The sequence below is a fragment of the Wolbachia endosymbiont of Phyllotreta cruciferae genome (assembly GCF_918697765.1).
GTDB lineage: Bacteria > Pseudomonadota > Alphaproteobacteria > Rickettsiales > Anaplasmataceae > Wolbachia > Wolbachia pipientis.
Genome location: NZ_OU953855.1, coordinates 1384113 through 1614798, shown reverse-complemented (window position 1 = coordinate 1614798; position 230686 = coordinate 1384113). Strand labels below are relative to the sequence as shown.

Annotated in this window: 151 protein-coding genes, 6 tRNA genes, 1 other RNA gene and 41 pseudogenes (2 of these 199 only partly in view); 95 read left to right on the top strand and 104 right to left on the bottom strand. The window is 35.1% G+C overall.

Features of this window, described 5'->3' with window-relative positions; genetic code table 11:
- Together NL281_RS07475 and NL281_RS07470 are read right to left on the bottom strand one after the other, a co-directional pair.
- Window positions 1–354 carry the beginning of an IS4 family transposase gene (locus NL281_RS07475; protein WP_253303192.1) on the bottom strand. Its footprint begins 993 nt before the window's first position, so the window shows 354 of its 1347 coding nt (coding positions 1–354); the start codon lies at window positions 352–354; its stop codon lies beyond the left edge, outside the window.
- A gap of 54 nt (window positions 355–408) precedes the next feature.
- Window positions 409–1186: pseudogene (locus NL281_RS07470) on the bottom strand (transposase); the annotation flags it as partial.
- Between the two features lie 200 nt (window positions 1187–1386).
- Between NL281_RS07470 and NL281_RS07465 the strand changes: the two are divergent.
- Both NL281_RS07465 and rnpB read left to right on the top strand, forming a co-directional pair.
- Complete coding sequence (locus NL281_RS07465; RefSeq protein ID WP_253303274.1) at window positions 1387–1755, top strand: hypothetical protein; 369 nt, start codon at window positions 1387–1389, stop codon at window positions 1753–1755.
- A gap of 157 nt (window positions 1756–1912) precedes the next feature.
- An RNA gene (rnpB, locus tag NL281_RS07460) (RNase P RNA component class A) lies at window positions 1913–2262 on the top strand.
- A 51-nt stretch (window positions 2263–2313) separates the two neighbouring features.
- Here rnpB and NL281_RS07455 read toward each other — a convergent pair.
- Window positions 2314–3084 (bottom strand): response regulator transcription factor, encoded by a 771-nt coding sequence (locus NL281_RS07455; protein ID WP_096616586.1) that lies wholly within the window; start codon window positions 3082–3084, stop codon window positions 2314–2316.
- Between the two features lie 325 nt (window positions 3085–3409).
- Here NL281_RS07455 and NL281_RS07450 point away from each other — a divergent pair, with 325 nt between their 5' ends.
- Genes NL281_RS07450 through NL281_RS07435 form a run of 4 tightly spaced genes read left to right on the top strand, consistent with a single transcriptional unit; the run spans window position 3410 to window position 6843 of the window.
- On the top strand, window positions 3410–4393 hold the full coding sequence (locus tag NL281_RS07450; protein WP_006280098.1) for an NAD(P)H-dependent glycerol-3-phosphate dehydrogenase: 984 nt from the start codon (window positions 3410–3412) through the stop codon (window positions 4391–4393).
- Window positions 4394–4412: 19 nt separating this feature from the next.
- On the top strand, window positions 4413–4895 hold the full coding sequence (locus NL281_RS07445; protein WP_006279290.1) for a phosphatidylglycerophosphatase A family protein: 483 nt from the start codon (window positions 4413–4415) through the stop codon (window positions 4893–4895).
- Complete coding sequence (locus tag NL281_RS07440) at window positions 4885–5664, top strand: GNAT family N-acetyltransferase (protein ID WP_253303273.1); 780 nt, start codon at window positions 4885–4887, stop codon at window positions 5662–5664. Before NL281_RS07445 ends, NL281_RS07440 begins: the two co-directional genes overlap by 11 nt.
- Before the next feature lie 42 nt (window positions 5665–5706).
- Window positions 5707–6843, top strand: a complete 1137-nt coding sequence (locus tag NL281_RS07435; RefSeq protein WP_010962793.1) for a hypothetical protein — start codon at window positions 5707–5709, stop codon at window positions 6841–6843.
- Between the two features lie 3 nt (window positions 6844–6846).
- Here the strand turns inward: NL281_RS07435 and NL281_RS07430 are convergent, their stop codons facing one another.
- The 6 genes from NL281_RS07430 to NL281_RS07405 all read right to left on the bottom strand — a co-directional run bounded on the left by NL281_RS07430 (window position 6847) and on the right by NL281_RS07405 (window position 12511).
- Complete coding sequence (locus NL281_RS07430; protein WP_253303272.1) at window positions 6847–7635, bottom strand: succinate dehydrogenase iron-sulfur subunit; 789 nt, start codon at window positions 7633–7635, stop codon at window positions 6847–6849.
- An 86-nt stretch (window positions 7636–7721) separates the two neighbouring features.
- Window positions 7722–8174, bottom strand: coding sequence for an rRNA maturation RNase YbeY (ybeY, locus tag NL281_RS07425; RefSeq protein ID WP_253303271.1), 453 nt, complete (start codon window positions 8172–8174; stop codon window positions 7722–7724).
- Window positions 8175–8558: 384 nt separating this feature from the next.
- Entirely contained in the window at window positions 8559–8957 is a 399-nt protein-coding gene (locus NL281_RS07420; protein WP_077188253.1) for an EVE domain-containing protein, read from the bottom strand.
- Window positions 8957–10153 carry a cell division protein FtsZ gene (gene ftsZ, locus NL281_RS07415; protein WP_253303270.1) on the bottom strand — a complete coding sequence of 399 codons (1197 nt, stop codon included), beginning with the start codon at window positions 10151–10153 and terminating at the stop codon, window positions 8957–8959. The genes NL281_RS07420 and ftsZ overlap by 1 nt, the downstream gene beginning before the upstream one ends.
- A 245-nt stretch (window positions 10154–10398) precedes the next feature.
- Window positions 10399–10917: a hypothetical protein gene (locus NL281_RS07410; RefSeq protein ID WP_253303269.1), complete on the bottom strand. Its 519-nt coding sequence runs from the start codon at window positions 10915–10917 to the stop codon at window positions 10399–10401.
- An 85-nt stretch (window positions 10918–11002) separates the two neighbouring features.
- Window positions 11003–12511, bottom strand: a complete 1509-nt coding sequence (locus tag NL281_RS07405; RefSeq protein WP_253303268.1) for a YifB family Mg chelatase-like AAA ATPase — start codon at window positions 12509–12511, stop codon at window positions 11003–11005.
- A gap of 122 nt (window positions 12512–12633) precedes the next feature.
- Here NL281_RS07405 and NL281_RS07400 point away from each other — a divergent pair, with 122 nt between their 5' ends.
- Together NL281_RS07400 and NL281_RS07395 are read left to right on the top strand one after the other, a co-directional pair.
- Window positions 12634–13473, top strand: coding sequence for a polysaccharide deacetylase family protein (locus tag NL281_RS07400; RefSeq protein WP_006280389.1), 840 nt, complete (start codon window positions 12634–12636; stop codon window positions 13471–13473).
- The gene (locus NL281_RS07395; protein WP_253303267.1) at window positions 13428–15002 is read left to right on the top strand and encodes a penicillin-binding transpeptidase domain-containing protein; all 1575 of its coding nucleotides are present in this window, start codon (window positions 13428–13430) and stop codon (window positions 15000–15002) included. Before NL281_RS07400 ends, NL281_RS07395 begins: the two co-directional genes overlap by 46 nt.
- 299 nt (window positions 15003–15301) lie before the next feature.
- Here the strand turns inward: NL281_RS07395 and NL281_RS07390 are convergent, their stop codons facing one another.
- A complete protein-coding gene (locus NL281_RS07390) occupies window positions 15302–15496 on the bottom strand; it encodes a hypothetical protein (RefSeq protein WP_253303266.1) in 195 nt (64 codons plus the stop codon).
- 86 nt (window positions 15497–15582) lie between these two features.
- On the opposite strand from NL281_RS07390, the pseudogene NL281_RS07385 reads away from it, so the two are divergent.
- A pseudogene (locus NL281_RS07385) lies at window positions 15583–16299 on the top strand (phage terminase large subunit); the annotation flags it as partial.
- Window positions 16300–16365: 66 nt separating this feature from the next.
- Here NL281_RS07385 and NL281_RS07380 read toward each other — a convergent pair.
- On the bottom strand, window positions 16366–17235 hold the full coding sequence (locus NL281_RS07380; RefSeq protein WP_253303228.1) for an IS982 family transposase: 870 nt from the start codon (window positions 17233–17235) through the stop codon (window positions 16366–16368).
- A 92-nt stretch (window positions 17236–17327) separates the two neighbouring features.
- On the opposite strand from NL281_RS07380, the pseudogene terL reads away from it, so the two are divergent.
- A pseudogene (terL, locus tag NL281_RS07375) lies at window positions 17328–18008 on the top strand (phage terminase large subunit); the annotation flags it as partial.
- A gap of 443 nt (window positions 18009–18451) precedes the next feature.
- Here the strand turns inward: terL and NL281_RS07370 are convergent.
- The 3 genes and pseudogenes from NL281_RS07370 to NL281_RS07360 form a co-directional block, all read right to left on the bottom strand.
- A complete protein-coding gene (locus NL281_RS07370) occupies window positions 18452–19621 on the bottom strand; it encodes an IS4 family transposase (RefSeq protein WP_253302993.1) in 1170 nt (389 codons plus the stop codon).
- 506 nt (window positions 19622–20127) lie between these two features.
- Window positions 20128–21109: pseudogene (locus NL281_RS09365) on the bottom strand (IS3 family transposase).
- A gap of 105 nt (window positions 21110–21214) precedes the next feature.
- The gene (locus tag NL281_RS07360) at window positions 21215–21925 is read right to left on the bottom strand and encodes a class II aldolase/adducin family protein (RefSeq protein ID WP_182320803.1); all 711 of its coding nucleotides are present in this window, start codon (window positions 21923–21925) and stop codon (window positions 21215–21217) included.
- A 280-nt stretch (window positions 21926–22205) separates the two neighbouring features.
- On the opposite strand from NL281_RS07360, the gene NL281_RS07355 reads away from it, so the two are divergent.
- Complete coding sequence (locus NL281_RS07355) at window positions 22206–22829, top strand: DEAD/DEAH box helicase family protein (protein ID WP_077188561.1); 624 nt, start codon at window positions 22206–22208, stop codon at window positions 22827–22829.
- Here the strand turns inward: NL281_RS07355 and tsaB are convergent.
- The 3 genes from tsaB to NL281_RS07340 form a co-directional block, all read right to left on the bottom strand.
- Entirely contained in the window at window positions 22824–23408 is a 585-nt protein-coding gene (tsaB, locus tag NL281_RS07350) for a tRNA (adenosine(37)-N6)-threonylcarbamoyltransferase complex dimerization subunit type 1 TsaB (protein ID WP_077188562.1), read from the bottom strand. The two genes, NL281_RS07355 and tsaB, sit on opposite strands and share 6 nt — an antisense overlap.
- A complete protein-coding gene (locus tag NL281_RS07345; protein WP_049973631.1) occupies window positions 23408–24538 on the bottom strand; it encodes a cation:dicarboxylate symporter family transporter in 1131 nt (376 codons plus the stop codon). Before NL281_RS07345 ends, tsaB begins: the two co-directional genes overlap by 1 nt.
- Before the next feature lie 138 nt (window positions 24539–24676).
- On the bottom strand, window positions 24677–25666 hold the full coding sequence (locus tag NL281_RS07340) for a ribonucleotide-diphosphate reductase subunit beta (RefSeq protein ID WP_182320796.1): 990 nt from the start codon (window positions 25664–25666) through the stop codon (window positions 24677–24679).
- 131 nt (window positions 25667–25797) lie between these two features.
- Here NL281_RS07340 and NL281_RS07335 point away from each other — a divergent pair, with 131 nt between their 5' ends.
- On the top strand, window positions 25798–26136 hold the full coding sequence (locus NL281_RS07335; RefSeq protein WP_006279908.1) for an outer membrane protein assembly factor BamE: 339 nt from the start codon (window positions 25798–25800) through the stop codon (window positions 26134–26136).
- 175 nt (window positions 26137–26311) lie between these two features.
- Here NL281_RS07335 and NL281_RS07330 read toward each other — a convergent pair.
- The 10 genes and pseudogenes from NL281_RS07330 to NL281_RS07285 form a co-directional block, all read right to left on the bottom strand.
- Window positions 26312–27067 (bottom strand): annotated as a pseudogene (locus tag NL281_RS07330) (transposase); the annotation flags it as partial.
- 323 nt (window positions 27068–27390) lie between these two features.
- Window positions 27391–27884 (bottom strand): annotated as a pseudogene (locus NL281_RS07325) (transposase); the annotation flags it as partial.
- Between the two features lie 106 nt (window positions 27885–27990).
- Window positions 27991–29088, bottom strand: a pseudogene (gene ltrA, locus NL281_RS09360) (group II intron reverse transcriptase/maturase).
- A 972-nt stretch (window positions 29089–30060) separates the two neighbouring features.
- Entirely contained in the window at window positions 30061–30405 is a 345-nt protein-coding gene (locus NL281_RS07315; RefSeq protein ID WP_006279756.1) for a DMT family transporter, read from the bottom strand.
- 16 nt (window positions 30406–30421) lie between these two features.
- Window positions 30422–30736, bottom strand: coding sequence for a DMT family transporter (locus tag NL281_RS07310; RefSeq protein WP_370273954.1), 315 nt, complete (start codon window positions 30734–30736; stop codon window positions 30422–30424).
- A 99-nt stretch (window positions 30737–30835) separates the two neighbouring features.
- A complete protein-coding gene (locus NL281_RS07305) occupies window positions 30836–31942 on the bottom strand; it encodes a D-alanyl-D-alanine carboxypeptidase family protein (protein ID WP_010082605.1) in 1107 nt (368 codons plus the stop codon).
- A gap of 713 nt (window positions 31943–32655) precedes the next feature.
- The gene (locus tag NL281_RS07300) at window positions 32656–33414 is read right to left on the bottom strand and encodes a cell division protein FtsQ/DivIB (protein ID WP_253303262.1); all 759 of its coding nucleotides are present in this window, start codon (window positions 33412–33414) and stop codon (window positions 32656–32658) included.
- Entirely contained in the window at window positions 33395–34414 is a 1020-nt protein-coding gene (locus tag NL281_RS07295) for a D-alanine--D-alanine ligase (protein WP_253303261.1), read from the bottom strand. Before NL281_RS07295 ends, NL281_RS07300 begins: the two co-directional genes overlap by 20 nt.
- Window positions 34415–34474: 60 nt before the next feature.
- Window positions 34475–35518 carry an RDD family protein gene (locus tag NL281_RS07290; protein WP_253303260.1) on the bottom strand — a complete coding sequence of 348 codons (1044 nt, stop codon included), beginning with the start codon at window positions 35516–35518 and terminating at the stop codon, window positions 34475–34477.
- 188 nt (window positions 35519–35706) lie between these two features.
- A complete protein-coding gene (locus tag NL281_RS07285; RefSeq protein WP_077188509.1) occupies window positions 35707–36081 on the bottom strand; it encodes a ferredoxin family protein in 375 nt (124 codons plus the stop codon).
- Window positions 36082–36142: 61 nt separating this feature from the next.
- Here NL281_RS07285 and dprA point away from each other — a divergent pair, with 61 nt between their 5' ends.
- Window positions 36143–37231 carry a DNA-processing protein DprA gene (gene dprA, locus NL281_RS07280; protein WP_253303259.1) on the top strand — a complete coding sequence of 363 codons (1089 nt, stop codon included), beginning with the start codon at window positions 36143–36145 and terminating at the stop codon, window positions 37229–37231.
- Between the two features lie 74 nt (window positions 37232–37305).
- On the opposite strand, the gene NL281_RS07275 is transcribed toward dprA, so the two are convergent.
- Together NL281_RS07275 and NL281_RS07270 are read right to left on the bottom strand one after the other, a co-directional pair.
- A complete protein-coding gene (locus NL281_RS07275) occupies window positions 37306–38034 on the bottom strand; it encodes a triosephosphate isomerase (protein WP_253303258.1) in 729 nt (242 codons plus the stop codon).
- A 24-nt stretch (window positions 38035–38058) separates the two neighbouring features.
- Window positions 38059–38131, bottom strand: a tRNA-Thr gene (locus NL281_RS07270).
- A 78-nt stretch (window positions 38132–38209) separates the two neighbouring features.
- On the opposite strand from NL281_RS07270, the gene rsmA reads away from it, so the two are divergent.
- The 5 genes and pseudogenes from rsmA to NL281_RS07245 all read left to right on the top strand — a co-directional run.
- Window positions 38210–39004, top strand: a complete 795-nt coding sequence (gene rsmA, locus NL281_RS07265) for a 16S rRNA (adenine(1518)-N(6)/adenine(1519)-N(6))-dimethyltransferase RsmA (RefSeq protein WP_253303748.1) — start codon at window positions 38210–38212, stop codon at window positions 39002–39004.
- 126 nt (window positions 39005–39130) lie between these two features.
- Window positions 39131–40624, top strand: coding sequence for an IMP dehydrogenase (gene guaB, locus NL281_RS07260; protein ID WP_253303257.1), 1494 nt, complete (start codon window positions 39131–39133; stop codon window positions 40622–40624).
- Between the two features lie 63 nt (window positions 40625–40687).
- Window positions 40688–41669: pseudogene (locus NL281_RS09355) on the top strand (IS3 family transposase).
- A gap of 173 nt (window positions 41670–41842) precedes the next feature.
- On the top strand, window positions 41843–43174 hold the full coding sequence (locus NL281_RS07250; protein ID WP_077188164.1) for a DNA recombination protein RmuC: 1332 nt from the start codon (window positions 41843–41845) through the stop codon (window positions 43172–43174).
- 84 nt (window positions 43175–43258) lie between these two features.
- Window positions 43259–43453, top strand: a pseudogene (locus tag NL281_RS07245) (IS256 family transposase); the annotation flags it as partial.
- Window positions 43454–44051: 598 nt separating this feature from the next.
- Here NL281_RS07245 and NL281_RS07240 read toward each other — a convergent pair.
- The 4 genes and pseudogenes from NL281_RS07240 to NL281_RS07225 form a co-directional block, all read right to left on the bottom strand.
- A pseudogene (locus NL281_RS07240) lies at window positions 44052–44979 on the bottom strand (IS4 family transposase); the annotation flags it as partial.
- Between the two features lie 227 nt (window positions 44980–45206).
- Window positions 45207–45522 (bottom strand): annotated as a pseudogene (locus NL281_RS07235) (IS4-like element ISWosp8 family transposase); the annotation flags it as partial.
- Between the two features lie 106 nt (window positions 45523–45628).
- Window positions 45629–46726, bottom strand: a pseudogene (ltrA, locus tag NL281_RS09350) (group II intron reverse transcriptase/maturase).
- Between the two features lie 826 nt (window positions 46727–47552).
- Window positions 47553–48872, bottom strand: coding sequence for a TrkH family potassium uptake protein (locus NL281_RS07225; protein WP_253303256.1), 1320 nt, complete (start codon window positions 48870–48872; stop codon window positions 47553–47555).
- Between the two features lie 141 nt (window positions 48873–49013).
- Here NL281_RS07225 and NL281_RS07220 point away from each other — a divergent pair, with 141 nt between their 5' ends.
- The 4 genes from NL281_RS07220 to NL281_RS07205 all read left to right on the top strand — a co-directional run bounded on the left by NL281_RS07220 (window position 49014) and on the right by NL281_RS07205 (window position 51240).
- Window positions 49014–49664, top strand: coding sequence for a hypothetical protein (locus NL281_RS07220; protein WP_253303255.1), 651 nt, complete (start codon window positions 49014–49016; stop codon window positions 49662–49664).
- Window positions 49664–49963, top strand: coding sequence for a hypothetical protein (locus NL281_RS07215; protein WP_253303254.1), 300 nt, complete (start codon window positions 49664–49666; stop codon window positions 49961–49963). Before NL281_RS07220 ends, NL281_RS07215 begins: the two co-directional genes overlap by 1 nt.
- A gap of 67 nt (window positions 49964–50030) precedes the next feature.
- A complete protein-coding gene (locus NL281_RS07210) occupies window positions 50031–50900 on the top strand; it encodes an IS982 family transposase (protein WP_253303228.1) in 870 nt (289 codons plus the stop codon).
- Between the two features lie 175 nt (window positions 50901–51075).
- Window positions 51076–51240 (top strand): hypothetical protein, encoded by a 165-nt coding sequence (locus NL281_RS07205; RefSeq protein ID WP_253303253.1) that lies wholly within the window; start codon window positions 51076–51078, stop codon window positions 51238–51240.
- A 79-nt stretch (window positions 51241–51319) separates the two neighbouring features.
- On the opposite strand, the gene NL281_RS07200 is transcribed toward NL281_RS07205, so the two are convergent.
- Window positions 51320–52336, bottom strand: coding sequence for a substrate-binding domain-containing protein (locus NL281_RS07200; protein WP_253303252.1), 1017 nt, complete (start codon window positions 52334–52336; stop codon window positions 51320–51322).
- Window positions 52337–52477: 141 nt separating this feature from the next.
- Here NL281_RS07200 and dcd point away from each other — a divergent pair, with 141 nt between their 5' ends.
- Window positions 52478–53035: a dCTP deaminase gene (dcd, locus tag NL281_RS07195; protein WP_253303251.1), complete on the top strand. Its 558-nt coding sequence runs from the start codon at window positions 52478–52480 to the stop codon at window positions 53033–53035.
- A gap of 5 nt (window positions 53036–53040) precedes the next feature.
- On the opposite strand, the gene NL281_RS07190 is transcribed toward dcd, so the two are convergent.
- From NL281_RS07190 to NL281_RS07175, 4 genes and pseudogenes are all read right to left on the bottom strand, one after another.
- A complete protein-coding gene (locus NL281_RS07190) occupies window positions 53041–54012 on the bottom strand; it encodes a hypothetical protein (protein WP_253303250.1) in 972 nt (323 codons plus the stop codon).
- Window positions 54012–55249, bottom strand: a pseudogene (locus NL281_RS07185) (IS4 family transposase). The gene NL281_RS07190 and the pseudogene NL281_RS07185 overlap by 1 nt, the downstream one beginning before the upstream one ends.
- Before the next feature lie 106 nt (window positions 55250–55355).
- Window positions 55356–56453, bottom strand: a pseudogene (gene ltrA, locus NL281_RS09345) (group II intron reverse transcriptase/maturase).
- 897 nt (window positions 56454–57350) lie between these two features.
- Entirely contained in the window at window positions 57351–58013 is a 663-nt protein-coding gene (locus NL281_RS07175; RefSeq protein ID WP_253303249.1) for a hypothetical protein, read from the bottom strand.
- A gap of 262 nt (window positions 58014–58275) precedes the next feature.
- Here NL281_RS07175 and NL281_RS07170 point away from each other — a divergent pair, with 262 nt between their 5' ends.
- The 5 genes from NL281_RS07170 to NL281_RS07150 all read left to right on the top strand — a co-directional run bounded on the left by NL281_RS07170 (window position 58276) and on the right by NL281_RS07150 (window position 65460).
- A complete protein-coding gene (locus NL281_RS07170; RefSeq protein ID WP_253303248.1) occupies window positions 58276–60846 on the top strand; it encodes a valine--tRNA ligase in 2571 nt (856 codons plus the stop codon).
- A gap of 67 nt (window positions 60847–60913) precedes the next feature.
- Entirely contained in the window at window positions 60914–62461 is a 1548-nt protein-coding gene (locus tag NL281_RS07165; protein WP_253303247.1) for a hypothetical protein, read from the top strand.
- A 124-nt stretch (window positions 62462–62585) separates the two neighbouring features.
- Window positions 62586–63908, top strand: a complete 1323-nt coding sequence (locus tag NL281_RS07160; protein ID WP_253303246.1) for a coiled-coil domain-containing protein — start codon at window positions 62586–62588, stop codon at window positions 63906–63908.
- A 30-nt stretch (window positions 63909–63938) separates the two neighbouring features.
- The gene (gene pyrF, locus NL281_RS07155; RefSeq protein WP_006279404.1) at window positions 63939–64613 is read left to right on the top strand and encodes an orotidine-5'-phosphate decarboxylase; all 675 of its coding nucleotides are present in this window, start codon (window positions 63939–63941) and stop codon (window positions 64611–64613) included.
- Window positions 64614–64662: 49 nt separating this feature from the next.
- On the top strand, window positions 64663–65460 hold the full coding sequence (locus tag NL281_RS07150; RefSeq protein WP_155968486.1) for a hypothetical protein: 798 nt from the start codon (window positions 64663–64665) through the stop codon (window positions 65458–65460).
- Window positions 65461–65812: 352 nt separating this feature from the next.
- Here NL281_RS07150 and NL281_RS07145 read toward each other — a convergent pair whose 3' ends face one another.
- A complete protein-coding gene (locus tag NL281_RS07145) occupies window positions 65813–66769 on the bottom strand; it encodes an IS5 family transposase (protein ID WP_253303245.1) in 957 nt (318 codons plus the stop codon).
- 223 nt (window positions 66770–66992) lie between these two features.
- Here NL281_RS07145 and NL281_RS07140 point away from each other — a divergent pair, with 223 nt between their 5' ends.
- Window positions 66993–68192, top strand: a complete 1200-nt coding sequence (locus NL281_RS07140; RefSeq protein WP_253303244.1) for a phage major capsid protein — start codon at window positions 66993–66995, stop codon at window positions 68190–68192.
- A 389-nt stretch (window positions 68193–68581) separates the two neighbouring features.
- Here the strand turns inward: NL281_RS07140 and NL281_RS07135 are convergent, their stop codons facing one another.
- Genes NL281_RS07135 through NL281_RS07125 form a run of 3 tightly spaced genes read right to left on the bottom strand, consistent with a single transcriptional unit; the run spans window position 68582 to window position 70558 of the window.
- A complete protein-coding gene (locus tag NL281_RS07135) occupies window positions 68582–69223 on the bottom strand; it encodes an amino acid ABC transporter ATP-binding protein (protein ID WP_077188144.1) in 642 nt (213 codons plus the stop codon).
- Window positions 69207–69854, bottom strand: a complete 648-nt coding sequence (locus NL281_RS07130; RefSeq protein ID WP_007548901.1) for an amino acid ABC transporter permease — start codon at window positions 69852–69854, stop codon at window positions 69207–69209. Before NL281_RS07130 ends, NL281_RS07135 begins: the two co-directional genes overlap by 17 nt.
- Window positions 69854–70558 carry a substrate-binding periplasmic protein gene (locus NL281_RS07125; protein WP_253303243.1) on the bottom strand — a complete coding sequence of 235 codons (705 nt, stop codon included), beginning with the start codon at window positions 70556–70558 and terminating at the stop codon, window positions 69854–69856. The genes NL281_RS07130 and NL281_RS07125 overlap by 1 nt, the downstream gene beginning before the upstream one ends.
- Before the next feature lie 155 nt (window positions 70559–70713).
- Here NL281_RS07125 and NL281_RS07120 point away from each other — a divergent pair, with 155 nt between their 5' ends.
- Window positions 70714–71169 (top strand): arginine repressor, encoded by a 456-nt coding sequence (locus NL281_RS07120; protein WP_010081874.1) that lies wholly within the window; start codon window positions 70714–70716, stop codon window positions 71167–71169.
- A 53-nt stretch (window positions 71170–71222) separates the two neighbouring features.
- Here the strand turns inward: NL281_RS07120 and tatC are convergent, their stop codons facing one another.
- Together tatC and NL281_RS07110 are read right to left on the bottom strand one after the other, a co-directional pair.
- Window positions 71223–71984 (bottom strand): twin-arginine translocase subunit TatC, encoded by a 762-nt coding sequence (gene tatC / locus NL281_RS07115; RefSeq protein ID WP_182320250.1) that lies wholly within the window; start codon window positions 71982–71984, stop codon window positions 71223–71225.
- Window positions 71981–73069 carry a type I glyceraldehyde-3-phosphate dehydrogenase gene (locus tag NL281_RS07110; protein WP_253303747.1) on the bottom strand — a complete coding sequence of 363 codons (1089 nt, stop codon included), beginning with the start codon at window positions 73067–73069 and terminating at the stop codon, window positions 71981–71983. The genes tatC and NL281_RS07110 overlap by 4 nt, the downstream gene beginning before the upstream one ends.
- A gap of 1103 nt (window positions 73070–74172) precedes the next feature.
- On the opposite strand from NL281_RS07110, the gene NL281_RS07105 reads away from it, so the two are divergent.
- Together NL281_RS07105 and NL281_RS07100 are read left to right on the top strand one after the other, a co-directional pair.
- On the top strand, window positions 74173–74706 hold the full coding sequence (locus tag NL281_RS07105; protein WP_370274073.1) for an HK97 family phage prohead protease: 534 nt from the start codon (window positions 74173–74175) through the stop codon (window positions 74704–74706).
- A 135-nt stretch (window positions 74707–74841) separates the two neighbouring features.
- Entirely contained in the window at window positions 74842–76614 is a 1773-nt protein-coding gene (locus tag NL281_RS07100; RefSeq protein ID WP_253303241.1) for a coiled-coil domain-containing protein, read from the top strand.
- Here the strand turns inward: NL281_RS07100 and NL281_RS07095 are convergent.
- Together NL281_RS07095 and NL281_RS07090 are read right to left on the bottom strand one after the other, a co-directional pair.
- Window positions 76598–77773, bottom strand: coding sequence for a CCA tRNA nucleotidyltransferase (locus tag NL281_RS07095; protein WP_253303240.1), 1176 nt, complete (start codon window positions 77771–77773; stop codon window positions 76598–76600). The genes NL281_RS07100 and NL281_RS07095 overlap by 17 nt on opposite strands.
- A 75-nt stretch (window positions 77774–77848) precedes the next feature.
- Window positions 77849–78793 (bottom strand): OTU domain-containing protein, encoded by a 945-nt coding sequence (locus NL281_RS07090; RefSeq protein ID WP_253303239.1) that lies wholly within the window; start codon window positions 78791–78793, stop codon window positions 77849–77851.
- Window positions 78794–78910: 117 nt separating this feature from the next.
- On the opposite strand from NL281_RS07090, the gene ychF reads away from it, so the two are divergent.
- Window positions 78911–80005 (top strand): redox-regulated ATPase YchF, encoded by a 1095-nt coding sequence (ychF, locus tag NL281_RS07085; RefSeq protein WP_010962597.1) that lies wholly within the window; start codon window positions 78911–78913, stop codon window positions 80003–80005.
- Between the two features lie 94 nt (window positions 80006–80099).
- Here the strand turns inward: ychF and NL281_RS07080 are convergent, their stop codons facing one another.
- Both NL281_RS07080 and NL281_RS08505 read right to left on the bottom strand, forming a co-directional pair.
- Window positions 80100–81056 carry an IS5 family transposase gene (locus NL281_RS07080; RefSeq protein ID WP_253303014.1) on the bottom strand — a complete coding sequence of 319 codons (957 nt, stop codon included), beginning with the start codon at window positions 81054–81056 and terminating at the stop codon, window positions 80100–80102.
- Entirely contained in the window at window positions 81041–81172 is a 132-nt protein-coding gene (locus tag NL281_RS08505; RefSeq protein WP_256469365.1) for a hypothetical protein, read from the bottom strand. Before NL281_RS08505 ends, NL281_RS07080 begins: the two co-directional genes overlap by 16 nt.
- Window positions 81173–82095: 923 nt before the next feature.
- Between NL281_RS08505 and ltrA (NL281_RS09340) the strand changes: the two are divergent.
- The 3 genes and pseudogenes from ltrA (NL281_RS09340) to NL281_RS07060 all read left to right on the top strand — a co-directional run.
- Window positions 82096–83193: pseudogene (gene ltrA, locus NL281_RS09340) on the top strand (group II intron reverse transcriptase/maturase).
- A 106-nt stretch (window positions 83194–83299) separates the two neighbouring features.
- Entirely contained in the window at window positions 83300–83608 is a 309-nt protein-coding gene (locus NL281_RS07065; protein WP_370273946.1) for a hypothetical protein, read from the top strand.
- A gap of 542 nt (window positions 83609–84150) precedes the next feature.
- A pseudogene (locus tag NL281_RS07060) lies at window positions 84151–85003 on the top strand (transposase); the annotation flags it as partial.
- Window positions 85004–85063: 60 nt separating this feature from the next.
- Here NL281_RS07060 and NL281_RS07055 read toward each other — a convergent pair.
- A complete protein-coding gene (locus NL281_RS07055) occupies window positions 85064–86410 on the bottom strand; it encodes a hypothetical protein (protein ID WP_253303238.1) in 1347 nt (448 codons plus the stop codon).
- 700 nt (window positions 86411–87110) lie between these two features.
- On the opposite strand from NL281_RS07055, the pseudogene NL281_RS09335 reads away from it, so the two are divergent.
- Together NL281_RS09335 and lpdA are read left to right on the top strand one after the other, a co-directional pair.
- Window positions 87111–88024 (top strand): annotated as a pseudogene (locus NL281_RS09335) (IS110 family transposase).
- Window positions 88025–88099: 75 nt separating this feature from the next.
- On the top strand, window positions 88100–89473 hold the full coding sequence (gene lpdA / locus NL281_RS07040) for a dihydrolipoyl dehydrogenase (protein WP_151807945.1): 1374 nt from the start codon (window positions 88100–88102) through the stop codon (window positions 89471–89473).
- 5 nt (window positions 89474–89478) lie between these two features.
- Here lpdA and NL281_RS07035 read toward each other — a convergent pair whose 3' ends face one another.
- A complete protein-coding gene (locus NL281_RS07035; RefSeq protein ID WP_006279962.1) occupies window positions 89479–89871 on the bottom strand; it encodes a hypothetical protein in 393 nt (130 codons plus the stop codon).
- A 69-nt stretch (window positions 89872–89940) separates the two neighbouring features.
- Between NL281_RS07035 and murG the strand changes: the two genes are divergently transcribed.
- From murG to NL281_RS07000, 6 genes and pseudogenes are all read left to right on the top strand, one after another.
- Window positions 89941–90978: an undecaprenyldiphospho-muramoylpentapeptide beta-N-acetylglucosaminyltransferase gene (murG, locus tag NL281_RS07030; RefSeq protein ID WP_253303237.1), complete on the top strand. Its 1038-nt coding sequence runs from the start codon at window positions 89941–89943 to the stop codon at window positions 90976–90978.
- 852 nt (window positions 90979–91830) lie between these two features.
- A pseudogene (gene ltrA, locus NL281_RS09330) lies at window positions 91831–92928 on the top strand (group II intron reverse transcriptase/maturase).
- Window positions 92929–93034: 106 nt separating this feature from the next.
- Window positions 93035–94272: pseudogene (locus NL281_RS07015) on the top strand (IS4 family transposase).
- Between the two features lie 228 nt (window positions 94273–94500).
- Window positions 94501–96414 carry an ATP-dependent helicase gene (locus tag NL281_RS07010; RefSeq protein ID WP_253303236.1) on the top strand — a complete coding sequence of 638 codons (1914 nt, stop codon included), beginning with the start codon at window positions 94501–94503 and terminating at the stop codon, window positions 96412–96414.
- A gap of 321 nt (window positions 96415–96735) precedes the next feature.
- A complete protein-coding gene (locus NL281_RS07005) occupies window positions 96736–97605 on the top strand; it encodes an IS982 family transposase (protein WP_253303228.1) in 870 nt (289 codons plus the stop codon).
- 674 nt (window positions 97606–98279) lie between these two features.
- On the top strand, window positions 98280–98672 hold the full coding sequence (locus tag NL281_RS07000) for a reverse transcriptase domain-containing protein (protein ID WP_253303235.1): 393 nt from the start codon (window positions 98280–98282) through the stop codon (window positions 98670–98672).
- Window positions 98673–98682: 10 nt separating this feature from the next.
- Here the strand turns inward: NL281_RS07000 and NL281_RS06995 are convergent, their stop codons facing one another.
- From NL281_RS06995 to hemJ, 4 genes and pseudogenes are all read right to left on the bottom strand, one after another.
- Window positions 98683–99771: an IS481 family transposase gene (locus NL281_RS06995; protein WP_253303703.1), complete on the bottom strand. Its 1089-nt coding sequence runs from the start codon at window positions 99769–99771 to the stop codon at window positions 98683–98685.
- 125 nt (window positions 99772–99896) lie between these two features.
- Window positions 99897–101126, bottom strand: a pseudogene (locus NL281_RS06990) (IS4 family transposase).
- A 106-nt stretch (window positions 101127–101232) separates the two neighbouring features.
- Window positions 101233–102330: pseudogene (gene ltrA, locus NL281_RS09325) on the bottom strand (group II intron reverse transcriptase/maturase).
- A 906-nt stretch (window positions 102331–103236) separates the two neighbouring features.
- A complete protein-coding gene (hemJ, locus tag NL281_RS06980) occupies window positions 103237–103665 on the bottom strand; it encodes a protoporphyrinogen oxidase HemJ (RefSeq protein ID WP_010082641.1) in 429 nt (142 codons plus the stop codon).
- A 55-nt stretch (window positions 103666–103720) separates the two neighbouring features.
- Here hemJ and pdhA point away from each other — a divergent pair, with 55 nt between their 5' ends.
- Both pdhA and NL281_RS06970 read left to right on the top strand, forming a co-directional pair.
- Window positions 103721–104701 (top strand): pyruvate dehydrogenase (acetyl-transferring) E1 component subunit alpha, encoded by a 981-nt coding sequence (gene pdhA, locus NL281_RS06975; protein ID WP_253303234.1) that lies wholly within the window; start codon window positions 103721–103723, stop codon window positions 104699–104701.
- Between the two features lie 408 nt (window positions 104702–105109).
- Window positions 105110–106033: an RluA family pseudouridine synthase gene (locus tag NL281_RS06970; RefSeq protein WP_253303233.1), complete on the top strand. Its 924-nt coding sequence runs from the start codon at window positions 105110–105112 to the stop codon at window positions 106031–106033.
- Between the two features lie 7 nt (window positions 106034–106040).
- Here the strand turns inward: NL281_RS06970 and NL281_RS06965 are convergent, their stop codons facing one another.
- Both NL281_RS06965 and aspS read right to left on the bottom strand, forming a co-directional pair.
- Window positions 106041–107303: an MFS transporter gene (locus NL281_RS06965; RefSeq protein WP_253303232.1), complete on the bottom strand. Its 1263-nt coding sequence runs from the start codon at window positions 107301–107303 to the stop codon at window positions 106041–106043.
- Window positions 107304–107364: 61 nt separating this feature from the next.
- A complete protein-coding gene (gene aspS / locus NL281_RS06960; RefSeq protein ID WP_253303746.1) occupies window positions 107365–109167 on the bottom strand; it encodes an aspartate--tRNA ligase in 1803 nt (600 codons plus the stop codon).
- Between the two features lie 196 nt (window positions 109168–109363).
- Here aspS and NL281_RS06955 point away from each other — a divergent pair, with 196 nt between their 5' ends.
- The 3 genes from NL281_RS06955 (at window position 109364) to NL281_RS06945 (ending at window position 112925) form a co-directional block, all read left to right on the top strand.
- Window positions 109364–109795, top strand: coding sequence for a hypothetical protein (locus tag NL281_RS06955; protein WP_174515653.1), 432 nt, complete (start codon window positions 109364–109366; stop codon window positions 109793–109795).
- 3 nt (window positions 109796–109798) lie between these two features.
- Window positions 109799–110422 carry a heme ABC exporter ATP-binding protein CcmA gene (ccmA, locus tag NL281_RS06950; RefSeq protein ID WP_155968378.1) on the top strand — a complete coding sequence of 208 codons (624 nt, stop codon included), beginning with the start codon at window positions 109799–109801 and terminating at the stop codon, window positions 110420–110422.
- 1207 nt (window positions 110423–111629) lie between these two features.
- A complete protein-coding gene (locus tag NL281_RS06945; RefSeq protein ID WP_006280467.1) occupies window positions 111630–112925 on the top strand; it encodes a Na+/H+ antiporter NhaC family protein in 1296 nt (431 codons plus the stop codon).
- 1001 nt (window positions 112926–113926) lie between these two features.
- Here NL281_RS06945 and NL281_RS06940 read toward each other — a convergent pair.
- The 5 genes from NL281_RS06940 to NL281_RS06920 form a co-directional block, all read right to left on the bottom strand.
- On the bottom strand, window positions 113927–114226 hold the full coding sequence (locus tag NL281_RS06940; RefSeq protein WP_010962566.1) for a type II toxin-antitoxin system RelE family toxin: 300 nt from the start codon (window positions 114224–114226) through the stop codon (window positions 113927–113929).
- Window positions 114207–114431 carry a hypothetical protein gene (locus NL281_RS06935; RefSeq protein ID WP_010962565.1) on the bottom strand — a complete coding sequence of 75 codons (225 nt, stop codon included), beginning with the start codon at window positions 114429–114431 and terminating at the stop codon, window positions 114207–114209. The genes NL281_RS06940 and NL281_RS06935 overlap by 20 nt, the downstream gene beginning before the upstream one ends.
- Window positions 114432–114525: 94 nt before the next feature.
- Window positions 114526–116232 carry an arginine--tRNA ligase gene (gene argS, locus NL281_RS06930; RefSeq protein WP_253303230.1) on the bottom strand — a complete coding sequence of 569 codons (1707 nt, stop codon included), beginning with the start codon at window positions 116230–116232 and terminating at the stop codon, window positions 114526–114528.
- A 95-nt stretch (window positions 116233–116327) separates the two neighbouring features.
- Window positions 116328–117269: a hypothetical protein gene (locus NL281_RS06925; RefSeq protein ID WP_253303229.1), complete on the bottom strand. Its 942-nt coding sequence runs from the start codon at window positions 117267–117269 to the stop codon at window positions 116328–116330.
- A gap of 443 nt (window positions 117270–117712) precedes the next feature.
- Window positions 117713–118582, bottom strand: a complete 870-nt coding sequence (locus tag NL281_RS06920) for an IS982 family transposase (RefSeq protein ID WP_253303228.1) — start codon at window positions 118580–118582, stop codon at window positions 117713–117715.
- Between the two features lie 840 nt (window positions 118583–119422).
- Here NL281_RS06920 and NL281_RS06915 point away from each other — a divergent pair.
- From NL281_RS06915 to NL281_RS06900, 4 genes are all read left to right on the top strand, one after another.
- Window positions 119423–119566, top strand: coding sequence for a hypothetical protein (locus NL281_RS06915; RefSeq protein ID WP_236514430.1), 144 nt, complete (start codon window positions 119423–119425; stop codon window positions 119564–119566).
- Between the two features lie 32 nt (window positions 119567–119598).
- Window positions 119599–119814: a hypothetical protein gene (locus NL281_RS06910; protein WP_233641024.1), complete on the top strand. Its 216-nt coding sequence runs from the start codon at window positions 119599–119601 to the stop codon at window positions 119812–119814.
- A 389-nt stretch (window positions 119815–120203) separates the two neighbouring features.
- A complete protein-coding gene (locus NL281_RS06905) occupies window positions 120204–120506 on the top strand; it encodes a hypothetical protein (protein ID WP_231115838.1) in 303 nt (100 codons plus the stop codon).
- A gap of 107 nt (window positions 120507–120613) precedes the next feature.
- Window positions 120614–122140 (top strand): acyl-CoA carboxylase subunit beta, encoded by a 1527-nt coding sequence (locus NL281_RS06900; protein WP_015589410.1) that lies wholly within the window; start codon window positions 120614–120616, stop codon window positions 122138–122140.
- A 53-nt stretch (window positions 122141–122193) separates the two neighbouring features.
- On the opposite strand, the gene NL281_RS06895 is transcribed toward NL281_RS06900, so the two are convergent.
- Window positions 122194–122266 (bottom strand) — tRNA-Thr (locus NL281_RS06895).
- 247 nt (window positions 122267–122513) lie between these two features.
- Between NL281_RS06895 and mutM the strand changes: the two genes are divergently transcribed.
- Complete coding sequence (gene mutM / locus NL281_RS06890; protein WP_010963068.1) at window positions 122514–123329, top strand: bifunctional DNA-formamidopyrimidine glycosylase/DNA-(apurinic or apyrimidinic site) lyase; 816 nt, start codon at window positions 122514–122516, stop codon at window positions 123327–123329.
- Between the two features lie 16 nt (window positions 123330–123345).
- Window positions 123346–123939 carry a pyridoxamine 5'-phosphate oxidase gene (gene pdxH, locus NL281_RS06885; protein WP_253303227.1) on the top strand — a complete coding sequence of 198 codons (594 nt, stop codon included), beginning with the start codon at window positions 123346–123348 and terminating at the stop codon, window positions 123937–123939.
- A gap of 3 nt (window positions 123940–123942) precedes the next feature.
- Here the strand turns inward: pdxH and NL281_RS06880 are convergent.
- Window positions 123943–124019: transfer RNA gene (locus NL281_RS06880), tRNA-Met, on the bottom strand.
- A 62-nt stretch (window positions 124020–124081) separates the two neighbouring features.
- Here NL281_RS06880 and NL281_RS06875 point away from each other — a divergent pair.
- Window positions 124082–125419: pseudogene (locus tag NL281_RS06875) on the top strand (ComEC/Rec2 family competence protein); the annotation flags it as partial.
- 26 nt (window positions 125420–125445) lie between these two features.
- Here NL281_RS06875 and NL281_RS06870 read toward each other — a convergent pair.
- From NL281_RS06870 to NL281_RS06850, 5 genes and pseudogenes are all read right to left on the bottom strand, one after another.
- Window positions 125446–126691, bottom strand: a pseudogene (locus tag NL281_RS06870) (IS4 family transposase).
- Between the two features lie 106 nt (window positions 126692–126797).
- Window positions 126798–127895, bottom strand: a pseudogene (gene ltrA / locus NL281_RS09320) (group II intron reverse transcriptase/maturase).
- 878 nt (window positions 127896–128773) lie between these two features.
- The gene (gene recJ / locus NL281_RS06860; RefSeq protein ID WP_253303226.1) at window positions 128774–130513 is read right to left on the bottom strand and encodes a single-stranded-DNA-specific exonuclease RecJ; all 1740 of its coding nucleotides are present in this window, start codon (window positions 130511–130513) and stop codon (window positions 128774–128776) included.
- A gap of 60 nt (window positions 130514–130573) precedes the next feature.
- Window positions 130574–130807 carry a hypothetical protein gene (locus NL281_RS06855; protein WP_010962507.1) on the bottom strand — a complete coding sequence of 78 codons (234 nt, stop codon included), beginning with the start codon at window positions 130805–130807 and terminating at the stop codon, window positions 130574–130576.
- 27 nt (window positions 130808–130834) lie between these two features.
- Window positions 130835–132004 carry an IS4 family transposase gene (locus NL281_RS06850; RefSeq protein WP_253302993.1) on the bottom strand — a complete coding sequence of 390 codons (1170 nt, stop codon included), beginning with the start codon at window positions 132002–132004 and terminating at the stop codon, window positions 130835–130837.
- Window positions 132005–132188: 184 nt separating this feature from the next.
- Between NL281_RS06850 and NL281_RS06845 the strand changes: the two genes are divergently transcribed.
- Window positions 132189–133004 (top strand): ankyrin repeat domain-containing protein, encoded by an 816-nt coding sequence (locus tag NL281_RS06845; RefSeq protein WP_253303225.1) that lies wholly within the window; start codon window positions 132189–132191, stop codon window positions 133002–133004.
- A gap of 111 nt (window positions 133005–133115) precedes the next feature.
- Here the strand turns inward: NL281_RS06845 and NL281_RS06840 are convergent, their stop codons facing one another.
- Window positions 133116–134072 carry an IS5 family transposase gene (locus NL281_RS06840; RefSeq protein WP_253303014.1) on the bottom strand — a complete coding sequence of 319 codons (957 nt, stop codon included), beginning with the start codon at window positions 134070–134072 and terminating at the stop codon, window positions 133116–133118.
- 305 nt (window positions 134073–134377) lie between these two features.
- Here NL281_RS06840 and mutS point away from each other — a divergent pair, with 305 nt between their 5' ends.
- From mutS to coaE, 3 genes are all read left to right on the top strand, one after another.
- Complete coding sequence (gene mutS, locus NL281_RS06835; RefSeq protein WP_253303745.1) at window positions 134378–136888, top strand: DNA mismatch repair protein MutS; 2511 nt, start codon at window positions 134378–134380, stop codon at window positions 136886–136888.
- An 840-nt stretch (window positions 136889–137728) separates the two neighbouring features.
- Window positions 137729–138907, top strand: a complete 1179-nt coding sequence (locus tag NL281_RS06825; RefSeq protein ID WP_253303744.1) for a ribonuclease D — start codon at window positions 137729–137731, stop codon at window positions 138905–138907.
- Between the two features lie 320 nt (window positions 138908–139227).
- Complete coding sequence (gene coaE / locus NL281_RS06820) at window positions 139228–139815, top strand: dephospho-CoA kinase (RefSeq protein WP_006280338.1); 588 nt, start codon at window positions 139228–139230, stop codon at window positions 139813–139815.
- A 242-nt stretch (window positions 139816–140057) separates the two neighbouring features.
- On the opposite strand, the gene NL281_RS06815 is transcribed toward coaE, so the two are convergent.
- Entirely contained in the window at window positions 140058–141014 is a 957-nt protein-coding gene (locus NL281_RS06815; protein ID WP_253303014.1) for an IS5 family transposase, read from the bottom strand.
- Window positions 141015–141262: 248 nt separating this feature from the next.
- Between NL281_RS06815 and NL281_RS06810 the strand changes: the two genes are divergently transcribed.
- Window positions 141263–142666, top strand: a complete 1404-nt coding sequence (locus tag NL281_RS06810) for an NAD(P)H-dependent flavin oxidoreductase (RefSeq protein ID WP_253303224.1) — start codon at window positions 141263–141265, stop codon at window positions 142664–142666.
- Window positions 142667–142832: 166 nt separating this feature from the next.
- The gene (locus NL281_RS06805) at window positions 142833–142982 is read left to right on the top strand and encodes a hypothetical protein (protein WP_253303223.1); all 150 of its coding nucleotides are present in this window, start codon (window positions 142833–142835) and stop codon (window positions 142980–142982) included.
- Here NL281_RS06805 and NL281_RS09315 read toward each other — a convergent pair.
- The 7 genes and pseudogenes from NL281_RS09315 to NL281_RS06765 form a co-directional block, all read right to left on the bottom strand.
- Window positions 142940–144034, bottom strand: a pseudogene (locus NL281_RS09315) (IS3 family transposase). The gene NL281_RS06805 and the pseudogene NL281_RS09315 sit on opposite strands and share 43 nt — an antisense overlap.
- A gap of 156 nt (window positions 144035–144190) precedes the next feature.
- Window positions 144191–145428: pseudogene (locus NL281_RS06790) on the bottom strand (IS4 family transposase).
- A 106-nt stretch (window positions 145429–145534) separates the two neighbouring features.
- Window positions 145535–146632: pseudogene (ltrA, locus tag NL281_RS09310) on the bottom strand (group II intron reverse transcriptase/maturase).
- A gap of 1189 nt (window positions 146633–147821) precedes the next feature.
- Entirely contained in the window at window positions 147822–148709 is an 888-nt protein-coding gene (locus NL281_RS06780; RefSeq protein WP_253303221.1) for an aspartate carbamoyltransferase catalytic subunit, read from the bottom strand.
- A 203-nt stretch (window positions 148710–148912) separates the two neighbouring features.
- Window positions 148913–149938: an extracellular solute-binding protein gene (locus NL281_RS06775; protein WP_253303220.1), complete on the bottom strand. Its 1026-nt coding sequence runs from the start codon at window positions 149936–149938 to the stop codon at window positions 148913–148915.
- Window positions 149939–150275: 337 nt separating this feature from the next.
- A pseudogene (gene ltrA, locus NL281_RS09305) lies at window positions 150276–151373 on the bottom strand (group II intron reverse transcriptase/maturase).
- Window positions 151374–152287: 914 nt separating this feature from the next.
- On the bottom strand, window positions 152288–152740 hold the full coding sequence (locus NL281_RS06765; RefSeq protein WP_012673310.1) for a hypothetical protein: 453 nt from the start codon (window positions 152738–152740) through the stop codon (window positions 152288–152290).
- Between the two features lie 140 nt (window positions 152741–152880).
- On the opposite strand from NL281_RS06765, the gene NL281_RS06760 reads away from it, so the two are divergent.
- Window positions 152881–153915, top strand: coding sequence for an aspartate-semialdehyde dehydrogenase (locus NL281_RS06760; RefSeq protein ID WP_253303219.1), 1035 nt, complete (start codon window positions 152881–152883; stop codon window positions 153913–153915).
- A gap of 1007 nt (window positions 153916–154922) precedes the next feature.
- Here NL281_RS06760 and NL281_RS06755 read toward each other — a convergent pair.
- Window positions 154923–155945: an IS110-like element ISWen2 family transposase gene (locus NL281_RS06755; RefSeq protein WP_253303218.1), complete on the bottom strand. Its 1023-nt coding sequence runs from the start codon at window positions 155943–155945 to the stop codon at window positions 154923–154925.
- Window positions 155946–156249: 304 nt separating this feature from the next.
- On the opposite strand from NL281_RS06755, the gene NL281_RS06750 reads away from it, so the two are divergent.
- Entirely contained in the window at window positions 156250–156753 is a 504-nt protein-coding gene (locus NL281_RS06750; protein ID WP_253303217.1) for a hypothetical protein, read from the top strand.
- Between the two features lie 76 nt (window positions 156754–156829).
- Here NL281_RS06750 and NL281_RS06745 read toward each other — a convergent pair whose 3' ends face one another.
- The 5 genes from NL281_RS06745 to NL281_RS06725 form a co-directional block, all read right to left on the bottom strand.
- Entirely contained in the window at window positions 156830–157720 is an 891-nt protein-coding gene (locus tag NL281_RS06745) for an Rpn family recombination-promoting nuclease/putative transposase (protein WP_253303216.1), read from the bottom strand.
- A gap of 564 nt (window positions 157721–158284) precedes the next feature.
- Window positions 158285–159622: a M16 family metallopeptidase gene (locus NL281_RS06740; RefSeq protein WP_253303743.1), complete on the bottom strand. Its 1338-nt coding sequence runs from the start codon at window positions 159620–159622 to the stop codon at window positions 158285–158287.
- The gene (locus NL281_RS06735; RefSeq protein WP_253303215.1) at window positions 159618–160946 is read right to left on the bottom strand and encodes a M16 family metallopeptidase; all 1329 of its coding nucleotides are present in this window, start codon (window positions 160944–160946) and stop codon (window positions 159618–159620) included. Before NL281_RS06735 ends, NL281_RS06740 begins: the two co-directional genes overlap by 5 nt.
- 274 nt (window positions 160947–161220) lie before the next feature.
- Window positions 161221–162096 carry a hypothetical protein gene (locus NL281_RS06730; protein ID WP_253303214.1) on the bottom strand — a complete coding sequence of 292 codons (876 nt, stop codon included), beginning with the start codon at window positions 162094–162096 and terminating at the stop codon, window positions 161221–161223.
- Between the two features lie 231 nt (window positions 162097–162327).
- Entirely contained in the window at window positions 162328–163197 is an 870-nt protein-coding gene (locus NL281_RS06725; RefSeq protein WP_253303213.1) for an ankyrin repeat domain-containing protein, read from the bottom strand.
- 733 nt (window positions 163198–163930) lie between these two features.
- On the opposite strand from NL281_RS06725, the gene NL281_RS06720 reads away from it, so the two are divergent.
- Both NL281_RS06720 and NL281_RS06715 read left to right on the top strand, forming a co-directional pair.
- Window positions 163931–165226 carry a hypothetical protein gene (locus NL281_RS06720; RefSeq protein WP_253303212.1) on the top strand — a complete coding sequence of 432 codons (1296 nt, stop codon included), beginning with the start codon at window positions 163931–163933 and terminating at the stop codon, window positions 165224–165226.
- Between the two features lie 30 nt (window positions 165227–165256).
- Window positions 165257–176467, top strand: coding sequence for an ankyrin repeat domain-containing protein (locus NL281_RS06715; RefSeq protein WP_253303211.1), 11211 nt, complete (start codon window positions 165257–165259; stop codon window positions 176465–176467).
- 336 nt (window positions 176468–176803) lie between these two features.
- On the opposite strand, the pseudogene NL281_RS06710 reads toward NL281_RS06715, so the two are convergent.
- Together NL281_RS06710 and ltrA (NL281_RS06705) are read right to left on the bottom strand one after the other, a co-directional pair.
- A pseudogene (locus NL281_RS06710) lies at window positions 176804–177124 on the bottom strand (Rpn family recombination-promoting nuclease/putative transposase); the annotation flags it as partial.
- Window positions 177125–177219: 95 nt separating this feature from the next.
- Window positions 177220–178713 (bottom strand): group II intron reverse transcriptase/maturase, encoded by a 1494-nt coding sequence (gene ltrA / locus NL281_RS06705; protein ID WP_253303209.1) that lies wholly within the window; start codon window positions 178711–178713, stop codon window positions 177220–177222.
- 51 nt (window positions 178714–178764) lie between these two features.
- Here ltrA (NL281_RS06705) and NL281_RS06700 point away from each other — a divergent pair, with 51 nt between their 5' ends.
- Window positions 178765–179934: an IS4 family transposase gene (locus NL281_RS06700; protein ID WP_253302993.1), complete on the top strand. Its 1170-nt coding sequence runs from the start codon at window positions 178765–178767 to the stop codon at window positions 179932–179934.
- Window positions 179935–179946: 12 nt separating this feature from the next.
- On the opposite strand, the gene NL281_RS06695 is transcribed toward NL281_RS06700, so the two are convergent.
- From NL281_RS06695 to NL281_RS06675, 5 genes and pseudogenes are all read right to left on the bottom strand, one after another.
- Window positions 179947–180258, bottom strand: coding sequence for a reverse transcriptase N-terminal domain-containing protein (locus tag NL281_RS06695; RefSeq protein ID WP_253303208.1), 312 nt, complete (start codon window positions 180256–180258; stop codon window positions 179947–179949).
- Between the two features lie 426 nt (window positions 180259–180684).
- Window positions 180685–181233: pseudogene (locus NL281_RS06690) on the bottom strand (Rpn family recombination-promoting nuclease/putative transposase); the annotation flags it as partial.
- 313 nt (window positions 181234–181546) lie between these two features.
- Window positions 181547–183367, bottom strand: coding sequence for a glutamine--fructose-6-phosphate transaminase (isomerizing) (gene glmS / locus NL281_RS06685; RefSeq protein WP_213862894.1), 1821 nt, complete (start codon window positions 183365–183367; stop codon window positions 181547–181549).
- An 80-nt stretch (window positions 183368–183447) separates the two neighbouring features.
- Window positions 183448–183819, bottom strand: coding sequence for a preprotein translocase subunit YajC (yajC, locus tag NL281_RS06680; protein ID WP_155968557.1), 372 nt, complete (start codon window positions 183817–183819; stop codon window positions 183448–183450).
- 137 nt (window positions 183820–183956) lie between these two features.
- Window positions 183957–184033: transfer RNA gene (locus tag NL281_RS06675), tRNA-Asp, on the bottom strand.
- Window positions 184034–184224: 191 nt separating this feature from the next.
- Here NL281_RS06675 and rpsB point away from each other — a divergent pair.
- From rpsB to NL281_RS06640, 6 genes are all read left to right on the top strand, one after another.
- A complete protein-coding gene (rpsB, locus tag NL281_RS06670; RefSeq protein WP_253303207.1) occupies window positions 184225–185073 on the top strand; it encodes a 30S ribosomal protein S2 in 849 nt (282 codons plus the stop codon).
- Window positions 185060–185914 carry a translation elongation factor Ts gene (gene tsf, locus NL281_RS06665; protein ID WP_370273939.1) on the top strand — a complete coding sequence of 285 codons (855 nt, stop codon included), beginning with the start codon at window positions 185060–185062 and terminating at the stop codon, window positions 185912–185914. Before rpsB ends, tsf begins: the two co-directional genes overlap by 14 nt.
- Window positions 185915–185924: 10 nt before the next feature.
- Window positions 185925–186668, top strand: a complete 744-nt coding sequence (pyrH, locus tag NL281_RS06660; RefSeq protein WP_370273938.1) for a UMP kinase — start codon at window positions 185925–185927, stop codon at window positions 186666–186668.
- Window positions 186669–186675: 7 nt separating this feature from the next.
- Window positions 186676–187233, top strand: coding sequence for a ribosome recycling factor (gene frr, locus NL281_RS06655; RefSeq protein WP_253303206.1), 558 nt, complete (start codon window positions 186676–186678; stop codon window positions 187231–187233).
- A 275-nt stretch (window positions 187234–187508) separates the two neighbouring features.
- On the top strand, window positions 187509–188204 hold the full coding sequence (gene uppS, locus NL281_RS06645) for a polyprenyl diphosphate synthase (RefSeq protein ID WP_253303205.1): 696 nt from the start codon (window positions 187509–187511) through the stop codon (window positions 188202–188204).
- Window positions 188194–188820: a phosphatidate cytidylyltransferase gene (locus NL281_RS06640; RefSeq protein WP_015589049.1), complete on the top strand. Its 627-nt coding sequence runs from the start codon at window positions 188194–188196 to the stop codon at window positions 188818–188820. Before uppS ends, NL281_RS06640 begins: the two co-directional genes overlap by 11 nt.
- A 16-nt stretch (window positions 188821–188836) precedes the next feature.
- Here NL281_RS06640 and NL281_RS06635 read toward each other — a convergent pair whose 3' ends face one another.
- Together NL281_RS06635 and coaD are read right to left on the bottom strand one after the other, a co-directional pair.
- On the bottom strand, window positions 188837–189028 hold the full coding sequence (locus tag NL281_RS06635; RefSeq protein ID WP_253303204.1) for a zinc-finger domain-containing protein: 192 nt from the start codon (window positions 189026–189028) through the stop codon (window positions 188837–188839).
- 68 nt (window positions 189029–189096) lie between these two features.
- Entirely contained in the window at window positions 189097–189603 is a 507-nt protein-coding gene (gene coaD / locus NL281_RS06630; RefSeq protein WP_015589048.1) for a pantetheine-phosphate adenylyltransferase, read from the bottom strand.
- Window positions 189604–189682: 79 nt separating this feature from the next.
- On the opposite strand from coaD, the gene NL281_RS06625 reads away from it, so the two are divergent.
- From NL281_RS06625 to NL281_RS06600, 5 genes and pseudogenes are all read left to right on the top strand, one after another.
- A tRNA-Phe gene (locus tag NL281_RS06625) sits at window positions 189683–189755 on the top strand.
- 90 nt (window positions 189756–189845) lie between these two features.
- Window positions 189846–190850 (top strand): gamma-glutamyl-gamma-aminobutyrate hydrolase family protein, encoded by a 1005-nt coding sequence (locus tag NL281_RS06620; protein WP_253303203.1) that lies wholly within the window; start codon window positions 189846–189848, stop codon window positions 190848–190850.
- 927 nt (window positions 190851–191777) lie between these two features.
- A pseudogene (gene ltrA, locus NL281_RS09300) lies at window positions 191778–192875 on the top strand (group II intron reverse transcriptase/maturase).
- Between the two features lie 106 nt (window positions 192876–192981).
- Window positions 192982–193281, top strand: a pseudogene (locus NL281_RS09005) (IS4-like element ISWosp8 family transposase); the annotation flags it as partial.
- Between the two features lie 463 nt (window positions 193282–193744).
- A pseudogene (locus NL281_RS06600) lies at window positions 193745–194684 on the top strand (IS4 family transposase); the annotation flags it as partial.
- Between the two features lie 27 nt (window positions 194685–194711).
- Here the strand turns inward: NL281_RS06600 and NL281_RS06595 are convergent.
- Window positions 194712–195245 (bottom strand): annotated as a pseudogene (locus NL281_RS06595) (transposase); the annotation flags it as partial.
- Window positions 195246–195584: 339 nt separating this feature from the next.
- On the opposite strand from NL281_RS06595, the gene dapB reads away from it, so the two are divergent.
- On the top strand, window positions 195585–196370 hold the full coding sequence (dapB, locus tag NL281_RS06590) for a 4-hydroxy-tetrahydrodipicolinate reductase (protein ID WP_006279993.1): 786 nt from the start codon (window positions 195585–195587) through the stop codon (window positions 196368–196370).
- Window positions 196367–197131, top strand: a complete 765-nt coding sequence (gene pstB, locus NL281_RS06585) for a phosphate ABC transporter ATP-binding protein PstB (protein WP_253303201.1) — start codon at window positions 196367–196369, stop codon at window positions 197129–197131. The genes dapB and pstB overlap by 4 nt, the downstream gene beginning before the upstream one ends.
- Before the next feature lie 96 nt (window positions 197132–197227).
- Here pstB and NL281_RS06580 read toward each other — a convergent pair whose 3' ends face one another.
- Complete coding sequence (locus NL281_RS06580; protein ID WP_253303197.1) at window positions 197228–198397, bottom strand: IS4 family transposase; 1170 nt, start codon at window positions 198395–198397, stop codon at window positions 197228–197230.
- A 22-nt stretch (window positions 198398–198419) separates the two neighbouring features.
- Here NL281_RS06580 and NL281_RS06575 point away from each other — a divergent pair, with 22 nt between their 5' ends.
- The 4 genes and pseudogenes from NL281_RS06575 (at window position 198420) to NL281_RS06555 (ending at window position 203998) form a co-directional block, all read left to right on the top strand.
- Window positions 198420–199754, top strand: coding sequence for an IS4 family transposase (locus tag NL281_RS06575; protein WP_253303200.1), 1335 nt, complete (start codon window positions 198420–198422; stop codon window positions 199752–199754).
- Window positions 199755–200095: 341 nt separating this feature from the next.
- Window positions 200096–200269, top strand: a pseudogene (locus tag NL281_RS06570) (UDP-N-acetylmuramate dehydrogenase); the annotation flags it as partial.
- A gap of 1287 nt (window positions 200270–201556) precedes the next feature.
- Window positions 201557–202654: pseudogene (gene ltrA / locus NL281_RS09295) on the top strand (group II intron reverse transcriptase/maturase).
- A 106-nt stretch (window positions 202655–202760) separates the two neighbouring features.
- Window positions 202761–203998 (top strand): annotated as a pseudogene (locus tag NL281_RS06555) (IS4 family transposase).
- Window positions 203999–204035: 37 nt separating this feature from the next.
- Here the strand turns inward: NL281_RS06555 and NL281_RS06550 are convergent.
- Window positions 204036–204320: pseudogene (locus tag NL281_RS06550) on the bottom strand (transposase); the annotation flags it as partial.
- A gap of 57 nt (window positions 204321–204377) precedes the next feature.
- Here NL281_RS06550 and NL281_RS06545 point away from each other — a divergent pair.
- Window positions 204378–205001: pseudogene (locus NL281_RS06545) on the top strand (transposase); the annotation flags it as partial.
- 116 nt (window positions 205002–205117) lie between these two features.
- On the opposite strand, the gene NL281_RS06540 reads toward NL281_RS06545, so the two are convergent.
- Window positions 205118–207916: a WPE palindromic element domain-containing protein gene (locus NL281_RS06540; RefSeq protein WP_253303199.1), complete on the bottom strand. Its 2799-nt coding sequence runs from the start codon at window positions 207914–207916 to the stop codon at window positions 205118–205120.
- A gap of 100 nt (window positions 207917–208016) precedes the next feature.
- Between NL281_RS06540 and NL281_RS06535 the strand changes: the two genes are divergently transcribed.
- Entirely contained in the window at window positions 208017–211115 is a 3099-nt protein-coding gene (locus NL281_RS06535; RefSeq protein WP_253303198.1) for a phosphoribosylformylglycinamidine synthase subunit PurL, read from the top strand.
- A gap of 1083 nt (window positions 211116–212198) precedes the next feature.
- Here NL281_RS06535 and NL281_RS06530 read toward each other — a convergent pair.
- From NL281_RS06530 to NL281_RS06515, 4 genes are all read right to left on the bottom strand, one after another.
- Window positions 212199–213155: an IS5 family transposase gene (locus NL281_RS06530; protein WP_253303014.1), complete on the bottom strand. Its 957-nt coding sequence runs from the start codon at window positions 213153–213155 to the stop codon at window positions 212199–212201.
- Between the two features lie 133 nt (window positions 213156–213288).
- Window positions 213289–214458, bottom strand: coding sequence for an IS4 family transposase (locus tag NL281_RS06525; protein WP_253303197.1), 1170 nt, complete (start codon window positions 214456–214458; stop codon window positions 213289–213291).
- Window positions 214459–214737: 279 nt separating this feature from the next.
- Window positions 214738–215667 (bottom strand): glutathione synthase, encoded by a 930-nt coding sequence (gene gshB, locus NL281_RS06520; RefSeq protein ID WP_253303196.1) that lies wholly within the window; start codon window positions 215665–215667, stop codon window positions 214738–214740.
- A 60-nt stretch (window positions 215668–215727) separates the two neighbouring features.
- Window positions 215728–216324, bottom strand: coding sequence for a BON domain-containing protein (locus NL281_RS06515; protein ID WP_006279461.1), 597 nt, complete (start codon window positions 216322–216324; stop codon window positions 215728–215730).
- A gap of 140 nt (window positions 216325–216464) precedes the next feature.
- Between NL281_RS06515 and NL281_RS06510 the strand changes: the two genes are divergently transcribed.
- The 9 genes from NL281_RS06510 to NL281_RS06470 all read left to right on the top strand — a co-directional run bounded on the left by NL281_RS06510 (window position 216465) and on the right by NL281_RS06470 (window position 228429).
- Window positions 216465–216546 (top strand) — tRNA-Leu (locus NL281_RS06510).
- A gap of 158 nt (window positions 216547–216704) precedes the next feature.
- Complete coding sequence (tig, locus tag NL281_RS06505) at window positions 216705–218039, top strand: trigger factor (RefSeq protein WP_155968869.1); 1335 nt, start codon at window positions 216705–216707, stop codon at window positions 218037–218039.
- 11 nt (window positions 218040–218050) lie between these two features.
- Window positions 218051–218677, top strand: coding sequence for an ATP-dependent Clp endopeptidase proteolytic subunit ClpP (gene clpP / locus NL281_RS06500; RefSeq protein WP_006280254.1), 627 nt, complete (start codon window positions 218051–218053; stop codon window positions 218675–218677).
- On the top strand, window positions 218677–219954 hold the full coding sequence (clpX, locus tag NL281_RS06495; protein ID WP_253303195.1) for an ATP-dependent Clp protease ATP-binding subunit ClpX: 1278 nt from the start codon (window positions 218677–218679) through the stop codon (window positions 219952–219954). The genes clpP and clpX overlap by 1 nt, the downstream gene beginning before the upstream one ends.
- A 15-nt stretch (window positions 219955–219969) precedes the next feature.
- Window positions 219970–222423 (top strand): endopeptidase La, encoded by a 2454-nt coding sequence (gene lon / locus NL281_RS06490; protein WP_141456951.1) that lies wholly within the window; start codon window positions 219970–219972, stop codon window positions 222421–222423.
- A gap of 289 nt (window positions 222424–222712) precedes the next feature.
- Window positions 222713–224008 (top strand): Na+/H+ antiporter NhaC family protein, encoded by a 1296-nt coding sequence (locus NL281_RS06485; protein WP_253303194.1) that lies wholly within the window; start codon window positions 222713–222715, stop codon window positions 224006–224008.
- Between the two features lie 34 nt (window positions 224009–224042).
- The gene (locus tag NL281_RS06480) at window positions 224043–225302 is read left to right on the top strand and encodes a cbb3-type cytochrome c oxidase subunit I (RefSeq protein WP_010962509.1); all 1260 of its coding nucleotides are present in this window, start codon (window positions 224043–224045) and stop codon (window positions 225300–225302) included.
- A gap of 810 nt (window positions 225303–226112) precedes the next feature.
- A complete protein-coding gene (locus NL281_RS06475; RefSeq protein ID WP_253303014.1) occupies window positions 226113–227069 on the top strand; it encodes an IS5 family transposase in 957 nt (318 codons plus the stop codon).
- A gap of 190 nt (window positions 227070–227259) precedes the next feature.
- Window positions 227260–228429, top strand: a complete 1170-nt coding sequence (locus NL281_RS06470) for an IS4 family transposase (RefSeq protein ID WP_253302993.1) — start codon at window positions 227260–227262, stop codon at window positions 228427–228429.
- Window positions 228430–228556: 127 nt separating this feature from the next.
- Here NL281_RS06470 and NL281_RS06465 read toward each other — a convergent pair.
- The 4 genes and pseudogenes from NL281_RS06465 to NL281_RS06450 form a co-directional block, all read right to left on the bottom strand.
- A pseudogene (locus NL281_RS06465) lies at window positions 228557–229012 on the bottom strand (FAD-binding protein); the annotation flags it as partial.
- A 150-nt stretch (window positions 229013–229162) separates the two neighbouring features.
- Window positions 229163–229372 (bottom strand): hypothetical protein, encoded by a 210-nt coding sequence (locus NL281_RS06460; protein ID WP_370273934.1) that lies wholly within the window; start codon window positions 229370–229372, stop codon window positions 229163–229165.
- A 347-nt stretch (window positions 229373–229719) separates the two neighbouring features.
- The gene (gene hemC / locus NL281_RS06455) at window positions 229720–230598 is read right to left on the bottom strand and encodes a hydroxymethylbilane synthase (protein ID WP_253303705.1); all 879 of its coding nucleotides are present in this window, start codon (window positions 230596–230598) and stop codon (window positions 229720–229722) included.
- 35 nt (window positions 230599–230633) lie between these two features.
- Window positions 230634–230686 (bottom strand): annotated as a pseudogene (locus NL281_RS06450) (IS4 family transposase); it runs 1185 nt beyond the window's last position.

The following is a 230686-nucleotide window of genomic DNA, read 5'->3' as shown; positions in this document are numbered from 1 at the left end:
GCCTAGTCTCTTGGTCTTTATATGAGAGTCAAAATCCAAATAACTTGTATCTTGAACTGAAAAGACCAACTGGTTTCCTTTTATTCTTTCCTTAGTTTCTTTATAATGGGAAGAATAAATTTCCTTATCTTCAAGCTTTTCATTGCTAAATAATCTATATGCACCCTTAGCTTCTTTCCACCCACTACAGCTTTGATTAATTGAACCAGATGCCTTACCCTCTATGCAATAACTTGTTTTTATAAGCCTTTTATTAAGCCTTTTATCTCCCAAATTAATGTGTTTTAACTCTCTTTCCAGCCATTTATCCCCTAAGCCATCTGTATATTGCACGCTTGTACTTGTTTCTATCATTTTGATCCTAAATTATTTAGCTTACTCACTTTTTACATTTGTGGGTAAAAGTAAGATTTTAACTTTAGCGCGTATACTTGCTCTATCAAAAAGGGCTTGAAAGTTTTTTGGCGCAATAAGTACCTGATAGAGTTTCTGCCTCATTACACCAAATAAAACCGAAAAATTTAAACGATACTCAGCAATTTGATCTGGATTCCAAGGCCCTTGTGCATCACACATATGAAGCGACAATATATTACACATGACTAAGTTTGCCCAAAATTCTTGTAATACAGTCTCTAAATTTACGCCAGAAAAATTCTCTAACTCTGCACCTATTTTGAGTCGTTTATAGCACTCCTCTATATGCCACCTTAATACATAAGCTTTGCTGATATCTTCCAAAGTAAATTTTTCTCGATCAAAAAGTGAAGTAACCAATACCTCTGTTTCTCCGTTGGCTAATGTCAGCACTATTACTCTTACTTTCTGTCCTTTCATTTTATTTTTTAGCTTTTCATTTTCTAATATAAAATCGAAATCTAATTCTCCAGATGCAATTCGTTCCCATAGCTTGCTATAATTTCTTTTTTGCAAGCGAAAAATAAAATCTACTTCCAAATCATAATGCTGCTGAATGAATTTTACTGAAGACGATCATAGATAAATAATAATTTCTTTTGATTTAATGAACGCATTTGAGTGATAACTTCGGGTAATTGCTCTTCCGCCAACGTTTGTTCACCTATATTCCAAGCCGCAAGACGAGCACTACAAATCAGCGAAGTACACAAATCAACAAACAAATTGCCAATGGTGGCATTGTGCCTGTTGTTCCATTTGGTTTAAAGCTTACTATTACCCACAAATATAAATGTTTGTTGCATAGCTCTTAATGGCATAACTTTTGCTTGAAATAACTGTTTATATGGTGCAATTTACAGCTTTTAGTTGCTAAAATTATAACTCTTAGTTTAATAATTTTAATCTAATAAGCTTTCAGGTTAATAAAATTAAATTATTTGAGTAAATACAATACTATGTTTTTATTTGTGGGTAATAGTAAGGACTTTACTTCCTCAGTCTACTTCTTCACCACAACCTACTCAACTTGCTATAGGGTCTAATAAGGCAGGAATGATAGGGGGATCTTTGGTTGGAGCAATAGGTATTGTTGGAATTATAGGATTCATAGCATATAGATATGTTAAGGGTCGTAATGCTGCTCCTGTATTAGAACTAACTGATTTGGGTTATAGAAGGCGATCATCTTCAAGTAGCGATGAAGAAATTTTTACCACTGGTAACAGAATGCGAACTATATATCAATCTGAAACAGTGCTAAATAGTATATCAGTAGAAAGTAGTAGTCGATCAAGAAGTAGCTCATCGTCTTCAAGCGGTGGACCAGGCTCTTGACTAACTGAAGCGGAGTCTAAAAGTGAAAAAAGCTTATCTTGGGATAGTGATGATGTGCCGGAATATCACCTTTAGCTATTTGTCTAAATGTTTTTAATATGTAGACTGTTAGGAAATTGTCTTTTGCTTTTGTGATTTTCATGTTAAAGTATAATCCCTAGGTGAAATAAGTAGCTGCTGTTGTGTGATAAACATAGCAGAGGAAAGTCCGGGCTCCAAGGAAAAATAGTGACGGGTAATGCCCGCCGGAGGTAACTCCAGTTATAGGGCTACAGAGAATTACCGCCTAAAATATTCTTAGGTAAGGGTGAAAAGGTGTGGTAAGAGCACACCATGGCAATGGCAACATTGGTAGTCGAGTAACCAACACTAGGAGCAAGATTAAATAGAAGTAGATTTTATGTTTTCCTCATATCTACTCGGGTAAATCGCATGCGGTAAATGGTAACATTTACTCCAGATAAATAGCTACATAAACAGAACTCGGCTTATATTTCACCTAGGCGTTCACATGATACGTGCGATATAAGCCATGCTATATTTAAATGTATAGGCATTTCATGCGTTGTCCTTCACTTGTTCTGCTTGATAGCCATCACTACTTTCGCCTACATTAACATTAGAATATTCTTCATCATCAATATACTCTTTCAGAACATACCCTCTGCCCCAAACGGTTTCTATGTGGCTTTTTCCATCATTTGCACTTTCAAGTTTCTTACGTAATTTGCACATAAAAACATCAACTATCTTGTTATCTGAAGGTTCATCTAAGCCATTGTAAAGATGATTTAAGAACATTTCTTTTGTTAATACTGTTCCTTTACGCAGTGCTAGCAATTCTATCATAGAATACTCTTTATTAGTAAGGTGAACCGTTTTACCTTTCACCTCAACAATCCTGTGATCAAAATTGATATTTATATTACCAATCTTTATCACCGATTCAGGATGGCCTTTAGTACGACGCACTATGGCCTTAATTCGAGCTAATAACTCACTTTTATGAAATGGTTTGGTTAAGTAATCATCGGCACCATACCCGAGTCCTTTAGCTTTGTGATTGACAGCGGATATACATGAAAGTATTAAGACAGGAACTTTGATTTTTGCACTTCTTAGTCTTAGCAATATATCATATCCGTCAATATCACCAGGCAAGTGTATATCTAAAATAACTAGGTCATAGTAATCTCCGTTTGAGGAAACCATATTATTGTTATAATCTTGTGCAGAAGTAACAACGTCACAGAAATGTCCATCAGAAGTTAAGGCGTTAACCACAGTCTTTGCACTTACTTGATCATCTTCAATTAATAATATACGCATATTTTACACCCCATAAATAATTTATAATTTTAGTAATATATATAACTAAGGAAAGTAATAAATCAAATTTTTATTAACAAATGATCAAAATTACACTTATTAATTAATAGTAAATATATTGTTCCAAAGTTATATAAATAGATCTGAAATATAATAGACATACCATGATAGTAATAATATTTTTAGTAAATATTGAATTAAAGTTACTATTATTAAAAGGATACTTCGGTTAATAAATATTTAACTATTCTATATGTCTGTGTTATATTTTTAATTTACTTATCCTACTATTTTAAAGTATAAGTAATATTTTCAGGAATATTGTGTGGCAATATCAATTTTAGGTGCTGGTGCATGGGGTACAGCAATCGCAATTTCATTAGGTAGTAAGAAAGATGTGATTTTGTGGACTCGCAATGAAACTACATTTGAATCAATCAACGGGAAAAGAGAAAGTGACAAGCTACCCGGTTGTCGAATTTCTGATAATGTGTCAGTAAAATTGGCTATTGAAGACACAATTAATGCTTCAGTAACAATCCTCGCTGTTCCCACTCAGTCTCTGAGGAAGGTATGTCAGCAATTGCATAATTGTAATCTGAAAAAAGATGTAGCAATAATTTTAGCTTGTAAGGGAATAGAAAAGTCTACATTAAAATTACCTAGTGAAATAGTAAATGAAATTTTACCTAACAATCCTATTGCTATTTTTTCAGGTCCTAGCTTTGCTGTAGAAGTTGCAAGAAAATTACCCTATTCAATGGTTCTTGCATGCCAAAATAACACATTAGGTTCAAAGCTAGTATCAGAGCTGCAACAAGAAAATGTTAAATTGGAGTTTAGTAACGACATTATAGGAGTACAGATTTGTGCAGCGTTAAAGAACGTTTTTGCTATAGCGTGTGGGATTGTTTTAGGTAGTAAACTTGGGTTTAATGCTCATGCAGCATTGATTACGAAAAGTATGAGCGAAATTAAGGCTTTATACTCAGCAAAAATTGGTGACGGTAGTGTGGATATAAATACACTACTTGGGCCAGCATGTCTGGGTGACCTAATTATGACATGCACATCCTTGAATTCAAGAAACTTATCTTTTGGGTTTAAAATAGGTAATAGTGACAATGGCTTTAATGTTCAGCAGATTTTGTCAGAAGGCAAGTCAGTGATTGAAGGTTTTAGCACTGCTGAGTCCATATTTAATTTAGCAGGAAAGCTAAAGATAAAAATGCCTATATGTGAAGCGGTCTATAGATTATTGTATGAAAGCGCCTCTATAGAGGATACTATTTCTGTTCTTATAAGTTAATTTTGTATTTGGATATATTGTGAAATTTTTATATAAATTAATATCAACATGGTGGCTGTCTGGAACAGTAAAAAAAATGCCAGGTACTGTGGGTAGTTTGGCTTCTTTTCCGCTTGTTCCTGTAATCCTGAGCAACAAAATTTTAGGTGCAGCAATTATTTCTTTTTTATTCTTAATTGGATTATGGTCTACAGGTAATTATATAAAACATTACAAGACTTCATGTGATCCAAAAGAGGTAGTAATTGACGAAGTGGTTGGTCAATTGCTGACGATACTTTTAGTTTCGATATTGTTAAGCCAAGAGATGAATTGTTCTTCATTGTTGTTGTGCTTTTTTTCTTTTAGGTTTTTTGATATAATAAAAACGTGGCCTATAAATTTAATCGATAAAAATACCAAAGGTCCTTTAGGTATTATGCTAGATGACGTTATAGCTGCAATTTTAGCCTGTGTTCTTATAGGAGCCTTTTATTGTTTATTGTTGGTGTATGCAGGATAAAAAAATTTATTATTCAAGCTTAATTGTTCAAAATCTAAAGGATTATATACTGTACACAGCGAATTTATCTGAGTGGGAAGTACACGATGAATTTGATAACATCATATTTACAATAAATGGTACCAGGGAGTCATTATTTAATTTTGTGTTCTGTGGAGATCAATGTACCGAGCTTTCTATACAAAAAACTCTAGATTATCTCAGAACAAGAGATATAGAAGCAACATGGGTAATAAATTCACATATGAAAATAAGAGATATTTTAGAAAAGTGTGAAATAAAACACGTTAGCACACCAAAAAAAGCTTTACTTAATATGAAAAATTACTTTTTACCTGCTGATGTTATTCCAAACTTGAGGTTAAATGCTGTGAATGGTAGCAACCTCTTAGAACAGTTAGATCTACACACTTCTAAAATTTTTTATCATGGCGTTGGAATTGTCAGCACATTTTTTCGCGGATTACCAAATTATGATGATAAGAACTCAAGATTAAGACTTTTTCTTGTAACACTAAATAATGAAATTATTGGGACATGCGGTCTTTATGTTCAAGATAGCGTAGCTGGTTTTTATAGTGATGGAGTTTTACCAATTTACAGGAATCGTGGAATAGGTACCCAAATGGTTTTAGAAAGAATAAAGATAGCTAAACAGCTTGAATGCAAATATATAGTAGCACATTGTATGAAATCTTCTGTGAACCTTTATAAGAGATTGGGCTTTCAAATGTTAGGCAATCTTTACTTATATACCTCTTCAGCATAATTCTGAGCGGTTACAAATTTTTACATTTGTTTTAAAAGTGCTATGTTTTTTTTGTATGAAGTGGTTTTAATATTGATTCTAATATTATTCTTTCTCTCTTATTCTAAATTAAAAATTAGTAATAAGATTAAGAACTTACAGCATCAAAATGTTATCATAAATAATTTAATTGATACTGTGAATGATGGGTTTTATATTTGGGATGCAAAAAAACGTATAGAAAAGTTCTCTCCCAATTTACTAATTTTGCTTAATACTGTTTTTTACTCATTTAATGAGTTTGTGAATTTTTTTGAGCAATCAGAAAGCTTAATCAAAAATTTTGTTGAGGCAAAGGAAATAAATAAATCTTTTACTCTAGATTTAAAGTCAAAAGACAGTGAGGTTTATTGCATATGTTACGGTAGAAGCATAATAGATGATTCTAACAATGTGATAGGTGTGCTGTTATGGATAAGGAATGTCTCAGACTGTAAGATAAAGGCTAACGGACTTGAGTTAGAAAATAGTAAGCTTACACAGGAAGTGGAGAGCTATAAAAACGTTTTCAACTCTTTACCATTTCCAATACTAAGATATAACAAGAGTAGAAAGGTGGAATTTTATAACTTGTTTTATGATAAATATGTAGATGGTTCTAAGAAATTTGCTATTACCGGTAGCGCTCATAGCACAAAACCAGGAAGACATGTCATAACTTATAAGAACGAACCTAAGGTTTTCGATTTTGTTAAAATTCCAATACAAGGTTCTGGTAGCATAGTAATGTATGGGAAAGATGTTAGTGATGCAGAGAAATTATATACTGAATTAAACAGTTATTTAGCTACACAGAAAAATTTGCTTGAGAGGTTACCGGTTGCTATAGTAATATATAGTAAGAATCAAAAGCTAAAATTTTATAATAATGCTTTTATAAAAACCTTTCAATTTGACCCAAAATTTTTGGCATCTTACCCAACTTATCACGAAGTTATGCTTTACCTCTTCGAATCTAAAAAGCTTTTAGAAAAAGAGGATTTTCAAACTATTAGTAACCAAAGACATGAGTTGTTCAAAAAATTATTTGAATCGTACGATGATACGATGCACTTCACAAACGGAAAAGCGTTCAGGGTATTAACAATACCCTACGCTTCGGAAGGTTTGCTGTTCTCTTACGAAGAATGCAAAAGATAATACTTAAACTCCTTCTCTCTCTACCATGAGCTGTTTTACTTTCGCTATTGCTCTTGCTGGATTAAGTCCTTTAGGACAAGTTTTTGTGCAATTCATTATTGTATGACAACGATACAACTTGAATGGGTCGTTTAAAACATCAAGTCTTTCACCTGTCTTATTATCACGGCTGTCAGCAATCCATCTGTAAGCTTGTAATAGTATTGCTGGTCCTAAAAATTTATCACTATTCCACCAGTAGCTTGGACAACCAGTTGAACAGCAAGCACATAATATACAGTCGGACAAGCCATCTAATTTTTTTCTATCTTTAGGAGATTGAGAGTATTCTTTATTTGGTAGGGCAGGCTTATCTGCTTGTAACCAAGGTTTAATTGATTTGTATTGCTCATAAAATTGGCTCAAATCCGAGACTAGGTCCTTTATTACATACATGTGAGGTAATGGATATATTTTTACGTCACCTTTTATATCATGTATAGATCTAGTACATGCAAGAGTATTGGTTCCGTCAATATTCATGGCACAAGATCCACATATGCCTTCTCTACAAGAACGTCTGAAAGTTAAAGTCGAATCTATTTCATCCTTTATTTTTATTAATGCATCAAGTACCATAGGGCCACAATTATCCATATCAATAAAAAATGTGTCTATTCTAGGGTTTTTCTCGTCATCAGCAGACCAACGGTAAATTTGAAATCTTCTGATGTTTTTTGCTCTAGCAGGAATAGGATAAATTTTGCCCTTTTGATTAATTTTAGAATTCTTTGGCAAAGAAAACTGAACCATATCACTTACCTTTTATTGTTTATAGCTAAAACCCTTTGTAGATAACATATTTTATTATCATCTACTATATTTTTATTAAATTCCTTTTAAATCGTGCACATATTGTAGCCAAGCGAAGCTAAAATCTCTCTTTCTAGATTTTTCATTATAATTTCTTCATCTTTTTTTTGGTGATCATAACCAAGTAAATGCAGTAATCCATGCACTAACATGTGTGCAATGTGAGCAAGAATGGGTATACAATACTCATGCGATTCTCTTTTTATTGTGTCTATTGAAATTGCTATGTCTCCTAAATCGCACTCATTAGACAATTGTTCATACGGAAATGATAGTACGTTAGTTGGCTTATCCATTTCTCTAAATTTTAAATTAAGTTGATGTAGCAAGTCATCATCAGCCAGAGCTATTGATATATTTGGTTTATAGTGGTCTATTTTTAATTCTTTTAGAGAAGCATTGATGACACCTAATACAAAATTTTTAGGATTTTCTATAATGCTGCACCATTTCTTGTCAAGAATATTTACTTCTAACATGAGTGACACATCAGTAAGGGTGTCATGCAAATAGCTGACACTGGAATCCAAAAAAGAAGAGTTATAGACCCTTGTGTCATGTACACAACTGTACGAATATTGTACACTAGAAGGATGTCATCCCAGTGCCTAGACACTGGAATCCAGGAATTTTGGTTAGACATCAAGTTAGTGAATATAAAAGTAGCTAATCTTATATTAAAACACAACGGCTTTAATGTGGTTGCATTAAGGCTGGATTCCAGTGTCAAGCACTGGAATGACACCTTTGTGTTTGATGCAAAATCGGCTATAACGTTTAATGCACTGCCTTCGAGACAAATATTCATACAGCTGTGCGTTGTGTGCTGAGATGACATCATTTAGGAACTGAAATGACAGGTATTACACATCACTCATCCTTATTATTTCATTCCATTCAATTTCCGAAACTGGGGCAATTGATAAACGTGGTTGTTTTAATATAGTCATATTTTTCAAAAGTGGGTTTTGTTTTATATTATTTAACGTTACTTGGTTATTTAAAGGTTTCAAAAACTTTACATTCACTAATCCGAACTTGGGATCATTAACATGATAATACTCTTTAAATACTTCAACGATTCCAAGTATTGCTTTCTCTTTACCTGTATGATAAAAAAACGCAAGATCGCTTGCTTTCATAATTTTCATGTAATTTTGAGCTTGATAATTGCGCACACCATCCCACTCAACTACCTGATCCTTTTCCATTTTTTGCCATGAGTATTCACTTGGCTCTGACTTGAGTAGCCAAAATTGCATTATTTTTTTCTTCTTAAGTAAGCTGGTATATCATAGATATTGCTGCCCCACTTAGCTCCTTCGCTTACCTGTTCAGCTGGTTTTGTTTCCAGTGTTTTGTCTTGCGTACTTTCACTTTGACTATATGGCCACTTAAATTTCTCTTTCTCTGAGCCTTCGCTCTGACTTATAGGTGAAGTTTCTGATTTATTATTGCGACCATCAATGCCAGTTGCAAGAACAGAAACTCTAACTCTTCCCTCCATCGCTTGATCAAAAGTAGCACCAAATATTATATTTGCATTTTCATCTACTTCTTCACGCACTCTATTGGCTGCAGCATCAACTTCAAACAGAGTCATATCTCCGCCACCAGTAATGTTAATTAATATTCCTTGCGCACCTTTCATTGATACATTATCAAGCAATGGATTAGATATTGCAGCCTCTGCAGCGCTAATTGCTCTATCTTCTCCTTCTGCCTCTCCGGTGCCGATCATCGCTTTGCCCATCTCGCTCATTACTGTTTCTATATCAGCGAAGTCAAGATTGATAAGCCCTGGCATGACCATCAAGTCAGTTACTCCTCTGATGCCAATATGCAGAACATTATCAGCAAGTTTAAATGCATCAGAAAATGTAGTTTTTTCATTTGCAATTCTAAATAAATTCTGATTTGGAATGACAATAAGTGTATCCACGTATTTTTGCAGTTCTTCAAGTCCAAGCTCTGCAATGCGCATGCGGCGCACACCTTCAAAACCGAACGGTTTAGTTACAACTCCAACAGTCAATATCTTTTTTTCTTTTGGCGCTCTATCCTTAACTGCGGCTCTTGCTTCTCTGGCTGCTTTTGCAATTACCGGTGCTGCACCGGTTCCAGTACCACCGCCCATTCCTGCTGTGATGAAAAGCATATGACTATCTTTTATATGCTCCATAATCTCATCAATTGATTCTTCTGCTGCACCTTTGCCAACATCAGGCAAGGCACCAGCACCAAGACCCTTAGTTAAATTAATGCCAAGCTGAATTTTTTTATCACATAACGACTTTTCTAGTGCTTGAGCGTCGGTGTTTGCGACAACAAAATTCACTCCTTGCAAATTAGATTGGATCATGTTATTCACAGCATTTCCGCCAGCACCACCTACTCCCACAACGGTAATCCTTGGGTGTAATATAGGTAACTCCGGCAGACTAAGATCAATAGACATTTAAATTACTCAAATTTAGCGAATTCACTTGATAATAAGTTACTGCTTTTTTAATAATATGCAAATACTTTTCACTTCTATAGGCGTAAACAGTAAACGGGATTTACTTATTCTTAATAACATTTAAAATAACAGATAATAACTTTATATTTTTAGAAGGTATCATTCTACTGATGCAAAAAAATAGAAAATGTTTATAAAAAGGGACAGAGACTATCCCTTTTTATTCTGTTTAAGCTACTTTATTATGCTTTTGCTGGTACCAATCCAACTGCTACCGCAACATCATTCAAGAATGTTGATGTATCACTAACAATAAATTTTAGCTTATCATTATCAATTTTAGGCTTATCATCATCTTTTTCACAGACCTTAAGAATCTCTTCTCTCACTGCATCAATTTGATTTGCCTTACTACTATTCTTATATGCATACACAGGTGCAGCTATTAAAGCCGCCACCGCAGCAACAACTATCAAACTAGCAACTAGCGGATGAGCAACTGCAAATGTAGACATTGCAGTAATAGCAGGACTAACGAGTGTTGCAGCTTTTGTTCCAACTGTACCAACGAAAGCCGCATAAGCTGGGCTCAAAAAATAAGCAGCTGTAAGCGAAATTGCTGCTGCAATTGCTACAAAAGTCGCGGCCGTTTTGTATGGATTTTCTTTTACAAGATTCCAACCTTGCACAGGAACTTCTTTAGTTGCTGACCAAAGGCCCTCTTGACTATATTTCTGTTTTATTACTTCAATCCTTGCCATAACTCTACTCCTTAAATAGAATATTAAAATTTCATTAAGAATAATATATAGTAAAAAAAAGCTGCCTGTCAAGTAATTTAATTTACTAGTATAATCTGATTCTGTAATTCAGCGCTTCAGCAATGTGTGCTCTTTTTACTTCTTCACTTTTTGCAAGATCTGCAATGGTTCTTGCAACTTTTAATACGCGTGTGTAGCCTCGATTGGAAATGTAATTTTCTTTCAGTACGTATTTTAGCAATTCTAACCCTGCCTGATCTGGTTCAGTAAATTTATTAAATGCTTCACCGCTTACTTCTGAATTGCAACGAATATTTAATTCACTATAGCGCTCAGTTTGAACTTTTCTTGCTGCTATCACTCTTTCTCTTATGATTTTAGTACTTTCTCCCTCCACAGAGATTTCAGGAGAGAGTATGCTAACGTTTGGCATTTCAATGCATATGTCTATTCTATCAAGCAATGGGCCTGATATTTTGTTTTTGTAATCTGTGCCACACTTTGGAGCTTTGTTGCACGATCTGCTTGCATCACCTAAATAACCGCACCTGCAAGGGTTCATTGCAGCAATCAGTTGAAAATTTGCAGGGTAGGTTATGTGAGCATTTGCCCTTGCAACGGTAACTTTTCTATCTTCAAGTGGTTGGCGCAGAGAATCAAGCACAAGTCTTGGAAATTCTGGCAACTCATCAAGGAATAACACGCCATTGTGAGCCATGGTAATTTCTCCAGGTTTTGCATTCTTTCCTCCCCCTATCATCGCTGGCATAGAGCATGAATGATGAGGTTCACGAAAGGGACGAGTTACTTTGAATATTTCATTACCAGTTTTTGTTATGCTGGAAATAATATTAACATCAATCATCTCCTGTTCGGTTAAATCAGGCAGCAATCCTATAAAGCGCTTAGCAAGCATTGATTTTCCAGTACCAGGAGGGCCAACAAGAAGCATATTATGCCCACCTGCTGCTGCAATTTCAGCTACTCTTTTTGCAACAACTTGGCCTTTAATATCCTTCATATCGGGAACCAATCTTTTTTCTTTGGGTGCATCACTATATTTAAAAATTACTGGCTGAATTAATTGCTCACCCTTAAAGTGTCTGATAATATCAGTTAATTTCTCTATAGCTAGAATTGAAACATTCTTTACCCATGAAGCCTCTACTCCATTTCCCCTTGGGCAAATTACTCCTTTATTTCCCTGTTTTGCATTGATCGCTGTTGGCAGCACTCCTGAAACTGGAATAACTCTGCCATCAAGGGCAAGCTCACCCATAATGATATAAGACTGAACTTTTTCAACTGGTATCACATTCATTACAACAAGTAGTCCAATAGCAATAGCCAAGTCATAATGACTGCCTTCTTTCAGCAAATCCGCAGGGGAGAGATTAACTGTAATTCTTTTTGGAGGTAGTAGTAGATTGATTGAATTTAACGCTGCTCTGATGCGTTCTTTGGATTCCGCAACAGTTTTATCTGGCAATCCAACAATATTAAAAGCTGGAATACCATTTGCCATATGAATTTGTGCATTGACATTTACTGTGCTAATTCCCTGAAGCGCAACGGTATTTATATTTGCAATCATAATATATTATATAAAATTGTTAATACAATATATTAAAGAAGCGATGAAGTAAAGGCTACAGCAATTAAAGATGGCTTAACTTAGCAAAAAAGTGTAGTATTCTATCACTTTGCTGATTACAAATGTTTATAAGGATAATCACTTTTTTCTTACTATATTCAAGTACGGCTTTTTGTAGTGATTGTAATTTTAATTTACCATACTGTGGGCTCAGTTGTAATCTAGATCTATCATATAGAAATTTAAGTAATATAAAAAAATTATTGAATAACGACGATAAGTTTGTTGCGCTTACGTTTGATGATGGACCTTCCAACAATAGAATAAACGATATTATTAATGTTCTGGAAAGCTATGAAGCAAAAGCAACATTTTTTGTGCTTGGTGAACGTATAAATGAAAAAACGTCTGAAATAGTAAAGAAAATTCATGAATCAGGTCATGAGTTAGGCAATCACTCTTGGTCGCATAGGAAGTTGACATCACTTTCAAGTGAGGAACAATTGCAAGAATTGGAAAAGACAAATACAGCAATTAAAAATGCAATAAAACAAGATGTAAAATGGTTTCGTCCGCCATATGGATGTTATGACGATAATCTGATTGAAAATACTGATCAATTAAATATGTATTCAATATTATGGACAGTTGATTCGCTAGATTGGCAAGGTGATAAGCCAGAAACTTTAGTTGAAAGAGTTTTAAGTAATGTACATAATGGAGCAGTTATACTGTTTCATGATCACAATAACAGGTCAAACACAATTGAAGCTTTACCTCATATTATTAAAATACTAAAAAAATCAGGTTATAAGTTTGTGACCTTAAGTGAGTGGGAAAAAAGGGTTTGTAATACGGTAAAAGCCAGAAGTGTAACAATAAAAGAGGGGAAAAAAGTGCGTTTTGAAGGAATGTTATGTGGACAAAAAATAAAGTCTTTAACCGCAGAGCATTCATATTAGGTGGTATTCAGCTTACCATTTCCGCGGTTTTTAGTTGCAGGTTATATAATTTACAAATACGAAACAGACAAAAGTACGAAGCACTATCTAATAGTAATAGAATAAGAGTTGCTACTATTATGCCTCAGCGAGGCAAAATTTTAGATAGGAATAGCGTTGAACTTGCAATAAACAAAATTTCGTATGTTGTTTTGTTTGATGGTTCTGGTAAGGAAGTTGATTTGCAGACATTATCAGAAGTCGAGTCTAAAATAGCAAAATCGTCAGAAAAAATAACTGCTCTTTATAAACGTTATTACCCGTTTGGTTCAATGTGTTCTCATGTAATCGGATATACAAAAAGACAGCAAGGCATAAGCGAAGTAGGAATCAGCGGTATTGAATATACATATGATCATATATTGAAAGGCAAGTCAGGAAAATCTGAGCAGGAAATAAATTCTAAAAAACGCGTCATAAAAGAATTATCAAGCATACCACAACAAGACGGACAAGATGTACAACTGACAATTGATATTAATCTGCAAGAGAAAACCGCAGAGGTATTTAAAGATCACCAAGGCTCCGCAGTGGTAATTGATGTAAATAATGGAGAAATTTTAGCATTATATAATTCACCTTCTTACGATAATAATCTTTTTGCTAGCAGGCTATCAAATGAGACTTGGGAGAGCTTGAATGCTCCTTCATTGCCGCTCGTGAATCGTGCGTTATCATATCAGATTCCACCTGGTTCAATATTTAAAATAATAGTTGCGCTTGCAGCTTTAAAAGATGGAATAATAACACCAGAAGAGAAATTCTCGTGCAAGGGCTATATGAAAATAGGTGAGCGGAAATTTCGTTGTCTGAAAAGCAAAGTCCATGGGTATGTATCTTTAAATGAAGCAATGGCATTATCATGCAACACTTACTTTTATAATATAGGGAAAAAAATAAGTGTAGACTCTCTAGTAGAAATGGCCAGAAAATTTGGTATTGGAAGTGGGCCACTGATTGGAACGTTTAAAGAAGAAGCTCCAGGGTTGTTGCCAGATAGAGATTGGCGTACACGAAAGCTATATTCGCAGTGGTATTTAGGTGACACTATCAACTTAGTTATAGGACAAGGGTATATGCTTACAACACCACTACAGCTTGCAGTTCTTGCAGCGAGGATTGCAACAGGAAAAGAGGTAATTCCCCGCATTAAGATGAATGAAACGATACAAGATTTTCCCGATATTGATGTGGATTGTGAGCATCTTAGCATAGTTCGAAAAGCTATGTTTGATGTGGTGAATTCTAAAACTGGAACCTATAAGAAAGGGCTAAGCGGTATACAAATTGCCGGTAAAACCGGTACACCAGAGATAAACTCTAAGGGTGAAAGTCATAAGTTATTTATCGCTTATGGCCCTTACCATAACCCGCGCTATGCAATCTCTGTGTTTATAGAACACGGCAAAGCCCCACGCCAAGATGTTGCTATAGCTAATGAAATATTTCAGTATATGCTTGAAACTATGAGTATTAAACTTCTTGCATAACCATATAACAAACTTTTATTGGGAATAGAAACGAAAAAACTTACTTGACACCCTTCGCCAGCGCCCTTATCATGATAGTGAGGCTATTGTGTTTGCTTTCGCCAATCTGCAGATTAAAAGGTAAGGATTACTTAATGTATCGGCGTCTTATGTTCAATTTTTTGCAGTATATAGATACTGTATGTCTTTACAAAACTTCATCTACATCTAGATTTTTATCTAAATAAGCTGAACGCGCTTATAAAGCGTTACAAGACATCAAAAAATGCCAATACTCGACAGAGATAGTAAAAGACTAGCTAACTCGGGGATTCTTTGTCTTTTTTTCTGCTTAGTAAATTTCTTAAACATTTGCAGCGTAAGTTAGTTGCAATTAAAAGCGGCTGAATCTCGCTTGTCAAGCGTTTAAAACATAAAAAACGCCAATATTTTAAAGCGGATAATAACCACGGGGCTTCTTTTGCCTTTTTTTTATTTGGTAAATTTCTTAACATTTGTAATTGCAATTTAAGAGACCATAAAGGGTCAGTGCTCCTTTTTCTGTCATCCCAGCGTCACGCGTTGGTTTCAACATTATATCATGAACTTTCTAAAATTCATTGAGTTATGCTTTCAAACGGTAGTGCCGGGGTGTGAGTATAACGATTATCAGTATATAAAAGTCATAGCAGACAGGCTGGAAGCAGCGAGCGCTGGTGAAGTGAAACGAATAATATTCAATATGCCTCCGCGCTCGATGAAGTCCATGTGCATAAGCGTTGCGTGGCCCGCATGGATACTGGGAAACCAACCAACTGCGAGAATAATAGTTGCAAGTTATTCTCAGCGGCTCAGCGAAAAGCACTCGCTCGACACCAGGTGCGTGATGCAGTCTAGTTGGTATAGAGCGCTATTTCCAGAGATAGAACTATCCAAAGACCAGAATACCAAATATAAATTTCAAACAGTGCAGAGAGGATACAGAATCGCAACATCAGTTGGAGGGACGTTAACAGGTGAAGGTGGTGATTTCATCATCGTGGACGATCCGCTCAGTTCTGCTCAAGCTTTGAGTGAAACGCTTAGAAAGCGTGCCACAAACTGGTTTGATCAGACTTTAGTAACCAAGCTGAACGATAGAAAAAAAGGAGTCATCGTTCTTGTAATGCACAGGCTACACCAGGAGGACTTAACTGGACACCTTCTCTCCAAGCCAAAAAACATATGGCATCATATTTGTTTGCCAATGATTTCTGAAAATAAGCAGGTTATTTATTCAATCAAAAAGCCAATACCTCCCGTTCCTATCATCCGAGTAGCTCAGCACTGTGCGACCAGGCGATTATATAATAAACCAGCGTCACCTGTAAACGCGAATTCTGGACTAAGGAAGGAAGAAAGTATAGGAAATAGAAGGCTTTTTGGATTTGATGGAATAGGAAATGAGAGTAGAAAAGATATGAACCAAAAAATTAACAGGGGATCTATGGCGAGTGTGTTCAATTTCTAGTCTATTTTTTAGGTAACCAAAAACAGTCTCAATGATAGACCTTTTTCTCAGTAAAATCTTCTCATTTAGCGAAATTAATGCATTTTTCATACCTTTTTTCACCTTGGTAACAAGTTTCAAACCTCGGTCAAACAGCTTCTGAAAAAGCTCTTTTGCAATATAACCTTTGTCACCAAACAAAAGGCCGGTTAATTTTCCCGTCAGATTTGGCACAGGTATCCTATCATCAACATTGCCTTTTGTTAGCGTAAGTGCATGAATTTCACCATTTTCATTGATTACCATATGTAATTTGAAACCAAAAAACCAGCCGTAAGTACTCTTGCTTAATTTTGCAATTCCAGCAAAAACTTTGTTTTTGGATATTCTTTTTGCATGACAAACTGCAATGGGAGTTGTGTCTATATATGAAATTCCAGTGTTTTCTGACTGTCCACAAAGCCAATGCAACAACATTGCTAAATGCCACAAAACCCTAGGCTTTAGAGCAACAAACCTGGTATATGAAGGCAACTTTGGAAACTCTGATTTGTAGAGCAACGTTAGGTAATGTAGGTAGAAAGTTTTGAAATTTTTACACGGAGATTGTTGATATAGCAGGATTATTGTCATGATTTCGGAGTGCTCAATTTCCGTTATTCTTGTGGGTTTTTTACCATTTGGCAGTAGTTTACCTGCAAAATTTTTCTCTATATCTCTGCAAAAATCATCGACCAAACAAAACAGTTTTGTTATATCTTCCATGGGTAACCTCATCTATTTTTTTATAACTGCTGAGTTTACCCTGTTTTCTTGCCTTTTCTATTCTCCTTTAATCCAGAATTCGCGTTGTAAGGATATTATATTCAAGAGAAGAAGGTCAGTTGTTATATCCCCTTGATGGAGGAAAAGAAGAAGTTGAGATAATAAAAGCTGAACTTGGGAGTTACGCTTTTGCTGCTCAATATCAACAAAACCCTCTGCCGCTTTCAAGTGGTATAATTAAACCAGAGTGGTTGAAACGCTATAAAAAATTTCCTGATAATCTCTCGCATATAACACAAAGTTGGGATACTGCGGTTTCAACAAGTAACATGAGCAACTTTAGTGTCTGCACCACCTGGGCAAAAATAGATAATAAATTCTATTTACTCGACGTATATCGCGCAAAGCTTGAGTATCCAAAGCTTAAAGAACAGGTTTTGTCACTAGCTGCAAGATGGACGCCACACGCAATTTTAATCGAAGCAAAAACAAGTGGTCAACAATTGGTGCAAGAGCTAAAGACAAACAGTGATTTACCGATTATTGAAATAGTGCCACATGATGACAAGCTCACTCGATTTCATCAAATTGTTCCGATTATAGAGTCTGGCAAGGTTTTTCTGCCACATCAAGCAGTATGGCTGAACGATTTTGAGTATGAGATTTTAATGTTTCCTGAAACTCGACACGATGATCAAGTAGATAGTACCGTGCAATATCTCCAGTGGGTGAGAAACAGTACCTCCAGGGTTGCAGCTATACGAGCATTGTGATTTGAGTCTACCAGTACTGGGATGACAGCTAGGAGACAACCGTCATCCCGCTGCTTGTTAGCGGGATCTAGAGATACCGCGAATGAATCGCGGTATGACGTAGGACTGCTGTTATTCCAGTGTCTGGGCACTGCCGTCTTGGATGGAAAGGCTGGATCCAAGTAGTCAGCTACTCGTATGACATCTTTGTGTTTGAGGCAAAACCAGCTATAACATTTCTTCGCAAACAAATGTTCGTACAGTTGTGGGTCGTGCACAACTCTATTCCTATAGTGAGTAGCTCCCTCCTATCTTATTTATATCATATTTTTAACTTACCCAATAACATAAATTACTTTAGCTATGCTATAGCTAAAGTGGCTTAGGTTTACTTACAATTTGAAAAACAACAAATTCGTCATTCCGCTACTCGTTAGCGCTGCGGCGCATAAGTGTTGAAAGTATCAAAAATAACGTGATATGAGATGATCAACGGCATGTAAATTACCTCCCGACAGTAAAACAATCGAACGTATAAAAGAGTCATTTAGATCCAATGTGAATTGCAGTAATGCTATTTTGAACCCATGTAGATTATTTTTGATTTTATAAACAAGAAATAACAAAGCCGTAATAATAATCATGTAAATATACACCTTCATGCCATTCATAGTATGGCTTAAAAAGTGCTTATATCCAAGATTTTGCTTTATAAATTTAAAGAACACTTCTATATCCCATCTGCGCCTATATAGCTCTGTTACTTCATAAGCTGGCATTTCAAACAAGTTTGTCAAAAACCATATTTCATCTCCAATTTTATTTCTGATTTTTATTAGCCGTAGATCATGCTTTTCTGCCACTTTACCTCGTGCACGATAAAGATTAACTATTATATCTTCTAAAATCTCTGATCCATCCGATTTTTGTTCTCTTATAACTTTGTTCCTGCTTATAACATCATGTTTTCTTCCTACTTTAACTCTTGTGATAAATTTGTACTCCTTTTCATCAAATTCGGCAAAAGTTCCAACTTTTCTGATTCCTCTATCAAATAATAAAATATCCTCTTTTTCAACTTTAGCTTCATTAATTGCTCTCACTAATGCTATATCTTCACTACTTTCTTCTTGTCCTTTACAAAATCTTATACTTGTCGGCAATTGATCCTTTAATCCTACACTCACTTTAACTTGACTGTCGTTACTTTTACCGCCTATTTTTAGCCCATCTTTTATGAGATATCCCGATAAATTTATGATCGTCGAATCAAACTTATGTAAGTTATTTAATGTTTTTTGGGGTAATAGCTTTTTAATCTTGCTCATCAAATCAATATATACTCCCTTAAAATATTCTGGATTTATAACTTTTAACCTTTTTGACAAACCACTGTATGTTACTGTACTTTTATCGCTATTCTTATCCATTATACACCTGTTTATTACCATTTCTAGCGCTCTTAGGCTTGTTTTTTGCCCCATTAATATTAACTTCATTAGACCTTTAAATATAATCTTGCCCAACAATTTAGTATTACATTTATCTACTTCACTTAATTTTCCTAGCCTTTCTAAATCCTCATCTTTTATTAAATTTAGTACTCTTTCTATTTGATCCATTATTGCCTCCATTTTCTTGCAATAATAGTTCTTTATGTCTTTTTTGTGTTACTTTCAACACTTATGGTGTATGATCCCAGAGTGTGATGGTATGGGACCATACACCTAATCAAATAAAAATTAAAGAAGGAGAGTTGGTTGTAACGGTTGGAGATAACGACTTTGTTTTACCTGGAATTTACGTTGGATAAACTACAAAAAATAACAGGTAAAAATCAACGTAAATTTAAGATAAATCGATTTTATTAGTATTATCAAATCAAAATCTGTTTTTAATTAATCAATAATACTTTTTTACATATTTTCATCCCCTTTCATGGATTTTTTAATTTTATAGATGATATCTAATATTATTAGAAGCATTGTAAAATATCTTATGAGAAAAATTATAAAATATATTAGCATTATTGGTATTGCATGTTTGACCTTACCCAGAAAAAGTAGAGAGAAAGTTAAGACGTTTTTATCATGAGAATAAATTGTGCAGGAATGCAATAGTTAATAGTAGAATGTCTACGTTATTTGTTATAAAAGATTTCTATGTATTCAAATATGGCAGTTCTGGTTTGTTGAGCGAGAAGTATCAATAAGCAGCTCCCTTTTAAGTGAACTTTTCTGCAACAGAGTTATCGTAACAACAGCCCTTATGGCTCATGCTGGAAATGATGTTTTTTGTATTCAATAGAAATTGGTAATTTTGAGAGGTATACTGTGACCCTTGATCGCTATGTAACAGCAGATTTTTATCGGGTTTGCGTTTATCAACGGCCATCAATAAAGAATCTATAACTAATTATCATGTTACTCATTAACCACCATGCGTGAATATAGGTCAATTATTGCCGCCAACAACCTTCTTTAGTTTTTATGTAGGTAATCCCAAACTTTATTTGGCTGATCAGTAGTAAAATTTTGATCCAATGTGTTCGGAGCCACAACTCGGTTGCTTATTTGCTGTTTTTTATTTTTGAACCTTCGTCTAAGCTTGGTTTTAATGCCATTTTCTTGCATAACACTTTGTACTGTTTTAATTTTTGCCTAAAGCTTTTAATTCAGCGTGAATTTTAGGGGCTCCATATCTGCATTTAGAATGCTTGATGTATTTTTTGAATATCTGCTAGAAGCCCTTCTTTTGCTAATTCTTTACTGCTTTTTTCCTTAGCAACCAATACCACCAGTACAAAACCCTACATAGTTCCTGTGTTTTATAGCAATTTCTATATAAAAGAATACTTTACTCTTTTTCTTTGCCCAGGGCTTTTTTTAAGATGTCTCTTTCTCTTGTTAGTTCTTTTTTTAGATCAAATCTTTCTTTGTCATAAGGAGCCTTTGCCTGGAAATGCGTATGCTCCAGACATTTTTCCATCATATTTTCTTACTTAACATACTGCCATCTATACCTAGATCTTTTGCTATTTTTGTACTTGCTTGACCTGTTTCTTTAACCAGCTTAACAGCTTCTAATTTGAATTCTGCTGTATATTCTCTTCTATTTGTCATATTTTGAAAAAACGTTTTATTTTACTCCAAAAACGTCTTAACTTTCTCTCTACTTTTTCTGGGTAAGGTCACTACTTGGATGACAGATAGTAGTGCGAAAGTCTCTTACAACTTACTTTTAATTAGTCTAACCCATGCGTGCCAATCCCTCTCACCAAGATTGCTTTCAAAAGATAGGAGATCCTTTACAGCTTTTGAGCAAATTTCTTCACTTGGAATTGATAACTCCTTATTCATTGCTAACGTTAAACATTGAGTTTTGCACGCTTGTTCTAAATGATACGTGTAAAACATTGCTTCTTGTATAGTCCGACCACACGTTATAGATCCATGATTACGCATTAACATGACAAAATTTTCTTTCAGATCAGCTATTAACCTCTTTCCTTCTGTATCGCTAAGTGCTAGGGAATTATAATTATGGTAAGAGATTTTATTGTAAAAGTGCAGTGCCCATTGACTTATAGGAAGCAGCCCATCTTTGAGAGAAGAAACCGCTACAATAGAAGGTGTATGCAAGTGAAAAATTGCTTGAATATCTTTCCTTGCTTGATAAACAAAACCATGAATTATATAGCCAGTTCTATTATATTGATATTCTTTGCCTTCAATTACATCTCCATCAAATGATACTTTCATTAACGAACGTTCATCTACTTCATCAAAACGCATACCAAACGGATAAATATAAAACGACTTTTGATCTTCAGAACGCACTGAAAGGTGAGTATATGTATGATCATCGAACTTAAGGTAGGACAAAATCTGATAGGCATAGACTAGATCCCTTTTTACTCTGCTCTTTGTTAACAACACAATCCTCTGTTAGAATCTTCTGAAGGTTTATACGCGAAAAGAGACTTGTAGTAAACTAATAAGTCTATGCCACTCTGTCTTGCTTTCTGAATACCAAACACTTTTGTGTTGTAGCTTGCTTAAAAATAGTTATCGTTATTATAGAGTTTATATACAGAATTTATGTTTTTAAATTACATAATATCTTAACTACAAAAATAATTTTCTATATAATATTTCATATGTTTTAAAGCTTCATTTTTATGTTATTATAAATGTAAGTTTCAAGATTGAAAATAATATGGTAAATATTAACACAAAAAAACAGCCAGCAGGATTTTTCATATATCTCTCTGGTCTTTCGGGAAGTGGTAAACTTTCCACAGCAATAGAATTATCTAATATGATAAACGCATTAATTGTAAATAGTAAGTTCTATAACAATGTTCAAGCTTGCTCTATATACGATGGTGTCTTTGAACGTGATCAAATACCTAAAGAAGTTCAAGATAGAATATATGGCATTATGCAAATTATGCTTCAGGTAATAGAAAATTATCCGATTCACTCAAAAAATTACATATTTATTGATGAGTTGATGGAAAATAATGACCAGAACATGAGGATGTATGATTCAATAGTAAGGCTTAGTAAAAAAATGAACACAGAAATCCTTCCTGTGGTACTTAGGTGTGATCTACCGACATTACAAAAGCGTATTGCATTAAAAAGGCAAAGAAAAAATAGGAAGGTGATTAATCTAAATAGCATGATAGAGCAATGTAGGATTAACAATTTATTTACACCACCGAGTGCTATAGAGATAGAAAATTCAAATATGAGTATAAAAGAAGTAGCTCAAGAGATAGTAAACCAGATGCACAAGCTTAGCCAAATTGCGTGTATGCAAAAAAATAGTCTATAGCAATTTCATATACTGAGGCTCATTTAAATATAGAGCTTCAACTTCATTTAATTTTTGCTTGTTCTTTAGTCTATAATGAACTAATAGCCCTGCATGGCTAGCATTTAAATTGCAATCCATATGTGTACTGCTTGTAGCGTGACCAGGGTCACATGCTGCAGTTGGACCAGACAGCGGCAATAAATTGAAATCAAATAACTGTGTATAAAACCCTTGAGCATTTTTGATTATAGCTCTGATATTTTTTTTGCTATTTGCACAAAGCAAAGATATTGCGTAGGCTTGAACTTCCAGCGCACTAACCCCGTATAACGGCTTATTTGTAGCAAGATTTATACCTTGTGCAGCTGATATACCAACTCTAATTCCAGTGAAACTTCCTGGTCCAACTACTACCGCCAAATGATCTATTTTATCATAATTATAGTTGTGCTTATCAAATAAAGTACTTAGTATTTGAAAAAATGATTCTGCATGACTATTGCTGGTGGAATTGTGCTCTACAAAACAGTTACCATCATAATCAACTATTGCTATTGAACTACCAATACCTACAGTATCAATCGCTAAAATAGACATTACTTAAGCTTATCATAGAGTTTTGAAAATATCATAGTAAAGGCACCATTACCCATAACATTTGCTGAAGTGATTATTGGATCAAACACTATATACAATGCTGTGATTAACGAAAGCATTTCTGGAGAAAATTTGAGGTATTTCTCAAGAATAGGTAGCATTACCATAATTCCTCCTGCCGGCACTGCAACGATAGCAAACTTAAATAACAAAAAATAGAGAAGGAAAGTTACATAGTCTGTTGTGCACAATGAATAACCGGAGGCAATTATCATTGATAATATTATGATAAAAAAGCAATCACCTACTAAATGAAAGCTAGCAGTTATTGGCACAACAGACGATGCTATGTCAGGTTGCTTTACATTTTTTTTGCTTCCTTCAAGACTAAGAGGCATAGTTGCATTACTAGACATTGTGCTCATCGCAGTAATAAATGCCGGTATCATATTGCCTATACTAGCTATCCAGCTTGTGATCTTGAATGAATTTGCTGCTCCATATAAGAGGAAAACATAAAGGTAGGTTGCAGATGCTATAATAATGAAAATTATTGAGTAATCCTTAAATATTATAGATAAAACTTGATCATGCTGCATTTTTAAAGCAAGCCCAAGTACAAATATTGGAATAATCGGCGTCAAAAACGTCTTCAAAATAAAGAGAGTTAAATCTAACATTTTGTTCGAAAGCTCTTTGCTTTTCTTGGGTAGCAGTGTGGACACTACTATGCTGGACACAAATCCACAGGCAAGGGCATAAAAATTAGAAAGCAATGCAGGCAGCCTAAACGACCATAAGGGAACAATTGTTTCTTCATACGTTATATCTTGTATTGAATGAGTGTTTTGTATGATGAAATGCCCAACAGAATAAGCTATTAAACTTGAAGCCAGATTTGACAAGAAGATCATTATAATAAGTAACAATATGAACTTTATAGCTGACTGCTTAAGATTGTTAACACTGCTAAAGATTAACGCAAAAATAATAAAAGGCATTATAAATAGCAAAACCTCTTTTATACTCAGGCTCGTTGAGTACAAGAAGGTTTTTGCTTCCATTGGAACTAAATGACCAAAGAATGCAACTGAAGTGATGACCGTGAGTAAGATTAATAGTTGTAGCACGTTCTTATATACCAATGTCCTACGGACATATATATGGTAAGTTAGTTGTTAAGTAAAGCAAAACTGTCTAAACTGCACAGCAAATGGTGTAATGAAAGTAGCTGACACTGGAATGACAAAGAAGAGTGAAATTAGCACTCACTTATTATTCGTGTCGTTTTCAGTAAAAGCCTCCTCCCATGTGCCTTGAGTTGCTGCACGGCTATACTCTGTTACTCTATTTTCAAAGAAATTCGTATGTTCCACGCCATTTAGTATTTCATCAAGCCACGGAATAGGATTATCATTAACATCATATATGGACTCAAGACCTAATTGCATTAACCGTCTGTTTGCTACGTAGCGTATGTAATTGCGCACTTCTTCTGCAGATAGTCCTTCAACGTCTCCGAAATTAAAAGCAAGCTTTATAAACTCATCCTCAAGCTCAACAATAGTGCGGCATGCAGAATATAATTCCTCTTTAAACTCATCGTTCCAAATTTCATTATTCTCTTTAATAAATGTATTAAATAACATAATAATTGAATTGGTGTGCAAAGTTTCATCACGGGCTGACCAGGCAATTATTTGTCCCATGCCTTTCATTTTTCCAAAGCGTTGAAAATTGAGCAAAATTGCAAATGATGCGAATAACTGCAACCCCTCGGTAAATGCACCAAACACCGCTAGAGTTTTAGCTACATGTTTTTTATCGTGTTTTTTGCTTTCCTCGAATTCTAACATGTATTCATACTTCTTTCTCATAGCATCATACTTTAAGAATGCTTGATACTCGCTTTCTGGCATGCCAATTGTGTCTAAAAGATAAGAATAAGCTGCAATGTGTATAGTTTCCATATTGGAAAAGCTTGCAAGCATCATGCATATTTCTGTTGGCTTAAATATATTTGAATAATGCCTCATGTAGCAGTTATTTACTTCAATGTCTGCCTGAGTAAAGAATCTAAAAATCTGAGTTAGTAGATTTTTCTCTACGTTTGAAAGTTTAGTTTTCCAATCCTTTACGTCATCAGCAAGCGGAACTTCCTCAGGTATCCAATGGATTCTTTGTTGCTGCAGCCACGCATCATACGCCCAAGGGTAATTAAAAGGTTTGTATATTGGATCTGCTTTTAACAATGACATAAGACACCTATTATTTTCTAAAGTAAATATTATATTAAGTGATATTGAGAATCAGTCAATTTAACTTTTTTGAAATTTGACGGCAGATAATTTATTAGTGTATTATAGCTTCAAGTAATTTATCAACAGAAATGCGAGTATTAATATCTTTTATTTTATTATTTACAGTGAGCTGCACTCACACTATTCACAATCACGGAGCTCCTGGCATTAGTGTTGAATTGTGGAGCAAGATAAAAGTAGGTGACGATAAAGAAAAAGTGGTTCACACTTTAGGATCACCAACATTGGTATCAAAGTTCGATGACAATGTTTGGTACTATGTCTCATATAAAATTAAACAAGCCAATTTTTTAGGAAAAAGGAAGTATAGTAGTAAGTCTCTGCAAATTTCATTCGACCAAGACGGTAAAGTTGAAGATACAAAAGAAACTGACATCTTAGAGAGATCTTTGGCTGTTTCTGATTGAAAGTTTGCTAACTATAGAGTTTTTCTCACTCTTCTTTGCATCCAAGAACCGTATAACGTCATCCCAGTGTCAAGCACTGGGATGACACCATTTGTTGTAAACTCACTTTTACTCTATGGTTATACTACCTTGCTGCTATCCTGAACGGACAATGGCGTCAACTTAAGAGCCTCCATTAGCAAACTCTCCTAAAGACATGATGGCGTTTAGGCTTATCTACCTTATCGCGGCTATACAATCGTCCTGGTCGGATTTTAACTTTAGCGCGTATACTTGCTCTATCAAAAAGGGCTTGAAAGTTTTTTGGCGCAATAAGTACCTGATAGAGTTTCTGCCTCATTACACCAAATAAAACTGAAAAATTTAAACGATACTCAGCAATTTGATCTGGATTCCAAGGCCCTTGTGCATCACACATATGAAGCGACAATATATTACACATGACTAAGTTTGCCCAAAATTCTTGTAATACAGCCTCTAAATTTACGCCAGAAAAATTCTCTAATTCTGCACCTATTTTGAGTCGTTTATAGCACTCCTCTATATGCCACCTTAACACATAAGCTTTGCTGATATCTTCCAAAATAAATTTTACTCGGTCAAAAAGTGAAGTAATCAATACCTCTGTTTCTCAGTTGGCTAATGTCAGCACTATAACTCTTACTTTCTGTCCTTTCATTTTATTTTTTAGCTTTTCATTTTCTAATATAAAATCGAAATCTAATTCGCCAGCGTTCCCATAGCTTGCTATAATTTCTTTTTTGCAAGCGAAAAATAAAATCTACTTCCAAATCATAATGCTGCTGAATGAATTTTACTGAAGACGATCATAGATAAATAATAATTTCTTTTGATTTAATGAACGCATTTGAGTGATAACTTCGGGTAATTGCTCTTCCGCCAACGTTTGTTCACCTATATTCCAAGCGGCTTTGTTGCATCGCTACTTATGAAAGGCTAACTATAGTTAGGATTATAAGCAACCTATTGAAAATCTTGTTTTTTTGCAATCAATCTGATCAAATTTAAGAATAGTAATTTGTTATTTATATTAATAAATTTAATTCTATTGAAAATAGCTAAAGCATTGAAATTCTTGAATTTTAGCCGGATTGGTAAATGGTAGTGAAATTTCTTTTACTCAAATTTAGGTATTCATTGACCGTTCTTGTTATAAATACCAGAATAATAAGCTACTGATATTCCCTATCTTTTTTATCTTTAATCCATCATAGCTAGCGATGCAACAAAGCCATTCCAAGCCGCAAGACGAGCACTACAAATCAGCGAAGTACACAAATCAACAAACAAATTGCCAATGGTGGCATTGTGCCTGTTGTTCCATTTGGTTTAAAGCGGCCAAACTCGGATACAATTTCCTCAGAGCTGGGTAATCTCATACCAGAACCATCTGCTGCAATAAGTCTATAGCCTCTCCAACTCAGGTTCATCCTGATAGGCTGTTTGGATGCTTAAATTCTTGAAAGCCTGTATGGCAAATCTTATACCTTGCTTTAGAAAAAGCTTGCTTTGAGGGTACATGTCAATGGCTCCATAAGTTCACATTCTATTCCCAAACTTTTTTTAACTAACTTTAAAATCATAGAAAATACTGTCGAAAAAGGAAGTTTTCTTGTTCGTGTAAAACTGTTTTTTCCAACACAATGGATTCTCTGAAAAGCTTTCGAGTATATTATATTTTTAATTTGTAGAATAAGATTTTTTCCTTTTTGTTTGGTAGAAGTCATAGTTTTAAATCCTCCTGATTAAGTTTTATCGCTATGACTCCCCCACCAGAACCGTGCTTGCAGCTTTCCCGCACACGGCTCCACAATGTAGTATTCACAGCATTTCCTATTTTGTATATAATGAGTAGCATATTCTTGGTTTTGGTAATGGATTAACTTGTAGATAGTGTATAAATTGCTTTGAATTCATACTCTTCTTCTGACTACGTCGGTTTATCCATTTATACGCTAGCTTGATTACCCGCCAGAAGAATTTATTCAACCACCGGTAATTTCCGCTAACTCCGAAGTAGTTATAGTGTCCTGTTAGTTTTGCTTTAAGTATTGACCACCAATCTTTAAGGTGAACTTTATTTCGGATCTTTTTCACCCATTCTTTGATTTCTTTAAGTTTTCTAGATAGATTTTCTTTCGAGGTTTTATGACCTACCATTACTCTACCTTTACGACTCCTTGTACCATAATGGGTGAATCCTAGAAAGTTGAAACTTTCCGTTTTTCGTTTCTCCCTTATTCCTTGTTGCCACTCCTTTTTGCCAAACTTTACTATTCTTGTTTTGTCTTCAGATATTTCCAGTCCAAATTTTCCTAGCCTTTGTTTCAGTGACTCTAAGAGTTCTCTAGCATCTTTTTCTCTTTCGCAGCAAATCAGGTGATCGTCTGCATACCTAACTAGCTCCATATAACCTTTAGATCTTAGCTTGAATTTCTTTTCAAACCACAAATCCAGCACATAATGCAACTATATATTAGCTAGTATAGGACTTACTATTCCCCCCTGAGGTGTGCCTAGTTCAGTTGCTTCATAATGTCCTGCTTCGACTACTCCTGCCTTAAGAAATCGTTTTACTAACCACAGTATGTTTGGGTCTGTTATCCGTTCTCTCAAGCATCTCATTAGCCATTTGTGCTGGACATTATCAAAGAATTTCTTGATATCAACTTCTACTACATAGTTAGTTGGTCTGTACATAACTGCTTTATTTAGTGCATTTACCGCTTGATGACAGCTTCTACCAGGACGAAAACCATATGAGTTATCCAGAAAGTTAGCTTCATAAATATTTTCTAATATCTTCTTCAGCATTATCTGGACTAACTTATCTTCTGTAGACGGTACTCCAAGCCCGCGTTTCTCTTTGCTTCCAGCTTTTGGTATATATACTCTTTTCACTGGTTGCGGTTGATATCGCTTTCTTTTCATACTATCCACCAGAGTGTTGAGCTTCTCTTCAAGATTTTCTCCATAAGCTTCTACTGTCACCTGGTCTATACCGCATGCTTTGTTATGCTTTAGCTCTTTATAACATTCAGCAAGATTCTCTGCGTTTATCAGATGAATTAACGATTAAATTTCAATCGTTTATCTTGCCTGGCTCTTACTGCTATCTGATTTAGTTTTCTTTGCACGTTATTCCAACCTCCGTTGTATTGGCATAGCAATTCCTAAACCAGTCACTATATTGCTGACCGCTTCCCCTTGTATGTGGCTTTCCCACACTCTGAGTACTATCAATCAGTCCGACTTCCTTTATATCTTCCGTCAGTACTCGCCTTTGTTGACTTGTTCCAACGTACCTTAATAGGAATACAAAGGATCTCCCAAGTTTACGTAAACTCCATCTCAACACGTGATACGGCCTCAGATCCCGATAGAGTGAGTGATAACTTGCCCTATTGTTACCCTTCTTGCTGTCTTCCACTATATGCAACGTGTCGACCTCTATGACATCGAGAATTTCGGGACTCAATACCTTCACTTTCGTTGTACCCTGTGTTGTCCATTCCACTAGCTTTACTACGCTCGTTACCTTACGCAGCATAGTGGTTTGTTCCAGCCTGCTGGCTAGGCTTTGCCTGGGTTGGATTTTCACCAACTGGACTTTACGCACTTTGCTTGGCGCACGCATGTTTCACCTAAAAAGGACACATTTTAGACTTCTTTGTTGAAATAAAACAGAAACAAAAGTGCTGTTTATTGCACTCTTTGGATAATTTAATGATAAAAAATTTAGAGAGAAATTTTATACACTATCGCTGATATTTTTCCTTAAGTTGACGCCATTGTGTGAACGGTTACGGTTTCCCGTCTTCACCATGCTATATAGAAAAAAGTCTGGATTCCAATTTGCATGACAATATGGAGTATCTGCTTCTTTCATCCCAGTGGGATCTTTTATTCCATTTTATCAACAGTTTGTTTTGCAGTATCAAACAATTTTAATCCTATAATCCCGAATGTAACTAAAATAAAGCATATTACTTCGAATAAATTAACTGGTTCATCAAATAGGTAAACTCCAAGTATCGAAGCTCCTATAGCGCCCACTCCAGTCCAAATTGCATAGCATACTCCGATAGGTATAGAACGTGTAGCGAGCGAAAGTAAATATGTACTAAGAGCCATGGAGAGTATGCTAATTATTGATGGTACGAGATGAGTAAATCCATAACTATGCTTAAGTGTTATGACCCAGAACACTTCAATTAGTGACGATAAGAGTAAATATATCCAATTCATGCATAAATTTTTAGGTTTAAATAGAGAGCTTTAGCCCTATGCTTCCTATTACAATTAAAACGATACATAAAACTTGAGATAAATTAATATTCTCTGTGAAAGCGGTTGCACCAATTATAGTTATTCCAATTGTGCATATTCCAGAGGAAACTGCATAGCATACTCTAATAGGTAGAAAGCATGCTGCAAGAGATAAAAAATAAATGCTAATGATCATAATTACCAATGTTGCAATCGAAGGCACAACCTTAGTAAAACTGTTACTAAACTTTAGCGTTACAGCCCACAGTATCTCCAGGATACTAGACAGCAACAAATATAACCAGCACATTTTCGTAACATTTTAAACTCGTATTGTAACAGAAATTGTTAGCTAAGGCTATACTAAAGTGCAATAGGTCTCTCTTTCGAAATTGCTTTAATATCAAACTTAAAACAACATCCTAAAAAACTTTTCTACGAAATTCAATTCCTGCACGTCATTTGCTGCATAAAGTGGTGTAGTTTGTTGCTCAATACCTGGTATTTCTACAAAAACTTTGCCCACTTCTTGACCTTTTTTAATGGGTGCAGGTATCATATCTTTATATTCAATACGCACCTTAATTTGGTCATGCAATTTGCGGTTGTAAGTTATGGTAACATCGTTTGCAACTGTAATAGGCACTTTTCTATCTTTTCCATAGAGAACATTTACTTCCTCAACTACGCTGTCTTTAACGAATATTTTCTTAGTGTTAAAATGATTTAAGGAGTATTGTATCAATCTTTTTGCTTCTTCTATTCGCTCTTTCTCAGTGTTTAAACCATTTACGACAGCAAAAATTCTCCTATCATTTCGTTTTGCAGATGCTACAATGCCGTAACCACCAGCATTTGTATAACCGGTTTTTAAGCCATCAACCCCAATATCGTGAAAAAGTAGAAGATTTTTATTCTTTTGTACAATTTCATTATATGTCAAATACTGTTCGGAAAATAAATCATAATATTCAGGAAAATCAGTGAAAATCCTTTTTGCCAGCATTACCAAGTCTTTTGCGTTCATAAAATGATCTTCATCTGGCCACCCGCTTGAGTTGACAAAATGACTGTCATTCAGATTCAAATTTTGTGCAACTTCATTCATTTCAGCCACAAAATTCTCTTCTGATCCTGCAATGCCCTCGGCTAGTGTTATGCAGGCATCATTGCCTGAGACTATTGTAATTCCTTCAAGTAATTCCCTCACCGTAACGGATTGACCTTCTTTCAAAAACATAGAAGAGCCTCTCCTTTCCCACGCTTTTCTACTTACTCGAAATTTATCCTCCATGTGTATTATTCCAGCTTTTAGATAATCGAAGGCTATATATAAAGTCATTAGCTTGCTCATTGAAGATGGGGCCATTTTTTCATCGGAATTATGGTCAAAAATGAATGAGTCTGAAGCTAAATCTAAGACTACTGCTTGCTTTGCTTTGGTTCTAAACTGGTATGAGTATGAAGAAAAAGGAAGTATAAAAACTAATAGCAAAATTACCAATCTGCTTAACATATCTATAATTTTAAATTTATAGTGTACTAATTAATAGTATAATTTTACAGGGGCATTTCAATAGATCTCTTGCATAAAAATTCCTTGACAAACCTCGCCAGCCCCCTTATCATGAAACTGAAGCTATTTATTTATCTTCTCTGTACAGATTAAATGACAAAAAAACTCACGTATCTGGCGTCTCATGTTTAATTTTTTGCACTATGTGCACCTTATGTCTTTATAAAATTTCTAGGTTTTTACCTAATATAAGCTAAAATGCGCTTATAAAGCATTTAAAACATAAAAAAACGCCAACTTAAAAAATGGATAGTGAATAACTAGCTACCCTAGGGTTTCTTTTGCCTTTTTTTCTGTTTAGTAAATTTCTTAAACATTTATGACTAAAGGTTAGTTGCATTAAAAAGCAGCTAAATCGCGGTTATTAAGCGTTTAGAATAAAAAAACGCCATACTTGAAAGTATAATGTAAGTCATTAGCCAACCACGGGGCTTCTTTTGCCTTTTTTTTCGTTTGGTAAATTTCTTAAATATTTATAGCTAAACGACAACCGTCATCCCGCTACGTGTTAGCGGGATCTATGCCAAGAGATACCGTGAATGAATCGCGGTATGACGTAGGATTGCTGTCATTCCGCTGCTTGTTAACGGCTGAATACCGCGAATGAATCGCGGTATGACGGTTAAGTATCCCGCTGCTTGGATGACAGCAGATCACCTCTTCACAAAGATTTTATCAGTAATACGCATATCAATAATACTCCAATCGCTGAAAGTAAAATCAGTTGTATTGTGTAAGTGGTTTAAATAGTCCCATGCACTATAAGGGTTATCTTCAGGCAGTTTTACTGTGGAATCGTTATCAAGTATGATATTCCACCTTCTATTCCCTATATAAGCAAAAGAAGAAATGTGGTCTCTTAATTGAGTTTTACTCTCCAACACATCTCTAACAAATTCTAGGTTTGATAACGAGTTTTGTCCTGTAATTACAACAAGATCATCTACTAGATAGTCATCTACGATCACTTTACCTTCAAAATCAATTACCGAGGTTTTGTTATTATCTTTCCAGAGAGCAAACGGTTTATGCTCATCTATATTAATGTGTAGAGTATTGGGCAAAATTCTGTGAACTCTTACGTGTTTTATCCATCTGCTTACGGATTGTATGTTACCGGCAAGTTTTGAAAGTGACATATACAGGATAGGTTGCGTTCTATCTGTCAAACTTAGAATATCCTTTTTGTTTGTAAATTTATTGCCGCTCACGACTACTTCATCGATTGAAAATCCACTACTGAGTAATAAACTGGATAGGCAGTCATTATACCAAGTAAAGTAGTAATTAAATCGATTTATTATTTTATCAAGTGAGCTGTAGAGTATTAGCGTAAGAAAAAGTGCTGTGATAATAACCAAGGCACACTTACGCAAAAAACTCCTTTGGCTTCTAGTAATACTGCTCAACATGACTTAAATCCCTAATATTTTTGTGCTGCAAACTATCTTCAATAATAATTTTAACTAATCCATTAAAATTGATTCCTTTTGCCAATTTTGCAATTTCTGGCACTAACGATAACTCAGTAAAGCCAGGATGTGTATTAATCTCAAGCATTTTTAAAGTGTTATTCTTGGGATTATAACGAAAGTCTGAGCGGGAAATAGTTTTGCATCCTAAAAATTGATGAACTTTCAGTGCGTGTTCCAAGGTCATTTTATATATATTGTCAGGAATTTCAGCAGGAAATATATGTTCTGCAAATCCATCTGTATACTTTGCTTCATAATCATAGAATTTATTTTTTGGTCGTATTTCCATAGTGCCAATTGCTTCATCTAGCAATACAGCAGTATGTAACTCTATGCCCGGTATGTATTCTTCTACGATCATCAAATCTCTTGTCATAGAAGTAGCTCCTTCCTTGTCATCCAAGTAGTCAGATACTGTTTTTTTTTCCTGGTCACGCGCTGGAATGACATCAAATTTCAGTTTTAAATAATCCTCATGTGAGGAAACAATATGTACTCCGATGCTAGAGCCTTCATTAATTGGTTTTAAGACGTACGGATAATCAATTTTAATATTATTTTTTAGTAGATCTTCTCGGCTAATTACATAACCTTTTGGAGTATCAATACTAAGGGACCGGAATATATGCTTTGACATTGCCTTGTTCATAGCAACAGCCGAAGCCATAACTCCTGAGTGTGTATATTTTATACCTAAGATTTCCAATAAACCTTGAATGCAGCCATCTTCACCATAAGGTCCATGCAGAGCGATAAAAGCAAGGCCCGGATTAATTTTTTTAAGCTTTTCAGCAATGTTGCTGTCAACATCTATTTCTATTGCATTATATGAAAGGCTATCAAGTGCCTTCTTTACTGCTTTTCCGCTCATAAGCGATATTTCTCTCTCACAAGAAAATCCACCACTTAAAATTGCTATAGTTGGAACCATGGGCACTCTTAGAAGAACCTTATTAATTATAACTACATATATGAACCTTGTAAACAGAAGGGAAAGTTAGCTTGGAGGTTTATAATCTACTGCCACTGTCTTTGCAATTTTATCATGAAGAAACTGCTTGCGTTGGTCAAATATTGCACATATGAAAATTAGTATTGTGGTCATAAAGATTAAGCCTAATAAAGGATCAAACCACCATTCAGAGGTATACTTATCAAAAAATTTCCTTCTCGTGATGAATATGGGGAAGCAAATAACTTCAAATGAAATATGCCTAACTATTGCTTGCACTAGAGTAACATTTTCAAGTGTATTTGCATCTTTGATATTAATACCGCATAACAATTGTCCTGGAGTACCACCAAATCTTCTTATCATGAATACTCCGAATACTATCGATAGCAAAAAAGATAAGCAAATACGTATAATTAATAATTTAGGTCTAGCAATGTGAAAAACCACTCTTACAAGAATCAAACAGAATAAAGGAATTCCCTTAATAATAAGACTGTCAATAATATGCGCTAACACACGCCTAGTTATTCCCACATATACATAGTTTAATTTTGGGTAGCATGCTTCAGACCTATAATCCATTACTACTGTTTTTGTAATTTTGTCGTAGAAAAGCTGCTTGCGCTTATCAAATATTGCAAACATTAGAACCAATATTGGTAAAATAAAAAACCACTCAGAAATGTAGGTGGGTACCCACAAAAGTGCTTTGAGAGTGCTTCTCATCACTACTTGCATTAAAGCAGCGTTTTTAAGTGTGTTTGCATCTTTTATGTATATACCAAGTAGCAACTTTCCTGGAGTCCAACCAAGTCTTGTTATCATTAATACTTCCAATGCTATATATACTAAATCTTTCAATAATATATCTAAGTCTTCTAATATTTCATATCGCTCTGATATAAGGTCATTATTAGTGTCAATATCAGGAAAGACATAATTAAAAACATCGGCAAGGGGCTCTCCTGATAATATGAATAAAATTAATAAATAAAATAATGAATAACAGACTAGGAATATAATTTGGTCAACTATATAAGCTGCAGCACGCTTAGTTATTCCTGCATATTTTACTTTAATATCCATTTTATACCCCATATGATCCGTCTAATGTACCTATTAACAGTTAAATAGCAGTAAAATTGCTGTATTACTATTTGTATTCTCAAGTAAACTAGTTATGCTATCAAGGACATAAACAATACAGCCACTTTCAGCAATGCAAAACAATAATTGTGAGATACAAGAGAAATTTTCTTTTTCCTTCAGTAGCATTATTCTAAATTTTCGTCAAAATAAGCTGTTTTATCCTTTTTTTCCTTATACTCTTCTGCAGTATAGAGAGGTTGCTTCTTAGCTGTGATATTTGGCCATTTTTGTGAGTATTCTACGTTTATGTTGTAAAATGATTTGAAGATTTTTTGTTCACTGTTCAGTAACTCTTCATCTAGTTCTAAAATATCTTTTATGGAATCATCAGTTACAATTGCATCTACTGGACACTCAGGTATGCACACTCCGCAATCAATACATTCATCTGGGTTAATCACGAGCATGTTTTTACCTTCATAGAAGCAGTCAACGGGACATACTTCCACACAGTCCGTATATTTACATTTTATGCATTTATCTGTAACAAAATGCGTCATAAAACACTGTATATTTGTATTATCTTGGGTACACTAAATTGATAAGAAATTCAAGTCTTTTATGAAGATAAATAAATTGAACAACAAAGAATTAGAAGTATGGTTAAGCTTGGCTAGAACTATAGGACCAATAAAGTTTTTTAGTATACTAAGAACACATGGATCGCTAGATGAGGTGTTGAAATATCTCAATAGGGTGGCTAATAATAAGGTGTATGGCATTCAAGATGCACGAGAAGAAATCAATAATGCAGAAAGAATTGGAGCTAAAATTATACCCGCATGTGACCCAGATTACCCTGATCTTTTAAGAAATATCTCTAGTTGTCCTCCTGTAATAACTGCGCTTGGTGATATATCATTATTAAGCCGTGAGATAATTGCAATAATCGGTGGGCGTAACTCTTCAATGAATGGAAGAAATTTTGCCAATAAGTTGGCACTTGATTTAAGCGAAGCTGGTTTTGTTATTGTTTCTGGACTTGCAAAAGGAATCGATACTGCAGCAAACAGTGTAATATACAAAAATCATCCCACTATCGCTGTTACAGCAAGCGGAATTGATGTGGTGTATCCAAAAGAGAATTTTGATCTATACAAAAAAATCACTGGGAACGGTGGGTTAGTAATTACTGAGCTTCCATTTGCTACTAAACCAAAGCCTCAATATTTTCCTCAAAGGAATCGAATTATATCTGGCCTATCGCTAGGTGTTGCAGTGATTGAAGCATCGAAACGTTCTGGCTCTCTAATAACAGCAGATTTTGCTTTAAATCAAGGGAGAGAGGTATTTGCAGTTTCTGGTTTCCCTTTAGATTCACGTTGTAGTGGTAGTAATTATTTAATTAAAAACGGTGCTAAGCTTATCGAATCCGCTGATGACATAATAGAGAGTATTAGGTTTAGTTTACCTCCGCAGCAAAAAAAACTATTTGATGTTGAACACTATGCTGTTAACCAAAAACAAGAAAAATTACAACAGGCAAAATCTGTTATAGTTGATCATATTAACTCTGTACCTGTTGATATAGATGAACTTATATTAGCAAGCGGACTTTCTACCAACATAGCTCTAATGGCTCTTTTAGAACTAGAGTTGGAAAACAAAATAGAGCGTTCCCCGGGGAATAAAATATCGTTAATTTTCTAGATTACTTTAGCTATACTAGATGCTCGTACAGACATATGCTTGACACTGGAATGATGCCATTTGTTATAGGATTCTTAGTTGCTGATTTTAGAATTGATAAGAGAAAACTTTTTTTCAACTTGTTGTATAATTTTATAAAAGTGATCGAAATCTAAGCTTGCACTGCCAATTAAAACTCCTGATAAATTTGAGATACTGAGCAAATTTTCTATATTTTCTGAACTGACTGAACCACCATATATAATGTGTTTTTTACCAGTACACAATTTTATTACCTCTATCACCTCAGTAATTGCATCATTATTTGGCACATGACCTGTGCCTATTGCCCATATTGGCTCATATGCTACGGTATATTCACCGTGTGTTGGCAAGCGGTTTTTACATTGATATTCTATTACTTCTTTTGTTTTTTCATTCTTATAATCTTCTGAATTTTCACCTACACAGATAATTGGATGTAAGCCTGATTCTATTGCTATTTCCGACCTAAGTTTTATTTCACTATCTTCTTCATTGGCCCTTTCAGAGTGCCCAAGTATTACGTAAGTACACCCTAGTTCTTTTAACATTTCTGCGCTAATTTCACCTGTGTAAGAACCGAACTTTTTATGATGGCAATTCTGTGCTCCTATATTAATATTATTGTTCAACTCTATACTGCTTGGAAATGACGTAAAAGGAGGGCAAATTACTAATTTAGAGGTAATTTCGTTGCTCTTGTTGTTAAGTTTGCCTATAAAGTCAACAAATGAAGAACGCATTCCATTCATTTTCCAATTTGCTACTATTAAAAAGGACATCAACTTTACTTATATAGGCAAGAGTGCCGGCTGTCGGACTTGAACTGACAACCTACTGATTACAAGTCAGTTGCTCTACCAATTGAGCTAAGCCGGCGTTAAACACATTAATAATATACAATTATCAATGAATTTTAGTCAACTAATTTTTAAAATACTGTATAATGAAAATAATATGAAAAAATTTTTACTGAAGCCAAAAAAGAGTCTAGGGCAAAATTTTATTTTATCGAGTGAGATAACAAAAAAAATCGTCGCTTTAGCTGGTAGTCTGGAAAATTTTAATGTCATTGAAATTGGTCCTGGATATGGTGCATTAACAAGAGAAATATTGGTGCATAATCCAAAGTCTCTACTTTCTATAGAAAAAGATAGAGATTTAGTAAAACACCATGATCAACTGCTAAATGAGCATCAAGGAAAGTATAAAATTATAGAAGCAGATGCACTGCACGTTATAGAAGAAGAGCTGATAGAGCGCCCAGTTAAAGTTATTGCTAACTTGCCTTACAATATCTCGGTAGTGTTATTTTTAAAGTGGTTAAATAATATAAAATTTTTTACGAACTTGACATTAATGTTTCAAAAAGAGGTAGCAGATCGCATTACGGCAAGACCCAATTCTAAAGATTATGGTCCCCTATCAGTGCTAAGCCAATTACTATGCGATATAAAAAAGGAATTTGATATTGAACCTAAAGAGTTTTTTCCAAGACCAAAAATACATTCTTCAGTAATTACAGTAAATCCTTTGCCTATCCCAAAATTTGCAGTAAATTTGGAAACCTTAACAAGATTAACACGTGCTGTTTTTTCTCAAAGAAGAAAGATGCTGAGAAATAGCTTGCAAAATATAACGAACCACGCTGAAACTGTCCTTGAAAACGCTAAATTGAGTGGAAATGAACGTCCAGAAAACTTAACTATTGAGCAGTTCTGTTTGCTGGCAAATAATGTGATTTTGCGATAAAATGTATTAGCAACCATATAGCCTTTCTATCTCCTAAAAACAGTTAGAGCTATACAATTAAAGGCTCCTAGCTAATTTTGCCTATTGCAATTTAATTAATTGGCGTATAAGCTTTAAATAAAGCCTATGAAAAAAATGGAAGCTTGTTATTCGTTTGACGATATACTTCTTTTGCCAGCCTATTCTAATATATTGCCTTGCGATGCAGATACAAAAACTTATTTAACAAATAGTATAGAACTAAATATCCCTCTCATATCCTCTGCAATGGATACTGTTACTGAATCGGGCTTTGCAATAGCTATTGCCCAACATGGAGGGATAGGTTGCATACATAAGAATTTATCAATAGATGAACAAGTTTTAGAAGTAAGAAGGGTGAAAAAATATGAAAGTTGGATCGTGTATAACCCAATTACGATTTCACCGGATAAAACAGTTGCGGAAGCAATTTCATTAATGAGAGAGCACAATTATTCTGGCATTCCTGTAGTCGATCAACGCAAGTTAGTTGGAATTTTAACTAACCGAGATGTGAGATTTATTGAAGACCAGAACATGAATGTAAAAGTTTCCGAAGTGATGACAAAAGATAAGTTAGTGACAGTGCGGGAGCAGGGAGTGAATAGTGCCTCAGCAATGAAATTGTTGCATGAAAATAGAATAGAAAAGCTTTTGGTCGTAGATGAAAATTCTTGTTGTATAGGTTTAATTACGGTTAAAGACATTGAAAAATACAATAGATACCCAAATTCATGTAAAGACAGTAAAGGGCGTCTCAGAGTTGCCGCTGCAATTGGCACTGGTAAAAAAGATGGTATAGACAGATGTGAAGCTTTGATCGGAGAAGAAGTTGATGTAGTTGTTGTGGATACTGCTCACGGTCATTCCGAAAACGTTATCAATACCATTAGGGAAATAAAAAAGATGTATCCTAATACGCAATTAATTGGCGGAAACATTGTAACAAAGGAGGCTGCTGAAGCGTTGATTGATGCGGGTGTTGATGCAGTGAAGGTTGGAATAGGACCAGGATCAATCTGTACAACCAGAATAGTTACAGGTGTTGGTGTGCCACAATTCTCTGCAATCAAGAATGTTGCAGAGGCGTGTAGAGCAAGAAACGTCAGACTAATTGCTGATGGTGGGGTAAAATACTCAGGAGATGTTGCAAAAGCTATTGCAGCTGGTGCTGACTCTGTGATGATTGGTTCGATTTTTGCTGGCACTGACGAAAGCCCAGGTGAGATTATCATGTATAAGGGCAGAGCATATAAAGGCTATCGAGGAATGGGATCTATTAGTGCAATGAAACGAGGTTCAGCTAGCCGTTATTTTCAAGATAAAGATTCAAAACTAAAATTAGTTCCACAAGGAGTGGAAGGAAGAGTTCCATTCAAAGGTCCAGCTTCAGGAGTAATCCATCAATTGATTGGCGGATTGCAAGCTGCAATGGGGTATACTGGTAATAGGAATATAGAAGAGATGAAAAAAAATTGTAAATTTGTTACTATTACTGCATCAGGATTAAGAGAGAGTCACGCTCATGATATAGTCATTACACAAGAAGCTCCAAATTATGCTTATCAAGCGTCCAATTTGTCAACCGATTCGGAGTAGTCCAGAAAAAGTAGAGAGAAAGTTAAGACGTTTTTGGAGTAAAATAAAACGTTTTTTCAAAATATGACAAATAGAAGAGAATATACAGCAGAATTCAAATTAGAAGCTGTTAAGCTGGTTAAAGAAACAGGTCAAGCAAGTACAAAAATAGCAAAAGATCTAGGTATAGATGGCAGTATGTTAAGTAAGAAAATATGATGGAAAAATGTCTGGAGCATACGCATTTCCAGGCAAAGGCTCCTTATGACAAAGAAAGATTTGATCTAAAAAAAGAACTAACAAGAGAAAGAGACATCTTAAAAAAAGCCCTGGGCAAAGAAAAAGAGTAAAGTATTCTTTTATATAGAAATTGCTATAAAACACAGGAACTATGTAGGGTTTTGTACTGGTGGTATTGGTTGCTAAGGAAAAAAGCAGTAAAGAATTAGCAAAAGAAGGGCTTCTAGCAGATATTCAAAAAATACATCAAGCATTCTAAATGCAGATATGGAGCCCCTAAAATTCACGCTGAATTAAAAGCTTTAGGCAAAAATTAAAACAGTACAAAGTGTTATGCAAGAAAATGGCATTAAAACCAAGCTTAGACGAAGGTTCAAAAATAAAAAACAGCAAATAAGCAACCGAGTTGTGGCTCCGAACACATTGGATCAAAATTTTACTACTGATCAGCCAAATAAAGTTTGGGATTACCTACATAAAAACTAAAGAAGGTTGTTGGCGGCAATAATTGACCTATATTCACGCATGGTGGTTAATGAGTAACATGATAATTAGTTATAGATTCTTTATTGATGGCCGTTGATAAACGCAAACCCGATAAAAATCTGCTGTTACATAGCGATCAAGGGTCACAGTATACCTCTCAAAATTACCAATTTCTATTGAATACAAAAAACATCATTTCCAGCATGAGCCATAAGGGCTGTTGTTACGATAACTCTGTTGCAGAAAAGTTCACTTAAAAGGGAGCTGCTTATTGATACTTCTCGCTCAACAAACCAGAACTGCCATATTTGAATACATAGAAATCTTTTATAACAAATAACGTAGACATTCTACTATTAACTATTGCATTCCTGCACAATTTATTCTCATGATAAAAACGTCTTAACTTTCTCTCTACTTTTTCTGGGTAAGGTCACCTCTTTAGGTGCTCCTTTTTTCTTTCTTATACACACAAAAATCATATAGAATTGTAAATACAGCTTTTTTATTCTGATGCTTTTCAATTCTATAGCTCTGGTTGTCTCTCTATTACTATTTTTCTACATTATCGTAAAAAAACTGAGCGAAAAGAAAGCAAACCTTGAGGGTAATTTATGTAAATTAGAGCAAGAACTTCAAGAAACAAAGCAAACTTTGCTTACGAAGAATGAAGAAATAGTTGATTTAAGGGTCAAAAGAGCAGAACTTGAAGTAACTCTGCAAAAAGAACGTGAGGAAAAGAAAAAGGAAATAGAATTACTAACAAAAGCAGAGGAGAGATTAACAAACACTTTTAAAGCGCTCTCTCTTGATGCTTTGCAAACAAATAACAATAATTTTCTGAACTTAGCAAAGGAAGTAATCGATAGTAAATTAAAAGAAACGGAAAGCGATTTCAAAAAAAGACAAGCAACGATCAACGAAGTTGTAACTCCAATAAAAGAAAAATTAGAAAAATTCGATAATGAAATACGTGAGCTAGAAAAGGAGAGGGTAGGGGCCTATGAAGGTTTAAAGGAGCAAATTGGAGCGCTGATGAACCAAACTTCCAACCTTGCTAATGCCCTGAGGAAACCTCACATTAGGGGTAAATGGGGTGAAATGCAACTCAAAAGAGTGGTAGAAATGGCAGGAATGATTGAGTATTGCGATTTTTTTACTCAGCCGTCAGTGATTGATAAAAACGAGGATAATTTATTGCGTCCTGATTTAATAATCAAAATGCCATCTGGAAAGCAAATAATAATAGATGCTAAAGTGCCGCTTGATTCTTACATGGATGCTATATCACAAAATGATTTGCAAATACAAAAGGAGAAATTAAAGAACCATTCCCTGGCAATAAAAAAACACATAAATGACTTGGGTAAAAAAGAGTATTGGAATCAATTTGAAAATACGCCAGAACTTGTGGTGCTTTTCTTAACAGGGGAGGGGGTTTTTAGCGCAGCACTGGAATATGAGCCTGCTTTGATAGAGATTGGAGTGGAAAAAAAAGTGATCATTGCAACACCGATCACTCTAATTGCGTTGCTGAGAGCAATAGCGTATGGATGGAAGCAAGAGATGATAGCTGAAAACGCAAAGAAAATCAGTGAACTAGGTCATATTTTATATGAGCGCATTTGCACAATGGGTGAAAACTTTGATAATTTGCGCAGGAGCTTAAAAAGTGCTGTTGATCATTATAATAAAACTGCTGGCTCTCTTGAAGCAAGGGTGTTTCCTGCTGCTCGAGAATTCAATAAGCTTGGTATACATGCAAAAAATAAAAGTTTAAGTGCTGCAAAGGAATTAGAGTCTTTACCACGCAGTTTACATACTGAGGAGCTGAAAGTAGATTAGGCATCTTAACAGGGAATGTTCAAAAAAGTGTGTCAAACCAAAAAAAAAGTAATAAATTGATATAAAAAAAATGGAGGTTTGACAATGAGTCAGAAAGTAGTAAACAGAACTACCGGTTTGGTAGATTACAAAGAACTGGAAGCAAATATACTGTCATCAATAAGGGAAGGCAGACCATTAACAGGAAGGGATGGAGCATTTACACCATTTATAAAAAAGCTGCTGGAGGCAAGTTTGGAAGGTGAAATAGAAAATCACTTATTAGCTGAAAGTGAAGAGAGGGTTTGGTTGGAAGAAGTGGAGTAGCGAATGGATATACAAAACGCTGGGTCTATATTCAGACTACAGAATAAGGTATTACAAACCGAAAGCATCACTAGCACAATATGTTATAAACTTTGGTAAAGAATCTGCTAGGAAAGCGTAGTGCGGATGCTGCGTTTGACGAGGCGGGAGCTGGAAACGTTAACATGGGAATTTGGATTGAGGCCTATTGTGAAAACAATGGATCAGCCACCAAACCCTAAAGTAGGCGCGCCAGTTCTTGACCTTACATATTTTTTTGAAGGTTAAATCCAGCTTAGGGTCGAGAAACTTAGATAAAGCCATAGCCAAAGTGCTTAAAAATATTAATAATTATACACACAATTATTCAACCATATTTTTGAAGATAGCTATGCCGCCGCGGTATCTCTTAGCCGCTAACAAGTAGCGGGATGACGATTGTTGGTAAATCTAAGTCAGTTTAGCTATAGGCAGCAATTTTCTGTATTTATTTTAAATTGAAGGAAGCTCAAATGAAAGATCATGTTTTGCTAAAAATCACAGAATGCAGTCTAACAGTGAACGGTCAATGGCGTCAACTTAAGAACTTTCATTAGCAAACTCTCCTAAAGACATGATGGCGTTTGGGCTTATCTACCTTATCGCGGCTATACAATCGTCCCGGTCGGATTTTAACTTTAGCGCGTATACTTGCTCTATCAAAAAGGGCTTGAAAGTTTTTTGGCGCAATAAGTACCTGATAGAGTTTCTGCCTCATTACACCAAATAAAACCGAAAAATTTAAACGATACTCAGCAATTTGATCTGGATTCCAAGGCCCTTGTGCATCACACATATGAAGCGACAATATATTACACATGACTAAGTTTGCCCAAAATTCTTGTAATACAGCCTCTAAATTTACGCCAGAAAAATTCTCTAACTCTGCACCTATTTTGAGTCGTTTATAGCACTCCTCTATATGCCACCTTAATACATAAGCTTTGCTGATATCTTCCAAAGTAAATTTTTCTCGATCAAAAAGTGAAGTAACCAATACCTCTGTTTCTCCGTTGGCTAATGTCAGCACTATTACTCTTACTTTTTGGCTTTTCGTTTTATTTTCTAGCACAAAATCAAAATCTAATTCACCAGATGAAATTCGTTCCCATAGCTTGCTATAATTTCTTTTTTGCAAGCGAAAAATAAAGTCTACTTTCAATTCATAATGCTGCTGAATGAATTTTAATGAAGACGGTCGTAGATAAATAATAATCTATCTTGATTTAATGAACGCATTTGAGTAACGACTTCAGGTAATTGTTCTTCTGCTAACGTTTGCTCACCCACATTCCAAGCCGCAAGGCGAGCACTGCAAATCAGCGAAGTACATAAATCAACAAACAAAGAAACCCTTGCTAATGGTGGCATTATACCTGTTGTTCCATTTGGTTTAAAACGGCCAAACTCGGATACAATTTCTTCAGAGCTCGGTAATCGAATACCAGAACCATCTGCTGCAATAAGCCTATAGCCTTACTATTACCCACAAATATAAATGTTTGTTGCATAGCTCTTAATGGCATAACTTTTGCTTGAAATAACTGTTTATATGGTGCAATTTACAGCTTTTAGTTGCTAAAATTATAACTCTTAGTTTAATAATTTTAATCTAATAAGCTTTCAGGTTAATAAAATTAAATTATTTGAGTAAATACAATACTATGTTTTTATTTGTGGGTAATAGTAAGGCCTATAGCCTCTCCAACTCAGGCTCATCTTGATAGGCTGTTTGGATGCTTAAATTCTTTAAAACCTGTATGACAAATCTTATATCTTGCTTTAGAAAAAGCTTGCTTTGAGGGTGGAACTTTACAAGTCAATGGATCCATAAGCTCGCATTCTATTCCTAAACTTTTCTTAATTAACTTTAAAATCATAGAAAATACTGTCGTAAAAGGAAGTTTTCTTGTTCGTGTAAAACTGTTTTTTCCAACACAATGGATTCTCTGAAAAGCTTTCGAGTATATTATATTTTTAATTTGTAGAATAAGATTTTTTCCTTTTTGTTTGGTAGAAGTCATAGTTTTAAATCCTCCTGATTAAGTTTTATCGCTATGACTCCCCCACCAGAACCGTGCTTGCAGCTTTCCCGCACACGGCTCCACAATGTAGTATTCACAGCATTTCCTATTTTGTATATAATGAGTAGCATATTCTTGGTTTTGGTAATGGATTAACTTGTAGATAGTGTATAAATTGCTTTGAATTCATACTCTTCTTCTGACTACGTCGGTTTATCCATTTATACGCTAGCTTGATTACCCGCCAGAAGAATTTATTCAACCACCGGTAATTTCCGCTAACTCCGAAGTAGTTATAGTGTCCTGTTAGTTTTGCTTTAAGTATTGACCACCAATCTTTAAGGTGAACTTTATTTCGGATCTTTTTCACCCATTCTTTGATTTCTTTAAGTTTTCTAGATAGATTTTCTTTCGAGGTTTTATGACCTACCATTACTCTACCTTTACGACTCCTTGTACCATAATGGGTGAATCCTAGAAAGTTGAAACTTTCCGTTTTTCGTTTCTCCCTTATTCCTTGTTGCCACTCCTTTTTGCCAAACTTTACTATTCTTGTTTTGTCTTCAGATATTTCCAGTCCAAATTTTCCTAGCCTTTGTTTCAGTGACTCTAAGAGTTCTCTAGCATCTTTTTCTCTTTCGCAGCAAATCAGGTGATCGTCTGCATACCTAACTAGCTCCATATAACCTTTAGATCTTAGCTTGAATTTCTTTTCAAACCACAAATCCAGCACATAATGCAACTATATATTAGCTAGTATAGGACTTACTATTCCCCCCTGAGGTGTGCCTAGTTCAGTTGCTTCATAATGTCCTGCTTCGACTACTCCTGCCTTAAGAAATCGTTTTACTAACCACAGTATGTTTGGGTCTGTTATCCGTTCTCTCAAGCATCTCATTAGCCATTTGTGCTGGACATTATCAAAGAATTTCTTGATATCAACTTCTACTACATAGTTAGTTGGTCTGTACATAACTGCTTTATTTAGTGCATTTACCGCTTGATGACAGCTTCTACCAGGACGAAAACCATATGAGTTATCCAGAAAGTTAGCTTCATAAATATTTTCTAATATCTTCTTCAGCATTATCTGGACTAACTTATCTTCTGTAGACGGTACTCCAAGCCCGCGTTTCTCTTTGCTTCCAGCTTTTGGTATATATACTCTTTTCACTGGTTGCGGTTGATATCGCTTTCTTTTCATACTATCCACCAGAGTGTTGAGCTTCTCTTCAAGATTTTCTCCATAAGCTTCTACTGTCACCTGGTCTATACCGCATGCTTTGTTATGCTTTAGCTCTTTATAACATTCAGCAAGATTCTCTGCGTTTATCAGATGAATTAACGATTAAATTTCAATCGTTTATCTTGCCTGGCTCTTACTGCTATCTGATTTAGTTTTCTTTGCACGTTATTCCAACCTCCGTTGTATTGGCATAGCAATTCCTAAACCAGTCACTATATTGCTGACCGCTTCCCCTTGTATGTGGCTTTCCCACACTCTGAGTACTATCAATCAGTCCGACTTCCTTTATATCTTCCGTCAGTACTCGCCTTTGTTGACTTGTTCCAACGTACCTTAATAGGAATACAAAGGATCTCCCAAGTTTACGTAAACTCCATCTCAACACGTGATACGGCCTCAGATCCCGATAGAGTGAGTGATAACTTGCCCTATTGTTACCCTTCTTGCTGTCTTCCACTATATGCAACGTGTCGACCTCTATGACATCGAGAATTTCGGGACTCAATACCTTCACTTTCGTTGTACCCTGTGTTGTCCATTCCACTAGCTTTACTACGCTCGTTACCTTACGCAGCATAGTGGTTTGTTCCAGCCTGCTGGCTAGGCTTTGCCTGGGTTGGATTTTCACCAACTGGACTTTACGCACTTTGCTTGGCGCACGCATGTTTCACCTAAAAAGGACACATTTTAGACTTCTTTGTTGAAATAAAACAGAAACAGAAACAAAAGTGCTGTTTATTGCACTCTTTGGATAATTTAATGATAAAAAATTTAGAGAGAAATTTTATACACTATCGCTGATATTTTTCCTTAAGTTGACGCCATTGCCTGAACTGATGCTAGTTATAAAGTCTGCATTGCTTAAGTAAGACATCACTATTGATGAAATGGTAAACGTTAACATGAAAATTGCAAAAAATATAAAGACAGAGTGAACTTCATCATTCTCCAGGGTTTTTCCATTGAATTTTACTCCATTGTCTGCATCAGGGTTTAATAAAAGGTAAAAGTAATTTCTTATAGACCTTAAAAGAACAATCAAGCGGAAGATTTTGACACCACCACTTGAAGAACCACTACATCCACCAACAAAGGTGAGAAAAAAAGCTAAGACTGAAATGAAACTCCAATCTATATGATTACAGATTGCATAACCAGTTGACGTAATCAAGGAAGTGATGGTAAATGTGCTGCATTTAAATGATAATGACACTCCTAAATCAACATTTTTATACAACCAAAAACAAGCAAATAAAGATGAAACAATAGCTATCTTAAAAAAGTAAGAGACCTGCTCATCATAGCAAATGTCTAACCGTCTTATGATTTTTAAATAGCTAAGAAAAGGCAGAGAACCCAAAATCATAAAAACGATCGTTATGGCTTCTAGTATGGGATTATTATAGTGCCCTATAGAATCATTATAGTTAGCAAATCCACCAGTTGATACAGCAGACATTCCGTGACATATTGCATCAAATAGTGGCATACCAGCTAGATAATAGGAAAATATACATAACAAAATTAAGCCATAATATATTGCCGTAACATGAATCACTACGCTTCGCGTATTCGGCAACTTCCTTTTGGTAGCATCTGAATACTCAGAATAAAGTAAATTATTTAGGCTGAGAACCTTAAACATAGGAAAAACTGCAATTCCTAAAGTGATTACACCAAAACCCCCCATGCCATGTAGCATTGCTCTCCATAGCAGTATTCCTGGAGATTGTTTTTCAATATCATTAAATATAGTTGCTCCTGTGGTTGTGATGCCAGATATCGTTTCAAACAATGCATCAACATAGCTCAGATTATCAAAATAGAAAGGAATAGCTGCAAACAGAGACAAGGCAATCCAGGTGCAACTAGTAATCGCAAAAATTGCTGGCATTCCATGCAATCTACTTAATTTACCGAGTAAAATAAAAATTGCGCCAGATGTGCAGGTAATTATGAATCCAGCGAGGAAATTTTTCCATTTGTAGCTGAGACATTTATTAGTAATAGCAGGAATAAGCATTGCTAAGCTAAACAGCAATAGGAATATTCCCACAATAAATACAATTGAACGCAAATTTTGTAAACGTTGATGATTTTTCATAGAGTTACTTCCTCGCTATACAAAGCCATAAAAGCTACTCTAACGTCAAGCACTTTGTTGGCCTTTATTAACAGTTATTAACAATATACTTGATTTACTTGTAAATATGTGTGATAATTAAATTTTTATTAGAGGTAAGATATGGTTGAATTAACTAATGCACAAGAAAAAATTCTAGGTTCATTAAGACAGGCAGTCTGGAATGGCAATTTTCAAGAAGTCCAGAACGTACTCGACAATAATGAACATAATGATATACAAGCAGTTTTGAGCCACGAGGGGACTTTGACTAGTGACAAAGGTACCATTTTAGATTTTGTTATGTGTTGTAGCATTACAATTAAAGCTCAAGTAAAGATCATTGAACTAATTTGGCAGAAAGCTGATCCAGAAACTCATGATTTTTTGTGTGATTACAAGGTAACAAAATATTTAGAAGGTCAACCATATTTTACGGATACAATAGATGATCTTAAACGCTTTCAAGGAAAAATTGACTCTAATAACACAGATATATGTTTTGCTCTTGAAACAGTTATTGAAGAAGTGGAAGAGCACAAGAGGGTAATGGGTCTTGATTCCAACTTACAAGAAGCAATAAAAAACCTTGATATTGATCAAGTTAAAGCAGCATTAGAGAATTATGGTGAAAATGCAGCAAGGGTTTTAGAGCGAGGGGTATATTGGAATGATGGAAGCGTAGATGCCCTTTTAGTTTATCCTCTGCTGGTTAACTATGATAGAGAATTGAACCAAGAAGATGTGGAAAAGATAAAAGAAAGCTTAAATTAATGTTTGATGCTGCTTCTCCAGGGCTCCTTGGGTTCGAGCCCAATGGAAATAACTATGTAATGGATAAACTTACATGTGCACAAAAATGTTTTGCTAAAATACCTGGAGTAGGTGAGCAATGCTTTCAAGAGTTGATTCAAGAATTTGAGGAAAAACTTAGTAAAAATGAACTAGATAATGCCAAGATTAATGATCAGATAGCATGGGATAAAGAGTATGCGACTCGATTTTCACAAGAAATCAATCAGGATCCGTCTGAGAATGATGATCTTAACTTTATAACGCGAATTCTGGATTAAAGGAGAATAGAAAAGGCAAGAAAACAGGGTAAACTCAGCAGTTATAAAAAAATAGATGAGGTTACCCATGGAAGATATAACAAAACTGTTTTGTTTGGTCGATGATTTTTGCAGAGATATAGAGAAAAATTTTGCAGGTAAACTACTGCCAAATGGTAAAAAACCCACAAGAATAACGGAAATTGAGCACTCCGAAATCATGACAATAATCCTGCTATATCAACAATCTCCGTGTAAAAATTTCAAAACTTTCTACCTACATTACCTAACGTTGCTCTACAAATCAGAGTTTCCAAAGTTGCCTTCATATACCAGGTTTGTTGCTCTAAAGCCTAGGGTTTTGTGGCATTTAGCAATGTTGTTGCATTGGCTTTGTGGACAGTCAGAAAACACTGGAATTTCATATATAGACACAACTCCCATTGCAGTTTGTCATGCAAAAAGAATATCCAAAAACAAAGTTTTTGCTGGAATTGCAAAATTAAGCAAGAGTACTTACGGCTGGTTTTTTGGTTTCAAATTACATATGGTAATCAATGAAAATGGTGAAATTCATGCACTTACGCTAACAAAAGGCAATGTTGATGATAGGATACCTGTGCCAAATCTGACGGGAAAATTAACCGGCCTTTTGTTTGGTGACAAAGGTTATATTGCAAAAGAGCTTTTTCAGAAGCTGTTTGACCGAGGTTTGAAACTTGTTACCAAGGTGAAAAAAGGTATGAAAAATGCATTAATTTCGCTAAATGAGAAGATTTTACTGAGAAAAAGGTCTATCATTGAGACTGTTTTTGGTTACCTAAAAAATAGACTAGAAATTGAACACACTCGCCATAGATCCCCTGTTAATTTTTTGGTTCATATCTTTTCTACTCTCATTTCCTATTCCATCAAATCCAAAAAGCCTTCTATTTCCTATACTTTCTTCCTTCCTTAGTCCAGAATTCGCGTTTATAGATGACACTGATCTAGATCAAAACACCGTAAACTCTGCACCAACTGCAGACAACAAAACCCCAGAAAAAAACGATACAAACTTCTTGAGTAAACACAAAGGGAAGATTGCTCTAGGCGTTGTTGGACTATGCGTAGTTGGTGCTATTGCAGCCTATGTGCTGGCATATCCTGTAGTTGCATTAGTTTTAGAAGTTTTAGCAGTTTCAGCATTGGCTGTACTAGCTTATATTGGAGGAGTTTGTGAGAAATCAGAAAGCCCAAATACGAAAAGCTCGGACCCGGTTGTTTCTGGGGTGTTGCAACAACGCAGAACTGTCTAATTAGTAATCCATTGTCATCCCAGCGCGCCGCGCTGGGTCTGACTACGCTAGAACAAAGAATATAAAAGAAACGTTGCCGTCACGTTATATCATAAACCTTTGCTGAAGCTTTCTTTATATCTTCACTTGAAAGTGGAATTAGACCAAGCCTAGATAGGTACCCATCTTCAATGCCGATCGAATCTATAATTTCTTTTATGAATTCTCTTAATCCATCAACAGTATCCAGGTGTTCTTTCTTTATATAAAGGTATAGAGGTCTTGCTAATATATATTTTCCCGATGATATATTTTCGTAAGTTGGCTCAATTCCTGCAATTGTGCTCCCTTGTATTTTATCTTGATTCCTCATTAAAAAGCTAAAACTAAATATCCCTAAAGCGTTCTTGTTACTTTTCAATTTTTGTATTATTATGTTTTCATTAATTCCAACTTCTATATACCTTCCGTCATCCCTTATATTACCACATGCTTGCTTTCTTTCTTCCTGATCTTTATAATTCTCTTTGAAAATTCTCGAGTTCATGCATGAATATTGATCAAGCATAATAGAATTAACCAAAGTTTCGTATGTGCCTGTATTTTGATGTGGACCATAAATTTCAATTTCTGTTTTTGGTAAGGCTTGATTTACATCAGACCAAAACTTCTTATTATTTTTTACTAATTTATCATTTTCTTGAGAATATGCAGATAAAGTTTCAAATAAGTCCTTCTTTGTGAAATCAAATCTATGGCTTTGATTTGAATTTGCAATGACAACTCCATCATAGCCAATGATGATTTCTATCACTTCATTAATTTTATTCCTTTTACATAGTTCTCTTTCTACTTCCTTCATAGGGCGAGATGAAGTGGTGATGTCTGGAGTGTCTTCCCCTATTCCTGAGCAAAACATTTTGAATCCTGATCCACTTCCTATCGATTCCACAACTGGAGTCTTAAAGGAGAATACACGGTTGAACTCTTCGGCTATAAACGAGATAAAAGGAAAAACAGTTGAAGATCCAACAATTCTGATGTATTTCCTGGCATCAGCATTTGACGGCGGCGTGAATAATACGAATACAAAAATCAGGAGAAAGTTTCTAAGCATTATTTTTAGTTAAGAACATAAATCTAATTATTGTAACAAAACATCAAACTGAAAAGCTTTAATTGCATGACAAAAGCTACAGTTTACATTTAAATTTTATTTTATATTATTGTAAGTATTACACAACTTTAAGGAACAGTTATGGCAGTTATGCCAGATAAATGGATAAGAGAAAAAGCTGAAAACTTTGGAATGATAGAGCCTTTTGTGAATCACAAAAGCAGCAAAGGTGTTATATCTTTCGGACTATCATCTTACGGTTACGATGCAAGAGTGGATAATAAATTTAAAATTTTTACTAACGTTAATTCAGCCATCGTGGACCCTAAAAATTTTTCTGAGAATAGTTTTATAGATAAAGAAACAGACGTATGCATAATTCCACCAAATAGCTTTGTGCTTGCAAGTACAGTGGAATATTTTCGTATACCAAGGAATGTACTGGTCATTTGTGTTGGTAAATCAACTTACGCAAGATGTGGAATTATAGTAAACGTTACTCCCTTAGAACCTGGATGGGAAGGTCATGTCACACTCGAATTCTCAAACACCACTCCGCTTCCCGCGAAAATTTACGCTAATGAAGGCGCATGCCAATTCGTATTTTTAAGCGGCAAAAGTGAGTGTGAGAAATCATATGATGATATGAAAGGAAAATATATGAATCAGCATGGTATCACTTTGCCGTTAGTTAAGTGATTACTTTAGGTAAAGCGTGATATTGTTTTATTGTACTGAAGATTACTAAAATGAGTTTTAACTAATTTGTCGCATTCTTTATCACCTAAAACTGCACGTGCAGAGTGGTTTTTAAATGACTCTACATAGCTTGAAAAGAAATTTGTAGAAGGATTACTTAAAGCTTCTGCAACTTCTTTTTTTTCTTTATCATTGGAAAGCTGATTAAATAGTTCTTCTCCCTTTTTTTGCAGCTCATTTTCAAATTCCTGCTTTATAGTATTCTTATCTGCTTTTTGCAAGAAGGAAAACTCTTCAAAAGTGTACAAGGAAGAGACAATACTGTTGAAGGTGCCAGTAAAACATGCACTTGAACCACGACCACCACGCACTCCGTATTCTGTTTGCGATTCTACTAAATGTTTAACCAGTTGATATTTTCTCTGTGATATGCGGGTATTAATAGCTATATTATTTGCTCTAGTTTGATCGTTGCAAGCCTTCCAAACTAAATTTAAAACTTGCTTCAATGTTAACCCGCTTCCACTATGTGTACCAGGGTTATTTTTTATACGCTTCAAGCACTCAAGTGCATGTTTTTTCTCATCTTCTGTAAGTTGATCTTTATCTGCAGCTTTTTGTGTGCCATTTGCTATGCACTCTAACTGATCAATAAATCCTTCTATTTCCTCTATAAACTTATCATCAATATCAGGCTCACCGTAGTTTTCTTTTAGCTTTTGAACGTTAATATTAATTGCATCATTTACATCAGTATCATGCGTTGTTTGTGGAATACGTGCTGCCTCCATAAATGCTTCAGCTCTTTGCTCTAACCATTCTGGTGCTTTGCCTCCTGCAAAAAGATATAGCTTACTCAATACATTGGCGATTGAGAGAAACACCAGGAAAGAAATAACAAATATTATCAAAAGTACTACAGATAAACCTATGATTAGCCACCTTACAGGCAATGGCGTCAACTTAAGAACTTTCATTAGCAAACTCTCCTAAAGACATGATGGCGTTTGGGCTTATCTACCTTATCGCGGCTATACAATCGTCCTGGTCGGATTTTAACTTTAGCGCGTATACTTGCTCTATCAAAAAGGGCTTGAAAGTTTTTTGGCGCAATAAGTACCTGATAGAGTTTCTGCCTCATTACACCAAATAAAACCGAAAAATTTAAACGATACTCAGCAATTTGATCTGGATTCCAAGGCCCTTGTGCATCACACATATGAAGCGACAATATATTACACATGACTAAGTTTGCCCAAAATTCTTGTAATACAGCCTCTAAATTTACGCCAGAAAAATTCTCTAATTCTGCACCTATTTTGAGTCGTTTATAGCACTCCTCTATATGCCACCTTAACACATAAGCTTTGCTGATATCTTCCAAAATAAATTTTACTCGGTCAAAAAGTGAAGTAATCAATACCTCTGTTTCTCAGTTGGCTAATGTCAGCACTATAACTCTTACTTTCTGTCCTTTCATTTTATTTTTTAGCTTTTCATTTTCTAATATAAAATCGAAATCTAATTCGCCAGCGTTCCCATAGCTTGCTATAATTTCTTTTTTGCAAGCGAAAAATAAAATCTACTTCCAAATCATAATGCTGCTGAATGAATTTTACTGAAGACGATCATAGATAAATAATAATTTCTTTTGATTTAATGAACGCATTTGAGTGATAACTTCGGGTAATTGCTCTTCCGCCAACGTTTGTTCACCTATATTCCAAGCCGCAAGACGAGCACTACAAATCAGCGAAGTACACAAATCAACAAACAAATTGCCAATGGTGGCATTGTGCCTGTTGTTCCATTTGGTTTAAAGCGGCCAAACTCGGATACAATTTCCTCAGAGCTGGGTAATCTCATACCAGAACCATCTGCTGCAATAAGCCTATAGCCTCTCCAACTCAGGCTCATCTTGATAGGCTGTTTGGATGCTTAAATTCTTTAAAACCTGTATGACAAATCTTATATCTTGCTTTAGAAAAAGCTTGCTTTGAGGGTACATGTCAATGGCTCCATAAGTTCACATTCTATTCCCAAACTTTTTTTAACTAACTTTAAAATCATAGAAAATACTGTCGAAAAAGGAAGTTTTCTTGTTCGTGTAAAACTGTTTTTTCCAACACAATGGATTCTCTGAAAAGCTTTCGAGTATATTATATTTTTAATTTGTAGAATAAAATTTTTTCCTTTTTGTTTGGTAGAAGTCATAGTTTTAAATCCTCCTGATTAAGTTTTATCGCTATGACTCCCCCACCAGAACCGTGCTTGCAGCTTTCCCGCACACGGCTCCACAATGTAGTATTCACAGCATTTCCTATTTTGTATATAATGAGTAGCATATTCTTGGTTTTGGTAATGGATTAACTTGTAGATAGTGTATAAATTGCTTTGAATTCATACTCTTCTTCTGACTACGTCGGTTTATCCATTTATACGCTAGCTTGATTACCCGCCAGAAGAATTTATTCAACCACCGGTAATTTCCGCTAACTCCGAAGTAGTTATAGTGTCCTGTTAGTTTTGCTTTAAGTATTGACCACCAATCTTTAAGGTGAACTTTATTTCGGATCTTTTTCACCCATTCTTTGATTTCTTTAAGTTTTCTAGATAGATTTTCTTTCGAGGTTTTATGACCTACCATTACTCTACCTTTACGACTCCTTGTACCATAATGGGTGAATCCTAGAAAGTTGAAACTTTCCGTTTTTCGTTTCTCCCTTATTCCTTGTTGCCACTCCTTTTTGCCAAACTTTACTATTCTTGTTTTGTCTTCAGATATTTCCAGTCCAAATTTTCCTAGCCTTTGTTTCAGTGACTCTAAGAGTTCTCTAGCATCTTTTTCTCTTTCGCAGCAAATCAGGTGATCGTCTGCATACCTAACTAGCTCCATATAACCTTTAGATCTTAGCTTGAATTTCTTTTCAAACCACAAATCCAGCACATAATGCAACTATATATTAGCTAGTATAGGACTTACTATTCCCCCCTGAGGTGTGCCTAGTTCAGTTGCTTCATAATGTCCTGCTTCGACTACTCCTGCCTTAAGAAATCGTTTTACTAACCACAGTATGTTTGGGTCTGTTATCCGTTCTCTCAAGCATCTCATTAGCCATTTGTGCTGGACATTATCAAAGAATTTCTTGATATCAACTTCTACTACATAGTTAGTTGGTCTGTACATAACTGCTTTATTTAGTGCATTTACCGCTTGATGACAGCTTCTACCAGGACGAAAACCATATGAGTTATCCAGAAAGTTAGCTTCATAAATATTTTCTAATATCTTCTTCAGCATTATCTGGACTAACTTATCTTCTGTAGACGGTACTCCAAGCCCGCGTTTCTCTTTGCTTCCAGCTTTTGGTATATATACTCTTTTCACTGGTTGCGGTTGATATCGCTTTCTTTTCATACTATCCACCAGAGTGTTGAGCTTCTCTTCAAGATTTTCTCCATAAGCTTCTACTGTCACCTGGTCTATACCGCATGCTTTGTTATGCTTTAGCTCTTTATAACATTCAGCAAGATTCTCTGCGTTTATCAGATGAATTAACGATTAAATTTCAATCGTTTATCTTGCCTGGCTCTTACTGCTATCTGATTTAGTTTTCTTTGCACGTTATTCCAACCTCCGTTGTATTGGCATAGCAATTCCTAAACCAGTCACTATATTGCTGACCGCTTCCCCTTGTATGTGGCTTTCCCACACTCTGAGTACTATCAATCAGTCCGACTTCCTTTATATCTTCCGTCAGTACTCGCCTTTGTTGACTTGTTCCAACGTACCTTAATAGGAATACAAAGGATCTCCCAAGTTTACGTAAACTCCATCTCAACACGTGATACGGCCTCAGATCCCGATAGAGTGAGTGATAACTTGCCCTATTGTTACCCTTCTTGCTGTCTTCCACTATATGCAACGTGTCGACCTCTATGACATCGAGAATTTCGGGACTCAATACCTTCACTTTCGTTGTACCCTGTGTTGTCCATTCCACTAGCTTTACTACGCTCGTTACCTTACGCAGCATAGTGGTTTGTTCCAGCCTGCTGGCTAGGCTTTGCCTGGGTTGGATTTTCACCAACTGGACTTTACGCACTTTGCTTGGCGCACGCATGTTTCACCTAAAAAGGACACATTTTAAACTTCTTTGTTGAAATAAAATAGAAACAAAAGTGCTGTTTCCTGCGGCTTCTGGATAATTTAATGGTAAAAGTTTTAGAGAGAAATTTTATACACTATCGCTGATATTTTTCCTTAAGTTGACGCCATTGTCTGGTCGGTTGTTTAACTGTGCTTCTAAATCTTTTATTTCCTCGTCTTTAGCTTGTAACTGTTGCTGTAAGTTCGCAACTTCTTGTGTGTATTTTGTTGAGCTTTTAATGCTGTTATTCCCTCGTCTTTAGCTTGTAACTGTTGCTGTAAGTTCGCAACTTCTTGTGTATTTTGTTGAGCTTTTAATGCTGTTATTTCCTCGTCTTTAGCTTGTAACTGTTGCTGTAAGTTCGCAACTTCTTGTGTATTTTGTTGAGCTTTTAATGCTGTTATTTCCTCGTCTTTCTCTTTTAACTGTTGCTCTAAGCTGTTAACAAGCTCTTTACTCTGTTGTAGTCTTCTACTTGCTGATCTTCCTCTTTTTTTTGACTCAGTAACATCTTCTTGCTCATTAACAGAACCTTCACTTAACGGCGTGCTATCACTAGAAACAACACTTCGATTACCTTTATTGCCCGACGTAACCTCATTATCATCGGCAACCTGCATTGTATCATTAATCCCTTCAGACACAGGCGTGCTACTCGCATCAACATAATCATTTAAAGAATCTTGATTACCAACTGAAGAACCTTGTAACGACTGCTCTGTTCCTGATTCAATAGAGTTTTTATTTATAGTTCCTTCTTGATCAGATGTTATATCAGTTGGTGAAGTTGCTCCAGGTGAAGAATTTTGATTTTCATTTGAGTTCAACATATTAAACCCCAATATATATAATTAACATTACATAATACCCTTAGAACCTAAGGTCAAGTAATATTTTTATCATAGCATAGAAAATTTATGTTCGTAAACAAAAAATTTTGGCGTAAAATTGCCACATTTACTTAATTGTGCTATAGCTAAAGTAATTTAGGTTTACCGACCATCGTCATTCCGCTGCTTGTTAGCGGGATCTAGAGATACCGCGGCGGTATGACGTTGCTAGCTTAAGGTTTAAAATTGAGAAATATTTATGTTAAAAGAAAAATACGGCTTTAAAGAAATTGAAGACAAATGCAACATATTGTGGGAAGGAAGTAAAGTTTATAAGTGGAATGGTGAAAAGGATAACACTTTCACTATAGACACACCTCCACCGACAATATCGGGTAAATTGCATATCGGCCATATATTTAGCTATTGCCACACGGACTTTATTGCAAGGTTTCAGCGCATGCTGGGAAAAGATGTGTTTTACCCAATTGGGTTTGATGATAATGGGCTTCCCACTGAAAGATTGGTTGAGCAAACCTATAAAACCCGCGCAAAAGAAGTTGGCAGGGAAAAATTTATAGAGATGTGCCATGAGGTTATTGAAAAATCAAAGCAAGAATTCAAGGAACTATTTAAATCGGTCGGCATTAGTTATGACTGGGATTTGGAATATCACACGATCAGCAAGGAAACTGTGACGCTTTCACAGATGTCGTTTATTGATCTATATAATAAAGGGTATGCATATAGAAAAATGCAGCCCATCCTTTGGGACCCGGTTGATAAAACAGCAATTGCGCAAGCAGAAATAGAAGATAAAGTTTTTGAGTCATCCTTAAACACGATAGTTTTCTCTACTCAAGAAAATGAGCAGATCAACATTGCAACTACGCGGCCTGAGTTACTTCCCGCATGTGTTGCAGTTTTTTGTCATCCAGAGGATGCGCGCTACACTCATCTAATCGGAAAAACAGCCATAGTGCCAATAACAAAGGAAAAAATTCCAATCATAGCTGATGATAAGGTTAAAATAGATAAAGGCACTGGGCTTGTTATGTGCTGTACGTTTGGTGATGAACTCGACATATATTGGCAGCAAAAGCATAATCTACCGATGAAAATTATCATCGATCAGGATGGAAGGATGGACCTAGATGATGTCATTCCAGTGCTTGACACTGGAATCCAGGAAAAAGAGCCAATGCCAGCGATGACAGAGGAAGATATCATGTCAGCGTATGGTCAGAAAAAAGAAGAATGGATCCCAGTGTCGGCTACTCGGATGACAGACGATATACTAAATGAAATAAATGGATTGAAAGTTACAGCAGCAAGAAAGAGGATGATCGAAATCCTAACTAAAAAAGGACTTTTGATAGAAAGCACTAGCATTTCTCATTCTGTTAAGTGCGCAGAAAGATCTGGTGCACCACTTGAGATATTACCTACTTATCAATGGTTTATCAAGACCTTAGAGCAAAAAGCTCAAGTATTAGATAAAGTAAAAGAATGCAATTGGCACCCAAGCAATATGCGTAAACGTATGGAAGTGTGGATAGAAGGGCTAAATTGGGACTGGTGCATCTCAAGGCAGCGCTATTTTGGTGTGCCATTTCCAGCGTGGTATTCTAAACGTAAGGGAGAAGAAGGTAAAATTATTCTAGCTGAAATAAAGGCCCTACCTATTGATCCACTCAAAGATTTGCCAAAAGGGTATAGCAAAGAAGAGATTATCCCAGATCAAGATGTAATGGATACTTGGGCCACAAGTTCAATTACTCCTCAACTGAGTGCACTGGCAGTAAACAGTGAGTTTAGCTTACCAAATCATCGCTATGATACGATATTTCCTGCAGATCTGCGCAGCCAGAGCCATGAGATAATCAGAACTTGGGCTTTTTATACTATTTTAAAGGCACATTATCATGCAAATTCTTTACCTTGGAAAAACATTATGATCAGCGGTTGGTGTTTAACCGATGATAAGAAAAAGATGAGTAAATCAAAGGGTAACATCATCACTCCTCATGTAATACTTGAAACTTATGGAGCTGATGTAGTGCGCTATTGGGCAGCGAACTCAAGGCTTGGAGTTGATACAGTCTACTCTGAAAATATATTCAAAATTGGCAAGCGCCTCGTTACAAAACTTTGGAACGCTAGCAAGTTCGTTTCCATGTTCATGGAAAAGCATCAAGTGATGAGCATAAATTCTGCTCACGAGACAATGGATAAGTGGATATTGTCTAAGTTATACAAAGTTATAGAAAGAGCAACGAACAACCTATTACAGTTTGAATACTGCGAAGCTTTGAGTGCAGTAGAAGAATTTTTTTGGAAGGATTTTTGTGATAACTACTTGGAACTAGCAAAAAAGCGCGCATATGGAGATAAAGTAGACAGCGAAACAAACTTAAGTGCAAAGCAAAGTTTGGCATATGTACTGAATATTATTTTGCGGTTATTTGCACCTTTCTTGCCTTACATTACAGAAGAGATATACCACCAGTTGTATAGTTATAATTCTGTACACAATCAAAGTAATTGGCCGAGCAAAGAAGAACTTATCTACGATAAATATTCAGAGGAAATGGGAGATAATGTTATTCAGATATTAAACATTATCAGAAAGATAAAGGCAGATAATAATGTATCAGTTAAGCATCTGATAAAAAAGTTGATGATAAAAGCAGATCTACGAGAGGATAAATTGAATCAATCTGCACAGGATGATTTGCAGGCAGTTTGCAATGCGGAAACGATAGAGTGGATGCAGTCTGAGCTTGAAACTGAAGACGGGAAATACATAGTGAATATAGACTTATACTGATTTTTATAGCTTCACTTCCTTTGATATCTATGCTATCATAGTCATTATTGATTGTGAGAGAATAATAATGGGGGATTTATATAATAAAGCCAATGCACCATATCTTATAGCTGGTGCTCTTGCTACTTTGGTATTGCTTGCGTCTGGGACACTTGCTGTTGCCCCTTATGTTAAGTTCTTGTCTTCAGTTGCAGCCTTTAATGTAGCTGTTGCTTTGAGTTTGTCTATACTTTCTATTTTGGTGCTTGCACTTTCATGTAAAATAATTAGTAATAATAAGAAAATAGAGGTTGAGAAAAATAAATTTGCTGAAAAAGAGCAAGAGTTAGAAAGCGTAAAACAACAATCAGAGAGTAAGGTACAAGAGTCAGAAAGTAAAATAGCTCTGGGAGAAAAAGCTAAAGAAGCTGTAAATAAAGAAGTGAAGGAATTAAAAGATCAATTAACTCGAGAAAAGCAAGATTTGGAAAGCGAAATTGCAGGGTTAAATAAGGAAATAGAGCAGTTAAAGACACAACAAGATGATGCACAGCAAAAATTAGATGATGCTACAAAAGAGTTAAATAATAAAGGTAATCAAATCCGAGAATTAGAGGGTAAGATAGGTGCCCTTAATAATAAGAACAAAGATTTACACGATGAAAATACAGAATTGAGTGCAAAAGTAAAAGGTCAGTTAGAACATAAGGAGGAGATGCTTTCTCTTGAACACCAAGAGTTACGTGATGAAAATACAAGATTGAATGAAAGAGTAGATTCTTTAATGGAGGAATTGTGTCAATGCAAATTAGAAAGTGAAAAGAATAAGTTATGTTTAAAGTCAGAATATGAAGATGAGTTACGCTTAAGATTGGAATATGAAGATGAATTAAACTTGGAATTAGAACATAAAAGTAGGGAAGCTTCTTCTCTGCGTACTCAATTAACTATGTTAAGAAAAAAAGTAGAAGTAAAACAATTAAAAACTTTAGAATCGGAAGAACAACATGAGAGCTCAGAAAGCGACATAGAAGAATTAGAGAAGAAGTTATGCCAGTCGGAAAAGGAAAAGAAAGAATTAGAAGGTAAAGTTAGTGATGAACGTCAAAAGCGCACTGATCTTGAAAGTAAAGTTGATAAATTGTGTACAAAGGAGAAAGAGTACTTATCTAAAATTGAGGAGCTGAAAAAGGAGTTATTATCTTTACAAAAAGAAGAGAAAGAATCTGATAACACATTAACAACAGTGAAGGATGATCACGATAATAAGGTGAAAGAATTAAACAGTTCACTTTTGGAGCAATCCTCTCAAATAGAACAACTTCAAGAAGATTTGTCGAAAAAGAAACAAGAAGAAGTGCTTTTTTTGCAACAGACGATAAAGTATATAACAGATGAGGTAGAAAAATTAGTAAGGGAAAATGAAGTGATCAGAGATGATGATAAAAAAGTAATATTACAAGTGATTCAAGCAATAAAGTCCGTGTTAGTAGAAGAAGTTGCACAATATTTGCCAGGCGAAACGTCTGTTCCTTCATTTGTGGAAGATCCTGGATATACCAGTGGATGTTCTACCCCGACCAACAGCTGCCACACATTTTTAGTACAGTTGTACACTGGATACATAAAACCTTAGCCATTTTTAGCTAGCAGACTGAAGATGGGAAGTTTGTTGTAGGTGCAGCACTATAATTCCTCCACAGATAAGAGAATTTTAATAAATATATACAAGACTGCTGAACGTGGGGGGGAGGGGAGTAATGAGCAATTTGCTTAGTGAGGCTAATGCATTTTATTTTGTAGCTAGTTCCTTAGCTACTCTTACGTTACTTACATCTTTAGCGCTTATTGTAACTTCTAATGTGCCTCTTCCTCTAATTCTTGCTTTAGCTACATTATCTGTTTTGGTGCTTGCACTTTCGTATAAAATAATTAGTAATAATAAAAAAATAGAAGTTGAGAGAAATAAATTCGCTCAGAAAGAGCAAGAGTTGGAAAATAAAATAACTCTAGGAAAGGAAGCTGAAGAAGCTGCAAACAAAGAAGTGAAGAATCAATTACATGAATTAACTAGAGAGAAGCAAAATTTAGACAAGAGAGCAAAAAAATTGAATCAGAAAGTAAATGAGTCAGAAGCTGAGAGAGAATCTCTTCTTGAAGAAAAAAAATCTTTAGAGAAAAAATTAGAAACAGCAAAGAATCGTACGTTTGAAATAGACAATGAATTGGACAAAACAAGAAAGGAAATAGGTAAGCTTAATGAGCAGGAAGAGAAATTAAAACTTGAAATCTCATGTTTAAAGAAACAGTTGGAAGAAAGAAGTAGATTTATTGCAAAGCTGAAGATGGAAGTGGATGATAATAAACATTTAGAGCTAGAGAATAAGGGGTTAAATGATAGAATAGAAACGTTACGTGAAGTACAAAAGGCACTACGTGAGAAAAAACATGAACTTAGTGAAAAAGTAGAGGCATTGAATAAGGAAAAAAATAGATTTTCTAAAGAAGTAGAGGAATTACGTGAAGAACAAGAAAGACTGCATGCAAACTTAGATAAGCTACAATGTAAAATTAAAGAGGTCAACAAAGAAAAGAAAAATTTATCTAAAGAATTAAAAGAGAAATTTGAAGAGTTAGATGAAGCAAATGGTTTAATTAAAAATCAATCTTTTGAGTTAGATGGGATAAGAAAAGATTGTAATAATGAAGTAAAAAGTTTAAGAAATTCACTTTTAGAACGAGACAGTCAAATAGAAGATTTTTTGAAAGAGAAAGAAAAACAAGTGAATTTTGCGCAACTGTTGATAAGATGCGTAACAGACAATATAGAAGAGCCAATAAGAAATAATGATGGAAAAGCAATATTAGATACGATTCAAATATTAAAGTCTGCGTTACAAGGAGAAATTGCACGGCTTTTGCCAGACGAAACGCCTTCTTCTTCGCTGGAAGATCTTGGATATGAATCATTATTTGTCAGTCGCTCATCCACCCCGACCAAGTTGCCAAATTCACTATTGACAGAATCTTATGAACGCAGTCAGTTCAATCAGAGTGAAAGTATTTGCAAAACACAACAATGAGTCTTATTATAAGATAAATCATGCAAGATAATGAACCCAATAATATGCGCACTGGATACACAAGACTTAAATAAGGCTATTTCTCTAGCTAATGCTCTGCGTGGTAAAGTTGGCATGGTAAAGCTGGGATTAGAATTTTTTGCTGCTCAAGGTCTTTCTGGAGTGCAAGAAGTTGCAAAATGCAATGTACCAATTTTTTTAGATCTGAAATTGCATGACATTCCAAACACTGTAGCTAAAACAGTTGAAGTAATAAAAGTTCTGAACGTTGAAATGTTAACTCTGCACATCAGCGGTGGAACAAAAATGCTTGAAGAAGCGCTAAGTGTAGTGCAAGGCACAAAAATAAAGCTGATTGGAGTGACAGTGCTAACTAGTATGAGCAATGAGGATTTAAACGAGCTTGGAGTAGCAAGAGAGGCAAAATCACAGGTAATTTTGCTTGCAAAGCTTGCAAAAAAGATTGGACTCCATGGAATAGTCTGTTCTGCATTGGAAGCTCAAGAAGTGCGCCGAGAATGCGGTGAAGACTTTAAAATTATTACTCCAGGAATTCGTATAGATCCAGGTCATGACGACCAAAAAAGAACAGCAACACCAAAAGAAGCAATAAATTCAGGAGCTGATTATATCGTCATTGGCAGACCCATTACAAAAACTACAAGTAGTGCGGAGCTAATATTGAAATCCATGAAAGAATTTTAATATAATAACTTAATTTATAAAAATACTAACATATTAATTAGGAATAAGCATGAGTAATATCAATAGAATAATACGCGAAGTAATCAAGGAATTCCGCTCAAAATTACCAGATAAGGAAATAGAGGAATATTCTGGCAAATTGAATAAGCTACATATCTACCAGTGCAATAAGCATATAATAGAAAATAAGAAGCTATATCATTATACAATAAATGGGAAAACCCATGCTATGGGTCAGCATGGGCATAATTTTGTCAAGAGTTTAGAAGTTATCTTGAGGAATAAGCCACAAATTTCCTTAGAAGAGGTAATTGATTTTATGGAAAAAATAATTAATTTTGGTATTGATAGTTGTTATGGAGCATTTGAGATGATATTTGAATCTCGCTCTGGTGTTACAATAGATGATGCAGTTAATTTTGTAAAAGATAGCTTATCTAGTAAATTTTATAGATTCCATGGCAGTGGGATTTTCAAAGTAATATTAGAACTTAATCCAGAGAGCTCTCTTGAAGAGATAGAGAAACAATTTAGCAAAGTAGTAGATCCTTACTTTCTTAATGCTTGGAGTCGAGAAAGTGAAAGGGCTTTTGCTAAGATATGTAGGTTATGTAGAGAAGGACATGTGGAGAATATGCAGAAATTTGATTTTAGCAATTTTAATTTAGATCAAGATAGTGCTGGAGCATTAAGAGCACTGTTACAGTATTGTGTTGACGTTTCTAATCAAAAAGCTTTAGGTGATTCACATGAATTGCATAGAGAAGAGATGGAGGGGATATATAAATTTGATGATAATTACGATTTAAATTTAGATAGTGATCATAATGATAGTATCTGGCATTGAAATTATACTACAATAATAAAATAACTGGATAAAAATTATCACCAAAAAAATTCAAAAAAGTGCTTGACATAAAAGAACGAACATTATATAGTGTCATTATCTTTTATTTTACCTCGCTTAATTTAACTACTGGATTAAGCTTACAGTACTAAGCGTGGCACAAAGTGCCACGCTATTTTTCGGTTTACATTTTCAACAGATAAAAAATGATGCCATTTCAGTGCCAAGCACATAACTGTACGAACATTCATTTTTAAAGGTAAATTGCACAACAGATGATGTCATTCCAGTGCTTGACACTGGAATGGCTTTGTTGTATCGCTCTTCGGATAGTAGGTAACGTACAATAAATTCATGAAGCTATCTCAAACTTAGCCATGCCTATTTCAGTAAATTTGTTAAGCAAATAACACTTGAGTAGCAGTTCCTTCTCACGATTAATCTCAGATTTGCTCCTAAAACTAAACCCAAATATTCGCTTCAACCTTGAGAAAAATCCTTCAATATACGATCTTTTTCCGTAATTTACTTCTTCTTTCCATCTTTTTATACCATTCTCACCATGTAATTTCATTAACTGAATAGCGGCATTTCTATCAAGCATATAATCCAATTTTGGATGCTCTGCTGCGTTGTTTTTCGGAGGAATTTTCGTTTTTATACCATATTGATTACACAGCTTATAGAGCTTTTCTCTGTCATATGCCCTATCTGCATATAGTACTTTTATGACATACTGAAAATCGACTTCTTTTAGCAAATCACAAGCTCCATAGTGATCAGAGTAGACACCGTTACTGTATTTTACAGCTATGGCTTTTTTGCTGTTTGTATTCAACATTACATGCAATTTTCTTGTCTGTTCATAGCTGCGATACTTTCTATCTTCGCTATTTTCTTTGCTATGACCAGGAGTGTTGTTGTATATACTAATTCCTGTATTGTCTATAGTAATTTCGATATCTTCCATATTATTTTTATCAATTCTGCAATCATTGATCTTAATATTGAGTTTCTTAAACCTTCTTGATGATTGTGAATAGCTGATAACTTGCAAATTTTTCCCAATTTGCTCAAGGTATCCTGCTATAAACCCAACTGTTTGCCTCAGGCCTATTCTAAATAAACAAGTTATTATGTGCACCAAAATTACAACTTTATCGCTATAAATATTGTTGCCACCTGGTATTTTTGGACCATTCTCGTACCACTTTTCTATGGCTTCGTTGATATAATGAAAAATATTTCCTCTTTTTTCTAGAAATTTGTTATATTCGCTATGGTTACTGACCCTCATTTTTTGTGGCATATTTTTTCTTTCAAGGTTAAATGGCTATTTTATAATGAATTTTGTCAGTAGCCACCAGATTTTTTCAGTTGCTATGCAACAAAGCCATCCCAGTGTCAAGCACTGGGATGACATCGTTTACTATGTACCATATTGCAATATTCGTACAACTGTGGGAAACATCTATGGATGCCATTCCTATTACCTTATTTCCATTTTTATTTCATTTTCAAAGGAGGCTATTATGTCACTTACCGATATCGCTCACCGTATCAATGAACTCGCTTCATCATGGGAGCAATTTAAATTAATAAATGATCGCAAACTAAAAGAAATTGAAAGCAAAGGGCGTGCTGATTCTGCAACAATTGAGCAGCTATGCAAGGTAAATAATGCCATTGATAGTTGCAAAGAGCGTTTAGACTTGATCGAAACTGCAGCTCAACGCCCAGAAGTAAATACAGATTTTAGCACAAGCGATAAATATTTTTCTGATTATATCCGCAAGGGAATGGAAAGCGGTTTATCACACAAAACCCTCAGTGGAGATGACAGTGATATCGGGGGGTATCTAGTTACTCCGCATATTGTAAAACGCATAAACAAGCGCGTAACTGATTCGTCCCCAATGCGACAAATATGCTCCAGTCAAAGAATCTCTACTGAAACATTGGATTACATTATAGAAGATTTTGACCGCGCCGGTGCAGGTTGGAGCAGTGAAACAGTAGATGATGAGGACGGTGGCAATAAGTCTAAGTATGATTTTGCAAAAGATACGGACACGCCCAAAATCCAAAAGATTTACGTCACAACTTACGAGTTATATGCTCAACCACAAATATCACAAAAGTTACTCGATGATGCGTTTGTCGATGTTGAGAGTTGGCTGGTGGAAAAGATTGCCGAGACTTTTAGTAAGGAAGAAAGCGAAGCCTTCATTAAGGGTGAGGGCACTTTTCAACCAAAAGGAATTTTAGCTTATGAAAATGGAAACAGTTATAATAAAATAGAGCAAGTTAAAACTGAAAAATTAGATAGTGATTCAATAATGATGTTGTATTACTCTCTGGACGAATATTATTCCAAAAATGCGTCATTTTTGATGAACAGGAGTACGTTGAAGGACATTAGGCTACTAAAAGCTCAAACAGGTCAATATCTCTGGCAACCAAGTTTGTCGCTTAAAGCCCCAGATACCTTAATGGGAATACCAGTATATCAATCTGCCGATATGCCACCAGCGCCAAACAATCAGCTACCAGTAATTGCGATGGCAGATTTCAAACAAGCTTATAAGATTGTAGATAACAGAGGAATGAGAATATTAAGAGACCCTTATACGAATAAACCTTATGTGAGGTTTTTTGTCACTAAGCGTGTCGGCGGAGAGGTTGTAAACACCAGTGCTATTAAATTGTTGAAAGTTGCGAGCAAGTACTAAAAACTTCCGCAGCATCATCTTTATAGCTGATCAAAGCAACACGTCATACCGCGATTCATTCCATAACTGTACGAACATTGTGATTTTGGCCCATCAGGAGGGTGTCATCCCAGTGCTTGACACATATAGCTAAACTGACTTAGATTTACCGACAGTTTGAAAAACAAAAATTCGTCATTCCGCTACTTGTTAGCGGAATCTATGCTGAGATATCGCGGCGGTATGACGTAGGAAAACCTTTCTTGGGTTAGCTATAGTTTGCTATATTATGTGATTTTATTTTTAGCGTTGCTTCTTATATTATGTAATTTATATTCCATAATATACATTATGTAATTTTCGATGCTAAAATCTGTTATAGCTCTCAGTATGATATGAGTGATTCTCTTTTAATAATTATTTTTTAAATAGTTTGTTGGTTCATCAATTTCTTTAGGATTGATATCTACAATTATTTTTCCGTTTTTTAACAGAATAATCCGATCTGATATTTTTGTTAAAAAATCCAAATTGTGAGAAGCGATAATCATAGTAATACCCATATCTCTAACTGATTGTAATAGTTCCACAACGTCGACTATTGTTGCTACATCTAAACCAGACGTTGGCTCATCGCATAATAGAATCCTTGGATTCATCATTAAGCTTCTGGCAAGCGCAACCCGCTGTTTTTGCCCACCGGATAGATTACTAGGGTAATCATTTTTTTTAGAGGCAATACCCAAAGACTCAAGTAGTGAATCACTTTGATCCTGAGTTTTGTTTTTAAGTTTGGGAGCATATGTAAGATTTTCCCAGACAGTCATATGTGGAAAAAGTTGAAAATCCTGAAATACAAAACCAGTACTATCATTGCATTCAATGCTACCAGAATCTAAAACTTCGAGTTTTTGTATACAACGTAACAATGTTGATTTACCACTACCAGAAGGACCAGCAAGACCAACTATAGATTGTTCTATAATCAGGTTAATATTATTAAGTACTGGAATATTATTAAATAATTTACAAACATTATGCATTTTTATCATATATACCTTTCTGTTCAATCTTTTTGCCTATATATTCAATTAGTAATACAAGAGCGTAATAATAAGCCCCAGCAAGACAAAGTGGTATAAAATAAGTAAATTGTTCTGCTGCAAGCATTTGCGCAGAGCGCATAATATCAACACCACCAATAGTAGAGATTAATGCCGTTTCTTTAAGGAGTGCAATGATCTCATTTATCATTGCAGGAAGAATATTTTTAATAACTTGTGGTAATATAATATCTCTCCACATATAGAAACTAGGTATTTGTAAAGTTTTAGCTGCTTCAAACTGGTTTTTTGATATAGTTTCAATACCAGCTCGTAAAATCTCAGCAATATAAGCACAGCTATTTAGACCAAATGCTATAATGCCAGCACTAAATATGTTTAATTTAATTCCTGCAATGGTTGGAGTCATAAAATAAACAACACTTAACTGTAATATAAGGGGGGTGCCACGTATTACAGATATAATTCCATTAATTAATGGAATACAGATCTTATTATATCTGAGTACTGAAAATAACCCTCCTAGACTCATACCTAAAAGCAGTCCTCCAATCAATAATTTTAAAGTAAAGGCAAGGCCTGTTCCAACAAACAAGAAATTAGAAATTAATTCTTGCATCAGTTATCTCCTAGCCATTTTTCTGCTATCTTTTGTATTACACCTTTACTTTCTAAACTTTTTAACGCCTCGTTTATTTTATCCTTTAAATCAGATCTTTTATTCACAGCAATAGAATAACCATTATCTGACTTAGCGATGGCTGACCATGATAGACCAGGATTTTTTTTGCTAAATACTTTACCTTGGAATTCATCAATTAGGACGCCATCAACATGACCAGACTTTAATGTTTCTACAGCTTGATTATTATTGTCTATAGCAATAATTTGAGCTGTTGTAGGAACATGCTCTTTTAGCCAAATTTCCATGACAGTTCCTAGTTGAACGGCTATCTTCTTGTGAGTTAAGTTGTTTATACCGGCTATGGGTTTATTTTTGTGATATAGAATACCAAATTCCCCTGTATAATAACTATTTGAAAAATCAAAATTTTTTTCACGCTCTTCTGTGCTACCAATAGTAGATATAGCAGCATCTACAGAATTACTTTGCAATGCTGCAAATATAGTACTAAACTGCATATCTTTAAATATCGCTTCTTTACCTAACTCTTTTGCTACTAATTGAGCAAGCTCAATGTCAAAGCCAGTAAATTTACCATTTTCATAATATTCAAAAGGTGGATAATCTGCAGAAATTGCAAATCTAATGATATTATCGTGTTTATTTTCCTTGCATCCTGTTAATAGAATACTTATCACTATAATAGCATTTAAAATATATTTTTTCATATTACTAATTTATATTCATATTTTATTCATCTTATGAATATAGACATTAAAAATTGAATAGTCAAGAAATAATGAATATAATTTCAAATATACTTATTACATATTCAATATGAGGAAAATGCATAATGCATGACAACACACTAGGTGAACATATTTTAAATATTATTCAAAATCACGAAATTTTAGAGCAGAGCGATTTACAGACCTTGCTTAAAGAAAGAGGGCACAACATTCCTCAGGCTACTTTATCAAGAAAATTAAAAAAACTTAAAATTGCCAAAGTTGCTGGTATGTATAAAGTAATTGACATCAACCAATATCGATTACCATTAATACTTAATATGCAAATTTCGGATTTTGGTTTAATAGTACTACACACTCAACCAGGACAAGCTAGCAGCCTAGCTTACTTTCTAGATCAGAAGTATGTTATTTATTCATTAAATAATAGCAAAAACATAGGAATTATAGGAACTATAGCAGGTGATGATACAGTATTATTGATCATCAAAAGTAAGGCTGAACTTAACAAAGTATTACAATCAATTTATGAAACATTTCCATATTTAAGTCCTGAATAAGAATGTTGTAAGTTAAAAATGTGATATAAAGGAGATAAGAGGGATTCCTTTGTTTAAATCTTTGTCTTCTTTTTTTCAATATACCTACATATCAGAATGGACAATTCATATAGAATCAGCATAGGTATTGCAAGCCCTACTTGGCTTAATACATCAGGTGGAGTTAAGATTGCAGCAATAATAAAAATTACCACTATTGCGATTCTACGTTTATTTGACAAACTTTGTGTAGTGAGTAACCCTACTCTCACCATCAATGTGAGTATTACTGGAATTTGAAATGCAGTGCCAAATGCAAACATAAATTGAAGAACAAGGTCTAAATATTCGCTAACTGATGGCATAAACTCTATCGGTATATCGAAGGATTTACCACTGTGTTCGAAGTTGATAAAAAACTTCCAGGCTAAAGGAAATATATAGTAATAGACTACAGTAGCTCCCGTTACAAATAAAACCGGTGTTGCAATTAAGTATGGCAACAACACTGCCCTTTCACTTTTATATAACCCAGGTGCTAAGAACATATAGAATTGCCATGCAAACACAGGAAAAGAGAGCAAAAGTGCACTCATTACAGCAACCCTAAGATATACAAAAAATGCCTCTGTTAAGTCTGTGTAAATCAAAGAAAAACCTTTGCTACCTTTTGTTGCTTCTATTAAAGGTGCAAGTAAAAAACGGTATATATTTTCCTTAAAGTAGTAACAAAAACCAAAAGCAACGCAAAAAAATAGAAAGCAAAAGATAACTCTTTTTCTGAGTTCCGCAAAGTGCTCATAAAATGAGGCGTATTTGTTTGAGTTCCAGTTCATACTTTACTATAGCTCAATAATGCTATGTCTAACATTCTCAGCGAAAAAGCCCACTCATTGTCATACCACGCTGCAACCCTGCATATATCACCTGTAACATATGTACCAGTTAAATCCACAATTGCACTATAAGGGTTATGCACAAAGTCTATTGAAACTAAAGGTTCCGTACATATAGAAAGTACATTTGACATTGGAGAACCCTCTGTCATCCTAGTACCCTCTGATGTCATCCGAGTAGCTGACACTGGATTAGATTCCAGCGTCACGCGCTGGAATGACGTAGACGAGAGAGCTGCATCCTTAAACATTTCATTGATTTCTTTAACGGTCGCTTTCTTATCAGTCGTAAATGTAAAATCAACCATAGAAACATTGCTAACTGGAACTCTGACGGCAGTGCCATCTAGCTTGCCCTTTAATTCAGGAATTATAGAACCAATTGTTTTTGCTGCCCCGGTTGTAGTTGGCACCATAGATAATCCGCAAGCTCTTGCTCTACGCAAATCTTTATGATTACCATCAAGAATATTTTGATCATTCGTGTAGGCATGTATAGTAGTCATAAAACCGCTTTTTATGCCTAAACCAGAATGTAGGACTTTCACAATCGGAGCAAGGCAATTTGTAGTGCAAGAACCTGCTGATATCACTTTATGCTCTTTTTCGAGCATATCGTTATTCACACCATAAACTATAGTGACATCAGCATCCGGAACTGGAGCAGAGACAATTACTTTCTCTGCATTGTGCCTTATTGCTTCTTCACGTTTGTTGAATGCACCAGTACATTCAAGTATTACATCAACATTCCAAGGAATATTTTCAGGGCTCCGTTCTCTATATAAAGAAAACTTTTTGCCATTTATAGAAATCCAATTTTGAGACTCATTAAAATCAATATTACCACTGAATTTGCCATGAACAGAATCATATTTAATCAAATGTGCATGCTGCTTTGCACTGAGCGATCCATTGACAGCTACAACTTCTATTTGTTTGCTATATTCTTCTATTTCGAAAATAGCACGCAATACGCCTCTGCCTATTCTACCCAGACCATTAATTCCTACACGAATCGTCATCTCTTCATTCAAAAAATTTAATTATAGAGGATATCACTTGATATTTCATTTTATTCTTTTGCTTTTCTATCGATATGAACATTATAGCAAGGAGACAGGGCTAAAAACTTGCTTGACAAACTCCGCCAGCCCCCTTATCATAAAATTGAAGCTATTTATTTATCTTCGCAATCTGCAGATTAAAACGACAAAGGGAACTTTGTATTTGGCGTAAATCATGCTTAATTTTTTGCACTATGTGCACCTCATGTCTTTATAAAACTTCTGGGTTTCTACCTATACAAGCCGAAACGCGCTTATAAAGCGTTTAAGACATCAAAAGACGTCAAATAGAACAAGGGAAAATTTGAATACTAGCTACCCTAGGTTTTCTTTGCCTTTTTTTCTGCTTAGTAAATTTTTTAATGTTTATAGCTAAAAGTTAGTTGCAGTTTAAATGCAGCTGAGTCGCGGTTACTAAGTGTAAAAAACATAAAAAAACGCCAATACTGAAAATAGACAATGACTAGGGTTTCTTTTGCCTTTTTTTCGTTTGGTAAGTTTCTTAATATTCATGGCTAAAGATTGCACGAATGTTGCAATTACAAAAGCGTTTCTACTAGGAGGGTGTCATCCCAGTGTCTAGGCACTGGGATGACAGCTAGCCTGACAACCGTCATCCCGCTACGTGTTAGCGGGATCTATGCTAAGAGATACCGCGGCGGTATGACGGTTCGTGGCGGTATGACGTAGAATTTTATAACCCAGTGTCCAATCTGGATTCTAGTTAGCGTTTTTAGTAACTAAGAAAAGTGCTTCCCCCTTTTAGACTTACTATTACCCACAAATAAAAACATAGTATTGTATTTACTCAAATAATTTAATTTTATTAACCTGAAAGCTTATTAGATTAAAATTATTAAACTAAGAGTTATAATTTTAGCAACTAAAAGCTGTAAATTGCACCATATAAACAGTTATTTCAAGCAAAAGTTATGCCATTAAGAGCTATGCAACAAACATTTATATTTGTGGGTAATAGTAAGCCTTTTAGAGCACTGCATATAATAGAATTATATCGCAGTGCATTGCGAAACAAAATTCCCAATACTACAGGAGGCTTTATGAATAAGAAATTTCTCTATTCACCATTGTCAATAAAAAGCATAGGAGAAAACGGTGTATTTTCTGGTTATGCTAGCGTTTTTAATATAGTTGATAAACAAAATGATCTGATATTGCCTGGGGCATTTAAGGAAAATTTAAACAGAAATAAAATAAAACTCCTTTGGCAGCATAATCCTGACGAACCTATAGGTAGTATCATAGATATTTACGAAAATGATGTTGGTCTATATATAATTGCACATTTACTTTTGGGTATTCAGAAAGCAGAAGAAGCATACTTAATGCTCAAAACCGGAACAATTAACGGACTTTCCATCGGCTACATACCTATAGAGTATGATGTTGATCATAAAAGTGGAGCTAGAGTGTTAAAACAAGTGGAATTATGGGAAGTCAGTTTGGTCACTTTTCCTGCAAACTTGGCTGCTCAGGTAATCAATGTGAAAAATCAGAACAATGAACAGGAAGTGTTAGCAAGAGCGATAGAAAAAGCAAATGCTGTACTTGCAGACATGTACATTTCTGCTTAAAGTGTATTAGGTGGGCAAAGACTTTACCATAATTTGACACCTGTGTTAGTATTTGTTTAACATTTATACTAATATATATAACTTTATTACTATTAAAATTTTCTGTAAATTAAAGTTAAAAAATGAGGTAATTTTATGCTAAATATTAATAATAAGGTTAATTATGAAATTAATATTAAGCGAAAGGAAAAAAAATACAGCTGGTCTACTGTATTTGCTTGGTTATATCTAAAAACGATTGGACGAATATTGCCCAAGAGATGGAATAGATGGGCAGAAAATATTTTGTACTACGATAAAACTACTGCAAACAATGAAGTTCAAACTGATGCTTTTAAGACAATAGATGGAAGTGTTCAAGTTGACTTAAAACCTGAAGTTGTAGAGAAAGAGAGCCAAAGTGTAGTGATAAACAAAGATGGAGGGGTTCAGACTGATGGAGTAGCATTGATAACAGAGGAAGATGATGAAGCATTAGAAGAACAGCTGGAGGGCATAAATCAGGAATTAGAACTTGAACGTTTACAAAATGCTTCCTTAAAAGAAGAAAATAGAGAATTACGATCTGCAATTGAAGGACTTGAAAAGAGTTATAAGGGACTTACAGAAGATGCAGGCGAACGAGAAGAGGAACTAACCAAATACAAACAAGATAAAAAAGCAATGCAGGATAAAGTTGATGAACAACAGAAAACTATATTTGATCAATACATGATAATAAGAGAGCAAGGAGAAGAAATTGAAGCTACTAGGAAAGATAATGAAAGTCTGCAAGCACAAATAATAGAACTTAAGAGTAGGTTAAAGGACAAGGAGGATAAATTAATTGAATTGAATCAACAATGGCAAGCTAGCAAATTAGTGGCTTTACTTAAATCACAGACTGATAAATTGTGTCAGGCTAAAGACAAAAATACTGAATTAGAAAATAAAGTCAGTGACTTAGGTCATGAAAACAAAGCTCTACGATTAAGTGTGAATACATTGACTGCTCAATTGGGTGAAATGGAGAACTTGGGGAAGCAATTACAAAGTGTTCAAGAATCTAAACAACAATTGGAGATTGATTTAGAAGGTCAATTGAAAGCTGACACTAAGAAACTACAGGAAGCAAAAGAAGGTCAATTGGCTAAAAAGGCAGGTGCAGTGAGTACAGTATCTACTGCAAAATCAACTCTTTCAAAATTACGAAACTTGCCCAATAAGCTTTCTAGGGATAAGGGTCTCAATAACTTTTTATCTGGGAAAAACGAGGAGTTAAAAAAAGGTTTTCCTGAATTTAAAGAGAAACACTTTTGCCATAACGTGCTTAATGAAACTATAAAGTCTCTATCAAATCAAGATGATGGCAAATTTGAAAGCAGTAAGCTGCTTGAATTATTAGAAAGTAATTTGAAACAATCCGCAAGGGAGATCATAGAAGCTAAGGTTAAAGAAGTTGTCAACGAACATTGTAACATTGGAAAAAATATGGGTAAAGAACTACGAGATGACACGTTAAAAGCCAAGTTGTCACCTTCTGTTAGAAAATGCGTAAAAAAATTAGAATTTAAACAAGAAGGGGTAAATAAGATTGTAGACTCTATCTTGCACAGCTTTAATAGCAAGAATAATAATAATAACGACTCAGGAGAATTGCTTAAAGAAATTGTTACAGGAAAATTAACAGAGGCTAAAATGAAATGTTTTTCAAATAAGATTCAAGAGTTACAACTGGCATTAAGCATAAGAGATAAATTTTTATCTCCAGATCAGGGAATGTGTAATCAAACTCAAGGAGGAGTAAACGAATATCAATTAACAGAAAAAGCTAAAAAAGAACATATACCTAATTCCTCTATGAGTTCCCCTAATATTGCAAGCATACATTCATTGAACAGTCAGAAAGCAGTTAGAATAGGCTCTTAGCATAAAGCACCAGCTCCTCTTTTGTTAAAGTGTAGGAGCTATCTTCCCAATGTTGTTTTAGCAATTCCAAGTTTCTACCTAAACTTTTTCCTGGCTGGTGACCTATACTTATTAAATCATCGCCAGATAAAGGAAATTTTGGAATATTGAATGTGTTAGCAAATGAAATGTATTCATCAACATTTTCTCCAGACTCAACACCACAAATTTTCACTAAATCACAATATAATTCTCTACCAAATAAAGATATGTATTTTTTTTGCTCTTTTTCTGAGAGTTCTGTTTTGATATCGTTGGATAGTAAAAATAGCAGCTTTTTCTTTTGCTTGTTTGAAAGACGTAGAAACATGATTATATATTCTCCAAGACTTAGCCTGTCATTTTTTTTAGTAGTCCTAAGGAGTAACGCTAATTTTACTAGCGCATCAGTGCCGAAAAGAAGTGACGAAGACAGAATTTCGCATTTTACTTCTTTTGGGATAATCTTTTGCAAAACATCAGATTCTTGCATGCTCTTAAGTGTTGGAAAAGGATCATTGCACTTCAGCAATTTAAGTATTTCATCTCTTATTCTCTCTCCAGAGAGGTTTTGGATCATATGCGAATGCTTTTTGCATACGCTTAGTATTTCATCACTCAAATCTCCGGCACATATTTTTGCATGAAAACGAAATGCTCTTAAAATACGTAGATAGTCTTCTTTAATTCTATCTTCAGCGTTGCCTATAAAGTTTAACCTTCGCGCCTTTAAATCCTCAATGCCACCAAAGTAGTCATATATATGGCCATGCTTATCTGCATATAGAGCGTTAAATGTAAAGTCACGCCTTGAAGCATCAGCTTGCCAATTATTAGTAAATTCTACTTTTGCATGCCTACCATCACATTTCACATCATGCCTTAGTGTCGTAATTTCAAAAGACCTCTGATTTAGAACCGCAGTGATAGTTCCATGTTTTAAGCCAGTTGGAATAGTTTTTATATTACGGAGTTTTAGCGCTTTAATCGTTTGATTGGGAAGCAAATTAGTAGCTAAATCGATGTCGTGGACATCACGCTGCAAAATTGAGTCTCTCACACACCCGCCGACAAGCCTAGCCTCACCACCAAATTCCTCTATGGCATCAATAATTAAACTAGTCTCATGGTCAACTTGCATTTAGGTTAGTACGTACTGCAAGTTCATATTATATGAAATGCTTGCAAAAGCCCTATATAAAAATATACAGGGCTATTAAGATTTTACAAGTTGTGGTGCTCGTTGTTGATGAAATGGTTCTGCCATCGATTCCGTACCACATCTTAGTAAACTTGAAGGGTTTTGCTGCTCTATGCGCTGCTTTATATCACTAACGCACTGCCCTACAACATCACCAATTTTTCCATCAGCATTTTCTGCCAATAACTTATCAAATCCCTTTTCAACCTCTGCTCTCTCAGAGATATCCTTTGAAAAGTTACAATACTCTAAGATCTCGTCTAGCTGCAGTTTTTTTGCTAATAGGAAATCTTCTTGTTCTTGCTCTTGTTTAAGTTTGGTTTCCTCTTGCAGTTGTTTTGCTAAACTTTTGTTTATATCAAGCAATGGTTCGAAATGAGAATAGCCTTTGTTTATTATATGCACAATACTACTATCATTATAATCAACTTTATTGTATTCACCTGCACTTTTTGAACCTGAATTGTCTATTAATTCATGCAAAAACCGATCTTGTTGGGTGTCAATAGCATGCAATGGGTTACTCTCTATAACATGTAATTTTACACCATACTTTTCACAAAGTATCCTAGCTTCAACATAAGAGCTACCCCACCTACCGTTACGCATAATGTCTGCTGTATAATCATCTACAGTTTCACTACGGTGCTGGCCATTGTTATCATAACCATTGGCAATTGCATCTGTAAACCACTTTGGTGGATTCTTTTGTGCAAATTCCCTACAATCATTTCTTAATTTTTCGGCAGTAACTTGCTCTCCTGTCTGTTGTTCTAGACTTTGCCTGAACGAGTCAAAAAAACAGCTTCCATTACCAATTGCTTGTCCTACATAGAAATTGTCAGGGTAAGGGTTACTATTTAAAAGAGTTATTTCTTGCCCTGAGATCCTGGGCCTTTTTATTCCAACCTCAACATCATGAAAGTCACTTGGTAGTTTCCGTTTCTTAGCTGTAGTCATAGTTTTACCTTAATTTAAGCTATATATTACTATACCAACAAAATTGTCAATAAGCGACTAATTAAGTATAGCAGAAATTTTTAAATTATGCAATAGTTATAATTTTACATAGCAAATATGAGTTTTAACTGCGGTATAGTTGGGTTACCAAACATAGGAAAATCAACCTTATTTAATGCGCTTACAGAGTCAAGTGCAGCCGAAGCTGCAAATTATCCTTTTTGCACAATCGAGCCAAATATAGGCAAGATTTCGATAAAAGATCAACGTTTGAAACAAATCGCAGCAATTGCAGGCTCAGAGAAGGTAATCTACAACCAATTAGAAGTTGTAGATATTGCAGGTCTGGTAAAGGGTGCGAGCAAAGGCGAAGGGCTTGGCAATAAATTTTTAAGCCATATCAGAGAAGTTGATGCCATCGTTCATCTGCTCAGGTGCTTTACGGATGACGATATCAGCCATATACACAGTAAAATAGATCCAATATCAGATGCTGAAGTGGTAGAAATGGAATTAATCCTAGCTGATATTGATAGCATAGAAAAAAGGCTTCCTCAATTGGAAAAGAAAGCAAAGCAAGGTGATAAAGAGCTAAAGAGACAACTTGAATTAATGCAAGAGGTATTAGCTACTTTAAAATTAGGTAAACCTGCAAGAAGTTTGGAGAATATCAATGAAGATGAGATGAAGTTGCTTCAATTGCTGACAACAAAGCCCGTTATGTACGTTTGCAATGTTGAAGATACAAATGTTATAACTGGCAATGAATTATCTAAAAAGGTAGAGAGAATGGCAGAGGAAAATAAAAGCAAATTTTATTGCATTTCAGCAAAACTCGAAGCAGATATTGCAAATCTTGATAGTGAAGAGGAAAAACAGAGTTTTTTATCAGAATTTGGCTTACAAGAATCAGGCCTTGATGGAGTAGCGCGTATTATGTATGAAGTGCTGAGTATGATAACTTTCTTTACTGTGGGCCCCAAAGAAGCACGGGCATGGCCAGTAAAAATAGGGTCAACAGCCGATAAAGCAGCAGGTGTAATCCACACTGATTTTGAGAAAGGCTTTATAAAAGCAGAGACAATAAGCTTTGCAGACTACATAAAGTATGGAAGTGAATCAGCTTGCAAAGACGCAGGAAAAATTCGCTTTGAAGGCAGAGATTACATCGTGCAAGATGGTGATATAATGCACTTTAGGTTTAATGTGTAGTTTATTATGCAAGCCACTTATTTAAAGTTAAGTTTTCTGGATCCCAGTGGGCTTTGTTGCATCACACTTTATGAGATGGTGATTTATGGTAAATTCATGTAACTATCTCAAATTTAGCCATACCAATATCAGTGAATTTATTAAGCAAATAGCATTTGATTAGCAGTTCTTTTTCTCGATTTATCTCAGATTTATTCCTAAAACTAAATCCGAATATTTGCTTTAATCTTGAGAAAAACCCTTCAATATAAGATCTTTTCCCATAATTTACTTCTTTTTTCCATTCTTTCATGCCATCTTCACCGTATAATTTTATTAACCTAATAGCAGCATTCCTGTCAGACATATAATCTATTTCTGGATGTTCTGCCGCATTGTTTATTGGTGGAATTTTTGTCTTTATATCATATTTGTTACACAACTTATAAAACTTGTGCCTATCACATGCTCTATCTGCATATAGTGCTTTTATGGCATGCTGAAAATCAACTTCTTTTAGCAAATCACAAGCTCCATAGTGATCAGAGTAGACACCGTTACTGTATTTTACAGCTATGGCTTTTTTGTTGTTTATATTCAACATTACGTGCAATTTTCTCGTTTGCTCATAGCCACGATATTTTCTGTCAGTGCTATTTTCCTTGCTGTGACCAGGAGTGTTGTTGTATATACTAATTCCTGTACTGTCTATAGCAATTTCGATATCTTCCATATTATTTTTATCAATTCTGCAATCATTTATCTTAATATTAAGTTTCTTAAACCTTCTTGATGCTTGTGAATAGCTGATAACTGCCAAATCTCTTCCTATTTGTTGCAAATACCCTTTTATAAACCCGACTGTTTGTCTTAAACCAATTCTAAAGAAACTGACGATTATATGCACCAAAATCACAACTTTATCACTATAAATATAGTTGCCGCCCTGCATTTTTGGACAATTCTCGTACCAATTTTCTATGGCGTCATTGATATAACAAAAAATGCTTCCTCTTTCTTGGAGAAATTTGTTATATTCATGGCAGTTACTGACTCTCATTTTTTGTGGCATATTTTTTCTTCAACAGTTAAATGGCTATTTATAATGAATTTTGTCAGTAACTGCCAGTTCTTTTCACTTGAGCGATGCAACAAAGCCATCCCAGTGTCTGGGCACTGGGATGACAAGAAAGGGAGCACTGGAATTTTTGTTTCAATATTTGTACATTAGCCATGCATCTGAACAGACAATGGCGTCAACTTAAGGAAAAATATCAGCGATAGTGTATAAAATTTCTCTCTAAATTTTTTATCATTAAATTATCCAAAGAGTGCAATAAACAGCACTTTTGTTTCTGTTTTATTTCAACAAAGAAGTCTAAAATGTGTCCTTTTTAGGTGAAACATGCGTGCGCCAAGCAAAGTGCGTAAAGTCCAGTTGGTGAAAATCCAACCCAGGCAAAGCCTAGCCAGCAGGCTGGAACAAACCACTATGCTGCGTAAGGTAACGAGCGTAGTAAAGCTAGTGGAATGGACAACACAGGGTACAACGAAAGTGAAGGTATTGAGTCCCGAAATTCTCGATGTCATAGAGGTCGACACGTTGCATATAGTGGAAGACAGCAAGAAGGGTAACAATAGGGCAAGTTATCACTCACTCTATCGGGATCTGAGGCCGTATCACGTGTTGAGATGGAGTTTACGTAAACTTGGGAGATCCTTTGTATTCCTATTAAGGTACGTTGGAACAAGTCAACAAAGGCGAGTACTGACGGAAGATATAAAGGAAGTCGGACTGATTGATAGTACTCAGAGTGTGGGAAAGCCACATACAAGGGGAAGCGGTCAGCAATATAGTGACTGGTTTAGGAATTGCTATGCCAATACAACGGAGGTTGGAATAACGTGCAAAGAAAACTAAATCAGATAGCAGTAAGAGCCAGGCAAGATAAACGATTGAAATTTAATCGTTAATTCATCTGATAAACGCAGAGAATCTTGCTGAATGTTATAAAGAGCTAAAGCATAACAAAGCATGCGGTATAGACCAGGTGACAGTAGAAGCTTATGGAGAAAATCTTGAAGAGAAGCTCAACACTCTGGTGGATAGTATGAAAAGAAAGCGATATCAACCGCAACCAGTGAAAAGAGTATATATACCAAAAGCTGGAAGCAAAGAGAAACGCGGGCTTGGAGTACCGTCTACAGAAGATAAGTTAGTCCAGATAATGCTGAAGAAGATATTAGAAAATATTTATGAAGCTAACTTTCTGGATAACTCATATGGTTTTCGTCCTGGTAGAAGCTGTCATCAAGCGGTAAATGCACTAAATAAAGCAGTTATGTACAGACCAACTAACTATGTAGTAGAAGTTGATATCAAGAAATTCTTTGATAATGTCCAGCACAAATGGCTAATGAGATGCTTGAGAGAACGGATAACAGACCCAAACATACTGTGGTTAGTAAAACGATTTCTTAAGGCAGGAGTAGTCGAAGCAGGACATTATGAAGCAACTGAACTAGGCACACCTCAGGGGGGAATAGTAAGTCCTATACTAGCTAATATATAGTTGCATTATGTGCTGGATTTGTGGTTTGAAAAGAAATTCAAGCTAAGATCTAAAGGTTATATGGAGCTAGTTAGGTATGCAGACGATCACCTGATTTGCTGCGAAAGAGAAAAAGATGCTAGAGAACTCTTAGAGTCACTGAAACAAAGGCTAGGAAAATTTGGACTGGAAATATCTGAAGACAAAACAAGAATAGTAAAGTTTGGCAAAAAGGAGTGGCAACAAGGAATAAGGGAGAAACGAAAAACGGAAAGTTTCAACTTTCTAGGATTCACCCATTATGGTACAAGGAGTCGTAAAGGTAGAGTAATGGTAGGTCATAAAACCTCGAAAGAAAATCTATCTAGAAAACTTAAAGAAATCAAAGAATGGGTGAAAAAGATCCGAAATAAAGTTCACCTTAAAGATTGGTGGTCAATACTTAAAGCAAAACTAACAGGACACTATAACTACTTCGGAGTTAGCGGAAATTACCGGTGGTTGAATAAATTCTTCTGGCGGGTAATCAAGCTAGCGTATAAATGGATAAACCGACGTAGTCAGAAGAAGAGTATGAATTCAAAGCAATTTATACACTATCTACAAGTTAATCCATTACCAAAACCAAGAATATGCTACTCATTATATACAAAATAGGAAATGCTGTGAATACTACATTGTGGAGCCGTGTGCGGGAAAGCTGCAAGCACGGTTCTGGTGGGGGAGTCATAGCGATAAAACTTAATCAGGAGGATTTAAAACTATGACTTCTACCAAACAAAAAGGAAAAAATCTTATTCTACAAATTAAAAATATAATATACTCGAAAGCTTTTCAGAGAATCCATTGTGTTGGAAAAAACAGTTTTACACGAACAAGAAAACTTCCTTTTTCGACAGTATTTTCTATGATTTTAAAGTTAATTAAGAAAAGTTTAGGAATAGAATGCGAGCTTATGGATCCATTGACTTGTAAAGTTCCACCCTCAAAGCAAGCTTTTTCTAAAGCAAGATATAAGATTTGTCATACAGGTTTTAAAGAATTTAAGCATCCAAACAGCCTATCAAGATGAGCCTGAGTTGGAGAGGCTATAGACCTTACTATTACCCACAAATATAAATGTTTGTTGCATAGCTCTTAATGGCATAACTTTTGCTTGAAATAACTGTTTATATGGTGCAATTTACAGCTTTTAGTTGCTAAAATTATAACTCTTAGTTTAATAATTTTAATCTAATAAGCTTTCAGGTTAATAAAATTAAATTATTTGAGTAAATACAATACTATGTTTTTATTTGTGGGTAATAGTAAGGCTATAGACTTATTGCAGCAGATGGTTCTGGTATGAGATTACCCAGCTCTGAGGAAATTGTATCCGAGTTTGGCCGCTTTAAACCCTTACTATTACCCACAAATATAAATGTTTGTTGCATAGCTCTTAATGGCATAACTTTTGCTTGAAATAACTGTTTATATGGTGCAATTTACAGCTTTTAGTTGCTAAAATTATAACTCTTAGTTTAATAATTTTAATCTAATAAGCTTTCAGGTTAATAAAATTAAATTATTTGAGTAAATACAATACTATGTTTTTATTTGTGGGTAATAGTAAGCTTTAAACCAAATGGAACAACAGGCACAATGCCACCATTGGCAATTTGTTTGTTGATTTGTGTACTTCGCTGATTTGTAGTGCTCGTCTTGCGGCTTGGAATATAGGTGAACAAACGTTGGCGGAAGAGCAATTACCCGAAGTTATCACTCAAATGCGTTCATTAAATCAAAAGAAATTATTATTTATCTATGATCGTCTTCAGTAAAATTCATTCAGCAGCATTATGATTTGGAAGTAGATTTTATTTTTCGCTTGCAAAAAAGAAATTATAGCAAGCTATGGGAACGAATTGCATCTGGAGAATTAGATTTCGATTTTATATTAGAAAATGAAAAGCTAAAAAATAAAATGAAAGGACAGAAAGTAAGAGTAATAGTGCTGACATTAGCCAACGGAGAAACAGAGGTATTGATTACTTCACTTTTTGACCGAGTAAAATTTACTTTGGAAGATATCAGCAAAGCTTATGTGTTAAGGTGGCATATAGAGGAGTGCTATAAACGACTCAAAATAGGTGCAGAATTAGAGAATTTTTCTGGCGTAAATTTAGAGGCTGTATTACAAGAATTTTGGGCAAACTTAGTCATGTGTAATATATTGTCGCTTCATATGTGTGATGCACAAGGGCCTTGGAATCCAGATCAAATTGCTGAGTATCGTTTAAATTTTTCAGTTTTATTTGGTGTAATGAGGCAGAAACTCTATCAGGTACTTATTGCGCCAAAAAACTTTCAAGCCCTTTTTGATAGAGCAAGTATACGCGCTAAAGTTAAAATCCGACCAGGACGATTGTATAGCCGCGATAAGGTAGATAAGCCCAAACGCCATCATGTCTTTAGGAGAGTTTGCTAATGGAGGCTCTTAAGTTGACGCTGACGCCATTGTCTGAACAGATACTGTAAATTAGCTATATTACATTAGCCCATCAGATGAGTTGTAATGGTTATAATTGTCTGATAAGTGATCTCTAACATCGTGACCTAACTCATTGGCATCAGGCTTAACTTCGTGATCTAACTCATTAGCATCGAGCTTAAACAAAGAAGGATTATCATCAGATTGTTGATTAGACTCTTTCTCTTTCGACCCAAATAACCATGAAAAGAGTGATGAGATAGAATCAATAATGGATTTAATTGCTGAAAAAATATTGGATAAGAAATTACTGGGTTGCTGAGTGTCTTGCTGGCTACTTTTTTCTTCTTCTACATTACTTTGTTCTACTTCATTTGATTTTTCCACATCTTGTTCAGGTTTACTTCTGCTTATAAATGTCTTATCTAGCTGTTTGAATATATTTTTGTCGGAGTTTTGAAAATACATTCGACTTATCTCCTTATTTTCATCAATGTAAATCACTAAAGTTGTATTATCGTTCCCCAATCCATCACATTCACTAACGAGCGATTCATGAGAGTTCTTAATGTCTTTGATAAATTGAAATTTTTCTTCTTCTGAAAAGTCCTTGCATCTTACGTTATAAGTGGTGCCTTTGTATTTAAAACTAAATATCCATCCACGGTCTTCATATTCATCTACACCCATCTGCTTGCAAATAGCTTTATAATTTTTTTCTTCTACTTCTCGTCCAACAACATTTGCTATGAGTTCAGTATCCAGAATACTCAAAGTTTGGACTGTTGCCGATGGTGAAAAACACAATTGAAATATGTGGCCTAGCTCATGACCTAGAACAAAATCCATGGCACTTTGCTTATATGTCAGAATATTCTGACAATCTGTTACTCCTCGTGTAATATATCCTGGACCACCATCTTCATCTAAGCAGAGAAGATTGTTATACTTTGTATAATCGCTTCTATTATTAAAAATGTGAACCGTTATATTGTAACTTGCATTACTATTTTTCAAGCAAAACTTTTCTTTAAATGCTTCATAGGCAGTTTTAATGTCTGTTTCTATTTGGTTTTGTTCCTGCTCAGATAAGTTGTCGTATTTTATAGTACAATTTATATACCCGTATTTAACGGTAAAGCTGTTAGACAAAACATCATGTATATTTGTGGAAAAATAATTGAACTGCTTTGACTCAGCTTCCTTATACAATTGATGCCCATATTTATCCCTAGAATACTTTGGTAGTTTAGGTACTTTGGCAATTAAGTTTTTGTTACTATCAAAAAAAGAAATATCAGAATTACCAATCCTAAAATCCTTTATAGATTGCCCGCAAGTGCCATCATTTGCACAATCATGATTATCTTTCTTATTAAACCATGCGTTGGTGTATTTTTCCATTTTGATACCTCACTACCAAACCTTACTATATTATTATCTTGGTAAAAATCATAATAATTCGTTAACTTGTATTTTAAATCTGTATCAAATGTGCTTTTCTCGTAAGGTATCAATTGTGAAGTAATTAACTTTATTTGTTTAAAATTTTGCTAAAATAGCTCTTTTTATACTATGTTTTATATAGCTAAACTGACTTAGATTTACTGACAATTTGAAAAACAAAAATTCGTCATTCCGCTACTATAGTATTTTCTAAAACGAATGATAAACGTCTAAAATGGTATTACCAACTAAAAGGTGTAAGTTTGTACATTGATGCATTAGAGGTCTGAGGCGACTTTTGATGGTGTGCCAACAATGCTCTATCGGATTTAGATCTTACTATTACCCACAAATATAAATGTTTGTTGCATAGCTCTTAATGGCATAACTTTTGCTTGAAATAACTGTTTATATGGTGCAATTTACAGCTTTTAGTTGCTAAAATTATAACTCTTAGTTTAATAATTTTAATCTAATAAGCTTTCAGGTTAATAAAATTAAATTATTTGAGTAAATACAATACTATGTTTTTATTTGTGGGTAATAGTAAGGCTTAAAGCAAAATGTAGTACGAACGGTAGGTGGATCTAAAAGATCGAATTACAATCCTGTATACAGCATTTTGCATTATTGTTTGATTATATTTATAGGTACAAAAATGGCTAGAATAATTTTCATGGGAGTAGATGTTTCCAAGGAAGCATTGGACATCTCAATTAATGGCAAGCATAAGCGCATAGCAAACGTGAGTGATGCTATATCTAAGTTTATAGAAACAAATATAGTCGATTTACCCATCAAGTTATGTGTAAGCTGGTGGCTATGAAAAGCTCATTATAAAATTGTTGCAAGATAACTGTCCATAAAGCTCACCCGAATCGGGTATATGCATTTGCCAAAGCTTGCAATCATTTTGCAAAAACTGACAAGTTAGATGCTAAATTACTGGAAAAATACGCTGAATTTGTCAGTAAAGACGGTGAAGTAAAAGGATGTATAATTTCACAAAAGCAAGAGGAATTAAAGGAGCTGGGGGCAATTGAGCGTAATTTAAATGATGCAATTCATGCAAACAAGTGTCGCCTGCAAAGTGCGACGGGAAAAGCTAGAGAATACATAGAAAGACAGATAGGGTTTGCTGAAAAACAATTGAAAGAAATTAGGCAAGACATAGAAGACGCAATAGCTGAATTGAAAGGAAAAAATGAGCTTTTAATCAGCTATAAAGGTATTGGATCAAAGACGGCGAGCGTTCTACTGACAGAGGTGCCTGAGCTTGGTAGATTAGAGAATAGAGAAATTGCATGCTTAGTTGGAGTTGCACCTAAAACTAGTGAAAGTGGAAGAAAAGTTGGCAAAGCTCAAATCAAAGGAGGCAGGTTTTATGCAAGGAAAGCACTATACATGTCAGCTCTTGTTGCTATGCGCCACAACAGAAAAATGAAAGCGTTTTATCAGCGTTTGGTTGATTCTGGCAAAGCTGCTAAGGTTGCATTAGTTGCTGTCATGAGAAAAATTATCGTTTGTTTAAATGCCATGATAAAAAATAACAACTTTTATCTTGACTCTTAAGACGGTAGATGACAGACCATTGATTGTATGGGTTCCATCTGTTATATATAATCTTTTTGAATACGAAGAAAACTGATGAATGAGTATGATATTACGGTTATAGGTAGCGGTCCTGGTGGTTATATAGCGGCAATTAGGGCGGCACAGCTTGGGTTTAAAACTGCAATTGTGGAAAAAGAAAAAAATTTAGGCGGTATATGCTTAAATTGGGGATGTATACCAACAAAATCACTGCTTAGAGCATCTGAGGTTTATAGGCTAATAAAAAGATCAAAAGAGTTTGGTATAGAAGTAAAGGGAGCGAATTTTGATATACAATCAATAGTGAAATACTCAAGAAACGTTGTTGATAAATTGTCAAGCGGTGTTGCATATTTGATGAAAAAAAATAATATCAAAGTTCATCAAGGTTTTGGTAAACTTGCAGGCAATGGTACTATAAAAGTCGTTAGCGATAAGGAAGAACAAGAAATTGTTTCCAAGCATATCATTTTAGCAACAGGCGTGAGGGCACGGAATCTGCCTGGAATAGAGGCAGATGGAGATTTAATATGGAATGCGCAGCACGCTATGACTCCAGAGAGATTACCAAAATCGCTACTAATTATAGGGTCTGGTGCAATTGGAATAGAATTTGCAAGTTTTTATAGTACTTTGGGTGTTGATGTAACAATCATAGAGATAAAGAGCACTATTTTGCCGCTGGAGGATAAGGACATTTCAGATTTAGCACAAGAAATATTCACAAAACAGGGGATAGAAATATATACAAGCAGTAGCGTAAAAGCTCTTACTAAAAGTAAAGACTCTGCTCAAGTGCTACTAAGTAGTGGTGAGAGCAAAGAATTTGAGAGGGTGATTGTTGCGGTTGGAATTCAAGCAAATATTGAAAATATAGGTTTAGAAAATACAAAAATTAAATTAAGCCCTTCTGGCTTTATTGAAACGAATGAATGGTATGAAACTAGTGAATCAAATGTGTATGCAATAGGTGATGTAGCTGGCCCACCATGTTTAGCACATAAAGCGAGCCATGAAGCCGTGATCTGCATTGAAAAGATTGCTGGTAAAAATGCTCATGCGTTAAAAAAAGAATGCATACCAAATTGCACTTATTCTCATCCACAAATAGCGAGCATCGGCCTTACTGAGGAACAGGCAATAAAAGGTGGGTATGATATAAAAATAGGAAAATTTCACTCTAACTTTAATGGTAAGTCTGTTGCACTCAGTGAAACTGAAGGGTTAGTGAAAACGATTATAGATAAAAAAACCGGAGAAATTCTGGGTAGCCACATGATAGGTGCAGAAGTAACGGAGTTAATTAGCAATTTTGCTCTTGCAAAGCAACTAGAAGGAACAGACTTCGACATAAAATCTACGATTTTTCCTCATCCAACCATTTCAGAGATGATACATGAATCAGTGCTTGCTGCAGATGTTAAATAGTTGAACTAACGTTCCATCGTTTTAGAGTTGTCAATGTCTTGAGTAGTAGTTTGATTAGGCACTTTAGTTTCAATAGATTGATTACCACCAGCATCAGAATTCTGTAACTCTTCTTTCAATCCCTTAGCTGCTTCTTTAACTTCAAGCTTTGCCTTTGGATGAAGATCTTCTGGGCCTTTTCCTTTAGTATCCAAACCTTGTTGTAGATTAGTGCTTTTCATTTTATTATGCTGCTCGTGCTCAGGTAGGTCAACGACCGAATTGAAAAGAATTTTTATTATATTTTTTAGCAGTTCTAAAAAACCTCCGCTTCTGCCTTCTCTTTGTTCTTGAGGTTTATTTTTCTCATTAGGTTCTTTTTTACTATTACTTTTAGGCATTTTTAACTCAACTATCATAACGCTTAATAAAATTCTACGTGCAAATTGTTAAATAACAGTTAACAATCTAGGATTTATTATTTACAGATGGATATTATTTTAGCAACAGGTGGCACAGGTGGGCATATCTTTCCGGCCATAGCTTTAGCAAAAGCACTAAAGACACAAGGATACAATTGCATATTATTCACTGATAAAAAAACAAATAAAAATACCGACATAGAAAGCTACACCTTACCATTACGTAGACCAAGCAGCAACAAATTTAAGTTTTTCCTTTTCTTGATATACAGCTCTATGTTAGCACTGTATCAAGTAAGAAAATTAAAACCAAAATCGGTCATTGGTTTTGGTAGCTATGCTTCTTTTCCAACTCTTCTTGCAGCAAGAGTTCTTTCTATACCTATAATTTTACATGAACAAAACACAGTTTTAGGGAGAGTAAATAGATTCTTTTTCAAGAGTGCAAAATTAATTGCAACCAGCTTTCCGGAGACTAAATATGCAGAGGGCAATAAATGTATTTTTACAGGAAATTTTGTTGATATAAAAGCACAGAGCCATTCTAGCACTGAGAAAATCCTAAATATATTGGTCATAGCAGGCAGCCAAGGTGCAAATTTTTTTGATGATGTAGTAAGCAGCGTAATTTGTGATTTACCTATTAAAATGAAAAAGAAAATTAGAGTGACGCAGCAATGTACGAAGAAAAATGTAAACAAGGTCAAAAGTCTATACAAAAGTGAAAAGATCGATTGTGAATTGAGTGAATTTTTTGATGATATGGAGAATAGACTGGCCAATGCTCACTTGGTAATTAGCAGAGCAGGAGCAACTTCAATAGCAGAGATCACTCTTGCTAGGCGTTCTGCTATATATATTCCTTACCCTTACTCAAAAGATAATCACCAATTTTATAACGCAAAATATATTGAAGACTCGAGAGCAGCTATAATAGTTGAGCAGAATAGTGAAGCAAAAAAAAACCTAACAGAGGTACTATTTGATCTATTAAATAATTCTCAAAAATTGCGTGATATGACCAATAGTACAGAAAAAACAGGGATAAAGAATGGGACTACTGAGTTTGTTAAGGTGATTGTTCACACAATGGCGTCAACTTAAGGAAAAATATCAGCGATAGTGTATAAAATTTCTCTCTAAATTTTTTATCATTAAATTATCCAAAGAGTGCAATAAACAGCACTTTTGTTTCTGTTTCTGTTTTATTTCAACAAAGAAGTCTAAAATGTGTCCTTTTTAGGTGAAACATGCGTGCGCCAAGCAAAGTGCGTAAAGTCCAGTTGGTGAAAATCCAACCCAGGCAAAGCCTAGCCAGCAGGCTGGAACAAACCACTATGCTGCGTAAGGTAACGAGCGTAGTAAAGCTAGTGGAATGGACAACACAGGGTACAACGAAAGTGAAGGTATTGAGTCCCGAAATTCTCGATGTCATAGAGGTCGACACGTTGCATATAGTGGAAGACAGCAAGAAGGGTAACAATAGGGCAAGTTATCACTCACTCTATCGGGATCTGAGGCCGTATCACGTGTTGAGATGGAGTTTACGTAAACTTGGGAGATCCTTTGTATTCCTATTAAGGTACGTTGGAACAAGTCAACAAAGGCGAGTACTGACGGAAGATATAAAGGAAGTCGGACTGATTGATAGTACTCAGAGTGTGGGAAAGCCACATACAAGGGGAAGCGGTCAGCAATATAGTGACTGGTTTAGGAATTGCTATGCCAATACAACGGAGGTTGGAATAACGTGCAAAGAAAACTAAATCAGATAGCAGTAAGAGCCAGGCAAGATAAACGATTGAAATTTAATCGTTAATTCATCTGATAAACGCAGAGAATCTTGCTGAATGTTATAAAGAGCTAAAGCATAACAAAGCATGCGGTATAGACCAGGTGACAGTAGAAGCTTATGGAGAAAATCTTGAAGAGAAGCTCAACACTCTGGTGGATAGTATGAAAAGAAAGCGATATCAACCGCAACCAGTGAAAAGAGTATATATACCAAAAGCTGGAAGCAAAGAGAAACGCGGGCTTGGAGTACCGTCTACAGAAGATAAGTTAGTCCAGATAATGCTGAAGAAGATATTAGAAAATATTTATGAAGCTAACTTTCTGGATAACTCATATGGTTTTCGTCCTGGTAGAAGCTGTCATCAAGCGGTAAATGCACTAAATAAAGCAGTTATGTACAGACCAACTAACTATGTAGTAGAAGTTGATATCAAGAAATTCTTTGATAATGTCCAGCACAAATGGCTAATGAGATGCTTGAGAGAACGGATAACAGACCCAAACATACTGTGGTTAGTAAAACGATTTCTTAAGGCAGGAGTAGTCGAAGCAGGACATTATGAAGCAACTGAACTAGGCACACCTCAGGGGGGAATAGTAAGTCCTATACTAGCTAATATATAGTTGCATTATGTGCTGGATTTGTGGTTTGAAAAGAAATTCAAGCTAAGATCTAAAGGTTATATGGAGCTAGTTAGGTATGCAGACGATCACCTGATTTGCTGCGAAAGAGAAAAAGATGCTAGAGAACTCTTAGAGTCACTGAAACAAAGGCTAGGAAAATTTGGACTGGAAATATCTGAAGACAAAACAAGAATAGTAAAGTTTGGCAAAAAGGAGTGGCAACAAGGAATAAGGGAGAAACGAAAAACGGAAAGTTTCAACTTTCTAGGATTCACCCATTATGGTACAAGGAGTCGTAAAGGTAGAGTAATGGTAGGTCATAAAACCTCGAAAGAAAATCTATCTAGAAAACTTAAAGAAATCAAAGAATGGGTGAAAAAGATCCGAAATAAAGTTCACCTTAAAGATTGGTGGTCAATACTTAAAGCAAAACTAACAGGACACTATAACTACTTCGGAGTTAGCGGAAATTACCGGTGGTTGAATAAATTCTTCTGGCGGGTAATCAAGCTAGCGTATAAATGGATAAACCGACGTAGTCAGAAGAAGAGTATGAATTCAAAGCAATTTATACACTATCTACAAGTTAATCCATTACCAAAACCAAGAATATGCTACTCATTATATACAAAATAGGAAATGCTGTGAATACTACATTGTGGAGCCGTGTGCGGGAAAGCTGCAAGCACGGTTCTGGTGGGGGAGTCATAGCGATAAAACTTAATCAGGAGGATTTAAAACTATGACTTCTACCAAACAAAAAGGAAAAAATCTTATTCTACAAATTAAAAATATAATATACTCGAAAGCTTTTCAGAGAATCCATTGTGTTGAGTTTTACACGAACAAGAAAACTTCCTTTTTCGACAGTATTTTCTATGATTTTAAAGTTAGTTAAAAAAAGTTTGGGAATAGAATGTGAACTTATGGAGCCATTGACATGTACCCTCAAAGCAAGCTTTTTCTAAAGCAAGATATAAGATTTGTCATACAGGTTTTAAAGAATTTAAGCATCCAAACAGCCTATCAAGATGAGCCTGAGTTGGAGAGGCTATAGGCTTATTGCAGCAGATGGTTCTGGTATGAGATTACCCAGCTCTGAGGAAATTGTATCCGAGTTTGGCCGCTTTAAACCAAATGGAACAACAGGCACAATGTCACCATTGGCAATTTGTTTGTTGATTTGTGTACTTCGCTGATTTGTAGTGCTCGTCTTGCGGCTTGGAATATAGGTGAACAAACGTTGGCGGAAGAGCAATTACCCGAAGTTATCACTCAAATGCGTTCATTAAATCAAAAGAAATTATTATTTATCTATGATCGTCTTCAGTAAAATTCATTCAGCAGCATTATGATTTGGAAGTAGATTTTATTTTTCGCTTGCAAAAAAGAAATTATAGCAAGCTATGGGAACGAATTGCATCTGGAGAATTAGATTTCGATTTTATATTAGAAAATGAAAAGCTAAAAAATAAAATGAAAGGACAGAAAGTAAGAGTAATAGTGCTGACATTAGCCAACGGAGAAACAGAGGTATTGGTTACTTCACTTTTTGATCGAGAAAAATTTACTTTGGAAGATATCAGCAAAGCTTATGTATTAAGGTGGCATATAGAGGAGTGCTATAAACGACTCAAAATAGGTGCAGAGTTAGAGAATTTTTCTGGCGTAAATTTAGAGGCTGTATTACAAGAATTTTGGGCAAACTTAGTCATGTGTAATATATTGTCGCTTCATATGTGTGATGCACAAGGGCCTTGGAATCCAGATCAAATTGCTAAGTATCGTTTAAATTTTTCGGTTTTATTTGGTGTAATGAGGCAGAAACTCTATCAGGTACTTATTGCGCCAAAAAACTTTCAAGCCCTTTTTGATAGAGCAAGTATACGCGCTAAAGTTAAAATCCGACCAGGACGATTGTATAGCCGCGATAAGGTAGATAAGCCCAAACGCCATCATGTCTTTAGGAGAGTTTGCTAATGAAAGTTCTTAAGTTGACGCCATTGGAAGTTCTGGTGCCAATACCTCAAATCAAGTTGTTGTTACTCGACATACACCTGAAACTACTAAAACAAAATAGATGTAAAACCTTACATTTAAATATGTAGTACTTGAGTGAAGCATTCTTTAACTGTTCTATTCAATAAAACCTTTACAATATTTCGATCATAGGTTTAACTTTACGAAGTTATAATCTATAGGGCTACAATGAACGATTATCTCTCACTGCTAAATCCAGAACAACAATCAGCTGTAACTAACATAGATGGACCGGTTTTAATATTGGCAGGAGCCGGAACGGGAAAAACAAGAACGATTACTTCAAGAATAGCGCACATAATTAGAAACGGTCATGCTTATTCTGATGAAATATTAGCTGTTACATTCACAAACAAAGCAGCAAATGAGATGGTATCAAGGGTACTTGAGCTAACAGGCACAAACATACCATGGCTTGGCACTTTCCATGCAATTGCAGCAAAAATTCTACGTCATCATGCTGAAGTCGTGGGGCTAAATTCCAATTTTACAATCATTGGTGTGGATGACCAATTACAGGTAATAAAAAATATTATTAATGAAATAAGCCCTGATTACCTACCAGAAAAATGTAAGACCATTATGAATATTATTCAGCAATGGAAAGAGAAGTGTTTGTTGCCATCTGAAGTGGAAGATATTCAATCATTTAGGCCAGTATACGTAACTGCGCTAAAAGTCTATCACCAATATCAGGAAAGGTTGAAATTCCTTAACTCTGTCGATTTTGGTGACTTATTGCTATATAACATACAACTCTTTAATCAAAAGACCGAAGTTCTGTCCTACTACCAAAACAAGTTTAAATATGTCATGGTAGATGAATATCAAGATACAAATGCGATACAATATCTTTGGCTAAAATACCTTGCAAAAGAGCACTCAAATATTTGCTGTGTAGGAGATGATGACCAGTCGATATATAGTTGGCGTGGTGCAGAAGTTGAAAATATTTTAAAGTTTTCTGATGATTTTAAAAATGCAAAAACCGTTAAACTAGAGTGTAACTACAGATCAACATCCCACATACTTGCAACTGCGTCATATGTTATCAATCACAATAAGACTCGCTTAGAAAAAAAATTGTGGACAACAAACATTGAAGGGGAAAAGGTAAATCTAATAAAATTATGGGACGGAAAAGCTGAAGCAAGGTTCATAAGTGAACAGATATTAAAGCTCAATAAATACAGATTTAGTGACATTGCGGTGCTGGTAAGGGCCACTTTTCAAACTAGAGTTCTCGAAGAGTATTTTATAAAATATTCAATTCCCTACAAGATTATAAGTGGCGTAAAATTCTACGAACGTCAGGAAGTCAGGGATATAATTGCATATTTAAGACTTGTTACAAACAATAACGATGACTTAGCTTTCGAAAGGATAGTAAATCGGCCAAAAAGAAGCATAGGAGCTACAACTCTAAAGAAAATATACACGACTGCTCAGGATAACAAAATTTCTTTTTTTGAGGCAGCAAAAATATTAGTTAATAGTAATCAGGTAACCGAAAGAATTAAACTCTCACTCAACGATTTTTTAAATAAAATTAAAGCTTGGGAAGAAATAGTAAGCGTAAAACCACTGCATGAATTCGTTAAAATCATAGCAAACCAATCAGGATATATTGAAATGCTTGAAAATGAGGAGGTAACAGGCTTAGCACGAATAGAAAATGTCAAAGAGCTCATCTCATCTTTAAAAAATTTCGATAATGCCACAACTTTCTTGGAGCATATAAGTCTGGTGATGGAAGTGGATAATATGAATAACGATGACACCGTATATGTTATGACTCTTCATGCAGCCAAAGGACTTGAATTTCCGTGCGTGTTTCTACCTGGTTGGGAAGAGGGATTATTTCCTCATCAAAGATCTTTTGATGACAAAAGTGGTAAAGCTTTAGAAGAAGAAAGGAGACTCGCATATGTTGGCATAACCAGAGCCAAAGAAAGGTTAATCATTTCATGTGCAGATAGGAGAGAAATCAATAATCAGTGGCAACCAATGCGCACTTCTCGGTTCATTAAAGAATTGCCAAGAGAAAATGTTGAGGTAATCAAGAGTAACGCCTACTGTTGAAGCTATAACTGCAGATAAACATATCTTACAAATCTGAATTACTTCAACTATATGTTTCTCCTGGCAAAAATTCTGTAACCGTTCACACAATGGCGTCAACTTAAGGAAAAATATCAGCGATAGTGTATAAAATTTCTCTCTAAATTTTTTATCATTAAATTATCCAAAGAGTGCAATAAACAGCACTTTTGTTTCTGTTTTATTTCAACAAAGAAGTCTAAAATGTGTCCTTTTTAACGCGAATTCTGGATTAAAGGAGAATAGAAAAGGCAAGAAAACAGGGTAAACTCAGCAGTTATAAAAAAATAGATGAGGTTACCCATGGAAGATATAACAAAACTGTTTTGTTTGGTCGATGATTTTTGCAGAGATATAGAGAAAAATTTTGCAGGTAAACTACTGCCAAATGGTAAAAAACCCACAAGAATAACGGAAATTGAGCACTCCGAAATCATGACAATAATCCTGCTATATCAACAATCTCCGTGTAAAAATTTCAAAACTTTCTACCTACATTACCTAACGTTGCTCTACAAATCAGAGTTTCCAAAGTTGCCTTCATATACCAGGTTTGTTGCTCTAAAGCCTAGGGTTTTGTGGCATTTAGCAATGTTGTTGCATTGGCTTTGTGGACAGTCAGAAAACACTGGAATTTCATATATAGACACAACTCCCATTGCAGTTTGTCATGCAAAAAGAATATCCAAAAACAAAGTTTTTGCTGGAATTGCAAAATTAAGCAAGAGTACTTACGGCTGGTTTTTTGGTTTCAAATTACATATGGTAATCAATGAAAATGGTGAAATTCATGCACTTACGCTAACAAAAGGCAATGTTGATGATAGGATACCTGTGCCAAATCTGACGGGAAAATTAACCGGCCTTTTGTTTGGTGACAAAGGTTATATTGCAAAAGAGCTTTTTCAGAAGCTGTTTGACCGAGGTTTGAAACTTGTTACCAAGGTGAAAAAAGGTATGAAAAATGCATTAATTTCGCTAAATGAGAAGATTTTACTGAGAAAAAGGTCTATCATTGAGACTGTTTTTGGTTACCTAAAAAATAGACTAGAAATTGAACACACTCGCCATAGATCCCCTGTTAATTTTTTGGTTCATATCTTTTCTACTCTCATTTCCTATTCCATCAAATCCAAAAAGCCTTCTATTTCCTATACTTTCTTCCTTCCTTAGTCCAGAATTCGCGTTTTTTAGGTGAAACATGCGTGCGCCAAGCAAAGTGCGTAAAGTCCAGTTGGTGAAAATCCAACCCAGGCAAAGCCTAGCCAGCAGGCTGGAACAAACCACTATGCTGCGTAAGGTAACGAGCGTAGTAAAGCTAGTGGAATGGACAACACAGGGTACAACGAAAGTGAAGGTATTGAGTCCCGAAATTCTCGATGTCATAGAGGTCGACACGTTGCATATAGTGGAAGACAGCAAGAAGGGTAACAATAGGGCAAGTTATCACTCACTCTATCGGGATCTGAGGCCGTATCACGTGTTGAGATGGAGTTTACGTAAACTTGGGAGATCCTTTGTATTCCTATTAAGGTACGTTGGAACAAGTCAACAAAGGCGAGTACTGACGGAAGATATAAAGGAAGTCGGACTGATTGATAGTACTCAGAGTGTGGGAAAGCCACATACAAGGGGAAGCGGTCAGCAATATAGTGACTGGTTTAGGAATTGCTATGCCAATACAACGGAGGTTGGAATAACGTGCAAAGAAAACTAAATCAGATAGCAGTAAGAGCCAGGCAAGATAAACGATTGAAATTTAATCGTTAATTCATCTGATAAACGCAGAGAATCTTGCTGAATGTTATAAAGAGCTAAAGCATAACAAAGCATGCGGTATAGATCAGGTGACAGTAGAAGCTTATGGAGAAAATCTTGAAGAGAAGCTCAACACTCTGGTGGATAGTATGAAAAGAAAGCGATATCAACCGCAACCAGTGAAAAGAGTATATATACCAAAAGCTGGAAGCAAAGAGAAACGCGGGCTTGGAGTACCGTCTACAGAAGATAAGTTAGTCCAGATAATGCTGAAGAAGATATTAGAAAATATTTATGAAGCTAACTTTCTGGATAACTCATATGGTTTTCGTCCTGGTAGAAGCTGTCATCAAGCGGTAAATGCACTAAATAAAGCAGTTATGTACAGACCAACTAACTATGTAGTAGAAGTTGATATCAAGAAATTCTTTGATAATGTCCAGCACAAATGGCTAATGTGTAAAAGACAAGACTTAATCTGACAGACAAGAATTAACTGACAGAAGAATTGAGGTAGTCAAAACTAATATCAGTCTCTTGTGTAATGCTACTAATATTTTTCTGAAAAGCAACATGTTTGCTATCAAGAAAAGTCTGCATAGGCGTCTTACCATAGCAATATTTACCTGAATGCGGTCTTGTTTCATTGTAAGAACGCAACCAATAATCAACATCAATCTGTAGACCTTCCAAAGAATTGTAGATTTTCTTTCTGAAGATAATATTGTAACACTCATCTTGCATAGTTCTATGAAACCTTTCACATATGCCATTAGTCTGTGGAGAATTGGCTTTGGTCCTAGAATGATCGATATTTTCGATTCCCAAATAAAGCTGATAAGCGTGATTTTCAGGCTTACCACAATACTCTGTTCCTCGGTCTGTAAGGATACGCAATAATGGCACATTTTGCTCATCAAAAAATGGTATCACTCTATCATTCAGCAAGTCAGCAGCAGTAATAGCCGTTTTGTCTGTATAAAGCTTGGCAAATGCTACTCGAGAATAAGTATCAATGAAGGTCTGCTGGTAGATTCTTCCTATACCTTTTATATTACCTACATAATAGGTATCTTGAGAACCCAAATAACCTGAATGTTCGGTGTCAATTTCACCATGTGCTTCTCTTTGTTCTTTAACTTTTTCTAAAGCTGCAAGTTGCTCTTCGGTTAATATAATTCCATCTTGAGCTACTTTTGCTTCCAGTGCTTTAAGTCTTTTCTTGAAAGTTTCAAGATCATTTCTCAGCCATATAGATCTCACTCCTCCCTGAGAAATTATTATACCTCTTTTTCTCAGTTCATTTGCAGCTCTTTCTTGCCCATATGCTGGAAATTCTGTTGCTATACCAATCGCTGCTCTTTCTATATCGTCGGAAACTCTATTCGCTAATAGAGGTTTTTTCTTACTTATCTCATGTAATGCTTCTTCTCCTCCATTTTCGTACAACTCTTTGAATCGATAAAATGTATCTCTTGAGTATCCCATCACTTTGCATGCTTGAGATACATTTCCTAGTTGTTTTGCTAGTTCTAATAACCCTAGCTTTGGTTTTAGTATTTTTGTTTGTATTGTACTCATTTCTAACACTCCTTTCTTTTATTATTTTATAACTTACTTTTTTAAAGTGTCAGATCAAGTCTTGTTTAATACAGCTAATGAGATGCTTGAGAGAACGGACAATGGCGTCAACTTAAGAACTTTCATTAGCAAACTCTCCTAAAGACATGATGGCGTTTAGGCTTATCTACCTTATCGCGGCTATACAATCGTCCCGGTCGGATTTTAACTTTAGCGCGTATACTTGCTCTATCAAAAAGGGCTTGAAAGTTTTTTGGCGCAATAAGTACCTGATAGAGTTTCTGCCTCATTACACCAAATAAAACCGAAAAATTTAAACGATACTCAGCAATTTGATCTGGATTCCAAGGCCCTTGTGCATCACACATATGAAGCGACAATATATTACACATGACTAAGTTTGCCCAAAATTCTTGTAATACAGCCTCTAAATTTACGCCAGAAAAATTCTCTAATTCTGCACCTATTTTGAGTCGTTTATAGCACTCCTCTATATGCCACCTTAACACATAAGCTTTGCTGATATCTTCCAAAATAAATTTTACTCGGTCAAAAAGTGAAGTAATCAATACCTCTGTTTCTCAGTTGGCTAATGTCAGCACTATAACTCTTACTTTCTGTCCTTTCATTTTATTTTTTAGCTTTTCATTTTCTAATATAAAATCGAAATCTAATTCGCCAGCGTTCCCATAGCTTGCTATAATTTCTTTTTTGCAAGCGAAAAATAAAATCTACTTCCAAATCATAATGCTGCTGAATGAATTTTACTGAAGACGATCATAGATAAATAATAATTTCTTTTGATTTAATGAACGCATTTGAGTGATAACTTCGGGTAATTGCTCTTCCGCCAACGTTTGTTCACCTATATTCCAAGCCGCAAGACGAGCACTACAAATCAGCGAAGTACACAAATCAACAAACAAATTGCCAATGGTGGCATTGTGCCTGTTGTTCCATTTGGTTTAAAGCGGCCAAACTCGGATACAATTTCCTCAGAGCTGGGTAATCTCATACCAGAACCATCTGCTGCAATAAGTCTATAGCCTCTCCAACTCAGGTTCATCCTGATAGGCTGTTTGGATGCTTAAATTCTTGAAAGCCTGTATGGCAAATCTTATATCTTGCTTTAGAAAAAGCTTGCTTTGAGGGTACATGTCAATGGCTCCATAAGTTCACATTCTATTCCCAAACTTTTTTTAACTAACTTTAAAATCATAGAAAATACTGCCGAAAAAGGAAGTTTTCTTGTTCGTGTAAAACTCAACACAATGGATTCTCTGAAAAGCTTTCGAGTATATTATATTTTTAATTTGTAGAATAAAATTTTTTCCTTTTTGTTTGGTAGAAGTCATAGTTTTAAATCCTCCTGATTAAGTTTTATCGCTATGACTCCCCCACCAGAACCGTGCTTGCAGCTTTCCCGCACACGGCTCCACAATGTAGTATTCACAGCATTTCCTATTTTGTATATAATGAGTAGCATATTCTTGGTTTTGGTAATGGATTAACTTGTAGATAGTGTATAAATTGCTTTGAATTCATACTCTTCTTCTGACTACGTCGGTTTATCCATTTATACGCTAGCTTGATTACCCGCCAGAAGAATTTATTCAACCACCGGTAATTTCCGCTAACTCCGAAGTAGTTATAGTGTCCTGTTAGTTTTGCTTTAAGTATTGACCACCAATCTTTAAGGTGAACTTTATTTCGGATCTTTTTCACCCATTCTTTGATTTCTTTAAGTTTTCTAGATAGATTTTCTTTCGAGGTTTTATGACCTACCATTACTCTACCTTTACGACTCCTTGTACCATAATGGGTGAATCCTAGAAAGTTGAAACTTTCCGTTTTTCGTTTCTCCCTTATTCCTTGTTGCCACTCCTTTTTGCCAAACTTTACTATTCTTGTTTTGTCTTCAGATATTTCCAGTCCAAATTTTCCTAGCCTTTGTTTCAGTGACTCTAAGAGTTCTCTAGCATCTTTTTCTCTTTCGCAGCAAATCAGGTGATCGTCTGCATACCTAACTAGCTCCATATAACCTTTAGATCTTAGCTTGAATTTCTTTTCAAACCACAAATCCAGCACATAATGCAACTATATATTAGCTAGTATAGGACTTACTATTCCCCCCTGAGGTGTGCCTAGTTCAGTTGCTTCATAATGTCCTGCTTCGACTACTCCTGCCTTAAGAAATCGTTTTACTAACCACAGTATGTTTGGGTCTGTTATCCGTTCTCTCAAGCATCTCATTAGCCATTTGTGCTGGACATTATCAAAGAATTTCTTGATATCAACTTCTACTACATAGTTAGTTGGTCTGTACATAACTGCTTTATTTAGTGCATTTACCGCTTGATGACAGCTTCTACCAGGACGAAAACCATATGAGTTATCCAGAAAGTTAGCTTCATAAATATTTTCTAATATCTTCTTCAGCATTATCTGGACTAACTTATCTTCTGTAGACGGTACTCCAAGCCCGCGTTTCTCTTTGCTTCCAGCTTTTGGTATATATACTCTTTTCACTGGTTGCGGTTGATATCGCTTTCTTTTCATACTATCCACCAGAGTGTTGAGCTTCTCTTCAAGATTTTCTCCATAAGCTTCTACTGTCACCTGGTCTATACCGCATGCTTTGTTATGCTTTAGCTCTTTATAACATTCAGCAAGATTCTCTGCGTTTATCAGATGAATTAACGATTAAATTTCAATCGTTTATCTTGCCTGGCTCTTACTGCTATCTGATTTAGTTTTCTTTGCACGTTATTCCAACCTCCGTTGTATTGGCATAGCAATTCCTAAACCAGTCACTATATTGCTGACCGCTTCCCCTTGTATGTGGCTTTCCCACACTCTGAGTACTATCAATCAGTCCGACTTCCTTTATATCTTCCGTCAGTACTCGCCTTTGTTGACTTGTTCCAACGTACCTTAATAGGAATACAAAGGATCTCCCAAGTTTACGTAAACTCCATCTCAACACGTGATACGGCCTCAGATCCCGATAGAGTGAGTGATAACTTGCCCTATTGTTACCCTTCTTGCTGTCTTCCACTATATGCAACGTGTCGACCTCTATGACATCGAGAATTTCGGGACTCAATACCTTCACTTTCGTTGTACCCTGTGTTGTCCATTCCACTAGCTTTACTACGCTCGTTACCTTACGCAGCATAGTGGTTTGTTCCAGCCTGCTGGCTAGGCTTTGCCTGGGTTGGATTTTCACCAACTGGACTTTACGCACTTTGCTTGGCGCACGCATGTTTCACCTAAAAAGGACACATTTTAAACTTCTTTGTTGAAATAAAATAGAAACAAAAGTGCTGTTTCCTGCGGCTTCTGGATAATTTAATGGTAAAAGTTTTAGAGAGAAATTTTATACACTATCGCTGATATTTTTCCTTAAGTTGACGCCATTGTCTGAACAGATACGAGCTTTCTGCTTTTTTTGGGTAAGGTCAGTCAAAAAGGTTTTACAACAACCATAATAACTATAACTATTATCAATACTGTAACTGCTTCATTTAAAACGCGAAAATAAATATGTGACTTCTTATTCGAACCCATTGCAAAATTTTTCCTATATTTTGCAAGTAGCATATGAATAATTAACATCAAAAGTATTGCAAATGCTTTTACATGAAACCATCCTTCACGATATGCTTCCCTAATAACCATTAGTGTAATTCCAAGACCAAGTGAGAAAAGCATTGCAGGGTTTATGATATATCTAAGTAGCCTCTTTTCCATTGTTTGAAGCAAGCTATCATTTTCCGATCCCGGTTTTACAGTTGCATGGTAGACATAAAGCCTGGGTAAATAAAGCATACCTGCCATCCACATGATAACAGAGATAACATGAAAAGCCTCAAGCCAGTGGTAATAGTTCATTAGCAAAAATTTAAAATTCCTGGTATTGTGTTAGTTTAATGAAAAAGAAATCGATATGAAAGCAGAAAATTTCACTAAAGAACAGATAATTGGATTCTACAGGAAAATGCTACTCATACGCAGATTTGAGGAAAAAGCAGGACAATTATATGGGATGGGATTAATAGGCGGGTTCTGTCACCTATCAATAGGACAAGAAGCAGTTGCAGTTGGAACTCAAGCTGCATCAAAATTAGGTGACGCTTTTATCACAAGTTATAGAGACCATGGCTTAATGTTCGCATGTGATTCTGATCCAAATGTTGTAATGGCAGAGCTTACCGGCAAAGAAACAGGATGCTCGAAAGGTAAAGGTGGTTCGATGCACGTATTTGACGTTGAAAAAAAATTCTTCGGCGGGCATGGAATAGTGGGAGCACAAGTTCCAATTGGCACAGGAATAGCATTTGCTAATAAATATAAGAAAAAAGATAATGTGGTATTTACATATTTTGGCGACGGTGCTGCAAATCAAGGACAAGTATATGAATCGTTTAATATGGCATCTTTGTGGGAGTTGCCTGTGGTTTACATCATAGAAAATAATGAATACGCAATGGGAACCTCCGTGCAAAGATCAACTTTAGTAACAGAGTTATATAAAAGAGGAGAAAGTTTTGGTATTCCTGGAAAACAAGTTGATGGAATGGATTTTTTCTCTGTTTATGAGGCTACAAGCGAAGCAGCGGAACACACACGCAGCGGAAAAGGGCCTATCCTGCTTGAAATGAAGACATATCGATATCGCGGTCACTCAATGTCAGATCCTGCTACTTATCGCTTAAAAGAAGAAGTTGAAGATATGAAGCAAAATCATGACCCTATAAGCACTTTAAAGAAATACATGACAGATAATAAAATGGCTTCAGAAGAAGAGTGCAAAGTAATTGATAAGGAAATACGTGATTTAGTAAAAAAGTCGGAAGATTTTGCCAAAAATAGTAAAGAACCAAGCGTTGATGAGCTGTATACTGATGTTTATAAATTTGTTAGCTAATTTTTTTATCCAGAACTGTACAAACATTGTATAGTAAACGATGTCATCCAAATAGCTCCTTCTCCCGTCATCCAAGTGCCCTCCTTTTTTTGTCATCCCAGTGCTCTGACTACTTGGATCCAGCTGAGTTGGTGAGTATAAAAGTATAGCTAACGCAAGCTCTACGTCATGCCGCCGCGAACCGTCATACCGCGATTCATTCGCGGTATCTCTAGATCCCGCTAACAAGCAACGGGATGACGGTTGTCAGGCTAGCTGTCATCTCAGTAGTCTCCTTCTCCTGTCATCCGAGTAGCTGACACTGGTTCCTTTATGACGGCAGTAGCCCCTTCGGTGTCATTCCAGTGCTTGACACTGGAATGACACCAATAATTGACATTTCACTAGATATTCATTATAAATAATGGAATGCTACAAAGTATAAAAACCATATTAATAGAAGACGATAACGTTAGGCTGGATAGGTACATCAGAAGAATCTTTCCTGATCTAAAGCAATCTGTAATTGAAAAATCTTTAAGGAAAGGATTAATCAAAGTTGATGATTGCAAAGCAAAGTCCAGTGATAGAGTAAATTCTGGGCAAACTATAACGCTGAAGCACTTGAATTATATTGAAAACGCTAATTCTGATCGCAAATATAATGAAAAGTTAGTGAATCTACTAAGAGAGAACATATTATATGAAGACGAATATATACTAGCTATAAACAAACCCGCAGGGGTCATCGTTCAAGGTGGCGTAAAAGTAAAGATTAGCATGAGTGATTTGCTTGACCAAATAAGAGAGGGAGAAACATTTAAAATTGTCCATAGGCTAGATAGAGATACGAGTGGAGTGATAATATTCGCACGCAACGCTAATGTTGCCAGATACCTTATGGAAGAATTTAAAGGACGAAGAGTAAAAAAAACTTATTTAGCATTAACTTCTGGCATACCGAGCAAGGATAGTGGAACAATAGACTATCCATTGGTGAAAAAATATGTTTCAGGTCAAGAAAAAGTGGTCATTGATGAAAATTCACCTCAGAATGCCACTACGCATTTTTCAATTATAGCAAAATCCAAACACAATGTTGCTTATTTAAAATTACAACCAATTACCGGCAGAACCCATCAGTTACGTGCACATTTAGCTCATATAAATTGCCCTATTCTTGGTGACGGTAAATATGGTGGTAAAAAAGCTTTTATTGATGGGATAGCAAATAAAATTCACCTTCATTCGCATTCTTTATCTTTAAAACTGCCAAACAATAAAGAAATCACTATCACCGCTCCTATCACTAAACACATCGAAAAATCCATTGAAGCGCTATTTTTCGACTGAAACGATTTCACCAATCAACTTTTCTGTCTTTGGCTTTAATTTGAAGCACAGATATTAGGCTAATTAATGCGCAGGCAGTAAGATAAATGCCTGCTGCAAGTTTTGTTTCGGTTTTTTCTATAAGCCACATGCATATGTATGGAGAAAGGCCACCAAAAATTCCTGCAGATATATTATTTGCTAAGCTTACGCCAGTGCATCTTACTTTTGTTGGAAACAGTTCACAAATAACAGAGCCATATATTCCAAAAGATGCACCTACTGGTATAGTAATCAATAAGTAAGTTATTATTACGACATAGTGGTTAACGGAAGATAATAATGGTAATACACATGTACCAATCAGAGATAGCATAATCAGTACAGGAATCATTACGCGTTTTCTTCCAACTTTATCAGATAAAATTGCAAAAAGTACCGCAGATGCTGCAAATACAACCTGTATTACTATCCTCATTAAATCTTTAACACTAATAGATAAAATAACTAGCTCTTTTATTGATATATTATAAAACATTATTGCTGCGTAGACAATTGCATTCTGAGCAATTCCCAGATTGATTGAAATAATAAGCGGTCTTTTATAGTTTCTTACTAGTTCTAACAATGGTGAATGTGCTAAATTATTAGCGTACTTATTAGTTTTATATGCTAAGCTTTCTTTTAATATGTACCTAGTTAAAAAACCTATTGTCCCCAAAAAAAAGCAAAAATAAAAAAGCAACTTCCATCCCCATATTTCATAGTTCTCACCTGTAACTCTTTTGCAGATAAATATCATTATTATGCATAAGAGCGTTCCAAGGGCTCCGCTAAAGGGCTTCATACTTCCTAAGAAACCTAGATTTTTTTTATCTTTTGAATGCTCTATCGTAAATGCTGTATTAATGCTTGTTTCACCTCCTGCAGTTATTCCTTGCACTATTCTACAAAACACAAGCAATACAGGTGAAAGCAACCCTATTTCTTTATACCCAGGTATAATTCCCATAATTGTGGATGATATTGAAATTAATATTACTGAAGTAAGTAAAGTCTTTCTTCTGCCATACTTATCTCCCATATAACCAAAAATTACTGCACCAATTGGTCTAAACGCAAAACCAATTGCAAAAACACCAAGGAATTTGAGTGTACTCAAATAATGATCTTCTGATGGGAAAAAAACGTTGATGATTGTATCTGTTAATACTCCAAAAAGAGTGAGTTCATACCACACAATCATGTTACAGATCATGCCCGATAGTATTGCTTTTTGGATATTATTCATGGTCTTTCAATTTAACATAACCTAATATATCATTAACCGGTGCTCCTTGCTATAAAATTTTTCATTCAATAACCTTCAAGGATAATTCACGTAAATGCTTATCCTCCACCTTGGAAGGAGCACCCATTAGAACATCTTCACCTTGCTGGTTCATAGGAAAACAGATTACTTCACGAATATTTGGCTCATCAGCAAGCAGCATAACTATTCTATCAACTCCTGGTGCTATTCCACCATGAGGAGGAACACCAAATCTGAATGCACGTACAAGTGCACCGAATCTTGTATCAACTTCTCCCCGGCTATAACCTGCAATGGCAAAAGCTTTATACATGATATCCAGTTTGTTATTACGAATCGCCCCACTTGACAGTTCTATTCCATTGCAAACAAGATCATATTGGTAAGCAAGGATATCCAGTGGATTTTTGTCCTCTAAATCTTTCAGACCACCGTGTGGCATGGAGAATGGGTTATGAAAGAAATCTATTTTTTTACTTTTATCGTCATATACAAAATATGGAAAATCAATGATCCAACAAAACTTGAAGATATTATCATCTATAAGACTGAGTTCTGACCCTAAAAGAGTGCGTACTTTTCCTGCAATGTTTGCCGTCTCATTCTCTTTGTCAGAAGCAAAAAATACACTATCTCCTGGCTCTATGTTTGTTGCTTCTCTTATGTGGTTTAGCCTATTTTCATCAAGAAATTTAGCAATTGGGCCTTTCGCAGTTCCATCTTTATCAAACGTTATATATCCGAGACCCTTAGCACCGAATTCTTTTTGCGCATGTTCTATCTTTTTATCAAAGAAGCTGCGTGGTTCCTCTGCTGTTTTAGGTGCAGGGATGGCTCTCACTACCATACCACGCTCAATATTGCTTTTGAAAATATTGAACCCTGAATCACGAAAAATTTCTGTAACATCGCTGATTAATAGTGGATTGCGCAGATCTGGCTTATCAGAACCATATTTAAGCATTGCTTCTTTATATGTAATACGTGGAAAATCTTTATCAACAGACTTACGAGAAAATTTAGCAAACACTCTATATAAGGTAGACTCAATAATCTGAAAGATGTCTTCTTGAGTTACAAAAGACATTTCAAGATCTAGCTGATAAAACTCTCCCGGAGAACGGTCAGCCCTTGCGTCTTCATCACGAAAACACGGTGCAATTTGGAAATATTTATCAAACCCTGAAACCATGAGCAACTGTTTGAAAATCTGCGGAGCTTGTGGCAATGCATAGAACTTGCCAGGATTTAGCCTGCTTGGCACTAGGTAGTCGCGTGCTCCTTCAGGAGAGGAAGCAGTGAGTATTGGAGTTTGAATCTCTAAAAATCCTCGCTCTATCATGAGCTTGCGGAGCTCTGCAATAATTTGTGAGCGCAAAATAATATTGTTGCGGACTTTTTCACGTCTTAAGTCAAGAAATCGATATTTAAATCTCATGTTTTCTGGGTATTCTTGCTCGCCGGTAATGCTTGCCAATATACTTCTTTCTTCTTTTGCTATTTCTTCATCAAAGTGGAACTCAACTTCCGACTCAACGCGCAAATTGTTGACTATCACCTCGATTTCTCCGGTAGAAATAGAGCTGTTTACCGTATCTTCAGTTCTAGCTTCAACTATTCCTGTAACAGTAATTACACTCTCCAATTTTAAATTTGATATCTCATCAAAAAAGTCTTTGTCATTATTAAATACTAGCTGAGTGATTCCGTAGAAGTCTCTTAAATCAACAAAAATTAGGTTACCATGGTCGCGCTTACGATATAACCATCCAGAAAGGGTAACTTCCTTTTCTACGTCGTTCTTCCTCAGTTCATTGCACGTATGAGTTTTATAGCAGTTCATATTTGTTTTACTTCTAAATTCTTTAAGAAGTATAGAAATAAACCTTATTACATACAAGCCCGTTCGTCAGATATTTGCGCAATTTTCGAAATAGAGCAGTACTGCTTTTATATTGTCTTTACCCGCAAAAAAATTGCACAATTTCTATAATTATGGTATAATAGTAAGGGTATTTTTAATGAATTAGATACAGGAAATGCCACTTACACAGATCATATTATATAGCGTAACATTACTTGCTGTAGCTGCAGTATTTCTCTTTTTGAGAAAAATATACAAAAATCGCATTAGAAAAATCATATTTCCTAGAAAAGTTTTTAAAGAAGAGTGGGAAGAAGACAGAAAATTCAATGAATTATATCAAAAAAATAAGCAAAAAGAGTTGATGAAACAACAAGAAACGCTACGCGAGAAACAAAAAGATGTGCAAGTTTATAAAGAAGATCCAGAAATAGTTGACATAGCAAAACCGGTAGGTAAATGGACAAAGATGGTTATGATGGGTAATGGTTTAATGCAGCGTTTTGCACAATTGATACATAGAGAAGGCGGACAGAAAGGATTTTGGGAGCTGTTTGTAAAAGCTCAGGCTTCAACTCAAGGTAAACATAAGGGGAAGGGCAGATAATCCATGCTTGAATGTGAAAATTTATCCTGCGCTCGTAATAATAAGGTACTATTTAAGAATCTCAGTTTTAAAGCTGAGCTAAAATCAAAGATTCTAATCACTGGTCCAAATGGTAGTGGTAAAACCAGCTTAATTAGAAGTTTATCTGGACTTTTACCGCCGGTATCAGGCAATATAAGGCACTGCGGAAAAGATATATATGATGATCCAAAATCCTATATACCTTCTATGGTCTATATAGGCCATAAGAATGCCTGTAAAGATAGCTTAACTGTTGCTCAAAACGTAGAATTCTGGGCAGGAATACGAAATACTAGAGAATTGATTGTGGCAGCTATTTGTTGCTTGCAGTTGCAACCTGTACTTAATATTAGATATGGCGAACTTTCTGCAGGCTGGAAAAGGAGAGTTGCGCTTGCTCGCCTCTTGATTTCTAATGCAAACGTTTGGCTGATAGATGAACCATTTTGTAATCTTGATAGTGCAACGTGTGAATTAGTGCTGAACCTAATCTCAATACGCTCTGAGCAAAATGGTATAGTAATTATTACAGGGCATAGCTCTACAGAGCAATTGTGTGATTTTACAACGATTGATATACGTAATTTCAATAGACTTCTTGTATAGTTTTTGGCAACAACCGCTAGAAATAAAAAACTTACTTGACAAACTCCGCCAGCTCCCTTATCATAAAACTGAAGCTATTTATTTATCTTCGCAATCTGTGCAGGTTAATGACAAAAAACTTAGGGTATTTGGCGTCTCATGTTTAATTTTTCGCACTACGTGCATCGCATGTCTTTAAAAATTTTTAGGTTTTTACCTATATAAGCCGAAACGCGCTTACAAAGCGTTTAAGACAGCAAAAAACGTCAAATTGACAAGGGAGAATTTGAATGCTAGCTACTATGGGGTTTCTTTGCCTTTTTTCCTGCTTAGTAAATTTCTTAAACACTTGCGGTGTAGGTTAGTTGCAAGTTAAAAGCAGCTAAATCGCTCTTAATCAAGCGTTTTAGAATAAAAAAAACGCCGATATTTTAGTACATAGTAAATAGCCAACCACCACGGGGCTTCTTTTGCCTTTTTTTTCATTTGGTAAATTCCTTAATGTTTATGGCTAAACGACAACCGTCATCCCGCTGCTTGTTAGCGGGATCTAGAGATACCGCGATTCATTCGCGGTATGACGGTTCGCGGTGGCATGACGATAAGCTCGTCATCCCGCTGCTTGTTAGCGGGATCTAGAGATACCGCGATTCATTCGCGGTATGACGGTTCGCGGTGGCATGACGATAAGCTCGTCATCCCGCTGCTTGTTAGCGGCTAAGGGATACCGCGAAGGGATACTGCGAATGAATCGCGGTATGACGGTTAATTATTCTGCGGCGGTATGACGTAGAGCTCGCGTTAGCTATACTTTTATACTCACCAACTCAGTATCCAATCTGGATCCAAGTAGTCAGCTACTTGGATGACAACCTGTTGAGGCTGCGCTTACACATTCCACTTTCTATGCTCACCAAACAAATTTGCTTACTCGCAGCAAAATTTTCTGGATCCAAGTAGTTAGCTACTCGGATGACATCTTTGTGTTTGAGGCAAAACCAGCTATAACATTTCTTCGCAAACAAATGTTCGTACAGTTGTGCGCGTGATGCTGGAATCTAGACAACAATTAGATCCTATTGTCAAGCAATAAGCTACATATGCTATTTATTTAGTAGATTAAATATGAAGTTTAAAACTCTGCTATTGACTTCCTGTAGAACTAGTGAAAACCAAACTTGCTTAAAACCACTTAATTAGTTATAGTTATAAGTTTAGGTACAGTAAAATGACAGCTTTTGTCCCCTTGATTATTTTTTTAATCTTGTATCTTGGAAGTGGTGCTTATTTTTCTTTTATCGGAACTGATAATCCACTTCATCAGGTTTCACCAGTAATCTGCTTATTACCAGCACTATTTTTTGCTGTCTCACGTGGTACAAATAAAATTCAGCATAACATCGATACTGTTATCAAGGGCATGGGTGACAAAAACACCCTTACTATGTGTTTAATTTTTTTATTTTCTGGAGCATTTTCTGCGGTGACTCAATCAATCGGTAGCGCAGACACTGTTGCTAATTTAATTCTTAATTTCCTTCCAGCAAGATTACTGCTACCTGGAGTATTTTTGGCTTCTGCTTTTATTTCAACTGCAATTGGCACATCTATGGGAGTTGTTGCGCTGATGGTACCTATAGCTGTTAATCTGGCAAAAAGTGGAGCTTTTGGTCTCGAAATAGGAACTGCAACTGTAGTAGGTGGTGCCGTGTTTGGCGATAACCTTTCGATGATATCTGATACCACCATTGCATCTGTTTCTTCACAGGAAGCTTCAGCAAAAGATAAACTTAAAATGAACTCTAAAGTTGCACTTATTGCCAGCATTATAACACTCATCTACCTAGCAGTTGCCTCAAATAGTACAAAAATTATTTCTATATCAAATTTAGATTATTATTCTATAATAAAAATTATTCCTTACATTTCTTTAATAATCATGGGGCTGCTTGAAGTCGCCACTTTAGTAACAATAACTATAAACATAATTATTGCTGGTGTGCTAGGAATAACTTTTTTTGACTATGCTATCATTCAATTTCCTCATGACGTGTATGACGGTTTCAAAAAAGTAAACGAAATAGTGATATTTGCTCTATTTATCGGTGGATTGAGCCATATAATGTACAAGCAAGGTCAAAAAGCGTTGCATAAACTCATCGATGAAAGCAATATCACAAAAACTAAAGCTGAATTTGTGATAGCAGGAATTGCGTCTATGTTTACTACCTTAGTTGCCAATAATACCATTGCTATTTTACTAAGTGGTGGCATTGCAAAAAGGCTTGCACAAAAACACAGTATTGCACCACATCGCAGCGCATACTTATTAGATGTTTTTGCTTGTGCTACAAAAGGTATCTTACCTTATGGTTCCCAACTATTGCTAGCAGGTAGCATCGCCTCTGTATCACCTATTTCTTTATTAACACAGGTATATTATTGCTTTATTCTAGCGGCAGTTACAATAGGCGAAATAATCATCAACAGCAGAAAAGAGAAACATTGTGCGGCTGCAACTTAGAGTTTCTCTTTTTTTACCCATAAGGAACGGAATTACTTGACACCCTTCGCCAACCCCCTTATCATGAAACTGAAGCTATTTATTTATCTTCGCAATCTGTGCAGGTTAATGACAAAAAACTTAGGGTATTTGGCGTCTCATGTTTAATTTTTCGCACTACGTGCATCGCATGTCTTTAAAAATTTTTAGGTTTTCATCTATATAAGCCGAAACGCGCTTACAAAGCGTTTAAGACAGCAAAAAACGTCAAATTGACAAGGGAGAATTTGAATGCTAGCTACTACGGGGTTTCTTTGCCTTTTTTCCTGCTTAGTAAATTTCTTAAACACTTGCGGTGTAGGTTAGTTGCAAGTTAAAAGCAGCTAAATCGCTCTTAATCAAGCGTTTTAGAATAAAAAAAACGCCGGTATTTTAGTACATGGTAAATAGCCAACCACCATGGGGCTTCTTTTGCCTTTTTTTTCATTTGGTAAATTTCTTAAACATTTATAGTTGCAATTTAAGAGCCCGTAAAGGGTGTCATTCCAGTGCCCCTGTGATGTATTCCAGTGCTTGACACTGGAATACAGTTTTCCATATAATCTCATCGAAAATGTTGTAACCACTTTCCATGCTAGTTTGCTTGTTCACAAGCAAACTTTTCTGGATCCCAGTGTCTGGGCACTGGGATGACAAGAGAAGGTACTAGCCTGACACCCTGACAACCGTCATCCCGCTGCTTGTTAGCGGGATCTATGCTAATGCCCTTTTATTCTTTCAATTATGTTATTTCCATTTAAATCTGTCTGTTCCGCAACTTCAGTGAATACAGTTGAATACTCCCTAAAACTGATCGTCATAACTTTACCCTACTTTGAATAATATTTTGATCATTACATATTGTAACAAAAAAAAATCAACTCATTTCTTCTAACGGCTCTATATTAAAGATAGAAAGTCCAGAAGCAATGACGTGTGCTAAGGCTTGGACAAGTTGCAGCGGTGAGATCTTTCTTATATTTTTAATTGTGTAATCTTCTGTGTTTGTAAATGTTTTTTCTATACCCCACTGCAGTAATAAGTACTTTACGTTCTGAATGATTTATGATGTAAATTATACGGTAGTTGCTAACCCTTATCCTATATTGCCCTCTAAAGCTATGACATAAAGGCTTTCCTAGATTAAAAGGATCAACTGTAAGGCGTTTCTTTATGGCCTCCTGAACCATTAATTTAATCTTTGCCGGAAGAGCTGGAATTTCTTTTTCAATAACATTTTTTAAGAATTTTATAGTGTAAGTTTTATTTCCAGATGTTTTCATCATCCTCTACTTCTTCTTCACCTTCAGAGAGGCGATCGTCAGCTATTTTGGATAGCTCTACATCTTCTTCGAACTCTTCTTCCACTAAATCTACTAAAACTTCAGGAATAGTTTTATTTTGAGTCTCTGCCATTTCTGTAAGATACTGAGCCAATTTACTGTCAAAACTTACATTAACATTGAGCTTTTTTTGACTGTGAGCCATATATTAACCAGAAAATACTACTATAAACTATAACATTTTTACTTAATTTTGTCAACTTCTCTATTCGTTGAAAAAACAATCTTGCATAAAAAAATCAACTCATCTCTTCCAAAGGCTCTATATTGAAGATAGAAAGTCCAGAAGCGATGACGTGTGCTAAGGCTTGCACGAGAAACATTCTTGCAGCGGTGAGGTTTAAGTTGTCTTCCAGTATAAAACGCATGTTTAAATCACTCTTGCCATACCCCCATAAAACGTGAAATGCTTCTGCAACTTCAAGTAAGTAAAAAGTAATTCTGTGTGGCTCACAAAGCCTTGCCGCTGTTTCTACTACATCTGGCCACTTTGCTAAGGTTTTTATGAGGAAGAGCTCCCCATCGGTCTTTAAAAATGAAGGGTCTGCTGTTGGGAGCTCTTTTGGAGCATTACGCATTAACGAATGAGCACGAGCATGCGCATATTGCACGTAAAAAATAGGGTTGTCTTTTGACTGTTCTTTAACTTTAGCAAAATCAAAGTCCAAGACCATATCATTCTTGCGTGTTAGCATTATAAAACGAGTTATGTCCCTGCCAACTTCTTCCACTACATCCCTTGCTGTGAGGAAATTTCCTGATCTTTTGGACATCTTAACAGGTTTGCCATTCTCGAAAAAATTCACAATATTATGCAGTTTTACCTCTATTTTTGCTTGATCATCACTTAGCGCAGAGACGACTGCTTTAAGTCTTTTGACATAACCGCCGTGGTCACTACCAAGCTCTACGATCATATTGTTAAAACCACGCGATATCTTATCAAAATGGTAAGCGATATCCGAGGCAAAATAAGTCCAACTGCCGTCCTCTTTCTTCAATGCACGGTCAACGTCATCACCAAATTTTGTAGAGCGAAATAGCATCTCTTTTCTGGAAGTCCAATTTTCGCTTTCTTTGCCTTTTGGTTTCTCCAGGTACCCTTCATACACTAGACCCTTGTCAGACAATATCTTTATACTCTCTTCAATTTTGCCACTTTTTTGTAGCTCATACTCTGAAGTAAAAACATCATGATTTACTCCAAGTAAGTTCATGTCTTCCTTTATGATTTCTAAGATAGAACTTAAAGTATAGTCTCTAATCACTTGATTATCTTGCTTTTCTAGAAGCTCTGCGCCATATTTTTTAGCCAGCTCCTCCCCTATCGGTTTTAAATATTCACCTGGGTATAAACCTTTTTCTATACTGATTTTTTCTCCCAGAGCTTCTTTGTACCGCAGATATACTGACTTTATTAGTGTATCTATCTGCGCTCCAGCATCGTTAATATAGTATTCCTTAGTAACTTTATAACCAACTTTTTTCAATAAATTTGCCAGAACGTCACCAAATACTGCCCCTCTTGCATGACCAATATGCAGTGGACCAGTTGGATTTGCAGATACAAATTCAACATTGATGGCCTGATTGTTCCCTATATCTAGGGTGCCAAACTCTGTTTTTAGCTCATTTATTTGTTTTAAAATCCCATGCCATACTTTTATTTTTAAGTGTATGTTGATGAAACCAGGGCCCGCTATTTCCACTTTTGCAACTTCATCAAAAAGTTCAAATTCTTTGGCTAAAACCTCTGCAATTTCAATGGGATTCTTCTTTTCATGCTTTGCGAGTACCATAGCAACGTTTGTGTAAATGTCTCCATGTGCTCTGTTACTTGGGGGTTCTACGATAAAGTTTGTTGTATCTGTATTTATAATACCCCTTTGCTTCAACTCGTTTAATTTACTCAAAATTAAGGAAGAAGCCCTTTTGAAAATGTTCATCAACTAGAAAAACTATGAAAACCTCCAACAATATAGCGAATAAGTGGGGCTAGTTGAAGGTTTATCTTAACTATTTTATTTTCCTGGATCAGAGTTTATATTAAGTCGTTGCCGTAACCATGGTAAGAGAAAGCCATACCTTCACTGTAACCATCATTACCAGCATCAGGCTCTTCAACATCATCAGGTTCTTTAACATCATCAGGCTCTTTAACAGCATCGGGCTCTTTAACATCATCAGGTTCTTTAACACCATCAGGTTCTTTAACATCATCAGGCTCTTTCTCTTTCTTTAGTTCATTCTTAATATTTTCTTTCAGTTCATTCTTAGTCTTATCATCAATCTCAAACTTAAGACTTTTCTCCAGTTCATTCTTAATATTTTCTTTTAGTTCATTCTTAGTCTTATCATCAATTTCACACTTAAGACCTTTCTCCAGTTCATTCTTAATATTTTCTTTCAGTTCATTCTTAGTCTTATCACCAATCTCAAACTTAAGACTTTTCTCCAGTTCATTCTTAATATTTTCTTTTAGTTCATTCTTAGTCTTATCATCAATTTCACACTTAAGACCTTTCTCCAGTTCATTCTTAATATTTTCTTTCAGTTCATTCTTAGTCTTATCACCAATCTCAAACTTAAGACTTTTCTCCAGTTCATTCTTAATATTTTCTTTTAGTTCATTCATAGTCTTATCATCAATTTCACACTTAAGACCTTTCTCCAGTTCATTCTTAATATTTTCTTTCAGTTCATTCTTAGTCTTATCATCAATCTCAAACTTAAGACCTTTCTCCAGTTCATTCTTAATATTTTCTTTCAGTTCATTTTTAGTCTTATCATCAATCTCAAACTTAAAACATTTTTTCAGTTCATTCATAGTCTTATCATCAATCTCAAACTTAAAACATTTTTTCAGTTCATTCATAGTCTTATCATCAATCTTACACTTAAGATCTTTACCGCATTTATCATAAATCAACTTACTCTTATTGACTTTACAATCATCCAACTTTGTGAACAAATTAATTTTCAACTTATCACTGACATAGCACGTATCAAGTGGCAATATACGTACATGATTTGCATTTTTTTGATTCGGACAAGAAAAAGTATTCGTTGGCATAAAATATCTCCATTAGTAAATAAAATTATTAAAAAATTAACCATAAGATGGAAGCGTGTACTAACAATGTACACATTGTATTACTTTTATATAATATGAACAGTGCCTTCTAACACTGACATATTGTGGGTAGAAAAAAAGGCTTCAGCACTTTTTGCATCTAATATAGAAGAGTTTATTACTTCTACACATTTATCACATACAGAATTGTTTTCACAACTGCCCACAAGTTTACCATCTATAACCTGAAGGTTGTTTTTAGCATTCTGAATAATTTCTGCACATTCTTTAAACTTGTAGCCTGTTGGCTTTTGGGTCTCAATATCAATAATATCATCAACGCGAATTCTGGACTAAGGAAGGAAGAAAGTATAGGAAATAGAAGGCTTTTTGGATTTGATGGAATAGGAAATGAGAGTAGAAAAGATATGAACCAAAAAATTAACAGGGGATCTATGGCGAGTGTGTTCAATTTCTAGTCTATTTTTTAGGTAACCAAAAACAGTCTCAATGATAGACCTTTTTCTCAGTAAAATCTTCTCATTTAGCGAAATTAATGCATTTTTCATACCTTTTTTCACCTTGGTAACAAGTTTCAAACCTCGGTCAAACAGCTTCTGAAAAAGCTCTTTTGCAATATAACCTTTGTCACCAAACAAAAGGCCGGTTAATTTTCCCGTCAGATTTGGCACAGGTATCCTATCATCAACATTGCCTTTTGTTAGCGTAAGTGCATGAATTTCACCATTTTCATTGATTACCATATGTAATTTGAAACCAAAAAACCAGCCGTAAGTACTCTTGCTTAATTTTGCAATTCCAGCAAAAACTTTGTTTTTGGATATTCTTTTTGCATGACAAACTGCAATGGGAGTTGTGTCTATATATGAAATTCCAGTGTTTTCTGACTGTCCACAAAGCCAATGCAACAACATTGCTAAATGCCACAAAACCCTAGGCTTTAGAGCAACAAACCTGGTATATGAAGGCAACTTTGGAAACTCTGATTTGTAGAGCAACGTTAGGTAATGTAGGTAGAAAGTTTTGAAATTTTTACACGGAGATTGTTGATATAGCAGGATTATTGTCATGATTTCGGAGTGCTCAATTTCCGTTATTCTTGTGGGTTTTTTACCATTTGGCAGTAGTTTACCTGCAAAATTTTTCTCTATATCTCTGCAAAAATCATCGACCAAACAAAACAGTTTTGTTATATCTTCCATGGGTAACCTCATCTATTTTTTTATAACTGCTGAGTTTACCCTGTTTTCTTGCCTTTTCTATTCTCCTTTAATCCAGAATTCGCGTTTTATAACATTCAGCAAGATTCTCTGCGTTTATCAGATGAATTAACGATTAAATTTCAATCGTTTATCTTGCCTGGCTCTTACTGCTATCTGATTTAGTTTTCTTTGCACGTTATTCCAACCTCCGTTGTATTGGCATAGCAATTCCTAAACCAGTCACTATATTGCTGACCGCTTCCCCTTGTATGTGGCTTTCCCACACTCTGAGTACTATCAATCAGTCCGACTTCCTTTATATCTTCCGTCAGTACTCGCCTTTGTTGACTTGTTCCAACGTACCTTAATAGGAATACAAAGGATCTCCCAAGTTTACGTAAACTCCATCTCAACACGTGATACGGCCTCAGATCCCGATAGAGTGAGTGATAACTTGCCCTATTGTTACCCTTCTTGCTGTCTTCCACTATATGCAACGTGTCGACCTCTATGACATCGAGAATTTCGGGACTCAATACCTTCACTTTCGTTGTACCCTGTGTTGTCCATTCCACTAGCTTTACTACGCTCGTTACCTTACGCAGCATAGTGGTTTGTTCCAGCCTGCTGGCTAGGCTTTGCCTGGGTTGGATTTTCACCAACTGGACTTTACGCACTTTGCTTGGCGCACGCATGTTTCACCTAAAAAGGACACATTTTAAACTTCTTTGTTGAAATAAAATAGAAACAAAAGTGCTGTTTCCTGCGGCTTCTGGATAATTTAATGGTAAAAGTTTTAGAGAGAAATTTTATACACTATCGCTGATATTTTTCCTTAAGTTGACGCCATTGCCTGAACACTTACCTAATGATGAAGCTATCGAAAACATAGCAAAGAGACTTCAAAAATCTATAGACGATGCAAAAAAGCACAAGGTCATGTTTAGTGTTGATGTATTCCAAGGAGAAAAAAGTCATCAATAATAGATTATTCGATACTGGTCTTATACCACCTCATGGAGCAAGATAAAAATGTTACTGAGACTGGAAAAGAAAAACTACGGCCTCTTATGTTAGAAATGTTTAATCTAGTTTCAACAGGCACTGATGTGAGCCAAGAAGTTCGGAGATTATTGCCAGAAGATATACTGAAAGAACGCGGCGAATATTTGTCACGTCTAAAACAAATTGTAAGTGATAGTATTGAAAATGACAAAAAAAAGGAATTGTAGTAGAAAGAGATAATAAATTTTATTATGTACAGTGTCCAGAAAAAAGTGTGATCACTCCTGCAAAATTTATGAACTCCCCGGAATTTAAGGCTTACTATTACCCACAAATATAAATGTTTGTTGCATAGCTCTTAATGGCATAACTTTTGCTTGAAATAACTGTTTATATGGTGCAATTTACAGCTTTTAGTTGCTAAAATTATAACTCTTAGTTTAATAATTTTAATCTAATAAGCTTTCAGGTTAATAAAATTAAATTATTTGAGTAAATACAATACTATGTTTTTATTTGTGGGTAATAGTAAGAATTTAAGGACTTAGAATATGGTGCATTGCGAATAGGAGAAGGAGATAATCTAATCTGAATAAAAAGCTGGCAATATCATGATATGCAAGGCAAAGTAAAAATGACCTTTAGGGTAGGCGATGAAAAGATCGAAATGATTTTATCTTCTGAAAAAGCTGAAAGTTTTGGTAAAATAATGGTACATATGGATGACAAAAGTTGTGAAATCTTCTCAAAGTACCTAAAAGAGCTAGAAAAAGAACCTCGTATAAGCAAGGTTGTTGAAGCTGCTAAAAGTTTTGCACAAACGAAAAGCAGTGCAGTTAGTCCACCTCTTTCTAATATGAAAAGTGTTGACACATCGCAACATTTTCAAAGTAGTGACCATGAATCACCAGAGCATTAACAATTATCATACATACATTGTTGCATATAGCAATAGTGTATGTGTATAGTTAGTAGGGTTTGTAAACTTAATAAAGTCTACAACTAATTTGAAAACTACTTTATTGTATGCAAGACTTTAAAATACTAGAAAATCTAAAAACCAAAGCACTAGAAGCTGAAAAAGGAGGCGGTTCTGACAGGATTACCAAACAACATGAAAAAGGGAAATTAACTGCTAGAGAAAGGCTCAGTATATTGCTCGATGAAAGTTCTTTTGCAGAATACGATAAATTCGTAAAACATCATGCAAATGATTTTGGCATGCAAAATGCTAATTTTTTAGGTGATGGGGTAGTGATTGGTCATGGTACTATTTATGGCAGAAAAGTTTTTGTTTATTCTCAGGATTTTACTGTCTTTGGTGGTTCACTTGGTGCGTCACATGCAAAAAAAATATGCAAAATTATGGATATGGCAATTAATGCCAGAGTTCCAATTATCGGACTAAATGATTCTGGTGGAGCCAGAATTCAGGAAGGAGTAAATTCTCTTGCTGGTTATGGAGAAATTTTTCAAAGAAACGTAAATGCATCGGGTGTTATACCACAAATTTCTTTAATTATGGGCCCATGTGCAGGAGGTGCAGTTTATTCCCCAGCATTAACTGACTTTACTTTCATGGTGAAAAACAGTTCATATATGTTTATAACCGGGCCAGATGTAGTAAAAAAGGTTACCTACGAAGATGTAAGTTTCGAAGACCTCGGTGGAGCAAAAATTCATACAAGCAAAACAGGAGTAGCGGATTTTGCATTCAATAATGATGTTGAAATGCTGCTAAAAATGCGTGAATTCTTTACTTTCTTACCAGCAAATAATCAAGAATCACCAAAATCTGCACCAATCTGTAATGATGTTGATGACATTGATGAATCCTTAAACACTCTAATTCCTACCAATCCTAATACTCCTTATGATATGTATGAACTCATTGAAAAAGTTTGTGATGAAAGGAATTTCTTTGAACTGAAACCTGATTTTGCTCGTAATATCATAACTGGTTTTGGTAGAATTGGAGGAAATACTGTCGGTATTGTTGCAAATCAACCTATGCACCTTGCAGGATGTTTGGATATTGATTCTTCAAGAAAAGCTGCGAGGTTTGTAAGGTTTTGTGACGCATTTAACATTCCGATCATCACACTTATTGATGTTCCAGGATTTTTGCCGGGTACAAATCAAGAATACAATAATATAATACAACACGGAGCGAAACTGCTTTACGCTTACGCTGAAGCGACCGTGCCGAAAATTAGCCTTATCACTAGAAAAGCGTATGGTGGTGCATACATTGTTATGAATTCGAAACATCTAAAAGGTGATATAAATTATGCCTGGCCAACTGCTGAAATAGCTGTGATGGGCCCTGAAAGTGCAGTTGAGATTATATTTCGACACGAAAAAGATCAGCAAACGTTAATTAAAGAATATAAAGAAAAATTTGCTAACCCATTTTTTGCTGCATCATATGGATACATTGATGACATTATAGTGCCAAGTAAAACAAGGTATCACTTTTGTAAAGCATTAGAGCTACTCAAAAACAAGAAGGTAGAAAGGATATGGAAAAAGCATGACAACTTACCTCTGTAACTTTCTTCTAAGCCTTGCTTACAAGTTATGCAATATTATAAGTATAATCAGTGTGCCGTTACCAAGACTCGAACTTGGGACCTCGTCATTACCAATGACGTACTCTACCACCTGAGCTACAACGGCAAGTTTATATATTATGATAATGAATAACACAAAAAAGAATAAGGAAAAAGAAGAAGAGAGAAAAAGATTGGCAAAAGCTTTAAAGCAAAATATTTTGAAAAGAAAAAAGCAGCAACAGAGTAGACAGAGAACCCTTTCAAAACTCGTTTGTGGTGAGGAATTTTTAGGAGAAAGCACCGCAGAATACTCGAATGTATTTGAGAACGACAAAATTACCATCAGAAACTTAAGTTTTGAAGGAGGTATCATGCCAGAACTACCGGAAGTGGAAGTAATCTCTAATTTTTTGCTTGATAAAATTAAAAACAAGCAAATCAGTAATGTTATAGTGAATAATTGGAATTTACGTGCCCCAATAACAAAAAATATTGATGATATGCTAAAGGGCAAAGTCATACGCAACATCAAGCGTAGAGGTAAGTATACCATCTGGAATACAGATGGTAGTGTGGCTGTAATCATACATCTTGGCATGAGCGGAAAGCTTATATATGCTGACCACGATCAAATGCGGAATAAGCATGATCACGTGGTATTTTTATTTTCTGACAATACTTCAATAATTTTTAATGACCCAAGAAGATTTGGATTAGTTATCGTTTTAAATAAAGAACAAGAAACGGATTTTTTTAGCGATTTTGGAATAGAGCCCCTCACGGATGAATTCAGTGGAGACTATTTACAGGAGTTGCTGAAAAACAAAAAAGTGAATATCAAATCAGCGTTAATGGACAATAAATCAATAGTTGGCGTAGGCAACATATATGCTTCTGAGAGCTTGTTTAGAGCCCGTATATCACCACTCAGGTCAGCAAAAAACTTGACCTATAGAGAGTGCGAAAAACTTGCTGCTGAAATAAAAAATACTCTGAGTGATGCAATTGCTGCAGGTGGTTCAACACTGAAAGATTATGCACAGCCATCTGGATCTGCTGGATACTTTCAAAATAACTTTTACGTATATGGTAAAGTTCAAAAACCTTGCAAGATTTGCAATAATATCATAACACTTATACGACAAAATGGCCGTAGCACTTATTTTTGCAACGCGTGCCAGAATTAAGATTTTATTTTTTGATATGATATTTTCACCTGAAAAAGATCCATTTGATTTGTTTTCAAAGTGGTACAAAGCAGTACTTAATTCTCCGTGTAAACAACCAACTGCAATGACGCTAGCAACTTGTAGCAAAGACTGTATTCCATCTGCAAGAGTAGTATTACTAAAGGAATACAGCAAAGAAGGTTTTGTGTTCTTCACTAACATAAATAGTAGAAAAGGAAAAGAATTGACCGAGAACCCCAAAGCTGCGTTAGTGTTTCATTGGATAGAATTTGCTAGGCAAGTGCGAATTGAAGGAGAGGTTAAACTTCTAAACGATGAAAGAACTGACAAATACTTCTCTTCTCGAGCGCTGGGTAGTCAAATTAGCGCATGGTGCTCAAAACAATCGAGCATTCTGAAAGATTGGCAAGATTTTGAGCAAGCTATAAAATTGAAGGAAAAAGAATTTCACAATACACAAGTTTCTCGTCCTGATTTTTGGGTGGGATTTTGCGTAATCCCAAAAGTAATTGAATTTTGGCAAGAAGGTGAATATAGGAAGCATATTAGATTTAGATACACTCTTGTTGAGGGAAGCGATTGGAAAGTGGAACAACTATATCCTTAAAAATGGTTGCGGGAGTAGGATTTGAACCTACGACCTTCAGGTTATGAGCCTGATGAGCTACCGAGCTGCTCCATCCCGCGTCGTTGCTTATTTAGTTATTATATATACAAATAATGAAAAAAGAAAAATAAAATTTCACCACATGCAAATATCGACACACTTATTAACTTTTCTTGACATAATAGTTAGTTATATACGTAACAATCTGCGCAATGAACAATATAACTTGATACTGTGGTTTCCTGTTTTTCAGTGTGTAGGAATTCTAACCTATTTTTCCCTAAGTTTTGAACCAAGCTGCATATCTATTTTTCTTTTGCTTTTACCCACACTAATTTTGATTGCAATATTGTATAAAAGGTACGCGATATTGTGTATCGCTTTAATTGCAGTGCTCATAGGATTTACAGCTAGTAAATTAAGAACAGCTTTAGTTGATACTCAAATTCTTGATAAAGAGAGATATGTAAAAGATATCGTTGCCACAGTGAAGGATATTAACGACAGGGGCTCATATAAACAATTTCTGCTTTCTGTTGAAAAATCCCCTACTATCTCAAAATCCTCTCCTGTCATCCCAGCGCCCCCTTTTGTCATCCCAGTACTTGATACTGGGATCCAGAAAAAAAAGATATGGATTCCAGCGTCACGCGCTGGAATGACACCGGATAGAGCTCTAGATAACATCAGAATATCAGTTAGAACCAAAGTGGAAAAAGGCATTAAAATAGGCGATCAAGTAAAATTATCAGCAAAACTCTTCCCTCTAAAGATTGCGCCCTCGGAGTATGCATACGATTTTGCAAGAATAGCATATTACCAGAAAATAAGTGCAACAGGCTTTGCAACAAGCAAAATAGCCCTGCACAAAAAGGCTGAAGCAAGGAAATTTCAAGAATATATAGAATCTTTCCGTCAATACATTTATGAAAACCTGCAGCAAAATATCAAGAAACCACATGCGGATATAATCTCTGCATTACTGATCGGTAAAAAAGATGGCATAGATCAAAAAACTATGGACGCGATACGAGATTCAGGTATAGCACATTTGTTTGCCATATCTGGTTTGCATTTATCATTCGTTGCTGGTCTGTTTTTTGTAGTGTTTCGTAATTTATTCGCAATATCTGAAACTTTGACTCTTAAGTATAACACCAAGAAAATATCTGCATTCCTTACTATCTTGCCAACCACGTTTTATTTGTTGATTACCGGTATGCAAATTTCTGCTCAGCGTGCCTACATCATGGTGATTTTAGTACTCGTTGCAATAATGATAGAGAGAAAATATCGAGGGTTAATAGCAATTGCGTTTGCTGCTTCAGTGATACTCTCAGTAGAACCAGAAGCAATTTTAAAGCCTGGCTTTCAGATGTCATTTTCTGCTGTTTTGGCACTGGTTGCCAGTTATCAAATTAATGCTAATAAATTATTCAAAATAAAAATAATGAAATATTTTGTGTCGATAATGATCAGCCAATGGCGTCAACTTAAGAACTTTCATTAGCAAACTCTCCTAAAGACATGATGGCGTTTGGGCTTATCTACCTTATCGCGGCTATACAATCGTCCCGGTCGGATTTTAACTTTAGCGCGTATACTTGCTCTATCAAAAAGGGCTTGAAAGTTTTTTGGCGCAATAAGTACCTGATAGAGTTTCTGCCTCATTACACCAAATAAAACCGAAAAATTTAAACGATACTCAGCAATTTGATCTGGATTCCAAGGCCCTTGTGCATCACACATATGAAGCGACAATATATTACACATGACTAAGTTTGCCCAAAATTCTTGTAATACAGCCTCTAAATTTACGCCAGAAAAATTCTCTAACTCTGCACCTATTTTGAGTCGTTTATAGCACTCCTCTATATGCCACCTTAATACATAAGCTTTGCTGATATCTTCCAAAGTAAATTTTTCTCGATCAAAAAGTGAAGTAACCAATACCTCTGTTTCTCCGTTGGCTAATGTCAGCACTATTACTCTTACTTTCTGTCCTTTCATTTTATTTTTTAGCTTTTCATTTTCTAATATAAAATCGAAATCTAATTCTCCAGATGCAATTCGTTCCCATAGCTTGCTATAATTTCTTTTTTGCAAGCGAAAAATAAAATCTACTTCCAAATCATAATGCTGCTGAATGAATTTTACTGAAGACGATCATAGATAAATAATAATTTCTTTTGATTTAATGAACGCATTTGAGTGATAACTTCGGGTAATTGCTCTTCCGCCAACGTTTGTTCACCTATATTCCAAGCCGCAAGACGAGCACTACAAATCAGCGAAGTACACAAATCAACAAACAAATTGCCAATGGTGGCATTGTGCCTGTTGTTCCATTTGGTTTAAAGCGGCCAAACTCGGATACAATTTCCTCAGAGCTGGGTAATCTCATACCAGAACCATCTGCTTCAATAAGCCTATAGCCTCTCCAACTCAGGCTCATCTTGATAGGCTGTTTGGATGCTTAAATTCTTTAAAACCTGTATGACAAATCTTATACCTTGCTTTAGAAAAAGCTTGCTTTGAGGGTACATGTCAATGGCTCCATAAGTTCACATTCTATTCCCAAACTTTTTTTAACTAACTTTAAAATCATAGAAAATACTGTCGAAAAAGGAAGTTTTCTTGTTCGTGTAAAACTGTTTTTTCCAACACAATGGATTCTCTGAAAAGCTTTCGAGTATATTATATTTTTAATTTGTAGAATAAGATTTTTTCCTTTTTGTTTGGTAGAAGTCATAGTTTTAAATCCTCCTGATTAAGTTTTATCGCTATGACTCCCCCACCAGAACCGTGCTTGCAGCTTTCCCGCACACGGCTCCACAATGTAGTATTCACAGCATTTCCTATTTTGTATATAATGAGTAGCATATTCTTGGTTTTGGTAATGGATTAACTTGTAGATAGTGTATAAATTGCTTTGAATTCATACTCTTCTTCTGACTACGTCGGTTTATCCATTTATACGCTAGCTTGATTACCCGCCAGAAGAATTTATTCAACCACCGGTAATTTCCGCTAACTCCGAAGTAGTTATAGTGTCCTGTTAGTTTTGCTTTAAGTATTGACCACCAATCTTTAAGGTGAACTTTATTTCGGATCTTTTTCACCCATTCTTTGATTTCTTTAAGTTTTCTAGATAGATTTTCTTTCGAGGTTTTATGACCTACCATTACTCTACCTTTACGACTCCTTGTACCATAATGGGTGAATCCTAGAAAGTTGAAACTTTCCGTTTTTCGTTTCTCCCTTATTCCTTGTTGCCACTCCTTTTTGCCAAACTTTACTATTCTTGTTTTGTCTTCAGATATTTCCAGTCCAAATTTTCCTAGCCTTTGTTTCAGTGACTCTAAGAGTTCTCTAGCATCTTTTTCTCTTTCGCAGCAAATCAGGTGATCGTCTGCATACCTAACTAGCTCCATATAACCTTTAGATCTTAGCTTGAATTTCTTTTCAAACCACAAATCCAGCACATAATGCAACTATATATTAGCTAGTATAGGACTTACTATTCCCCCCTGAGGTGTGCCTAGTTCAGTTGCTTCATAATGTCCTGCTTCGACTACTCCTGCCTTAAGAAATCGTTTTACTAACCACAGTATGTTTGGGTCTGTTATCCGTTCTCTCAAGCATCTCATTAGCCATTTGTGCTGGACATTATCAAAGAATTTCTTGATATCAACTTCTACTACATAGTTAGTTGGTCTGTACATAACTGCTTTATTTAGTGCATTTACCGCTTGATGACAGCTTCTACCAGGACGAAAACCATATGAGTTATCCAGAAAGTTAGCTTCATAAATATTTTCTAATATCTTCTTCAGCATTATCTGGACTAACTTATCTTCTGTAGACGGTACTCCAAGCCCGCGTTTCTCTTTGCTTCCAGCTTTTGGTATATATACTCTTTTCACTGGTTGCGGTTGATATCGCTTTCTTTTCATACTATCCACCAGAGTGTTGAGCTTCTCTTCAAGATTTTCTCCATAAGCTTCTACTGTCACCTGATCTATACCGCATGCTTTGTTATGCTTTAGCTCTTTATAACATTCAGCAAGATTCTCTGCGTTTATCAGATGAATTAACGATTAAATTTCAATCGTTTATCTTGCCTGGCTCTTACTGCTATCTGATTTAGTTTTCTTTGCACGTTATTCCAACCTCCGTTGTATTGGCATAGCAATTCCTAAACCAGTCACTATATTGCTGACCGCTTCCCCTTGTATGTGGCTTTCCCACACTCTGAGTACTATCAATCAGTCCGACTTCCTTTATATCTTCCGTCAGTACTCGCCTTTGTTGACTTGTTCCAACGTACCTTAATAGGAATACAAAGGATCTCCCAAGTTTACGTAAACTCCATCTCAACACGTGATACGGCCTCAGATCCCGATAGAGTGAGTGATAACTTGCCCTATTGTTACCCTTCTTGCTGTCTTCCACTATATGCAACGTGTCGACCTCTATGACATCGAGAATTTCGGGACTCAATACCTTCACTTTCGTTGTACCCTGTGTTGTCCATTCCACTAGCTTTACTACGCTCGTTACCTTACGCAGCATAGTGGTTTGTTCCAGCCTGCTGGCTAGGCTTTGCCTGGGTTGGATTTTCACCAACTGGACTTTACGCACTTTGCTTGGCGCACGCATGTTTCACCTAAAAAGGACACATTTTAAACTTCTTTGTTGAAATAAAATAGAAACAAAAGTGCTGTTTCCTGCGGCTTCTGGATAATTTAATGGTAAAAGTTTTAGAGAGAAATTTTATACACTATCGCTGATATTTTTCCTTAAGTTGACGCCATTGGCTGAACAGATACACTCAACTAATGGTCAATACATCTTCTATTAAAAATTGTACAAATTCATTGCCATTCCAGTAATTCATAGAGATTTTACCCAAAATAGCTTTAACATTACCCTGCATGATAGCAGAGCCAAGATGAGTATTTGCAGAACGAAATGCAATAGCTCTTACCATAACATTATCATCAGCAATAAAACATTTTATATGGTCAACTCCTATAACTTCAGGCTTTCTTATCTTTGCTCCTTGGATAATAAACCTTGGTTCAGGATTTCCAACTCCAAATGGTCCCAAGCGTTGCAATTGATTCCATAAAGACAAATTTATTGCTTTAGCAGTTACTATACTATCAGCTTTTAAAGTTTTCTCATTTATAGAGTTTGAAAATCTTTCAGTAAAAAAATCATGCAAATCATTTATTTTGTCTTCTTTAATTGAAAATCCTGCCGCCATACTATGGCCACCACCTTCAATAATCAAATTTATAAACTTTGCGGAAAGGACTGCAGCACCGATATCAACTCCCAAAATTGATCTACAGCTTGCTTTTCCTATTCCATTATTTAAAGATATCACTACTGTTGGCAAGTGAAACTGCTCCTTTAGCCTTGATGCAATTATACCAATTATTCCCTGGTGCCAATTGCCACTTATCATTATAAAATTCGCACCTGATTGGGCAGACTTTTCCGCTTGTGCTGTAGCTTCCAAGAGAGCCTCATTTTCTAACACTTTTCTTGCATTATTCAAATCTATTAATTTTAGCGCGATTGAATGTGCCTCTTCATCATCATCGGTGGAAAGCAACCTTGCACCAAGCGATGCTTCTCCAATTCTTCCTCCAGCATTTATGCATGGCCCAATACTAAACCCTAATCGAGAAACACTTGGTTTTTCAAGGATTCCCAAAGCATCAAATAAAACACGCAAGCCAACGTTTTTTCTTGTTGACATAACTTTTAATCCTTGTGAGACAAGTGCTCTATTGAGGCCTGTGATCTGCATAACATCACAGACAGTTCCCAGGGCAACCAAATCCAACAGATCAAATAAATCTGGTTCTTTTTTGTTGGTAAAAAATCCTTGCTCACGTAGGCTTTTATTAAGAGCAACAATTAGCAGAAATGACACTCCAGCTGCTGCTAGGTTATTATAAGGAGAGCTCTCATCAAGGCGGTTTGGATTCACAACTGCTACGGCGCTTGGTAATTTTTCCGTACCAAGGTGATGGTCAACAACTATAATATCAAGACCAAAAGCCTTTGCATCTTCTATTGGTTGATATGCGAGCGTACCACAATCAACGGAAATACATAAATCAATTCCATTCTTTTTAAGTTGTAATAAAGCATCTGTGTTTAATCCATAACCCTCATCAACACGATCTGGAATGTAGATTATAGAGTGTATATCGATTGCTCTCAGGTACCTGTTAATCAATGCTGACGACGTTGCACCATCAACATCATAGTCACCAAATATTGCAAGGTTTTCATCATTTTTTATTGCCCGTATTATACGAGAAACAGCTTTATCCATATCAAGAAGGTGAAAGGGATCTGGTAATAGCGATCTGATTAGTGGATATAAGAAGTCGCTTGCATTTTCTATGTTAACACCACGAGTAACCAATATTCTTGCTAATATTTCTGGTAACTCAAATCTCTGTGTAAGAGTTAAGATTTGCCTTTGATCTGCTTCTTGCAACTTCCACAATGCATTTGTTATGCTGCGCTTTTCAATTTCAAGTAGCATATTCTTTCTTTGTAAATAAAACTACTTTACCAGAATTTTTAAGCTTGTTCTATAATTGTATTAGACTTCTGCATAACCTAAACTAAGTAGAAAAAAGGTATCATCTAAGTAGCTGACACTGGTCTCCATCCAAGAGGGCAGTAGCCCCTTCGGTGTCATTCCAGCGCGTGACCAGGTCTTTTTAGCTATCATAGGATGACAGAAGCAGACACTCCACTTTGTCGTTCCAGTGCCTCCTTTTTTTGTCATTCCAGTGCCTTGACTATTTGGATCCAGGAAAAAGAATGGTGTCATCCCAGTGCCCCATAAGTGTTGAAAGTATCAAAAATAACGTGATATGAGATGATCAACGGCATGTAAATTACCTCCCGACAGTAAAACAATCGAACGTATAAAAGAGTCATTTAGATCCAATGTGAATTGCAGTAATGCTATTTTGAACCCATGTAGATTATTTTTGATTTTATAAACAAGAAATAACAAAGCCGTAATAATAATCATGTAAATATACACCTTCATGCCATTCATAGTATGGCTTAAAAAGTGCTTATATCCAAGATTTTGCTTTATAAATTTAAAGAACACTTCTATATCCCATCTGCGCCTATATAGCTCTGTTACTTCATAAGCTGGCATTTCAAACAAGTTTGTCAAAAACCATATTTCATCTCCAATTTTATTTCTGATTTTTATTAGCCGTAGATCATGCTTTTCTGCCACTTTACCTCGTGCACGATAAAGATTAACTATTATATCTTCTAAAATCTCTGATCCATCCGATTTTTGTTCTCTTATAACTTTGTTCCTGCTTATAACATCATGTTTTCTTCCTACTTTAACTCTTGTGATAAATTTGTACTCCTTTTCATCAAATTCGGCAAAAGTTCCAACTTTTCTGATTCCTCTATCAAATAATAAAATATCCTCTTTTTCAACTTTAGCTTCATTAATTGCTCTCACTAATGCTATATCTTCACTACTTTCTTCTTGTCCTTTACAAAATCTTATACTTGTCGGCAATTGATCCTTTAATCCTACACTCACTTTAACTTGACTGTCGTTACTTTTACCGCCTATTTTTAGCCCATCTTTTATGAGATATCCCGATAAATTTATGATCGTCGAATCAAACTTATGTAAGTTATTTAATGTTTTTTGGGGTAATAGCTTTTTAATCTTGCTCATCAAATCAATATATACTCCCTTAAAATATTCTGGATTTATAACTTTTAACCTTTTTGACAAACCACTGTATGTTACTGTACTTTTATCGCTATTCTTATCCATTATACACCTGTTTATTACCATTTCTAGCGCTCTTAGGCTTGTTTTTTGCCCCATTAATATTAACTTCATTAGACCTTTAAATATAATCTTGCCCAACAATTTAGTATTACATTTATCTACTTCACTTAATTTTCCTAGCCTTTCTAAATCCTCATCTTTTATTAAATTTAGTACTCTTTCTATTTGATCCATTATTGCCTCCATTTTCTTGCAATAATAGTTCTTTATGTCTTTTTTGTGTTACTTTCAACACTTATGCCATTTATCCCCTAAGCCATCTGTATATTGCACGCTTGTACTTGTTTCTATCATTTTGATCCTAAATTATTTAGCTTACTCACTTTTTACATTTGTGGGTAAAAGTAAGAATCAAACCAAGGAGGATAGCATGATAAATAATTTGGATTCAATAATTCTTGGAATAAAAGATGGTGAAAAGGCGATTGAAGATTTAAGGGTTGTTCTTAAAAAAAGAAAAGAAGAAGTTATTACTACACAGACATTTAATTACGCTTTACAATGCCCACAAACTACAAAGGAAGCGATAGTACACGAAATTCTGCTTCATTTTATACAAAATCCTGGCGAGCAATCACTAGAACAAGTAATACAATACTTAGATGGAGCAATACAATCTAGGATATATGCAAAAAACAACCCAATAAGAAATCTAGATGAAGAATTTCGTACTCATATAAACTTTAAAGATGAAGAGGGAAATACATTACTACATCATGCAGTTATAGGTAATAAAACTGAAGAAATAACCACCCTGCTTGTTACATATAGTGCAAATCCTTTGATACAAAACGCGGATAATAAAATTCCTTCAGATTTAGCTCAAGGAAAAACAAAAGAAGTGCTTATTAAAAGTATGAAAAAACAAGCTAATACGAAAAAAGAAAGCGCTATGATAGGCAGTTTAGTGCCTGGCATGATAATTGGTGGTTTTCTTAGTGTTGTACTTGGAGCTGGTGTGTGTGTTGCAGTAAGTCTTTCTGGTAGTATGATACTAGGTGTAATGATAGCATCTTCTCTTGTTGCTAGTATAGCTATTGAACTGGCCATGTATTTTTTGAGTCAAGACTATGAACAGGCTAAAGCGATAGAAAAAACTATTAGCACTGTTAGCTCTGTTAGCTCTGAAATATCTGTTGGTGCTGCAAATGGTAAAAATGATAAAGAAGGGCAACAACTTACATAGAAAAAGCTATAGTATTTTTCAAACTAAATAATAAACCTTGTAATTAGGATATTCTGGATTCCAGCGGGCTTTGTTGCATCACACTTTATGAGATGGTGATTTATGGTAAATTCATGTAACTATCTCAAATTTAGCCATACCAATATCAGTGAATTTATTAAGCAAATAGCATTTGATTAGCAGTTCTTTTTCTCGATTTATCTCAGATTTATTCCTAAAACTAAATCCGAATATTTGCTTTAATCTTGAGAAAAACCCTTCAATATAAGATCTTTTCCCATAATTTACTTCTTTTTTCCATTCTTTCATGCCATCTTCACCGTATAATTTTATTAACCTAATAGCAGCATTCCTGTCAGACATATAATCTATTTCTGGATGTTCTGCCGCATTGTTTATTGGTGGAATTTTTGTCTTTATATCATATTTGTTACACAACTTATAAAACTTGTGCCTATCACATGCTCTATCTGCATATAGTGCTTTTATGGCATGCTGAAAATCAACTTCTTTTAGCAAATCACAAGCTCCATAGTGATCAGAGTAGACACCGTTACTGTATTTTACAGCTATGGCTTTTTTGTTGTTTATATTCAACATTACGTGCAATTTTCTCGTTTGCTCATAGCCACGATATTTTCTGTCAGTGCTATTTTCCTTGCTGTGACCAGGAGTGTTGTTGTATATACTAATTCCTGTACTGTCTATAGCAATTTCGATATCTTCCATATTATTTTTATCAATTCTGCAATCATTTATCTTAATATTAAGTTTCTTAAACCTTCTTGATGCTTGTGAATAGCTGATAACTGCCAAATCTCTTCCTATTTGTTGCAAATACCCTTTTATAAACCCGACTGTTTGTCTTAAACCAATTCTAAAGAAACTGACGATTATATGCACCAAAATCACAACTTTATCACTATAAATATAGTTGCCGCCCTGCATTTTTGGACAATTCTCGTACCAATTTTCTATGGCGTCATTGATATAACAAAAAATGCTTCCTCTTTCTTGGAGAAATTTGTTATATTCATGGCAGTTACTGACTCTCATTTTTTGTGGCATATTTTTTCTTCAACAGTTAAATGGCTATTTATAATGAATTTTGTCAGTAACTGCCAGTTCTTTTCACTTGAGCGATGCAACAAAGCCATTCCAGCGTCACGCGCTGGAATGACAACTGCGTTTTTTGTTTTTTTGTCATCAAATACTCCTACTCTTTATGTCATCCAAGTGTCCTGACTACTTGGATCCAAGAAATTTAATTGTTTTAAATTTTCCCCTCTATACACCTATTTAAAATTTATGTTATTCACATGTGCAATATAATCTATAATAACGTTTATCAATACAATATATTAAAAAATATTATGAGCTTCGTAAAAGAAAAAAACACCCCTGTGATGGAGCAGTATTTGAACCTGAAAGCTCAATACAAAGATCATCTGCTATTTTATAGGCTAGGAGATTTTTATGAATTGTTTTTCAATGATGCTATTAAAGCTGCGAAATTGCTGAATATAGTGCTAACCAAGAGAGGTAATTCGTGTGGGCAGGACATACCAATGTGTGGAGTGCCAGCACACAGTAGTGAATCTTACCTACACAAGCTAATAGATTTAGGATTCAAAGTAGCAATCTGTGACCAATTAGAAACTGCTGATGAAGCAAAAAAGAGGGGCTATAAATCCATAGTAAAACGTGATGTAGTGCGAGTTGTAACTCCAGGTACAATTATAGAAGATTCACTACTGGAGGATAAAAGCAATAATTATCTCGCGTCCATAGTTGAACAAAATGACGAATATGCTATTAGTTGGCTTGAATTATCGACGGGAAAATTTTTTCACACTTTAACGAGTTTGAAAGCTCTAGATAGTGATTTATTGCGTATATCACCAAGAGAATTATTAATTTCTGAAAAATTCACTGAGGATGAAAAAATTAGATCGATTTTAAAAAATTATAAAATATCAATTACGCAACACGCACAGAGCTTTTTTGAGTATAGTAAATCTCACAGAACATTATGCGAGTTTTATAAAATCAGGGAACTTGGGAGTATAGGAAATTTCAGCAAAGTAGAAATCATGGCGTGCGGTGCACTGCTTGAATATGTCAGAGTAACACAAAGGGGCTCTATTCCAAGGCTTGAATTCCCAAAAACCTATAAGCAACAAAATTTCATGCTTATTGATGCTTCAGCAAGGAGAAATCTTGAGTTGTTTTCAACTCAATTTGGTGAAAAGAAAGGTTCACTAATTTCAGTTATTGATCACACAGTAACAGCCTCTGGTGGACGCCTGCTCAAACAAATGCTCGCTTCACCCCTTGCTTGCTCCAAGGCAATCAATTTGAGGCTCAGCACCGCTCAATTTTTTGTAAATAATCATGAGCCACGCAGAAAAATACGAGAGATATTATCTAACATTCCGGATATTGAAAGGTCTTTATCGCGCTTAATACTAGGGCGTGGTTCACCAAAGGATATGAACCTATTAAAAATAGGCCTAGGAAAAACTTTGGAGTTGTCTGAGTTTCTGTCTACCTTGCATAATTATTGTTTAAGTGAAAAATCAGAAATTAACTCTCAGATGTCATTCCAGTGCTTGACCGGAGAAAAGGAACCAGTGTCTACTACTCAGGTGATAAGTAGTGACGAAAGTGAACTAAGCACAATACATAAGAGCCTTGGCAATCATAAAGACCTATTTGAACTGTTAAATAGTGCTATACTCGATAATAACCTCAGTTCCGTGAAAGAAGGAGGATTTATTCACTCAAAATACAACTCAGAATTATCTGAGTTATCCTACATATTAAATAATAGTAATAAACTAATAACCAAACTCCGTGAATCTTATCGCGACCTAACTGGCATTGCCGCACTCAAAATATTACACAACAACATACTTGGTTATTACGTTGAAGTGTCGGCAAATCACAAAATAACTTCGGATATATTTATTCATAGGCAAAGCTTAGCAAATAGCATGCGCTACACTACTAATGAATTGAAAGAACTAGAAAATAAAATTCTTACGGCACGTGATGCTGCAATCGGCTTAGAAATGAAAATTTTTAGTGAACTGTGTAGTGAAGTCGCTAAAGAATCTGAAAAAATTGCTCTTGCTGCAAATGCTTTGGCAAAACTTGATATTAGAACCGCATTTGCAGAGCTTGCAGTGCAAAATAATTACGTAAAACCCATTATTGATGACAGCAAAGAGTTCAATATCTGTAGCGGAAGACACCCAGTGGTTGAAGTTAACGATAAATTCATTGCAAATAGCATCAATTTAGCTGGTATACATCTAATTACTGGTCCTAATATGGCTGGAAAAAGCACTTTCTTGAGGCAAAACGCTCTCATTGCAATTTTAGCTCACATGGGGTCATTTGTGCCAGCAGAGAGTGCACATATTGGAGTGATTGACAAGATATTCAGCAGGGTTGGCGCAACGGATAATATAACAGCTGGTTATTCTACCTTCATGGTAGAGATGATCGAAACAGCAACGATAGTAAATCAGGCAACGGACCGTTCCTTGGTGATACTTGATGAAATTGGTAGGGGCACAGGGGTGTATGATGGATTATCTATTGCACAGGCGGTGATTGAACATATTCACAATGTAAATAAGTGCCGCGCCATTTTTGCAACTCATTATCATGAATTAACTAAAGTAAGCAAATACTTGAAGAACGTGAAATGTTTTTGTGTAAAAATAAGAGAGTGGAACGGAGAGGTTATCTTTCTACATGAAGTAATTGAAGGCATTGCAGATGAGTCATATGGAATACATGTAGCAAAACTTGCTGGTTTTCCTGATTCTGTTTTAAATAGAGCAAGTGAAGTGTTTGAGGAGCTGAAGGCTTGAATCATTATTATAAGTGAAGAATTACCTATACAATCGTGGTAGTAGCTATAGAAACGAAAAACTTACTTGACACCCTTCGCCAGCGCCCTTATCATGATAGTGAGGCTATTGTGTTTGCTTTCGCCAATCTGCAGATTAAAAGGTAAGGATTACTTAATGTATCGGCGTCTTATGTTCAATTTTTTGCAGTATATAGATACTGTATGTCTTTACAAAACTTCATCTACATCTAGATTTTTATCTAAATAAGCTGAACGCGCTTATAAAGCGTTACAAGACATCAAAAAATGCCAATACTCGACAGAGATAGTAAAAGACTAGCTAACTCGGGGATTCTTTGTCTTTTTTTCTGCTTAGTAAACTTCTTAAACATTTGCAGCGTAAGTTAGTTGCAATTAAAAGCAGCTTAATCTTGCTTGTCAAGCGTTTAAAACATAAAAAACGCCAATATTTTAAAGCGGATAATAACCCCAGGGCTTCTTTTGCCTTTTTTTTTATTCGGTAAATTTCTTAATATTTATAGCTAAACGACAATCGTCATCCCGCAGCGGGATCTAGAGATACCGCGGCGTTATGACAGTTCGCGGCGGTATGACGTAGAGTGCTGTCATTCCAGTGCTTGGCACTGGAATCCAGCCTTTATTATGCAGCCACTTGGTTGAAATTAAGTCTTCTAGATCCCAGTGTCAGCTACTTGGATGACAGGAGAAGGAAGCACTGGGATTGGGATGGAAAAGGCTATTTGTGTTATGCCAATGAGTGATAGAAAGTTCTGCAAGAAGTCATTAATTGCAAAAATTTAATATAAGTGGTAAAGTAGAACCACTGAATAAAAAACATATGTTAATTAATACAACGTCGGAGCTGGAGGACATATGTGAGGGGTTGATAGCAAAAAAGCCAAAATTTATAGCAATTGACACGGAGTTCATTAGAAATAATTTAATCTACTACCCAAAATTATCGTTAATTCAAATTTCTTACGGAGAGAAGAGTTTTATTGTAGACGCATTAGTGCCAGAAATTGATTTATCATTCATTAAGAAAATAATGCTAAATCAGGGGATAACCAAAGTGTTTCATAGCTGCCGGCAGGATATAGAATCCTTACTCACTGTGTTTAAATGTATTCCCACTCCCATTTTTGATACCCAAGTTGCTGCTATGTTTTGTCATTATTATCATGACTTTATTGGTTACTCAAAAGTAGTGGAGCAATATCAAGGAATAGCACTGGATAAAATTAAAGCTAAAAATTCAGATTGGTTAAGGCGTCCGTTGTCCGAAGATCAGTTAGATTATGCAGTAAACGACGTGGTACACCTATATGACCTATACCAAATATTGTGCAATAAACTTGAAGAAAATAATAGGATGGGTTGGTTTCAAGAAGAGATGGAATCAATAGTTGATATAAATAAGTATTTACATAGCCCAAAAGATGCATGGAAGAGGATTAAATTTAATTATGAAGTAAATCCAAGATTGATACTAACTGTTAAAGCAGTTAGTGAGTGGCAAGAAACCTTAGCACAGCGCTATAATATGAACCGTAATAAAATAATCAATAATGCTGTAATAGCTGATTTTATTGAAAAAAATGTAGAGCATGTTGATGAGATTTTAGATGATCTCAAGAGGAATACAAAAAATATAAAAGATGCGGATTTACTAGAGTTTGTGAATATTTTTAATGAAAATGAGAGAAATTGGATGCAGCAAAACAACACCTTATCGAGTAATTATGACAAATCTGTACTTGATATACTCTCAATTATTTTAGATAGTAAATGTAAAGAAAGTAACATATCAAGGAAATTAGTTTCTTCAAAAGATGAGTTAACCGGGTCAATATCTGGACAGACAGATAAATTATTCAAGGGATGGAGATATGATTTTTTTGGCAGGTCAGTTGAATCATTTTTGAACACAAGCTCAAAATTTGAGATTTCAGCAGTGAAATCCGCAAATAACATAACCAAAATTCAGAGTAATTTAGTGGAGAATAACTGTTGCTAAAGTAACTTAGATTTATCGACAATCGTCATCCCGTTACGTGTTAGTGGCTAAGAGATACCGCGGCGGTATGACGGTTAAGTAGGGTGTCATCCCAGTGCCTTGACTACTTCGATCCAGGAAAATTGATTGTAAACGAGCAAACATTTTCGATAAAATTACCAAAAAGCTAGATCCCAGTGTCTGGGCACTGGGATGACACCACCTACAAATTGCAATGTTCGTATAGTTATGTGCTTGACACTGGGATCTAGAAAATCTAGTTAATATATATAGAGAAACCTTAGCTATAGTTTCAAAAGAAGTCGAATGTATTTTGTTATATGATTATAAGTCTAACAGGCGGAATTGGGGTAGGAAAGAGCTTTGTAGCTAATTGCTTTCAAGAGTTTGGTGCTGTTGTATTTGATGCTGATTCTGTTGTACACCAACTTTATAAAGTGGATAAAAGCATAATAAGTTATGCAGAGAAAAATTTTCCTGGAGTGGTAGTAAATGGTGAAATAGATAGAACAGTACTGTCTAAATATTTCTTAGCCTACGATGAAAATTGGAAACAATTTCAATCTTTGGTTCACTCTGCTGTGCTGCGTGAATTAGAATTTTTTATTGCCAAGGAAAAAAAGATCGATAGAAAACTTTTAGTTTTAGATGTGCCACTTCTATTAGAAACAAAATTTTATTTATATTGCGACCTTATTGTTTTTGTTCATGCAGATAGCGTTGTGCAAGCTCAAAGACTTAACGAACGCAACATAGATAAAGAAAAGCTTAATCTAATCTCCGATGTTCAGTTATCTATTGAGGAGAAAAGGAAGATGAGTGACTTTATTATCGATACCAGTGTAAGCAAAGAGTATGTTTTTTCTCAAGTAAAAGATATAGTGGATTCATTAAACCTAAACACGTAGCTCTACGTCATACCGCCGCGGTATCTCTAGATCCCGCTAACAAGCAGCGGGATGACGGTTGTCAGGATCCCAGCAGCCTCCCTCCCCTGTCATCCAAGTAGCCCCCTATGGTGTCATCCCAGTGCCCAGACACTGGGATCCAGGAAAATTGATTGTGCACTATAGCAACATTTTTGATCAAAAACTGGATTCCAGTGGGCTTTGTTGCATCACACTTTATGAGATGGTGATTTATGGTAAATTCATGTAACTATCTCAAATTTAGCCATACCAATATCAGTGAATTTATTAAGCAAATAGCATTTGATTAGCAGTTCTTTTTCTCGATTTATCTCAGATTTATTCCTAAAACTAAATCCGAATATTTGCTTTAATCTTGAGAAAAACCCTTCAATATAAGATCTTTTCCCATAATTTACTTCTTTTTTCCATTCTTTCATGCCATCTTCACCGTATAATTTTATTAACCTAATAGCAGCATTCCTGTCAGACATATAATCTATTTCTGGATGTTCTGCCGCATTGTTTATTGGTGGAATTTTTGTCTTTATATCATATTTGTTACACAACTTATAAAACTTGTGCCTATCACATGCTCTATCTGCATATAGTGCTTTTATGGCATGCTGAAAATCAACTTCTTTTAGCAAATCACAAGCTCCATAGTGATCAGAGTAGACACCGTTACTGTATTTTACAGCTATGGCTTTTTTGTTGTTTATATTCAACATTACGTGCAATTTTCTCGTTTGCTCATAGCCACGATATTTTCTGTCAGTGCTATTTTCCTTGCTGTGACCAGGAGTGTTGTTGTATATACTAATTCCTGTACTGTCTATAGCAATTTCGATATCTTCCATATTATTTTTATCAATTCTGCAATCATTTATCTTAATATTAAGTTTCTTAAACCTTCTTGATGCTTGTGAATAGCTGATAACTGCCAAATCTCTTCCTATTTGTTGCAAATACCCTTTTATAAACCCGACTGTTTGTCTTAAACCAATTCTAAAGAAACTGACGATTATATGCACCAAAATCACAACTTTATCACTATAAATATAGTTGCCGCCCTGCATTTTTGGACAATTCTCGTACCAATTTTCTATGGCGTCATTGATATAACAAAAAATGCTTCCTCTTTCTTGGAGAAATTTGTTATATTCATGGCAGTTACTGACTCTCATTTTTTGTGGCATATTTTTTCTTCAACAGTTAAATGGCTATTTATAATGAATTTTGTCAGTAACTGCCAGTTCTTTTCACTTGAGCGATGCAACAAAGCCATTCCAGTGTCAAGCACTGGAATGACACCCTTCCGATGGGAACTGCTCTCAAACTACAACAGCATGAGTAGCTATAGAAGCTTTAATGATACAAGAAAAAATAAACAGCTATCATTTTTTTAGTAATTAAGTAAAATAGAGTGAAAGATTGCGAGGAAGTTTTGAAAAATAAGATAAAAAAGATAGTAATTTCAGGAAAGGAAGTGTGGCCAATCATCGAGGGCGGCAAAGGCATTGCAGTTAGTGATGGAAGATCAAGCGGAGCATTTGCTGCAGCAGATGCTGTGGGTACATTTTCTGGTGCAAATGCTAAGCTTATTGATGATAATGGCGAGTTAGTGCCACTAATTTATAAAGGCAAAACAAGAAATGAAAAGCATAGTGAATTGATTGAGTATAGTATTGAAGCTGGAATTAGTCAGGCAAGAATAGCAAATGAAATATCAAAAGGTCATGGAAGAATACACATGAATGTACTTTGGGAGATGGGAGCAGCAGAACGCGTGCTTCATGGCATATTAGAAGGAGCGAAAGGTTTGATTCATGGTATTACCTGCGGTGCTGGTATGCCTTATAGGCTTGGAGAAATTGCAGCTAAATATCAGGTTTATTATTACCCTATTATCTCATCGGTGCGTGCTTTTAAAGCATTATGGAAGCGTGCTTACCAAAGAATATCTTCCTATTTGCTTGGTGGAGTAGTGTATGAAGATCCATGGCTTGCTGGAGGGCACAATGGACTGAGTAACAGTGAAGACCCAGAGCTACCACAGGCTCCATTTGAAAGAGTTGCAGAGCTTAGATCTTTCATGAACGAGATCGGTCTTTCAGAAACACCAATTGTTATGGCAGGAGGAGTGTGGCATTTGAAAGATTGGGAACATTGGTTTGACAATCTGCAAATTGGACCAATAGCTTTTCAGTTTGGCACTCGTCCACTTTTGACGAAAGAAAGCCCAATTTCTGCAGAGTGGAAAAAGAAGCTACTCACTTTAGAAGAAGGTGATGTATTTTTAAATAAATTCAGTCCAACAGGGTTTTACTCATCTGCAGTAAAAAATAACTTCATACGTGAGTTGCAGGAACGGAATTCACGTCAAATAAAGTTTTCAGAAAATGCTAGCGAAGAATTTAATAATGAATTTGCAATGGGTAGCAGAGGTAGAAAGATCTACCTTACTGCAAAAGACAAAGAACTGGCAAATACATGGACTAAAGCAGGGTATACAGAAGCAATGAAAACTCCAGATACAACTGTTATTTTTGTGACGCCAGGCAGGTTTGCAGAGATAAGACAAGATCAAATCAATTGTATGGGATGCTTAAGTCATTGTTTGTTTAGCAATTGGAAAGATCATGGTGACCATTCAACAGGACGAAAGCCAGATCCGCGTAGTTTTTGCATACAAAAAACACTGCAAAACATTATACAGGGTGGTGATATTGAGAACGAACTCATGTTTTCCGGGCACAATGTGTACAAATTTAAGCAAGATCCATTTTATGAGAATGGCTACGTACCGGCAGTAAAAGAACTGGTGGAAAGGATATTGACTGGGTATTGAGCTTACTATTACCCACAAATAAAAACATAGTATTGTATTTACTCAAATAATTTAATTTTATTAACCTGAAAGCTTATTAGATTAAAATTATTAAACTAAGAGTTATAATTTTAGCAACTAAAAGCTGTAAATTGCACCATATAAACAGTTATTTCAAGCAAAAGTTATGCCATTAAGAGCTATGCAACAAACATTTATATTTGTGGGTAATAGTAAGGGTATTGAGTCAGTGACCTTACCCAGAAAAAGTGGAGAGAAAGTGTGGAATGTTTTTTACAAAAAGAATGATGCATCAAATTGTTCTGGAATGCAATAGTTAATAGTGACGTTGTTTGTTATAAAAAATTTCTAAGTATTCAAATATTGCAGTTCTAGTTTGTTGAGCAGAGTGTTGTGAAGTATCAATAAGTATTTCTCTTTTCAATGAGCTAAAGAAGCTTTCTGCAACAGAATTGTCGTAACAACAGCCTTTATTACTCATCTATATTCTTTACAGCTAAGAGATATTGATACCCTTGCGCAGTATATTGTGAACCTTGGTCACTGTGCAGCAGTAGATTTTTAACAGGTTTACGCCTATTAATGGCCATTAATAAAGAGTTCATAACCAATTGTTTATTTATTGCACTACTCATTAACTACCATACGTGAGAATTATTGCTGCCAAATATAGCCATCCCTCCTTGGTTTTGATGTAAGTAATCCCATACTTTATTTGGTTGATCAACAATAAAGTTTTGATCTAGTATATTGGGAGCTACAGCTCTATTATCTGTTTGTTGTTTTTTAATTTTAAACTTTCTTCTCAGTATAGCCCTGATGTCATTTTTCTGCATAATACTTTGCACCGTTTTCAAATTGCAACTTTTACCCAAAGCCTTCAATTCAGCATGAATTTTAGGAGCTCCATATCTACATTTAGAAACTTGATATATTTTTTGAATAGCTGCGAGTAGCTCTTTATTTGCTGATTCTCTACTGCTTATTTTTCTTGTGGTCCACTTATAGTAGCCACTAGCAGAAAATCCTACATAATTCCTGTACTTTATAGCAGTTACTATATAAAAAAATATTTTACTCTTTTTGACTGGCCAGGGCTTTTTTTTAAATGTCTCTTTCCCTTGTTACTTTTGCTAACTCTTTCTGTAAATCAAACCTCTCTTTGTCGTAAGGAGCCATGTTACCTCTACCTGGAAATGCATTTGCCGCTGACTTTTTTTCGTTATATTTCTTCATCCATTTTCCTAATACACTATCCCTTATTCCTAGATCTCTTGCTACTTTTGCAACTGGTTGACCTACCTTTCTTTGTTCATTTGCCAGCTTAACAGCTTCCAATTTGAATTCTGCCGTATATTCTCTTACCATTTCTAATCCTCCAAAATTTTATTTTACCCGAAAAAACTCTTTTCTTTCTCTCCACTTTTTCTGGGTAAGGTCAGTTTACTGGCCTCTCCATGAGTGAGATTGAAAAATTAAGTGGAAATCTGTGAACGGACAATGGCGTCAACTTAAGAACTTTCATTAGCAAACTCTCCTAAAGACATGATGGCGTTTGGGCTTATCTACCTTATCGCGGCTATACAATCGTCCCGGTCGGATTTTAACTTTAGCGCGTATACTTGCTCTATCAAAAAGGGCTTGAAAGTTTTTTGGCGCAATAAGTACCTGATAGAGTTTCTGCCTCATTACACCAAATAAAACCGAAAAATTTAAACGATACTCAGCAATTTGATCTGGATTCCAAGGCCCTTGTGCATCACACATATGAAGCGACAATATATTACACATGACTAAGTTTGCCCAAAATTCTTGTAATACAGCCTCTAAATTTACGCCAGAAAAATTCTCTAACTCTGCACCTATTTTGAGTCGTTTATAGCACTCCTCTATATGCCACCTTAATACATAAGCTTTGCTGATATCTTCCAAAGTAAATTTTTCTCGATCAAAAAGTGAAGTAACCAATACCTCTGTTTCTCCGTTGGCTAATGTCAGCACTATTACTCTTACTTTCTGTCCTTTCATTTTATTTTTTAGCTTTTCATTTTCTAATATAAAATCGAAATCTAATTCTCCAGATGCAATTCGTTCCCATAGCTTGCTATAATTTCTTTTTTGCAAGCGAAAAATAAAATCTACTTCCAAATCATAATGCTGCTGAATGAATTTTACTGAAGACGATCATAGATAAATAATAATTTCTTTTGATTTAATGAACGCATTTGAGTGATAACTTCGGGTAATTGCTCTTCCGCCAACGTTTGTTCACCTATATTCCAAGCCGCAAGACGAGCACTACAAATCAGCGAAGTACACAAATCAACAAACAAATTGCCAATGGTGGCATTGTGCCTGTTGTTCCATTTGGTTTAAAGCGGCCAAACTCGGATACAATTTCCTCAGAGCTGGGTAATCTCATACCAGAACCATCTGCTGCAATAAGCCTATAGCCTCTCCAACTCAGGCTCATCTTGATAGGCTGTTTGGATGCTTAAATTCTTTAAAACCTGTATGATAAATCTTATATCTTGCTTTAGAAAAAGCTTGCTTTGAGGGTACATGTCAATGGCTCCATAAGTTCACATTCTATTCCCAAACTTTTTTTAACTAACTTTAAAATCATAGAAAATACTGCCGAAAAAGGAAGTTTTCTTGTTCGTGTAAAACTCAACACAATGGATTCTCTGAAAAGCTTTCGAGTATATTATATTTTTAATTTGTAGAATAAAATTTTTTCCTTTTTGTTTGGTAGAAGTCATAGTTTTAAATCCTCCTGATTAAGTTTTATCGCTATGACTCCCCCACCAGAACCGTGCTTGCAGCTTTCCCGCACACGGCTCCACAATGTAGTATTCACAGCATTTCCTATTTTGTATATAATGAGTAGCATATTCTTGGTTTTGGTAATGGATTAACTTGTAGATAGTGTATAAATTGCTTTGAATTCATACTCTTCTTCTGACTACGTCGGTTTATCCATTTATACGCTAGCTTGATTACCCGCCAGAAGAATTTATTCAACCACCGGTAATTTCCGCTAACTCCGAAGTAGTTATAGTGTCCTGTTAGTTTTGCTTTAAGTATTGACCACCAATCTTTAAGGTGAACTTTATTTCGGATCTTTTTCACCCATTCTTTGATTTCTTTAAGTTTTCTAGATAGATTTTCTTTCGAGGTTTTATGACCTACCATTACTCTACCTTTACGACTCCTTGTACCATAATGGGTGAATCCTAGAAAGTTGAAACTTTCCGTTTTTCGTTTCTCCCTTATTCCTTGTTGCCACTCCTTTTTGCCAAACTTTACTATTCTTGTTTTGTCTTCAGATATTTCCAGTCCAAATTTTCCTAGCCTTTGTTTCAGTGACTCTAAGAGTTCTCTAGCATCTTTTTCTCTTTCGCAGCAAATCAGGTGATCGTCTGCATACCTAACTAGCTCCATATAACCTTTAGATCTTAGCTTGAATTTCTTTTCAAACCACAAATCCAGCACATAATGCAACTATATATTAGCTAGTATAGGACTTACTATTCCCCCCTGAGGTGTGCCTAGTTCAGTTGCTTCATAATGTCCTGCTTCGACTACTCCTGCCTTAAGAAATCGTTTTACTAACCACAGTATGTTTGGGTCTGTTATCCGTTCTCTCAAGCATCTCATTAGCCATTTGTGCTGGACATTATCAAAGAATTTCTTGATATCAACTTCTACTACATAGTTAGTTGGTCTGTACATAACTGCTTTATTTAGTGCATTTACCGCTTGATGACAGCTTCTACCAGGACGAAAACCATATGAGTTATCCAGAAAGTTAGCTTCATAAATATTTTCTAATATCTTCTTCAGCATTATCTGGACTAACTTATCTTCTGTAGACGGTACTCCAAGCCCGCGTTTCTCTTTGCTTCCAGCTTTTGGTATATATACTCTTTTCACTGGTTGCGGTTGATATCGCTTTCTTTTCATACTATCCACCAGAGTGTTGAGCTTCTCTTCAAGATTTTCTCCATAAGCTTCTACTGTCACCTGGTCTATACCGCATGCTTTGTTATGCTTTAGCTCTTTATAACATTCAGCAAGATTCTCTGCGTTTATCAGATGAATTAACGATTAAATTTCAATCGTTTATCTTGCCTGGCTCTTACTGCTATCTGATTTAGTTTTCTTTGCACGTTATTCCAACCTCCGTTGTATTGGCATAGCAATTCCTAAACCAGTCACTATATTGCTGACCGCTTCCCCTTGTATGTGGCTTTCCCACACTCTGAGTACTATCAATCAGTCCGACTTCCTTTATATCTTCCGTCAGTACTCGCCTTTGTTGACTTGTTCCAACGTACCTTAATAGGAATACAAAGGATCTCCCAAGTTTACGTAAACTCCATCTCAACACGTGATACGGCCTCAGATCCCGATAGAGTGAGTGATAACTTGCCCTATTGTTACCCTTCTTGCTGTCTTCCACTATATGCAACGTGTCGACCTCTATGACATCGAGAATTTCGGGACTCAATACCTTCACTTTCGTTGTACCCTGTGTTGTCCATTCCACTAGCTTTACTACGCTCGTTACCTTACGCAGCATAGTGGTTTGTTCCAGCCTGCTGGCTAGGCTTTGCCTGGGTTGGATTTTCACCAACTGGACTTTACGCACTTTGCTTGGCGCACGCATGTTTCACCTAAAAAGGACACATTTTAGACTTCTTTGTTGAAATAAAACAGAAACAAAAGTGCTGTTTATTGCATTCTTTGGATAATTTAATGATAAAAAATTTAGAGAGAAATTTTATACACTATCGCTGATATTTTTCCTTAAGTTGACGCCATTGTCCGTTCACGGATTGTGAGAATGAATAAAGAACTAAGCAGTCGTAACTTTTGGAAGGGATTTTGGCCATTGAGACGTGATGTCAAAAATATCAACAACATTCTTTCCACAAATCTTTCTCCATGTTCCGACCAGGTGAAAAAGCTGTTTTTACGATAGCCGTCTAATTTGCCGTTCTGCAAGGTTGTTGATTGACTTCAGGCTTTCGTAAAAACTTCCACACCATATCCTCGGCCTTAACATCTTAATGGCCATTCTCAAACCATTTACAAGCCTTGTCATTTCATGCCCCCCCTTTTTGCATTAGTTGTGTAGCATCTTTTAATATTAGCAAGGCCTATAATAGTGCAACACTGCCTTACGTATTGCCAATCCAAATTCTACTTGCTGTAAAATAACACAATCTGCTACATCGCTGCTAATCTCAATCCCTCTGTTTATTGGCCCTGGGTGCATAACAATCGCATCTGGTTTTGCGTATGATAGCTTTTGTGAATCAAGTCCATACAAATAAAAATATTCTTTCTCTGAAGAACTATTATTCATGCGCTCTTTCTGCAATCTCAAAAGCATAATTACGTCAGCATCCTTTATACCTTCAATTAATGAATAATGGACTGAATCTACTTCAGGAAAATGCTTACAAATCAAAGTTGGTGGTGCGACCAAGTTTATCTCTGCTCCAAACATTTTTAGCAACCTTATATTTGACCTTGCAACTCTGCTGTGCAGAATATCTCCACATATCACAACTTTGAGGTCCTTTATTTGCTTTTTGTGATTGCTGATTACAAGATAGTCTGCAAGAGCTTGAGTTGGATGTTCACTACTTCCATTGCCTGCATTGATTAGCGAGCAGTTAACATACTTTGCCAGTGTATTAATGATACCACTACTTTTATGCCTGATTATTATGTAATCAGGATTCATTGCATTTAATGTTTTGATCATGTCTTTTAGATCTTCTCCCTTGTTAATAGAAGAAGATCTTATTGGCAAAGTTACAACATTTGCTCCAAGGCTTTTTGCTGCTATTTCAAAAGACGCAAGTGTACGCGTTGAATCTTCAAAGAATAAATTTATTACTGTCTTATTTTCCAAGATATGACTATTTGCAACTTCTTTTTTAAGGTACTGGTTGGCCAACTTAGTTATATTTTCTACATCATCGACTGTAAGGTCTGAGATGTTTAACAAATTCCTTCTCTTGTTCATAGTTTCCTTTTCAACTACTTGAACCTATTCTACTTTCTTATTACCTTTTTTCAATAGACTTCTTGTGCAGCAATTGTTTTGGTGAAAGAACGGAAAAAGATAGTAAAGTCAAAATTAAGTTAGAAGGAAGAAAAAGTTCAGCGAGTCAAGAGTAAGGTATATTAGCATAAATCTTTCATCCCAATGTTTAGTGGCGCTGGGGATTACTTCCACTTACACTCATCCGCTATCATAACAGCCTCAAAAAGATGCTTCTCAAGTTCACTTAGAGGCAAATCACTTTGTGAATAATTTCCCCAAGATTTTAGTATATCGGAAGTTTCAACGCCTTCAATAATAGGATATTCTTGGTTTTTTTTAGCGTATAACTCTTGAGCCTGCTTGCTTACTAAAAATTCCAATAAGACTATAGCATTTTCCCTGTTTTTTGCGTTTTTTGTTACTGCTGCACCACTGATGTTTACCATTACACCGTGATCGTTGCGATTAGGAAAAAAAGCCCCTAGCTTGTCTGCAACATTCTTTTTATTTTCTGATGAAAGAATTCTCGCAAAGTAGTAGCTGTTTACTATTGCAACATCTCCCTCACCCGCTGCTACGGCGTAAATTTGATCAGTATCACCACCACTTGGTTTTCTTGCCATATTGCTCACAATTCCGCTTACCCATTCTTTCGTCTTTTCAAAACCATTATTTGCAATCATAAAAGCAATTAACGATCTGTTATATGGACTTGTAGAAGAACGCACTAATATTTTTCCTTTCCATTTTTCATTTGCTAAATCTTCATAAGTACTTAAGTCCTTAGGGTCTACTGACTCTTTATTGTAAACCAATATCCTAGCTCTTTTTGTAAGACCAAACCAATAATCTTCACTGTCTCTAAATCTTGCAGGTATAACACTTTTTAAAAACTCTGAATCTACTTGAGATAAAAGTCCTCTTTTTTTTGCTAGAATTAAGTTGATTGCATCAGCAGTCAAAAATAAGTCAGCTTCACCACCGTTTTCCATTCGTGAAAGTAGCTGAGAATAATCATCAATGATGTAACGTACTTTAATACCTGTATTTTTCGTGAATTCATCAAACAAAGTACGTACTAATTCTTCTTTGCGCGATGAATAAACATTTACCACTTGTGAGTCATTAGTTCCGTCGTTTCTGTATAAATAAGTAATAACTATCAATATAATTGCTATTAAGGATGTGAATATAAAGGCTTTTTTCATATTGGATAAAAAATAACTTCTTTCAGTTAAAGTTACCAAGATGGTACAACTTTAGCAAGTGTAAAGTTCGTTAGATAAATCATAAAAACTTCCTTGACAAGCTTCGCCAGCCCCCTTATTATAACACTGAAGCTATTTATTTATCTTCGCAATCTCTGCAGTGGATTAATGACAAAAAACTTAATGTATTTGGCGTAAATCATGCTTAATTTTTTGTTTGGTAGAAGTCATAGTTTTAAATCCTCCTGATTAAGTTTTATCGCTATGACTCCCCCACCAGAACCGTGCTTGCAGCTTTCCCGCACACGGCTCCACAATGTAGTATTCACAGCATTTCCTATTTTGTATATAATGAGTAGCATATTCTTGGTTTTGGTAATGGATTAACTTGTAGATAGTGTATAAATTGCTTTGAATTCATACTCTTCTTCTGACTACGTCGGTTTATCCATTTATACGCTAGCTTGATTACCCGCCAGAAGAATTTATTCAACCACCGGTAATTTCCGCTAACTCCGAAGTAGTTATAGTGTCCTGTTAGTTTTGCTTTAAGTATTGACCACCAATCTTTAAGGTGAACTTTATTTCGGATCTTTTTCACCCATTCTTTGATTTCTTTAAGTTTTCTAGATAGATTTTCTTTCGAGGTTTTATGACCTACCATTACTCTACCTTTACGACTCCTTGTACCATAATGGGTGAATCCTAGAAAGTTGAAACTTTCCGTTTTTCGTTTCTCCCTTATTCCTTGTTGCCACTCCTTTTTGCCAAACTTTACTATTCTTGTTTTGTCTTCAGATATTTCCAGTCCAAATTTTCCTAGCCTTTGTTTCAGTGACTCTAAGAGTTCTCTAGCATCTTTTTCTCTTTCGCAGCAAATCAGGTGATCGTCTGCATACCTAACTAGCTCCATATAACCTTTAGATCTTAGCTTGAATTTCTTTTCAAACCACAAATCCAGCACATAATGCAACTATATATTAGCTAGTATAGGACTTACTATTCCCCCCTGAGGTGTGCCTAGTTCAGTTGCTTCATAATGTCCTGCTTCGACTACTCCTGCCTTAAGAAATCGTTTTACTAACCACAGTATGTTTGGGTCTGTTATCCGTTCTCTCAAGCATCTCATTAGCCATTTGTGCTGGACATTATCAAAGAATTTCTTGATATCAACTTCTACTACATAGTTAGTTGGTCTGTACATAACTGCTTTATTTAGTGCATTTACCGCTTGATGACAGCTTCTACCAGGACGAAAACCATATGAGTTATCCAGAAAGTTAGCTTCATAAATATTTTCTAATATCTTCTTCAGCATTATCTGGACTAACTTATCTTCTGTAGACGGTACTCCAAGCCCGCGTTTCTCTTTGCTTCCAGCTTTTGGTATATATACTCTTTTCACTGGTTGCGGTTGATATCGCTTTCTTTTCATACTATCCACCAGAGTGTTGAGCTTCTCTTCAAGATTTTCTCCATAAGCTTCTACTGTCACCTGGTCTATACCGCATGCTTTGTTATGCTTTAGCTCTTTATAACATTCAGCAAGATTCTCTGCGTTTATCAGATGAATTAACGATTAAATTTCAATCGTTTATCTTGCCTGGCTCTTACTGCTATCTGATTTAGTTTTCTTTGCACGTTATTCCAACCTCCGTTGTATTGGCATAGCAATTCCTAAACCAGTCACTATATTGCTGACCGCTTCCCCTTGTATGTGGCTTTCCCACACTCTGAGTACTATCAATCAGTCCGACTTCCTTTATATCTTCCGTCAGTACTCGCCTTTGTTGACTTGTTCCAACGTACCTTAATAGGAATACAAAGGATCTCCCAAGTTTACGTAAACTCCATCTCAACACGTGATACGGCCTCAGATCCCGATAGAGTGAGTGATAACTTGCCCTATTGTTACCCTTCTTGCTGTCTTCCACTATATGCAACGTGTCGACCTCTATGACATCGAGAATTTCGGGACTCAATACCTTCACTTTCGTTGTACCCTGTGTTGTCCATTCCACTAGCTTTACTACGCTCGTTACCTTACGCAGCATAGTGGTTTGTTCCAGCCTGCTGGCTAGGCTTTGCCTGGGTTGGATTTTCACCAACTGGACTTTACGCACTTTGCTTGGCGCACGCATGTTTCACCTAAAAAGGACACATTTTAGACTTCTTTGTTGAAATAAAACAGAAACAAAAGTGCTGTTTATTGCATTCTTTGGATAATTTAATGATAAAAAATTTAGAGAGAAATTTTATACACTATCGCTGATATTTTTCCTTAAGTTGACGCCATTGGCTGAACAGATACAATGTTATAACTAGGGATAATTTTTAAATGATTGATATTTATGAACTACGACTTTTCTTGTTGTCCACTTGTTCAACATTACCCTTCTCAAGTTTACTATCTACTTCTTTTGTGTGTTCATCATCTATACTAGTTTCATCTTTTATCTTACTAGGGTAATCTTCCTGCGATTTTTTATATGCTTCCATGTTGTCATATATAGGGTTACTGATGATTTCTATTTTTTCAGGTGTGAAAATCCTTGCTAAAAATCTCCTTATTATTGGTATTGACCTTAAGAAATCTCTTAGCTTTGAAGATTCTTGTCTTTTGTTTAGAGACTGTTGGTCTATTTTAGAGGTTTTTACACCATACTTTTTATCATCAAAATTTATTGTAGGCTTTCTTTTATTCGAAAGAACACTTTGGGCCTTTGATCCATTGGTTCCTTCAGGCCCTTGAGGTGTAGAAATTGCAGGTTTAACCTTAGTTTCATCGTATTCCTTACTCATCTTTCATTTCATTATGTAATATTACTAATATTGCATAATAATAGCTAAATTACAATTAATTGCAAGGTAAAAATATTAAAACAATTGTAAATTTTGTCAGTAAAAATATAATAGAACTTTGAAATTAGAGGTTCATCTATATGGGATACAAAATTTCTGTTATTGGAGCAACCGGAAGAGTAGGGCGTGAGGTATTAAGCACGCTTGCTGAATTTCAAGATGAGGCGATAGATTGCGTTATTGCACTTGCATCGAAAAAATCAGAAGGGAAGAAGGTGAGCTTTGGTGACAAAGAGTTAACAGTTTTATGCCTTGAGGATTATGACTTCGTTGGAACTAATGTAGCCATTTTCTGTGCTGGATCTCATGTTTCTGAAGAGTATGTACCAATTGCAACACAGGCTGGATGCATCGTGATAGATAACAGTTCCCATTTTAGAATGAAAGAGGGTGTGCCACTCATTATTCCAGAGATTAATAAAGAAAAAATTATGGAATATAAAAACCACAACATAATATCCAATCCAAACTGTACTACAATACAGATGCTGCTAGTACTACATCTATTACACCAAAAAGCAAAAATAAAGAGAATCGTTGCTTCAACTTATCAATCAACTTCTGGTGCAGGCAAAGCAGCAATGGATGAGCTCTATGACCAGACAAAAAAAATCTTTATGAACGAAGCTAAAAAACCCAAGATATTCTCTAAGCAAATAGCATTCAATTGCATTCCCCATGTAGGAGAATTCATGGAAAATGGTTCTACAGAAGAGGAATGGAAAATGCAAGAGGAGACAAAAAAAATTTTAGAGGAAGATATAAAAGTTACTGCAACTTGTGTAAGGGTACCCGTCTTTATCGGTCACGCTATGGCAGTAAATGTGGAATTTGATCAACATATCACTGAAGAACAAGCTCGTGAAGTGCTAAGTGAAGCCGAAGATAGTGGAGTTTTAGTGTACAACAGGCGTGAAGATAGTGAATACATAACTCAAATTGATGTTGTACAGGAGAATGCTGTATATGTATCGCGTATTAGAAGAGACAATACTGTTGAGCACGGATTAAATATGTGGATAGTGGCTGACAACCTGCGCAAAGGCGCAGCATTAAATATAGTGCAGATTCTTGAGATTTTGATAAGAGAGCATTTGTCAATCAAGTGCATATAGAGCGCACGTACGTTGTAATTCGAAGGAAATTTGTATACCACATGGCAGCGCGTGACGCTGGAATGGCTTTGTTGCATCGCTACTTATGAAAGGCTAACTATAATTAGGATTATAAGCAACTTATTGAAAATCTTGTTTTTTTGCAATCAATCTGATCAAATTTAAGAATAGTAATTTGTTATTTATATTAATAAATTTAATTCTATTGAAAATAGCTAAAGCATTGAAATTCTTGAATTTTAGCCGGATTAGTGAGTGGTAGTGAAATTTCTTTTACTCAAATTTAGGTATTCACTGACCGTTCTTGTTATAAATACCAGAATAATAAGCTACTGATATTCTCCACCTTTTTTATCTTTAATCCATCATAGCTAGCGATGCAACAAAGCCGGCTGGATTCCAGTGTCAAGCACTGGAATGACACCATTTGCTGTGCAGTTTACCTTCAAAAATGAATGTTCGTACAGCTATGGAATAAATTGCGGTATGACGGTTCGCAGCGGTATAGTAACTCGTCACCCCGCTACTTGTTAGCGGCTGAGATACCGCGGCGGTATGACGTAGAAGCTATACTTTTATACTCACCAACTCAGTATCCAATCTGGATCCAAGTAGTCAAGCTATTCGGATGACACCCTCATAAAGTGAAATGAGATCCCGCTAACACGTAGCGGGATGACGAGAAAGGGGCTACTCGGATGACACCCTCATAAAGTGAAATGAGATCCCGCTAACACGTAGCGGGATGACGGGAAAGATACCGTCTCACCAGTCAACAAAAAAATTATAAAAATTGCTCAAGTTACATCATAAAATCAAAAAATACTTCTTATTCATATCCTGTGTAGCGGTACACAGATTATAGTTAGTGGATATGTTGATAAGTAAATTAGTTACATATAAAACAGCAGAAATTTACTTATCAACATATCCACTAACCAACAACATTCAATAAATTTGTGTAAGATGCCATTTTACATAAGATGAATTAGAAGCATTTTTTGATTTTAAAGTACTAAACCTTCAGTTAACCTTTTAGCCCTATAGTTCTTGATATGATCTGGATCAAAGGCCTTTTTTGAACTTAAAACACCAAAAACTATATGAAGTAACTTACGCATTGCAGCACCAACTATGGCCATAGCATGCTTGCCTTTCTCTTTTAATCTTTCGCAAGAAGCCATAATGATAGGATTGTGCTTTTTAGCTGCTATAGCAGGAAAGTACATTGCCTTACGTAATGTTCGTGAACCGGTTTTACTTAATCTGGGCTTGGCATGTACGGATGAGCCTGATGTTATATTTTGTGGTATAATTCCAGCATATGCTGCCAATTGCCTAGCATTTATAAAGGCTTTTATACCAGGAATTTCAGCTAAAATAGCTATTGCTGTTTCCTCTCCTATTCCTGGAATAGTTAATAGGAGTTGAAAATCTTCCAACAATTCTTTGTGTTGTTTTAATAGTTCGCGTATGGAGTTTTTTATTGTTTCTATTTTTTGCTCTATGTTCATTGCAAGGTCTTCCCAAGCATTTGCAACTTCTTTAGGCAGCCTCTCTTTTTTTTCTAAATGATTATTTGCTAATGTTAACTCATCCTTTAACGCATTTGAGCAACGATAAAGATGTTTTAATTTTTTCTTTTCAAGAGAAGGTAGTGTCCAACGAGAAGGTTTCTGTCTTTGACAATAATCTGCAATAATCTCTGCATCAGTCTGGTCATTCTTTTGTCGTGTAAGCTTACTTTTTGCATAAAACCTTATGCAAGCTGGGTTTACAACACTAACGAAATATCCAGCGTTGTGGAGGAACTCAGCCAAAGCTTCGCTATAACAACCAGTGGATTCCATGCAAGCTTTTACTTCTTCTATGTTATGTTTTTGTAGAAAGTTCAGCAGACCTTGAAACCCAGTATCATCATTTTTAAATTTCCTTTTCCTAGTTTCACGCTTTCCTTTTTTACTTATGAATGAGAGAGAAACATCAAAACGTTCTTTTGAAACATCTATACCTAAAAAGTTGTTGATCATATATAACTCCATATACTACTATTAAAAATGAAAAGTAAGGCTTACCTTGTGAATACAGAATTAGAACCATTTAGGTTTTTCTACGATACCGTCCAGCCTCTACTTTTGAGAAGGGAATTCTTTTCTTTCCCACAGATTTTATATCTAAGGTATTGCCCAGAGTTTTTCCCTTCTCCATCTAATACTTAAGCTTAAAGCATTAGATGCTTTTTTCAAGATACAAGCTATTGCTAGAAAATTCAAAAATTGGAAGGGAGCCACTACTGCAAAAGGAGCTGCTATAGAGGAATCAAGGACTTTTAATATGCCAGAAGATGTTGAAGAAGTGAAAGTTGAGGTGAAAGAGCAAACCAATGTTACAGAAACTGATACTCAATTATGTGAAGATATTAAGAAAAATAGCGAAGATTTTCAACTAATATTTGAAAGCAACGAAGAAACGCAAAATAATTCAACTACTGTAGAGCCAACCTCCGAACCGTGTTTTGATAGAGAAACTAATGAGCAAGAACCAAACACTCCTGACAGCCCATCTCCCACTGAACCATGTTTTGATGCTACAGACGAAAAAGACAAACAGTTAACGCAACAAAGGCAAGCAATCCTGGCTAGTGTTGTTGGTGCGGTGTTATTGGTAAATTGTGTTGCATTGTATATCATGAAAATGCCTGTAGTAGCAGCGGTTGTGGGAATTGTTGGATTATCTTGTGTGAGTTATGCGTTGTATGATGTCCTAAAGCCGAATACGACGCTAGAGAAAGTAGAAAGTGTGGAGCAGCCTATTCAGTCTTCTTTGAATCTAACATAAAAGGCTATGCTCAAAAAACTATAAGCGTCAAGTAAATTTCAAACAAGGTAATTTCTTTAGAAGAATCTATAAGTTATTAAACTTTCTGCAATTCTTTTATCTCACTTATAGAAAGACCAGTAAACTTGACAATAGTGTCAATATCAACATTATTAGCCAGCATTGTTTTTGCTACTTCAACTTTTCCTTCAATTTTTCCTTCCTCTTTACCAATTTTTTTGCCTTGTTCAGTAGCATCATCGAGTCTTTGAGCGAGGACAGCCTGTTCATCAAGAATACGTTTTATTTCCTGTTCGTAGGCAATAAATTCTTTCTCTGACCAGTTAAATCTATTTAGCTCTTCATAGGCTTTTTTGATTATAAAATCACTCCCTATTATTTTTTCCAGCTCCTCTTCACTGGTTTCCTCTGCATACCTAAAGAAATAGACCCACTTTTCAACTATATTCTCCAACTGATCTTCCTTAGTTTTTGGAAATTTTGGTAATTCAATAAATATAAAGTAGAAATCTTTTAAATCATGTTCATTAGTGTCTTCATCCCGAATAGTATGCTTTGATTTATACTCAGACTTATCGGGAAACAAGATACAATCTGCTATAGCAATAAAGATAATTTCCTTAAGGTCATGGTATTGATCACCCTTGTCAGCTTGTCTTGAATAAGCTTTAGCAGCATAGTACTGAGCACGTTTCTCGAAGCCTTTAGTTTTAGCGACCTGCATTTCGACGATCACTTGCAGTCCATTTTCATCTCTGCAGAGAACATCAACAATACTTTGCTTTTTAGCGGCGATATCAGGGTCTTGAATAGTACTTAAAAACTCTATATCCTTTATTTCATTTTTACCAGTGAAGCCAAGGATATCATTGAGGAAGTGAATAAGAATATCCTTATTTTTTTCAGTACCAAAGATACGCTTGAACGATATATCATTTTTGGGGTCAAGAAATTTAGAAAGAGCCATAATAAGTAAACCTATAGGACGTTAACAATTATACACAATTCTGAAAAAATGTTCAACTTCTTTATGCTAAAGTCTATTAAAGTGGTAAATTTAGCTGAATTTCAAGAGTTGGCTAAAAAACTGCCTTCATAGATGGCCCTAGAATGCTACTACGCACCTTGGATGTACAATTTAGCACGGCTTCTATTGAGGAACCCTGAGCAGCTAAAACTATACTGCAAACTGCTCGATAATGAGAAAAGACAAGATCTTTATCAAAAGGTGCTGAAGGAAATGCGCAGAGGTTAATCAGTTGAAGAAGCTGAATTGCTGTCATAGAAGAGACTATTATTGCCCACAAAGATGGAGAGAAGAGGGAAGAAAGTTAGGTTATTAATTAGTATGCATAAGATACTAATATGTGAATATATCCTACCGGCCCACAAAATCTTAAAGCTAGTGGTATGTTTGAAAAATCATAAGGTCAAAATAATTTCTTTAGAAGAACCTCTAAATTATTATGGCTATCACTTAACATTTAAAGCAACTTCTCCTTATCTTGAGCGTATGCTTTTTTTGAATCAATTATTTATTTTGAGTATTCCTTCCAACTTCAACAAAAAATAAATTTTCAGGATCTAGCAAAGAACTTGCTAACTCGTTTACTTTCTCTAGTTTTACATCATTAATGATATCTGCATAATTATTTATACGGTTAACATCACGATCATTTATTTGCATATTATCGAGCAGCATTGCTGTATTTGCATTATTGGATAGGTAGGAAAAGACAAAATTATTCACTATATTAATTTTTGCATCATTGAGCAATTGCTCATCAATTCCTTCCTTTTTTATCCTGCTTAATGTATCTTTTACCACTGATATAGCTTTACCAGCAGTAGAATTATCAGTATTCATGAATCCAGATATAATATTTCCATATTTATTGGGACTAATCATTGCATAAACACTATAAGTAATACCCAAGTTTTGCCTCAATTCTGTCATTAATATTGAATTCAGCCTCATGCCACCAAGTGCATCAATTAAGACACTAGCGTTATAATAATTAGGATCTTCATAAGCTATACCTTTTTGAGCAAAAAGTATCACACTCTGTGGTATATCCATAAAAATATTCTTACTTTCCGCAGAACCAAAATCATTTTTTACAGGTATTTTTCCAATTTTCGATCTTTCTGGTGGTAATTTAGATAAATACTTATCTAATAATGTAATAATTTCTTCTTTTTTTACACAACCAACAACACTGATAACTATGTTATCTTTAGCAAAATTGCGCTTTATGTATGTTAAAACATCGTCTTTAGTAATGCTCATTACAGTGTCAAAAGTTCCGCATCCACTTTTTGAGTAAGGGTGCTTTTTAAACAGCAATGCATATAATTCTTTTGCAGCAACAAAGCCAGGATCTTTTTCAAAATTATTAAAATCAACTTTGGCTTCCTCGAAAACTCTATTCAAACCTTCAGAGTCAACTTTAGGACACATTATGGCATCGCTCAATAATGAAATTGCATCATCTAGATTCTCAGGCAAAGTGTTTAGCGAAATTCCAAACGCTTCTGAACCAGGATTAAAATGTAGACTAATCCCTTTATCTTCAAGCTTTCTTGCAAAATCTTTGGCATCATTTTTTCCCGCTCCTTCTTGGATTACAAGAGAAGTGAACCAAGTAAGCCCCTGTTTTTCTGCATTCTCATATACATGACCTGCATCTTTGAATGATATATTGAGTGAAACTTCTGGTGGATTTCTGCTTTCAACAAATAAAAACTTAAATCCTTTATGGGTAATGACCTCCTCTATATTCTGGTTAAAACCATTTAGATTACTACCAGCTTGTAAATTAGAACCTATAAGGGAAGAAAATGAAAATACAGGTTTACTTATTCTAATCATTATTACCTCCTTTTGGCAGCAAACGACCAATTAATTTATTAGTAGAAAAGATAGTACGAATTTTATTATTTACATCCTCTAGATTAACATCATTTATTTTGCTATACGAAATATCTATTTCATCAAGCGGAATACCAAGTGCGAGATGTTGTATATAAAATATTGCTATACTGTTTAAGTCAGATAGCTTATTAAGCTGTGTTGCTTTGTATCTATACTTTGTGCTTTGTAACTCCTCATTTGTCATTCCTTCAGAGATAAAATTATTAATAGCGCTGTCCAGCTCTCTTTCAACAGCGTCTAAACTCACTCCACTTTTTGGGATTACCTTAATGTCAACATAGCTGTCACTAAAAGCTAAACCATAACAGTAAGCAAATACTGACACTGCCATATTTTTATCTAGAACCAAATCTTGATATAGTTTGCTAGATTTGATAGCCTCTAACTTACACCCCCCTTGACCACACTTTAACTTAATACCCGCTAACATGTTAACTGCTAAATCAACAGCAAAGACCTCACTAATATGCTTAAATAAAGGAACACGATAACGGAAATACAAAACAGGTTCTTTTACTTTAGCGCTCTCTAAGGTTACCGATAGATCTGCATTATGCGCTGGATCTTGATTTGGACAATGCCTAACTACAGGTTTAGCTTTAATTTCTCCGTATTTTTCTTCCGCCAATCTCACTACTTCATCAAACTCCACATCGCCAACAATCAGCAGTATTGCGTTGCTTGGGTGGTAGTAGTTATCATGAAATCTTGTTATATCATCCTGATTGTAAGTTTTGATATCACTTTCCCAGCCGATAACAGACCTGCCATAGCCAGTACGGTAAAATGCACTATCCACTTCTTCCAATAACAAGTTATGAGGTTGGTTATCAAATCTCATCTTCCTTTCTTCTAACACAACACTTTTTTCTTTATCTACCTTTTCTTGGGTGATATTAAAATTGCCCATTCTGTCTGCTTCAATTTCCATCACCAACGGTAAGTCTTTCTTGAGAACTAATTCGTGATAACAGGTATATTCTTTAGTGGTAAACGCGTTAAACTGAGCTCCAATACTACCCATAGTAGATTTTACGTCTTTAAACTTTCCTGTAGTTTCAAACATTAAATGTTCAACGTAGTGAGCCAGTCCTGCTTTGCCGATTGGATCATCCATTCCCCCAACTTTGTATATTACTGCATGTAAAACGGCTGGAATCCGATGATTAGGTACGACATAGATATCTAATCCATTACTGAGTTTAGCATAACTTAGATTATTGTCAGCATCTACTGCACCTAATATTTCTTTTTGCATAATTTCTACCTCAATTAAGCATATATTGTTGATTAGTAGCATATTTATGGAAATAAGCAACTAATTTTTTCAGTAGATGTAATTATTTGTAAATGTTGCATTTTAAATAGTCTTGCTATTATGAAAGATTAAAAAAGTATTTTTATAAAAACATAAGGCAATTAGCATCACAAAATTTTTAATTATTTACTTTCTTCAAAAATATAAAAATAGTACGTACCTTTGATTCCACTATACTCTTCAATAGTCAGCCGTGTAACAAAGCTACCGTAGATTAACCTAGCAATCGTGATTCAGAATATTTAGCAGTAAACGCACCACACAGCACACCCTTAACAGCAGCACACGTACTAATATCAGGGTCTTTTTGCTTCTCTTCACTAACTTTTTCACATAACTTTCCAACACCATAGCCAATTAATGTACCAACTACTACAACTGCATAAAATACCGCAGCATCACCAACAGTAGTTAAAGCAGTAATGCCAACAGTAATGAAAGCAGCAGATGCTGCAAGAGATGATATGCTAAAGCCTAAAAATAAACCAATTGCTGCACTGTCACTAATGTAGTATTTACTATTATTTTTAGGTTTTATTTCTTGTGCTTGATTATTTAAAGGTGGAACACAATTTTTAAACCCAGCTAAAGCTTCCTTTTTTATAATCTTTGTGAATCCCAGCACTTTCAATGTAGGAACATGTCTTGTCGTAATATCTTCTAAGTTCACAAAGTAAATTAGTGTATTATTTCGTACTCCTATTCTTTCTTCTTTAAAGTCATTTTTGTGCACCTCAAAAAAGTTCCTTATACCATTAAATGTCATTTCTTGAAAATTACTTCCATAATGTGTCGATAAAGCATCAATTAATGGCTTGTGGTTATGTAAGAAAATTTCTTTTTTCACTTCATCAGCTTTATTAATTAAAATATAAGCGTACTCTGGATATTGCTCTTTTAAGCTTTCCAGGTTACTTAACTTATTTCTTACGTTTTTGTTTTTTTCCCATATGATAACTAGGTTAGCAATGTTACTTTCCCTTAAAAAGTCATATAGTGGTTTATTTTTCTTCTTAATCTCTTCAGCTTCTTTCTTACAGCTTTGGAGATGCTGTGAAGAATTGTCATACCTCTCGATTGAAGTGCTCAAAAACTCGTTTTTTTTTCGTAAATTTTCCTCACTTACATATAACCCTTACTATTACCCACAAATATAAATGTTTGTTGCATAGCTCTTAATGGCATAACTTTTGCTTGAAATAACTGTTTATATGGTGCAATTTACAGCTTTTAGTTGCTAAAATTATAACTCTTAGTTTAATAATTTTAATCTAATAAGCTTTCAGGTTAATAAAATTAAATTATTTGAGTAAATACAATACTATGTTTTTATTTGTGGGTAATAGTAAGCATATAACCCAACAGCTTCTAGTCTTGCCATGTGATCTACTATTAGCTTAGTGGTGTTTGTATATATACTAAAAGGACTTCCTTGATTAATGTCTGCTCCTTTTCTAATCAACAAATCTACTATTTTTTCTCTGCCTTGAAGAACAGCCAGATACAAAGGTGTGTGGCCGTTACGACCTCTTTGATCAATGTCTGCTCCTTTTCTAATCAATAAATCTACTATTTCTTCTTTGTCTAGACTAATAGCCAGATGCAAAAGTGTGTAGCCGTTATAATCTTTTTGATCAATGTCTGCTCCTTTGCTAATCAACAGATTTACCATTTCTTCTTTGCCTAGGATAACAGCCAGATGCAAAGGTGTGTAGCCGTTATGATCTCTTAGATTAATGTCTGCTCCTTTGCTAATCAACAAATCTACCATTTTTTCGTTGCCTATAAAAGCAGCCCAATACAAAGTGGTGCATCCATTACGCTCTCTTCGATTAATGTTTACTCCTTTGCTAATCAACAGATCTACCACTTTTTCGTGCCCTAGAAAAGCAACCGAATATAAAAGATTACATTTTTCATCCTCTCCTTGATAAATGTTTGCTCCTTCTCTAATCAACAGATCTACCATTTTTTCGTGCCCTAGCAAAACAGCCAGATTTAACAATGTAAATTTTACTTCTTTCATAGTGAATTGGTGATCTATATAAAAGAAACTCTCTTCCCACTCTTCATATGTGCCTAAATCCGTCTCTTTTAACTTCTCTTTTATTTTTCCAATTACATTGCTCTCATTTAAATTGTTATCAGCATTTATTGTACTGAATACATCTGACCACTTCTCATATTCCATGATTCACACCTCGAACTATTTATTTTATTATGCTATAACTAGAAAAACAGACAGCACATAACCAATGACTGATTTCTATATCATTATGTAAATATACTAGCTGACATTTTAGTAACTGTCAATTACTTTATATGATGTTAACAAGCCACATAATAATTTATAGAAAATACTGGATTCTGTAGCGTCACAAAAATCCTAATTGTTTACTTTTTCAAAAAACACAAAAAAGTACGTATATTTGTGAGAACTTTTTACATAAAAACGTTGCTGTGAAAATAAAAACGTAAAGTTGTTGGAACAAAGCTAAGCAAATTGGTTCGTATGTAAATGTGGTAAAAATAGGCTAATATAGCTAGTTTTAGGGTATAGTAAAATCATTATAAGTAAAAGTTCGCACAGAACAAGCGGTAGACCAACCCATCCCAAAACAAAAAGCTCTCACCGCCCTTCATTTTGAACGCTGGAAATGGTTGTATTACTTGAGATCTTAATAATATATTTTGCTTGTAGGGGAATCAAGATTATGACAAAAACAAAATTTAAAATAAATAAAATGTCATGTATTGAGCCTGCCAAGGGCCTTTTGCAAAAAGTTACTCTAAGTCTAAAAAATTTTTCTACAATAATGATTGACAGGTTACGAAGGTGGAGTATGATGTTAAAGTTAGTATGGAATTTATAAATTATTATAGTTCTATATCCTTAGTATACTTTTGTTTATGAGGTAAGAATTATGGACTTAGATGATCTGACTAAGGTAGCTTTCTCTATTATTAAGGATGACGATCCTTATAAAGAATCTAAACAACTTCAAATAAAAAATTGGGGGCGGGGATATTTGGAGACTATCAATACCGGGAATCTTCCCTTTTTTCTTGATATATTATCAAATGAAGAATGTTGGGAAAAAACTGACACAATACATGGTATCAGACTTAATAGAAGAATAGCGGCTAAAAAGATGATTGAACCCCAGAGTTGGAAGGGTACAAATAATCCGCTAGAGGACTTTTATCTTTACCAAATTGCGTGTTGGTGTTGCTTAGAAGAGGATATAATTTCTCTATTTGAACATTTTAAACAGAAGCATAAAGTAAAAGATGGTGGCCCAGACGCATTAAAAAAGCTAGCAAAAAGAATAAGTGGAAGTTGGTGTACAGATGCAATGATGCAATTTTGGTCACATTTCATTAGTGGATACATTTCAGAGCTAGATCTGAAAGGCCAGCATCCTTATGTCTTTGGTTTACACCGTGCAGCAATAAGTTCGAGGAGAAGACGTGTAGAAGCGGTAGAGTTCTTTTGGGATAAGGTTAATTCATTACCTGAAAGTGAGTTAAGTGCTCAGGAAAAAGATGAAGTTTTTATGAAAATTGCAGTGCATGCAGCAGGTGATAGTGGCTATCCCGATGTGTTTGAATTTTGTTTAAGTCAGATAAGTCCTGATAAATATCCAGAGCTTTTGAAAAGAGATTTGAAGAAAAATGGTTATTATGGATCTCTAAATGTAATGAACGACATGCTTGGTTTTGATAAATTTCAGGAACTATTTGATTGTTTAAAACCAAGTGATGTTAAAGAAGATGATTACCGTCTCTGGGTAAATTTCATGACAAGAGACTGTCCGGAGTGTTATTTGGATAAAGGTGTAAATGTTTTTATGCACATGTGGAAAAAGAGGGGTTTTGATGATCATTGTGTTTTGATATTAGACAAAGAAATGATGAATGATTCTTTCTTTCAAGGAAGGTTTTTAGTGCCTTTGATTGAGAAGGGTTATATGGAGCCAGTGTGGGCAATGTTAGATAAGGCTAATTCTAGGCAAATAAAAGAGTTTATGGACTCTAAAAAAGATCATATACGTTCTATATTATTAGGGAAGGGAGATAGTAACTCATTAAATAAGTTTTTAGCCTATGGTAAGTTTGCTGATGAAGAACTTAATCCAAAAAACATATCCGGTCCAAGTGGTGATTTAGCTGAGGTAGAGCTTGGTAAACAATCTTATGTGGGGTTAGGTGATCATTAAAAAATATTGTATATCTAAAAGGGGGGTTATATGCCTAAAAGAAAACAAGGGGAAGTTGATAATGAAGGAGTACAGGATTTTGAATTAATAGAGCTGTTAATTCGAGAGACAGGGGGAGTTAGTCAACCTGGCCCAAGTACTTCAACCCGACAAAGAAGTGGTTTTGAATCTTTCAAAGCAAGGTTTCAATCTTATGTTGATCAGGTTCCTTCGTATTTACATTCGGTAGGTAAAGAAGGATTTTTTCCTCATTTCTTTTTAGGAAGTTTTTCTACTTTGATAAATACAGAAATTGCGAAAAAGCTGAAGATTAAAAAAATATATTTTAGATTTGATACTTCAGGTACATTAAAAGTAGCTGTTATTAGTAATGACAAAATACAATCTTATGCAGACGTTAAGAAGCATGTAAAATTAATTTCTATTTCAGAGCATCACTCCAATGATCAAAACTGCAAGTTTACTTCAGGTGATCTGGTAGAGATATTGAAGAAGTGTCTTACTCCACCTAAAGGCAAAAGTATACAAGCTGAAGCTCAAGGTATAAAAGATGCATTTAAAGGTCCGATAGATTCTGTATTAGAAATGGACTTTAGGTTAATACAGATTTCCAGAAATAATATTAACAAAGAGGGTATTAATGTTGAAGTAATAGATACGAGAGTACTTAATTCTGCTGTTAGCAAAGGTTTTCATGAGGTAAAAGGAGGGTTGTGGAGTAATCCAGAAAGTGATATAGCGAAGCTGACTAATCCTGATGTAAAAAGAGTGAAAGAACCTGTTCAAAATATTCTTAAAAAAGTTAGTGAAATTCACTCTGGGTATAGGGATTCACTTGTTTACGCTGATCAAGCACGAGAAGCAGCACATCATGGGTTTATAGCAGGTGCTCTTGTTAATTTTCGCTATAGACATAATCTTAGAGTTTACCTCGAGCAGTTTGCAGGAAGAGGTTATGCTGATATTGTTCTAGTACCTCGTGGTAAGGATAGATCATTAAATGCCGTTCCAATTATTATTGAATTGAAAGCTGGAACAGGTCGTGATACTACGCCAAATGATGCTTTGGAGCAAGCAAAAGGTTATGCAAAGGGCTTTCAGCCAAACACAATGCGTGTTTTAACCATTTCAGATAATGTGTTATGTGTAGGGTTAAATTTGGATTCAATTGAGAGTGAAAAGTTTTCAATGCATATATCACCTCGTGAAGATAGAGAAATTGCTCCACCTACAATGCAAGCACTCTTGAAGGAAGCTTCAGATTGGAATGGAAGACAAGATACGATCACTAATGTTAAAGAAAAAATAAAGCAGCCACTAGAACGTATTTATCATACATTTCCTGGTACACCAGAGAAAGGAGGTAATTACTTCAGTAGATTTCTATTAGGGCAACTTCTTCTTGCTGATAAGTTTGTAGATATTGATTTAGAGAAATCCGTATTTTTATATAATGAGTACCCACTTGCTTCTTCTACAAGATCGGGTGCACAATCAACTGAAAGGCCTGTGACAACATTTATGCTGACTAAAGGAAATCAAGGACAGGATAAAGAGGTGTTTATTTTTCATATTAGAGAAGGAGGAAAAGGAGAGTTTAGTGAGAAAAAGATACCTATTAATCTACCAAAAGTTGGTAAAATAACAGAAGTATGTATAAGTTTACAAGAGGAAAGAAAATCAGATTTTTTTGATATAAAAAAGATTGATAGATATAATTCTTTGAATGAGTATAAAGGGGGAAAAGAATCTTTTAATGGAGAATGGAAAAACATTCCTTATCCTGCCGAGTTAAAGGAAAAATTTGATGCAGTACTAGAGTCTCAGCTTGCTTCTTCACAAGATCGATCTCAATCAATAGGCAAGTACAAGGAGTTATTTGGAAAATTAGGTGAAGCAGTACTACCTTTTAAAGTTCTAATAGAAAGGGAAGCACATACTCAAGCTGTGTTTCATGGAGCATTTAGCCACTACAGTGATATGAAGTTAGGAGAGTTACAAGAAAACAGAGCTTTAGTATTAACGGAGTTTCAAACTGGAAGGGGAAAACGTATTGATATGGTCGTTCATGGTATTAAGTTTGCAGGTCAAGCTAGCAGTGCTAAAGAATACGATCCAGTAGGGTTAGAACTTAAAGGACCAAGGGAGGGTAAGACAGCTGATGCATTGGTAAAGGAGGCAAATGATCAGATAAATACAGAGTATGTAAAAGGTGTAACTTATAAAACACTTACAGATGGAACTGAAGTGGCCTTTATGGGCGTTGTGTTTGATAAAGGTGCTAATAATGCAGATTCTCTTATTTTAATGAGTAAAGATGAGTTTGCTTCTGTTAAAGTAGTTCATAGCTCTATCTTTAGTTTTAGTCAGCAGCAATGTTCTAAAGGAAGGAAACAGCGCAGTACAGGTATGGTCTGTATAGATTCACGTGATGAAGAAAAGATTACAGAAAAAGAAAAGGAAAAACTTATTAAAGAGTTGTTTGGTATTGAAGCTTATGACACAAAAATTATAACTATAGATTCTCCTCAAGTGAGTATTGATAGTGGTAAAGTGAATATAAAGTTCAAGGATAATAATGGTAATGATAAAGAATTAATAATAGATAACGCTACAAATATTAAGAGTATAAAAAATTATGTATTAGATAAGGAAAATCTTGAAGTAAAGTTAAAAGTAAGCAACGATAAAGAGTATACTATAGTAAAAGAAGTTAAAGAGCAAGGTACTGAGTATTATATAAGCATCGAGGGCTATAAAATAAAACTTGATAGTGTCGTTAAAGATTTTACTACAGATATAGAGAAAGATACTATTTTTAATAGATTACATCAACTATCAAATGATAAGGAGTTATTAGAAAATAAGAAATACATTGAAGATGTAGGTAGTATTGAAATAGCTAATCAAAATTATGATAATGTTATAAGTGAGATTAAACGGAATTTATTGGAAAAAGGAGTTAGAGAGAATACTTTTAACCAATTTGAAAATCACTTTAGTGACATTAACAAAAAAGTTTTTGCAAAATATATTGACGATGTAAGAAAAAATCTTGAGCAGCGAGGAATTGAATTTGATCATAATAAGTTTGATTCAGCAAAGATAAAAGGGGCTAAAAGTGGAAAATTTTTCTCCCTCATGGCCATATATGACTTGTTTGATAGCATAAGTGATGCAACAACACTTGGACGGCATGATAATGATGCTCTGAAGCAAGTGTTTGGTATCAATGGCATACTAGATGCTATGGATGATGTTAGAGAGAGTATAAGTATTTCTCATAATAGTAAAATAGGAAAATTGGTCAGTAAAATACCACAACCTATACGTCAGGCTTTTATTAAGGTTATTAGTAATCCAGTAGTTCAGGGTATTACATTTGCAACTATTGCTTATCAGTTTGGATATAGTGTAGATGAAATAACTAAAGGTAATCATCATCCATTAAATTATTATTGGGCAGCTAGCAGTGGTGTAAAATTAGCAAGCATGAGCATAAAACCTATAAGTATAGGAATTAGTTCTACAATGAAGGGTGTAAGTGCTACTACTAAGATTTTAAGAGGACTATCTGCTGCAAGCAAAGTTTTAAGTAAAGTGGCAGCAGTTACTATGGTTGCTGATATATTCATAACAATTGGCATAGAAATTCATGAGAGAGTAGAGTATACCAAAGCAATAGCAGAGCAAATACCTCTGTTACCTGGTAATGAGCAGGCAGAAGTCTTTTTTGCAAAGGTAGTCAGGTTTTTTACAGGGAGAGATGTAGAAAAGGAATATGGGGATATAATTAGAGTAAAAGGTTATTTAAACCATGTAAAAGAAGTAGCTATTAAATTGTTAGATGAAAATTATAATATAGCTGCAATTGTACAATATGTAATCTCTATTGAAGAAAAATATAGTGAGATAATTAGAGATGGAGGTCGTATATGTCAAACGGGTCAAGCGTTCACGGGGTTCTGTCCTCAGACGTGTGAGTTAGAAGAAAAATACAATAACATCTCTTTTAGTAATGTTAACACAGCTTCTAATGCGGAGAAAGATTTATCTTTACTCAATATATCCAAAGCTCTAGAAATGAGACCTTATACCTTGGTTATGAGTGAGGGTTGGGAAAGGTTTATCTGTAACATAAAAAACAATCCTAAATGTGATCAAGATATAGATAAAAAGAAGGTTTATGTTGTTAATACAGATGCAAAACATATTCCTCATCTAACAAAATATGAGCACGAAAATCTTGGTTTAAGAATTGTAGATGCACCATTAGGAAAACCGATACAAAAATCTCAATGTGGTAAAATAATTAATGAAGAAAATAAAGATGGTGATATTCACCGCTCGTGTAATACTGGAAAAATCCATAGGAATTGTCAAGAGACCTTTACTCTCTCAGGTAAACCTTTTATTTTTACTAATCCAAAAAGGAAAGATTCTTCCCTTATAAAAAAGGGAACATACCCTAAAGACGCGGTACTGTATATTTCAGGGCCAAGGACATTAACAGCAGCAGCAAATTATCCGGCGGTAATGCATATTCCAGAAGGCAGTGATATACGTTATATTGGCTCTAAAAACAATGAAACTATTTTTATTATTAATGACCATACTTCTGGTACTCTCGAAGGTGGAGCAGGAAAAGAAAATACTCTAGTAATGAATGTTAAAGCTAATAATGTTGTAGTAGATTTGCATGAAGGAGCAATACATTATGGTAGTAATAATATAAAATTAGTTAATACGTATAACTATGTGTCAAACTCTGATAGCAAACAAAATATTCTTACCCACTGTAGGACAAGATTAATTAATGCAAAAAATGCGGAAGTACAGCAAAACTTATTTAACTGTACAGATAAAGATTACGAAGTTAGGGTAGTGAATAAAGAAAATGTGCATTATAGAGGGTTAAAACAAACAATATTTATTGTTAATGATAATAGTGATAACGCTAAGATAGTGAGTGATTTAAGTGATGCAGGAAAAGAAAACTTTGATGTAATAGATGTTCAAGGTGCTAATATTACACAGTTAGAGATAAGTGAAGATATAGGAAAAGGTAGCTATAGTTTAAATCTTTTGGCTGATGATATGGAAAGTATTGTTTCGAGCACTAAAATAGATGATTTTAAAAACTTAGTAATTCAAGCAGAATATCAGGGAATAACAGAATCTGTAGTAATACAAGATAAGTCTTTATCTGATATAGTAAAGGATATCTGGTATCAAGAGTTAAATGGTTTAGGAAAGGATATTGATGGAGAAGTTGTACAAAATGGTGAAAAAAAATTAAAAGCATTTATACAAGCAAATATTTTAAATCTAGAGTTACCTAATGCATACCAAATTACAAAAGATATTGCTAACAATAATAATTTAAACATTCCAGTATCTAAAATAGAAGTCACTAAAAATTACATGGGAATACCTGCAGAAAAAGTGATAATTGGTGGTGTATATTCAGATCAGATAATTGTTGATTTCAGTTATAATAATTCCGATTTTGCAAGTAGTTACCAAAGATACCACGACAATAGAGGAAAGTATGATTATAATCGCTATATGATAGAATGTAATCACTATCAAGACATCATAGTAGAAGGGGGAAAAGGGCAATATCAGTATATTATCAAACTACCAGAATATAATCATACATTAGAGTATGATCCCCTTTCATCTCCTATAAGACTTAATTTAAAGATAAAAAATAGAACGGTGCTTCATCAAAGCATACCTTATGACATTATCGATTTTGCTGAATTAAATGTAATGGATATTAATAGTATAAATATAAGGGAAGGTGAAAGGAATTATATAAACGAATGCTATAACAAACCAATTTCTGATCTTACGGAAGACAGTTTAGAAATACAAAATATTACAATATTAGATAGTAAGGGCATCAGATGGTCTTTATCTATTGGTTTAATTGATTACTTAAAAAGTCCAGAACATCAATACATTATATTGCGGATAAACAATAAATTTTACAAAATCGATAGTGCAAATCTAGAACTTAAACATATAGAAACAAATCCTAATTTTTTCAGATATTACAAACCAGATGAACAAGGATTACAGATTTACCATAATCAGCCAATTAATAATAATGATATTGGTTTAGTCGATTTCAGAGATAAATCTATATTAGGTTTTGATGCAGAAGTTATTAATGATAGCTTAGTTCTATTACATAAAAATAATACTCTAATAAAAGTAGAGAATTGGAATACCTACCAGCCAGCAAGAGAGATGATATTTGCTTTTAATGATACAATACTCTCTAACTCGAAATGTATAATTTCTACTTGTAACTCAGAAGATATTATAGGGGACCTTAATAAAGAAAAAGTGGTTGTATTAAAAAATCAGATGTTTAATGCTATAGTACAAAATAACATCAGTGAAGCTGAAGACTTAATCAGAAGAATTGGAAATATTGATACCGAAAATAAGCACGAATTAACACCTTTATATGTAGCTATTCAAGAAGGTAGATTAGATGTGGTTAAGCTTCTTTTTAATAGAGGATCTGTTAATGTTAAAGACAAAGATATTCATGGTTGTAATTCTTTACACTGGGCTGCTCAAGAAGGTAAGTTAAATATAGCTAAGCTTCTTGTTGATAAAGGTGCTAATATTACTGCTGAAGATAATAATGGTAGAACACCTCTGCGTTTAGCCGCTTATAGTGGTAACCTAGATATGGTCAAATTCTTCCTTAATAAGAGTGTTGATATCGAGTCTGAAAGTAATGACCCAGATAAGATGATGGGAAAGATTGAGAGTGTAAGGAAGAAAATTATAAATCAAGTGGATGCTTCACCTAATGTAAAAAAGTGGGCAAAGTCTTTTATAGAAGAGTTAAGATATTCAATAAAAAGTAAAGCAAAGAGAAAGCTGGATGGTAATATATCGAGTAATTGTAGTGCTTCGACCACTGAACTTACTAATAGAATTTATAATTTTAATAAAAACTTATTTGATAATATAATTAAAGAAGTTGTAGATGATGCATATGGAAGAATAGATACGAAAAAAATATTAAGCTGTGTACGCAGTCATGGTTATATTGATCAGCTGATTTCAGGTTACATAGCTGTGTTTGATGCAATGCAAAAGAGTGGCGATCTAAATGATAGTGCAATATTTAAGTTAGCTTATTACATTAAAGAAGCAATGGAAATGGAGAATTATCCTAATGTTCCTTTAGAAAAAAGATCTAGCCTTGAAAAGCTAGAAAATAGATTACCAAAATCAGTAAGGAATGCAATATTTGCTTCAAAAGTATGTATAAAGAACGTTTATCAGGATGAATATTTATATGCTGCTAACAAATGCTTCAATTATGATAACGATAGACGAATGGCATTTACTTGGACTCCAAAGAATGAAAAAAATGATAAGTTTAGATGGGAGATTAAACCTAATGGTGACAACTTTTATATTGTAAATGTTGCATTTAATGAAACTTTGTATGCTGCTAGTAACTATTTTAATTATGATAATGATAGACGAATGGTATTTACTTGGATTTCAGAAGGAGGAGTTGCACGAGATGTGTGGAAGCTTGAACCTGATGGTGATAACTGTTCTATAATGAATGTTAAGCTTAATGAATATTTATATGCTGCTAGTTATGCTAAATATGACAATGATAGGCGGAGAGTACTTACTTGGATTCCAGGAGGTCAGGTTTCACAAGGGATGTGGATGATTGAAGATTGTGGATCTAATGTAAGAAAAGTTAGAGATATTGTCAGTAATGCTAAAGGAGAATTAGATCAGGAATTGCTAGATGCTGCAAAAGTTGGAGATATGAGCAAAGTAAAAGATTCTGTCAATCGAGGAGCTGATGTTAATACTAAAGACAGAGATGGTAACACTCCTTTGCGCAATGCTGTATTAAAAGGTCACTTTGGTATATTTAAATACCTTGTTGAAAATGGTGTTAGTTTAGAGGGTAAAGATCATCGTTGTGGTCCCTCTATATGTGATGCTTCTTATAGTGGTAATTTGGATATACTAAAGTACCTTATTGGAAAAGGCGTTGATATTAATGAGTCTAATAATGATGGTTGGACACCGCTACATTTTGCTGCATGGAGAGGTTACTTAGAAGTTGCTAACTTTTTAATAGAAAAGGGTGCTAATATTAACGTTAAGAACATTTTTGGCAGGAAACCTATACACATTGCTGCTGAAAACAATAACAAAAACATTATAGAATTTTTCCTCAGCAAAGGAATGAGCATTGATGATACTGATAGAGATGGTCGCACTCCTCTATACTATGCCTCTTGGAATGGTCACTTGGATGCAGTAAAGTACCTTGTAGAAAAGGGAGCTGACGTTTATACTCAAGACAAAGGTGGTAAAACATTGCTAGATGCCGCTACTGATCAAAAACACGATGATGTAGAAAGGTATTTAAAACAAGTGCAATTGGATAGAGAGTTACTAATTGTAGTGCAATATGGTAATCTTAATGAAGTTAAGGATCTTGTAAGTCAGGGGGCTAGCATTAATGCTAAAGACAAGAACGGTAAAACATCTATGGATATTGCTATCGACAAAAAACATGATAATATTGTAAAATATTTACAACAAACACAATTAGATAGAAAATTGTTAACTGCTACAGAAAATGGAGATCTCTCTAAAGTTAGGGAATTTGTTAGTCAAGGTGCTAATGTTAATGCTAAAGACAAGGACGGTAAAATACCTATAGATATTGCTATTGGCCAAAAACATGATGATATTGTAAAATATTTACAACAAACACAATCAGATTTAAATAAACAATTGTTGATTGCAGTGCTACTAGATAATAATCTTAATAAAGTTAAAGATCTTGTAAGTCGAGGTGCTAGCATGAGTACTAGAGGTGATAATGGTTATACACCACTACACTCGGTTGTATCACAAGGTTATTTAGAGGTTGCAAAATTTTTAATAGAACAAGGAGCTGATATTAATGCTAAGGATTATAATGGTTATACACCACTACATTTGGTTGCATCACAAGGTTATTTAGAGGCTGTAGAGCTTTTAATAGAAAGAGGGGCTGATATTAATACTAGAGATTATAATGGTTATACACCACTACGTTTGGCTTCTTCTAGTGGTTACTTAGATGTGATAAAGTATCTTACAGGTAAAGGGGCTGATATTGATGCCAAAGATGATAATGGTTATACACCACTACGCTTGGTTGTATCACAAGGTAATTTAAAGGTTACAAAGTTTTTAATAGAACAAAGGGCTAATATTAATGTTAAAGATAAGGAAGGTAAAACACCTATGGATATCGCTATCGACCAAAAATATGATGATATTGTAAAATATTTACAACAAACACAATTAGATTTAAATAAACAATTGTTGACTGCAGTACAAGATAATAATCTTAATAAAGTTAAAGATCTTGTAAGTCGAGGCGCTGATGTTAATATGCAGTACGGTAATGGATGGACTCCTTTATACCTGGCTGTATTAAAAGGTTACTTAGATGTGATAAAGTATCTTACAGATAAAGGGGCTGATATTAATGTGGATGTTTTTAGAAGAAAACTTATACACATTGCTACTGCAAATAATCACAAGGATATTATAGAATTTCTTCTTAGCAAGGGAGTGAGTGTTAATGATACTGATGGAAGTGGTCAAACACCGCTACATTATGCAGCATCACAAGGTAATTTAGAGGTTACAAAATTTTTAATAGAACAAGGGGCTGATATTAATGCTAAAGATAATGGCAGTAAAACACCTATGGATATCGCTATCGACCGAAAACATGATAATATTGTAAGATATTTACAACAAACACAATTAGATTTAAATAAACAATTGTTGACTGCAGTACAAGATAATAATCTTAATAAAGTTAAAGATCTTGTAAGTCGAGGCGCTGATGTTAATATGCAGTACGGTAATGGATGGGCTCCTTTACACTTGGCTGCATTAGAAGGTTGCTTTGTCATTGTAAAATATCTTATAGAAAATAATGCTAATATTGACGCTAAAAACAACATTGGTCGAACTTCTTTACATAATGCTGCTAGAAATGGTCATTTAGATGTAGTAAAATACCTTATAGAAAAAGGTGCTGATTTTGAGATTAAAGACAAGGACGATAAAACACCGTTGGATCTTGCTTCTTGGAAAGAACATAATGATGTTGTAAAATATTTAGAGGAAATCAAGGAAGAAAGAGAAAAACCTGTACAACGCAAACGCCGTCATCACCATGGAGATTACAATCGTCATCATAATCACTTATCAAGTAAGCTTATAGATTCAAGTAATCAACCTGAGATAGCAGCAAGTAGTGGCACAAGACCATCTTCATGGATAAATGGTTTGTTTGGGTGGGTAAAAGGTTCTGTAGGTGGTTTTAGAGCTGCTTTATCTGAGGAAGCATCAAATACTGCAAGTTCAATACCACAAGTTGATGAGCAATTTGCCAAAGCTTCGGTAAGTAGTAGTAGTTCAACAAGTACCACACTACCATCTGATGGTACAGATAAAAAACAAGAAAATGGAGGTTTCTTTCGAGACAACATCGATTATGTAAATGCAAATATAAAACAAATGCGTGAAAGGCAAACACCTGTTAAATTTAAACCTAGTAGCGGAAATATAATACTAGAAATGGGAGATCACTATCTATCACAGGTTGATTTTAATGGTACAATAATGTTACTTGATTTATTAATTAGAAAAGTTACAGGTCAGAAGTATATTTCTACAGTAGATCAGTCTATATCTCCACTAGAAGCACAGGGATATACACTCAATATTACAAAGGGATTTGAGAAAGTAGTAGAGCAAGCTGGATTAAAAAGTGGCATATCAATGCACCGGTTAAATATTGATTATATGGGAATGCAGAAAGAGATTATTAGAAAAGTCATGAGTGGTAAATTCAATGAAATTTCAGGGATTTTAAAATCGTATGTAGAAAAAGCATGTCCTGGTGAAGAAGCTGGTAAATTAAGTCCGAAGAAATTTGACAAGTTTATAGCTCAATTTAATAAGGGTCTGCTAAATCAATCAATAGAGCAGATATTACACAACAGAGATGGTAGATTAGAAGTTGATGGTGCAAAGCAAATGAGTTTAGAGCCTCAAAGTTATTTAAGTAATGCTTCAGTTCACAGCCATTCAGAAGTATCAACTTGTCTTTCTGAGATAGGAGTAACCAAGCTTGGAGGTAATATCAATAGGTAGGTTATAATATAAGAGGTGGAGCTATAATATGCCAAGTAGTGGAAAATTTAAAGTGAAGGTAGCCAAAATAATTAGAGATACCAGACCAAGTTTGATGGTCCTAATACTAACATGGATGAAGTAGACATTAAATGCTAAGTGGTTAATGTGTTTTCCATATTGAACTTACAGTATGTAGCTTTGATATAGAAGTTTGGGTAACGTTATGATAGTAATTTATATAATTCTATGTGCAATCTTTATAGCCATTTTAGACAGTTCACTAGATTCTTAATTAGGGGACATGTCTAACTTAGAAAAGGTTTTTATAAGTGTTAAAGTGAATAAGTAGGAATATTATGTTTTTTCTTTGAGTTGTGAAATTTCAGCATGAGAGAGATCGGTAATTTCAGCGATAACATCAATAGATACACCGGCCTTGAGTGAGTTTTTGGCAACTTCGATTTTTTCTTCTTGTCTGCCTTTTTCAGTAGCATCATCGAGTTTTTGAGCAAGAATAGCTTTTTCTTTTTGCACGCTCAATATTCTTTCTTCATATGCGATCAAATCCTTTTCATTCCAGCGGAACCTGTCTAATTCATCATATGCTAGCTTTATTATCGGAGCTTCTGCTGCTATCTTTTTCAAATCTTCTTCAGTTGTATCTTCTGCGTATTGTTGTCTAAGTGAAGAAGGTCGCCCTTCCTCACTCGACTGCAAAACCGTACGTGAGACTTTGCGCCTCATACGGCTTCTCTCTAATTTGGTGCTTTTCATGCACACCTCCTGTGTAATTCATCGTGACAATGTCCATGTAACAAAGATAAGTTTGTGATCATATTGTTTCGTCTATTCCGGTCTTTGTGATGTATTTCTATTGTATCATCACTTTTAAACCATAGTCTACAATTATCGCATTTACTTTGTTGCAACCTCAATAATTTTATTACTCCTAGTGGCTTATCTGGTATTTTTCTCAGACGTTTACCCCAATATACCCAATCACCATCATATGGGGATCTGGTTTTTTGCACTTTGATATGTCGTTTAATAACATGATCGCTGTGTATAGTAAGACGTACCTTGTTACTTGTCATAAAGCGCCAGTTTTCGTTATTATACTTCTTAAAGTACTTTCTTTTTATCCAGCATCTCCCTTTGTTTGGGTGCCTAAAAACTGCCCACTTCCAGAGTTTTCTATGCATAATATTATCCAATGAGCTAAAGATTTTACATGAAACTACCGAGGAGTAATATTGACTCCATCCTCTGTTTATTGGATTGAGATCCTTTATCACACGTTCTTGTGGTGCTCCACGCATTTCTCTGAGTTTATGTTTAATAGCTAGTGTATGCTGTTTTATAGAATTACGACTTGGTTTGATTAATAACTTGTAACCTTTCTTACTTTCTTTTATTGGATATTGTCTTATTGAAAATCCAAGAAAATCAAATCCTGGTTTTGTTTCGTCAATGGTTCTTAATGTATGAGAAACTCTTGTTTTAGAGGGCTTTAATTTTAGTCCAATGGTTTCTAACCATTCTTCAACTAAAATTTTTGCTTTAAGAATAATCTCTTCGTTTTCATGTATGATGACAAAATCATCACAGTAGAAAATTACACTAATAGACTTTTGCGCGTTTCTATGCGATATCCTACCATATTTTCTTTTCATGCATTGAAAGAGTTCGTTTGTTAATGCTTTTTTGACATGTTGCTCTAATCCGTGTAATGCAACACAAGCTAGCAACGGTGAGATCGTCCCTCCTTGAATTGTACCACGTTTTGTGGATTGAAGCTTTCCATCTTCCATAACACCAGCTCCTAACCATCCTTTTATGATTTTCTTTAATGTTGGTGTGGTATTGAGCTTTTCAAGCAATTTATTATGGTTAATATTGTCAAAGCATCCAGAAATATCAGCATCTAATACATATGCTGTTTTCTGTTTTAGCACATCAAATATGGCTTCAATTGCATCATGACATGATCTACCAGGTCTAAAACCATAAGTGTTTGGCTCAAGTTTTGCCTCCCATTCTGGTTCTAAAGCCATTTTTACAAGTGTTTGTTTTGCTCGACACGATATAGTGGGTATACCAAGTGGGCGATGCTCCGATGGCTTACCAGATTTTGGAATCCAGACACGTCTTGATGGCTTTGCTTTTTCTTTTATATCTAAAGAATATGATAGTTGTAATCTTTCTTTTTGATTAAGGTTAGCTTTTCCATCAATACCTGCAGTCTTCTTCCCCCTATTGTCCATAAGTGTTGAAAGTAACACAAAAAAGACATAAAGAACTATTATTGCAAGAAAATGGAGGCAATAATGGATCAAATAGAAAGAGTACTAAATTTAATAAAAGATGAGGATTTAGAAAGGCTAGGAAAATTAAGTGAAGTAGATAAATGTAATACTAAATTGTTGGGCAAGATTATATTTAAAGGTCTAATGAAGTTAATATTAATGGGGCAAAAAACAAGCCTAAGAGCGCTAGAAATGGTAATAAACAGGTGTATAATGGATAAGAATAGCGATAAAAGTACAGTAACATACAGTGGTTTGTCAAAAAGGTTAAAAGTTATAAATCCAGAATATTTTAAGGGAGTATATATTGATTTGATGAGCAAGATTAAAAAGCTATTACCCCAAAAAACATTAAATAACTTACATAAGTTTGATTCGACGATCATAAATTTATCGGGATATCTCATAAAAGATGGGCTAAAAATAGGCGGTAAAAGTAACGACAGTCAAGTTAAAGTGAGTGTAGGATTAAAGGATCAATTGCCGACAAGTATAAGATTTTGTAAAGGACAAGAAGAAAGTAGTGAAGATATAGCATTAGTGAGAGCAATTAATGAAGCTAAAGTTGAAAAAGAGGATATTTTATTATTTGATAGAGGAATCAGAAAAGTTGGAACTTTTGCCGAATTTGATGAAAAGGAGTACAAATTTATCACAAGAGTTAAAGTAGGAAGAAAACATGATGTTATAAGCAGGAACAAAGTTATAAGAGAACAAAAATCGGATGGATCAGAGATTTTAGAAGATATAATAGTTAATCTTTATCGTGCACGAGGTAAAGTGGCAGAAAAGCATGATCTACGGCTAATAAAAATCAGAAATAAAATTGGAGATGAAATATGGTTTTTGACAAACTTGTTTGAAATGCCAGCTTATGAAGTAACAGAGCTATATAGGCGCAGATGGGATATAGAAGTGTTCTTTAAATTTATAAAGCAAAATCTTGGATATAAGCACTTTTTAAGCCATACTATGAATGGCATGAAGGTGTATATTTACATGATTATTATTACGGCTTTGTTATTTCTTGTTTATAAAATCAAAAATAATCTACATGGGTTCAAAATAGCATTACTGCAATTCACATTGGATCTAAATGACTCTTTTATACGTTCGATTGTTTTACTGTCGGGAGGTAATTTACATGCCGTTGATCATCTCATATCACGTTATTTTTGATACTTTCAACACTTATGCCCTATTGTCCTGTGTTACTTTCTTAACAGCGAGTGTTTTTGCACTTGTTGATTTGAGTAATAATCTCTGAAGATTATGCATCTTTTTGATATCATTACATTTAGAAGCTTGGTAAATTCGTTTTTGTAGCTTAAATGAAGATTTCTTTAGCTTGCGCCAAGGAATTCCATTCCATTCATACCTAACTTTTTGCTGGTCCATAACATATTCACTACTATTCACCACTTTACCTTCCAAATTAAAGTGTTTACGTCTGCATATCCCAGATATTACTTTGGGCATTAGCTTCTTAAACAATCCTTCCACATAGTAGCTTGTGGCTGGCTACTTACTTATATTTTAATGAATATAAGAGCTTCTATGTGGTTACTCTGTTCCATGGCTTCGTTTCACGTTAAACTTAGATTCCTACTATTTGCCGGAAGCTTGGAACATCAATAACTAAAGTCTTCAATCTTTAGTTCCCTTTTTGCTTCGTACCATTTTGGTCTATGCGTAGTTCAATCTCTTTTCGCATATTATGCTTTGACGACAATTCAAACATAGGTTTCTCTCGTAATCATATCTAACTCTGTTTGCAGGGATTCACCACGAGATTTAGTGTTACCTGCTTTTATCTCATGCTTGCATCCCAGAGGTTGCCACTCTTTGAAATGTGAGATATACATTATCCCTGATGTCTGGGAAGATGGAATTTAACCACCACAAAACCATGACCTTCCAGGTCGCACTGAAAAAAAATAGCCAACGGTCTACTACACTTTCTAGTTGTTCTTCTCTACTCTTAGGAAATTTTGGCAGCTCTATGAAGATAAATTGAAAATCTTTTAAGTCATGCTCATTGGTTTTCTCATCTCTTATAGTGTGGCTGGATATATAATCAAGCTTATCAGGAAATAAATTACAATTAGAGATAGCAATAAAGAAAACCTTCTTTAAATCAATGTACTTACCAGATTTATCAGCTTGCCTTGAGTAAGCCTTAGCAGCATATAATTGAGCTCGTTTTTCGAAGCCTTTATCGCGAGTAAGCTGCATTTCAATCACATACCTGGCCCCACTAGAATCCCTGCAAAGAACATCAACTATACTTTGTTTATCAGATGCAATTTCAGGATCCATTATAGTACTGAGGAATTCCACTTCTTGTATAGTATTTATCTCAGTAAACCCTAAAATATCATTCAAAAAATGTATGAGAATATTCTTATTTTTTTCAGTGCCAAATATTTTTTTGAAGGTTAAATCCAGCTTAGGGTCGAGAAACTTAGATAAAGCCATAGCCAAAGTGCTTAAAAATATTAATAATTATACACACAATTATTCAACCATATTTTTGAAGATAGCTATAGCTATGCCGCCGCGAACCGTCATACCGCCGCGGTATCTCTAGATCCCGCTAACAAGCAGCGGGATGACGAATTACTTAACCGTCATACCACCGCGAACCGTCATACCGCGATTCATTCGCGGTATCTCGGCATAGATTCCGCTAACTAGTAGCGGAATGACGATTGTGTATCGTGTTTTGCTAAAAATCACAGAATGCAGTCTGGTTACCTTAATTAGAAGTTTAGCTTTAACTTTAAATGTACTACTCAACCGTGACAGACTTAGCTAAATTTCTTGGACAATCTGCATCTAACCCTTTTTTTGCTGCAGTAAAGTAAGCAAGGAATTGCATAGCAACACTGTAGATGATTGGAGAGATAAAATTATCAGTGTCTGGAAGTTGCACCACATCTGCGCAAACTCCCCTTAGGAATGGCGCTCCTTGTTTATCACTGAAGGCAATTACTTTGCCTTTTCTTGCAATAATCTCTTGTATATTAGATAGCGTTTTAAAGAATAAATCATCATAAGGGATAATTGCTATAACAAGCACAGTAGAGTCTATTAAAGCAATAGAACCATGCTTCATTTCTCCCGCTGCAATACCAGTTGTATTGATATATGAAAGCTCTTTTATTTTCAATGCGCCTTCCATTGCAACTCCGTATGAACTTCCTCTGCCGATTAAAATAACGTTATTGTGTTCTAATATACTGCCCGATATATGTTGTATTTTCATCACATTCAAAACGTGCTCAACATACTCGGGAATAGAATTGATAGCACTGCTTAGCTGTTTTATTCTCTCTCCACCCAGTATACCTTTTATTTTTCCAAGCTCCACGGCAAAGCATGCTAAAGTTGCAAGTTGCGCAGAAAAGGTTTTTGTTGAAGCAACACCAATTTCTGGCCCAGCAAGAGTATGTAACACAATATTTGAGATCTTTTCAATGCTGCTGCTAAATGTATTAGTTATACTTATGATTGTTTGCTTCTGTGATTTCGCATAACGCAGCGCTTCTATGGTATCTGCAGTTTCGCCAGATTGAGAGATAAATAACCCAATGCTGCCTTCTTCCAGCTTGACGTTGCTATACCTAAATTCTGATGAGATTTCTAGATATACTCGAACTTGAGCGACATTTTCCAGCCAATACTTTGCTATTAGCCCAGCAAAATAAGATGACCCGCATCCAACTATAGTAATGTAACTCAGCTCAGAAAACAATTTTTTGTTAGCAAATATTACCTCTTTATATTGCTTGTAAAATTGATTTATTGTTTTGTTTAATGCACGCGGTTGCTCAAAAATCTCTTTTAACATGAAGCTAGGGTAACCATTTTTGCTAATTAGAAAATCACTTGGACTACTATTTTCTATACTGCGTTTAACTTGTGTACCATTGTTGTATATACTAACTCCACTAGATTTTATCACTGCAATGTCATCATCTTCCAAATGCGATATTTTTTCCACAAATGCACTTAAAGCATTAGAGTCAGATGCAGCAAACACTGTGTTACAGTTATAGCCTATTGCTAAAGGCAAATTTCTCTTCGCAACAAATAAGGCGTCTGGATATTCTGCAAATAATAAGACCAAGGCAAATGAGCCGTGTAGGTTGTTTAAACACTTAAATAGAGAATCAACTGGCGACAATCCTTCATCAAGATATAAGGTTAGCATGTTTGGTATGATCTCTGTGTCAGTGTCAGTATGGAATGACATGCCCCTTTCTTCTAGGCCCTTTTTTAGTAGATTGTAATTCTCAATTATGCCGTTATGAGCAACAACAACGTTATTTGTACGAATGGGGTGAGCATTTTTAAGGCCTGGGACTCCATGTGTAGCCCAGCGAGTATGTGCTATACCAACTGTACTGTGAGACATCTTGCTGTCATCAACAACTTCACATAACCTTTCGACTTTACCTTCTGATTTTTTGACTTCTATCTTACCTTCGTTATTTATGATTGCTATACCTGAGGAATCATATCCCCTATATTCCAATTTTTGTAACCCAGTTAGTAAGGTTGGTATTACTGAATCACCGCTACTTACTACACCAAATATTCCGCACACAAATGGATCACCAAACAAACTTTTTTCTAAACATGTTAAGCATTTTTGCCTTTATTACTGGTTGATTTATATTCTTTTTATCATTCTTTCGATTTTACCTTTTTAATTGGTTTAGCTGCTACTTTTTGAGTTTCTTTGCTTAAAACCTCAGATATAGCGGACTTTAGGACTTTTATCTCGACTTTTGGTGCTATTTCTATTATAAATTGTGCATTTGCTCCATCAACTTTGTTAACTTCACCTATTATTCCACCAGAAGTAATGACTGTATCACCACGTTTTATTTGATCTATCATCTTTCTATGTTCTTTTAGTTTTTTTTGTTGCGGGCGAATAATGAGAAAATAAAATACCACAAATATTAAAATCAATGGAGTAAAACTAGCAAAAGATGCGCCGATACTTGATGTATTGCTAGTTGCATCTGCTGCAAAAACTTCAGAAATGAGCATATTTAATCCTAATTGTTAATGATAAAAACAAACCTATTTAAGTATTAATTACAATACCATGCCATGTCAAGTTTGGTGAAGGCGTTTCTCAATACCGGCAATAATACTGCGAATTCTAAGTTATGCTAAAACTAATATGGCGGGAGTGATGAGACTTGAACTCACGACCTCATGCGTGACAGGCATGCGCTCTAACCAACTGAGCTACACCCCCCTAATTTCTTTTTAGCGTTTTCGGGCTTCAACTTTAAAGCTAATAAACATGTTGCCCTTTGTCAATATTTTTTGTTTGCGCTTTGCTGTCTTTTCTATTACTATGTAAATAATTTAATTTCACACATGGCTTGTACAAGTAGTCCCATTAGGGTTATGCCATGGAAGATAAACTATTTGGAGGAATGATATATGACAAATTTGCCTAAAGTCACTGTGCGTGATTTAGCTGAATCTGGTGTACATTTTGGTCACAAAATTAGTCGCTGGAACGCAAAAATGGCTCCATACATATATGGAGTGCATCAAGAAAATCGTATACATATAATTGATTTGCGAAAAACACTACCATTGCTACAGGTGGCCATGAAGGCTTTATATGACGTTGCATTTCAAGGTGGTCGCATTCTATTTGTTGGTACAAAGTTTCAAGCTTTTGATATTATTGCAAGTGAAGCGATTCGTTGTGGTCAATATTATGTGAATCATCGTTGGCTTGGTGGTATGCTTACTAATTGGGGCACTGTTTCTTCTTCGATAAAAACCTTGATGCAATATGAGAAAATATTAAATGACGAGGATAGCATTTTAACAAAGAAAGAATTGGGAAACATTGAAAAGAAAAAGCAAAAGCTTGATAAGGCGCTTGGCGGTATTAGAGAAATGGGAGCAATTCCTGATATCTTATTCATTATTGATACTAATAAAGAGCATATAGCGGTTAAGGAGGCTAAGAAGTTAGGAATTCCAATAGTTGCAATACTTGATACTAATTCTGATCCAGATGGTATTACTTATCTAATACCTGGAAATGATGACTCAAGAAAATCAATAGAGCTCTATTGTAAATTAGTTACCGACTCTATATTAGCTGGAATAGAGTCTAGTCTAGCAAAATCTGGAGTTAAGATTGATGATATAAGGGGTGATGAGTTTATTCAAGAAAAAGAAGATGGTATTGTGCAAACTAAAAGGAGACGTAGTAAAGTTTACAAAGAAGAAGAAAGGGAGGTAGTAACAAATAAAGATGAATCCAGATGATATAAGAGAATTACGTGATAGAACAGGGCTTGGCTTAAGTGACTGTAAAAAAGCATTGGAAGAATGTGATGGTGACATCAAGAAAGCCGTTGATAAGTTACGTACAATAGGTCTTGCTAAAGCTGACAAAAAATCTGATAGAGTAGCTTCAGATGGGCTCGTTGCTATGTGTTTGACTGAAAATTGTGGTGTATTGATTGAACTCAATTGCGAAACCGATTTTGTTGCAAGGAATGAGAAATTTATAGAGTTAGTTTCAAATTTAGCATCAATTGCTCATCAAGAACGCTGTACTAGCGTTGATGAGTTAAAAAATGCCAAGTATGAAAGCATTGGCACAGTGCAGGAAGCTATTATGAATGGTACATCAGTTCTTGGTGAGAAGCTAGAGTTAAGCAAGCTTTGTTACTTAGAAGCTAAGGATGGAGTTATAGCTGGCTACGTACATGGTGATGTGTGTGGCTTAGGTAAGATTGGTGCTTTAATTGCATTGCAATCATCTGGTGATAAGGCGAAGCTACAAGAGATTGGGAAACAAATAGCTATGCATGTAGTTGCTATGAAGCCTGAAGCTTTGTCTATAGATGATTTAGATCAAATGAAGTTGAAAAATGAACGTTCTATAATTGAAGAGCAAGTGAGGGGCTTAAATAAACCTGAAGAAGTAGCAAAAAAAATAGTAGATGGACGAATGGCTAAGTACTATGAAGAAGTTGTTTTACTAGAACAAAAGTTCATAAAGGATGATAAAATGAAGGTTTCTGATTTTATAAAGTCAAGCGAGATGAGTGCTATTAAATTATCTAATTACAAGTTACTTGTTTTGGGTGGTGCAAACTAAATGGTAAAAAATGTTTCCCTCAATAAATGAAAAAAGCGAAATAAAATATTCCAAAGTGTTATTTAAAATTTCTGGTGAAGCTTTAATGGGGTCACAGTCTTTTGGCTATGATATGGGAATAATAAGCCAATTGTGCAAAGATATAGCTGATATTAACAGGCTTGGAGTTCAGGTATGTATTGTTGTTGGTGGTGGTAATATCTTTCGTGGCACATCTGCGTCTTTAAGTGGCTGTGAAAGAGCAAGTAGTGATTATATTGGAATGCTTGCAACTATAATCAATGCTTTAATTTTACAAAACTTTTTAGAAAAAAATTTAATAGCTTCTAGGGTATTATCTGCAATACCCATGGCCACTGTATGTGAACCTTACATAAGAAGGAAAGCTATTCGTCATTTAGAAAAAGGTAGAGTGGTAATTTTTGCAGCAGGCACAGGCAACCCATTTTTTACTACAGATACAGCTGCAGCCTTACGTGCTGTTGAAATGAATTGTGATGTTATTCTAAAGGGTACGCAAGTAAATGGTGTATACTCCGCTGATCCGAAAAAAAATGAGGATGCTGTAATGTATGATAGGCTTTCTTACACGGATTTATTGACTCGTGATTTAAAAGTTATGGATGCATCAGCAATTTCACTTGCTCGTGAGAATTCTATTCCAATTATAGTTTTTTCTTTGAAGGGAGAAAAAATAGTCAATATTATTAAGGGTCAAGGTACTTATACTATAGTTTCAGATTGTAAACATTAGGTAATTTATGTTAAATGAAATAAAAGCTAAAACAAAAGAAAGAATGCTAAAAACTATTCAGTCCTTTCATGATGATATTAAAGGCGTACGCACTGGTAGAGCTAGCGCATCGTTGCTTGATGGTATAGTTGTAAATATCTATGGTGGACATCAAAAGTTAAATCAGGTTGCAGGTGTTTCGGTTATAGATAACAAAACTCTATCAATTAAAATTTGGGATATTAATGTTGTCGGTGAAGTGAAAAATGCTATATTAAATGCCAACTTGAATTTAAATCCTGTTGTTGAGGGCAATACCATACGTATAGCTCTTCCGGACTTAACACAAGAAATCCGTGAAAAATTAGTGAAATTATTGCATCAGTTTGCTGAAAATGCACGGATTGCCATTAGAAATATACGTAGAGATATTATGGAAGAAACAGAAAAAATGAAGGAAAATAAAGAAATCTCAGAAGATGATTTTCATGGTGCTAAAAAGGAAATACAAAATATTACTGATAATAATATAAAAAAAATTGATGGTGAATTGTCCATCAAAGAAAAGGATATACTGAATTACTAAATGATATGGAGAAAGCTTACATAGCAAATGATGTCATTCCAGTGCTTGACACTGGAATCCAGTCTTTACTATACAACTATCTGATACACTTGTTTGAAATCAAATTTCCTGGATCCCAGTGTCGGAGCACTGGGATGACACCAATTTTGCATTCAAGTATCAACTATTGGTGTCACTACAGTAACTCTCTTCCTGTCATGCAAGTAGCTGACACCTTCCAGGTGTCCATTGAAATCCAAAAAATTTCACTCAAGTCAAAATTAGGTTAAATTTAAATGTTGAATCAAGAATCTTTACCGAAACATTTAGCAATTATTATGGATGGTAATGGTAGATGGGCAAACAATCAAGGAAGAGTAAAAATTGATGGTTATAAAAAGGGCAGTGAAGTTGCATACGATATTGCCAAGTATTGTACGGACCTAACCATACCCTACTTAACTTTGTATGCATTCTCTATGGAGAATTGGCTTAGACCCAAAAACGAAATTGACTGTCTATTTGATTTATTTTACTCCGTTTTAACTAATGAAGATAAAGTCAATTTCATTTGCAACTGTAACATTAAGTTGAATTTTATTGGCAATTTAAGTCTGTTATCCAGTAAAATATTGGATCAAATTAAAAAAGCAGAAGAAATGACACATAAGAACGATGGTTTATTACTCACTGTGGCAGTCAGTTACGGAGCAAAGCAAGAAATTACACAAGCTATAAGCAATATTATAAAAGAAAATATTGCTTATGTATCAGAAGAGGAATTTGAAAAATTTCTGTATACTAAAGATTTGCCAAAATTGGATTTATTAATTCGCACTGGCGGCGAAAAAAGGTTAAGCAACTTTTTATTATGGCAAGCAGCTTATGCTGAATTGTATTTTTGTGATACTTTATGGCCTGATTTTTCTTGTCAAGATTTGAGTAAAGCATTAGAAGATTATACAAAAAGAGAGAAAAAATATGGTAGATAATAATTTTATAATTAGAATGTTGTCCTCAATAGTAATATTATTCATATTTTCCTTTGCTACATATTTTAGTGATTTATCGTTTTACCTATTGATTTTTTCAATAGCAGTTTTATCTTCTTTTGAATGGTATAATCTAACCCAAGGAAATAAAATTTTATATGTTTTTGCATTATTATTGATTGCACTACCAAGCGCCTCATTAATATATTTATATAATCTACCACAGGGAAAATACGCATTAGTATGGTTCGTCTTAACCATTTGGGGAATTGACGTTACTGCCTACCTATTTGGCAAGAATTTTGGTGGAGCTAAAATTTGCCCAATTCTTAGCCCTGGAAAAACTTGGACAGGACTTCTTGGTGCGATTTTAGCTGGAGTAGTGTGCACAATTTTTGGATCAATATTTTTTGGTCTATTTTCAATTTTTTATTCTCCAATCATTGGCCTTGCAATTGCTATTCTAGCGCAACTTGGCGATTTCACTGAGTCGCTTGTTAAAAGAGCTTACGGTGTTAAAGATAGTGGAAATATGATACCTGGCCATGGGGGAGTGCTCGACCGTATGGACAGTTTCATTTTTACTGCCCCTCTTATTGCTATTTACATAAGCTAAGTCTGCAGAAGTGCCATTAGAGCTCATCCCTAGTCAGCTCCCCAACCGCTTCTACAGTGCAGTCATGGACAAACGTCTTTTCACAATAAGGGCAGGCTATTTCCTCTTCTTCTCCCATATCTAAATATATTAATGGATGGCCGGAACCCTCATCATTCTTATCACCATGACAACAAACTTTTCTATTATTAACCCTCACTTTTGACATGCTGCTCCTTTAGCTTATAACATTTTATATATTGAATATACCCATTCAGAAATAAAAAACAACAAGCACTATTCTCCATTTTTTATCCTATTCAGGTTAATCAATTCGTTTTGAACACCTTTTGATACAAATTTGCTAACATCTTCTCCTAATCTTGCTATTTCCTTTACAAAGCTTGATGAGATAAATTGAGTATCTTCAGAAGCGGGAAGAAATATGGTTTCGATTTCAGGAAGAAGTTTATAATTTACCCAACTCATTTGAAACTCGTAATCAAAATCCGACACTGCTCTTAATCCTCTAATAATAACAGAAGCATTCTGCTCTTTGGCAAACTTCACTAACAACCCATTAAAAGATATAACATCTGCATCAATTCCTAGTCCTTTGATTTCATTTTCAGCCATGCTTGTGCGTAGCTTTGTGTCAAAGGCAGTATGCTTATTAACGTTTTCTGCAACTCCTATTATTAATTTATCGACTAGTTTACACGCTCTTTTGATTATGTCAATATGCCCAAAAGTTATAGGGTCAAATGTGCCAGGGTAGATTCCTATTTTGTCATTAATGTTCATCCTTTATTTTTATAAACTACTTTAAAAACTTTTGATAGACATAATAACATTTTTTATCTAAAAATAAAAGTATACAGTTGGCCTGATAGCTCAGTTGGTAGAGCAAAGGACTGAAAATCCTTGTGTCGCTGGTTCGATTCCTGCTCAGGCCACCTTCTCTTTCTTACCAAATTTACCTTTTTGTTGTAAAACGTTCTATAATATGTTATGATATTGATATAAGTGTTGAGAGGGTAAACTATATGTATAGATATTATAGCAGAATATTTAATATCTTATTAATTATAGTTCTATTATTAAGCAATATTACTTATGCTGGCGTTAGTGAAAAACCGGCATCTCAACATGTAACCAGAAAAGAAGAACCAGCGTCAACTGTCTTGACGGCAGAAAATACAGTAAATAATGACATAGTTGTTGGTTTGTTGAAAAAGGAAGGAGCATTTGGGCGTGAGGTATCTCAAATTTATGAGATATTCAATAATTTTGGAGTTAAAACCGTACTCATTGATTACAATAAAATAATTAACCTAACAGGAATCCAAGAAAAGTCGCTTATCTTTGCAAAACAAGATGAAGTGTTGGCGCTAGCACTAGACCGAATAAAAATTGAAGTTGCACGATTCATTAAAGAGCAAAAGATAAATAGAATATTTATTCTAAATGATCTTCATCAGCCAAAAACTCGCATTGCTGATTTTTACAACGATCTTGCTACTAAAGCAATTGTAAAAATAGTAGATGACAATCCTGCAATTCATTTACTTGGCATATGTGGTGGGTTACAAGACATTATGCGTGCAAAAGGAATTGAAGTAGCGGGTTATGAAAGACAGCAAAAGACCCATTTAATGTCAGCGCTTAATCCAAAGCAGGAAGATGTGCCTTTACAACAGATAAAGATTGTTCCAAATAGTCGTTTAGCAGAAGTAGTAGCTAAATTCCTAATACCTGATGAAAATGGTTGGTTTTCAACATATTTTCCAGATGCTCATTCAGGAGCAGTAAGTAATACACCAGAAAATAGAAGAAAATTGGAGTCACTTGGATATAAAGTTGCAGCATTTTCCAGTGAGGGGGTAATAGAGGCTATTGAAGATAAGCATGGTAATGTTCACTTTCAAAGTCATCCAGAAGCCCTTGTTGTGAAGTCAGATAAAAACCTCTATTTATCAAATCACAAGGAACGTCAAGTGTCTACACTAGTTGCTATAGCGATTATGAATGATTTTCTTTATCGTGCTTAATGGCTATAGCTTTAGGCTTACCGACGATTTGATAAACGATAGATTTGTCATGTATCCGTTCAGGCAATGGCGTCAACTTAAGGAAAAATATCAGCGATAGTGTATAAAATTTCTCTCTAAATTTTTTATCATTAAATTATCCAAAGAGTGCAATAAACAGCACTTTTGTTTCTGTTTTATTTCAATAAAGAAGTCTAAAATGTGTCCTTTTTAGGTGAAACATGCGTGCGCCAAGCAAAGTGCGTAAAGTCCAGTTGGTGAAAATCCAACCCAGGCAAAGCCTAGCCAGCAGGCTGGAACAAACCACTATGCTGCGTAAGGTAACGAGCGTAGTAAAGCTAGTGGAATGGACAACACAGGGTACAACGAAAGTGAAGGTATTGAGTCCCGAAATTCTCGATGTCATAGAGGTCGACACGTTGCATATAGTGGAAGACAGCAAGAAGGGTAACAATAGGGCAAGTTATCACTCACTCTATCGGGATCTGAGGCCGTATCACGTGTTGAGATGGAGTTTACGTAAACTTGGGAGATCCTTTGTATTCCTATTAAGGTACGTTGGAACAAGTCAACAAAGGCGAGTACTGACGGAAGATATAAAGGAAGTCGGACTGATTGATAGTACTCAGAGTGTGGGAAAGCCACATACAAGGGGAAGCGGTCAGCAATATAGTGACTGGTTTAGGAATTGCTATGCCAATACAACGGAGGTTGGAATAACGTGCAAAGAAAACTAAATCAGATAGCAGTAAGAGCCAGGCAAGATAAACGATTGAAATTTAATCGTTAATTCATCTGATAAACGCAGAGAATCTTGCTGAATGTTATAAAGAGCTAAAGCATAACAAAGCATGCGGTATAGATCAGGTGACAGTAGAAGCTTATGGAGAAAATCTTGAAGAGAAGCTCAACACTCTGGTGGATAGTATGAAAAGAAAGCGATATCAACCGCAACCAGTGAAAAGAGTATATATACCAAAAGCTGGAAGCAAAGAGAAACGCGGGCTTGGAGTACCGTCTACAGAAGATAAGTTAGTCCAGATAATGCTGAAGAAGATATTAGAAAATATTTATGAAGCTAACTTTCTGGATAACTCATATGGTTTTCGTCCTGGTAGAAGCTGTCATCAAGCGGTAAATGCACTAAATAAAGCAGTTATGTACAGACCAACTAACTATGTAGTAGAAGTTGATATCAAGAAATTCTTTGATAATGTCCAGCACAAATGGCTAATGAGATGCTTGAGAGAACGGATAACAGACCCAAACATACTGTGGTTAGTAAAACGATTTCTTAAGGCAGGAGTAGTCGAAGCAGGACATTATGAAGCAACTGAACTAGGCACACCTCAGGGGGGAATAGTAAGTCCTATACTAGCTAATATATAGTTGCATTATGTGCTGGATTTGTGGTTTGAAAAGAAATTCAAGCTAAGATCTAAAGGTTATATGGAGCTAGTTAGGTATGCAGACGATCACCTGATTTGCTGCGAAAGAGAAAAAGATGCTAGAGAACTCTTAGAGTCACTGAAACAAAGGCTAGGAAAATTTGGACTGGAAATATCTGAAGACAAAACAAGAATAGTAAAGTTTGGCAAAAAGGAGTGGCAACAAGGAATAAGGGAGAAACGAAAAACGGAAAGTTTCAACTTTCTAGGATTCACCCATTATGGTACAAGGAGTCGTAAAGGTAGAGTAATGGTAGGTCATAAAACCTCGAAAGAAAATCTATCTAGAAAACTTAAAGAAATCAAAGAATGGGTGAAAAAGATTCGAAATAAAGTTCACCTTAAAGATTGGTGGTCAATACTTAAAGCAAAACTAACAGGACACTATAACTACTTCGGAGTTAGCGGAAATTACCGGTGGTTGAATAAATTCTTCTGGCGGGTAATCAAGCTAGCGTATAAATGGATAAACCGACGTAGTCAGAAGAAGAGTATGAATTCAAAGCAATTTATACACTATCTACAAGTTAATCCATTACCAAAACCAAGAATATGCTACTCATTATATACAAAATAGGAAATGCTGTGAATACTACATTGTGGAGCCGTGTGCGGGAAAGCTGCAAGCACGGTTCTGGTGGGGGAGTCATAGCGATAAAACTTAATCAGGAGGATTTAAAACTATGACTTCTACCAAACAAAAAGGAAAAAATTTTATTCTACAAATTAAAAATATAATATACTCGAAAGCTTTTCAGAGAATCCATTGTGTTGAGTTTTACACGAACAAGAAAACTTCCTTTTTCGGCAGTATTTTCTATGATTTTAAAGTTAGTTAAAAAAAGTTTGGGAATAGAATGTGAACTTATGGAGCCATTGACATGTACCCTCAAAGCAAGCTTTTTCTAAAGCAAGATATAAGATTTGTCATACAGGTTTTAAAGAATTTAAGCATCCAAACAGCCTATCAAGATGAGCCTGAGTTGGAGAGGCTATAGGCCTTACTATTACCCACAAATAAAAACATAGTATTGTATTTACTCAAATAATTTAATTTTATTAACCTGAAAGCTTATTAGATTAAAATTATTAAACTAAGAGTTATAATTTTAGCAACTAAAAGCTGTAAATTGCACCATATAAACAGTTATTTCAAGCAAAAGTTATGCCATTAAGAGCTTACTATTACCCACAAATAAAAACATAGTATTGTATTTACTCAAATAATTTAATTTTATTAACCTGAAAGCTTATTAGATTAAAATTATTAAACTAAGAGTTATAATTTTAGCAACTAAAAGCTGTAAATTGCACCATATAAACAGTTATTTCAAGCAAAAGTTATGCCATTAAGAGCTATGCAACAAACATTTATATTTGTGGGTAATAGTAAGCATTAAGAGCTATGCAACAAACATTTATATTTGTGGGTAATAGTAAGGCCTGAGTTGGAGAGGCTATAGGCTTATTGCAGCAGATGGTTCTGGTATGAGATTACCCAGCTCTGAGGAAATTGTATCCGAGTTTGGCCGCTTTAAACCAAATGGAACAACAGGCACAATGCCACCATTGGCAATTTGTTTGTTGATTTGTGTACTTCGCTGATTTGTAGTGCTCGTCTTGCGGCTTGGAATATAGGTGAACAAACGTTGGCGGAAGAGCAATTACCCGAAGTTATCACTCAAATGCGTTCATTAAATCAAAAGAAATTATTATTTATCTATGATCGTCTTCAGTAAAATTCATTCAGCAGCATTATGATTTGGAAGTAGATTTTATTTTTCGCTTGCAAAAAAGAAATTATAGCAAGCTATGGGAACGAATTGCATCTGGAGAATTAGATTTCGATTTTATATTAGAAAATGAAAAGCTAAAAAATAAAATGAAAGGACAGAAAGTAAGAGTAATAGTGCTGACATTAGCCAACGGAGAAACAGAGGTATTGGTTACTTCACTTTTTGATCGAGAAAAATTTACTTTGGAAGATATCAGCAAAGCTTATGTATTAAGGTGGCATATAGAGGAGTGCTATAAACGACTCAAAATAGGTGCAGAGTTAGAGAATTTTTCTGGCGTAAATTTAGAGGCTGTATTACAAGAATTTTGGGCAAACTTAGTCATGTGTAATATATTGTCGCTTCATATGTGTGATGCACAAGGGCCTTGGAATCCAGATCAAATTGCTGAGTATCGTTTAAATTTTTCGGTTTTATTTGGTGTAATGAGGCAGAAACTCTATCAGGTACTTATTGCGCCAAAAAACTTTCAAGCCCTTTTTGATAGAGCAAGTATACGCGCTAAAGTTAAAATCCGACCGGGACGATTGTATAGCCGCGATAAGGTAGATAAGCCCAAACGCCATCATGTCTTTAGGAGAGTTTGCTAATGAAAGTTCTTAAGTTGACGCCATTGAGTGATCAGAGTAGACACCGTTACTGTATTTTACAGCTATGGCTTTTTTGTTGTTTATATTCAACATTACGTGCAATTTTCTCGTTTGCTCATAGCCACGATATTTTCTGTCAGTGCTATTTTCCTTGCTGTGACCAGGAGTGTTGTTGTATATACTAATTCCTGTACTGTCTATAGCAATTTCGATATCTTCCATATTATTTTTATCAATTCTGCAATCATTTATCTTAATATTAAGTTTCTTAAACCTTCTTGATGCTTGTGAATAGCTGATAACTGCCAAATCTCTTCCTATTTGTTGCAAATACCCTTTTATAAACCCGACTGTTTGTCTTAAACCAATTCTAAAGAAACTGACGATTATATGCACCAAAATCACAACTTTATCACTATAAATATAGTTGCCGCCCTGCATTTTTGGACAATTCTCGTACCAATTTTCTATGGCGTCATTGATATAACAAAAAATGCTTCCTCTTTCTTGGAGAAATTTGTTATATTCATGGCAGTTACTGACTCTCATTTTTTGTGGCATATTTTTTCTTCAACAGTTAAATGGCTATTTATAATGAATTTTGTCAGTAACTGCCAGTTCTTTTCACTTGAGCGATGCAACAAAGCCCACTGGGATCCAGAAAAGTTTGCTTGTAAGCAAGCAAACTAGCATAGAAAGTGGTTACAACGTTTTCGATGAGATTGCAGAAAGGCTAGATTCCAGACTGGAATGACATCGTTCACTATGTACCATATTGCAATAGTTGTGGTCAAGGCACTGGGATCTGAAATTGCAGTGTTCGTACAGCTATAGAATATAGATCAGAAGTGACAGAGCTTAAAAAAAGGCCTAACATTCTTAATAAACGTAAAAAGCTTTATGAAAATCAGAGTTGGAGTAATAGGCTGCTTAGGCAGAATGGGCAAAAAAATACTCAATGAATTAATTACAAATACCAAAGTGGAAATAGCAGGTGCTGTTGCCCGTTCAGGCAGTAAGTACATAGATTCAGATATTGGACCAATTATAGCCAATCTAGGAATCAAGGTTACAAGTTCTATTAGTGGCATATTTGAGTTATCTGACGTTGTAATAGATTTTACAACTAAAGAATGTATGTTAGACTGCCTTAAAGCAGCTGTAAAATTTAAAACACCGCTGGTTAGTGGCACAACTGGAATAGAAGGTGTCGATTTGAAAGAATATGCTGCTGAAGTTCCAATATTATGGTCAGCAAATATGAGTGTTGGGGTTAATGTGTTGCTGAAATTGGTAAAAAAAGCTGCTGAGCTTTTAGGTAATGAATATGACGTTGAGATTTGGGAAATGCATCATAACTTAAAAAAGGATTCACCATCTGGAACAGCTATAGAACTTGGCAAAACAATTGCTAACGCTTCAAAAGTGGATTTTCAGTCCAATCAATATTTACATAGTGGTTCAAACATAAGGAAAAAGGGGGGAATAGGTTTTGCAGTATCTCGCGGAGGTGGAGTAATAGGAGATCACAGCGTGATGTTTGTTAATTCTGATGAACGGATAGAACTAAACCACAAAGCAATTGATCGCACAACATTTGCTAGAGGAGCTGTTCAAGCAGCAGTATGGCTATACGAAAATAAAAGAGAAATTCCGGGGCTCTATTCAATGCAGGATGTGATATGAGCAATACACGTGCCTCTGTTAAAGATTTAAATCTCTGGTACGGCTCTAAGCAAGTTTTATTCGATATAAATTTGAATATTTATAAAAGAAAAGTTACTACTTTTATCGGACCATCCGGGTGCGGTAAATCAACATTTTTGCGTTGTTTTAATCGTATGAATGACTATGTACCAGGTTGTAAAACTGTTGGTGAATTAGATATCGATGGGCTGGGTGATATATATTCACGCGATATGGATGTTGTACTACTTAGAGCAAAAGTTGGTATGGTATTTCAAAAGCCAAATCCTTTTCCAAAATCAATATATGATAATGTTGCTTGTGGGCCAAAATTGCATGGTATGGCGAAGGATAAGCAAAAATTGAATGAGATGGTGGAAAATAGTTTAACCAAGGTTGGTTTATGGGAAGAATTGAAGGACAGATTGCAAGATAGCGCACTCAATTTATCCGGTGGCCAACAACAGAGGCTATGCATCGCTCGCGCAATTGCAGTGAAGCCAACTATTTTATTAATGGATGAACCGTGCTCTGCTCTTGATCCAATGGCAACCAATGCAATCGAAAATCTTATACAAGAGCTGAAATTAAGATTTACTATAATTATGGTGACTCATTCAATGAAGCAAGCTAAAAAGTTATCTGATAGTGTAATTTTCTTTCATAATGGCAGAATTGTTGAGTCTGGAAGCACTCAAGAAATATTCGAAAATGCTCAATCTCCCTTAACACTTACTTTTACCCACAAATGTAAAAAGTGAGTAAGCTAAATAATTTAGGATCAAAATGATAGAAACAAGTACAAGCGTGCAATATACAGATGGCTTAGGGGATAAATGGCATAAGTGTTGAAAGTATCAAAAATAACGTGATATGAGATGATCAACGGCATGTAAATTACCTCCCGACAGTAAAACAATCGAACGTATAAAAGAGTCATTTAGATCCAATGTGAATTGCAGTAATGCTATTTTGAACCCATGTAGATTATTTTTGATTTTATAAACAAGAAATAACAAAGCCGTAATAATAATCATGTAAATATACACCTTCATGCCATTCATAGTATGGCTTAAAAAGTGCTTATATCCAAGATTTTGCTTTATAAATTTAAAGAACACTTCTATATCCCATCTGCGCCTATATAGCTCTGTTACTTCATAAGCTGGCATTTCAAACAAGTTTGTCAAAAACCATATTTCATCTCCAATTTTATTTCTGATTTTTATTAGCCGTAGATCATGCTTTTCTGCCACTTTACCTCGTGCACGATAAAGATTAACTATTATATCTTCTAAAATCTCTGATCCATCCGATTTTTGTTCTCTTATAACTTTGTTCCTGCTTATAACATCATGTTTTCTTCCTACTTTAACTCTTGTGATAAATTTGTACTCCTTTTCATCAAATTCGGCAAAAGTTCCAACTTTTCTGATTCCTCTATCAAATAATAAAATATCCTCTTTTTCAACTTTAGCTTCATTAATTGCTCTCACTAATGCTATATCTTCACTACTTTCTTCTTGTCCTTTACAAAATCTTATACTTGTCGGCAATTGATCCTTTAATCCTACACTCACTTTAACTTGACTGTCGTTACTTTTACCGCCTATTTTTAGCCCATCTTTTATGAGATATCCCGATAAATTTATGATCGTCGAATCAAACTTATGTAAGTTATTTGATGTTTTTTGGGGTAATAGCTTTTTAATCTTGCTCATCAAATCAATATATACTCCCTTAAAATATTCTGGATTTATAACTTTTAACCTTTTTGACAAACCACTGTATGTTACTGTACTTTTATCGCTATTCTTATCCATTATACACCTGTTTATTACCATTTCTAGCGCTCTTAGGCTTGTTTTTTGCCCCATTAATATTAACTTCATTAGACCTTTAAATATAATCTTGCCCAACAATTTAGTATTACATTTATCTACTTCACTTAATTTTCCTAGCCTTTCTAAATCCTCATCTTTTATTAAATTTAGTACTCTTTCTATTTGATCCATTATTGCCTCCATTTTCTTGCAATAATAGTTCTTTATGTCTTTTTTGTGTTACTTTCAACACTTAGGGGATAAATGGCTGGAAAGAGAGTTAAAACACATTAATTTGGGAGATAAAAGGCTTAATAAAAGGCTTATAAAAACAAGTTATTGCATAGAGGGTAAGGCATCTGGTTCAATTAATCAAAGCTGTAGTGGGTGGAAAGAAGCTAAGGGTGCATATAGATTATTTAGCAATGAAAAGCTTGAAGATAAGGAAATTTATTCTTCCCATTATAAAGAAACTAAGGAAAGAATAAAAGGAAACCAGTTGGTCTTTTCAGTTCAAGATACAAGTTATTTGGATTTTGACTCTCATATAAAGACCAAGAGACTAGGCAGTATTTCTAAAGCTTATACAAAGCATAAAATGGGTTTACTGTTGCATAGTGCCTTAATAGTCAGCAGAGACGGATTACCTTTAGGTCTATCTTCCCAACAATGTTGGGCGCGTTCTATTAGGGAAGAAGAAACGGCACAAGAAAAAGCAAACAGAAAATACCGTACCTCCATAGAAGAAAAAGAAAGTTATAAGTGGATAACAGCTCTTAAAGAAACTATAAACAACCTTCCTCCAAATGTACAACTTGTTACCCTTGGTGATAGGGAAGCAGACATCTTCAAATTTTTATGGGTGGCTGAGACGTTAGGTAGTTTTTATGTAATCCGCAATCGAGCTAATAGAAGATTTATCTGTACTGAAGTCGGAAAAACAGATTTGCAAACACGCATCACTCAACTGCCAGTAAAAAAGAAAATTTCTCTAGAAGTTACTAAAGGTGGAAACCAGAGATCAAGGAAAGCTAATATTGAAGTTAAGTATATGAAAGGCTATATACCTATCAGATCTTCTTCCATTTATGGGTCAAAAGATACAATACATAAAATAAGTGATAAAATCCCTGTATATGTGGTAAGTGCAAAAGAAACAAATCCTCCTGATGGATTGGAAGCTATCGACTGGACTCTACTAACTAATGTACCGATTAATAATACTTTAGATGCCATAGAAAAGATAAATTGGTATAAGCTAAGGTGGAAAATTGAAGAGTATTTTAGGATTTTAAAATCAGGATGTAAGATAGAAAGCTCCCGCTTAGCTACAAAAGAAAGATTACAGAAGTTAATTGCTATAAAAAGTATAATCGCGTTTAAAATTTTATATTTGACAAAAGTGGCTTTATCAAATCCCATGGAAATTTGTACTAAAATTTTAAGCAACGAAGAGTGGAAGGTCCTTTACATGCGTGAGTATCGGGTAGCAACATTACCCGAAGAACCTCCAAACATAAAACAAGCTATTATTTGGTTAGGAAAATTGGGTGATTTATGAATAGAAAAAGTGATAATTTACCAGGGTCTATGACTCTATGGCGGGGCTATGAAAACCTTAAGGAGAGCATTGTTATGCTTCACATCATAACCTCTCAAAATTGTGGGTAAAAGTAAGCCCTTAATCCTTACTATTACCCACAAATATAAATGTTTGTTGCATAGCTCTTAATGGCATAACTTTTGCTTGAAATAACTGTTTATATGGTGCAATTTACAGCTTTTAGTTGCTAAAATTATAACTCTTAGTTTAATAATTTTAATCTAATAAGCTTTCAGGTTAATAAAATTAAATTATTTGAGTAAATACAATACTATGTTTTTATTTGTGGGTAATAGTAAGGGTTAAATATTGGTGGAGCTAGAATCTCTAAGAAACATTGTAACTTCTTGCTCAATTACGATAATGCAACTGCATCTGACTTGGAAAACCTTGGCAACAAAGTAAAAGATGCAGTAAAGGATAAATTTAATGTTGAACTTGAGTGGGAAATAAGGGTTTTGGGTAGCTATTAGATAGTTTTTATAGCTTATGTATATTCGTTCAGGAGAACGGCAAATAAGGTAAACAAGTAATCTAAAAAAATAATCATAGAGAAACCGTGAGGTAATGTGGTTAATCTTGTAGAACTTTGCAAGAATCTAGAGAGAAAAATAGCAAAGTTATACCAATTCTCATTATTAGTGAATCAAATAAGCGATATTGTAGAGTTATTTAATTGTGGAGTGAGAAAGAAAGGCAATAGTATGGCTTTTTTTCCATTGTTATCTATCCGTTTATTGTGCAGTGGGAATTGGTATTAGCTGAACGGACACTATTGTTATACTATATCTTATATACAATTGTGCAATATGGACAATGGCAACAAATTTACTAGCGAAATTCAGTGATTTATGATTGATAATTAAAGTTCTTAATTAGTAACCGTTCACACAATGGCGTCAACTTAAGGAAAAATATCAGCGATAGTGTATAAAATTTCTCTCTAAATTTTTTATCATTAAATTATCCAAAGAGTGCAATAAACAGCACTTTTGTTTCTGTTTCTGTTTTATTTCAACAAAGAAGTCTAAAATGTGTCCTTTTTAGGTGAAACATGCGTGCGCCAAGCAAAGTGCGTAAAGTCCAGTTGGTGAAAATCCAACCCAGGCAAAGCCTAGCCAGCAGGCTGGAACAAACCACTATGCTGCGTAAGGTAACGAGCGTAGTAAAGCTAGTGGAATGGACAACACAGGGTACAACGAAAGTGAAGGTATTGAGTCCCGAAATTCTCGATGTCATAGAGGTCGACACGTTGCATATAGTGGAAGACAGCAAGAAGGGTAACAATAGGGCAAGTTATCACTCACTCTATCGGGATCTGAGGCCGTATCACGTGTTGAGATGGAGTTTACGTAAACTTGGGAGATCCTTTGTATTCCTATTAAGGTACGTTGGAACAAGTCAACAAAGGCGAGTACTGACGGAAGATATAAAGGAAGTCGGACTGATTGATAGTACTCAGAGTGTGGGAAAGCCACATACAAGGGGAAGCGGTCAGCAATATAGTGACTGGTTTAGGAATTGCTATGCCAATACAACGGAGGTTGGAATAACGTGCAAAGAAAACTAAATCAGATAGCAGTAAGAGCCAGGCAAGATAAACGATTGAAATTTAATCGTTAATTCATCTGATAAACGCAGAGAATCTTGCTGAATGTTATAAAGAGCTAAAGCATAACAAAGCATGCGGTATAGACCAGGTGACAGTAGAAGCTTATGGAGAAAATCTTGAAGAGAAGCTCAACACTCTGGTGGATAGTATGAAAAGAAAGCGATATCAACCGCAACCAGTGAAAAGAGTATATATACCAAAAGCTGGAAGCAAAGAGAAACGCGGGCTTGGAGTACCGTCTACAGAAGATAAGTTAGTCCAGATAATGCTGAAGAAGATATTAGAAAATATTTATGAAGCTAACTTTCTGGATAACTCATATGGTTTTCGTCCTGGTAGAAGCTGTCATCAAGCGGTAAATGCACTAAATAAAGCAGTTATGTACAGACCAACTAACTATGTAGTAGAAGTTGATATCAAGAAATTCTTTGATAATGTCCAGCACAAATGGCTAATGAGATGCTTGAGAGAACGGATAACAGACCCAAACATACTGTGGTTAGTAAAACGATTTCTTAAGGCAGGAGTAGTCGAAGCAGGACATTATGAAGCAACTGAACTAGGCACACCTCAGGGGGGAATAGTAAGTCCTATACTAGCTAATATATAGTTGCATTATGTGCTGGATTTGTGGTTTGAAAAGAAATTCAAGCTAAGATCTAAAGGTTATATGGAGCTAGTTAGGTATGCAGACGATCACCTGATTTGCTGCGAAAGAGAAAAAGATGCTAGAGAACTCTTAGAGTCACTGAAACAAAGGCTAGGAAAATTTGGACTGGAAATATCTGAAGACAAAACAAGAATAGTAAAGTTTGGCAAAAAGGAGTGGCAACAAGGAATAAGGGAGAAACGAAAAACGGAAAGTTTCAACTTTCTAGGATTCACCCATTATGGTACAAGGAGTCGTAAAGGTAGAGTAATGGTAGGTCATAAAACCTCGAAAGAAAATCTATCTAGAAAACTTAAAGAAATCAAAGAATGGGTGAAAAAGATCCGAAATAAAGTTCACCTTAAAGATTGGTGGTCAATACTTAAAGCAAAACTAACAGGACACTATAACTACTTCGGAGTTAGCGGAAATTACCGGTGGTTGAATAAATTCTTCTGGCGGGTAATCAAGCTAGCGTATAAATGGATAAACCGACGTAGTCAGAAGAAGAGTATGAATTCAAAGCAATTTATACACTATCTACAAGTTAATCCATTACCAAAACCAAGAATATGCTACTCATTATATACAAAATAGGAAATGCTGTGAATACTACATTGTGGAGCCGTGTGCGGGAAAGCTGCAAGCACGGTTCTGGTGGGGGAGTCATAGCGATAAAACTTAATCAGGAGGATTTAAAACTATGACTTCTACCAAACAAAAAGGAAAAAATCTTATTCTACAAATTAAAAATATAATATACTCGAAAGCTTTTCAGAGAATCCATTGTGTTGAGTTTTACACGAACAAGAAAACTTCCTTTTTCGACAGTATTTTCTATGATTTTAAAGTTAGTTAAAAAAAGTTTGGGAATAGAATGTGAACTTATGGAGCCATTGACATGTACCCTCAAAGCAAGCTTTTTCTAAAGCAAGATATAAGATTTGTCATACAGGTTTTAAAGAATTTAAGCATCCAAACAGCCTATCAAGATGAGCCTGAGTTGGAGAGGCTATAGGCTTATTGCAGCAGATGGTTCTGGTATGAGATTACCCAGCTCTGAGGAAATTGTATCCGAGTTTGGCCGCTTTAAACCAAATGGAACAACAGGCACAATGTCACCATTGGCAATTTGTTTGTTGATTTGTGTACTTCGCTGATTTGTAGTGCTCGTCTTGCGGCTTGGAATATAGGTGAACAAACGTTGGCGGAAGAGCAATTACCCGAAGTTATCACTCAAATGCGTTCATTAAATCAAAAGAAATTATTATTTATCTATGATCGTCTTCAGTAAAATTCATTCAGCAGCATTATGATTTGGAAGTAGATTTTATTTTTCGCTTGCAAAAAAGAAATTATAGCAAGCTATGGGAACGAATTGCATCTGGAGAATTAGATTTCGATTTTATATTAGAAAATGAAAAGCTAAAAAATAAAATGAAAGGACAGAAAGTAAGAGTAATAGTGCTGACATTAGCCAACGGAGAAACAGAGGTATTGGTTACTTCACTTTTTGATCGAGAAAAATTTACTTTGGAAGATATCAGCAAAGCTTATGTATTAAGGTGGCATATAGAGGAGTGCTATAAACGACTCAAAATAGGTGCAGAGTTAGAGAATTTTTCTGGCGTAAATTTAGAGGCTGTATTACAAGAATTTTGGGCAAACTTAGTCATGTGTAATATATTGTCGCTTCATATGTGTGATGCACAAGGGCCTTGGAATCCAGATCAAATTGCTAAGTATCGTTTAAATTTTTCGGTTTTATTTGGTGTAATGAGGCAGAAACTCTATCAGGTACTTATTGCGCCAAAAAACTTTCAAGCCCTTTTTGATAGAGCAAGTATACGCGCTAAAGTTAAAATCCGACCAGGACGATTGTATAGCCGCGATAAGGTAGATAAGCCCAAACGCCATCATGTCTTTAGGAGAGTTTGCTAATGAAAGTTCTTAAGTTGACGCCATTGTGCGCTCGGCTTCCCATTTTTGACCTACTATATTTAGTGATATCATAGTTCATTTTCTCAAAAATTCCCTGCTTTTTCCATCTTCTAAACTGTTCATGCACAGCCTTCCACGGCGGAAAATCGTGTGGTAAATAGCGCCATTGACATCCTGTGCGCAGTATATAAAGAATTGCATCTACTATCTCACACTTACTGTATTTTGGTGGCCTTCCTCCTTTCTTGTACGATACTCTGAAGTGTTTTTCTATTCTTGCCCATTCCCTTTTACTTAAATCTGTTGGATATTTTTTCCTCATCTCTTACCTCAATATTCTTTCTTTATATACTACGTATTCCTTGGTTTGTGGACAACCTCTAATATGGAAGATATCGAAATTGCTATAGACAGTACAGGAATTAGTATATACAACAACACTCCTGGTCACAGCAAGGAAAATAGCACTGACAGAAAATATCGTGGCTATGAGCAAACGAGAAAATTGCACGTAATGTTGAATATAAACAACAAAAAAGCCATAGCTGTAAAATACAGTAACGGTGTCTACTCTGATCACTATGGAGCTTGTGATTTGCTAAAAGAAGTTGATTTTCAGCATGCCATAAAAGCACTATATGCAGATAGAGCATGTGATAGGCACAAGTTTTATAAGTTGTGTAACAAATACGATATAAAGACAAAAATTCCACCAATAAACAATGCGGCAGAACATCCAGAAATAGATTATATGTCTGACAGGAATGCTGCTATTAGGTTAATAAAATTATACGGTGAAGATGGCATGAAAGAATGGAAAAAAGAAGTAAATTATGGGAAAAGATCTTATATTGAAGGGTTTTTCTCAAGATTAAAGCAAATATTCGGATTTAGTTTTAGGAATAAATCTGAGATAAATCGAGAAAAAGAACTGCTAATCAAATGCTATTTGCTTAATAAATTCACTGATATTGGTATGGCTAAATTTGAGATAGTTACATGAATTTACCATAAATCACCATCTCATAAAGTGTGATGCAACAAAGCCATCCCAGTGTCAAGCACTGGGATGACACCCTTTTGGATAGAAACCAGTGTCAGGTACTCGGATGACACCATTTACAACCACTCTCCTACCCTTTCTAGCTGTTTATAGCTGTTAAATCTCAGGAATTTATCAAAATATGGAGAGGCAATAAAGGGTGTGGAATTACTTAAATAGTTAGATAAAAAACCAGGCAGATCATTTTTTAATTCTTGCATTTTGTATCTATAATTTTGTATAGAAATAACTTTTATTTTATCATAATCAAGTTTCCAATAAGCAAGTTCTGAGACTTCTCTTTTTGTTATATGTTCTACCGCTAAGGCTTGTAAAATTAATTGCGGAAAAAACCCCGACATCACTTCTTCATTGGAAGGTGGTGAACCAAGTTTATAGTCTATAATTGCTACTTGCCCACTTGATAGATACTCAACTCTATCACATCTTGCTGTCAGTGAAATTTCTTGTGGCTTATTTGTCATCCAAGCAGTTTCATACTGATCACAAGAACCAGTGTCACACGCTGGAATATGAAATATCGGACAGGAAAAGTTCTTTTCCAACTCAACATAATTGCTTCGAGTTTCATCAAATTCGACAAAAGATTGAATTATCTTTTGTAGTCTTACCCACCACATATTTGAAAAATTAAACTGACTAGTCGAAAATGCTTCTCGTGCAATGCTCATTGGAGATTTTTTGTTGCGTAAATATCTTGCAAGAATGTTGTGTACCATAGTGCCAAATTCCAATATCGATGGCTTAAAATTCAAGTCTCTTAATTGTTTAAGACCCAGTATATATTCAACGTAAAATGAATAAGGATTACGAATTAGCTTTTCTATTGCACTGCAAGACATCACCTGCATTTTTTCTTTTCTAACTTCGGTTTGAGGTTTTGGCATAGGCTGAGTACATGGAACAGTACATTCAGGCGTATTTAATATCCTTAGCCAATCACGATACGGCTGCTTCCCCTCCTTGAGCAGAATTTCCAAACGCTGCAATAGAATTGGTTTTCTATGGCTTAGCGATCTTGTAATATAAACCTTACTTGCACAAAACAAATTGTGTAAAGTATAAAAAAAATACCCCTGCTCTTCTTGCACGGAAGGAAGATTAAATTTTTCTCTCGTAAATGCATTCAAAAGCGGATTTTGAAAGCTTGGCGCTTCATTAAATCCAGCAAGTATTACAACTTTGTTGTGATATAAGCTGAATTTATTCAAGTCACTTGCTACAGAGAAAAACTCTTTCTCTAAAAATAAGGTCAGAATTTGGCTATATAACTCTAAGGAGCATTTAATTCCTACACCCTCACATGCATTTGAGAAATTACAGGTAAAATTACCTATTTCACTATTTAGCTCTGAAAAATTTATACCAGATAATATATTAATACACTGCAAATGAGTTGCTACCACATCAAAAATAGAGCAATTTATAGAACGAAGTAAAGGATTAAATATAACCTCTAACTTACTGATAATAAGTAATATATCTTCTTTGTATTTTAGCTTTTTATGGGCATTGATAGCATTTATAATATCGCTCAGGCCATTTGTACTAAAGTTGCGTAATATCTCTATTTCAAATTCAGATAAAATCCGAGTGTACTCTTCTTGAGTGTAACCAAAAGTCACTAGCCTATGTTTAAGGAGCGAAAGTAATGACACACTGCTCCAATTTGAGGTCAAAACTTCGATACTATAAAGCAGAAGCGTTATATAAGGGTAATTTTCCGGTATGGCACTGTGTTGCCTTGATAAACATGCTATACGAGCTGCAAGTAATTTATCAAAGACGACCAAAGAAATGTTTTCATAACCTTCATTTTCTATAATTAATGATGTCACTTGTGCTTCTTCCTCTCTGGAATCACAAGTGATGACTTCAATATTGCCAACATGTCCACTACTAACTTTGCTTAGATCGGCAGTTGTATCAAAGACGTAATCTAGATATTCCTCAGGACTTCCTGTTATCCCAGCCCTTTCTTCTGTCATCCAAGTAGCTGACACTGGGATCCAGTTTTCATTATACAGCCACCTGGTGCGCTCATTTAAAGTTAAGTTTTCTGGATCCCAGTGTCTGGGCACTGGGATGACACCAGAACACGCTTCTGGCAGAAAACTAACATCCCTTCTATCCACTTTTAAATAATCGAGTAGATCTTTCAGGCAATATTGATAGTGTTTTTTATCAAGCAATTTCCAGTCTTTCTCTTTAATTTTCAAATTCAGGTTAGGCAAAATTATTTTTCCAAATGGCAGATCATATATAGCCTTAATTAACGACTTATCCTTTCCAATTCCAACAAAGATTATATATTGGTCTTTTTGTAAAGAGGTTATCATACTGTTTATGTAATCACTCTTATGTTCTAATATATCTACTACTCCTAAATCTTTTAAAATTTTATTCCATGTTTCAATAAGTAAATTTATGAAACTTTCTATTTTTTTTGAATGTTCATCGAACTCTGCCATTTGGGTATACTGAATTTTATCAAGCAATGATGGCAGGCTATAAGCTAAATCAATTGGAAAATTATCATTATTTTTTCTATTCCACTCCAATATGAATTGAATGAGTAGCAGCGTCCTTTTTGTTGGCTTGATAACTTTGACTCTATCAAGATTTAATATTAAATCCTCCTCATCGATGTTCTCTAGCGAAACTATCTCTGGCAAAATTATGCATTTTTTAGCGTTATAATTCTTGAATGCACTCAGCAGCGCTATCACATCCCTCTTGCAAGGAAGTATGATCTTTACTTCAGGGATTTTTTCTCTTTCATATTCAGAAAATATATGCTGAACCAGCACATCGAAAAGGGATTCATCCACATTAACGGTAAAAACTCTTCCCACTAACAGTAACAATTAATACAACACTTTTATTGTATAGAAATTATTCAAAATATAAACGTGCTTGTATGCTATTATATATTAAAATCTTTTATAACATTACATGACAAACATCAGAATAGAAGTTTTAAATAAATGTGAGCAAGTTGGCTGCAGATGGTTAGTCAACGTTTACTCGATTTATATACACAAAGAATTACCACCAAAATTATATGAAGAAATTTGTGGGCTATTTTATAATAAAGTCATACAAGACTGCCGTTATTATTCCTACAACGAAAACCTTGAAGAAGTTCAATATGACTTCATAGAACCACAAGCTGAGTGGGGCTTGGAAATAAGCTTTTTACCTGGCATGACCGATAATGTAGGCAACACAGCGAAACAAATTGTTAGAGAATATTTAATAAACAAAGGCTATATCGACCAGTCTGTCATCCCAGCCCCTTCTTTTGTCATCCCAGTGCTTGACACTGGGATCCAGAAAGAGAAAACGCAGATTCCAGCGTCACGCGCTGGAATGACACCAATTGAGATTAAGGCAAGAAGTTCAAAATTGATTTTGGGTAAAGGAAGCATGCCAACCGAAGATTATATAAAGCAAGAATTCAACCCTATCACTGAGTATTGCACACTTATCTGTAAAGAAAATAATAACTATAGCTGGAAATATTATGGTAAATATAAGTCATTAAATACCCACTCCGGTGTCATTCCAGCGCGTGACCAGGAAAAAAAAGAATGGATTCCAGTGTCAAGCACTGGGATGACAAAAGAAGGGGCTGGGATGACAGAAGAGAGCACTGGAGTGATATCAAGTAGTAATGGAGCTAAATCTGTTGATTTAAATGTAAGTGACCAAGAACTTGAGAAAATCAGCAGAGATGGAATCGATGGTAATGGCACTTTAGGGCTCTCTCTGGCAGCAATGAAAGCTATAAAGGATTACTTTAAAAAACTTAATAGAAATCCATATGATATTGAACTTGAGTCCCTAGCACAAACTTGGTCTGAACATTGTAAGCACAATATCTTTTGCTCTCCCATTGATGAAATAAAAGATGGCCTATACGCACATTATATTAAGCGTGCAACGCGTGAGATAAATTCTGACATATGCGTGTCAGTTTTCTCCGACAATGCCGGAGGAATAATTTTTAATGACGATTACTTAATCGTAGATAAAGTTGAAACTCACAATAGCCCTTCGGCGCTTGATCCGTTTGGTGGAGCAATGACTGGGGTACTTGGAGTAAATCGTGATATAGTTGGTTTCGGTAAAGGCGCAGAGCCTATAATGAATACCTATTACTTTTGCTTTGCCAAAGAAGCAAAAGGCAAATTTTATAGGGATAAAGAGCGCACTGATGAGATCTTACCGCCAAAATATATAATGAAAGAAGTGATTCACGGTGTTAATGTTGCTGGTAATTGCTCTGGTATTCCAACACAACTTGGATCGGTATATTTTGACGATAGATTTTGTGGCAAGCCGCTGGTCTTTGTTGGCAGCGTAGGAATTATTCCGCGCAATATAAATAACGCACCTTCACACATCAAAGGGCCTAAAAACGGCGATAAAATCGTAATTATTGGTGGAAGAGTTGGAAGGGACGGAATTCACGGTGCAACGTTTTCTTCAGAGGCTTTGTCGGGAAACAGCCCTTCAACGATTGTGCAAATTGGTGACCCTATAACACAAAAAAAACTATCCAATGCCGTCATAAAAGCAAGAGATCTTGGTCTTTATAATGCAATAACGGACAATGGAGCAGGTGGGCTGTCGTCGTCTATTGGTGAAATGGGAAGAGACGGATTTGAAGTTGATTTGAGCAAGGTTCTCCTTAAAAACGATGGTATGGCTCCGTGGGAAATATGGATATCAGAATCACAAGAGAGAATGACCTTAGCAGTGCCAGAAGAAAATCTCCCTATGTTTAAGCAAATCATGAAAAAACATGATGTGGAGGTTTGTGTGATTGGAGAGTTTAATGAGAGTGGTAAAGCCGTTGTTAAATGTCCTAAAGGGACAGTAATAATGGATATCGGAACTGAATTTCTGCATGATGGTAATCCTAAAATGCATTTACAGACAAAGCCGTGGTCTAAGGGGCTTCCAGCGCCACGCGCTGGAATGACAACAAGTTCGCCTTCTTTAGAAATTGAATTAAAAGAAATGTTAAGCAGACCAAACATTTGCAGTAAAGAGTTCATAGTGGTGCAATATGATCATGAGGTTCAAGGATCGTCAGTGTTAAAACCACTGCAAGGCAAGGGAAGAATGTGCAGCGAAGCTATTGTCTCAAGGCCTGTTCTTTCTTCAAATAAAGGTGTTGTAAAATCGCAAGGATTTGGCTCAAGTTATGGAGAAATTGACACCTACCACATGGCAGCATGTGCAATTGACACCGCGATACGCAACTATGTAGCCGCAGGAGGAAATATAAATCATCTAGCGTTGCTCGACAATTTTTGCTGGTGTGATGCTTATAATCCAGAAAGGTTGTGGCAACTAAAGAAAGCTGCAGAGGCTTGTTACGACTTCGCAACTGCATTTAAAACACCATTCATATCCGGAAAAGACAGTATGTTCAATGACTTCAAGGGATATGATGAAAATGGCGAGAAAGTGATAATCTCTGCACCACCTTCATTACTCATCTCAGCAATTGGAATTATAGAAAATATTGAAAATGCGGTATCGCTTGATGTAAAAATGCCAGGGGACTTGATATATGTGCTTGGAGAAACACTTGATGAACTTGGTAGATCTGAATATCAGTTATATAGTGGAATAGGTAATAACAACGTACCAAAAGTTGATGCAAAGAGCGCTAGGAAGTTGTATGAGCGTTACAACCAGGCAATAAAAGATGGCATAATTGCCTCTGCAATTGCACCAAACTTAGGCGGATTAGTTATTGCTCTGGCAAAATCGCTAATTGCAGGAGACCTTGGTGCTGAAATCGATCTTTCACTAGTGCCAATAGGAAAAATACAAAATACAGACATAATAAACAAGATAATAATGTTTTCTGAATCGCAAAGTAGAATTTTGGTTACTATTGCACCACAAAATCAGAAGAGGTTTGAAGAATTGTTTGAAGGTGCAGTTTATTCATGTATTGGCAAAGTAACAGAGAAAAAGGTGCTAAACATAAAGGATGTTTTAAAAGTAGATCTGAAAGATGTGGCATGCTAATATAAAATATTTTTCTTATTATGCTAAATAACTCTTTTACTATATGTAATGTTTATTTAGAATGAATGTATGTTATTAATTTTGGGTAGGTAATTATGTCTATTTTATCGATACTCCTGTTTATCAGTCTTTCTTTACTCAACACTTCAAATAAATTGATGATATGTGCTGCCTTATTTGTGGGAGCTGCTTTAGTTGTAAATTCAATGGTTGAATTTTATGGCAGAAGCAAAGCTACGTACAACTTAATAGTGTGTACAGCGCTATGTTGTGTTTTTAAATGGCAAAGTTTTAATTTGATGATATTGATTTCATATACTGCAATTTTAGTATCTCTTCTCTCAAGCATAATTATTTTTGAAAAATTGAAGTCCAAGTTGAATTTTCATATGGCAAATTTCATTACTTTAATTATAGCATCAGTGGTTGATAGTGCCGTTGTATGTGTTGGATTACTATACAAATTTTCTGCAGGTAAATGCTTATCAATATACATTAGAGATTTAATTTTTAAGTTTTCTTATGTGTCAGTATTGAGCATCTGCTTGTTTGTAGGAATGTATTTATTTTGCTTGGCGAACAAGAAGTATTTTAAGATTTCCACATAACCTGTTTTCTGATATAGCTAAACTGACTTTGGGTCCTGGGGGTGTATTTGGTGGTCCTAATACGTAACAACAGTTTAGAATTTATAGGTAGCCTAAACCCACAACTGTACAAACACTATGATTTGAGCCTATCAGGGGGGTGTCATTCCAGTCTGGAATCCAGAAAAAAGAATGGTGTCATCCCAGTGCTTGACACATAGCTGTACGAACATTCATTTTTGAAGGTAAATTGCACAGCAAATGGTGTCATTCCAGTCTGGAATCCAGAAATTTTGCTTATAACTGAGCTGATGAGCTAAAGGTAGTTGTCTTACGCTAAAACAAACGTTTTTAATTAAGTTGCATAGAACCAGTGTCTGGGCACTGGCCCACTGGTGGGAATTGCTCCTAAACTACAACGTTCGTACAGCTATGTGCTTGACACTGGGATGGCTTTGTTGCATCACACTTTATGAGATGGTGATTTATGGTAAATTCATGTAACTATCTCAAATTTAGCCATACCAATATCAGTGAATTTATTAAGCAAATAGCATTTGATTAGCAGTTCTTTTTCTCGATTTATCTCAGATTTATTCCTAAAACTAAATCCGAATATTTGCTTTAATCTTGAGAAAAACCCTTCAATATAAGATCTTTTCCCATAATTTACTTCTTTTTTCCATTCTTTCATGCCATCTTCACCGTATAATTTTATTAACCTAATAGCAGCATTCCTGTCAGACATATAATCTATTTCTGGATGTTCTGCCGCATTGTTTATTGGTGGAATTTTTGTCTTTATATCATATTTGTTACACAACTTATAAAACTTGTGCCTATCACATGCTCTATCTGCATATAGTGCTTTTATGGCATGCTGAAAATCAACTTCTTTTAGCAAATCACAAGCTCCATAGTGATCAGAGTAGACACCGTTACTGTATTTTACAGCTATGGCTTTTTTGTTGTTTATATTCAACATTACGTGCAATTTTCTCGTTTGCTCATAGCCACGATATTTTCTGTCAGTGCTATTTTCCTTGCTGTGACCAGGAGTGTTGTTGTATATACTAATTCCTGTACTGTCTATAGCAATTTCGATATCTTCCATATTATTTTTATCAATTCTGCAATCATTTATCTTAATATTAAGTTTCTTAAACCTTCTTGATGCTTGTGAATAGCTGATAACTGCCAAATCTCTTCCTATTTGTTGCAAATACCCTTTTATAAACCCGACTGTTTGTCTTAAACCAATTCTAAAGAAACTGACGATTATATGCACCAAAATCACAACTTTATCACTATAAATATAGTTGCCGCCCTGCATTTTTGGACAATTCTCGTACCAATTTTCTATGGCGTCATTGATATAACAAAAAATGCTTCCTCTTTCTTGGAGAAATTTGTTATATTCATGGCAGTTACTGACTCTCATTTTTTGTGGCATATTTTTTCTTCAACAGTTAAATGGCTATTTATAATGAATTTTGTCAGTAACTGCCAGTTCTTTTCACTTGAGCGATGCAACAAAGCCCACTGGGATGACATCATAGGGGCACTGGCCATAAGTGTTGAAAGTATCAAAAATAACGTGATATGAGATGATCAACGGCATGTAAATTACCTCCCGACAGTAAAACAATCGAACGTATAAAAGAGTCATTTAGATCCAATGTGAATTGCAGTAATGCTATTTTGAACCCATGTAGATTATTTTTGATTTTATAAACAAGAAATAACAAAGCCGTAATAATAATCATGTAAATATACACCTTCATGCCATTCATAGTATGGCTTAAAAAGTGCTTATATCCAAGATTTTGCTTTATAAATTTAAAGAACACTTCTATATCCCATCTGCGCCTATATAGCTCTGTTACTTCATAAGCTGGCATTTCAAACAAGTTTGTCAAAAACCATATTTCATCTCCAATTTTATTTCTGATTTTTATTAGCCGTAGATCATGCTTTTCTGCCACTTTACCTCGTGCACGATAAAGATTAACTATTATATCTTCTAAAATCTCTGATCCATCCGATTTTTGTTCTCTTATAACTTTGTTCCTGCTTATAACATCATGTTTTCTTCCTACTTTAACTCTTGTGATAAATTTGTACTCCTTTTCATCAAATTCGGCAAAAGTTCCAACTTTTCTGATTCCTCTATCAAATAATAAAATATCCTCTTTTTCAACTTTAGCTTCATTAATTGCTCTCACTAATGCTATATCTTCACTACTTTCTTCTTGTCCTTTACAAAATCTTATACTTGTCGGCAATTGATCCTTTAATCCTACACTCACTTTAACTTGACTGTCGTTACTTTTACCGCCTATTTTTAGCCCATCTTTTATGAGATATCCCGATAAATTTATGATCGTCGAATCAAACTTATGTAAGTTATTTGATGTTTTTTGGGGTAATAGCTTTTTAATCTTGCTCATCAAATCAATATATACTCCCTTAAAATATTCTGGATTTATAACTTTTAACCTTTTTGACAAACCACTGTATGTTACTGTACTTTTATCGCTATTCTTATCCATTATACACCTGTTTATTACCATTTCTAGCGCTCTTAGGCTTGTTTTTTGCCCCATTAATATTAACTTCATTAGACCTTTAAATATAATCTTGCCCAACAATTTAGTATTACATTTATCTACTTCACTTAATTTTCCTAGCCTTTCTAAATCCTCATCTTTTATTAAATTTAGTACTCTTTCTATTTGATCCATTATTGCCTCCATTTTCTTGCAATAATAGTTCTTTATGTCTTTTTTGTGTTACTTTCAACACTTATGCCATTTATCCCCTAAGCCATCTGTATATTGCACGCTTGTACTTGTTTCTATCATTTTGATCCTAAATTATTTAGCTTACTCACTTTTTACATTTGTGGGTAAAAGTAAGAGTTAAAATCCGACCGGGACGATTGTATAGCCGCGATAAGGTAGATAAGCCCAAACGCCATCATGTCTTTAGGAGAGTTTGCTAATGAAAGTTCTTAAGTTGACGCCATTGATTGTTCACAGGTTTAGTTGATGGCTGCTTGCTTTTTCTTCAAACACGTCCCAAAGATCCTTTTCTAGCGATATATTATACAATTCATTGATATAAACTACTCCCGTGGGTGAAGTTGTGTTAATTTCGAGCAGGAAGTCATCTATAATATCAATACCAACAAATATTAGCCCTCTTTTCTTTAATTCAGGACCAATTTTGTTACATATTTCATTGTTTCTATCGTTCATTTGAGCGGGCTCAAAACTTGCTCCAAGTCGCATGTTTGTTCTGATCTCTCCACTGATTTTTGGAATTCGTTTCATTACACCAATTGGTTGGCCATAAAGTAGCAATATTCTTTTATCTTTATCTATGTTTTTACAAAATGATTGTGCAATCACAGGGCATTCGTATTTTGCTATCATGAGATCCACTACTACTTGAATACTATTCTCATCTTGTATTCTTATCACATCGTTTCCTCCATAACTATACAATGGCTTCAGAATAATATCTTGATAGTTGTAGTAGAAATCTCTAATCATTGATATATTTTCAGTAATCAAAGTTGGCGGAATTAGCTCTGGAAATAATGAAGTTATCAATTTTTCAGGACAATTTCTTATTTCTGTTGGATTGTTAATTACCAATGCGCTGGTTTTTTCTAAGATATATGTTGTTGTAATATAACGCATATCAAAGGGTGGATCCTGTCTGATAAATATGATGTCCATTTCATTCAAGTTGATTGCTACATCCTCTTTAGAGATAAAACTAAAATCATCAACGCTGACTTTCTGAGCCAGAGCAATTGGATGGTTTAGCTTTAGTGCTAAATTGTTAGGAGCATAGACAAAAACTTCGTGCTTCCTCCTTTGTGCTTCCTTTATTAGCACGAATGTAGTGTCAGTTTCAAAATTTATATTTTCATCCATCTGAAAGGCAATTTTCATTTATGTTCTCTACCTATTGTCACAACTGTACAAATGTTATAATTTGAAAGCGATTTTTGCCTAATGGCGTAACTTACTGTACCTGTATCGTACATAACTTACAACTTGTTTTACTCCCTTTACTTTTCTTGCAATTGCTATTACAGCTTTTAATTCCGCTTTATTTTGGGCTATACCCATCAAATAAACAACTCTATCAACCGTATTAACGCTATAATTAATTGACTTAATATTTCTTTTTCCCAGGAGTCTTGTTCTTATTTCCGCTGTTATCATGCCATCTACAGTGGTGTCTAGCATGGAAGCCATTTGAATTGGTATTACTCTTATTTCATTTATCACTTCTTTAATTTCTTTTTGCTGCCAAGCTATTTTTTCTGCTGTAAGTTGTTTTTCAGGAGTGTCAACACTTCCAATGAGCAATACTCTTCCTTCACTTACTTTAACCTTTATGGATGAAAATAGCCCATGTTTTAAGAGCCCCTTATTAATTCTGATGACCATAGTCGTATCATCAATGATATTTCCCAAGGATTTGTCCTGCATTGTTATTGCTGTTGCTGTCGCTGTAGCCACCACACCACCTATTATAAGGGTTGTGCAACCACTTTGTGTAATCAAAAAAATTGCGAGCAAGAAGCTTGTTATTAATCTCATTATTGATTTTCAGGGTTTAGAGCTTTCATTAAGAAATGTTAATAAGCTTTTTTGATTGTGTAAATACCATAAATTAAGTAAGACTTTAAACCTTGAATATTTTTAATGGAATACCTATAATAGGGTACTAAAAATTTCTTGCGGATATGGCGGAATTGGTAGACGTGCCAGGTTTAGGTCCTGGTGAGCTTGCTCGTGGGGGTTCAAGTCCCTCTATCCGCACTTTAAAGTCATGTAACTTAGGTTTTAAGGGAAAATTTATAATCACTAAATACACTTTTGTTTGTGTAAAAACCTGTTCTTAAGGATTGTGTTTAACTTAAATTCTGGTAAAATGACTCTATTAAGATATGAATTAAAATGTTAATAAATGAATTATGATGTCTAATAATATACCTCAAAATACAGTCGAAGTAAGTAGCGTATATACCTACAAAGAGCTTAGTATAGATAAACTAAAGTATGAGTATGAAATCACAGTTGGTAGTGATTATATAAAACAAAAGGTAAATTCCAGGTTGCAAGAGATAGCAGAAAATGCAAAATCACCTGGATTTAGGGCTGGAAAGATGCCCTATGACCTTGTTGTTGCAAATTATAAAAACGAGGCTTTGGAATATGTGATAAATAATACAATTGATTATTGCTCAAGTGATTTGATGAAAAAAATTGAAGTCAAGTCTCACATTTATCCTAAGGTTGATGTTATATCATTACCAGATCTGGGCAAAGAAAATGAGGAGGGCAATTTTGTATACAAGCTATCTTTTGAGTCGATGCCTGAAGTACCGATGATAGATCTTGACAAAATAAACTTAAAGAAAATTGAAGCAAAGATTGAAGAGGAAGATATAAAAGAATTTATTGATTCTATCAAAACAAAGTTCCCCAATTTTGCCTCTGTTGATGATGCTTCTTATCAAGCGAAAGATGGGGATAAATTGATAATTGATTTTGAAGGGCGGATTAGGAATAAGCTCTTTCAAGGTGGAAGTAGCAAAGATTTTGCCGTTAATTTAGGGTCTGGCACATTTATTAATGGTTTTGAAGATCAATTAACTGGTATGAAAAAGGGAGAAACAAAGAACTTTAAGTTGAAATTTCCTGAAAATTACCAAGCCATTTCCCTTGCAGGACAGGAAGCTGATTTTTCTGTGCGAGTTAATGAGATTCAAATTGCCAAAGATTTTGAAAATGATGATGAAATAGCTAAGAGTATTGGGTTTAAAGATTATTCTTTGCTAATAAATCATGCAAAAAAAATGATTGGTGATCAGTGCACCGAAATGAGAAATCTCTTAATTAAAAAGGAGCTGTTTGATTATTTGGATGCTAATTATAGTTTTGATTTACCCACAGACATAGTAAAACAGGAGCAACAAAGAATGGAAGGAGAATTGGGTGCTCAAAATGATTCTCGTAAAGAAGCTGAAAAACGTGTAAAGCTTGCTATGTTATTTATGAAATTTAGTGCAGAACATAAAATATCATTAACTCAAAATGATGTTTTGAGTGTTATTGTAAATCAATATGTCAGTAAAGATGTGCAATTTGACAGAGTACTTAAGCATTTTGAATCAAATAAACAATTTCAAGAATTAGTTAGAGGGCAAGCGCTTGAGTATAAAGTGACAGATTATATAATAGAAAAAGTTAGTAAAGAAGAGCAGATTGTTTCTGTGAAAGAATTAAAGGAATTATTTGATAATATTTAATAGGAAAAGGTATGACTCTTATACCAATTGTAGTTGAACAAACTAGTCGCGGTGAGCGCGCTTATGACATATATTCAAGACTAGTGAAAGAAAGAATAATTTTTGTAACAGGTCCTATTGAAGACAATATGGCCAGTGTAATAGTAGCACAGCTTTTATTTTTAGAATCGGAAAATCCCGATAAAGACATTTGTATGTACATCAACTCACCAGGTGGTGTTGTAACTGCTGGTTTGTCGATCTACGATACAATGCAGTATATAAACCCAGACGTTTCAACTTTATGTATAGGTCAAGCTGCGTCTATGGGTTCTTTATTGCTTGCAGCTGGTACAAAAGGTAAGCGCTACTCTCTACCTCATTCAAGAATTATGATACATCAGCCATCTGGTGGTTATCATGGTCAAGCAACTGATATAGAAATACATGCTAATGAAATTTTGCGGGTTAAGAAAAAACTAAATCAAATTTATGAAAAACATACTGGAAATTCACTGAAGAAAATTGAAGGAATGATGGAAAGAGATAAATTCATGGATCCTGAAGAAGCAAGGAAAATTGGCTTAATTGACAGGGTGATAGCTGAGCGTACAGATATTGAAATTGAAAATATTAAAGTTAAACAAAAGGTGGGTTAATGGATAACAATAATGATTTACACTACTGTTCTTTTTGCAACAAGGCGCAAGATGAAGTAGATAAATTGATTACTAACTCTTCGGATGGTTTAAAGGTGTTTATTTGTAATGAGTGCATAGAATTATCCCATAAAGCAATAAGTCAAAAGAAAGATAGATCTTTTAATTCAGATCGTATATCTGATATGAAGCTATTACTAAAGAAACCTGAGGATATAAAAAACTTTCTCAGCAAGCATGTTGTAGGTCAAGAACACGCGCAACACGTTTTATCTGTAGCTATGTATAACCATTGTCAATCCATGGTACAATTTCATGCTATAAGTGATATTGAAATCGAGAAGTCAAATATAATGCTTATTGGTCCCACTGGTTCTGGTAAGACTTTGCTAGCCAAAACACTTGCTAAAGTTTCAGATGTGCCATTTGCTATGGCTGATGCGACAACTTTAACTGAGGCAGGTTATGTGGGTGATGATGTAGAAAGCGTGTTGTCGCGTTTATTACAAGCTGCAAATTATGACGTTGTAAAAGCACAGCGTGGTATAGTGTTTATAGATGAAATAGACAAGATTACAAGAAAATCTGAAAGCACTTCAATAACCCGTGACGTTTCAGGTGAAGGGGTCCAGCAAGCTCTGCTTAAGATTATGGAGGGTACAGTTGCTTATGTTCCGCCACAAGGAGGGCGAAAACACCCACAACAAGAGTTTATACAAGTGGATACTAGTAACATACTGTTTATTTGTGGAGGAGCTTTTGAAGGCCTCGATAAAATTATTGAAGCGAGAAAAAAGGGAACGTCAGTTGGCTTTGGAGCAGATATAAGTCAGTCTAAAGAGCAAAAGAAAAAGAATGCTTTACATGATGTTCAACCTGAAGATTTAATCAAATTCGGTTTAATACCCGAATTTGTAGGGCGGGTTCCAATAACTGCTGTTTTAGATGAGCTGGATCATGAAGATTTAATACATGTGTTGACAGAGCCAAGGAATGCACTAATAAAACAGTACAAAGCATTGCTTGCGTTTAGCAAAGTAAACCTTGAGTTTTCAGATGAAGCAATATCAGCTATTGCTAAAAAGGCTATAAGCTACAAAACAGGTGCAAGAATGTTACGTGCTATCTTGGAGTCACTTTTGCTTGACATTATGTATACATCTGGAAACGGAGGCTTTGAAGGTAGCACTATAGTAATCACTAAGAAAATGGTAGAATTAGGAAAAGCAATGGTTAATCATAATAACAATGGCAATGTTATAACGGTTAATGATTAATTTGAGGCATATATTATGAACATTGAACGTGCTGTAAGCTCTAGTTTTACTGCATTGCCAGTATTACCTTTAAGAGATGTAGTAATTTTTCCAAATATAATGGTGCCTTTATTCATAGGCAGAGAAAAATCTGTTAATGCACTAGAGTATGCAATAAGTAGTAGTAATCACCAAAATGAGATTTTTCTTGTAGCACAGAAAGATGGCTCTGTTGATAATCCAGAGCCTGAAGATCTTTATGAAGTAGGTGTGTTAGCAAGCATTGTACAACCGTTAATAAAATTACCTGACAATGCAGTAAAAGTTATAATCCGGGGGATAAGAAGGGGAAGAGTTGTAGAATATATTAGCTCTCATACTTTATTACAAGCCAGGGTAGAGTTAGACAATCATTATAAAGAAGATGAAGACAATATTGATTTAGAAGCTTTAAGGCGGTCTGTTGTAGACGCGTTCGATAGCTGGTGTAAGCTAAACAAGAAAAATCAACCCGAGGTTGCCATTAACTCCATTGATCAAATCAAAGAAGTTGATCAACTTGTAGACACGGTAGCTTCACATTTAAATATAAAAGTATCAGATAAACAAAGTATACTTGAGGCTTATGACCCAGAAGAGCGTTTAAAAAAAGCTTTTGCTTTTATTGAGAGAGAAATGAGTATTTTGAACGCACAAAACCGTTTATATAAGACAATTAAATCGCAAGTTGAAAGCACTCAGAAAGTTTACTACCTTAACGAGCAATTGAAAGCTATACAGAAAGAATTAGGCGAATTTGAGAATGGTGATGAAGGGAATATACTCAATGAATTTGAAAAAAAGATAAATGAAACAAAGCTTTCTCAGGAAGCAAGAGAGAAAGCTATAACTGATTTGAAGAGATACAAGAAAATGAATCCCATTTCTCCTGAAGCTACAGTTATATCTAGTTACTTGCATTGGTTGCTTGAGTTGCCATGGGGAAAGTACAAAGATGCAAAAATTAACTTAAATGCAGCTAAGAAAATCTTAGATGAAAATCATTATGGCATAGAGAAAGTAAAAGATAGAATAATAGAATTTTTAGCGGTATTAAAAAGAGTAAAAGAGATAAAAGGTCCTATACTTTGCTTAGTTGGACCGCCAGGTGTTGGTAAAACTTCTTTAGCTAAGTCTATGGCAAGAGCAGTAGGAAGAGATTTTGTTCGCATAGCTCTTGGTGGTGTGCGTGATGAGTCTGAGATACGAGGGCATAGGAAAACTTATATTGGCTCAATGCCTGGTAAAATCATTCAACACATGAAAAAAGCTAATTCATGCAACCCGCTTTTTCTGCTTGATGAAATAGATAAGATGGGTTCTGATTCGCGTGGCGATCCTGCATCTGCATTACTTGAGGTTTTAGATACTGAGCACAATAAACACTTTACGGATCATTACTTGGAAGTTGAGTTTGATCTTTCAAGTGTAATGTTTGTAGCTACGGCAAACAGCTTAAATTTACCACATCCTTTGCGTGATAGGATGGAAATTATACAATTGTCCGGGTATACTGAAGATGAAAAAATCAGTATTGCTACACACCACCTTATTCCGAAGTTAAAGAAGGAGCATGGTTTGTATCAGAAGGAATGGGACATAACTAATGAGGCGTTATACGAGTTGATACGTTTATATACACGTGAAAGTGGTGTGCGGAGTATGGAAAGGGAGCTTGCAAAGCTCATGAGAAAGGCAGTTAAAGAAATATTGACTGATAAAAATAAGAAAATATCCGTAGGGGTTGACAATTTACAAGATTATTTAGGGGTACGTAAATATACCTTTGGCATTGCGGAAAATGAGAGTTTAGTAGGAATAGTAACTGGGCTCGCCTATACTGAAACAGGTGGTGATATTTTGATGATAGAATCAGTCCTAATTCCGGGCAAGGGAGAAATAAAATACACAGGAAAGCTTGGAGAGGTTATGCAAGAATCTATAAAAGCTGCGTATAGTTATATTCGATCAAATTGTTTGTTTTTTGGTATAAAGCCCGAAAAATTCCAAAATAATGATATACATTTACATGTACCTGAGGGTGCAGTACCAAAAGATGGCCCTTCTGCTGGCGGCGCGGTATGTACGTCTATTGTTTCTCTTATGACGAATATACCAGTTAACAAAAATGTTGCTATGACAGGCGAAGTGACATTGCGTGGTAGAGTTTTAGCTATTGGGGGCTTAAGAGAAAAATTGCTTGCAGCGCTCAGAGGATCAATCAAAACTGTGATTATACCAAGTGAAAATGAGAAAGATATGCAAGAGATTCCGGCAAGCATCAAAGAGGGGATCAACGTAGTTTTTGCTAAGAATATTGATGAAGTTATGAAAGTTGCTTTAATGCACCCTACTACTCCAATTGATGGTGATGATAATCAAAATAGTGTGCCTTCCTCTATAGAAAGTAAAGATGATACTTTTCCTATGTCGGAAACATTGAAGCATTAGATTAAAAAAATATTATCAATCTCCATTTCTCTTTTATCCGGCAAAAATCCACCAACTTGTGCATCCCATAAGGATATGACTTGCTTTGTTGTTATGTTATTCATATTTTTTACTTATTCTATCTCCCAGTTTAATTCAAGTAGATGATATATTATAATAGTCCTTTTCATGGAAACCTTTTCTGGTAGATTGCTTTCTAGAAAAACCTTGGTCAAGGTGCTAACTGTGGTTTATAATAATATAAATCATATCATAGTTGATTTGCGTTTATCAGAGCTGGAGTAGAGGTATGTTTTATCTTACAAATTTTTTGCCTATTTTACTGTTCCTATTTCTTTTTGTAGGAAGTGGTATATATTTTACTATTCTTGGCGTGTCAAATGCTTTTTATCAGTTATCTCCACTGGTAGCCATTGTTCCTGCCATAGCTCTGGGTTGGGTTTTATACAAGGGCAATACTGAAGAAAAAATGTATGCCTTTCTAGATGGAGTAAGAGATCGTAATATTATCACTATGTGCATCATTTTTTTACTTGCAGGTGCATTCAGTGAAGTAACTAAAGCAATCGGTAGTGCTGATGCCACAGTTAATTTGGCTCTTTCATTTATACCAACACAATTTTTACTCATAGGATTATTTTTTGTAGCAGCTTTCATCTCCACTGCTATTGGTACATCAATGGGCACCATTGCAACAATTGCTCCTATTGCAGTTGAACTGACACAAGCTGGGATTTCTCCTTCCTTAGGAGTTGCAACCGTTGTAGGAGGAGCAATGTTTGGTGACAATTTATCTATTATCTCTGATACTACAATTGCATCTGTGATGTCTCAAAAGGCTGATATAAAGAAAAAATTAAAACTGAATGCAAAAGTGGCACTAATTGCTTCTATATTCACAATAATTATATTATTTTATAGCTCAAGCAATAGTGCTGCTATTTCAGTTAAGGAGTATTCTTTATTGCTTGTGACTCCTTACATAATACTTATATTGCTTGCAAACTTTGGAATAAATGTATTTACGGCATTGGTTTTAAGCATAACTTTTGCTGGAATCATTGGATTTATAAATAACAACAATCATGGTTTATTGTTTTTAAGCCAAAACATCACTAAGGGGTTTATGAGTATGCATGAAATTATGCTACTGTCATTGATGGTTGGCGGGCTTTCAGGACTGGTAGGTAAAAATTCTAAGGAGTTTGCAGATAAACTTTCATCTTGGGTTATGATACAACGTGGTGGACAAAAAACAGCGCAGTTATTTATTGCAAAAATAGTCAGTATATTTGATATTTTACTTGCAAATAATACCATCGCTATAATTTTTAGCGGTGAAATTGCTAGAGATATTGCTAAGAAATATGAAATACCGCCTCACTATAGTGCAGCATGGCTAGGCATATTTTCTTGTGTATTTCAAGGATTAATACCGTATGGCGCTCAATTGCTTTTGGCTAGCACTATTGCTGGAGTTTCACCTTTGGCAGTCGTGCCACACGTATACTATTGCTATGTTTTAGGTATTATTGCAGTGTTATATATTGTATTGAACAAAATTGAGAAAAAAGATTGTGCTTAATATACAAGACAACGCTCCGCTCTGTAGAAAATGGATGTTCTTGGCAGTATGTGCTCTTGCTTGCTCTGGGTTACTGTCAATAATTGTTATTTTTCTACGATTGCCTTTTATCTCCTCTCTTGTTCCTTCTGCACAATATATTTTTGATAATGCGCTGGTAATACACGTGAACTTATCAATTTTAGTGTGGATGTGCTCTATAATATCTCTGCTCTTTATCATAAACCTACAAAATACCAATAGTTGGTTTAACTTTTCATGGGTTCTATCAACCCTTTCGATGCTGCTCATGTTTATATCCGCATTCGTTCCAAATACTGAAGTTATCAAAAGTAACTATATTCCCGTATTACAAAACAAATTATTTTTACTTGGACTCAGTTTATTTATTGCCAGTATATTAGTAAATACAATGCTAGCATACACATCAAAAAAAGAGGTTTCATTTCTCTCTGTTGGGCAAATTGGGCTAGTTATTATACTTGTATCGTCATTTCTTTGCTTTGTTTTAGCATATAATAATATGCCTCCAGGTCTATATCACTCAGATAATAATTTATTTTACGAATATCTCTTTTGGGGAGGCGGACATTTATTGCAGTTTGCTTTTACTCAAGGAATGTTTTTAGTCTATTTAATAATGCTAAGTTCCAATGATATTAGTTTAGCTTCAAACAATAAAATTACTATTTTACCACTATTTATAAACACGATTTTAGCTGTAGGCGCACCGTTTGTATATTTTGTTTATCCAGTTGATAGTGCCAAGTTAATACAGTTTTTTACTTGGCATATGAGGATTGCTGGAGCAGTTTTGCCGTGCTTTTTGATAATATTAGTGTGCTACAACATCAGAACTTTTATTAATGATAAAAGCAACTATTTATTACATTCATTTTTGTTGTTCACTTATGGAGATGTGCTCGGAGTGTTGACTATTGAAGGTAATGTCACGATTCCCGCTCATTACCATGGTTCTGTAGTTGGTATCACTATAGCTTTTATGAATTTTGTCTACTGGATGTTACCTAAATTAAACTTTAAAGAGATAAAAAGTTCCATGGTAAGATTACAGATTTATGCCTACAGTATAGGGCATTTTCTCCATATCACTGGCCTTGTGTGGCTTGGTGGATATGGTGCTTTAAGGAAGGTTGCAGATCTGCCAAGCATTTCGTCAATGTTAGCACGCACGTGCTTCATTATAGGTGGCGCTATATCAGTTGTTGGTGGAATGTTGTTCGTAATAATTGTGCTTTTACATCTGTTAAAAGGCAAAGCGCGTACCAACTGACCCATAGAAACAAAAAAAACTTACTTGACAAACTCCGCCAGCCCCCTTATCATGAAACTGAAGCTATTTATTTATCTTCGCAATCTGTGCAGGTTAATGACAAAAAACTTAGGGTATTTGGCGTCTCATGTTTAATTTTTCGCACTACGTGCATCGCATGTCTTTAAAAATTTCTGGGTTTTTACCTATATAAGCCGAAACGCGCTTACAAAGCGTTTAAGACAGCAAAAAACGTCAAATTGACAAGGGAGAATTTGAATGCTAGCTACTACGGGGTTTCTTTGCCTTTTTTCCTGCTTAGTAAATTTCTTAAACACTTGCGGTGTAGGTTAGTTGCAAGTTAAAAGCAGCTAAATCGCTCTTAATCAAGCGTTTTAGAATAAAAAAAACGCCGATATTTTAGTACATAGTAAATAGCCAACCATCACGGGGCTTCTTTTGCCTTTTTTTTCATTTGGTAAATTTCTTAATATTTATGGCTAAACGACAATCGTCATCCCGCTACTTGTTAGCGGGATCTAGAGATACCGCGGCGGTATGACGTAGGACTGCTGTCATCCCAGTGCTCCTTTTTTTGTCATCCGAGTAGCTGACACTGTCCTCCTTTGTCATCCCAGTGCCCAGACACTGGGATCCAGCATTTCACGCAATCCCATCAAGAACGTTGTATTTTACATAACACTTTTATGCTTACCAACTTAATAAAATTCCTGGATCCCAGTGGGCTTTGTTGCATCGCTCAAGTGAAAAGAACTGGCAGTTACTGACAAAATTCATTATAAATAGCCATTTAACTGTTGAAGAAAAAATATGCCACAAAAAATGAGAGTCAGTAACTGCCATGAATATAACAAATTTCTCCAAGAAAGAGGAAGCATTTTTTGTTATATCAATGACGCCATAGAAAATTGGTACGAGAATTGTCCAAAAATGCAGGGCGGCAACTATATTTATAGTGATAAAGTTGTGATTTTGGTGCATATAATCGTCAGTTTCTTTAGAATTGGTTTAAGACAAACAGTCGGGTTTATAAAAGGGTATTTGCAACAAATAGGAAGAGATTTGGCAGTTATCAGCTATTCACAAGCATCAAGAAGGTTTAAGAAACTTAATATTAAGATAAATGATTGCAGAATTGATAAAAATAATATGGAAGATATCGAAATTGCTATAGACAGTACAGGAATTAGTATATACAACAACACTCCTGGTCACAGCAAGGAAAATAGCACTGACAGAAAATATCGTGGCTATGAGCAAACGAGAAAATTGCACGTAATGTTGAATATAAACAACAAAAAAGCCATAGCTGTAAAATACAGTAACGGTGTCTACTCTGATCACTATGGAGCTTGTGATTTGCTAAAAGAAGTTGATTTTCAGCATGCCATAAAAGCACTATATGCAGATAGAGCATGTGATAGGCACAAGTTTTATAAGTTGTGTAACAAATATGATATAAAGACAAAAATTCCACCAATAAACAATGCGGCAGAACATCCAGAAATAGATTATATGTCTGACAGGAATGCTGCTATTAGGTTAATAAAATTATACGGTGAAGATGGCATGAAAGAATGGAAAAAAGAAGTAAATTATGGGAAAAGATCTTATATTGAAGGGTTTTTCTCAAGATTAAAGCAAATATTCGGATTTAGTTTTAGGAATAAATCTGAGATAAATCGAGAAAAAGAACTGCTAATCAAATGCTATTTGCTTAATAAATTCACTGATATTGGTATGGCTAAATTTGAGATAGTTACATGAATTTACCATAAATCACCATCTCATAAAGTGTGATGCAACAAAGCCATCCCAGTGTCAGCTACTCGGATGACAAAAAAAGGAGCACTGGGATGACAGGAGAGGGAGGCTACTTGGATGACATCATAGGGGCACTGGGCATAAGTGTTGAAAGTAACACAAAAAAGACATAAAGAACTATTATTGCAAGAAAATGGAGGCAATAATGGATCAAATAGAAAGAGTACTAAATTTAATAAAAGATGAGGATTTAGAAAGGCTAGGAAAATTAAGTGAAGTAGATAAATGTAATACTAAATTGTTGGGCAAGATTATATTTAAAGGTCTAATGAAGTTAATATTAATGGGGCAAAAAACAAGCCTAAGAGCGCTAGAAATGGTAATAAACAGGTGTATAATGGATAAGAATAGCGATAAAAGTACAGTAACATACAGTGGTTTGTCAAAAAGGTTAAAAGTTATAAATCCAGAATATTTTAAGGGAGTATATATTGATTTGATGAGCAAGATTAAAAAGCTATTACCCCAAAAAACATTAAATAACTTACATAAGTTTGATTCGACGATCATAAATTTATCGGGATATCTCATAAAAGATGGGCTAAAAATAGGCGGTAAAAGTAACGACAGTCAAGTTAAAGTGAGTGTAGGATTAAAGGATCAATTGCCGACAAGTATAAGATTTTGTAAAGGACAAGAAGAAAGTAGTGAAGATATAGCATTAGTGAGAGCAATTAATGAAGCTAAAGTTGAAAAAGAGGATATTTTATTATTTGATAGAGGAATCAGAAAAGTTGGAACTTTTGCCGAATTTGATGAAAAGGAGTACAAATTTATCACAAGAGTTAAAGTAGGAAGAAAACATGATGTTATAAGCAGGAACAAAGTTATAAGAGAACAAAAATCGGATGGATCAGAGATTTTAGAAGATATAATAGTTAATCTTTATCGTGCACGAGGTAAAGTGGCAGAAAAGCATGATCTACGGCTAATAAAAATCAGAAATAAAATTGGAGATGAAATATGGTTTTTGACAAACTTGTTTGAAATGCCAGCTTATGAAGTAACAGAGCTATATAGGCGCAGATGGGATATAGAAGTGTTCTTTAAATTTATAAAGCAAAATCTTGGATATAAGCACTTTTTAAGCCATACTATGAATGGCATGAAGGTGTATATTTACATGATTATTATTACGGCTTTGTTATTTCTTGTTTATAAAATCAAAAATAATCTACATGGGTTCAAAATAGCATTACTGCAATTCACATTGGATCTAAATGACTCTTTTATACGTTCGATTGTTTTACTGTCGGGAGGTAATTTACATGCCGTTGATCATCTCATATCACGTTATTTTTGATACTTTCAACACTTATGCCATTTATCCCCTAAGCCATCTGTATATTGCACGCTTGTACTTGTTTCTATCATTTTGATCCTAAATTATTTAGCTTACTCACTTTTTACATTTGTGGGTAAAAGTAAGTATTTAACCCTAGGCAGCCAGATTTATCAATTAACTCCCATGCTCGGTAGTTTTTTGGATTTTTGAATATGCACCCAGCAGTTTTTCCTCTTATTGGCTGGCTTTTATTTTTCCTCTCAATAACTTCCTTTAACCTTTGCAGTATAAGCTCATACTCTGAGTTTACTCCTTTAAACTCAGCTTCAACAAAAATCCAATTTCCTTTTAGGCTATGTCCACGGTAAAAATACCCCATTTCTTCGCTGGAGAACTCATATAGGTTTCCATCCTCTAGATTCACTGCTTTTATGGATTGTACAACACTTGCGATATCACTACCATATGCACCTGCATTCATTTCTATTCCGCCACCAACTGTTCCTGGAATTCCAACTAGAAACTCCAACCCACTAATCTGCTGATTTCCCGCAAAGTGAGCAAGGTTGCTGAGCAGCACAGCTCCCCCAGCTACAATACTTACTATTACCCACAAATAAAAACATAGTATTGTATTTACTCAAATAATTTAATTTTATTAACCTGAAAGCTTATTAGATTAAAATTATTAAACTAAGAGTTATAATTTTAGCAACTAAAAGCTGTAAATTGCACCATATAAACAGTTATTTCAAGCAAAAGTTATGCCATTAAGAGCTATGCAACAAACATTTATATTTGTGGGTAATAGTAAGGCTACAATAGAGTTGTTACCCTTACTTTTAATATATGCAAACTCCTTACCTAATTTTACTGTTATTCCTCGAATGCCACTATCTCGCACTATTATGTTGGATGTTGCACCAATAACGCTAACTGGCAGTTCAGTATTTTTAATCAAGTATGTTAAATCTTCAATATCACATGGTTTAAATAATACATCAGCTCGTCCACCAACATTTAACCCTTACTATTACCCACAAATATAAATGTTTGTTGCATAGCTCTTAATGGCATAACTTTTGCTTGAAATAACTGTTTATATGGTGCAATTTACAGCTTTTAGTTGCTAAAATTATAACTCTTAGTTTAATAATTTTAATCTAATAAGCTTTCAGGTTAATAAAATTAAATTATTTGAGTAAATACAATACTATGTTTTTATTTGTGGGTAATAGTAAGCATTTAACCACGTCGCTTTAGACATTAAGACATCATAACGATAGATTCCACGTACTTTAGGTAAGCTTATAAGCATTTTGATTTCAACTCTAATCCTGCATCCATACCCATTTTCTCCGCATCTTCTATAAATGAAGTGCGCTCAGTGAAGTATATATTTTTTCCACTTGCTAACATACAACGAAGGTGTAGCATATTTTCGCTCACATATTCAGCCAAAGCTGCAAGTGGTGTAAAACATGAACCATTCACTGTCTTCATAAAACTGCGCTCTGATTTCACTCCTATAAAAGACATATTATTATTAATTTTCTCTAAAAGATCGATAATTTTTACATCATTCCTTCTACATTGAATACAAACCGCCCCCTGCCCCACTGCACTTAACATAACTTTCGGTGGCAATACCTCTGTAATCAAGTGATGTTTTTCTAATCTTATGAGTCCTGCTTCAGCTAGAATTATTCCATCAAAACTTTGATTTTGCAATCTGGTTGTTACATTTCCACGTAGCGGTACTATATTTAAATCTGGTCTAACATTTAACAACTGAACTTTTCTTCTTATTGAAGAAGTGGCAATAGTAGCCTGCTGTGGCAAAGACTCAAGGCTATTGTGTTTATGAGAAATAAACGCATCGCATGAACTTAGCCTTTCTAAAACACAAGGAATTGTTAAACCCCCTGAGAAAAACGCAGGCACATCCTTTAGCGAGTGAACTGCCATGTCTATATTATTTTCGAGCAATTCAGTCTCAATTTCTTTAATGAATAATCCTTTACCTCCTATTTCAGCAAGATTTGCGTTTGCATACTTATCTCCAGAAGTTTTTATTTTAATAATTTCAATAGATAAGTTAGGAAAAGAATCCAGCAACTTTTGTTTTGCTTCCAAAGCCTGGGCAACTGCAAGCTTGCTTCCTCTGGTGCCTATTTTGACTAGCATGTGTACGATCAATGGCGTCAACTTAAGAACTTTCATTAGCAAACTCTCCTAAAGACATGATGGCGTTTGGGCTTATCTACCTTATCGC

Bases quoted from the DNA above. Each gene is read 5' to 3' on its own strand.
- gshB (WP_253303196.1), bottom strand. From the start codon at position 215,667: ATGAAAATTGCCTTTCAGATGGATGAAAATATAAATTTTGAAACTGAC.
- NL281_RS07355 (WP_077188561.1), top strand. From the start codon at position 22,206: ATGGTAAATATTAACACAAAAAAACAGCCAGCAGGATTTTTCATATAT.
- NL281_RS06965 (WP_253303232.1), bottom strand. From the start codon at position 107,303: ATGAATAATATCCAAAAAGCAATACTATCGGGCATGATCTGTAACATG.
- NL281_RS07220 (WP_253303255.1), top strand. From the start codon at position 49,014: ATGGTTGAATTAACTAATGCACAAGAAAAAATTCTAGGTTCATTAAGA.
- NL281_RS06475 (WP_253303014.1), top strand. From the start codon at position 226,113: ATGCCACAAAAAATGAGAGTCAGTAACTGCCATGAATATAACAAATTT.
- ltrA (WP_253303209.1), bottom strand. From the start codon at position 178,713: ATGGACAATAGGGGGAAGAAGACTGCAGGTATTGATGGAAAAGCTAAC.
- argS (WP_253303230.1), bottom strand. From the start codon at position 116,232: ATGAACATTTTCAAAAGGGCTTCTTCCTTAATTTTGAGTAAATTAAAC.
- NL281_RS07310 (WP_370273954.1), bottom strand. From the start codon at position 30,736: ATGTGCTGGTTATATTTGTTGCTGTCTAGTATCCTGGAGATACTGTGG.
- NL281_RS07305 (WP_010082605.1), bottom strand. From the start codon at position 31,942: ATGTTAAGCAGATTGGTAATTTTGCTATTAGTTTTTATACTTCCTTTT.
- NL281_RS07215 (WP_253303254.1), top strand. From the start codon at position 49,664: ATGTTTGATGCTGCTTCTCCAGGGCTCCTTGGGTTCGAGCCCAATGGA.
- NL281_RS07090 (WP_253303239.1), bottom strand. From the start codon at position 78,793: ATGACTACAGCTAAGAAACGGAAACTACCAAGTGACTTTCATGATGTT.
- NL281_RS07430 (WP_253303272.1), bottom strand. From the start codon at position 7,635: ATGGTTCAGTTTTCTTTGCCAAAGAATTCTAAAATTAATCAAAAGGGC.
- NL281_RS07400 (WP_006280389.1), top strand. From the start codon at position 12,634: ATGTTTATAAGGATAATCACTTTTTTCTTACTATATTCAAGTACGGCT.
- NL281_RS06765 (WP_012673310.1), bottom strand. From the start codon at position 152,740: ATGAGTAAGGAATACGATGAAACTAAGGTTAAACCTGCAATTTCTACA.
- pdhA (WP_253303234.1), top strand. From the start codon at position 103,721: ATGAAAGCAGAAAATTTCACTAAAGAACAGATAATTGGATTCTACAGG.
- ftsZ (WP_253303270.1), bottom strand. From the start codon at position 10,153: ATGTCTATTGATCTTAGTCTGCCGGAGTTACCTATATTACACCCAAGG.
- NL281_RS07435 (WP_010962793.1), top strand. From the start codon at position 5,707: ATGTTTTTTTTGTATGAAGTGGTTTTAATATTGATTCTAATATTATTC.
- NL281_RS07250 (WP_077188164.1), top strand. From the start codon at position 41,843: ATGCTTTTCAATTCTATAGCTCTGGTTGTCTCTCTATTACTATTTTTC.
- NL281_RS07300 (WP_253303262.1), bottom strand. From the start codon at position 33,414: ATGTTGAGCAGTATTACTAGAAGCCAAAGGAGTTTTTTGCGTAAGTGT.
- pdxH (WP_253303227.1), top strand. From the start codon at position 123,346: ATGATATTTTCACCTGAAAAAGATCCATTTGATTTGTTTTCAAAGTGG.
- NL281_RS06955 (WP_174515653.1), top strand. From the start codon at position 109,364: ATGCCACTTACACAGATCATATTATATAGCGTAACATTACTTGCTGTA.
- NL281_RS07065 (WP_370273946.1), top strand. From the start codon at position 83,300: ATGACTTCTACCAAACAAAAAGGAAAAAATCTTATTCTACAAATTAAA.
- NL281_RS07165 (WP_253303247.1), top strand. From the start codon at position 60,914: ATGGGGGATTTATATAATAAAGCCAATGCACCATATCTTATAGCTGGT.
- NL281_RS07095 (WP_253303240.1), bottom strand. From the start codon at position 77,773: ATGCAAGTTGACCATGAGACTAGTTTAATTATTGATGCCATAGAGGAA.
- NL281_RS07210 (WP_253303228.1), top strand. From the start codon at position 50,031: ATGGAAGATATAACAAAACTGTTTTGTTTGGTCGATGATTTTTGCAGA.
- NL281_RS07010 (WP_253303236.1), top strand. From the start codon at position 94,501: ATGAACGATTATCTCTCACTGCTAAATCCAGAACAACAATCAGCTGTA.
- dcd (WP_253303251.1), top strand. From the start codon at position 52,478: ATGGCAGTTATGCCAGATAAATGGATAAGAGAAAAAGCTGAAAACTTT.
- NL281_RS06525 (WP_253303197.1), bottom strand. From the start codon at position 214,458: ATGGAGGCAATAATGGATCAAATAGAAAGAGTACTAAATTTAATAAAA.
- NL281_RS07190 (WP_253303250.1), bottom strand. From the start codon at position 54,012: ATGAAAGTTCTTAAGTTGACGCCATTGCCTGTAAGGTGGCTAATCATA.
- NL281_RS06845 (WP_253303225.1), top strand. From the start codon at position 132,189: ATGATAAATAATTTGGATTCAATAATTCTTGGAATAAAAGATGGTGAA.
- NL281_RS06855 (WP_010962507.1), bottom strand. From the start codon at position 130,807: ATGACACCATTCTTTTTCCTGGATCCAAATAGTCAAGGCACTGGAATG.
- lon (WP_141456951.1), top strand. From the start codon at position 219,970: ATGAACATTGAACGTGCTGTAAGCTCTAGTTTTACTGCATTGCCAGTA.
- NL281_RS06840 (WP_253303014.1), bottom strand. From the start codon at position 134,072: ATGCCACAAAAAATGAGAGTCAGTAACTGCCATGAATATAACAAATTT.
- ychF (WP_010962597.1), top strand. From the start codon at position 78,911: ATGAGTTTTAACTGCGGTATAGTTGGGTTACCAAACATAGGAAAATCA.
- uppS (WP_253303205.1), top strand. From the start codon at position 187,509: ATGTTGAATCAAGAATCTTTACCGAAACATTTAGCAATTATTATGGAT.
- NL281_RS06905 (WP_231115838.1), top strand. From the start codon at position 120,204: ATGCAAGGCAAAGTAAAAATGACCTTTAGGGTAGGCGATGAAAAGATC.
- NL281_RS07290 (WP_253303260.1), bottom strand. From the start codon at position 35,518: ATGGATATTAAAGTAAAATATGCAGGAATAACTAAGCGTGCTGCAGCT.
- NL281_RS07455 (WP_096616586.1), bottom strand. From the start codon at position 3,084: ATGCGTATATTATTAATTGAAGATGATCAAGTAAGTGCAAAGACTGTG.
- NL281_RS07160 (WP_253303246.1), top strand. From the start codon at position 62,586: ATGAGCAATTTGCTTAGTGAGGCTAATGCATTTTATTTTGTAGCTAGT.
- hemC (WP_253303705.1), bottom strand. From the start codon at position 230,598: ATGCTAGTCAAAATAGGCACCAGAGGAAGCAAGCTTGCAGTTGCCCAG.
- pyrH (WP_370273938.1), top strand. From the start codon at position 185,925: ATGTTTCCCTCAATAAATGAAAAAAGCGAAATAAAATATTCCAAAGTG.
- NL281_RS07130 (WP_007548901.1), bottom strand. From the start codon at position 69,854: ATGCAAGAATTAATTTCTAATTTCTTGTTTGTTGGAACAGGCCTTGCC.
- NL281_RS06995 (WP_253303703.1), bottom strand. From the start codon at position 99,771: ATGAGTACAATACAAACAAAAATACTAAAACCAAAGCTAGGGTTATTA.
- NL281_RS07120 (WP_010081874.1), top strand. From the start codon at position 70,714: ATGCATGACAACACACTAGGTGAACATATTTTAAATATTATTCAAAAT.
- NL281_RS06700 (WP_253302993.1), top strand. From the start codon at position 178,765: ATGGAGGCAATAATGGATCAAATAGAAAGAGTACTAAATTTAATAAAA.
- pyrF (WP_006279404.1), top strand. From the start codon at position 63,939: ATGAACCCAATAATATGCGCACTGGATACACAAGACTTAAATAAGGCT.
- NL281_RS06640 (WP_015589049.1), top strand. From the start codon at position 188,194: ATGGTAGATAATAATTTTATAATTAGAATGTTGTCCTCAATAGTAATA.
- ybeY (WP_253303271.1), bottom strand. From the start codon at position 8,174: ATGTTAGAAGTAAATATTCTTGACAAGAAATGGTGCAGCATTATAGAA.
- tig (WP_155968869.1), top strand. From the start codon at position 216,705: ATGTCTAATAATATACCTCAAAATACAGTCGAAGTAAGTAGCGTATAT.
- dapB (WP_006279993.1), top strand. From the start codon at position 195,585: ATGAAAATCAGAGTTGGAGTAATAGGCTGCTTAGGCAGAATGGGCAAA.
- NL281_RS07035 (WP_006279962.1), bottom strand. From the start codon at position 89,871: ATGATAGTTGAGTTAAAAATGCCTAAAAGTAATAGTAAAAAAGAACCT.
- NL281_RS07440 (WP_253303273.1), top strand. From the start codon at position 4,885: ATGCAGGATAAAAAAATTTATTATTCAAGCTTAATTGTTCAAAATCTA.
- NL281_RS06940 (WP_010962566.1), bottom strand. From the start codon at position 114,226: ATGAAAACATCTGGAAATAAAACTTACACTATAAAATTCTTAAAAAAT.
- NL281_RS07110 (WP_253303747.1), bottom strand. From the start codon at position 73,069: ATGACGATTCGTGTAGGAATTAATGGTCTGGGTAGAATAGGCAGAGGC.
- NL281_RS06735 (WP_253303215.1), bottom strand. From the start codon at position 160,946: ATGCAAAAAGAAATATTAGGTGCAGTAGATGCTGACAATAATCTAAGT.
- NL281_RS07170 (WP_253303248.1), top strand. From the start codon at position 58,276: ATGTTAAAAGAAAAATACGGCTTTAAAGAAATTGAAGACAAATGCAAC.
- NL281_RS06755 (WP_253303218.1), bottom strand. From the start codon at position 155,945: ATGATCAACAACTTTTTAGGTATAGATGTTTCAAAAGAACGTTTTGAT.
- guaB (WP_253303257.1), top strand. From the start codon at position 39,131: ATGAAAAAAATGGAAGCTTGTTATTCGTTTGACGATATACTTCTTTTG.
- clpX (WP_253303195.1), top strand. From the start codon at position 218,677: ATGGATAACAATAATGATTTACACTACTGTTCTTTTTGCAACAAGGCG.
- NL281_RS06760 (WP_253303219.1), top strand. From the start codon at position 152,881: ATGGGATACAAAATTTCTGTTATTGGAGCAACCGGAAGAGTAGGGCGT.
- pstB (WP_253303201.1), top strand. From the start codon at position 196,367: ATGAGCAATACACGTGCCTCTGTTAAAGATTTAAATCTCTGGTACGGC.
- NL281_RS07005 (WP_253303228.1), top strand. From the start codon at position 96,736: ATGGAAGATATAACAAAACTGTTTTGTTTGGTCGATGATTTTTGCAGA.
- NL281_RS06580 (WP_253303197.1), bottom strand. From the start codon at position 198,397: ATGGAGGCAATAATGGATCAAATAGAAAGAGTACTAAATTTAATAAAA.
- NL281_RS07055 (WP_253303238.1), bottom strand. From the start codon at position 86,410: ATGGAAAAATACACCAACGCATGGTTTAATAAGAAAGATAATCATGAT.
- tatC (WP_182320250.1), bottom strand. From the start codon at position 71,984: ATGAACTGGAACTCAAACAAATACGCCTCATTTTATGAGCACTTTGCG.
- NL281_RS06745 (WP_253303216.1), bottom strand. From the start codon at position 157,720: ATGGCTCTTTCTAAATTTCTTGACCCCAAAAATGATATATCGTTCAAG.
- NL281_RS06775 (WP_253303220.1), bottom strand. From the start codon at position 149,938: ATGAAAAAAGCCTTTATATTCACATCCTTAATAGCAATTATATTGATA.
- NL281_RS06910 (WP_233641024.1), top strand. From the start codon at position 119,599: ATGGAGCAAGATAAAAATGTTACTGAGACTGGAAAAGAAAAACTACGG.
- NL281_RS07275 (WP_253303258.1), bottom strand. From the start codon at position 38,034: ATGTCCTTTTTAATAGTAGCAAATTGGAAAATGAATGGAATGCGTTCT.
- NL281_RS07420 (WP_077188253.1), bottom strand. From the start codon at position 8,957: ATGCAATTTTGGCTACTCAAGTCAGAGCCAAGTGAATACTCATGGCAA.
- NL281_RS06945 (WP_006280467.1), top strand. From the start codon at position 111,630: ATGACAGCTTTTGTCCCCTTGATTATTTTTTTAATCTTGTATCTTGGA.
- NL281_RS06815 (WP_253303014.1), bottom strand. From the start codon at position 141,014: ATGCCACAAAAAATGAGAGTCAGTAACTGCCATGAATATAACAAATTT.
- NL281_RS06850 (WP_253302993.1), bottom strand. From the start codon at position 132,004: ATGGAGGCAATAATGGATCAAATAGAAAGAGTACTAAATTTAATAAAA.
- NL281_RS07100 (WP_253303241.1), top strand. From the start codon at position 74,842: ATGCTAAATATTAATAATAAGGTTAATTATGAAATTAATATTAAGCGA.
- NL281_RS06635 (WP_253303204.1), bottom strand. From the start codon at position 189,028: ATGTCAAAAGTGAGGGTTAATAATAGAAAAGTTTGTTGTCATGGTGAT.
- mutS (WP_253303745.1), top strand. From the start codon at position 134,378: ATGAGCTTCGTAAAAGAAAAAAACACCCCTGTGATGGAGCAGTATTTG.
- NL281_RS07285 (WP_077188509.1), bottom strand. From the start codon at position 36,081: ATGACGCATTTTGTTACAGATAAATGCATAAAATGTAAATATACGGAC.
- aspS (WP_253303746.1), bottom strand. From the start codon at position 109,167: ATGAACTGCTATAAAACTCATACGTGCAATGAACTGAGGAAGAACGAC.
- NL281_RS06900 (WP_015589410.1), top strand. From the start codon at position 120,614: ATGCAAGACTTTAAAATACTAGAAAATCTAAAAACCAAAGCACTAGAA.
- NL281_RS06720 (WP_253303212.1), top strand. From the start codon at position 163,931: ATGGACTTAGATGATCTGACTAAGGTAGCTTTCTCTATTATTAAGGAT.
- NL281_RS06515 (WP_006279461.1), bottom strand. From the start codon at position 216,324: ATGAGATTAATAACAAGCTTCTTGCTCGCAATTTTTTTGATTACACAA.
- NL281_RS07335 (WP_006279908.1), top strand. From the start codon at position 25,798: ATGCGAGTATTAATATCTTTTATTTTATTATTTACAGTGAGCTGCACT.
- NL281_RS06480 (WP_010962509.1), top strand. From the start codon at position 224,043: ATGTTCTTGGCAGTATGTGCTCTTGCTTGCTCTGGGTTACTGTCAATA.
- murG (WP_253303237.1), top strand. From the start codon at position 89,941: ATGGATATTATTTTAGCAACAGGTGGCACAGGTGGGCATATCTTTCCG.
- NL281_RS07380 (WP_253303228.1), bottom strand. From the start codon at position 17,235: ATGGAAGATATAACAAAACTGTTTTGTTTGGTCGATGATTTTTGCAGA.
- NL281_RS07200 (WP_253303252.1), bottom strand. From the start codon at position 52,336: ATGCTTAGAAACTTTCTCCTGATTTTTGTATTCGTATTATTCACGCCG.
- NL281_RS07410 (WP_253303269.1), bottom strand. From the start codon at position 10,917: ATGGCAAGGATTGAAGTAATAAAACAGAAATATAGTCAAGAGGGCCTT.
- NL281_RS06805 (WP_253303223.1), top strand. From the start codon at position 142,833: ATGCCATTAAGAGCTATGCAACAAACATTTATATTTGTGGGTAATAGT.
- NL281_RS07405 (WP_253303268.1), bottom strand. From the start codon at position 12,511: ATGATTGCAAATATAAATACCGTTGCGCTTCAGGGAATTAGCACAGTA.
- NL281_RS07370 (WP_253302993.1), bottom strand. From the start codon at position 19,621: ATGGAGGCAATAATGGATCAAATAGAAAGAGTACTAAATTTAATAAAA.
- NL281_RS06715 (WP_253303211.1), top strand. From the start codon at position 165,257: ATGCCTAAAAGAAAACAAGGGGAAGTTGATAATGAAGGAGTACAGGAT.
- mutM (WP_010963068.1), top strand. From the start codon at position 122,514: ATGCCAGAACTACCGGAAGTGGAAGTAATCTCTAATTTTTTGCTTGAT.
- NL281_RS07395 (WP_253303267.1), top strand. From the start codon at position 13,428: ATGTGGACAAAAAATAAAGTCTTTAACCGCAGAGCATTCATATTAGGT.
- NL281_RS06535 (WP_253303198.1), top strand. From the start codon at position 208,017: ATGACAAACATCAGAATAGAAGTTTTAAATAAATGTGAGCAAGTTGGC.
- NL281_RS07150 (WP_155968486.1), top strand. From the start codon at position 64,663: ATGAGTAATATCAATAGAATAATACGCGAAGTAATCAAGGAATTCCGC.
- NL281_RS06970 (WP_253303233.1), top strand. From the start codon at position 105,110: ATGCTACAAAGTATAAAAACCATATTAATAGAAGACGATAACGTTAGG.
- ccmA (WP_155968378.1), top strand. From the start codon at position 109,799: ATGCTTGAATGTGAAAATTTATCCTGCGCTCGTAATAATAAGGTACTA.
- hemJ (WP_010082641.1), bottom strand. From the start codon at position 103,665: ATGAACTATTACCACTGGCTTGAGGCTTTTCATGTTATCTCTGTTATC.
- yajC (WP_155968557.1), bottom strand. From the start codon at position 183,819: ATGCTCATTTCTGAAGTTTTTGCAGCAGATGCAACTAGCAATACATCA.
- tsf (WP_370273939.1), top strand. From the start codon at position 185,060: ATGAATCCAGATGATATAAGAGAATTACGTGATAGAACAGGGCTTGGC.
- NL281_RS07140 (WP_253303244.1), top strand. From the start codon at position 66,993: ATGTCACTTACCGATATCGCTCACCGTATCAATGAACTCGCTTCATCA.
- NL281_RS07315 (WP_006279756.1), bottom strand. From the start codon at position 30,405: ATGAATTGGATATATTTACTCTTATCGTCACTAATTGAAGTGTTCTGG.
- rsmA (WP_253303748.1), top strand. From the start codon at position 38,210: ATGAAAAAATTTTTACTGAAGCCAAAAAAGAGTCTAGGGCAAAATTTT.
- NL281_RS07225 (WP_253303256.1), bottom strand. From the start codon at position 48,872: ATGAAAAATCATCAACGTTTACAAAATTTGCGTTCAATTGTATTTATT.
- NL281_RS06620 (WP_253303203.1), top strand. From the start codon at position 189,846: ATGTATAGATATTATAGCAGAATATTTAATATCTTATTAATTATAGTT.
- NL281_RS06470 (WP_253302993.1), top strand. From the start codon at position 227,260: ATGGAGGCAATAATGGATCAAATAGAAAGAGTACTAAATTTAATAAAA.
- NL281_RS07135 (WP_077188144.1), bottom strand. From the start codon at position 69,223: ATGATAAAAATGCATAATGTTTGTAAATTATTTAATAATATTCCAGTA.
- recJ (WP_253303226.1), bottom strand. From the start codon at position 130,513: ATGCTACTTGAAATTGAAAAGCGCAGCATAACAAATGCATTGTGGAAG.
- NL281_RS07390 (WP_253303266.1), bottom strand. From the start codon at position 15,496: ATGTTAAGAAATTTACCAAATAAAAAAAAGGCAAAAGAAGCCCCGTGG.
- NL281_RS06575 (WP_253303200.1), top strand. From the start codon at position 198,420: ATGTCTTTTTTGTGTTACTTTCAACACTTAGGGGATAAATGGCTGGAA.
- NL281_RS06935 (WP_010962565.1), bottom strand. From the start codon at position 114,431: ATGGCTCACAGTCAAAAAAAGCTCAATGTTAATGTAAGTTTTGACAGT.
- NL281_RS06780 (WP_253303221.1), bottom strand. From the start codon at position 148,709: ATGAACAAGAGAAGGAATTTGTTAAACATCTCAGACCTTACAGTCGAT.
- coaD (WP_015589048.1), bottom strand. From the start codon at position 189,603: ATGAACATTAATGACAAAATAGGAATCTACCCTGGCACATTTGACCCT.
- rpsB (WP_253303207.1), top strand. From the start codon at position 184,225: ATGACAAATTTGCCTAAAGTCACTGTGCGTGATTTAGCTGAATCTGGT.
- NL281_RS07145 (WP_253303245.1), bottom strand. From the start codon at position 66,769: ATGCCACAAAAAATGAGGGTCAGTAACCATAGCGAATATAACAAATTT.
- NL281_RS06750 (WP_253303217.1), top strand. From the start codon at position 156,250: ATGCCAGAAGATGTTGAAGAAGTGAAAGTTGAGGTGAAAGAGCAAACC.
- NL281_RS06530 (WP_253303014.1), bottom strand. From the start codon at position 213,155: ATGCCACAAAAAATGAGAGTCAGTAACTGCCATGAATATAACAAATTT.
- NL281_RS06725 (WP_253303213.1), bottom strand. From the start codon at position 163,197: ATGGAATATGAGAAGTGGTCAGATGTATTCAGTACAATAAATGCTGAT.
- NL281_RS06485 (WP_253303194.1), top strand. From the start codon at position 222,713: ATGTTTTATCTTACAAATTTTTTGCCTATTTTACTGTTCCTATTTCTT.
- NL281_RS06920 (WP_253303228.1), bottom strand. From the start codon at position 118,582: ATGGAAGATATAACAAAACTGTTTTGTTTGGTCGATGATTTTTGCAGA.
- NL281_RS06825 (WP_253303744.1), top strand. From the start codon at position 137,729: ATGTTAATTAATACAACGTCGGAGCTGGAGGACATATGTGAGGGGTTG.
- NL281_RS07080 (WP_253303014.1), bottom strand. From the start codon at position 81,056: ATGCCACAAAAAATGAGAGTCAGTAACTGCCATGAATATAACAAATTT.
- NL281_RS07340 (WP_182320796.1), bottom strand. From the start codon at position 25,666: ATGTCATTGTTAAAAGCAGATCCAATATACAAACCTTTTAATTACCCT.
- NL281_RS07105 (WP_370274073.1), top strand. From the start codon at position 74,173: ATGAATAAGAAATTTCTCTATTCACCATTGTCAATAAAAAGCATAGGA.
- coaE (WP_006280338.1), top strand. From the start codon at position 139,228: ATGATTATAAGTCTAACAGGCGGAATTGGGGTAGGAAAGAGCTTTGTA.
- dprA (WP_253303259.1), top strand. From the start codon at position 36,143: ATGAAGATAAATAAATTGAACAACAAAGAATTAGAAGTATGGTTAAGC.
- frr (WP_253303206.1), top strand. From the start codon at position 186,676: ATGTTAAATGAAATAAAAGCTAAAACAAAAGAAAGAATGCTAAAAACT.
- lpdA (WP_151807945.1), top strand. From the start codon at position 88,100: ATGAATGAGTATGATATTACGGTTATAGGTAGCGGTCCTGGTGGTTAT.
- tsaB (WP_077188562.1), bottom strand. From the start codon at position 23,408: ATGTCTATTTTAGCGATTGATACTGTAGGTATTGGTAGTTCAATAGCA.
- clpP (WP_006280254.1), top strand. From the start codon at position 218,051: ATGACTCTTATACCAATTGTAGTTGAACAAACTAGTCGCGGTGAGCGC.